The sequence below is a fragment of the Mycobacterium sp. D16Q16 genome (assembly GCF_002013745.1).
Taxonomy (GTDB): domain Bacteria; phylum Actinomycetota; class Actinomycetes; order Mycobacteriales; family Mycobacteriaceae; genus Mycobacterium.
The window spans coordinates 1-230686 of record NZ_MAEY01000005.1 but is presented as its reverse complement, the minus strand read 5'-3'; the positions used below and the strand labels follow the sequence as shown (position 1 = coordinate 230686).

Below are 230686 nucleotides of genomic sequence, written 5' to 3'. Positions count from 1 at the left end.
CCACGACTGGACTGCGGTCGGAGGTGAAGGACCGCAGTCCTGCCCAGGCCGAATTCACACTCCGAATGCCGAGAGTGGTCGCCTCATTGATCATCCCGATCGCCCGGGCCATCTCGAGTTCGTCCGGTCGTGGGTCTCCGGGTGACTGAAGTGTCTCGTCGGCGGGCGAGCAGAGGAATTGGGCGCCATCGGGTTTGAAATAGAAGCTGTCGGAGACATCCAGGGTCATGGGAAGCGAGCCGGTGGGATTCGCCTGCGGTGCGGACACCATGAACGCGGTGCGTCGAAGTGGCTGGATTCCCACCGGACGAGCACCCATGGTGCGCGCGAGTTCATCGCACCACGCCCCGGCGGCGTTCACGACGGTCGCCGCCTCAAAGGCACGTCCGGAGGAATCCCGCAGGACCCACCTGCCCTGATGGCGGCTGCTGCTCACGATGGGAGCCGACTTGACGATGATTCCGCCGCGCCGGCGGAATCCGCGCACATATCCCTGATGCAGCCCATGGACGTCGAGCTCCATCGGTGTGCGGTCGACCGTCGCCAATCGGATGTGCCCCGGGCGCAGGTAGGGGTTGATCTGCTCGGCGACCGCGCCGTCCACCAGCTCCGTGTGACAACCCTGCCCGGAGGCTTCCCGATGACCTTCCCGAAGTGTGTCCGCATGCGCTTCATCGGCGATGATCAACAACGGCAAGGAGGTCGCGAGTGGAGCCTCGAAACCCTCACGGGGATCGGTGAAGAAATCGCGGCTGGCCGACGTCAACATTCGGATGACGGGATTCCCGTAGTTCTCGATGAAGGTCGCGGCGGACCGTCCGGTCGTGTGGAACGCGAGGGTCGATTCGCGCTCCAGTAATGCGACGGTTCGGTGCTCAGCCAGTTCGTAGGCAATCGATGCGCCCGACATCCCACCGCCGACGACGATGGCGTCGACGGAAAGTTCGGCGTCGATGGATTGGCTCACGTATCCGAGGGTAGGTGGTGACGATCGCCGTATTGTCGAACTGAGTCGCTGAAGCACACAGAGTGGGAGGCCACATGGCGATCACGCTGCCCGACAACTGGGCTGAGGACTTGGGGGAGTTGGCCGACTTCTACCGAGACCTGCATCAGCATCCGGAATTGTCGTTCCAGGAACACCGCACGGCGGGAAAGATCCAGGAGATCATCGCGCCGCTCGGGTTGGAGGTGACGGCGGGTATCGGTGGTACCGGCGTTGTTGCGGTACTTCGCAACGGAACCGGCCCGGTGGTGTGGCTGCGAGCCGACTTCGACGGGCTCCCGGTGCAGGAGCAGACCGGCCTCCCTTATGCCAGCACCGAGCGCGCCACCAACCCCGATGGCAGGGATGTTCCGGTCATGCATGCGTGCGGGCACGATATGCACGTCACCGCGCTGGTGGGCGCCCTTCGGCTGCTCAACGAACTCCAGAAGCAATGGTCGGGAACGGTAGTCGCGGTCTTTCAGCCCGCCGAAGAAGTGGGCGGCGGCGCGAAGGCGATGATCGCTGACGGCATCCTCGATCGGTTCCCCAGGCCCGAGGTCGTTCTCGGTCAGCACGTCGGCCCGCTGCCGGCGGGGATGATCGCGTACAAGACGGGTACGGCGCTCGCGGCCTCGGATTCCCTCAAGATGCAGCTGTTCGGCCGGGGTGGGCATGGCTCGCAACCGGAATCGACAATCGATCCGGTGGTGATGGCCTCGAATGTGGTGCAGCGGCTGCAGACCATCGTGTCGCGCGAGCTGTCCCCGTTCGAGCCCGCGGTGGTCACCGTCGGATACCTGCACGCCGGGGCGAAGGACAACATCATTCCCGACGACGCCGAACTCGGCATCAACGTCCGTACCTTCACCGAGGATGTCCGCACAAAGACGTTGGCCTCCATCACGCGGATCGCGCAGGCCGAGTCGACGGCCTCGGGTGCCGACAAGGAACCGGCGGTGACCTCAATGCACACCTTCCCGGTCACCGTCGTCGACGATGCCGCGATGCAGGCGATCGCCGCGGTGTTCCGTGAGTACTTCGGTGCCGATCGGGTGATCGAGTCTCCGAATCCACTGGCGGGCAGTGAGGATGTCGGATTCTTCGGGACTACCGCCGGTGTCCCCACCGCATTCTGGTTTTGGGGCGGGTACACGCAGCAGCGTTTTGAAGATGCCGCGACGGCCGGAAAACCGGTCCCGTCCAACCATTCCCCGGAGTTCGCGCCGGTCCTGGAACCCACGCTCAGCACCGGGATCGAGGCACTCACCGTGGCGGCGCTGTCACGGCTTACCGCTAGGACGTGATCAGGCCGAGCATCCGTGCTCGCTCCAGGATGATTCGGGCGCGGTTCAGTCGAGGCAGATCGCTACCGTCCTTGGGCTTTCCGCCGTGACTGTTGAACTGTTCGACGAAGTCTCGCGCCCATGACACGTCCTCATCGGAAGGGCTCAGCCCCTTGTTGATGGTGTCGGCATCCGCCGAGTGGAGTGCCAGCTTTCCCGTCATGCCCATCTGGCGAGTCAGCGCGACCCCCTCGGCCAACTGGTCCGGGTCACGAGTCGGCCCGTCGATTGGCCCTGGGATATGTGCGGCACGCGAAGCCACTACGAGCTGAGAGCGGCTGTACGCCAAGGCTAACGGGTCTTGCTCGATGCCGATATCGAGCGTGTAGTCGTTGACGCCAAAGGCGATGCGAAAGCAGGGGCGGGCGGCCGCGATGTCGTGTACGCGGGACATGCCGCGCGCGGTTTCGATCAGCGCGATCACCGGAGTGTCGCCACCCAGGCGGTTTGCGGTGTCCCACATGTGGTTTCCGCCCTCGGTCTTGGCGAGTACCACGCCTTTCAGGCCGCGGGCATCGGCGAGAGTCCGGCAGTCGGCCGACCAGAACTCGCTTGATGCATCGTTGACGCGTACCCAAGCCTGTCCGCCGGAGTTGAGGTATTCCATCACGCGTTCGCGTGCCGGCTGCTTCTCATTGGGTGCGACGGCGTCTTCCAGGTCCAGGATCACCTCGTCGGCATTGGTGGACGTGACGGCGGCGTTGAGGTCAGGCTCGCGCGAGGGGCTCACCAGAAGCCACGAGCGCGAGACCTTCGAGTTCACGGACACGGTGCCAGTATCTCGCAGAGCTACGCCGCTACCGCGGCGTTCTACGCAGCCAGTCCGATTCGCCGTCGACGGGCTGGTTGTCGATCACGACCATAGGCACCCCGGATTTGGGGAAGGCCCGCAGCAGCGGAAGGTTGTTCGCCGCGATGACGCGGGCGTCAAAGGGAACCGGCAGGCCGACCCTGATGAGGTCCTGCGCGACCTGGGGAGCGTCGACATGGTTGGCAAGCTCTGCCAGCTGGTCATTACTGAGGTCGGTGTCCCCTTCTTCCTCGGGCTGCTGATCTTTCGCGTAGAACCGCTGGATGAAGCGCCATGTCGTATCACTCGACCGTGACTGGTCGGCCACGACGAACGCCGCATAGATCGCGCGGCTGTCGTACGTTCCGCTGGCCGAGTACTTGTCGAGGAAGTCCACGAACCTGAGGTTGATGTGCAGCTTGCCTGATTCCAGGCGCCGCCCGATCTCGTCGCCCTGGCTTTGAACCATCTTTCCGCTGTAGGGGCACAACGGATCCAAGTACAGATCGATCTGCCCGGGAGCCGCCGGATCACCCAGCGAGAGGATGTCTCCGGCAGGTGAGGCATCGGCCGCGTGAGCCAGTCCGGGGTTGGGGCCCCAGACCAGAACCGCGATGAGTAGACCGATGATCGTCGCGAAGCGTTTCACAGCATGCATCGGTCCATCATCGCGTAAGCGGCTACACCTTCCGATTCTCGGACTTGATCAGCCAGGCCAGCTTCTCCAGCCCATCGATGAGCTGATGCAGGATGTCGGCGGTGGTCGGGTCTTCGTCGTCCACCGAATCGTGCACTGCGCGTAGCGTCTTCACCGCGGCGTAGATGCGGGTGGTGATCAGATCGACCACATCACCGGTGCTGCGTTCGTAGGGCGGGAATTCCGGCAGCGTCGTGCTGGCCGCCACCGTGTCCGAACGGCCATCGGGCAATGCGTCGAGTGCACGCATCCGCTCGGCGACGGTGTCGCTGGACTCGCGGGCGAAGTCGATGAGCTCGTCGAGCTGGAGGTGCAGGTCGCGGAAGTTACTTCCCACGACGTTCCAGTGCGCCTGCTTGCCCTGCAGGTGAAGCTCGATCAGGTCGACCAGGACTTGTTGCAGGTGGCCGGCCATTTCCGGTGATGCCTGGAAGTTTGTGACGTCGGATTCGGGGGTGCGGGCTGTCGTACTCATACTTAAGACAATCCCATCTAATCTGGATTTATTCCAGATTAGATGGGAAACCTCACACGTCGATGCGCGAGCCCATGATGACCGTGCGGTCCCTGGGCAGTCCGAAATACTCGGCAGCGTCTGCGGTGATATGCGATGTGGCGAGGAACAGCTGCTTACGCCACCGGGCCATCGTCGGTGCTGTGCCCCTCCCAAGTTCCAGTTTCGAGAGGAAGTACGTGGCCTCGTCGATCGGGATGGCTTGTCCCTCGGTCTGCGCGGGGTCGAGTAGCCCCAGTGCGTGGGGGACGTTTGGGGTCTCCATGTATCCGAATCGTGCCGTGACGTGAATGATCCCGTCTTCGGCGTATCCGAGATTGTCGATGCTCGTCCGGGCGGCGTCTTCCACACGGGGAACCGGCGATGTCTCGATCGACAGAATGACGACGTGCTCATGCAGCACATGGTTGTGTTCGACGTTGGCGCGCATCGCGAGTGGCGTGGTGTCCTTGCTCCGGTTGAGGAACACCGCGGTTCCGGGCACCCGCACCACGTGCGTGGCGCCCGCGTTGATGCGGTCGACGAATGCGCGCAGTGGGCCTTCGGCCTGTTCACGGGCGGGCGTCACGATGGTGCGGCCACGCTCCCATGTCGTCATCACCGTGAACGCGGTCAACGCGATCAAGAGCGGCAGCCAGGCCCCATGAACCAGCTTGGTCATGTTCGCCGCCAGGAACAGCAGGTCGATGGTCAGCAGCGCGCCCGCGCCGAGCAGCAGCAGCCAGAGCGGGGTATTCCAGCGGATGCGGGCGACATAGAAGAACAGCAGGGTCGTGATCGTGATGGTGCCGGTCACCGCCATGCCGAAGGCGTACGCCAGCGCGGCCGAGGATTGGAACGCGAACACCAGCGTCAGTACGGAGACCATCAGCACCCAATTGATCCACGGCACGTAAATCTGGCCGATCGTGGATTCCGAGGTGTGGGTAATCCGCAACCGCGGCAGGTAACCGAGCTGAACTGCTTGCGATGCCACCGAGTACGCACCGGTGATCACCGACTGCGAGGCGATCACCGTCGCCGCGGTGGCGAGCAGCACGATCGGCAAGCGGGCCCACTCGGGCGTCAACAAGAAGAACGGTGCGCTGATGGCGGATTGATCGCCCAGGATCAGGGCGCCCTGACCGAAGTAGCTCAAGGTCAGTGCGGGCAGCGCCAGGCCGAGCCACCCATAGGTGATGGCCTTGCGTCCGAAGTGCCCCATATCGGCGTACAGCGCCTCGGCACCCGTCACCGAGAGCACCACGGCCGCGAGTGCGAAGAAGGCGATGTGAAAATGCCCGACCATGAAACCGATTGCGTAGGTGGGTGAGAGTGCCCTGAGGATCTCCGGATGCGCGGCGATGCCGGTGATTCCGCAGGTGCCGATCGCCAGGAACCAGAGGATCATCACCGGCCCGAAGAACCGCCCGATGAGGGCGGTGCCATGGCGTTGCACGGCGAACAAGGCGACGATGATCACCGCGGTGATGGGGACGATCCACGCTTCCAGATCGGGCTGAATGACCTTCACGCCCTCGACTGCCGAGAGCACGGAGATAGCAGGGGTGATCATGCTGTCGCCGAAAAACAGGGCGGCGCCAAAGAGCCCGACGCCGGCCAGCACCAGGGCCCCGCGGCGCCCTTGTTTGCCGCCCCAGCGTGTTAGCAGCGTGATGAGCGCCATGATGCCGCCCTCGCCGTCATTGTCCGCGCGCATCACCAGCGTGACGTAGGTGAACGTCACGATCGCCATCACCGACCAGAAGATCAACGACACGATGCCGTACACGTTGTTCGTGCTTACCGGCACGGGGTGTGGGTCAGCCGGATTGAAGACCGTCTGAATGGTGTAGATCGGGCTCGTGCCGATATCGCCGAACACCACCCCGAGCGCGCCGACGACGACCGCAAGGCGCACGGTGTTCGACGCAGTGGCGGGGTTGTGTGATGACGCGGTCGCAGAGTCGTGCTGCACGGTGCGGTTCTCGTTTCTGCCTCGCCCACCGTGCCGTCCGGTGTGGCTGGTGATGTGGCAGCCAGATATTAGCTCGATCCAGGGCCGCTGGCCCTCCGATAGGCGGCGGACAATTCGGCGCGACTGCTCGCGTGCGAGGCGATGTCTATGCGGGTTACCAGACCGCCGTGGGTTTCCATCCGGATGATGGCGAAGGGATGGCCGCCCGGTGCGATAACCGCACCGGGCTTGCCGTCGATAAGAAGCGACGCCGCCACGGCGATGCGGTCGATGAAGGTGCGCGTCTCCTCGGCAACCGCCCGGGCGCCCCGCACGAGTGTCGCTGTGCCACTGGGGATGAGTGTGCGGTCAACGGTACGGACCACGTCGGGGGCCATCAAGGTGATCAGGAGCTCGATGTCGCCGCCGCGGGCCGCCGACAGGAAGGCATCGACGATCTCCAGCTGGTTCTCGACGTCGCTGACTCTCGCGGGGTCAGCGCCGTGGAGCCGCGATCGCGCCCTACTGGCGAGCTTCTTCGCGGAGACGACGGTTGTATCGAGTACTGCGGCGACGTCTTCGAACGGCACGGAGAACAGGTCGTGCAGGACGTAGGCCACACGCCGCTTGGGGGACAATTCGCCGAGCACCACGACAATCGCACGTGAAACCTGCTCACGCCGTAGGAAATCCTCGTCGGCGGCAAGGCTCGTACCGGGGATGTGGTCGGCAGTCAGTGAAATCTCGCCGCGGCGTTCGCGCGCCCGGAGCTGATCGAGGCAGAGCCGGGCGGTGACGGTGGTAAGCCACCCGCCGAGATTTCCCACCTGATTCAGGTCGGCGGACTGCGCCCGGATCCAGGCGGCCTGCACCGCGTCCTCCGCGTCGTGGTGTGAGCCCAGGATTCGGTGGGCCACGGACAGCAGCCGCGGCCGCGCTGCCGCGAAGTTTTCGATGAGATCCACGAGAGAAGTCACCTTTCCGTCATGTCGGTCGTCAAGAGGAGTGAGGTCAACGAAACCGACGAGATAGGAGACATATATGAGCGTACAGATGGTCCGATTCAGCACAGATCCCGAACGGGCGCACGAGGTGGAGGACGCGATCGCGGCGCTGTTCACAGCGGTGCGCGAGGCCGCCCCGGCGGGCATGACGTACACGGCGGGCAGGGTCGGCGACGGTCCCGACTTCGTGTTCCTACTACAGCTCGTCGACGGTCGGGATAACCCGCTCCTGGGTATCCCGGATGCGCTCGACTTCCGCGCCAAGCTCGCGGGATGGACCGCTGAACCTGTGGCACCGCGCCCCTTCACCGTGCTGGGAAGGTATGAGGGCTGATGGCAATACTCGAGGTTGGACTGTTGGTCACGACGGTTCTGTGCATCATCGCCAATGGACTCGAGGTGGCGGCCAAGGCGGTCAAGGCACAGTTCGTGGTGCAGAACTGCGGTGAGGTCGGATTGGCGCCGCGATGGATTCCGTATCTCGCGGTCGTCGAGGGCGCGGGGGTGGTCGGTCTGGTCATCGGTCTTGCCGGGGTGCGTCCGATCGGCCTTGCCGCGGCAATGGGGTTGGTGGCGTTCTTCATCGGCGCGGTGGCCGCGCACATCCGCAGCAATGTGCTGCACAACATCGCGTTTCCGGCCGTGTTCCTGGCGCTTGCGGCGGGATCCGTGGCCTACTTCGCGCTACCGACTGGTTAGGGTCACGAGGGGCTGGAGTTCACCGGTGCAGGCGGTGCGTACTGGCGATGATCGCGTCGCAGAGTGCCTGCTCGGGTTCGGACAGCACGCTGCGCCGCCGTAGCAGCACGAACTCCAGCTCGCCAAGGTCGGGCAGGCTGTCATCGCTGACTCGGGTAAGACCTTCAGGCAAAAGGGATTCCGCGTGTGCGATGACACCCATACCCGCGAGGGCTGCCGCCCGCAGGCCCAGTTGACTGTCGCTGACGCATGCGATGCGCCAGGTCCGGCCTTCTCGCTCGAGTGCTCGCAACGCGGCGTGCCGAGTCAGGCTGGGCGGGGGATAGGTGACGACGGGTACCGGGTCACGCACGTCCTGGGTGTTGGGCCGCCCTGCCCACACCAGCCTGTCGCGCCACAGCAACTCGCCGTGCTTCTCTCCCGGCAGGCGCTTGGCCACCATCAGGTCCAGCTCGCCCGCGGTCATGCGCGTCTTGAGGTATTCACTCAGTCCGACGACGAGTTCCAGGTCCACCCCCGGATGCGAGTCCTGGAACTCGACAAGCACATCGGGCAGCTCGCGGGCCACTAGGTCGTCGGAGGCGCCGAGCCGGATGAGTCCGGTCAGTTCCGAACTCGCGAAGTAGCGGTCGGCCTGGGTGTGGGCGTCGAGGATCGAGCGCGCGAATCCGACCATCGCGGCGCCGTCTGCGGTCAATGCCAGATTGCGGGTATCGCGGCGGAACAGCTCTCGGCCGGTGGACTGTTCCAGCCGCGCGATATGTCCACTCACCGTGGATTGGCGTAGCCCGAGAATGCGGCCCGCCGAGGTGAACCCGCCCGCACGTTCAACCGTCAGAAAAGTGCGAAGCAGCTCGGGATCCAGCATCGCCATCACGATACTCGTTCAGAGATATCACTTCTATCAACTTTCGCAATCAGTGCCTGTACTCGTACGGTGGCCTGTGTGACTTGGCTGGCCAAACTTCGCATTGACGGCTTCTTGCTGGGGCTGTTCGCTGCCATGGGCATTGGGCTGCTACTCCCGGCCCGCGGCGGTGCGGCCGATGTTCTCGAGTGGGCGACCAAGATCGCCATCGGGGTGCTGTTCTTCCTCTACGGGACTCGACTGGAACCGCGCGAGGCACTCGAGGGTCTGAAGCACTGGAAACTGCACACCACGGTGCTGGCCGCGACCTATGTGCTGTTCCCGTTACTAGGGCTGGCGATGCGGCTGCTGGTGCCGTCGGTGCTGACCAGCGACCTTTACACGGGCGTGCTGTACCTGTGCCTGCTGCCATCGACGGTGCAGTCTTCGATAGCCTTCACGTCCATCGCACGCGGCAACGTCGGTGCTGCGGTGGTGAGCGCCTCGCTGTCGAATATGTTGGGCGTCTTCATGACTCCCGTCCTGGTGATGCTGCTCATGCAGACCACCGGGGAGGCGACTGTCTCGCCCACCGCGATCCTGGAGATCGTGGTGCAGCTGCTGCTGCCCTTTGTCGCCGGCCAGTTGTTGCGGCCCAAGCTGTATCGGATTCTGTCCCACGCCACGCTCACCAAAGTTGTTGACCGTGGCTCGGTCTACTTAGTGGTCTATGCGGCGTTCAGCGCCGGGATGGTCGAGCACGTCTGGCAGGGTCTGCAGATCTCTCGGCTGTTGGCAGTCGTCGCTGTCAGCATCGTGCTGCTGGCGGTGGTGCTGGGTGTCACGGCAGGGGCGGCACGGTTGTTGAGGTTTGACCGGGCAGACCGAATCGTCGTTATCTTCTGTGGATCCAAGAAGAGTTTGGCGACCGGATTGCCGATGGCCACTGTGCTGTTCGCGGGACACCCTGTGGGCCTGATTGTGCTACCGCTGATGATCTTCCACCAGATCCAATTGATCACCTGCGCGGCACTGGCCGGGCGGTGGGGGCGGTCCGAGAGTTCCGATGCGGCGGCCGTGGAGGGTGAGACCGTCTCTGCTGCCTGATCTTTGCGTATCGGCAGGCACGCTATCGCCTCGGTCCGGTATTGGATAGCCTGTGATGGCTAGCGCGAGGAGGGCGGTGGAATGCCAGAAGGCGACACGGTTTTCCGAACGGCGCGGCGCCTGGCCGATGCACTGACCGGCCGGGTGCTCACTGGCTGCGATATCCGTGTTCCACGCTTCGCAACCGTCGATTTGAGTGGGGAACGCGTTGACGGCGTGGTTGCACGCGGAAAACATCTCTTCATTCGCGTTGGTTGGGCCAGCATTCACTCGCACCTGAAAATGGATGGCAGCTGGCGGATCGTGCCCGTTCAGGGGTCCGTATCTACGTGGGACCATCGAATCAGAGCGGTACTGACGACAGACGACTCGGTGGCCCTCGGGATCAGCTTGGGGGTTGTGGATGTGGTCAAACGGGAACGAGAAAACGACATCGTGGGCCATCTAGGCCCGGATCTTCTTGGCGCAGATTGGGATTCGGCCGTCGCGTTGGAGCGATTGATAGCGCGAGCAGATGATGAGCTGGGTGCGACGCTTCTCGACCAGAGGGTCATGGCGGGCATTGGCAACGTGTATTGCAACGAACTGTGTTTTCTGGCCGGGTTGCTGCCCACAACGCCGGTGAGAGGCCTCGCTGATCCCGCGCGTCTCGTCGAGCGTGCCCATGCGATGTTGTCTGCGAACAAGGACAACCACCGCAGGACAACAACCGCTGACCCGCGGCCCGGCCGTGAGCTGTGGGTTTACGGTCGGCATGGAAAGCCGTGCCGCCGTTGCGGAACCCGGATCTCACGTGATCAGGCCCTGCCGCGCGTGGCGTATTGGTGCCCTAGTTGCCAGCAGTGACGGGCCACCGTGTACGCGGGCGTCCGCAGCGCCCAGCTGTCGGAGGGCTGGCTTAAAGTTCATCCAATGATGCTGCGGCGGTGGAGGCGTAAGGCGATTAAGGCAAGACGCCGCCTGTCGCGCGCATTGGTCGCGCTGATCATCGTGGTGTTGGCTGGTCCGGTCATTGCGCTGATTGTGTGGCCCGGCGTCCTGGTGTACCGGAACACGGGAGACCCAGCGCTCGCCGCGCTGGCGCAGGTGGCGTATCTGGCATCGCCCTATGCCGTGTATCTGATCTTGCGGGGTGCGGGATGGGCTCTGCGAGGGCTGGGCGATGCGATCACCCGGCGCCGATATGAGGCCAAGCTGCGCCGGTACACGACGCTGTCGGGGCTTTCCGAGATCGACGAGATGTCTGGCCTTGATTTCGAGACGTTCGTCGCGGCCCGCATGTATGGCGCCGGATGGCATATCGAGACCACCTCCGCGTCCAGCGATTACGGCGTTGACCTGATAGCCACGAATCGGCGCGATGTCGTCGCCGTCCAGTGCAAGCGTTATTCAAAGACCGTGGGTGTCAGGGCCGTTCAAGAGGTCGTCGCGGGTGCGCGGCACTACGACTGCACGCGCGCCATGGTGGTCAGCAACCAGGATTTCACCAGGCAGGCTCAGACGCTGGCCGCGACCAGCAAGTGTGAACTCATCGGCCGCGATCGCCTTCCGCGCTGGCTGAATCAGGGCGAGGTACCCGCCTTTTCGAACGCCGCACCGCCCAGATGACCACCAGCAGCGCCATACCGAAGAGCGGATAGCCCATAGCGATACGGGCGAAGGCCAGCCAGCCCACTGAGTCCTGGGCGTACAACCATTCCTGCACAACGAATCTGGACGCGAACACCGTCGCTAGCGCCAGAGTCGCCACCGCGAAGCCGAACCGCGACGGCCTATCGTCGCGCCAGTGCTGCCCAGTGCCGGTGACACCGTGCCAGATCACTCCCGCAAGTGGCCAGCCCACCAGCACCGAGGCCAGGAAGACCGCTGCGGCGATGAGATTGGTCCAAATGCCCATGAGAAAAAAGCCTTTGGCCGAACCGACCTGATAGGCGATGGCCGCTGAGATGGCAACCCCGAACAGCCCGGAGATCGCGGGCTGCAGCGGCTGGTTGCGTAACCACCGCCAAGCGGCAACCGCCGCTGCCGTCGCGATGGATATCCAGATCGCTCCGGCTAAACCAAAAGAACTGTTGCCCAAGGCAAACGTCAGACTGGGTAGACCGGCGTAGACGAGACCGGACAGACCACCTGCCTGTTCGAGCAGGGTGGGCTTGCGCTCGTCCAGCTCGGAAACCTCGGTCACCGTACCTGCCGTCCACCCAGATGCCGGGCCAGGAATCGTTCCGTCGCGCGGAACAGGTCGATCTGGTTCTCCGGGTTCAGGAACCCGTGCCCCTCATCGGCCTTGACCATGTACTCAACCTCGACACGACGAGCCCGCAGAGCTGCCACAATGTTGTCGGATTCGGCCTGGACCACGCGAACATCATTGGCGCCCTGTGCAACTAACAGCGGAGTGCGGATCTGATCCACCCGGCTGATGGGCGATCGGGCGAGCATATCGGCTTCCTGCTCCGGCACGGCGGGATCGCCGACGTACCGGTACCAGTTGTTGGTCAGGTTCGGCCGCACGAACGGCGGAAGGGTCCGCATGAAGTTCGCGAGATCCGAGATGCCCACGTAGTCGATGGCGGCTGCGAAGACATCGGGGGTGAAGGTGACCCCAACCAGTGCGGAGTACCCGCCGTACGAGCCGCCGAAGATCGCGACGCGGCCCGGATCCGCGTAGCCCTGCTTGACTGCCCAGTCGACGGCGTCGATCAGATCGTCGTGCATCCTGCCCGCGAACTCGCCGATAGCCGCCTTCGTGAATGCCTTGCCATAGCCGGTGGATCCGCGGAAGTTGACCTGCAGCACCGCGTATCCACGGTTAGCCAGGAACTGCACGGACGGATCGAATCCCCAGCTGTCACGGTGCCACGGACCACCGTGGACCACCAGCACCAGGGGAAGTCCCGCGGGTTCCACCCCAACGGGCAGGGTCAGGTAGGAGTGCAGATCCAAACCATCGCGCGAGGCGATCGTCACGGGCGTCATGGGCGCCAGGTCCGCCGGATCCAGGTGCGGGTACGGACGGAACAGCCGTCGGCTTTCGCCCTTTTCGTGGTCGTAGAAATAGGTGACTCCGGGCTCCCGGTCATGCGTAAAACTGGCCACCCAGCGTTGGCCGCTCTCGTCGGACGAAATTTCCGCGAGGTCTCCGTCCGAGAGTTCCTGGAGCCTTTCCAACACCGGAGCGAAATCCCGATCGAGGACCCGGATTTCTTGCCGCTCGCCGAGATACCGGACAGCCAGCAGCTCGCCGGTCCTTCGATGCCGGATCAGCGACGGCGCCAGGCCCAGGGCAGCGGAAAGGTCGAACGCCGGATGGCTGTCGACGACCGACTCCTCACCGGTGGCCAAGTCGAGCCGGACCAGGCGCGTGCGATCGGTGTCACGGCTGGAGCCCATCCACAACCCGGTACCGTCCGGCGTCATCTGGGTCGGGTGCATACCCACCGGGTAGTCCGCGCCGTTGTATACGACGAGAGGCTCCAGCGCCCCGGACTCGTAGCGGGAGAACTCGATATCTCCTGCAGGTGTCAGCGATTGCGTGAAGACCTCGTGATGAGGGCCGCAGAACCAGGCCATGACGTCGCCGGGGTTCTCGGCGAGCATGGTCAGCTCACCAGATGCGATATCGAGCTCGTAGAGGTCGATATGGTCGATTCGGCGGTGGTTCAGCTGGACGAACAACTTTCCGGGGCGGCCGGGTGGTTGCTCCAGGCCCAGCAGTCGCACGCCGGGAAACGGAGTCAGATCGGTGGCCGGTGCGTCGGCATCGTCCAAGTCGACCCGATACAGATGCCAGTTCTCGTCACCGCCGGAGTCCTGCACATATAGCAGCCAGCGCGGGTCGTCGACCCAGAGAAATCCCGTGACGCTTCGGGTTTCGTCGCGGGTGACGCACTGCGCGTCGGCGGGGCCGTTGCCATCGACGGCCTGCACCCATACGTTGAGACGATTCTTTCGCGGCGCCAGGTACGCGATCTTGGTTCCGTCTGGCGAGATCGACGCGGACGTGCGAACCGGCGGATCGAAGAACTCCTCGACGGTGATGAGCTTGGGCAGCGCCATTGTGTTCCTCTCGGTGTATCGAAGTAACACCAGGAGAAACTATGCCGCTACGGCACAGTCAACTGTCGTGTGGCTGACCTGCTGAACGGTGCCCGAATTGTCGCGATGAGGTGCTGGCGGTTGACGATCAAACCGGCGATCGCCAAGACGCCGTACACACCGCACAGGATGAGCCGGCCGTGGGTTGAGGTGATGGGGAACTGGATCACGAACAGTGCCAGCAGCGCCCACGCGGTACCGCGGTGGAACCGCAGGGCGAGGATCAGGGCCACGCCCATCATGGTTTGCGTTGCGGTGAGCAGGGTTTCTTCGACCTGACGGGCATCGAGTACCAGGGAGTACCCGCCGCCGCCCGCGAGATGGGCGATCGGCAGTGAACCGATCAGGAGGGTCCACTGGTTGACCTTTGACGAGATCAACGTCGCGATGGCCGCGGTTCCCTTGCCGCGGGCGGCGAAAATCGCGGCGATGATGAACTCGGGTGCTTCCGATGCCAGCGGTGCGAGCCACTGCACCAGGAGGAACTGGTCGATACCCAATTGTGTTCCGGCGCTTACCAGGCTGTTGGCGAAGGGCTCGGCGCATAACAGGATGATCGATGCGGCGAGTATGAACATCGTGACGACGGTGCTGCGTCGCATGTGCTTGGGCAGCATGCCAATGGCCGCGGCTGTGCCTACCAGATCCGGTTCCTCGGCTTCGCCGCGGCTGATCGTAAACAGATAGAACCCGAACCACGCCAGCAGCGCAACGCCCAGCACGAGGTGAATCTGCCCGCTCGCCGGAATGACAAACGCCACCACCCCGGCCACGAGCAGGAAGCCAAGCTCGATGCGGTTAGAGGGCGCCAATGACAGCAGGTTGGTGGAGCGTCCGGATGTCTTGCGGGCCACCGCGAGTGCGATGAGAACAACGACGGGCCAGCCCAGACCCATCAACAGCCTGTTTGAGCCGGTCATGTTTGCGGCGGCGTATTGGCTGTACTCGGGGACCTGGCCGGAGATGTAGGCGTAGTAGAGATCGACGGCATACTCGGGCAGCACCGCGATCAAGGCCAGCACCGCGATCGCCAGGCCACCGGAGACGTCAATCTGCGCGGCCTCTGCCGCCCACGCCAAGACAAAACTGGCGGCCACTACCGCGGCGCCATAGATGACGAGAGCCGCTACGGGATTGGGGTGCAACCCGCCGATCCGTGTGACGAGTGCCGGGGCCATGAACAGCGCCGTGATGAACACCGACCGAAGGAGCTGGCGACGCAACCCGCCGAGCACTGCGGGCGTACTAGCGGTGGTCTGCACGGGATCCTCTCTCGGGTCGGGCAGGGACATGGCTGAGCCCTGCTGATCGGGTCGCAGACACAAGTTAGCACCGTCAGGCACGCTCAGCAACAGATTGATATCCCTGCGTGACGCTAGTGAAACTCGAAAATTACCAGCTAGTAGGCCCCGTGATGAAGTTTTCGGTAACCCTAATGTCAATGTGTGGCAAACCAGATGGCGCGCGGTGTCGGGTCGTTGCTGATGAGGGGAGGGTTTCGCGTGTTGACCATGCCGTAGCGGCATAGTGTCGAGTGGCGGTTATGTCCGTGGATGCAGAAGGAGTGACGGTGGGCTGGAGCACACGGGAGCTTGCCGAGCTCGCCGGCACTAGCCTGCGTTCAGTACGCCACTACCACGACATCGGCTTGCTCACTGAGCCCGAACGCCGCTCCAACGGCTATAAGAGTTATGGCGTCGCGCATCTGGTCCGGGTCCTGCAGATCAAGCGCCTCACGGGGCTGGGGCTTTCCCTGAAGCAGATCGCCGAGATGGATGAAGCCAACGAGGACCCGCGCGAGGCACTGCGCGCGCTCGATGCGGAGCTGGTTGGCACTATCGAGCGCCTGCAGCGGGTGCGCGACGAGCTCGGACAGATATTGGCCAGCGAGGTGGCGGCGGATATGCCGCCCGAATTCGGCTCCGCAGCAGTCAATATGGAACTCTCCGATACCGACCGGTCACTCGCGTTCGTCATGTCCAGGGTGCTCGGTCCGGTGGGGCTGCAGGCGTTCATCGGGATGTTCCTGGATCAGCAAGACCGAGACCTCGATCACGAGCTGGAAAATCTGGCGGCCGACGCTGACGAGCAGACGCGTGTCGATCTCGCCGCGCGGATGGCCCTCCACACCCGGAAGTTGTACGCGGATCATCCGGGAATGCTCAACTCGACCGCGGACGCTCCACGCGGTCAACAGTTCGCCGAGCGCACTGTGGCTCAGGCGCTGTTGGATCTGTTCAATCCGGCGCAGCTCGACGTGCTGATTCGTGTGGGTGCCGCGATCAGATCAGCGCCGGATTAAGCGGTTCGGCCCCAAAATCAGCGGCTGGGTTGTGGGATATCGCATTGGCTGACCGTTGGATTGAGTCCCGCGTAGTTGAGGGGGCCGGCGAGCACGGTCAACGCGATTGTGCCCGCGCTGGCACAAGTTTGCGGGCTGTCGGTGAAGTATCCGCGTTGTGCGACGGCGATCGCCCCCACGATCAGCCACACCGTCAACAGTATTCCGGCGTAGCGCATGGCGTTCTCCCTGTTCTTTCAGCCAGCAAGTCAGTAGTAGTGGCGGCGGCCACCGACGGCGTGTCCCATGCGGCCCGCGACCATCAGGATCAGGCCGATGACGATGAGTACGACCCCGCCTGTCCATAGCCACCCGATGTTGAGGATGAAACCGGCGGCCAACAGGATGGCTCCGAGGATGATCATGTGGTCCCCACCTCGTTCAGTGCTGGGTTCTCAGGCTGATGATTTGTTTACGATGTCAACCATACGCCGCTAGCACCTTTCGCGGGGGATATTGAAGAATCGCTCGCCGTGCGCTTCGCGGGTCTAGAACTTCTGTTAATCCTGTTGTTCGACAACGGAATTAGTGATGCCGTTATGGCAACTGCTTGAGTGCGGCATGTGCGGCGTGCACACCGCACATGCCGTGCGCGCCAGGGCCTGGCGGTGTTGCCGCGGAACAGATGAACAGCCCCGGGGTGCCGAGGCTGTAGGGGTTCAGTCCGACTCGGGGCCCGAACACCAGCTGTCGGATGTCCTTGGCGCCCGTCATGATGTCCCCGCCCACGTAGTTGGCGTTATACACCGACATCTCCGTCGTCGAGCGCACCGCAGTGCCGACAATGCGCTCGCGGAAACCGGGTGCGAACCGTTCTATCTGGCGGATGATCGCCTCGGTGGCGTCTCCGCCGTAACCGGAAGGCACGTGCGCGTACGTCCAAAGCGGGTGGATAGCACCGGCCGAGCGCTGCGGATCGGCAAGATACTGCTGACCGACAAGGACGAAGGGGTGCTCCGGCATGACGCCCGCATGGATCTGCCGCTCGGTGGAGGCGACCTCGGCGTAGGTGCCGCCGAGGTGGACGGTGCCTGCGCGGTGGGCAGCGGGTGTGGTCCACGGAACCTCGCCGTCGACGGCGAAGTCGACCTTGAAGGCGCCAGGCCCGTGCCGGAACCTGGTGAACGCACGGGTGACACTTGCGGGCAGTCGATCACCGAGAATCTTTGCGACAGAGCCTGGTTCAAGATCGAATAGCGTCAGATCGGCGTCCGGAAGCTGCGCGGCGTCGTCGATGCGAACCCCTGTGCACACCCGGCCACCCAGCTCGGTCAGGGTTGCGGTCATGGCCCGGACGAGAGAACCGGTGCCGCCGGAGACAACTGGCCAGCCGTATCGGTGTCCGGCGGTCATGATTCCGAGGCCGACCGCGGCTGTCATCGGATAGTGCAATGGCCGGAAGGCATGTGCGGCGACCCCGCCGTACAGGGCGCGCGCCGACTCGGTGCGGAGCAGACGCGCGATGATGGAAGCGGGCAGCGCCGCCGGCAGTCCGAATCGCGCCATCTGCACCGGGTGGTGGGGCACACGCAACAGCGGCGCCGTGATGTCCTCCACGAGGGTCTCGAAATGCCGCGAGGGATAACCGAACAGCGCACGCCAACGGTTGCCATCACGCCCCATCAATGTGGCCGTGTCATCCACCGACCGGTACAGGACGCCCGCGGAGCCGTCGTCGAGCGGATGCACGCAGTCGATCTCGGGCAAAAGCCAGCGCACACCGTGACGAGCCAGATCCAGACTGGTCAAGAAGGAAGAACCGATGGCCATCGGGTGGGTGGCCGCGCAGTGGTCATGGATGAGTCCTGGCTCGAGCATCTCCGAGGAACGGCAACCGCCCCCGGGTGCATCAGTGGCCTCCAACACAGTGACAGAGATCCCTGCACGGGCGAGGGTAATTGCTGCGGCAAGTCCATTGGGGCCGCTGCCGACGACCGTCGCGACGCTCATCGGATCGTCGCGCCACGGGCGCGTACGCCACGAAATACACAGGTAATCAATGAATTACAGTCGACCTGCACCGTGACATCCACCTCCGTCGGCTCCCTCACCAGAGTCTACAAACTCGGCCACCGCATGCTTGGCTGGCCGTCTCAGGCATCGGTAAGGGCAGTTGACGAAACTGTAAACGTAGTGCAAATTTTGTCCCTGTGGCGGTACTCAGTGAGCGGGCAGGAATCGGTGACCTTGTGGAACAGCTGCATGGTCGACATCCAAACCTGAGTCGCGACATCGTGGAGGCGGTGGTGCGTGCCGAACACTCCCGCTTCGACGACAGCCCACTGCGTGACTATGTTCCGCTGTTGGTCGAGCGGCGCGCGCGCGAGGAACTGGCCCTGCTCAGCGTGTAGCCCATCTATCGGTCGGGTGTCATTTCGGCTCCGTGGATTGCCGCGCGTATCGCATGCTCAACGGCGCTGTTCGCGATGAAGAGCATCTCGTCCCCAGCCTCCAAGACGTCCTCGGGCTTGGGCAGCACGACGGTTCCGTTCCGGATCACAGTGACCAATGCGGTGTTGGGCGGCAGCTCCAGGTCGGCCACGCGCTGTCCCACTAAGGGATTGTCCTCGGGCAGAGTCAGTTTCGTCAGGCCCGCGCTTCCTTCACGCAGCCCCATGAGACGTACCAGGTGACCGATGTCGATCGCACCCTCGATACCCGCCACCATGGCGCCGGGTGTGGAGACCGCAACGTCGACGCCCCAGGCCTGACCGAACAGTCCCTGGTTGCGAATGTCGTTGATGCGGGCGACGACCCTGGGCACGCCGAACTCGGTCTTGGCCAGCAGTCCCACGACGAGATTGGCCTTGTCGTCACCGGTGGCGGCGACCACGACATCACATGTCTCGATCCCCGCATCTTCCAAGGTGTCGAGCTCGCATGCGTCGGCGTTGAGCCAGTCCGCCCCGGGCACGGCCTGTGGTTCGAAGTTACTGCGCTCGCGTTCGATCAACAGGATTTTGTGGCCGTAGTCGAGCAGCTCGCGCGCCACGGAACGACCGACCTTGCCCGCGCCCGCGATCGCGACTCGCATCTTCCGTTCCGCCACCCCGCTATCGTGCCCTATTAATCGGAGTCGATCGACGGGAACGAAGTGAGCCTGCACCAGCTGTACCTGGCTTTGCTCATTGGCGGGCTCGTGCTGCTCGCGAGCATTGTCGGCACCCGGGTGGCCACGCGCATCGGATTTCCCAGCCTTCTGTTCTTCCTCTTGGTAGGTGTCGTGCTCGGAGAGGACGGGCTTGGCCTCGAGTTCGATAACGTCGAGCTGGCTCGGAACGTGTGTACCGCGGCGCTTGCGGTGATCCTTGTCGAGGGCGGTTTGACCACGCGGTTCTCCGATATCCGCAAGGTGCTCGCACCCGCTGGCGCGATGGCCACCGCCGGTGTTGTCATCAGCACGGTCGTGACCGCGGTGGGTGCGCATGTGCTGTTGCGTATGGATTGGCAGCTGGCCTTGTTGTTGGGCGCCATCGTGTCCTCCACCGATGCCGCGGCGGTGTTCTCGGTTCTGCGAGTGCTGCCCCTGCCGCGCCGGGTCGCCGGACTGCTGGAGGCGGAGTCGGGGTTCAATGACGCCCCCGCCGTGATTCTCGTCCTGATGTTCAGCGTCGTGCCTTTCGTGTTCGAGCCGAAAAGCGCCGTGATTCAGATCGTCTACGAGCTGCTGGCGGGTTCGGCGATCGGTCTGTTGTCCGGTTTCCTGGGGGCCATGGCGCTGCGCCGGGTTGCCCTGCCCGCGTCGGGCCTGTATCCGATTGCGACATTCGGTATCGGGTTGGTTGCTTTCGCGGCCTCCGGCAGCGTGCACGCCAGCGGTTTCATCGCCGCCTATCTTGCCGCGGTGGTGCTGGCCAATTCCGGTCTGCCGCATCGGTCTGCCACCCGATCGTTCGCCGAGGGTCTCGGCTGGCTGGCGCAGATAGGCCTTTTCGTCTTGCTCGGCTTGTTGGTCAATCCCAGCGAGCTGATGGATGACTTGGTTCCCGCGATCGTTATCGGGCTCGTGCTCTTGCTGGTGGCCCGGCCGCTGTCGGTGGTGGGATCACTTGCCGGATTCGGTATCCCGTGGCGCGAGCAGGCTTTTCTGTCCTGGGCCGGACTGCGTGGTGCGGTCCCCGTCGTACTCGCCACTTTCCCGATCGTGGAGGGCGTGCCCGACAGTTACCGCTTGCTCAATATCGTCTTCGTTTTGGTGGTGGTCTTCACCCTTATCCAGGGACCGAGCCTGCGGCCCGTCGCGCACCTTCTGGGATTGATCACGCGCGAGACGACCCGTGAGATTCAGGTCGAGGCAGCACCTTTGGATGTGCTGGATGCGGAGCTGCTGACTATGAAGGTGCAACCGGGATCCCGGCTGCGCAACGTCACCATCCTCGAACTACGACTGCCCGACCCGGCAGTCGTCACCCTGATCATCAGGCAGGGCAATACCTTCGTCCCGCTGCCCGACACCCGGATCGAGTCGGACGACGAACTGATGATCGTCACCACCAGTAAGACCCGGGCATTGACCGAGTCGCGCCTGCGCGCGGTCAGTAGGCGCGGCAAGCTCGCCTACTGGTTCGACGAGTACGGGGATGTCGGCTGATCCGCGGGATACTGTCAAGGGGCCGTCAGGAATTGGGGTTGCGTTGACGCGCAGCACCACTCGGGCATACAGTACCGATCGTTAGCACCTCGCTAGGCGAGGCTCCTGCACGAACACAGGCCACTGATCCGACGACGTCGAGAGACGCCCAGGGTTAGGACAGATCTCCCCGGCCTAAGGGGTGATCCGAAGTGGCTTCCCGTTGGGATCACGTCGTGCAGTGCCGAAGCTCTGACGAGAGAGGTGGTCCGCCCGTTCGATGGCGGGTGGTTACTCCTCTTGTCTGAGTGCGCTTGACGTGCGCTGACACCAAACAGTTGCGGCACAGCCGCCCTGGCAGCGAGGAGGTGAGGGACGACATGCAGTCCGGCGATAGTCCGTATCCCAGTCCGGATCGAAAACCCGGCTTAGGCCGGCACATACACGCGTTCCCAGCCTTCCGCTGCGACCCCGTTTACGCCTGACCCGTTGCGAAAACTATTGCATCGGGCCTGATTTGGCGTGCGCGGAAACTTCCGCGGTGGACCGAACCCTGAGAAAGGGCGGCATCTGCAATGGCATTCTTCAATGGCGTTCCCCGCCGATACGACAGTGACGGGCATGCTCCGGCAGGCGCCGTCATGGATAGCGCCCATGTCGGCGACATCGTCGGTGCCCTGGGCACCATCGGACAACACGAGAGCACCGAGGGTCGTAGCAAGCGGCAGCGATTCCGGATGTTGTTGGCCGTCTTGGGTCCTGGCCTGATCGTGATGGTCGGGGACAACGACGCGGGAGGAGTGGCCACTTACGCGCAAGCGGGTCAGAACTACGGTATGGCGCTGATGTGGACGCTGGCTCTGCTGATTCCCGTGCTCTACGTCAATCAGGAGATGGTGGTTCGGCTCGGTGCGGTTGCCGGGGTGGGGCATGCGCGGCTGATCTTCACTCGATTCGGACGGTTCTGGGGCGCCTTCAGCGTCGGCGACCTGTTCGTGGTGAATGCGCTGACGATCGTCACCGAGTTTATTGGTGTGGCAATGGCGTTGAGCTACTTCGGACTTCCCCGGTGGATTTCGGTGCCCCTGGCTGCGGTGCTGTTGTTCGCAGTGGTCGCCGGAGGTTCGTTCCGGCGTTGGGAGCGGTTCCTCTTCGCGCTCATCGCGCTCAACGTGGTGATGATTCCCATGGCGATCCTGGTGCATCCATCCCTCGCCTCGACAGCATCGGGATTGGTGCCGTCCTCCCCCGGTGGTCTGAATGCCGAATTGTTGATGCTGATCGTTGCGATCGTGGGTACCACGGTGGCGCCCTGGCAGCTGTTCTTTCAGCAGTCCAACATCGTGGACAAGCGTCTGACACCCCGATGGATCCGTTACGAGCGAATCGATCTCGCCATTGGGATCGTCGTGGTGATGGTGGGTGCGATCTGCATCATGGGGGCCGCCGCATTTGGCCTGGCGGGCACCGACGCCGTGGGAAACTTCACCGATGCCGGTGCCGTCGCGAGGCTGCTCCACGAGCACGTGAGTCCAACGGTTGGTGCACTGTTCGCCATCCTGTTGTTGGATGCGTCGCTCATTGGCGCCAATGCGGTGGGGCTGGCGACTACCTACGCGCTGGGTGACACCTTCGGTAAGCGTCACTCGCTGCACTGGAAGCTGACCGAGGCGCCCGCCTTTTACCTGGGCTACGGCGTGCTGCTCGCTGGTGCCGCGGCGGTGTCGTTCAGCCCGGACCCGGTGCTGGGCGTCCTGACTCAGGGTGTGCAGGCGCTGGCCGGTGTGCTGCTGCCCTCGGCGACGGTGTTCCTGGTGCTGCTGTGCAATGACAAGGCAGTCCTGGGACCATGGATTAACACCGCTCTGCAGAATCTGATTGCCGGAGTGATTGTTTGGTCGCTCGTGCTGTTGTCGTTGTCGTTGACCGCGGCAACCTTCTTCCCCGATCTCAGCACCCAACAGCTCAAGACTTTCTTTGTCGCCGGAGCGATTGTCGGTGTGCTCGGCGGGCTGGTGATCTACGCGATGAAGGAGCGGGCCGATCGTGCCGCCGCGCGCGTGACCGCGGCGGATCTCGGCGGGCTGGATCCCGAGCAAGTGCAGGATCTGGAATCCTCGCCGCGGGATCGTGCACTGCGGCGGCAGATCATGCGGCAAGAACGTGAAACCTGGCGCACGCCAGCGCTTGACAGCCTGGAACGGCCGGCGTGGTCGCCGCTGCGCACCGCGGGAATGATCGCCCTCCGCGGCTACCTGGCGGTGGCGGTGGTGCTGGTTGGCGTCAAGGTCGCACAGACCATCGTCGGGTAGCGATATGAAGTGGCTTGAGTGGGCGCGTTGCCGTGGCATGCCGACCGATCTGTTCTTCTCACCGGATCACGAGCGGGGGAGGGCTCGGACCCTGCGGGAGGCCCGCGCCAAACAGATCTGTCAGCGCTGCCCGGTACGGGAGCCGTGCGGTAGGTATGCCGTCGCGGCGGGCGAATCGTTCGGGGTGTGGGGGGCGACCACACCGCGGGAAAGGCGTGACCGGAGCGGGGTGCCACCGCGGAAGCGGGCACTAGACGTAGTTAGGACAAGCGAATAATATAGTTTGGTGAGCCGAAACCAGCCAATGAGCCGAGATGGCCTGAATGCGTCGTGGTTCGAGACGGTGGCGATAGCGCAAGCGATCGCCTCGGGTGACAAGGTTTCCGCGGCGCACATCCTGCGGACCAGCCGTCGCCGGCTCATGGTTTCCGAGGGTCTGTTGCACCTGCTCTCGGTGCTGATGCGTGCGGCTCCGGCCGGTGCTACGAGTCGATTGCTCGATACCGCCCGGGCCTGCGTGCCGCCGCCCCCGATACCGAATCTCGTTCCAGTACAACTATTCCAGGAGGTTGCGTACACAATGCCCACGCTCACCGATGAGATGAAGCGGATGCTCGGTTCCCAACTGGCGATCCTGGCGACGGTGACCGACGGCACCACCCCCAACATCGGGCCCAAGCGCTCGCTGCGGGTGCGCGATGAACGGTCTCTGATCTTCAATGAGAACACCGGGGGTCAGACACTGGCCAATATCCAGGCCGGATCAAAGGTTTCCGTCGCGGTGATTGACCGCGAGGCGCTGGACGGGTACCGGTTCGTCGGTTCGGCCCACGTCCACGATTCGGGGCCGGCATTCGATGACGCCGTTGCCTTCGCGGAGGAACGAGGCCTGAAATATCCGCGCTGCGCCGTCGTCATCGCGATCGAGGGCATCTACACACTCAAGCCGGGCGTCACTGCGGGCAAGCCCGTGTAGACAGGGAGCATGACGAAGCCCGTCCCGGCGTCTGACGAGGTTGTTCTGTACTGGCGACCGGGCTGTCCGTTCTGTATCAAGCTTCGGGCGCAGCTGCGCTTCAGCCGGCTGCGCTACACCGAGGTCAATATCTGGGAATCTCCCGAGGCGGCCGCTTATGTGCGTTCGGTCGCCGATGGCAACGAAACGGTGCCCACCGTCAGCGTCGCGGGTCATCCGTTGGTGAATCCCTCGAGACGGGAGCTGTTGGCTGCCGCCCGAGAACACACCCCGCAGGCGCTGCGATAGTGACGCTCCTCACCTGCCGATGACCCCTGGGCCCGGCAGGCCCGGTCGGACCAGCGTGAATGCCCACTCCGCGGGAGCCGGTGTGTGCGGGCTCACAGGGAATAGTTAGCTTAGGTATGTACTTTTACGAGGTGGGCAATGTTGCCCTCCCACTTATTACTAACGCCGATCTCCGAGGTATCAAGGCATGACTGAAACGATCTCGACACCTGCCGCCACGACGACGCCTGATCTCGCGGAGCAGCAGGAACTTGAACAACGCGTCGCGCGGGTCGTGTCCAACGACCCGCAGCTGCAGGGACTCTTCCCTGACGATGCAGTGACCGATGCGGTCAATGAGCCCGGTCTGCCGCTGGTCGAGGTGATCCGGCGACTCCTGGAGGGCTACGGAGATCGTCCGGCGCTCGGGCACCGCGCCGTCGAGCTGGTGACCGACGACAACGGCGTGACTAACCTCGCGCTGAAGCCCGAGTACGTCACCACGTCCTATCGCGAGCTGTGGAACCGGGCCGAGGCCATCGCCGCCGCCTGGTACGAGCAGGGAATCCGTGATGGCGACTTTGTCGCTCAGCTGGGCTTTACCAGCACGGACTTCGCCTCGCTGGATGTCGCGGGGCTTCGCCTCGGAACGGTGTCGGTGCCCTTACAGACCGGTGCGTCGGTGCAACAGCGGAACGCGATCCTTGAGGAAACCCAGCCCACCGTCTTCGCCGCCAGCATCGAGTACCTCGACGCCGCGGTGGAGTCGCTCCTGGCGGCGCCGTCTGTGCGTCTGTTGTCGGTCTTCGATTACCACCCAGAGCTGGACGGCCACCGTGAGGCGCTGCGCGCTGTGCGCGCCCGACTCGAGGAGGCCGGTCGGCCGATCACCGTCGATCCGCTCGGCGACGCGATCGCGCGCGGGCGTGAGCTGCCTGCGGCACCACAGCCCAGCGAGGACCCCGACGCACTGCGTCTGCTCATCTACACCTCCGGCAGCACCGGCACCCCCAAGGGCGCGATGTACCCGCAATGGCTGGTGGCCAACCTGTGGCAGAAGAAATGGCTCAGCAGTACGGTCATTCCGGGCGTGGGCGTCAACTTCATGCCGATGAGCCACCTGGCGGGCCGCCTCACGCTGATGGGCACACTCTCCGGGGGCGGCACGGCGTACTACATCGCTTCCAGTGACTTGTCGACATTCTTCGAGGACATCGCGCTGATCCGTCCTACCGAGGTGCTGTTCGTGCCGCGCGTGGTGGAGATGGTCTTCCAGCGGTACCAAGCCGAGCTGGATCGCTCGCTTGCCCCCGGCGAAAGTAATGCGGACATCGCCGAGCAGATCAAGGTGCGCATTCGCGAGGAGGATTTCGGTGGGCGCGTGCTCAGTGCCGGATCCGGTTCTGCGCCATTGTCTCCCGAGATGAACGACTTCATGGAATCGCTGCTACAGGTAGCGATGCTCGACGGTTACGGTTCCACCGAGGCTGGGGCAGTATGGCGCGACGGTATCTTGCAGCGTCCCCCCGTCACCGAATACAAGCTGGTGGATGTTCCCGAACTCGGTTATTTCACAACGGATTCCCCACATCCCAGGGGCGAGCTGCGCATCAAGTCGGAGACCATGTTCCCCGGCTACTACAAGCGCCCCGAAACCACCGCCGACGTCTTCGACGAGGACGGCTATTACTTGACCGGCGACGTGGTCGCCGAGTTGGGCCCGGACCACCTCAAGTATCTCGACCGCGTCAAGAACGTGCTCAAGCTCGCTCAGGGCGAGTTCGTCGCGGTGTCTAAACTGGAGGCCGCGTACACCGGCAGCCCGCTGGTTCGGCAGATCTTCGTGTACGGCAACAGTGAGCGGTCTTTCCTGTTGGCAGTCGTGGTCCCCACACCAGAAGCCCTTGAACGGTATGCGGATTCGCCGGACGCGCTTAAACCATTGATCCAGGATTCGCTGCAGCAGGTCGCCAAGGGCGCAGAACTGCAGTCCTACGAAATCCCCCGGGACTTCATCGTCGAGACGGTGCCGTTCACCGTCGAATCCGGGCTGCTGTCGGATGCACGCAAACTGCTGCGTCCGAAGCTGAAGGAGCACTACGGCGAACGGCTGGAGGCGCTGTATACCGAACTGGCCGAAAGCCAGAACGAGCGGTTGCGTGAGCTGGCGCGGGAGGCGGCCAGTCGTCCCGTACTGGACACGGTGACCGATGCCGCGGCGGCACTGCTGGGGGCATCGTCCTCCGACCTGGCTCCCGATGTGCGGTTTATCGACCTCGGCGGCGACTCGCTCTCGGCGTTGTCGTACTCCGAGCTGCTGCGCGACATCTTCGAGGTGGACGTTCCGGTTGGTGTGATCAACAGCGTCGCCAACGATCTCGCCGCGATCGCCCGGCATATTGAGGCACAGCGGACTGGCGCCGCGACGCAGCCGACGTTCGCATCGGTCCATGGCCGGGGCGCGACGGTGATCAATGCCGCCGAGCTCACTCTCGACAAGTTCATCGACGAGTCGTTACTGAAGGCGGCCAAGGATATTCAGCCACCCACCACCGAGGTCAAGACCGTGTTGGTAACCGGTGGTAACGGGTGGCTCGGACGCTGGCTGGTGCTGGATTGGCTCGAACGACTGGTGCCCCACGGCGGAAAGGTGTACGCACTTATCCGCGGCTCCGATGCTGCGGCCGCCCGTGCACGGCTGGACGCCGTCTACGAATCGGGAGACCCCAAGCTGTCGGCCCACTACCGGCAGCTCGCGGAGCAGGGTCTCGAAGTGATCGCCGGCGATTTCGGGGACCAGGATCTGGGCCTGTCCCAAGATGTTTGGCAGAAGCTGGCCAGTGAGGTGGATCTGATCGTCCACTCGGGCGCGTTGGTGAACCACGTGCTGCCGTACAGCCAGCTGTTCGGCCCCAATGTGGCCGGTACCGCCGAGATCATCAAACTGGCGATCTCCCAACGGCTCAAGCCGGTCACCTATCTGTCGACGGTCGGTATCGCCGATCAGATCCCGGTCACCCAGTTCGAGGAAGATTCCGATGTCCGGGTGATGTCGGCAGAGCGCCAGATCAACGACGGTTACGCCAATGGGTATGGGAACTCGAAGTGGGCAGGTGAGGTGCTCCTGCGGGAGGCCCACGATTTGGCCGGGCTGCCGGTGCGGGTGTTCCGCTCCGACATGATCCTCGCGCACAGCGACTACCACGGTCAGCTGAACGTCACAGACGTGTTTACCCGCACCATTCAGAGCCTGTTGCTCACCGGCGTCGCGCCGGCAAGTTTCTACGAACTGGATAGCGACGGCAACCGTCAGCGGGCCCACTACGATGGCGTTCCAGGCGATTTCACTGCTGCGTCCATCACCGCGATCGGCGGCGTGAACGTGACGGATGACTACCGCAGCTTCGATGTGTTCAATCCCCACCACGACGGCGTCTCGATGGACACGTTTGTGGATTGGCTCATCGAGGCCGGGTACAAGATCGCCCGGATCGACGATTACGGCCAATGGCTCACTCGGTTCGAGACAGCCCTCAAGGGGTTGCCGGAGCAGCAGCGCCAGCAGTCCGTGCTGCCGCTGCTCAAGATGTATCAGAATCCGCAGCCAGCAATTGACGGAAGTGCGCTCCCGACAGCGGAATTCAGCGGAGCTGTGCGAGAGGCGAAGGTTGGCGGCTTGGGCCAGACCCCGGGCGAGATCCCGCATGTCACCAAGGATCTGATCCTCAAGTACGCCGCCGATATCGGCCTGCTGGGCATGATCTAGTCGATAGAATCCCGCCGGTGACCCATGCAGGCGACGTTCAGCGCCTGCGCGACCTCGCGCGTCTTCGCCGGGTACGTGACCGGATCGATCGCGAGTACGCGCAGGCGCTGAACGTCGAAGAGCTGGCCCGCGATGCGCACATGTCCTCGGGACATCTGAGCCGCCAGTTCAAGAGCGCTTATGGGGAGTCGCCGTACTCCTACCTGATGACACGGCGGATCGAGCGGGCCATGATGCTCCTGCGCCGTGCAGAGATGAGTGTTACCGAGGTCTGTTTCGCGGTGGGGTGCTCATCACTGGGCACCTTCAGCACGCGTTTCGCTGAACTGGTCGGGGTTCCGCCGAGCGTGTACCGGGACCGCACTGCAGAGCACGTCGCAGGCATCCCCTCGTGTATCGCCAAGCACGTCATCAGACCGATCAGGAATCAAGAAGCCCGCGCCCAAAGGCGCGGCTAGCGTGTCCGGCATGGACATCACGATCAATGCGAGCTTCCTGCCACACACCGATCCGGAGGCCTCTCTGGCCTTCTATCGCGACGCTCTCGGATTCGAGGTCCGCAAAGATGTCGGATATGAAGGCATGCGATGGATCACCGTCGGACCCGTGGGGCGCCCGACATGAATATCGTGTTGACGCCGCCTGCTGCCGATCCGGGCATCACGCCCGAAGAGCGCCAGACCATCGCCGAGATGATGACCAAGGGCACATACGCGAGCATCATGCTCGCCACCGATGACCTGGCCAGGCTCTTCGAGCGAGTACAGGCCACCGGCGCCGAGGTCATGCAGGAACCTACCGATCAGCCCTGGGGTTCTCGAGACTGTGCCTTCCGCGATCCCGCCGGCTGCACCGTCCGTATCCAGGAGCTTCCCTGAATGGCCAAGAGCCCCAAAGTAACCGCCAACCTTCCAGCTGACGGCCACGATGATGTCGGCCTGGGCCCGGGTGACGGGCGAGCAGCTCGCCGAGTACGTGGGTGCCTAGCGATACCGTACGTTCACGGATGGTTGACGCACCACTGCGTCTGTCGTGAAAGCCACTACGTCCGTTGTGAAAACCCGTTGTCTACGCTGTCCTGGACTCAGGAGGTTGCACATGGGAACGAAGCCCAAAGCTGTTCTCGGCGGCATCGCGTGGGCCGGGCTAGGAGCGGCGACAGGCATCGCAGGCAGCGCGAAGGCCCTGCGTAGCCCCTCGGTGGTGCGGCAGCTCAACAGTTGGGCCGCGCGCAGGTTGACCGATGAGCAGCGTGCTGATCGGCATGCAGCCATCTTGCCGACGCCCATCCCGGGGCCCAGTTTCTATGCCGACCCGGGTGACCTGAGCGACCGCGCCAACGGGGAGATCGTTCGTTCACACCGTCTGCTGCCTCGTATTCCATTGCCGGGTACCACTATTCAGCGACTTATGATCCGCTCCACGGATACGGCGGGGAATGCGGTGCCAGTGACCGCGACCTTGATCGAACCGAACCGCCCTTGGCGCGGCGCGGGCGCTCGCCCGGTGGTGGTGCGTAACCAACCGATCAACTCCCTGGGTCTCAAGGCAGCGCCCTCTTACCGGATTGAGCGAGGTCTGTACGTCGACGTGCCGCCGTTGGCGCCGCTGCTCCTGGCCCGAAACTATGCGGTGCTCATACCCGATCACGAGGGACCGCGGATGGCATACTCGGCGGGCATCATGGCCGCGCATGCGGTACTGGACTCGGTACGCGGGATGCGCAGACTATGTCCACATCTCGTGGAATCCCCGATGGTGATGGATGGGTACAGCGGCGGTGCCATCGCGACGGTGTGGGCCGCGCAGGAGCAGCCGGTCTACGCGCCGGAACTGAGGTTCAGCGGAGCGGTCGCTGGCGGGACGCCGACGGATTACGCCCTGCTGTATCGCAGTATGAACGGCGCTTTGGGATCTGGCCTATTTGCCGCGGCGACGATCGGGCAGGCGCGCGAATATCCGAGCATGGTGGAGCTCTTCGGCGATTTTGCCTTCTACATGACGACTCTCATCAAGGACCTGCCACAGCCACCGTTGGCAGCTGCCGGGGTTGCGCGCATAGATCTTGATGTATTGGCATCCGTTCCAATGCCTTTCGAGTCGGAGATCGCACAGCATGTGATCGCCGCCAACAAGCCGGGTGCCACCGCACCGACCATGCCGACCCTGCTGTACCACGGATCGCGTGACCGGTTCATGGGTGATCAGTTCGTTCCCGAGCAAGGCGTCACCGCGCTCATCGAGAGCTGGCGATCGAAGGGAGCGAGGGTGGATTACCTGCCGGTGCCCGGTGAGCATCTGATCGCGGCCGGATGGGCGATGCCCAGTGTCCTGCGCTGGATGCGCGGTGCGCTAGAGGACTAAGGGTCTTCGAATCAGGATGTGTCTCAGGGTTTTCCCGGAGGCGCAGACACCTGCGGGAAGGCTAGGCTCGCTGGCATGACGACCGTTGCGCCCGAGCACTCCGGCACTGCCCAGGACGATGTGGCCGAGACCCCGGTGCGGTGGACTGCGCTGCGAAAGCTCGTATTCCGTCTTTTGTTCACCATGGGTGGCGGCATCCTGCTGTTGTCTGTGTACGACAACCTCGGGCTGTTCAGTCTGTTCGAGCCGGTGCTGTGGCTGACGGCGCAGATCGGAAGCTTCCTCATACGCGGACGCGGTATCGAACTGACCGTGTCATCCGGAGGCGACCTGTTGTGGTTGTGGTGCTACCACCTGGGATGGGTTGTTATCGCGCTGGTGATCACCGCGATATGGACGGTCCTGGATCGCCGCCGGCCGAACTACCGGCGGCTGACGGCCTCGCTGTGGGTCTTCGCGCGATACGGTCTGGCCCTGTCGATGATCACGTACGGAATGGCCAAGACGATTCCCACGCAGATGGGATACATGACACTTCCTGATCGGCAGCTTCAATTAGTCGGTGACACAAGCCTGTTCAGCACTCTGTGGGGTTTCATGGGTGCCTCGGAGCCCTATTCAGTGGCCACGGGGCTCGTGGAATTGTTGGCAGGGCTGCTGCTGTTGTGGAATCGCACCTGGGTGCTGGGTGCGCTGGGCTCGGTCTTCGCGATGGCGCAGGTATTCCTGCTCAATATGACCTACGACGTGCCGGTCAAGCAGATATCGGGAGAGCTGTTCTTGATCGCGGTTGCTGTCACCGCGCCGCTATGGCCAAACCTCGTGCGGGTGGTCTTCAACCGCGGGACACAACCGGTGCGGCTCTGGTCGCCCCTCGGATCGCAACGGCGATGGTTACTGAGGACGGGGATCGTACTCAAATTTGGTGTGGCGGCGGTCCTGACGGTGCAGTGTGCCTTGTTGAGTGTGCTGGTGTACTCGACGTACAAGACGCCGACCTCGATGTTTGATGGTGTCTGGCGTGCAACGTCATTCACCATCGATGGGCGAGAGGCCACGATGAATCAGGTCGACCCGGCACCGTGGGCCAATGTGGCTATCACCTACCGCAACAAGGTTGAGGAGTTCGGTGTGGAGACGTTCGTTTCTCAGACACCGGACGGACGCACCTCGCGGTGGATGTTGGAGATCAGTGGTGACCGGCTGGACTTACGCAAGCGTAAATCCGATGCGCCGCAACAGGTACTTTTTGCTCACCAGTCCGGTGCGAACCAGCTGGTACTCACCGGTGAGGTGGGCGGCAAGCGGATTCAGGGCACCTATGAGCGTCGTTTCATGGACCGTAGCAAGTACGGATTCCGGTGGGTCCAGCCGGAAATGGATCCTGATTCGGTGGCCGCCGACGAGTAGCTCGTGGCGCCGCTCAGGCGTTGGGAGCTATTTCTGCACGAGCATTTCATTCCCGAATATGGTTGATATCAAGGCATTAGGCGTCTCCAAACAAGATTATTGATTGTGGCGTTCGTGGCCCGCTGACGTGATTTACTCGTCGGAATCGGGTCGCGCGCGACGAGGCGTGCCGCACGTTGGCAGTGCTTCGCACACGACCGAGCCTGGGTGCCGCCGCATTCGAAGTTCGGTTATCCGTTGTGTTCACATCCGATCTGAAGATACATGTTCGTGCAGCTGACATGCTGCCGAGCGCGGAAGACAGTCGGAGGGACTCGAGATTTTCACGATCTTGAAGCGTGTGTGGATTCCGTTGGTGCTTGTGGTGGTGGGAGTCGCGGGTGGATTCACCGTGTCGCGGTTGCACGGCGTCTTCGGTAACGAGCGTCGTCCCGCGTATGCGAGCGCCGATCGGGAAGAGAAGCGGCCCCACGACCCCAAGTACCTGATTTACGAGGTGTTCGGCCCTCCGGGCACGGTGGCGACCATTAGCTACTTCGATGCGGATGCCGAGCCACAGGTGATCAGGCAGGCCGCGTTGCCCTGGTCGGTGGAGTTCCCGATCACCGAGGCGACGGCCATGGGAAACCTCACCGCACAGGGTGACACCGACAGCATTGGATGCCGCATCCTTGTGGGCGACAAGGTCAAGGACGAGAAGATCCGATACGGCGTCAGCGCGTTGACCTTCTGCATGTTGAAGGCCGCATGAGCACTCTCAACGACCCTCCGACAGAGCCATTGCCGGTGGGGCACCGTCCGCCATTGCTGGCACGGGTGATCCGCCGGCTGTCTGTTCCGATCATCCTTGGCTGGTTGGCGGTAGCCGTCATCCTGAGCATCAGCGTTCCCTCACTTGAGCAGGTCGAGAAGGACCACGCGGTGGCGATGAATCCGGATGCGGCACCGTCATTTCAGGCAACGCAACGAATGGGCCAGCTGTTCGACGAATCGAATTCCAGCGTGGTAGCGATGATCGTTGTGGAGGGTCAGCAACCCCTCGGTGACGACACGCACCGTTACTACGACGCGTTGATTCGTCAATTGAAATCCGATACAGCCCATGTACAGCATGTGCAGGATTTCTGGGGCGATCAGATGACGCAGGCGGCTGCGCAAAGTCTCGACGGTAAGGCCACGTATGTACAAGTGGCCCTCACGGATCCCCGGGAGGGGGCCTCGGCGAATCAATCCGTCGAGGCCGTCCGGGGGATTGTGGATAGGACACCGGCGCCGCCTGGAGTCAAGGCCTACGTGACCGGGCCGGCGGCCTTCGCCGCGGACCTGGGCCCGGCCGGCAACAGGACGGTCCTCCTGGTGACAGGGCTAAGTCTCGCGGTGATCTTCACGATGCTGCTCTTGGTCTACAGATCGATCATTTCCGTCATTCTCATGCTGATTGTCGTCGGAATAGAGTTGACGGTGGCCCGAGGATTCGTGGCGTTTCTCGGCAACCTGGGGCTTATCGGTATTACCACGTTCGTGGTCAATCTGCTGGTGGCACTTGCCATCGCGGCCGGAACCGACTACGGCATCTTCTTCACTGGGCGATATCAGGAGGCACGCCAGGCCGGTGAGGATCGAGAGACGGCGTTTTACACCACCTTCCGCAGCGTGGCCAAGGTGGTGCTGGGTTCGGGTTTGACGATTGCCGGTGCGGTTCTGTGTCTGCACTTCACCCGGCTCCCCGTCTACCAGACATTGGGAGTCGCCACGGCCGTGGGCATGGTCGTCGCCGTCGCGGTAGCGATCACACTCGTTCCGGCGGTCATCGCCGTAGGTAGCCGTTTCGGGTTGTTTGAGCCCAAGCGGAAGGTCACGGTCCGCCGCTGGCGGCAGATCGGTACGGCGATCGTGCGTTGGCCGGCACCGATTCTCGTCGCGACGTGTGCGGTGGCACTGATCGGGCTGTTAACGCTGCCGGTGTACCAGCCCAGCTACAACGACCAGAAATACATCCCGCAGGATATTCCGGCCAATGTGGGCTATGCCGCCGCCTCACGACACTTCCCTCAGTCCTTGATGATGGCCCCAGATGTTCTGCTGATCGAAGCCGATCACGACATGCGCAATCCGGTCGACTTCCTGGTGCTCAACAAACTGGCGCGCGGGGTCCAAGCCGTGCCCGGCGTATCACGGGTTCAGGCGGTAACTCGGCCCGGCGGTGAGCCTTTGAAACACACGACCATTCCGTTCATGCTCAGTATGAGCAGCGCGAGTCAGTCGCATTTGATGCCGTTTCAGAAGAACCGCATGGACGATCTGCTGGTTCAGGCCGACGACATGCTCAAGACGATCGGCATCATGAAGCGGATGCAGGCGCTGACCGAGCAGATGGTGGGCACGACCCACGGCATGGTCGGCACAACGCACGAACTCGAAATAATCATGAATGAGCTTCGGGATCATGTTATGGACTTCGATGACTTCATCAGACCGATCCGAAATTACCTCTACTGGGAAAAGCACTGCTACGACATTCCGGTCTGTCAGGCCATCCGTTCTGTCTTCGACACGCTCGACGGGGTCGACGAGGTCTCAGACAAGCTCGGTGACCTCGTGGCCAATCTTGATCGGCTGGATGAGCTACTTCCGCAAATGGCACAACAGTTTCCAGTAATGATCGAGACGATGGAATCCACACGGAAAATGATGCTGTCCATGCACAGCACCATGTCCGGGATCTTCGATCAGATGGAGCAGTCGACCAATAACTCGACCGCGATGGGCAAGGCTTTCGATGCTGCGCAGAACGACGACTCGTTCTATCTCCCCCCGGAGGTCTTCGAGAACGAGGACTTCAAGCGCGTCATGAATATCTTTCTGTCCTCGGACGGGAAGGCGGCGCGGATGCTCATATCGCAGCGGGGCGATCCGGCGACGCGCGAGGGTATGTCGTTGGTCGAGCCGATCGAGACAGCGGCCGCGGAGGCACTCAAGGGCACGCCGCTACGGAATGCCAAGATCTATATGACAGGCACCGCGGCATCGGTCAAAGACGTTGTCGACGGCTCGAAGTACGATCTGTTGATCGCGGCCACCGCTGCGCTCTGTCTGATTTTCGGCATCATGCTGGTCATGACGCGGAGTTTTGTCGCCGCGCTGGTTATCGTTGGCACAGTGGCACTTTCGCTGGGTGCGGCGTTCGGCCTCTCGGTGCTCATCTGGCAGAGCATTCTCGGCATCCCCTTGAACTGGGTGGTGCTGGCGATGTCGGTGATCATCTTGTTGGCGGTGGGTTCTGACTACAACCTGTTGCTGGTGTCGCGGATGAAAGAAGAGCTGGGCGCGGGGATCAATACGGGGATCATTCGGGCGATGGGCGGGACCGGCAAGGTGGTGACCTCCGCGGGTTTGGTGTTCGCGTTCACCATGTTGTCCATGGTGGTCAGCGATCTCGTCACCATCGGGCAGCTGGGGTCGACGATCGCGATCGGCCTGTTGTTCGACACATTGGTGGTGCGTGCGTTTATGACGCCGGCGATCGCCGCATTGTTGGGGCGGTGGTTCTGGTGGCCGCAGCGGGTGCTGCAGCGCCCCGCCAGAGCACGACGCCACGCGCCCGGCTCGCGCCCGTTGGTGAGCTTCCTTCTGCAGAAGGAAGAGCGCTAACCGCGATGGATGCCTCTGTCTACTGCCTGGCGACGACCGCATGAGTATTCACCGGATGATCAACCGGCCACCATTGGTGGCCCGGCTGATCCGTCGGCTGTCGGTGCCGATCATCCTTGGCTGGCTGGCGGTCATCGCCGTCGTGACCTTTGCCGTTCCGTCACTGGAACAAGTCGGGCGGGAAAGCTCGGTGTCCCTGGTTCCCCAAGCGGCGCCGTCGTTTCAGGCGATGCAGCGCATGGGGCAGGTCTTCGGAGAATCGAACTCCGACAGCGTGGCGATGATCGTGTTGGAAGGTCAGCAACCGCTCGGTGATGACGCACACGGCTACTACGACAACTTGATTCGCCAGTTGAGGTCGGACACCGCACATGTACAGCATGTCCAGGACTATTGGGGTGACCCTCTTACCGCGACGGGTGTGCAGAGCGCCGACGGTAAGAGCGTCTACGTCCAGGTCAACCTCGCGGGTAACCAAGGCCAGGCTCTGGCGAACAAGTCCGTGGAGGCCGTCCGGGACATCGTGGAACGGTCGTCGCCCCCGCCCGGCGTACAGGCCTATGTCACGGGACCCGCGCCCTTGGTGACGGATATGAACCACGCCGGCAACACGTCCATCATCAAAATCACCGTGGTGACGCTCGTGGTGATCCTCACGATGCTGCTCTTTGTATACCGCTCGATGGTCACCGTAATCCTGCTGTTGGTCATGGTGGGCATACAGGTACAGGCGGCTCGAGGTATCGTCGCATTGCTGGGAGACCATGGGGTTATTGGACTTTCGACCTTCTCAGTGAATCTTTTGGTGTCGCTCGGCATCGCGGTGGGAACGGACTACGGCATATTCTTCATGGGCCGCTATCAGGAGGCCAGGCAGTCCGGCGAAGACCGGGAGACGGCGTTCTACACCACCTACAGCAGTGTCGCGAAGGTGGTGGTGGCATCAGGATTGACGATTGCGGGGGCGATCTTCTGCCTCAGCTTCACCCGGCTGCCTTACTTCCAGACCATGGGCATTCCCGCTGCGGTGGGTATGGCCGTCGCGGTTGCGGTGGCTGTCACGCTCGTTCCGGCCGTCATTGGTCTAGGGAGTCGCTTCGGGTTGTTCGAGCCCACACGGAAGATGATGGTCCGCCGCTGGCGGTGGGTTGGTACGGCGATCGTTCGATGGCCCGGACCAATCCTTGCCGGGGCGTGCGCGGTCGGACTTATTGGGCTGCTCGCACTTCCGGGGTATCAGACAAGCTACGACGACAGGCTGTATGTCCCCCGAGACATCCCCGCCAACCTGGGGTACGCGGCAGCTGAGCGACACTTCCCTGAGTCGCGAATGACGCCCGATGTCCTGATTCTCGAGGCTGACCACGATATGCGTAATCCGGCAGACTTCGTGGTGCTCCACAAACTTGCCAAGGGTCTCTATGCAGTTCCTGGTATTTCCATGGTGCAGAGCATTACTCGGCCAGAGGGAAGCCCTATCGAGCACACTTCCATACCGTTTCAGATCAGCCTGCAAAGCGCCGGCATGCTGCAGATCTTGCCGTTTGGAAAAGAGCGTGTGGACGACATGCTGAAACAGGCCGATGACACCACGAAGATGATCAACCAGATGCAGCACACCTACGAGCTGATGAGCAACATCTCCGACATCACCAATGAGACGGTCCTCATGAACAGGGAGCTGACGGCGACCGTCGATCGGCTACGGGACTACATCGCCAACTTCGATGACTTCTTTAAGCCCCTTCGCAACTATCTGTACTGGGAGAAGCACTGCGAGACGATCCCGATTTGCTTCGCGATCAGATCGGTGTTTCAGGCGCTCGACGGCACTGACCAGCTCAGTCTTCGGACGCACCAGATCCTCGAACGCGTGGAGCAGATGAATGGGTATCAACGGGAGTTGATCGCCCTCTTCCCGCCGATGATCGCGACCATGAAGTCAATGCGCGCCATGATGCTGACAATGCACAGCACCATGTCGGGGATCTTCTCCCTCATCGATCAAACGGCAGCGAACGCGAGCGCGATGGGAAAGATTTACGATGGCGCCCAGAACGATGACTCGTTCTACCTGCCTCCGGAGGTCTTCGAGAATGAGGACTTCAAACGTGCGATGTCCCTGTTCTTTTCGCCGAACGGGAAGGCTGTTCGGCTGATCCTGACGTATCGGGGCGATCCCGGCACGCCGGAGGGCCTGTCGAGGGTGGACGCGGTGCGGACGGCGGCGGAGGAGGCGCTCAAGGTGACGCCGCTGGAAAACGCTCAGATCCATCTCGCCGGCACCGCCGCGACCTTCAAAGACCTACGCGACGGGTCCGCTTACGATCTGTTGATAGCCGGTGTGGCGGCGCTCTGTCTGATTTTCGGCATCATGCTGATCATGACGCGAAGTTTTGTTGCCGCACTGGTTATCGTCGGCACAGTGGCACTTTCGCTGGGTGCGGCGTTCGGCTTCTCGGTGCTCATCTGGCAGAACATTCTTGGTATCGAGTTGCACTGGCTCGTGCTGGCGATGTCGGTGATTATCTTGTTGGCGGTGGGTTCTGACTACAACCTGCTGCTGGTGTCGCGGATGAAAGAAGAGCTGGGCGCGGGGATCAATACGGGGATCATTCGGGCGATGGGCGGGACCGGCAAGGTGGTGACCTCCGCGGGTTTGGTGTTCGCGTTCACCATGTTGTCCATGGTGGTCAGCGATCTGCGTGTTATCGGGCAGGTTGGCTCCACGATCGGGATCGGCCTGTTGTTCGACACGTTGATAGTGCGTGCGTTTATGACGCCGGCGATCGCCGCATTGTTGGGGCGGTGGTTCTGGTGGCCGCAGCGGGTGCTCAAACGCCGCGTCAGAGTGCAACAAGACTCTGCGGGACCCCGACCGTTGGTCATGCAAGATGCCTGACTTCGGGTGGGATTGGACCTGGCCCACTAGGGTCGGATTGATACGAAAAGTATTGGTATGGAAGGAAGTACATAGATGTTTCGTCCATCGATGACCCAACTGTCCGTCGGGTTGGGGGCACTGGCATTGTCGTTGGCCAGCGCCGCCGGGATCGCGTCCGCGGACCCAGATCTGGACTCCGCCATCAACACAACGTGCAGCTATCCGCAAGTGGTGGCGGCACTCAATGCCCAGGACCCGCAATTCGGTAAGGCATTCTCCCAGTCGCCGATACTGCAGCGCGGCCTCCGTGAATTCCTGGCGGCCGGTCCGGAGAAGCGGGCACAGACGGCCCAAGATGTAGCGAATGCTCCGGCCTTTCAGCCGTACCTCGGGGTAATGGAACAGGCTTACCGGACCTGTCACAATTTCTGACGCGGGTGGAGCGACAGCGTCTGTGATGTGCCCGCGCGGGCACGCGATGCGTCAGTGAATCTCACCGGTCAGATCGAAATCGGACAGCGTGAGTTCGGCCAGATCGTGCAAGGCCTCCTTGGTGTTCTTCCCGCCGGGTTGGTAGGCGCCGACACTGATGAAGATTCTTCCGTTGAGGCGCCCCGAGAGGATGAACATTCGACCGCCGGTTCGCTCAAGTAGCTGGCGCCTTTCGCGCTGTCCTGTCGCGCGGGCGTTCTGGAAGTCGGCGAGTGTCCCGGCGGGATACCCGATCATTGAGCTGAGATCGCCTAGATAGGAACAGAACACCGACTGGTCAGGGTCGGCGGGAAGCCTGGCGACCATCCGCTTCAGCGTCCGTTTGGGCATGAATGACGGCAGCCACAGGAGCTGCTTTGATTCGTCTGATTCCGCCTTCATCGCCGCGAGTGTCTGCTTGATGGTGGATCGAACGTCTCGCAGATCCGTTGTGAGCAAGGTGGTGTCGATGCTGACGCGTGCATAGGACAGTGCCATTGCGCGCGTGTCGTCCACGGTGCGCTCGCTCATGGGGATCTGCAGAGTGACGGTGCCGTTGTCGGCACGTCCACGCCCGATGCGCTCCCCAAAGCGGGCGGCGAAGGCCGCCGCGAGAGTGTGACTCGCTCCGGCTAGAGCCTCCGCGCGGGCATCCCAGTCTTCCAAATCGACGTAGATCGTGATGGCCGGCACAAGCACGACATCGTCGGGGACGACCTCGTGAACAGGTAACGGCGCTGGCGACGGCGCCGTCGTCCTCTTGTCGCGCGCCTGCCTTCTGGCCAGTTTTCCCGCCGCCAGGAGGGCCCGGGCGACCTGGGGTACATCCCGAGCCGTCTCTCGTGCATCCTGGCCCAGTGCGCGCAGCCGAGAGCGGGACATCGGTGGTGGATAGCCAAGATCGCGTGTCTTACCCAGGGCTGCTTCGACTATGACAAGAGCCAGCCCGAGGCCATCGATCAGATTGTGTGAGAGCACCAGACTGATCGCGGTTGTGCCGTCGTCAAGAGGAAGGACGCCGATGTGCCAACCGGGTCCCGACTCAGGGTCGATGCGCACCTGTGAACGTTCATCAACCCAGTCGCTGAACTCGGTACGCGGCCGGGCGTGTTGAGCGACGTCGATATCCGAGGAACCTGAATCCGCCACCCAGCGATGCCGGGCGATCGGCAGTACTGGGCGTTCGATGCGCCGACCCAACAAGCCCTGGCCGAGATTGTGATGGAAGCGCCGTAAAGCGTCGAGATCGACGGCGTGCCCGTACAGCCACGTAACTTGGATGATTACGTTCATGTCGGCGGCGTGATGCTCTGCCAGCAATGCCTCATCCGCCAGTGCGAGGCGGTTATCCGGCCGCGCAGCATCTTTGGCGGATCGGCGCCCGCTCAGGGACTCTCGTACCCGACGTATCTGCCCAGGCACCAGTCAGACTCCTTCGTTTCCAGCCGTGCGCTTGCGATTTTGCGCCGTGCGCGGCAACGGATTTGGGGATAAGCGTGGTCCAGTTTGCAATCGCTTGCTGCCAGGCGCCCAGTCGAGCTCTATCAACCGAATAGGTCGGGAGCCTAGTCGCTTCGCGGACAGGTTGTGGCGAAATCTCTTTCGCCGTGAGCGTCGGCGGATCTGATGGACGAGTGGACCCAGATCTCCGTCATGGTGTGTGGCGGAGTAACTGGACCGGCATTGCAGTTTTCATGCCCCGCACTGCATTTGATTTTGCGACTGGCATGTCGAGCGGTGCCGCGGTGATCCATGATGTTCTACGTGGAGAACAGAGTCCTCGATATTTCGAGTATGCCGCGGGGCGGTCCGGATGCCTCGTGGCTGGACAGACGGTTGCAGACCAGCCGCCTGGAGTACCTGGACCGCGATGACGTCGATGATCTCAAGCACAAGGTCATGTCCGCGCTTGATCGAGCCGGGCGGCGACGGTGGATCGGTGTACACGAGAAATGCGCCCGAATCGCCCTACGTGAGGTGGCAGGTGTGCGTGCGCCGAAGATCCTCGAACTTGGCGCAGGCCTTGGAGGGTTGTCACGGAAGCTACTGGAGATGCATCCCAGCGCCGAGGTGACGATCACCGACATCGATCCCGCCTTCGTGGCAGCGGCAGCCGCCAGTGACCTCGGCAGTCACCCCCGCGTAACGGTAAGACAGATGGATGCCACCGCCATCGATGTCATGGACGAGCAATACGATCTCGCGGTCTTTGCCTTGTCGCTGCATCATCTTCCGCCTGATCTTGCTGCCCAGGTGTTCGCGTCGGGTACACGAGCGGCGCGGAAGTTCCTAATCGTCGACCTGCCCAGGCCGCCGGTAGCTCTTCACATCGCGCTGTTGGCCATGGTGCTGCCACTCGTCAAGATCTCGCCCTTGCAGCACGACGGATTTATCAGTTCCCTCCGTGCCTATAGCCCGTCGGCGCTGCGGGCGCTGGCCCATCATGCCGATCCTGCGATCGCCATCGAGTTCCGGAGCCGCGGGGTACTGGGGCCAACGGTGGTGGTCGCGAGTCGCCCGTCCGTACCACCGCCGTGACCACATTGGGGAAAGCCGCTTGATGTCGTCACATGTGCTGCGGACGCATGATTCAATGTGCGACAGTCTATTACGCCTCGTAACTCGTTCTGATCGCATGCCACGGCAGGATCGGGCGGTCTACCGCTGGAGGATCTCATGATGCGGCACGACACTCCTGCGCCGCGCACGATATCGATCGCAAGGTCGTTTTCGTGACCGCGGACGGACGGTCCCGCCCGGTAGCTCTTTTTGTCATGGGTATGGCGCGGTCCGGGACATCGGCGATTACCCGGGCGCTCTCGCTATGCGGTGGTGCGCTACCTCCCGCGCTCGCGGGTGCGAACCAGGCCAATCCGCGGGGCTATTGGGAGCCACGCAAAGCCATCATCCTCAACGAGAGGATCTTGCATCGGAACGGCAGCTCCAGATTCGACACCACCTTACGTCTCCAGGAAGAGGGCGGGCTCGATGCTGGTGAGAGGACGGCGTGTATCGCCGAGATCCGCGCATATCTTGCGTCGTTGCCGCCGGCGCCGCTGCTGATCATCAAGGACCCGAGGATAAATCTTCTGTCCGACATGTGGTTTGAGGCGGCTCGGCTGGCTGGATACGACGTGGCGACAGTGGTGGCGGTGCGTCATCCGACGGAGGTCATTGCCTCGGTGGCGGCCCAGGCGGCCGCGTCGCCGGAGTTCTCGAGTGCGTTGTGGCTCAAGTTCAATCTGTTGGCTGAGGCGAACACTCGTGATGTGCCGCGCGTGTTCGTGGGGTACGCCAACCTCCTTGAGGATTGGCGCCGGGAAATGAAACGAATCTCGGTGGCGCTTGGGCTCGACCTGGACACCCGGGACGAGGCAGCGATCGAGGAGTTTCTCGAAACCGATCTTCGACGCCAGAAATATTGTGGCCCAGTGACAGAGCCCTTCGGGACGGACTGGGTGTCCGTGGTCTATCAAACGTTCTGTGCGGCCGCTGCGGACGAACCCTGGGACCCGTCGGCATTGGAACAGGTCATGGAGTCGTACCGGGTAAGCGAACGCGGCTTCCGGGCGATGCTCGAGGATTACCAGAGATTCCACAAGCTGAGTCGGCGCACCCGCCCGTCGATGATGAAGCTGATCTACGAGGTCATGGCGACTGCTCATGGGAGACGCGGGACATGGGCATGACATGGGTCTCCCGCTGGTCACCTCACCGCTTTAGGCAATGCCGTTGACTACCTGAATGATTCCAGCGACTGAGAATATGGTGATGAGCACCTGGCGGCGGTGGGCTAGTGCCCAATCATGCATTGGCCGCAGTACCGCAAGGGTTTTCGCGGGCGCGACCAGATAGCTGACGAGGGTGATCTCAACCACCGTGAACATTCCAAAGACGAACAGGACGACGGCGATGACCTGGGTTCCGATCGGGGAACCCGAGGTCACGACGGGGGTGAGCACGAAGACCACCAGCATGGGGGGCGGTAGTCCGGCTAGGCCGAACACAAAGGCGACCCATAACGCCCCGTCTTCCCAGGCTTTTTGGAGTCGGCGGAGCAACCGCCGGAACATGGAATCTCCCGCCGCATCCTCGTCCTGAAGGGTGCCAAACGGGGATGTGATGGGGCTTGGGGTATGTGTGTCATCTGTGCGGGCCGAGGGGTCGCCCGCCGATACCCGCACACGTATTCGCTGACGGACCGAGCGTGCTGCCATGAGCGTTGCGATGGACAGCATGAGAACGCCCATACTGAGATTGACCAACCGGGTGGTGATGCTGTTACCCGGCGTGGCCATATCTTCCACGAAGGTGCGAACTGATGGTGCTATGTGCAGCACCATCAGCGGTATCAGCAGGCCCGCAAGACTCACGATCATGCTGCCAATCCAGTAGGCGGCCAGATTCTGGACCGGTTGAGGCCGCGAGATCATCAGGACGATGATGGCGAGCAATACCGGATTGACCGCGAACATGAGCGCCATCGCGAGCAGTAGACCCCACACGGCCCGGAACACTACCCAGGCCGACGCGCTTTCTTCGGCGAATGGCGAACCAAAGCAATCAGCAACCCCGTTATCGAATCTGACGAACCGTTGTGCCCGAATGGGTTTCGCGTGGGCACCTGGATCTGAACTCTCAGATGCCGCTCAGGCCGTGGATCAAAAGTGATATCCCAGCCACTATGCACATGGCTATCAGAATCTTTCGCCGATGAGTCAGTGCCCAGTCATGCAACAGTTGCACGACCGCTTGGGTTTTCGTGGGCGCGGCCAGGTAGCTGATCAGCGTCAGTTCGACGATCGCCAGGACGCCGATGATAAAGACGACTGCGACAGTGATCTGCGTCCCGAGCGCAGCGCCTGAGGTCACCAGGATGGCTATGAGGAACAGGCCCGCGTCTGGTTCGATTCCGCCGAGTAGCAGGCCGATCAGGAACGCGACCCATAACGATCCGTTTTCCCATGCACTGCCGGCCTTGCGCAGCAGTCGCCGGAGCCGCGACCCGCCATCGGTCGAGGTGTCTTCGGTGCGGCCCAGAAGGCGCGAGATGGGGTTCTGTGTTGGCGGATTCGGGTCTGGGGCCAGAACGTCTTCGCCCGCGTACAGCAGCTGACGCTGACGCAACCGCGGCCACAGTGCTATTAGCGCGGCAACCGACAGCGCGAGCGCACCCATGCCTAGTTGAACGTGCCGAATGGCGGGGCTGACCGCCACGCTCTGTGCGAATGATCTGAACATCGGCGTGACGTGCAGCAGTGTCAGTGGCGCCACCACGGCGGGGATGCAACCGATGAGGCAGCCCGCCCAGTAAACGAGGAGATTTTGCACGGGCTGTGGCCGAGAGATCACGAGCAGGGTGATGCCCAGGCGGATCGGATTCAGGGCGACCAGTACGACGAGCGCTAGCACCGATCCCCACACGTACGAAGACACTACGCGGTAGGTTCGTGCTCTGGGGTTCCTTTGAAAGTTGTTCTGTGGCGGGCTGTCACAGGTCCTTGGCACGCGGTGCGCGCTCTCCGGACTCACACCCTCGTGGAGGAGATTTGAATGACGGTGGTTACCAGTGCGTGCCGACTGTGCGACTCGCCCGGCCCTCATCGAACGCTTGAGGTTCGCGAGATGATGTTCGGCACCCGCGAGGTGTTCGAATACTTCAGCTGCGCCGAGTGTGACACGTTACAGATCGTCAATGCACTTGAGGGTGACGAGCTCATGCGGCATTACCCCGCGGCCTACTATTCACACAACGGCTCGGCCCAGCCGAAGGCCTTTCAATGGCTGGTCGCGCAGCGAGACCTATTCACATTGCGAAGCGGGGGAAGGATTTTTGGGTCGGCCATGGCCTCGCCTGTACCGGAGGGCATCTTCCGGGTGCTGCTCGGGGGAGATGCCGTCAAGATGCTCGCGGGGCTTGGAATTGAACGCGATGCGCGGATCTTGGATGTCGGATGTGGAAGCGGTGCGTTGCTGGACCGGCTCGCGAGAGTGGGGTTCGTCAGCTTGCTCGGGGCCGACCCCTTTATCGCAGGGGATAGCGAGTCGCGCGAACGTATACCGCTGCTGCAGCGCTATTTGAGCGATGTACCAGGTGAATTCGATCTCATCATGTTCAATCACTCGCTCGAACACATGCCAGATCCGGTGGCTACGCTCGAGGTGGCGTCCAGAAAGTTGGCCGACGGCGGCATGTGCCTGGCCCGGGTGCCGACAACGTCATCAGAAGCCTGGGCCATCTACGGAGCCGATTGGGTGCAGGCCGACGCGCCTCGGCACATGGTCATACCGTCACGACGGGGAATGACTCTGGCCGCAGAGCGTGCGGGATTGCGGGTCGCGCAGACATTTGATGATTCAACTTTTGGTCAGTTCACGGGAAGTGAGGCCTATCGGGCTGATGTTCCGGTGACCGACCCCAAAATCCTTCGGATGTTCCGTCCCAAGCAGATCTGGGGGTGGGAGAAGCGGGCCAGACAGCTCAATCAGCAGAACCGTGGTGACCAGACCGGTTTTGTGCTGCGGGTCAAGTAGCGCCAAATCTGTACTCCCCGTCTAGGGATGCTGGTGTATTCCCAAATCTCTTGAATTTAAAGTCAATAACGCGTGTACCGGGATATGCTGCCGGTCGGTTGAGCCGTGGCGAGGCTCCCGCTTTCATTCCGCAGGAACACTGGAAGTGAAGGGCTCTGCGATGAAATTCGTACTGTCATTCTATGGAACACGTGGTGACGTCGAGCCTGGCATCGCCGTTGGCCGTGAGTTGTTGCGCCGCGGGCACGACGTACGCATGGTCGTCCCACCTGACCTCGTTGACTTCACTGAGGCGGCCGGACTATCCGCGGTCGCCTGTGGACCGGACGTGCGGGTGTGGCAGGACGTGAACCGTGACTTCTGGGCGCGATTCTTGCGGAACTTCTGGAAGAACTTCTGGAGAGTCCGGGACCTTCGGGAGCTGCTGCGTGAAGATTGGCGGTTCCTGGTTCAGTGCTGGGAGGACGTCAGTACGACGCTGAGATCGCAAGCGGCTGACGCCGACCTGCTGTTCACCGGCGTCCTCGGTGAGGAGTCGGCCGGTAACGTCGCGGAGTTCTACTCCCTGCCGTTCGCCACGCTGCACGTGTTTCCGATTCGCGCCAACGGTCAGCTTGTTCCGGGAATGCCTGCCCGGCTGGGCCGGTCCATCATGAGGTTGTCGGAGTGGCTGGGGTGGCCGATGTTTAAAAGGCTAGAGGATCCGCAGCGTCGTGAGCTGGGCCTGCCTAAGGCCACCGGTCCCTCGCCCTGGCGGATCGCAGAGCGCGGGTCGTTGGAGATCCAGGCCTATGACGAGGTGTGTATGCCCGGATTGGCGACGGAATGGGCGGAATACGATGGTCGGCGGCCCTTCGTGGGCGCACTGACACTCGATCTACCAACAGATTCCGACGACGAAGTGGCCTCGTGGATTGCCGGGGGAGAACCGCCGATTTGTTTCGGCTTCGGCAGCATGCCCGTCGAGTCAGCCGCCGAGACGCTAGCCATGATCAGCGGGGCATGCGATCAGTTGGGAGAGAGGGCGTTGGTGTGCGCCGGGGGAAGTGATTTCAGCCATGTCCCACTTTTCGAGAATGTCAAAGTGGTTGGCGTGATGAACTATTCTGCCGCCTTTCCGGCGTGCCGCGCGGTGGTGCACCACGGCGGTGCGGGCACCACCGCGGCGAGTCTGCGGGCGGGAGTACCCACGCTGGTGCTGTCGACGGACCTCGACCAGACATTGTGGGGAGCGCGCGTCAAGCGGCTGAAAGTGGGTACCGCGCGGCGTTTCTCGGCGACGACCGAGAAGACACTAGTCGCGGACCTGCGCACCATCCTCGACGCGCAGTACGTCACGCGTGCCCGTGAGGTTGCCACCCGAATGACCAAAGCCGCTGAGAGCCCGGTGACCGCCGCCGATCTGCTGGAAGAGTTCGTTCGGCTCAAGCGGGCCGGCTGAACCCGCGATGAAGTTCGTGTTGGCGAGCTATGGCACGCGCGGTGACATCGAGCCGTGTGTCGCGGTCGGCCGCGAGCTGCTACGTCGGGGGCACGAGGTGCAGATGGCCGTTCCGCCCGACCTTATTGCGTTCGTCGAGGCGGCCGGACCTATCGCGGTCCCGTACGGGCCGGATCTGCAGGCAGTTCTCGACGCGCACCGCGATTTCTGGACGCACTTCTTTCGCAACTTCTGGAAGATCCGGGATTTGATCAGGATGCGGCGCGACGTGGTGGAGCCGTTTCTCCAATGTTGGAAGGACATCGTCGCCACCCTGACATCGTTGGCTGAAGGGGCCGACCTGCTCTTCACCGGTGTGAATTTCGAGGACGCCGCGGGCAATGTCGCGGAGTACTACGACATTCCGCTGGCCACGCTGCACTTCTTTCCCTTGCGGGCCAACGGCCACTTCCTGCCGTTTCTGCCCGCGCCAGTGAGCCGATCGACAATGAAGGCTGGCGAGTGGCTCGCCTGGCGGAATGCGAGGAAGGTTGAGGGTGTCCAGCGCGGTGAGCTGGCGCTGCCGAAGGCCGCCGCACCCTCACCGTGGCGAATCACCGATCGCGGTTCGCTGGAGATTCAGGCCTATGACGAGGTCTGCTTTCGCGGCCTGGCCGCCGAATGGGCGGAGCATGAGGGCCGTCGCCCGTTCGTGGGTGCGCTGACACTTGATCTGCCGACGGAGTTTGATGACGAAGTGGCGGCGTGGATTGCTTCCGGTGCGCCGCCGGTTTTCTTCGGCTTTGGCAGTCTGCCGGTCGAATCTGCCGCCAAGACACTTGCCATGATCGGTTCGGCGTGTGACCAATTGGGCGAGCGGGCGCTGGTATGTTCGGCCGGATCCGACTTCAGCGATTTCCCTCCCGCTGAGAACGTCAAAGTGGTTGGTGCGATGCGCTATTCCGTTGCCTTCCCGGCCTGTCGTGCGGTGGTGCACCACGGTGGCACGGGCACCACCGCCGCGGGCCTGCGGGCGGGCGTTCCCACCTTGATACTTTCGACGGACCTCGATCAGACACTGTGGGGATCGCGGGTCAAACGATTGAAAGTGGGGACCGCCCGGCGGCTCTCGGCCACGACGAAGAAGACCTTGGTGGCTGACCTACGCACCATCCTCGAACCGGACTGTGTGGCTCGTGCCCGCGAGCTCGCTGCTCGAATGACCAGGCCCGCCGACAGCGTTGTGATCACGGCAGATCTCGTGGAGAGTCTGGCGGCAGCTAGAGCTGCGAGTCGCTGGACTGCGTAATGGCATGAGAACCGGCGGGACATGCCGGTGCCGCTGCGGGCTCGCGATCCCTGATCGCTTGAACACGGATAAGCCCACCACGATGTGGCACGAAAGTGACGTGCTTCGCCTGCTGCTTCTCATCGGGAGCCTCGGTGGTGCACAAGTCAACCCGGCGCAGGATCTCACGCAGGACAACCCGAATTTCGACCATCGCGAAGGTGGCCCCAAGACAGCGGCGGTTGCCTCCACCGAACGGCAGCCAGGTGGTCGGGCTCAGCGCGGTGCCGAGCATCCGATCCGGGTCGAATCGGTCTGGATCCGGGTACACGTCGGCGCTCGCATGAACAAGTCCGATCGCCGGATCGACCATGATGCCGGCCGGTAGCCGATAGCCGCCGACCTCGACCGGTTCCTTGAGCACCCTGCCCGAACTGAAGATCACCGGCCGGATGCGCAACGTCTCTTTCGTCACCGCGTCGAGGTATTCGTCGCCCGACGGATCACCCGCGGCGCTGGCATCGGCGGCCCGCACGGCCTTCGCCAGTGCGGTGGGGTGGCGGGTCAGTCGTTCCAGCACCCAGGACAGCGCCGTCGCAGTGGTCTCGTGTCCGGCCGCGATGGACGTCAGGAGGTGATCACGCAGTTCTTGGTCGGACATGGTGCGGCCGTTGTCGTCGGTGGCGCCTACCAGCATGGCCAACACATCGGTGCGCTCAGCCAGGTTGGGATCGGCACGGCGTTCGGCGATCTCCGCGTAGAGCAAGGCATCGGTCTCTGCCATTCGCCTGCCGACCCCCCGCCAGGGGAAGTAGCGCCGCAGGCCCGGATTGGTAATCGCCGGTGTTTCCCACGGCTTCATGTAGAGCAGACGCGGCACGACCTTGCGGAGTGCGGCCAGCCGCGTCGGGTCGGTGGCGCCGATAACTGTTCGCAGGATCACCTCGAGTGTGATGTCGGTGGTCTTCGGAGCAACGGAGAAGTCTTCACCGACCGGCCATTTGGTTATGTTTGCGGCAGCGATCGCGGCCATCTGCGCGGCCTGGCGCGCGACGGCGTCGCGATGAAACGCCGGCATGAGCAGGCGACGCTGGTCGTGGTGGGCGTCCTCGTCGAGTACGAACAGGGAGCTATCACCGAGGAGGCCCCGAAAGAACCAGTGTGCCTCGCCGGAATGAAAGACCCGCGGGTCGCCGGCGTACACCGTCTTGATATCGGCGGGATTTGCGAGGTATACCACCTTGCCCGACAAGGGAATACGCAGCGTGAAGACGTTGCCATAGCGGCGCTGGCATCCGGCCAGGAAGCGCAGGCCATAGGCGGCCATCAATACGGACTGCACCACCAGGGGGAGCGGAGGCCCGGGCGGCAGTGCGGTTTTCGCAGTTTTGCTCACTTTGCGTGATCCTAAGTACTAGACGGTATGACAGCTCACATGCCGGCGGCCTCGGCAGCGGCTGGCGCGAGTTTGCCTGTCGCGGAAACTGACTCAGTCCGGGGCGCAACGGTGCCCACCAACGGTACGAGTGTTGAGTCGGGTGCGCAGGCACTTTCGGAGGTTGGGCATGTCGACGGGGGGTATCAGGCCGATCGCCGAGGGCGCTTCTGCGGGACAAATCTGGTCACGTGCGGTACCTCGTCGAGTGCCGCACGATACGTGCCGCGGGGCTTACAGCAAATCATGAGACAACAGGAACCTTCTGTGTCGTAGCGGTGGCGGCGAGCTGATCATGACCGGTTTGGTAACGAATAGCAGCCAATTCGCACCTCCTGGGCCAATCGTGTCGGGCAATGACGACCGGCCATTCAGGTTTCTAACTGGCCAGTAGCAAGTATTGGCGATTTCTCTAAAAACACGCACCGGCGGCGCTTTCTCCGTTATTTTTAGAACAGGTTCCACTTATCGCGTGTGGATGGTGTCGGGAGAAGTGTTGAGTATCAACCCATTTGATGATGACAAGGGCAGCTTTTTGGTTCTGGTCAACGACGAAGAACAGCACAGTCTGTGGCCGGCCTTTGTCGATGTTCCAGCGGGATGGCGAGTGGTTTTCGGTGCGGCGGATCGTGCTGCCTGCTTGGACAACATAGAGCAGAACTGGCCCGACATTAGGCCAAAAAGCCTGCGCGAGAGGGTGGCACAGGGTCGGACTGTTGATCATTAAGCAGTGGGCGGGGACCGATGGAATGTGATCACGGGGCGCTTCCGCTTACGCGGGGGCAGCTGGATATCTGGCTGGCCGAGGAAACTGGTCACGCCGATAACAAGTGGCAGCTGGGCATGCTTGGCCGAATCGAGGGTGTCATCGAGCATGACCTTCTCGAGCGTGCCGTGCGTCATGTGGTGCACGAGGCCGAGCCGCTCAGAGCCGTCTTTTCTGAACGTGATGGTCAGGTATTTCAGACGGTAGTTGACTATCCAGACATCGAGCTTGCTCGCCATGATTTAACGGGCTCTTCGGATCCCATGGCTGATGCCTATCGGGTAGCGTCATCGATCCGGCGTAAGCCGATGCCCCTCAGTGGCCCGTTGTTCACGTTTGCGCTGATGCAGGCGCGAGCTGACGACTTCTATTTCTTCGTGTGCTGTCATCACATCGCGACAGATGGAATCGGCATGGGTCTGCTGTGTCATCGGATCGCGGCCGTCTATTCGGCGATCGCCACCGATACACCGATACCTCCGCCGATATTTGGATCGCTACGGAGTCTCATCGACTGCGAATCGGAGTACGAGGCCTCCGATGACTACGTTGATGATGAGGCGTATTGGGCGAACTGTGGCCCGCTGGAGAGCGATGCACAACATGGCCTGGCGCCGGCCGCCGCACGTCAAACTGTCGAGTACGAGCCTTCTGCGCCAGTCCAGCTGGATCCGTCCGTTGTCGCCAAGACTCGCGAGTTGTCGCATGCGTTGGGGGTGCGTCGCGCCGCCGTGATCACGGCGGCATGTGCGCTGCTGGTGCACGGTGAGGTCGGTGGTTCGCAGGTCGTACTCGACTTTCCGGTAAGTCGGCGGGTACGCCCAGAAGCGCTGTTCGTGCCGGGAATGAGTTCCGGTGTTGTGCCGCTGAGGTTGACGATGTCGCCGGCGACCACGGTGGCGTCCTTCTGTGAACACGTCGATACGCGGATCCAAGAAGCGTTGCAGCATCAGAGGTTTCCGTTACGTGCCATCGAGAGCAAGACGGGATTCCAGCGCGGCGGGCAGGCGTCGCATCGTGCGGCCATCAATTTCATCCCCACCACCCGTTTGGCGGACTTTGCCGGAGCCGCGGGATCAGGGACCGTGACCCACACGGGGCTTGTGGATCAGTTTGGGCTGGTCTTCATCAAGAACGATGAAGAGTTGTTCCTGAGCACGTCGGGCGTGGGAGCCTTGTTCACCGACTGCGATGCGCGCGCTCTCGCAGACCGCTTCGAGCGGGTGCTGTCGGCGATGACCGCAGCTCCGGACCTGTCGCTTTCGGCGATCGATGTTCGTGATGAGGCCGACTGTCCTCCATTGGATGTGTGGAGCAATCGGGCGGCGTTGATTCGGCCGGTGCGCGAGCCGGTGTCGATTCCTGCGGTGTTCGCTGAGCAAGTGGCTCGTGATCCGCGTGCCGTGGCGGTCAGCTCAGACGGCAGTGCGATGACCTATCGCGGGCTGGATGCGGCAGCGAATCGCCTGGCGCACTTGTTGGTTGCTCATGGCGTGGGGCCCGGGCAGCGGGTGGCGCTGTTGTTCTCGCGGTCTGTCGAGGCGATCGTGGCGATCATGGGGGTACTGAAAACCGGTGCGGCGTACGTGCCCATCGATCCATCGGTGCCTGCCGCACGGATGGAATTTGTGCTGGCCGATGCCGGACCCGCTGTTGCCGTGACCACGGCCGATCTGGTGGATCGGTTGGACGGGCGCGGAGTGACGGTGATCGATATCAACGACCGCGCGGTGTATGGCCAGCCCAGCACTGTCTTGCCGGTGATGCCAGGCCCCGACGATATCGCCTATCTGATCTACACCTCGGGCACCACTGGAGTGCCGAAAGGTGTTGCCATTCCGCACCACAACGTGACGAGGTTGTTGGAGGCGATCGACGCCGATCTGGAGCTGACCCCGGGGCAGGTGTGGACCCAGTGCCATTCACTGTCCTTCGACTTCTCGGTATGGGAGGTATTCGGTTCCCTGCTCCATGGTGGGCGATTGGTGGTGGTTCCCGATGCCGTAACGCGCTCGCCCGAAGATCTCCACGCGCTGCTCGTCCGGGAACGCGCTGACGTGTTGAGTCAAACGCCGTCGGCGTTTTATGCCTTGCAGTCGGTGGATGCCGTGCTGCCGGAACATCAGCAGCTGGGACTGGAGGTGGTGGTGTTCGGCGGGGAAGCCCTGACGCCCTCGCGCCTCGGGAACTGGTTGGCCGATCATCCGGGGGGACCTCGGTTGATCAACATGTACGGGATCACCGAGACGACGGTGCACGCTTCGTTCCGCGAGATCACTGTTGCAGATGTGAACACAGCGGCCAGCCCGATCGGGGTTCCGCTGGCCGATCTGTCGTTCTTCGTTCTCGATGATTGGTTGCGTCCGGTACCCGCGGGTGCGGTCGGAGAGTTGTACGTGGCCGGTGCGGGTTTGGGCTGCGGCTATGTCGGCCGACAGGCGTTGACGGCGACTCGGTTCGTGGCGTGTCCATTTGGTGGCCGTGGTGCACGGATGTATCGCACCGGGGACCTGGTGTGCTGGGGTCTCGACGGGCAGCTGCAGTATCTGGGGCGCGCCGATGAGCAGGTGAAGATTCGTGGATACCGCATCGAACTGGGCGAAATCCAGTCGGTGTTGACGACATTCGGTGGCGTGGAGCAAGCGGTCGTGATTGCCCGGGAGGATCGTCCGGGAGACAAGCGTCTGGTCGGCTATATCACCGGCACTGCGGAGTCCACAGTCCTGCGTACCGCCATGGCGGAGCGGTTGCCGTCATACATGGTGCCCGCAGCGATTGTGGTCTTGGAAACCATCCCGTTGACGGTCAACGGCAAACTGGATAGAAGGGCCCTGCCCGCACCGGAGTACCGACACGCCGATCAGTTCAGGGCAGCGACCACTCCGACCGAGGAGATCCTGACCGGCATCTACGCCCAGATCCTTGGTCTGGACCACGTCGGTATCGACGACTCGTTCTTCGAACTCGGTGGGGACAGCATCCTGGCAATGCAGGTGTGCTCGCGAGCGCGTGCAGCGGGACTCGCGTGTCGACCGCGCGACATTTTTGTTCAGCAGAGTGTGGCCCGACTGGCCCGGGCCGTCGCTGTAACGAGCGGCGCCGAGGAGCCGATCGATGAGGGCCTCGGGCCGATTTTCGCGACACCGATCATGCGGTGGTTGAAGAGCCGGGAAGGCGCAGACGGGTCGATCCGTGAGTTCAACCAGACGGTGCTGGTGCAGGCGCCCGCCGACACCACTGAGGATGACGCCGTCGTCATGGTGCAGGCCTTGCTGGATCGCCACGCGATGCTGCGGCTGCGCGCGGATGACGACGGTACCGGCGGATGGTCGTTGACGGTGCCCGCGGCGGGTGCGGTGGACTCGCGTGAGTGCCTGCGCACGGTGGATGAGTTATCCGATGAGGCGCTGGCGGCGGCGCGGTCACGGTTGGATCCGGCCGCCGGGGTGATGCTGAGCGCGCTCTGGGTGGCATCCGTGAGGCAGCTGGTGTTGATCGTTCATCACGTGGCTGTCGACGGTGTGTCATGGCGAATCATGGTGGAAGATCTCAACATCGCGTGGGCGCAGCACCGCCGTGGCCAGCCGGTGGTCCTGCCGCCGACGGGTACATCGTTCGCGCGGTGGGCCGAACTACTGGTCCAGTCTGCGCGGCACCCGAAGATCGTGGAGCAGGTACAGGCGTGGCGGCGGACGGCGTCGGCCCCAGCAGTGTTGTCAGCGGTGCGTGCCGAGACGGATACCTACGAGAACGCAGGGCAGCTCTCGGTATCGCTGGACGCCGAGACCACCCGCGTACTGCTCGGCGAGGTGCCGACGGCGTTTCACGCCGGGGTACACGAGATCCTCTTGATCGCATTCGGATTGGCGGTGGCAGAGTTCGCCGGCAGCGTTGGCACGCCCATCGGTATCGACGTTGAGGGGCACGGACGCCACGAGGAATTGGCGGATCTGGACGGAGCCGCCGAGCGCTGTACGGATCTATCGCGCACTGTCGGCTGGTTCACCGCCAAGTACCCGGTGTCGTTGGCGCTGGGCGGGTTGCGCTGGGCCCAGGTCGTGGACGGTGACGTGGCGCTGGGGGCGGTGATCAAAGACGCCAAGGAGCAGCTTCGCACCCAACCGGTAGGCGTGTCCTACGGTCTGCTGCGTTACCTCAACACCGATGTTGACCTGGAATCGCCCGACCCCGCAATCGCGTTCAACTATCTGGGCCGCCTCGGCGGGGCGTCCGCTGACGCGTGGCGAATCTGCCCCGAGGGTCTGTCGTTGACCCGTGTCGCCGGGTTGGTGCCCACGGTGCTGGGACACAGCGTGGAACTCAACGCCGCCACTGTCGACACCGACACCGGGCCGCATCTGAACGCCGACTGGACCTGGGCGCTCTCGGTACTCGATCACACGCAGGTCGGCAGGCTGAGTCAACTGTGGTTCGACGCTCTTGCCGGTATCTGCGCGCATGTACGAAGAGGCGGAGGCGGATTAACTCCATCGGATGTGGCTCCTGCCGAGCTGAATCAGCGGCAGATCGACCAGCTGAGTCGGCAGCACCGCATCGCCGATGTGCTGCCGCTGACTCCCTTACAGCAGGGTCTGCTCTTTCATGCCGGCGCCGCACAGGGGTCCGACGATGTCTATGCGATGCAGCTGAGTATCGCGATGAGTGGGTCACTCGAGGCGGACCGCCTCCGCGATGCCGTTCATACAGTGGTGGGACGGCACCCACATCTGGCGGCACGTTTTTGCGAACAATTTGAGCATCCGGTGCAGATCATTCCCGTCGATCCCGAAGTGCCCTGGCAGTATGTCGAACTGGATGCCGACCGTGGCGCCGACGATCAGATCAGCGAGTTCTGTGCCGCCGAACGCAGGGCGGTGTGCGACCTCGAGAATCAGTCCGCAGTCCGGGCCGCGCTTATTCGCATTGCTGAAGACCGACATCGTTTCGTCCTGACCGCTCACCACATTGTGCTCGATGGGTGGTCGATGCCGATCCTCATGCAGGAGATCTTCGCCAGCCTCGGCGGACAGCGACTGCCCGCCGCCGCGTCATATCGCAGCTTTGTGACCTGGTTGACGGAGCGGGATCGTGCTAGCGCCCATGCAGCGTGGCGCGAGGCACTGGCCGGTCTCGACAGTCCGACATTGGTCGGCCCGGCCGGTCGAGAAGTATTGGGATACCGAGGCGTTGAATCCTTCCGGCTATCGGAGGCGACCACGCTGGCGATCGGGGACCTGGCGCGTTCGCATCACACCACCGCCAATACCGTGCTTCAGGGCGCATGGGCGTTGCTCCTGAACTCTCTGACCGGTCGGCATGATGTCGCCTTCGGCACGACGGTCTCAGGACGCCCGGCCGAGGTCCTCGGCGCGGAATCAATGGTCGGGCTGCTGATCAACACGGTGCCGGTGCGGGCGAACCTCACGCCGGCGAGCACCACCTCAGATCTGTTGCACCAATTGCAGAGTGCTCACAACGACACCCTTGAGCACCAGCACCTGGCGCTGAGCGACATCCACCGGATCACCGGTCAGGACAAGCTATTCGACACACTTTTGGTGTTCGAGAACTACCCGATCGATACCTCCGCGCCATTGAGTGTCGGCGGTCTGTCGATCACCGAATTCGGTTTCCGTGAGTCCAACCACTACCCGCTTGCCGTGCAAGCTCTACCGGGCCCTGAATTGGTTCTTCGTGTTGAATACGACACCGATATCTTCGATCTTGTTGCCGTAGAGGGTCTATTTGAGCGGCTGAAGACGATTCTGGCGGCGATGATGGCTGACCCTGGTCGCGTGTTGTCATCGATCAATCTGCTGGACGACGCTGCGCACGCCCGCCTGGACCAGTGGAGCAACCGGGCAGATCTTACAAAACCCGCAGGCACAGAATCTATTCCGGCATTATTCGCGCAGCAGGCGGGACGCACACCGGATGCGGTGGCAGTGACCTTCGAGGGCCGGTCGATGACGTACCGGGAACTCGATGAGGCCGCCGACCGGTGCGCGCGCGTACTGGCCCAACAGGGCGCGCGCCCGGGCGAGGTTGTGGCGCTGCTGTTCTCCCGCTCGGCGGAGGCCATCGTGGCGATCTTGGCCGTGCTGAAAACCGGCGCGGCGTACATCCCGGTTGACCCGGCGCTGCCGACTTCCCGTATCGAGTTCATGGTGGCCGATGCCATGCCGATCCTTGGTGTCACCACCGCGGAACAGCGCTCACGTCTAGACGGGCTTGACCTCACGGTCGTCGACATCAGTCAGGCAACGGGTACTGCCGCCGACGTCTGCTGCGGCACCGAGCTGGTGTCCCCGCACCCCGATGACATCGCCTACATCATCTATACCTCGGGGACCACCGGCGTGCCGAAAGGTGTTGCCATTGCGCATCGCAACGTTCCCGGACTCTTCGGCTCATTGGACACAAACGTTCCATCGGGACCCGGACAGGTATGGGCGCAGTGGCATTCCTATAGCTTCGATGTCTCGGTGTGGGAGATCTTCGGTGCGTTGCTGTACGGGGCACGCCTGCTGGTGGTACCCGAGGCGGTCGCCGCATCGCCCGACGATTTCCATGAGTTGCTTGTCGCCGAGCACATCAGTGTGCTGAGTCAGACCCCTTCTGCCGCCGGCATGATCTCGCCGCGCGGCCTGGACTCGGCGACATTGGTAGTGGCGGGCGAGGCCTGTCCACCCGAGCTTGTGGACCGTTGGGCGCCCGGGCGGGTGATGATCAACGCCTACGGCCCCACCGAGGCCACGGTGTACGCGTCGATCAGCGCGCCGCTTATCGCGGGCCCCGCGGTGCCGATCGGTGTACCGGTGTCGGGCGTGGCGTTGTTCGCGCTGGACGCGTGGATGCGCCCGGTCCTGCCCGGGGTGGTCGGCGAGTTGTATGTGGCCGGCCGCGGTGTGGGCCTTGGCTATTGGCGCCGTTCGGGTTTGACGTCGGCACGGTTCGTGGCCTGCCCGTTCGGCGAGCCCGGTGCGCGCATGTACCGCACCGGAGACTTGGTGCGGTGGGGTGCCGACGGGCAGCTGCAGTATCTGGGCCGTGCCGATGAGCAGGTCAAGATTCGTGGGTACCGCATCGAACTCGGCGAAATCCAGGCGGCGCTCGCCGCGCTCGACGGGGTAGCCCAGGCCGTGGTGATCGCCCGTGAGGACGTACCGGGTGATCAGCGCCTGGTCGGCTACGTCACCGGCAGCGCCGACCCGAGCCAGATCCGCGCTCTGCTGGCGGAGCGGCTGCCGAGGTACATGGTGCCAGCCGCGATAGTGGCGATCGATGCCGTGCCGCTGACGGTCAACGGCAAGCTCGACAGACGAGCGCTGCCCGTGCCGGACTACGTGGATGACGAGCACTACCGAGCACCGGCCAACCCGGTCGAGGAAATCCTCGCCGATATCTACGCCCGAGTTCTCGGACACGAGCGCGTCGGTGCCGACGACTCGTTCTTCGACCTTGGCGGAGATTCACTGTCCGCGATGCGTCTGATCGCCGCCATCAATGCATCGCTCAATACAGGTATCGCTGTGCGCGTCTTGTTCGACGCGCCCACGGTGTCCCAGCTGGCAGACCGTGTCGGTGGGGAAGAGGCTCGGCTGGCGCCGTTGGTGGCAGGCGAGCGGCCCGCCGTGCTACCGCTTTCGTTCGCTCAATCGCGCTTGTGGTTCCTGGACCAGTTGCAGGGTCCCTCACCGGTTTACAACATGACAGCCGCGTTTCGGTTGGACGGGGAGCTGGATGCCGATGCGTTGGGTGCGGCGCTGGCGGATGTGGTGGATCGTCATGAGAGCCTGCGCACTCTATTCGCGGCTCCCGGCGGTATCCCCCGCCAAGTGGTGGTGGATCGGGGGAACGCCGACTTCGGCTGGGAGATCATCGATGCCGCCGACTGGAACGCGCTGCAGATCCAGCGTGCCGTGGATGCCGTGTCGTGGCACGCTTTCGATCTGTCCGCCGAAGTACCCATGAAAGCAAGGCTTTTCCGCGTCTCCGCGGACAAGCATGTGCTGGTGGTGGTGGTGCACCACATCGCCGCCGACGGTTGGTCGATCGCTCCATTGGTGGCCGATTTGGGGCTCGCCTATGCCGACCGGTGTGGCGGGCGTGCTCCGGGTTGGGCCGACTTATCAGTGCAGTACGCCGATTACACCCTGTGGCAGCGAGCGCAATTCGGTGACCTTGAGGACAGCGACAGCCGTATCGCAGGGCAGCTGGCGTACTGGGAAGGCGCGTTGGCTGGGATGCCGGAACGCATCGCGCTGCCCACCGATCGGCCGTACCCGTTGATGGCTGACCACCACGGGGCGACGATCGCGGTGGACTGGCCCGTGGAGTTGCAGCGACAGGTTGCGCGGGTGGCTCGCGAACCCAACGCGACCAGCTTCATGGTGGTGCAGGCGGCGCTGCTGGCGCTGCTCGCCAAGCTCAGTTCCAGTTCTGATGTGGCGGTGGGCTTTCCGATCGCCGGGCGTCGCGATCCCGCTCTCGATGAGCTGGTCGGCTTCTTCGTCAACACGTTGGTGCTGCGGGTGGACCTGGCCGGGGATCCCACCGTTTCCGAGCTTCTGGCCCAGGTGCGTGCTCGCAGCCTGGCCGCCTATGACCACCAGGACGTGCCCTTCGAGGTACTTGTCGAGCGAATGAACCCGACTCGCTCCCTTTCTCATCACCCACTGATTCAGGTGGCGCTGGCGTGGCAGAGCATCGGCGGACATGACATCAACGATTCAGCGGCCAATGTGGCATTGGGCGATGTACGCGCCACCCAGATGCCGGTGGAAACACACACGGCGCGAATGGATCTGAACTTCTCGCTGGCCGAACGCAGGACGCCGACCGGCGAGGCGGCCGGAATCGGCGGGACGGTGGAATTCCGCACCGATGTGTTTGACGCCGACTCAATCCGTACGCTGGTCGCTCGTCTCCAGCGCGTTCTGACGGCCATGACAGCAGAGCCGGCGGCGAGGTTGTCGTCGGTTGAGGCACTCGATGACGCTGAGTACTCCCGATTAGCGGCGCTCGGCAACCACGCGACCTTGTCGCGTCCGGCGCCGAGGGCGGTGTCGATTCCCGGGCTCTTCGCTGAGCACGTGACGCGCGCCCCCGAGGCGGTCGCGGTGACCCACGGCCAGAATTCGTTGACGTACCGCGAACTTGACGATGCCGCGAACCGATTGGCGCACGTACTGATCAAGCGGGGAGTGGGCCCGGGACAGTGTGTCGCGCTGTTGATCAACCGGTCGGCTGAAGCCATCGTGTCGATCCTCGCGGTCCTCAAGACCGGGGCGGCGTATCTGCCCATCGATCCGTCGGTGCCGGATGCGCGGTTGGAGTTCGTGCTGGCGGACGCCGCGCCGGTCGCCGTGGCCACCACCGCCGAGAGGGCCGATCGGCTACGTCGGGATGGCTTGGCGATCATTGACGTGGACAGCGTCGATGCCGACGCTGTGGAGGTGCATCTCCGCGAGGCACTACCCGCACCGGGTGCGGACGATATCGCCTATCTGATCTACACCTCGGGCACCACGGGCGTGCCCAAGGGTGTTGCCCTCAGCCATCACAACGTGACGCAGTTGCTCGAGTCGCTCGATGCGGGGCTGCCGCACCCCGGAGTGTGGTCGCAGACCCACTCGCTGGCCTTCGATGTCTCGGTCTGGGAGATCTTCGGTGCCCTGCTGCGGGGCGGGCGGGTGGTGGTGGTTCCCGAGGAGGTGACCAACTCACCCGACGATTTCCATGCGTTGCTCGTCCGCGAACGGGTCCGTGTGATCACTCAAACACCCTCTGCCGTCAGAGTGTTGCCGCGGGAAGGCCTGGAGTCGGCGGCATTGGTGGTAGTTGGTGAAGCCTGCCCACCGGAGGTGGTCGATCAGTGGGCACCCGGGCGGGTAATGATCAACGCCTACGGTCCCACCGAGACCACCATGTGTGTGGCGATCAGTGCGCCACTACAGGCAGGGCGGGGTGTGCCCATCGGCTCGCCGGTGCCCGGTGCCGCGCTCTTTGTGCTCGACGAGCGGTTGCGCCCTGTCCCGTCCGGGGTGATCGGCGAGCTGTACGTGGCCGGTGCGGGGTTGGGATACGGCTACGTGGGCCGGACCGGCTTGACGGCCGCGCGGTTTGTGGCGTGTCCCTTTGTCGGCGCGGGAGCGCCCGTGCAGCGGATGTATCGCACCGGGGATCTGGTGTGCTGGGGTGCTGACGGACAACTGCAGTATCTGGGCCGCGCCGACGAGCAGGTCAAGATCCGTGGCCATCGCATCGAACTTGGTGAGGTGCAGGCCGTTTTGGCGAGCCTCGAGGGCGTCGAGCAGGCAGTGGTGATCGCGCGCGAGGATCGTCCGGGGGACAAGCGGTTGGTCGGCTACATCACCGGGACCGCCGAGTCTGGCGAGTTGCGTACCGCGATGGTGGATAGGTTGCCGTCATACATGGTGCCCGCGGCGATCGTGGTCTTGGACGCCATTCCGTTGACGGTCAATGGAAAACTCGACTTCCGGGCTCTTCCCGCTCCTGACTACCGTGACCGCGACCGGTATCGCGCCCCGGCGGATGCCGTCGAAGAGGTTCTCGCCGATATCTACGCTCAGGTCCTCGGACTGGATCGAGTGGGCGTCGACGACTCCTTCTTTGATCTTGGCGGCGACAGCATTCTCTCGATGCAGGTGGTGGCGCGGGCCCGAGTTGCCGGCCTGGTGTGCCGTCCGCGCGATGTCTTCGTCGAGCAGAGTGTTGCCCGGCTGGCGCGGGTGGTCGATGTGGCCGCAGATTCACGCGGCCCGATTGATGAAGGGGTGGGGCCGGCAATGGCCACGCCAATCATCCAGTGGCTGAGTGATGTTGACGGTCCGACTGGTGAGTTCAATCAGACCGTGTTGCTGCAGGCTCCCACAGATGTCACCGAGGATGACGTCATAGCGGTAGTGCAGGCCTTGCTGGATCGCCACGCCATGCTGCGGCTGCGCGCCGAGGACGACGGCGTCGCCGGGTTGTCGTTGACGCTGCCCGAGCCGGGCGCGGTGGGCGCGCGAGGCTGCCTGCATGTGGTGGAAGCGTTGTCCGACGAGGTGTTGGTAGCGGCGCGATCGCGGTTGAATCCGCCCGCCGGAGTGATGCTGAACGCGCTGTGGGTAACTGCCGCCGCCCAGCTGGTTCTGGTGGTACACCACATGGCGGTCGATGGCGTCTCATGGCGAATTCTTCTGGAAGACATCAATATTGCGTGGGCACAACGTCGTGTCGGGCAACCCATAGCGCTACCGGCCGCCGGGACATCGTTTCGGCGCTGGGCCGAATTGTTGGACGCGTATGCGCGGCATCCTGAGGTGGAGCGGCAGGCGCAGACGTGGCGCCAGGTGGCGGCGACCGCACCGGTTCTACCGGCGGCACACCCCCAGATAGACACCCACGAGAGTGCGGGACAGCTGTCGGTATCGCTCGACGTCGAGACCACCCGGATGCTGCTCGGCGAGGTTTCTACCGCGTTTCATTCAGGGCCACAAGACATTCTGTTGATCGCATTTGGTCTCGCGGTAGCTGAATTCTCAGGTACCGGAGCCTCGCCAGTCGGCATCGACGTCGAGGGGCACGGACGGCACGAGGATCTAGCCGCCGAGGTCGATCTGTCGCGCACGGTCGGGTGGTTCACCGCCAAGTACCCAGTGGCGTTGACACTCGGCGGACTGCCCTGGGCCCGTGTGGCGGCCGGGGATGTCGCGTTGGGCGCGGTGATCAAGGGCGCCAAAGAGGAGCTCCGATCGCTGCCGGATCCGCTGACCTACGGGCTGCTGCGCTATCTGAATGCCGACGTCGATCTGGACACGGCCGACCCAACGGTCGCCTTCAACTATTTGGGTCGACTGGGGGGCGCCGGTACTGAGCCATCCGATGATCTGTGGCGGATCTCCACGGAGAGCATGTCGTCGACCGGGGCGGCCGCAGCGATACCCATGCCGTTGACGCACACGGTGGCACTGAACGCGGGCACCCTCGACACCGATATCGGCCCACAGCTACAAGCCAATTGGACCTGGGCGTCGTCGATGTTCGACTCTGCCCAGATCACCCGTCTGAGCCGGCTGTGGTTCGAGGCGCTGGTCGGCATCTGTGCACACGTGCGGCAGGGTGGGGGCGGACTGACCCCGTCGGATATCGCGCCTGCCCTGCTCAGCCAGCGACAGATCGACGAGTTGGAGCAGCAGTATCGGATCGCAGATGTATTGCCGCTAAGTGCATTACAGCAGGGTTTGATCTTTCACAGCAGCGCAGGAAATGGGCCTGAGGATCTCTATGTGGTGCAGCTCGACATCACGGTCGACGGGCCACTTGATCAGCACCGTCTGCACGATGCCGTGCAAACGGTGGCGCGTCGCCACCCGCACCTGGCAGCGCGGTTCTGCGAGCAGTTCGACCAACCGGTGCAGGTCATCCCCGCCGATCCCACTGCGGGGTGGAGATATGTCGATCTGAGTATCGACACCGAGGTCGAATTCCTCAGTGCCGAAACGGAAGGGCGGGTCCAGCGGGAGTGCGCCGCCGAACGTGCCGCGGTCTGTGATCTGTCTGACCCGCCGGCTTTCCGGGTTGCCTTGATTCGCATAGGGCACGATCGGCACCGATTTGTGCTCACCAACCACCACATTGTCCTCGATGGTTGGTCGCTGCCAATCCTGCTGCACGAGATTTTCGCCGGTTATCGCGGGCAGCGGTTGCCCGCGGCCACTCCGTACCGGAGTTTCATCGGCTGGCTGGCAGACCGGGATCACGCGGGGGCCCAGGCGGCCTGGGGTGAGGTGCTCGCGGGTTTTGACACACCCACACTCGTCGACTCGCGGCAGAAATCGGTGCGCGGGTATCGGGGCGTGCGGGCGCATCGGGTGTCCGAACAAACCACCCGAGCAGTTGGTGAACTGGCGCGATCGCAGCACACCACCGTCAACATCGTGTTGCAGGGCGCCTGGGCGCTGCTGCTCACCTCATTGACCGGTCACCACGATGTCGCCTTCGGCACCGTGGTCTCCGGGCGGCCGGCGGAGGTGGTGGGCGCGGAATCGATGGTGGGCCTGATGATCAACACCGTGCCGGTGCGTGCGGATATCACCCCACAAACGACCACCGTCGATCTGCTTGATCAATTGAAGCGCTCCCATGCCAAGACCCTGGAGCATCACCATTTCTCGCTCAGCGAGATTCACCGCATCGCCGACCACGATCGACTGTTCGACACGCTGTTCGTCTTTGAGAACTATCCGGTGGATAGCGGCGCGTTGTCAGGCGTGGACGGGATCACAGTCACCGACATCACCAGCCACGAATCGACCGATTACCCGCTGACGATGCAAGCCATACCCGGTGAAGAACTGCGGCTGCGTATCGAATACGACACGGCGGTTTTCGACGCTGCCGATATCGAAGCCCTCGCGCACCGTGTCGAGGCGGTGTTGGAGGCGATGACCTCCGATCCGGGCCGGTCCCTGTCGGCGATAGAGATGCTCGACGGAACGGAGCGTGCCCGGCTGCAGCGGTGGGGTAATCGAGCCGTGCTGAAACGTCTCCCAGCGCCGGCGTCGGTGCCGCAGCTGTTTGCCGCGCAGGTGGCGCGTATGCCGGAGGCGGTGGCACTGGTCTGCGGGCACCGGTCATTGACGTATCGGGAGCTCGATGAGGCGTCAAACCAGTTGGCGCACCTTCTCATTGGCCGCGGAGTCGGGCCGGGCGAGCGAATCGCGTTGATGTTCCCCCGTTCGGCTGAGGCAGTCGTGGCGATCTTGGCGGTGCTCAAGACCGGCGCGGCTTACCTACCGATCGATCCAGCGCTGCCGTCGGCCCGCGTCGAGTTCATGGTGTCTGACGCAGCGCCGATCGCGGCCGTCACCACCACGATGTTCGTGAACCGCTTCACCGGGTACGACGTGATGATCTTCGATGTCGAGGATTCCGCTGTTGCCGCCCAGCCGAGTACCGCAGTGCCGCCGCCGGATCCGGATGACATGGCCCACATCATTTACACCTCGGGCACTACCGGGTTACCCAAGGGCGTCGCAGTCAGTCAGCGCAACGTGACGCAGCTGTTCGACTCGTTACAGATCGGCGTATCGCTGGAGCCGGGACAGGTGTGGACACAGTTCCACTCGTACGCGTTCGACTTCTCGGTGTGGGAGATCTGGGGTGCGCTGCTGCACGGTGGACGGCTGGTGGTGGTGCCCGAGCTAGTGGCCCGTTCGCCGCATGACTTCCACGAGCTGCTGGTGCGCGAACAGGTGACGGTGCTGACGCAAACCCCGTCGGCGGCGTCGATGCTGGCGGTCGATGGTCTAGAGGCCGTGTCGCTGGTCATCGGCGCGGAGCCCTGTCCGCCGGCATTGGTGGATCGCTGGGCGCCGGGTCGGGTGATGGTCAACGTTTACGGCCCTACCGAGACGACGATGTGGTTGTGTGCCAGTGCTCCTTTGGAGGCAGAGGCGGGCCCACCGCCGATCGGCTCGCCGACTGCCTGGGCGTCGTTCTTTGTGCTGGACGAGTGGCTGCGTCCGGTGCCTACAGGCGTGGTCGGTGAGTTGTACCTGGCCGGTGCGGGAGTCGGCATGGGGTACTGGTGTCGCTCGGGCCTGACCGCGTCTCGGTTCATGGCCTGTCCGTTCGGTAAGCCCGGAACGCGCATGTACCGCACCGGCGATCTGGTGCGTTGGCGCGCCGACGGCCAGCTGGACTACCTCGGCCGCGCCGATGAGCAAGTCAAGATTCGTGGGTACCGCATCGAGCTCGGCGAGATCCAATCGGCGCTGACCGCGCTGGAGGGAGTTGATCACGCGGCGGTGATCGCGCGCGAGGACCGTCCGGGAGACAAGCGCCTGGTCGGTTACATCACCGGAAGCGCCGATCCGATCACCGTCCGTGCGGCGTTGGCAGATCGGCTGCCGGGCTACATGGTTCCCGCCGCGGTGATGGCGCTTGCGACATTGCCCGTGACGGTCAACGGCAAGCTCGACGTCCGGGCGTTGCCGGGGCCGGACTACCGGGATGCAGACCATTACCGTGCACCGGCAGGCGCGGTCGAAGAGATCCTGGCCGGAATCTTCGCGCGCGTGCTGGATGTGGAACGTGTTGGCGTCGACGATTCATTCTTCGATCTCGGTGGAGATTCCATCTCGACGATGCGTCTGGTCGCAGCGATCAACGCCAGCCTGAATACCGAATTTTCCGCGCGTACGGTCTTCGAGGCACCCACCGTCGCCCAGTTGGCTCCGCGTATCGGTGAGGGCACGGGGCGCCTGGAACCGCTGGTGGCGGGGGATCGACCCGCACTGGTTCCCCTGTCCTTCGCCCAGAACCGGTTGTGGTTCGTCGATCAATTACAGGGTCCCTCACCGGTTTACAACATGCCGGTGGGTCTGCGGCTACATGGGAGCCTTGATACCCGTGCGCTGGGTGCGGCACTGGGCGACCTCATCGGCCGTCACGAAAGCCTGCGCACGCGCTTCGAGGCACCCGGTGGAACGCCTCGGCAGGTGGTGGTATCGGAGGACGAGGCCGACTTCGGTTGGGACGTCGTCGATGCCACGACATGGCCGTCGAACCGCCTGGCTGAGGCGGTCGCTGCGGCAGTCTGCTACAGCTTTGACCTGGCAGCCGAAATACCCTTGCGGGCGACGCTTTTCCGTGTCGCCAGGGATGAACACGTGTTAGTGGCGGTGGTGCACCACATCGCTGCCGACGGGTGGTCCCTCACTCCGTTGGTTCGTGATCTGAGTGTGGCGTACGGCAGCCGATGCGCTGGCCACGCTCCCGACTGGGAGCCCTTGGCTGCGCAGTATGTCGACTACACGCTGTGGCAGCGTGCACAGTTGGGCGACCTCGATGACAGCGGCAGCCCTATCGCCGCGCAGTTGGCTTACTGGGAAGACACCCTCGCTGGCCTCCCCGAACGGGTGGCGCTGCCCACCGATCGGCCCTACCCGCCTATCGCCGATCAGCGCGGTTCCACCGTGGATGTTCAGTGGCCGGCCGAATTGCAGCAGCAGATACGCGTGGTCGCGAGCGAACACGGCGCGACCAGCTTCATGGTGATGCAGGCCGCGCTGGCGGTGCTGCTTTCTAGGCTCAGTGGGACTTCTGATGTGGCCGTTGGCTTCCCGATCGCGGGGCGCCGTGACCCGGCACTCGACGAGTTGGTGGGCTTCTTCGTCAACAATTTGGTGCTGCGCGTCGACTTGGCTGGTGACCCCACTGTGGCGGACTTGTTGGCCCAGGTGCGGCAGCGCAGCCTGGCCGCGTACGAGCATCAGGACGTTCCCTTCGAAGTCTTGGTGGAGCGGCTCAACCCCACCCGAAACCTGACTCATCACCCGCTCGTACAGGTGGCATTGGCTTGGCAGAATCTGCCATGGCAGGACGCAGGTCCCGCTGACGCGTTGCGTCTCGGCGACCTGAGGGTTACGCCGTTGCCGGTGGAAACCCAGACGGCCCGGATGGATCTGACGTTCTCACTAGGGGAACGCTGGACCCAGGCCGGAGAGCCCGCCGGGATCGGCGGCGCGGTGGAATTCCGTACCGACGTGTTCGACGCGCACAGCATCGAAACGCTGCTCGGGCGGTGGCGGCGGGTGGTGGCCGCAATGACTGCCGATCCCTCCCAGAGACTTTCGCGTATCGACGTGCTCGACGAGGCCGAGCACGCCCGCGTCGACGGCTGGGGCCACCGTGCGGTGTTAACCGTCCCGGCCCCGGCCCCTGTGTCGATTCCGTCATTGTTCGCCGAACAGGTCGCGCGTGCGGCCAAGGCAGTCGCGATCAGTTTCGACGGACGTGAGCTGACCTACGGCGAACTTGACGATGCCACAAACCGTTTGGCGCACAGACTCATCGCCCAGGGTGTTCGTCCAGGTGCGTGCGTGGCACTGCTGGCCGAGCGCTCCCCGGAAGCGATCATGGCAATGTTGGCGGTGCTGAAGACCGGGGCCGCGTATCTGCCGATCGACGTGGTACTGCCCGACGCACGCATCGAATTCATGCTTGCCGATGCCGCGCCGGCCACCGCGATCACCACGGCGGGTCTCGCCGATCGACTAGCCGGGTACGACTTGTCGATCATCGATGCCAGCGACACCGCGGATGCGGCTGCTCCCGCAGCGGATTCCGCACTGCCGCTGCCGGATCCGGATGATCTCGCGTACATCATCTATACATCGGGTACTACCGGTGTACCCAAGGGCGTTGCGATCACTCATCACAACGTGACGCAGCTGATGGGGACACGGGACACCTTCCTGGCGGGGCAGGTGTGGACACAGTGGCACTCCTATGCCTTCGACGCGTCGGTCGAAGAGATCTGGGGCGCGCTGCTGCATGGGGGACGGCTGGTCGTGGTGCCGGAGTCGGTAGCGCGCTCACCGGAGGACCTCACCGCCTTGCTGGTGGCCGAACAGGTCAGCGCGTTGAGCCAGACGCCCTCGGCCGTCGCGATGCTGGACCCCGAGGCTTTGGGATCGGTGTCCTTGTTGGTAGCCGGTGAGACCTGCTCGGCCGAGGTGGTGGACCGCTGGGCGCCCGGACGGCTGATGGTCAATGCGTACGGCCCGACCGAGACCACGATCTGCGCCTCACGGAGTACGCCGCTGAATGCCGAGTCGGCGGGACCGAACATTCCGATCGGTGCGCCGGTCTCGGGTGCGGCGATGTTCGTGCTGGACGGGTCGATGCGTCCGGTGCCCCCCGGTGTGGTTGGCGAGTTGTACATCGCCGGGCGCGGTGTGGGTGTGGGCTACGTGGGTCGAACCGGTTTGACGGCCTCGCGATTTGTGGCCTGTCCTTTTGTCGGCGCGGGAGCGCCGCCACAGCGGATGTATCGCACGGGTGATCTGGTGCACTGGGGCACCGACGGGCAGCTGCGGTATGTGGGACGCACCGATGAGCAGGTCAAGATCCGTGGGTATCGCGTCGAGCTCGGAGAAGTCCAGGCGGTCTTGGCGGGACTGGACGGGGTCGGGCAGGCGGCGGTGATCGCCCGCGAGGACCGTCCTGGTGACACGCGCCTGGTGGGCTACGTGACAGGCACGACGAATCCGGCCAAGTTGCGCGCCCAGCTTGCCGAACAGCTGCCGGCCTACATGGTTCCGGCCGCCGTCGTGGTGCTGGCGACGTTGCCGATGACCGTCAACGGCAAGCTCAACACCCGCGCCCTGCCGGCACCCGAGTATCAGGACATCGATCGCTACCGCGCCCCGAGCACCCTCACCGAGGAGATCTTGGCTGGAATCTACGCGCGGGTACTGGGGGTGGAACGCGTAGGCATCGACGACTCGTTCTTCGATCTGGGCGGCGATTCGCTGTCGGCGATGCGCCTGATCGCGGCGGTCAACGCCGACCTGGATGCCGCGATATCGGTGCGCACCGTGTTCGAAGCGCCGACGGTGGCTCAGTTGGCACCTCGCATCGGCGGGGAGTCGAACACGCTCGGCTCATTGGTGGCTCGCGAGCGGCCCGCGGAGATTCCGCTCTCGTTTGCCCAATCGCGGTTGTGGTTCCTGGATCAATTACAGGGGCCTTCGCCGGTCTACAACATGGCGACAGCGCTTCGAATCAGCGGGGACCTGGACGTCGGCGCGCTGGGCGCGGCGCTGGCCGATGTGGTGGCTCGCCACGAGAGCCTCAGAACCCTGTTCCAGGTGACGGGGGGAGTGCCGCAGCAGCTGGTTGTGCCCTCCGACCATGCTCACTTTGGCTGGGGTGTCGTCGATGCCACCGGTTGGACGGCGGAACAGCTACAGGAGGCCATTGGCGAGGCGGCGCGGCACACATTCGATCTGGCTACTGAAATACCGTTGAGCGCGCGGCTTTTCCGCATCACAGGCGACGAACACGTGCTGGCGGCCGTGCTACACCACATCGCGGCCGACGCCTGGTCGATCACCCCGCTGGTGGCCGACCTCGGGGTGGCCTACGCCAGCCGGGTCGCGGGCCAGGCCCCCGGCTGGGCGCCCCTGGCGGTGCAGTACGTCGATTACACGCTATGGCAACGTGCCGAATTCGGCGATCTCGACGATGGTGAGAGTCGCATCGCTACCCAGGTGACCTACTGGCAGGATGCGCTGTCGGGGATACCTGAACGGGTAGAGCTACCCACCGACCGGCCGTACCCGGCGGCCGCGGATCAGCGCGGCGCCACCGTTACGCTGGACTGGTCCGCTGACCTGCAACAGCAGATTGCAAGAGTGGCAAGGGAACACAACGCCACCAGCTTCATGGTGGTGCAGGCCGCTCTCGGGATACTGCTGGGCAAGCTCAGTGGAAGTACTGATGTCGCTGTGGGATTCCCGATCGCGGGGCGCCGAGACCCCGCCCTCGATGAGCTGATCGGGTTCTTTGTCAACACCTTGGTGTTGCGGGTAGACCTGGCCGGTGACCCGACAATCGCGGAGCTGCTTGCTCAGGTGCGAGGACGCAGCCTGTCCGCGTATGAAAACCAGGACGTGCCTTTCGAAGTGCTTGTCGAGCGGCTCAACCCCACCCGATCCCTGACCCACCACCCCCTGGTTCAGGTGGCGCTGGGTTGGCAGAACGTCCCTGGACAAGACAACAACACGTCCGGGCCCGGGTTGACCCTGGGGGACTTGGACGTCAGCCAGATGACGGCGGATACCCAGACCGCTCGGATGGATCTGAGCTTCTCGATGGCCGAACGCCGAACGCACAGTGGCGATCCCGCCGGTATCGGCGGAACGGTGGAGTTCCGCACCGACGTCTTCGACCGGACCAGCATCGAAACGCTGATCGACCGCTTCGAGCAGGTGGTCATGGCGATGACCGCCGACGTGGGCCAGCGCCTGTCGTCGATCGACGTGGTCGATGCGCAGGAGCATGCCCGCCTCGATGCCATGGGTAATCAAGCGATGCTGGGCCGGAAGCGAAGCGCACCGGTATCGGTCCTCGCGTTGTTCGGGGAACAGGTAGCGCGCACGCCGGAGGCGGTGGCGATCACCCACGACGAGCGTTCGATGAGCTATCGGCAACTCGATAGGGCCGCGAACCTGTTGGCGCACATGCTCATCGCGCAGGGCGCCGGTCCCGGAGGCTGCGTTGCGCTGCTGATGGAACGCTCCGCCGAAGCGATCATCGCCATGCTGGCGGTACTGAAGTCCGGAGCGGCGTATCTCGCGATCGACCCGGCGGTGCCTGCCGCGCGGATTGATTTCATGCTGGCGGACGCCGCGCCCGTCGTCGCGATGACCACCGGCGGTCTGGCCGAGCGGTTGGACGGTCGTGGGTTGGTGGTCATCGATGTCGGCGATATGTCGGATATCGATGACTCCATAGTGGATAACGAACTCGGTACCGCACTCCCGGACTCGGACCCCGAAGATATTGCCTACCTCATCTACACATCGGGAACCACGGGTGCACCCAAGGGAGTGGCCGTCACCCACCACAATATGACCCACTTGGCGCGGTCGACACCGAAGCACCTGCCGACGGATCAGGTATGGACGCAGTGTCATTCGTATGCGTTCGACTTCTCGGTCTGGGAGATCTGGGCTGCGCTGTTGAGCGGCGCACGCCTGGTGGTGGTCCCCGAGTCCGTCGTGACCTCCCCCGATGAGTTCCATGCGCTGCTGATCAGTGAGCGGATCAATGTACTCACCCAGACCCCCTCTGCGGCTGGCGCATTGTCGCCGCGGGGGCTGGAGTCGGTGGCGCTGCTTTTGGGCGGCGAGGCCTGTCCTGGTGAGGTAGTGGACCGTTGGGCACCGGGCCGGACGGTGATCAACGCCTACGGTCCCACCGAAATCACGGTCTACGCATCGATGAGCGCGCCGTTGACAGCTGGATCCGGGGCCGCGCCCATCGGTGCGCCCGTGCCGACATCGGCACTGTTCGTACTCGATGAGTGGTTGCGGCCAGTGCCGGTCGGTGTGACCGGCGAGCTGTACGTGGCCGGCGACGGTGTGGCCTGCGGATACCTGGGCCGGTCGGGGTTGACGTCATCGCGCTTTGTGGCGTGCCCGTTTGGTGAGTCCGGTGCGCGGATGTATCGCACCGGCGATCTGGTGAGCTGGCGAGCCGATGGCCAGCTGCAGTACCTCGGGCGTGCCGATGACCAGGTGAAGATCCGCGGGTACCGCATCGAACTCGGAGAAGTGCAGGCGGCGTTGGCTGCGCTGGATGCCGTATCGCAGGCAGTGGTGATCGCCCGCGAGGACCAACCGGGGATCAAGCGTCTGGTCGGTTACGTCACCGAATCGGTGATCGGGGCGGTGGACTCGGCCACGCTGCGAAATGCATTGGCAGACAGAGTTCCTGGATATATGGTCCCGAGCGCGATTGTTGTTCTGGATGCCTTGCCGTTGACGGTGAACGGCAAGCTCGATACCCGCGCGCTGCCGGTTCCGGAGTATCAGGACGTCGATCGATACCGCGCTCCGGCCGATGCGATCGAGGAGACACTGGCCGGCATCTACGCCCAGGTTCTCGGGCTCGATCGTGTCGGAGTCGACGATTCCTTCTTCGATCTGGGCGGCGACAGCATCCTGTCGATGCAAGTGGTTGCCCGGGCCCGGGCATGCGGTGTGACGTGTCGGCCCCGAGACATCTTTGTCGAGCAGACCGTGTCCAGACTGGCCCAAGTGGTCGGTATGGCCAGCGATGACACAGGTCCGCTTGACGAGGGTGTCGGGCCGGTGCTGGCGACCCCGATCATGCGCTGGCTGCGTGAGGTCGAAAAGTCCGGGGGCCCGATCGGCCAGTTCAATCAGACGGTGGTTATCCAGGCCCCGCCGGGAGCTACCGAGTCCGAGGTGACGGTTGTCCTGGGTGCGCTGCTCGACCGGCACGCCATGCTGCGGCTGCGCGCCGAGGTGGACGATGCCCGGGACTGGTCACTTCGGGTGCCTGAAAAGGGCTCAGTGCTGCCGCATCTCAACTCGGCGGACACGCTGTCCGATGAGGCGTTGATGATGGCGCGGTCGCGGTTGAATCCGGCCGCGGGAGAGATGGTCAGTGCGTTGTGGGTGACGTCTACGAGCCAGCTGGTGCTGATGATTCATCATCTGGCCGTCGACGCGGTGTCCTGGCGGATCTTGCTCGAAGACCTCAATATCGCGTGGGTGCAGCATCGCCAGGGTCAACCCGTGGCATTGCCGACGACCGGAACCTCCTTCGCCCGGTGGGCATCACTGCTCGGCGAGTACGCGCACACCGCGGCCGCGGTGGAACAGGCCGACAGCTGGCGCCGGGTGTTGGCCACCCCATCGGCATTGCCCGCGGTTCGGCCCGAGCTGGACACGTATGCCACTGCGGGCAATCTCACGGCGTCGCTGGATGCTGAGACGACCCGCGCGCTGTTGGGTGAGGTCCCGGCGGCGTTCCACGCTGGGGTTCAAGACATTCTGTTGATCGCTTACGCGTTGGCGTTAACCCAATTCCTTGGGGTCACCTTGCCGATAGGTATCGACGTCGAGGGACACGGCCGCGTGGAGGATCTCGGAGACATCGCTGCCAACATCGATCTATCCCGCACTGTCGGCTGGTTTACCTCCAAGTACCCGGTGGCATTGCGAGTAGCGAGCCATGTCGGGCGATCCGAGGGCGGGTTGCGCTGGGATCAGGTGGTGGCAGGTGATGCCGCACTTGGACGCGTGATCAAAGACGCCAAGGAGCAATTGCGGGCTCTGCCCGAGGGCATGACCTATGGACTGACGCGCTACCTCAACTCCGATATCGATCTGTCCGGACCGGATCCGGCCATTGGATTCAACTACCTCGGCCGACTGGGGGCGGCCGGCGCCGCACAGTCGGAGGCCCTCACCGAACTGTGGCAGGTCAGTCACGACGCAGCGGAGGTATCCGCCGCGGCCGCCGCGATCTCCATGCCCCTCGGACATACCCTGGAACTCAACGCGAGTACCGCCGAGACAGACTCCGGTCCAAGTCTTTACGCCAGTTGGACGTGGGCCCCCTCGGCACTTGACGATGCGCAGGTAGATCGACTCAACCAGCTGTGGTTCGACGCTCTGACCGGGATCTGCCTGCATGTGCGCGGGGGTGGCGGTGGCCTGACACCGTCCGACATCGCCCCCGCCCGCCTCACCCAGCAGGAGATCGACGAACTCGATCGAGACGACCCGATCGCCGACGTGCTGCCCCTGACACCCCTGCAGCACGGACTTCTGTTCCAGGCCAATGCCACTCGCGGTAACGATGATGACGTCTACGCCATGCAGCTCGATGTCACGGTAACTGGTCCGCTGGATGCGCAGCGGCTGCGTGAGGCGGTACGCGCAGTGATCAACCGCCACCCCAACCTGGCGGCCCGGTTCGACAAGAGATTCGACGAACCGGTGCAGATCATTCCGGCCAACCCCAGCGTGCCTTGGCAGTACCTCGACCTGTCCGCGAAGAAAACCGACAGGGACGACAGGCTGGGGGAGCTGTGTGCCGCCGAGCGGGCATTGGTGTGTGACCTGGCCAGCCAGCCGGCGTTCCGGGCGGCACTGATCCGCGTATCCGATGATGTTCACCGGTTTGTCATGACCTATCACCACATCGTGCTCGACGGTTGGTCACTGCCAATCTTGCTGCAGGAGATATTCGCCGGCTATTACGGACAGCGCCTTCCCGCGGCCGCGTCGTACCGCAGGTTCGTGACATGGCTGTCCGATCGAGATGTCGACAGTGCGCGCCAGGCCTGGCGCGACGTTCTCGCGGGATTCGACACCCCGGCGTTGGTCGCCCCCAAGGCCCGGACAACGTCAGGGCGACGTGCCACGGAGACCTACCGGTTGCCCACGGAGACAACAAGGGCTGCCAATGAATTGGCGCGTGCTGAACACACCACGGTCAACACCGTGCTGCAAGCGGCCTGGGCGCAGGTGCTGATGTGGCTGACGGGCCGGCACGATGTCGCCTTCGGTGTCGCGGTCTCAGGCCGGTCTGCGGAGGTGGCAGGTGCGGATTCAATGGTCGGCCTGCTGATCAACACTGTGCCGGTGCGAGCGACGATCACGCCGGACACCACCATCGCCGAGCTGCTGGACAATCTGCAGCGCCGCCATAGCGATACCCTCGACCACCAGCATCTGGCCCTCAGCGAGATCCACCATGCCGTCGGTCATGATCAACTGTTCGACACCCTGTTCGTCTACCAGAACTATCCGGTGGAGTCCGTGGCGTCATCGATGGCCGACGGGTTGGCCATCACCGAAGTCAGCGGCCGCGAGTACAACCACTACCCGCTGACCCTGCAAGCCATGCCCGGCAATGAACTGGTCCTGCGTGTCGAATTCGATACCGCCGTGTTCAGTGCGAACCGGGTGCGAAAGATCGTCGAGCGGTTCCAGCGAGTGCTGGAGGCCATGACGGGGGAGGTGCAGCAACAGTGAAAGCCGATGCCACCAGGCGCTTGTTGTCCATGGATCTGGGCGACACGGATGAGCGCACGGAGCTGGATGTGTGGGGTAACCGGGCGGCGCTGGACCGTCCCGTGACCTCGATGTCGATTCCGGCATTGTTCGCCGAGCAGGTGGCGCGTCATCCGGGCGCGGTGGCGGCCAGCTTCGGTGGCAGCCACGTGTCATACCGCGGACTCGATGAGGCCTCGGATCGGTTGGCGTACTGGCTTCTTGCGCACGGAGTGGGTGCTGGGCAGCGGGTGGCGTTGCTGTTCTCACGGTCGGTTGAGGCAGTCGTGGCGATCCTGGGGGTGTTGAAAACCGGTGCGTCGTATGTGCCGATTGACCCATCGGTGCCGGATGCCCGGCTGGAGTTCGTGCTGGCCGATGCTGAGCCGTTGGTCGCGGTCACCACTTCCGATCTGGCGAGCCGGCTGAACGGACGCGGGCTGGTGGTCATTGACGTTGGCGACGTCCCCGCCGAGACTGCTGCGGTTGATGGACGGCCAACATTGGTGACGCCCGGCGGCGATGATATCGCGTACGTGATCTACACCTCTGGAACCACCGGCGTCCCGAAAGGTGTTGCTATTGCGCACCATAATGTAACGCGGCTGATTGAGGCAATTGACGCCGAGCTGGAGTTGCCGCCGGGACAGGTTTGGTCCCAGTGTCATTCGTTGGCCTTCGATTTCTCGGTGTGGGAGATTTTCGGTGCATTGCTGCATGGTGGGCGGCTGGTGGTGGTGTCGGATTCGGTGGTGCGCTCACCCGAGCAGTTCCATGCGCTGCTTGTTGATGAACACGTCAATGTGCTGAGTCAGACACCGTCGGCGTTCTATGCGTTGCAGGCTCTGGACGCGACTCGGCCGAACGGTCGGCAGCTCGATCTTGCGGCAGTGATCTTCGGAGGGGAGGCGTTGGAGCCGCAGCGTCTGAGGGGGTGGTTCGAGGACCATCCAGGCTCACCGCGATTGATCAACATGTACGGGATTACCGAGACGACGGTCCACGCCTCGTTCCGTCAGATCGTTGCCGGCGACGTCGACGGCGCGGACAGCCCGATCGGAGTACCTCTTGGCCACTTGGCATTTGCGGTCCTGGACGACTGGATGCAGCCGGTAGCGGTTGATGTGGTCGGCGAGCTGTATGTGGCCGGCGCGGCTTTGGGTTATGGCTATCTGGGACGTGCGCCGTTGACCACCACCAGATTTGTGGCCTGTCCGTTCGGAGAGCCCGGTACCAGGATGTATCGCACCGGAGACCTGGTGTGCTGGGGCTCCGACGGACAACTGCGATATTTGGGACGGGCCGACGAGCAGGTCAAGATTCGTGGGCATCGCATCGAGCTCGGTGAAATTCAATCAGTGTTACTGGGTTTCGAAGGTGTCGACCAGGCTGTGGTTATCGCTCGCGAAGACCGTCCCGGAGATAGGCGGTTGGTCGCCTACATCACCGGCACGGCCGACCCGGTGGTGTTGCGTGACGGGTTGTCCGACAGGCTGCCCTCCTACATGGTCCCTGTCGCGGTGGTCACCTTGCGAGGCTTTCCGTTGACTGTCAATGGAAAACTCGACAAGAGCGCCTTGCCGGCCCCGGAGTATCGATCCATCGATCAATACCGCGCCCCGGCAAATCCGACCGAGGAGATCCTGGCCGGCATCTATGCGCAAGTTCTGGGCCTGGACCGCGTCGGTATCGACGACTCATTCTTCGACCTAGGTGGGGACTCGCTGTTGGCGATGCGTCTGGTCGCCGCGCTTAACCGGTCCATGGATGCCGGTCTAGAAGAGCGTGCGGTGTTCGACGCTCCGACGGTGGCGCAGCTGATGCTCCGCATCGGCGGTGACGAGCATCGACTGGAGCCCTTGGTAGCCGGCGAGCGGCCGGAGGTGATGCCCTTGTCTTTTGCGCAGAGCCGACTCTGGTTCATCGACCAATTGCATGGTCCTTCACCGGTTTACAATCTGGCGGTGGGGCTGCGCCTGCAGGGGCCCCTTGATGAGGATGCCCTTGGCTCGGCGTTCGTGGACGTGCTGAATCGCCATGAGAGCCTGCGCACGCTGTTCCCGGCGGTCGACGGGAAACCGCAGCAGCTGGTCGTCGCGGCCGAGGAGATCGAATTCGGCTGGGACGTTGTGGATGCGTCCGGATGGCCAGCAGGCCGGCTGGAAGAATCGATTGCAGATTCGGCGCGGCACAGTTTCAACCTCGCGACTGAGATCCCGGTGAGAGCAAGGCTTTTCCGCACTACCGAGGATGATCACGTATTGGTGGCGGTGGTGCACCATATCGCCGCGGACGGTTGGTCGGTTACCCCACTGGTCTCCGACCTGGGTGTGGCCTACGCCAGCCGGAATGCGGGGCAGGCCCCCGATTGGAAGCCATTGGCCGTCCAATACGCCGATTACACACTGTGGCAGCGCGCGCAGCTGGGCGTACTGGATGACAGCGAGAGCCGCATCTCCCGGCAATTGACCTACTGGGAAGAAGCGCTGGCCGAGATGCCCGAGCGTTTGGCGCTGCCGACCGACCGGCCGTATCCATTGGTGGCTGATCAACGTGGCTCCAGGGTGGACGTGAGCTGGCCGGCGGATTTGCAGCAGCAGGTCAATCGATTGGCCCGGGAACACAACGCGACGAGTTTCATGGTCATGCAGGCGGCCCTCGCTGTGCTGTTCTCCAAGCTCAGCGCGAGTTCTGATGTGGCGGTGGGATTCCCGATCGCCGGACGTCGCGACCCGGCGCTCGATGAACTGGTCGGGTTTTTCGTCAACACGTTGGTGCTGCGGGTTGACCTAGCAGGAGACCCCAGTGTCACCGAAGTGCTGGCTCAGGTGCGGGCACGCAGTTTGGGCGCTTTCGAGAATCAGGACGTGCCATTCGAGGTGCTCGTCGAGCGATTGAATCCGGCCAGGTCGCTGACCCATCACCCCTTGGTGCAGGTGATGCTGGCTTGGCAGAACGTGCCCGGACAGATAGGCGACTCTCGCGCCGGAGTGGCGTTGGCAGACCTGCAGCTCACGCAGCTACCGCTGGATACTCACTCGGCCCGGATGGATCTGTCGTTTTCGCTGTCCGAGTCTTGGACCGAATCAGGCGATGCCGCGGGGATTTCGGGGACGGTGGAGTTTCGCACCGATGTGTTCGACACGGGCAGTGTCGAGACTCTGATCGATCGGTTACAACGGGTGCTCGAGGCGATGACTGCCGACGACACCCGGCCGTTGTCGGCGATCGACGTGTTGGATGCCGAGGAGCTCGCCCAGTTGGATGGCTGGGGCAATCGGGCGGAGTTGGCCAGGCCCGAGACCGCGGTGTCGATCCCCGCGTTGTTCGCCCAGCAGGTCGCTCGGGTGCCTGGGGCGCTGGCGGTCTGTTTCGACGGCAGCCATGTGTCCTACCAGGAACTGGATGAGGCGTCGAACAGGTTGGCGCACTTGCTTGTCCAGTATGGCGTGGGCCCTGGAGAGCGAGTGGCTCTGCTGTTCTCGCGGTCGGTTGAGGCCATCGTGGCGATCCTGGGGGTTCTCAAGACCGGTGCGGCCTATGTGCCGATCGATCCGGCAGTGCCGGGTACACGGCTGGAGTTCGTGGTCGCGGACGCCGAGCCGGTAGTCGCGGTGACCACTGCCGATCTGGTGAATCGGTTGGATGGGTACGGGGTCGTGGTCATCGATATGGATGACCCGGCGCTTGATGCTCAGCCCGCGAGCGCGCCGTCGGTGGGTCCGACGGCCGCGGATGTCGCTTACGTGATTTATACCTCGGGGACAACCGGTGTGCCCAAAGGTGTTGCCATTCCGCATCGGAATGTGACTCGTCTGTTGCGAGCGCTTGACGCCGACCTCGAGTTATCGGCGGGTCAGGTGTGGGCGCAGAGCCATTCGCTCGCTTTCGACTTCTCGGTGTGGGAGATCTTTGGTGCCCTGCTGCATGGTGGGCGGCTGGTGGTCGTGTCCGAATCGGTGGTGCGGTCGCCCGAAGAGTTCCATGCCCTATTGGTAGACGAGCAGGTCAGTGTGTTGAGTCAGACGCCCTCGGCGTTCTATGCGCTGCAAACGGTGGATGCGATGGCTGCCGAGTCCGCCGGCCAGCTCGGTGTTGAGGTGGTGGTGTTCGGAGGGGAGGCGTTGGAACCGCAGCGTTTGGCGCAGTGGCGGGACCGGCATCCGGTGTTACCACGATTGATCAATATGTACGGGATCACCGAAACGACGGTGCATGCCTCGTTCCGCGAAATCACCGCCGCCGATCTTGAGAGCACGGTCAGCCCGATCGGAGTGCCGCTGGCCCACCTCGGGTTTGCCGTGCTGGATGGATGGTTGCGGCCGGTACCAGCCGGTGTGGTTGGCGAGTTGTACGTGGCGGGTGCTGGTTTGGGTCACGGCTATCTGGGCAGGACAGGCTTGACCGCCTCCCGGTTTGTGGCCTGCCCGTTTGGGACGCCGGGGTCGCGGATGTACCGTACCGGGGACTTGATGTGCTGGGGGCAGGACGGCCAGCTGCAGTATGCGGGGCGCGCCGATGAGCAGGTGAAGGTCCGCGGGCATCGTATTGAGCTCGGTGAAATCCATTCGGCGTTAATGGATCTGAACGGGGTTGAACAGGCGGTTGTGATTGCCCGGGAGGATCGTCCGGGTGATAGGCGTCTGGTCGGCTACATCACAGGTACCGCCGACTCGGGCAAGATCCGCGCACAGCTGGCTGAGTGTCTCCCGAACTACATGGTGCCCGCCGCCGTGGTGGCCCTGGCGGCCTTGCCATTAACGGTCAACGGCAAGATCGATAAGAAGGCCTTGCCCGCACCGGAATACACCGATGTCGATCACTATCGGGCACCCGCCACCCTTGTCGAGGAGATTCTGGCCGGCATATACGCGCAGGTTCTGGGTCTGGACCGGGTCGGTGTCGACGACTCATTCTTTGACCTCGGCGGGGACAGCATTTCCGCTATCCAGGTGGTGTGGCGGGCTCATGGCGCCGGCCTGGTCGGTCGGCCGCGCGACATCTTCGTGCAGCAGACCGTGGCCCGGCTGGCACGGGTGGTCAGGATGGCCGACAGTGCCAGTGGTGTGGTCGACGAGGGCCTCGGGTCAGTGGTGGCAACCCCGATAATGCAGTGGTTGAAGGGGATTGACGGCCCGATTGACGAGTTCAACCAGACCGTGGTGCTGCAGTCACCCGCAGGTGTCACCGAGGCTGCCGTTGTCATCATGCTGCAGGCCTTGCTGGATCGACACGGCATGTTGCGGCTACGCGCTCAGGGTGACGATGCCGGGGGCTGGTCGTTGACGGTGCCCGAGCCGGGCACGGTCGACGCACACGAGTGTCTGCAATCGGTGGACACCTTGACCGATGAAGCAGTGATGGCGGCGCGGTCGCGGTTGAACCCGGGGGCCGGGGTGATGCTGCGTGCCCTATGGGTAACAGCCAGCAGCCAGCTGGTGTTGATCGTTCACCATCTCGCCGTCGACGGGGTGTCGTGGCGGATTCTGTTGGAGGACTTGACCATCGCCGCGACCCAGCTGCGTGGTGGGCAAGAGGTGCTGTTGCCGCCGGCGGGAACGTCGTTCCAGCGGTGGGCCGACCGGCTGGCCGAACACGCGCACCAGCCCGAGGTAGTGCGCGAGGCGGATGCGTGGCGGAGGGTGGGGGCGATCCCTTCAGGGCTGGCTGCTCCGCAACCGGCTGAGGATACGTTTGCCACGGCCGGGTACCTGACCGAGTTTCTCGATGCCGAGACAACGCACATGCTCTTGGGTGAGGTGCCGGCGGCATTCCACACCGGAGTACACGAGATCCTGCTGATCGCATTTGCCTTGGCGTGGGCGCAACACCTGGGAACCGGCGGTGCCCCGATCGCCATCGATGTCGAGGGCCATGGGCGCCAGGAGGAATTGGCGGGCCCGGGTGGCGTCGTGGATCGCAGTATCGACCTGTCGCGCACGGTGGGGTGGTTCACCACCAAGTACCCGGTGTCGTTGGCGGTCGGTGGGTTGCGCTGGACGCAGGTAGTGGCCGGGGACACGGCGCTGGGAACGGTCATCAAAGATGCCAAGGAGCAGCTTCGAGATCTACCCGACGGTCTGACCTATGGTCTGCTGCGGTACCTCAACCCCGATGTGGATCTGCCCGCATCCGACCCGGCAATCGGGTTCAACTATCTCGGGCGGCTGGGGGCTCCGGCGGCCTACGCGTCCGGAGATGTATGGCGCTTCAGTCAAGAAGGCTTGTCCCTGACTGGCGCCGCCGGGGCGATGCCCATCGCGCTGCCGCATACCGTGGAGCTCAATGCCGTCACCATCGACACAGATACCGGCCCGCATCTGAATGCCACCTGGACCTGGGCGCCGACCGCACTGGATCGCATGGCGGTCAGCCGGATCAACCGGCTGTGGTTTGACGCGCTCGCCGGTATCTGTGCGTACGTGCGAAGGGGCGGAGGCGGATTGACGCCGTCGGATATCGTCCCCGCCCGGCTCAGCCAGCAGCAGATCGACGGATTGCAGAATCAGTTCCCGATCGCCGACGTGCTGCCGCTGACTCCCCTGCAGCAGGGGCTGCTTTATCACGCGGGCATCGCCAACAGCTCGGGTGACGATGTGTATGCGGTGCAGTTCGATATCGCGCTGAGCGGCTCGCTCGACGCGGAGCGACTCGGCGGTGCGGTGCAGGCAGTGGTTGGAAGGCATCCGCATCTGGCGGCTCGCTTCTCCGAGCAGTTCGAGCATCCGGTACAAATCATTCCCGCTGATCCCGCGGTGCCCTGGCGATACGTCGAGTTAGACACCGACATCGCCGATCTGGATATCGCTGAGCAGATCGAACAGATCTGTGTGGCCGAACGCGCCGCGGTCTGCGATCTCGCGGAGCAACCGGCGTTCCGGGCTGCGCTCATCCGGATCGCGGACGACCGGCATCGGTTCGTGCTCACCAATCACCACATCGTGCTCGATGGGTGGTCCATGCCGATTCTCATGCAGGAGATATTCGCCGGCTACCACGGTCTGCGATTGCCTCCTGCGGCGTCGTACCGCAGCTTCGTGACCTGGCTGTCCGAACGAGATCATGACGCCGCGCATGCGGCCTGGCGGCGGGTGTTGGACGGGTTCGACACGCCCATTCTCGTTGCCCCGCAGCAGAAGCTACAGTTTGGGCGGAGAAGTGTCGACTCGTTCAGGGTGCCCGCGAAGACCACGCGAGGGCTCACCAAGCTGGCGCGCTCACATCAGACGACCGTCAACATCGTGCTGCAGGGAGCGTGGGCATTGCTGCTGAGTTCGGTGACCGGACAGCATGATGTCGCGTTCGGTTCGACGGTCTCAGGGCGTCCGGCCGAAGTACTCGGTGCCGAATCGATGGTAGGACTGTTGATCAATACGGTGCCAGTGCGGGCGACCGTCGCTGCGACTACCACTACCTCAGATCTGTTGCATCAGTTACAAAGTGCGCATAACGATACTCTCGAGCACCAGCACCTGGCGCTCAGTGACATCCATCGCATTACCGGTCAGGAAAGACTGTTCGACACCGTTTTCGTCTATGAGAACTATCCGACCGATACGGGGACGGCATCGGAAATCGACGGATTGGCCATCACTGGTTTCAGTAGTCGCGACTACTACCACTATCCGATCGCTGTGCAGGCCGGGCCGGGCCGGGAATTGGAACTTCGGGTCCAATACGACACGGATGTGTTCGATGCGGAGAGCATCGACGAGCTGATCGAGCGGTTCACACAGGTGCTGGTGTGGATGACTTCCCACCCGGGCCGCCCGTTGTCGTCCCTGGATCTATCGGACAAGACCGGGCGCACGCGGTGGAGCGGGTGGATCGACCAGACCGCACCGCCGGTTGGGGTTTCGGTTGGCGAAGTCAGCGAGACCAACGGCGCCTATAGCCCCCCGGCTAGCTTGAACGAGCAGATCCTGGCCAGCATCTTCGCTCATGTGCTGGGTGTGGATCGGGTCGGGGTTGAAGAGTCGTTCTTTGACCTGGGTGGCAATTCGCTTGGGGCGATGCGTGTGGTCGCCGCGATCAACACCGCCCTGGACGTGAACCTGACGATGCTCGCGTTGTTCGATGCGCCATCGGTCAGAAGTCTGGCCCAGCAGTTGGCGAACTGTCCCACTCGATGAGTGAAGGAGGATCAGTGAAAGCCATTGTGCGAGTGTTGGGGCTAGGGATTGTCGAACTTGCCGTGTTCGGCTCGGTGCTGTTCGTGCTCGCAGGAACCCCCGACTACTGGCAGGTGTGGGTCTTTCTGGTGGTATTCGCCCTGTCGACATGGATACCCACCGTGTATCTGCAGCGGGTCAATCCAGCTGCGCACGAACGGCGTAAGCACGCGGGGCCAGCGGCAGAAGCCCGAACGGTGCAGAAGCTCCTTATCGGCGGCTGGTACATATCGCTGGCGGCGATGGTGGTGATCAGCGCGCTGGATCATCGCTTTGGCTGGTCGTCGGTGCCACCGGCGGTATGCGTCATGGGTGATGTTCTGGTGGCCGTTGGGTTGGGTGTCACGAGCCTTGTGGTCATTCAGAACAGTTTTGCCGCCTCCACGGTGCAGGTGGAGACGGGACAGACTGTCGTGTCCACCGGTCTCTACGGGCTGGTGCGCCACCCCATGTACACCGGCAATGTGATCACCATCGTGGGTTTTCCGCTGGCGCTCGGCTCGTACTGGGGGTTGGTCTCGGTGATCCCCGGCCTGGTCGCACTCATCGTGCGCATCCGTGACGAAGAGAGGTTGCTCATCGATCAGTTGGACGGCTACCGCGAGTACGCTCTGAAAGCGCGCTATCGCCTCCTGCCGTATGTGTGGTGACTATTACGAAAACCATTGGGCACGTGCGAATCCTGCAAGCAATACCGCGAACCCACCCATCTCGCCGACGACGAGTAGAACCATTGCCACGTGCATGCCGGGGTTGGGATCTTCGAATTGATTGGTGGTGTCGCGTAAGGCCCCGTGCACCATGTAGCTCACTATCGCCGCCAGGAAGAAGAACACCAGCACCATGGCGGCAGTGAGGTTTACCCAGCCGGGCCACGCACTCAACTCGACGAATGCCGCGGTGAGCAGGGTGGCGAACGCATAAAGCAGCGCGGCCCGATGCGCGGTATCGACATACGGGTGAGCGAGATGGGTTGGGCTCGTGGCCATCTGGCGGTACTTCCATACGCCCAGTCCAAGGGCGAGTAGGAAGATGAGTCCGGCCGCGAGAAGCGTTACCGCGGTGTCAGTGCTGAGCACATATCCGGCGCTGGTCATCACTCGACCCTACTGCTGTGGTGCTGTCACCAACGCTGCGACCGCTACTTGTCGTGCAGGTGCTCAAGGCCAGTGACCAGGAGTCCGAGGCCGAACTCGAAATCCTCCTCGATCGAAACCGCGAGGGAATTCCCGATCGCGAGTGTCATCGGGAAGTTGGCCAGGTCGAGGCCCTGTACGAGCCGCATCAGGAGCGCAGGGTCGGTGCTGCGGCTCCGATGTTCCACGCCCAGCTGAGTCGCGAAGCCCAGGACGTATCGGCCCACAGTCGTATATATGCGGGCCGCATCCACCGGTGAGAATCCTGCATTCACAAACAGTGCGAGCGTGCGCTCGCGCAGCATGAAAACCTTCGGCCCGACAGGCAGCTGATCGGTGAGCAGCGCGGCGACGTTCGGATGGCGTCGCATGGCATCGAACAAAGCACGTGAGGTGACGGTGCACGCGCGCTGCCAGGGGAGTTCCGCGAGTTTCTCGTCGTCGAACTCGACCTCGCCGAACACTCGATCGACGACATATGCGACCAGCTCAGTGCGGTTCTCGAAATGCCGATAGATGGTCGCGGTCCCGGAATCGAGCCGGCGTGCCAGCGCGCGCATGGACAGTGCCTCGCCGCCCTCCTCGTCCACGATCCGCAGCGCCGCATCGACGATCGAATCCATGGGTATGGGTGGGCGGCCGCGCGTTCGTCGCTCGTCCGTCACACCGGCCAGTATGTCGGACTTGACACCGGCGGGCAATTACGGCAACACTGTTTCCGTAATTCTGTCAGATGGGACCAGGGAACCGCGACCGAGTTCACCCCGCGACATTGACGTGGACTGACTCGCGAGGGGTGTCGCGGACTTCCTCGGTCACCCCCTGGCAAGGCCTTGGGCCAGCGCCCTCAGCTCAGCAATTGGTCAACGGTCATGACGACGTCGGCGGCGCCGTCCTCGGCAGCGATGAGGTCTGCGACGCGACGGCTTCGGCGCGTGAGCTCTTGGTCGATGCTGGCGGCGCGGATGGCGTCTGCAAGCCGCTCGATAGTCAGGGCTCGTTGTGGGATGGTGCCGGCACTCAGTCCGAGATCCCGGAGCCGTTGAGCCCAGAAGGGTTGATCGCCCAGGCCGGGTACGGCGACCGTCGGTACTCCGGCACGCAGTCCGGCAGCGGTTGTCCCAGCGCCGCAATGGTGCACAACCGCGGACGTCCGGGGAAAGAGCCAGCTGTGCGGCAGCTCGCCCACCGTCAGGAGGCCATCGTCATCGGCATTGATTCCTGCCCAACCGGTTTGCACGATCCCGCGCATACCCACCCGGCGGAGCACCTCCCGCACGAGCTCCGATAGGCGCACTGCGTGAGCGGCCGAGGTCATCGTGCTCCCGAAGCCGATGAACACCGGAGGATCACCCGCCGCGAGAAAGTCGACCAACACGGGGGAAGGCTGCCACTGCGGATCGGCCTCCGGCCACCAGTATCCGGCGACCTTCAGCCCCGATCGCCAGTCCGATGGTCGCGGCACAATGTTCGGTGAGAAACCGTGCAGAACAGTCCATTCCGATTCTGACCTGCGCCGCCGCAGCTGCCCGGTCGATGCCTTCGGCAGCCCGAGGTCTCGCCGGAACCCGGACACCACCCCGCCGTAGAGGCGATCGACAAGCCAGGCCCCGGCGTGGGACGCCAGACGATTGCCCGCCGTCCCCGCGGACCAGGCTCCGAGGGTGGCCGGGGGAAACTCGGCGGTGGCAGACCAGGGCTGCAGCCGGACCCCTATGGAGGGAATGCCTTTCGCTTCGGCGAGTGGATGCCCCGCCAGTTCGGAGAACGGCGATAGCAGCAGGATGTCCGCGGGCACGTCGTGAATGGCATTCAGCAGTGCGGTGCCGAGCGATCGCATACCTCGCGGCGCGAGGAACTCGGTTAGTTCCTTCGTGATGTTGACATCGGCATTCTCCGATGGCGTGGCCGGTCCCGCGATACCACGAAAATCTAAGCCACAGTTGGATATCAAGGAACTGAAGCGCTCATACGCGGCGAGCGTCACATGGTGCCCGGCTTGACGTAAGCGAGTGCCGACGCCGGTCAACGGCGCGACATCACCCTGGCTGCCGATAGCGGCGATGACGACACGGGCCACTACACCCTCCGCACTACTCGGCGGAACATCTTCACGAGATCCTCCGCGTAGCCCGGGGCATCGAACTCGGGGTCCTGCAAGATCTTCTCGACCACGACGTTGACGGCTCCTCGCAGTGCGATTGCGGTGGAATCAACAGGAAATGAGGAGAATTCGCCGGTCTTCTGGCCCGCGCGGAGAATGGCCGACGGGTCGAGCTGCTTCAATTGTTCGGTCAGCTCGGGGGTGAGGCCCAGGTCCCCAAGGCGCCTTCGGTCGCGTGGCTTGTAACTCGTGCCGAGCTGAGCCAGCGCTGCCAACTGAATCCGGTGTGTATTGAAATAGCTGATGCTGGAACGGATATAGGTCGCAAGCTTGTCGGTCTGAGTCCGCGCACGATCAACCTCGGGGACCACAGCCATAATGCCCGACCGGTACATCGAGGCGATCACCGCTTCGATGAGTCCGTCCTTGGAGCCGAAATGGTAGAGCACCACGCTCATCGCGATATCAGCACGCTCGGCGATCTTTCGGATTGAGGTCTGCGGGTAACCGACCTCCGCGATGACCGCGATGGCGCAGGCGACGATCTGATCGCGGCGAGCGACCTCGGTGAAGGTGCGTTCATCGTCAGATTTAGATCGCATGATCGAACTATAGATCAATTGATCTAGGGCGATGCACTCATTTTCGCAGGTTAACGATGCGTTAACGGCTATATACCATCTTCCGCAGACCCTAACCCCCATGGGGTACTCTGAGATTTAGCTGAGAATCAGCCGGGGATCTCATAAGTTGGGAACCAGGTGAACCTTGAAGCCGTTGAACAGGGTGAATGCATCAACGTTGATGTCTTTGGCAAGTGATGTTTGCTTCCTAGGCCATTAGCAAGATGACCGAGCGGAAAGGAAACACCACATGAAGAAGTCACTCGCTGCAATCGTTGGAGGCGCCGGCATAGCTGTAGCCGTCGCTGTCATGGGCGCCCCTGTCGCCCTGGCGGGGCCTACGCCTCCTCCGGTCTGCTACGCCAGCGAGACCAGTGTCAACGCCACTGAGCTGCGTCCCTGCGTGGCTCCGGGCGATGTCATCTACGAGCAGGGTGCGCACCAGCCGACCTATGAGGGTGCCAACCCGCTGGTCCCGCTGGGCACCAACCCGCACGTCCCGTACGGCACCAACAAGAACAACGCTTCGTAACTAGATGTAACTCAGCTTCATCTTCGACGACGCAGAAGGAGCAACAATCATGAAGAAGATCGCGACCGCGGCGGCGTTACTGGCTGCCGCGGGACTGTCCCTGGCCACAGCCGGCGCTGCCTTGGCCGGGCCCGCTGCGGACCCGGACTCCGTCATCAATGACCTCAAGTCCAACGGGTACCGGGTGATCATCACCAAGGTGGGGTCGGACCATCCGTCGCAGTGCACAGTTCAGGGAGTGTCGCAGCAGTCAGGCGTTCAAAATGTGCAGCCGGGGCGCAACATGCGCAACCAGCCAACGACGGTTCCCACTGCAGGACAAAAGGTCGCGTACGTCACGCTGGCCTGCTAGCTACCCCATGGGGTGGTGGCGGCACCGGGCAATGAGTGGTCTGCCAACGATCCTCACTCCGTGTCGCCACTACTCCGATGAATTGAAGACCGCGGGTTGATCTGGCTCGCGTCCCGCGAGGTGTGGTGTGTAGAAATCCGCCACCCCGCCACGTCTACTGTTTTCTCTCGCATCCAGGTATAGCCCTCCGGAGATATATGCCACTGTGGGCAGCGTGTCCACATACCGTGCATTCGAAGTAGTCGGCCAGCGGGACTTTCGGCTGGTGGAGCGGGAACTTACGGAACCCCATCCAGGTGAGGTACGAGTTCGGGTCGAGGCGTGCGGGGTGTGTCACACCGACGCCTTCGCCGCCGAGGGCTTGCGGGCTGATCCGTCGAAACCCATAGTGCCCGGACATGAAATTGTGGGCGTGATCGATGCAGTCGGTGCGGGAGTGCATGCCTGGAAACTCGGTGAGCGGGTTGGTATCGGGTACCTCAACGGCCACTGCGGTGAATGCGAGCAATGTCGCCGCGGAGACTTTGTGAACTGCACCAATCAGAATCAAACAGGGACCACCGTTGACGGCGGCTACAGCGAGGTGGCGTATGCCCGGGCTAGCGGCCTCGTCCGAGTCCCGGATGCTGTTGATCCGCGCGACGCGGCCCCGCTGTTGTGTGCGGGCCTTACCGTATACCGCGCATTGTTGACCGCGAACGTCCGGCCGGGCTCTTTGATTGCTATCCAGGGCATCGGTGGGCTCGGTCACCTCGGTATCCAATACGCCAAGGCGCTGGGCTATCGGGTTGTTGCGATCGCCCGCGGGACTGGAAAGGCCGATCTTGCAACGCAGCTCGGTGCCGAAGAGTACATCGACAGCACCGCGGGCAATCCGGCGCGGGCATTGCGCGCGTTGGGCGGAGCCACCGCAATTATCGCGACGGCGTCCAGCGGATCCTCGATGTCGCCATTGATCGCGGGGTTGGCGCCCAACGGCAAGCTGATAGTCGTCGGGGCGGACTCAGAGCCCATTGAGGCAAGGATCTCCGAACTCATCTTCGGAACCCGTTCGATTGTCGGATCACTGACAGGTAGCTCGATAGAGAACGAAGACAATCTGAATCTCGCTCAGCACCATGGTATTCGCTCGATGAACGAGATCATGCCCCTATCGGAGGTCCCACGGGCGTACGAACGCATGCTCTCCGGCGCGGCGAGGTTCCGCGTGGTCCTCGATATGAAGGCCTGACCGTGGCGGTGGGTCTCCTCAACGTCCGAGAGCTGTCTCGGCCGGTGATTGTGGCACCGATGGCGGGAGGATTGGCCACCGCCGAGGCTGTCAACGCTGTGATTGCAGCGGGAGCTGTTGCTGCACAACTAGGTACGGCATTTCTTTGGCCGACGAGGCGGGTAGTAGCCCGGTCCATCGCGCTGCGTTGAAGAATCCAGACTTCTCTGAAACCGTTGTGACTAAATCATTCTCGGGACGCTATGCACGAGGGTTACGCAACAGGTTCATCGACGAGCATGAAGCGCACGCCCCACTGGGGTATACCGAGGTGCATGATCTGACAAGCCCTGTTCGGGCGGCGGCGGTGCGCGCGGGCGATCCGACGGCCACAAATGTCTGGGCGGGAAGCGGATTCAGAGAAGCGAGGGGCGGTTCGGTGGCCGACAATCATGGGTGAGTTGTCGGATTTCCGGCGCTAGCCGCCTGATCGCCGGAAAAGTGGGCGTGACGTCTAGTTTGAGCCCTATCGAAGGGGTGTGCGGCGCCGAATGAAGTAGCGCGCAAGCCATCCCACAGAGTGGGACGCACATCGCGAAAAAGGTGGGATGGGTAACAGAAATTTTCCTGCGTTAATACAAGAGATGCGCGGATGTATAGGAAAAGTGACCAATGTGGGTAGGGCGCAGCAAATTACGAATCAACGTCCGCGCGCATTCGACAAACCAACTATGTCCTGCAGGTTTATTGGAGTGGACGTACGGTTATGGGTGCACTACCGTAATCAGTAAGGCGTTGGCGGAGAGTAATTCCCGCCATAATCATCAGCAAATATGACGCAAGCCACATATTTTGGTAGGCCGTCAAGCTCGTTGTTAGCGTCCGGTCTCATGTCTGATCTCGCTGCTTTGCTGGCGTTTATCCATCAGGTCTCGGGTACGCCATATATCTCGGGCGGAGACTCCGCACGGGGCACCGACTGCTCCGGCCTGGCCTCCTGGGTGTCCAACGTCGCCACCGATCGCCCCGCGTTCGGTTCTCGGTTCAACACCGGGAACCAGGAGCGCGCGCTCCTCGCACGTGGTTTCAAGTACGGCACCGCTCCCGGTGCACTGGTGATTGGCTGGAATGGCGGTCACACCGCTGTCACGCTGCCCGATGGCACCGCTGTCTCCAGTGGCGAGGGAGGCGGCGTCAGGATTGGTGGAGGCGGCGCCTACCAGTCACAGTTCAAGCGTCATATGTATCTACCAATGGACAACGCGGACGAGGCTGGGGCTGCGCCGTTGGATGTGCCCGCGCATGCGGAGGGTCCCGAGGTGATCCCCGCATCGGTGTTAGCGCCGAATCCCGAGCCCGTACCCGCCGATGGTGCTCCCGCAGATGCGGAGTCCGTCGAGATCTAAAGGATTTCGAATCCTTTGGTGCCACCTCACAATTGGTGTGTACCGGTGTTATCGCTCACTCCTCCCGTTGGGTGGGAGAAGCTCCGCATCCGCTCGTAGGGTTGTGGTTGCCTGAAATCATGAATGGCAATTCTGCTCTGCTACAAGGAAAGAACATCATCGTTACGGGTGGTGCCCGCGGGCTCGGCGCGGCCTTCGCGCATCGCATCGTGTCGCACGGCGGCAGAGTAGTCATCGCCGATGTGCTCGATGACAATGGCCGGCAGCTTGCCGCCGAGCTCGGTGACTCCGCGCGATTCGCCCACCTGGACGTGACCGATGCCGACCAGTGGCGGGCCCTGGTCGAGACCACACTCGCGGAGTTCGGTTCGGTTACCGGCTTGGTGAACAACGCCGGGATATCCAGTGCCTCGTTGGTGGCCGACGAGCCGCTTGAACACTTCCGCAAGGTGATCGACGTGAACCTCGTGGGCGTCTTCATCGGCATGCAGGCCGTTATCCCGCCGATGCGCGCATGCGGCGGTGGTTCGATCGTGAACATCTCGTCCGCCGCCGGCCTCGTCGGTCTGGCCCTCACCTCCGGCTATGGCGCGTCTAAATGGGGCGTGCGGGGTCTGTCCAAGGTCGCAGCCGTCGAACTGGGACTCGATCGAATTCGGGTCAACTCCGTGCACCCTGGCGTTGTGTACACGCCCATGACTGCTCAGGCCGGTTTTCAGCGGGGGGAAGGCAATATGCCCATCACCGCCATGGGCCGGGTGGGGACTCCCGAGGAAGTGGCCGGCGCGGTCACCTATCTACTGTCGGATGCCGCGAGTTACGTCACCGGGGCCGAGCTCGCCGTGGACGGCGGCTGGACGGCCGGCCCCACCGTGAAAACAATGACGGGTCAGTAGTTACGAGAGCAGGTTCGTGATCTCCTGTGCGACCTGCGCGGGCAACTCCAGCTGAGGGAAATGGGTCGTACCGCGCAGCCGTGCGTAGCTGAACCAGGGATTGCGCGACTGGAACTCGTCGTGGAGATCGTCGTAGGCGGTGCGTTCTGGCCTGCAGAAGATGTGGTGAACGCGCCGCGGTTCGGTGAGCTTCTCCATGCGCGACATGGGTGAGCCCCACGTGCTGTACGCATCCTCGATGACTCGTCCGGCCCGTGCCCACACGTCGAACCCGAATCCGCCCATCTCGGAACGGATATGCCGGTTGACGGCCTCGTTGTCGCTACCGGCCAGCCAGGCGCGGAGGAACTCGAGGCGGCTGGATTGCCAGCGCAGCGGATCGCGGAATGCTCTTATGCCGTTGAGGAATTCGGTGGGGGCCTCTGACATGATGAGGTCCACGATGACGACGCTCGGCACCCGCGCTGCGCCGAGAAGTTCGGCGATCTCCAGCGCCGTCCATCCGGCGTGGGCATGAGCCACGGGGACGATCGACTGCACGCTGAGGGCGTCGAGCAGCCCGGTGACATCTGAAATCTGTTCCGCAAGACCAAAGTCGGCAACGGCAGTGCGGTCGATGCCGTGACCGCGCCAGTCCATGCGAATGACGCGGTGGCGGGCGACGAGGTAGGGCAACAGCTCGTCATACGCGCGGTGGTCGTGCCCCCATCCGGTGAGTAGCAGGATTGCGGGCCCGTCGTCCAGGCCCTGATCGTCGAAGGTGAGCTGCGCACCGTTGATGGTGATGGTGTACATCGGGAGTCTCCTGGGTAGTCAGAGGCAGGTATCAGAGAGCAGCGTGGACACGGACGGGATGTACCCGCACGATCGCCTCTCCGGGTGCGCTGTGATGCTCGTTGACGTAGGGCGCGGCGCGCTCGGCTCCCAGGTATCGGGCGGTGATGTCGATCAGGGTGGTGCGAACCTCGGCCTCGTCCGGTTCCAGCTTGGCTTCACCTTGGATCTGGACATACACGTAGGGCTCGTTTGGTGTTGCCACGGTGATTACGGCACGCGGGTCCCGTTGCAACGCCCTGACTTTCAGAGTGTCCACACGTGTGACGAACTGCAGGTGATCGGCGGCGAGCCGGTACCAGATGGGTAGAACGAGCGGGCGTCCGTCGGTTCCTAGGTATCCCAGCTGCCCCACCAGTGCGGGAGCCGAATCGAGAAACTGGCGGACGGATGGATCGAGGATCGAGGTCATGAGCCCACAACCTAGAATCTCAACCGCGCTTGAGGTCAAATTCGCACTTCCGTCAGGAGGCGGCGTGCCGGAATAATGCATCGGGTGACTCGCGTACTCGCGATCGGAATTGCGGTGCTGGCCCTCGTCGCGGTCATCCCGCCCGCGGGATACGCCCAGGCCGATCCACAGTCGTGCGTTGCGGGCGATCCGGGCCGCCCCCAGGCAGAGCTGTTCGCGACCAACAACACCGCGATCATCACTGACCCCGCCGATGGGCGTCTGCGTGACCCACTCGATGACTTCTCGCTGCAAGTGAGTGCGATGACCGTCCAGAACCTGGTGCTGCCTGTGCGGTCGACATCGGTCGATGGTGTGTATTGGTCGCAGGACAGCAAGCGCATGACCTACGAGCGGTCACGGGCCTTCGAACTTGCCTGCGTGGATCGCGATGATCTGCGACGCATCGGTGAGCAGGTGGGTCGGCAGTTCGGTCAGGAATCGGTGCTCACCTTCGAGTATCTGCCGGCGGGGGATGCGGGGATCAATGCCGTGGCTGTGGAGGCTCCGGGCATCGATCGGGTGCGGTTCCACGACGCGCTGGCCGCCGATGGGGCCGCGCGCGAAGCGTTGGCCGGCGGGTCGGTGACCGAGGACGGGTGGTTGATCCTGATCGCGGATATCAAGGATGTGGACACCGCGCGACGCCTGGTCGGGGCCGCCGGTGGCCGTTGGCAGGACGCCACCCTCCGATACGGAAAGCGTGAGTTCGTGGAGTCGGCGCGGTAACGGGTTCAGATCTGTGACAGGTCGCCTGGTCGCGGCGCGCTAACCATTCTGGATGTCCAGACCCTGGCGGACGTCGCGACCATCAGACTTCCATCGTGTACCGAGTGGATTCCACGGCGACTGGATTCCGAGCGCCCGCTGAGGCACTACCACGTATCAACGACAGATCTGCGCGGCGGCAACGGCTCTCGCATGGCGGCAGCGAATGTCGAGGCGATGAGAGAGCGCGTCTCGGCAGGGTCGATCACATCGTCGATCTCAAAGATCTGAGCGGCGTTGAGCGCCTTGGCATTCTCTTGTGCCGCAGCCGTGCCCTGACGCACGGCTTCTTCTCGGGTGGCCTCGTCGGGAATCGCCTCCAACTCTTTGCGCAGCCCCAGACGTACGGCGCCCTCAAGGCCCATGGGCCCCAGATGCGCGCCCGGCCAGGCGACCGTTAGCAGTGGTTCGTGCAGGCTGCCGCCAGTCATCGCTTGTGCGCCAAGGCCATACCCGCGGCGCAGGATGACCGAGACAAGCGGTACGCGTAGTGCTGCCCCGGCGACGAGCATCCGCGATGCACGCCGGACCAGCGCATCGGCCTCCGCAGCGGGACCCACCATGTACCCCGGGCAGTCGACCAGCGAGAGCACCGGCAAGCCGAAGGCATCGCATAGCTGCAGGAACCGCGCGGCCTTATCCGATGCGGCGGCCGTGATCGCTCCCGCCATCGCCATTGAATTGTTGGCGAGAATGCCCACGGCACGGCCCTCGATGCGCGCGAGTGCCGTCACCATCTCGGGCGCGAACTTCTCTCGCAGGAACGTCGCCGAGCCCGCGTCGGCCAGCGTCTCGATGATGGGCGCCACCGGATAGGCTCTCCGCGCGCGCTCGGGAATCATTGTCCGCAAGACAGTTTGGTCCGCTGCTGGTCCGGGTTCTATTGCTCCCTGGAAGTACCCAATGAGCCGTTTGGTGACGGCGACGGCCTGCTGCTCGTCGTCGACGACCACATCGACCACACCATTGGGGGACTGCACCGACAACGGCCCGACCTCATCCGGATGCACCTCGCCGAGCCCTCCGCCGGCGATCATGGCCGGGCCACCCATGCCGATGGATGTGTCCTTGGTCGCCACGATCAGGTCCGAGCAACCCGCGATGACGGCGTTGCCCGCGAAGCACCGTCCCTTGACTACCGAGATCCGTGGCACCACCCCCGATAGCGCGGCCCACAACTTGAACGCGCGGACATCGAGCATGGAGACCACGGGGTAGTCGGTGTCACCGGGGCGTCCGCCGCCGCCCTCGGCGAAGAACACCGTCGGCAGCTTCATGCGTTCGATGAGATCGAACAGTCTGTCCTTCTTATGGTGGCCGAGTGCGCCCTGCGTTCCGGCCAGCACGGTGTAGTCGTAGGACAGCACGGCGCACGCGCTGCGGTCGGCGCCGAACATGTCGCCGTTGACGCGCGCCGTCCCGGCAACGAGGCCATCGGCGGGTGTGCGGGCGATCAAGTCGGCGATGTCGCGTCGTCCACGCTGCGCGGCGATGGCGAATCGCCCGTATTCCACGAATGACCCCGCATCCACCAGATCGGCGATGTTTTCGCGTGCGGTGCGACTGCCGGTGGCATGGCGGCGGGCAACCGCATCGGGGCGGGCGGCGTCCTCGGTAAGCGCACGTCTTCTCAGTAGCTCCGCGTGGTCCGCGCGCAATGGTTCATCAGCCATGGTCCGGACTCTTCCATAAAGCCCGGAAACTCTGCGGGAACTTTTCCTCACGATGATTCGACCACTCCACCGATGCCCTGTGTGGGCTAGGCAGTCAAAGGAGATGCGCAGTGGATTTGGTCACCATGCTCGGGATGCCGGGGGAAGCCCTCCGGGCGACGCGGGACGACTGGCGGGGGTCGCTCACCGACGTGGTGCGTCAGGCTTTCGCGTTGCACTTCGACCGCAACGGGTTCTATCGCGCCCAGTGCGAAGCTGTCGGCCTCACCCCGAGTGACATTCACGGCTGGGCTGACCTGCAGCGCATCCCTCTGCTTCCGGTCAGCATGTTCAAACAGGCTGGCGCGCATGTCCTCATGACCTGTGGGCTTGAGGATGTCGAGATTGAGATCAGGTCTACCGGCACCAGCGGCGTGCCGTCGGTAGCGCGGCGCGATGCGACGACGGTGACCCGGGCGTCGGTCGGAATCTTCGGCGGATACCGGGACTTCTTCGGTATTTCCCAGGGGGCGGGGCTATTCCTGTGCCCGTCTACCGCCGAGGTGCCCGAGATGGGCATGGTCAAGATCTTCAACCTGCTGACCGGCATGCTCGACGATCACCGCTACGTCGTGCGCGAATACTCCTTCGATCCCGAGGAGGCGCTGGCACTGCTGCGGAGCTGGGAGGGGCGGATGACGCGGCACCTGATCGGTCCGCCCTTCATCATCGCCCGGTTCCTGAAATACCTGGAGCTCGAGGATATTCCGCTCACCCTCGACCCCGATTCGTTGATCATCATGCTCGGCGGCTGGAAGCAGTACACCGGAAACTCGATAAGCCGAGACGACTTCAACGAGAAGGCACAGCGTGTGCTGGGCGTTGACCGCACCCGCATCCGTGACATGTACGGCATGATCGAGTCCAACATGCTCGCCATTGAGTGCGAGCATCAGCGCAAGCATGTGCCGCCGTGGTGCTACATCTCGATCCGGGACGTCACCGATGCGGCCGTCGAGCTTGAACCCGGTAAGACCGGCGGGATAGCGATCCTTGACGCGCTGAACACCGCGTACCCCGGTTTCCTGCTCTCCGACGACATCGGCGAGGTGGACGAGAGCGATTGCCCCTGCGGCCGTACCGGCCAGACCGTGAAGTTCCGGCGGCGGCGTCAAGGTGCCGAACTAGGCTGCTGCGCCGTGAGTATCGAAAAGTATATCGACTCAAGGGAAGTCGTCGCCGAGTGCGAGCTGACTTCTGCTGGGGCCTCTCAAGGGGCGGGCGCCTAGTGCCCCGATTCAGTGCTACGGTGGTCGACCACTTCACCAACCCGCGCAATTCGGGCCGCCTGGCGCAGGTCGATGTGACCGCCTTTATCGGTAACCCGGTGTGTGGGGACCAGATCCTGTTGACCGCGCAGATCCAGGACGAGGTCGTGAGTCGGGTCGGATTCGAGGCATACGGATGCTCGGCCTCCCTGGCGGTCGCGTCCATCCTGACCGAGCGGCTCACCGGTATGTCAGTGGAGGCGATCGCGGCGATCCAAACGACGCAGGTCGCTGAGTGGTCGGGGGGCCTCTCGCCGGAACAGCAGCACGTCGCCGCCCTCGGCGCCGATGTCGCCCAGCGCCTAGCCGACAACTACCGCAACGGAATTGACGAAGATGTCAGCACCATCCCTGGAACTTAGCCCGCCGGCGCAGTCGGCGCCGTCCGACATTTACTTGGACTATGCCGCCACCGCACCCCTGCATCCGCGGGCCGCACAGGCGATACTGGGCGGACATAGCCTGGTCGGCAACCCATCGAGCCGCCACAGCGCTGGACGTGACGCCTCCGATGCCCTCGCCGTCGCCCGGCTGACCATTGCTGCGCTGTTCGGAGCCGACGCCGAGGAGGTGGTGCTGACTTCCGGCGGAAGTGAGGCGAACACCCTGGCGTTGTGGGGAACCTTTGCCGCCGTGGGATTTCGGGGCCACCTCGTGACCTCGTCCATTGAGCACCCGGCAGTCCTGGCGAATGCTCATGCGCTGCAGGACCTGGGCGTGGCGGTGACCTTCGTGGATCCCGCACCGACGGGACATGTCGATGCCACGACTGTGGGTCGGGCGCTGCGCCGCGATACCGTGCTGGTCTCGGTGATGCATGCGAACAACGAGACCGGCGCGATCCAGCCTGTCCGGGCGATCGCCGATATCGCCACGCGATCGGGCGTAGCGTTCCATGTGGACGCCGTGCACACTGCGGGCAAGCTGGATCTGACAAGCCTTGGTGCCACGATGATCTCGGTGTCGGCGCACAAGTTCGGCGGCCCTCGCGGTATGGGCGCGCTACTGGTGCGGGGTGGGCACCGACTGTTGCCGGTCATGCGTGGCGGACCGCAGGAGAACCGGTTGCGTGCGGGCACGGAGAACGTGCCCGGCGCACTCGGCATGGCCGCCGCGGCCGACGTGTGTCTGCGCACGGCGTCGATGGGGTACCGGCTGGGAATGCGGGACCGTCGGGAGCAGCTGATTGCCGGGCTTCGCTCTGTGGGCGGTGTACATCTTAACGCGACCGACCCGGTGCTGGAGGAGACCGTCAGCGTGCGCTTCGACGGCATTCGTGCGGACACCCTCGCAGACGATCTCGACATGCACGGCATCTACGTGTCCACCGGATCGGCGTGCCATGCCGGGGAGGACTCGGTTTCTCATGTGCTGCAAGCGATGCGGCTGACCGAGGATCAAGCGCGGGCCACGGTGCGATTCTCGATGGGTCCGGACGTGTCACCGGATGACGTCGAGAGGGTCATAGCGGTCACCACCCGGGCTGTGCACAGGCTGCGCGCGATGGCGGGCGGGATCATCCGATGATCGTCGCCGTCAAGAACCTTGTCGCCGAGCGTGCCCGATTCGTCCTCTCGGTGATCGGGGTCGCCGTCGCGGTGATTCTGGTGCTGGTGATGTCCGGCATTTTTGTGGGCACCACGAATCAGGTGACCACCTACATCGACCACTCCAAAGGCGCGGTGTGGGTGGTTCAGCCCGGCGTTTCCCAGATGTTCCGTGCGGTGTCGTGGCTGCCCGGCGACGGCAAGGACCGGTTGCTCAAGGTCCCCGGCGTGCAGTCGGCAGAACCGATCCTCGGCCTGCCATCCGATTTCGTGCACAACGGTGGGCACACCGCGTATTTCGTCGTTGGATACGACACGGCCACCGGTGTGGGAGGCCCGTGGTCGTTATCGGAGGGCCGCAACGTGAGTGGGTCGGGCGAGGTGGTGCTCGATCGAGTGCTTGCCAAGAAGAACAAGATCCATGTCGGTGACACGGTGCAGCTCGTGGACGGTGATTTCACCGTAGTGGGTTTGTCCAACCAAACCGCCGCCGTGGGAAACTTCTACGCGTTCATCTCCCTGCCGGACGCCGCGCACCTATTGCGTGCAGGAAATCGCGTGTCCTACTTCCTGATTCATCCTGCTGAAGGATTCACTGCCGACCAGGTCGCGGACTCGGTCCGGAAGGCGGCCCCTGGGATGGACGCGCTCACCTCGGCGACTTTTGCCGAGAACAGCCGGGCGATTGTCATTTCGATGATCGGGCGACCGTTGAAGACGATGATCGGGATCGCCGCGCTGGTTGGTGTCGCGCTCGTGGGGTTGACCGTTCTCGCGGTGACCACCGAGCAGATGAGTGATTTTGGAGTGCTGCGCGCGTTGGGGGTTCGTCCCGCGCAGTTGTGCCGCACCGTGATTGCCCAGGCCATCCTGATCGCCGGACTCGGATACCTATTGGGGGCGGGTGTCACCTACGGGGTGCAATTCCTGGTGAAGGATCGGCTGGGAGACGTCACGGTGGAAGTCACTCCCGCCATGCTCGTCGCCATGGCTGCGGCGACCGCTGTCATGGCGATCATCGGATCACTGATTCCTGTCCGGCGGGTGACACGGATCGACCCTGCCCAGGCCTTTCGGAGGTGAGTTCGATGAATCCTGTGTTGCAACTCGAGAATGTGGAGCACCAGTACGGCAGCGGCGACGCGGCGGTGCGGGCTCTGCGGGGCCTGGACCTGACGGTCAGACCCCACGAGGTGGTGCTCGTTGTCGGCCCCTCGGGCGGGGGTAAGACCACCGCGCTTCTCGTCATGGGGATGTTGCTGACCCCGGAATCCGGGCGTGTCCGGATTGACGGCCAGGACGTTGGTGAACTCGGCGAGCGGGAACGAGCGCGAATCCGATTGAAACGCTTGGGTTTCCTATTCCAGGAGTACAACCTGCTCAATGCACTGACGAGTGCGGAGAATGTGGCGCTGCCGCTGCGCTATGCCGGGGTAGGTAAGGATGCGGCCATGTCACGCGCCCGGGAATTGCTCGGAGAGCTCGGGTTGGCCCATCGCACTGATCACCGGCCGCCGGCGCTTTCGGGAGGCGAGAAACAACGTGTGGCGGCGGCCAGGGCTCTGGTTGCGCGCCCCGGTCTGGTACTCGCCGACGAGCCGACCGCGAACCTGGATTCGGCCACCGGCAAGAAGGTGGCGGAGCAACTCGCGGATGCCGCGAGGACTCAGGGGGCAGCGGTGGTGATCGTGACGCACGATCTGCGTCTCACAGGAATCGCGGATCGCGTGCTGCATCTTGAGGACGGCGTGCTGCTGGAGAAAGAGGAACAATGATCGAAACCGTTGTACTACCCGATGATACGGAAATCATCGGCGCGCTTCGAGATGCCTTGACCCGGCTGCTTTCCCCGGAAGATCTCACACATGTCGACCTCGATGCAGTTGACGCCGATTCCCCGCTGCTCGCTCTGCCCGTTGACTCCGTGGTGCTGATGGCGTTGATGAACGAGCTGGAGGACAGGTTCACGGTCTTCATTCCGGAAGAGGAAGCATTCGCGTTTACGGTGGTGGGCGATATCGGAGTGTTCATTCGTCAGCGTCTTAGCGATAAGGCGAAACGTCGCGAACAGGCATGAGTCATCTCGCGATTCGTCAGCATGTGAAGGCGAACGCTCCGGCCATGGCATCCGGCGCGGTCGACTACGCCATGCTGCTGCACTCGGAGCTGGAGCAGATCGACTTCTACGACTCGCGTAACCATCTGTACACCCTTCCGGCGGTAAACCTGGTTCGGACCACGCGGATTCGTGCCGCCGCGCTGGCCGCACGCGGCCTTCATCGTGGCGATCGGGTGGCAATGATCGCGGCGAGCGACGAGGAGTACCTGACGACGCTGCTGGCAGTGCTGCTGCTGGGCGCGGTACCGTGCGCGATCGCGCCCCCGGCGACTCCGTCGCGGCCGGAATCCGCGGGTGTGGCGCACCTGGGTGCGGCGCTCGCGGTGCTGAATCCGGTCATGGTCATCGCACAGCCGCGAGTGGCGGTGGCGGTCGTGCACCCGGTAGTCGTGACGTATGGCGAGCTGGTGGATGCCGATCTGATTGACTTGCAGCGGTGTTCGCGGCCCCGCCCCGGCGATATCCACCATATCCAGCTGACCTCGGGGTCCACGTCGGCTCCTAAAGCGGTGCTGTTGACGCATGGCAATGTGGTGCACAATGCCAGCGCAATTGCTTATGGCACAAGGGCGTTGCGGGGACGGGATCGGGTGTTCAGCTGGCTGCCGTTCTACCACGACATGGGGTTCATTCAGGTGCTGGCGGCACTGCTCTACGGTCTGCGGGTCGGAGTGCTGGCCCCAATGGGATTTCTGCGGGATCCGATGTCTTGGCTGCGGCACATGTCTCAGCATGGGTCGACCCACACAGCGGGCCCGCCCTTCGCGTATCGGGCGGTATCGGAGGCGATCTCGCGCGGCGGTGCACCGGCGGGCGTGGACTTGTCCTCGTTGCGCCACGCTTACGTCGGCGCCGAGCCACTTCCATTCTCGGTGCTGCGGGAGGTCACCGAGCAGCTTGCGCCGCTGGGCTTGCGCACAGATGTGTTGGTGCCGTGCTACGGCATGGCTGAAACGGTGCTCGCGACAACTGTTGCGCTGCAGCCCTGTGCGCCTGATGCATCGTCCTTCGGCAGGGTGCGGGTCGGTCGCAGCCCTGACGACGACCAGCCTGTCGTGTCCTGCGGACAGGTGGTTGACGGCTTGGAACTTCGGATCGTCGCCCCCGACGGCGAGCTATCGCCCGACGGTGCGGTGGGCGATATCCAGGTGAGCGGGCCGTCGGTGATGTCGGGCTACTTGACCACAGACGGCGGGGTCGCCACGCCTGCGGGCGGATGGCATGACACCGGCGACCGGGGTTTCCTCTCCGATGGTGAACTGTTCGTGGTGGGCCGTCACAAGGAGATGCTCATCGTGCGCGGTCGCAATTTCCCGCCCTACGACATCGAGCGGGAGATCGACGGCATGTCCGGTGCCGGTGGTGTTTCTGTCGTCTTCTCCCTGCGTGACGAACGGCGCGCCCGCGAGTCGGTGATCGCGGTCGTCGGAACCCGGGTGGCGGCCGAGCAGTACGAGGAACTTCGCGCGCGCATCGCCAGCGGTGTACGCGCCGCCTTCGGGTTCTCTCTCGACGAGGTGGTGCTGGTGCAGGCGCGAACAATTCCCCGGACCACCAGCGGAAAACGTCAGCGGCTCACGGTGCGTGAGGCGTACCGGGCCGGCGCGTTCACCTAGCCGTCGACATCGAATAGCTTTGTGCCATTGCGGTAGAGGACATCGCGCATCCAGCCGTCGTCGACACCAGGCAGGTTCCGCAGCGCGGTGATGGCCTCCGCATATCCGTAGGGGATGTTCGGGAAGTCGCTCCCGAAGAAGATCTTGTGTCCTAGATCCAGAAGCCGTGGGTACTCGGATTCCGGAAACGGCGCTTTCTCGTTGGAGAACGTGGTGAAGGCCATGGTGGTGTCGAGGCGTACCTCGTCGTACCGCGCAGAGATGTCGAGGAAGTCGGAGTACTCGGGCATGCCCATGTGCGCGATGATCAGGCGTAGTCGCGGGAACTGCCTCAGTAGCGCCCGGATTGGCTCGGGCCCGGTGAATTCGCCCGGCGCCGGGCCCGAGCCGCAATGGATCACCACCGGAACTCCGGTGTCCTGAAGAAGGCCCCACACCGGGAGGAGTAACGGATCAATGGGGGAGAACGCGCCCACCTGAATGTGGACCTTGAAGATGCGGGCCCCAGCCTCGATCGCCTCGCGCACATAGTCGAGCGCATCGGCCTCAGGAAAGAAGGTGGCGGTCTGGATGCAGTCGGGGATTTGAGCCGCGAACTGGGTCGCCCACTGATTCAGCCACGCAGCCATCTGCGGTTTGTGCGCATAGATCAATGAGGTGAAGCGGAGCACTCCGAAGTCACGCAGTGTCTGTACGCGCTGGGACTCCTCGGCGCGGTAGGTGATCGGCCAGGGTCGCCCGATGAGCGGCCCGGCCGAGTCGAAGTAGGCCCACACCTTGTCCATGACGGATTTGGGCATGAAGTGGGTGTGCACATCCACGATCCCTGGGATGTCCAGCTCCTGCCAGAGCTGTCTGACGGGCGCGGGGTCGAAGTCTGACGCGGGCATAGACCTATCTATATCAATCCGCTTCTGACGGGTTGCGGGCGCTGGCTCAAGCGTGCGACAGCCTGCCCGCCGCTCCGCGATGGGCGGTTCGTAAACCCGGGCACCCCGCTGGGGCTGGATACCCCATGGGGGTATAGTCGCGATTGGAACGGATACCCGGTGAGGGTATCGATAGGAAGGATGGCAATGCGCTCAATCGAGTATCAGGTCACGGGGATGACATGCGGACATTGCGAGATGTCGATTCGCGAAGAGGTTGGTGGGGTCGAGGGCGTCGAGAGTGTTCAGGTCAGCGCGACGACCGGCAAGCTCCTCGTTGGCGGGTCCGATGAGGTCGATGGCGCGAAAGTCCTGGCTGCAGTAGCCGACGCCGGATATTCGGCGGTCCGCGTCGCGTGAACGCGACAGGACGATTGGCCGTTTTCACCGCTGTTCTGGCGGTGGGGTTCGGCAGCGCATATGCCGCCGCTGCGGCCGTTGTGCCCGACAGCGTGGTCACGAGCTGGGGCACTAGCCCGCATACGACAGAAGGAAACAAAATGACAGAACACAAGGACATGACGGAGATGGCGCAACACGGTTCAGCCGCTGATTTGCAAGGGCTGTCTTTGAGCCGTGATGGGTACGCGCTCTCGCTGGTGGAAGCTCCCGCAACCGCCGGCAAAGAGGGCGACCTACGGCTGAAGATCCTGGGGGCGGGCGGCGTCCCGGTGGTGGATTTTGCCGCCGCTCACCAAAAGCAGCTGCATCTGATCGTCGTTCGCTCGGATGGTGAGAGTTTTCAGCACGTGCATCCAAGTCTGGACACTGCTACGGGGATCTGGACCGTGCCGTGGAGGTGGGATGCGGCGGGTAGCTACCGCATATTTGTCGACTTCCGCCCCGCCGATCGACCAGATGCGACCCAGATGACACTGGGGCGCACAGTGGAGGTGGCCGGAAATTTCGTTCCAGTCCGGTCCAACGATCCACGGGCAATCGACCATGTCGCGGGATTCACCGTTGAACTCGACGGCGACCTGGTTGCCGGTACCACGGAGGATCTGACGATTACCGTCACTCGGGCCGGACAGCCGGTGACCACGTTGCAGCCGTACCTGGGGGCCTTCGGACATCTCGTCGCCTTGCGTGGCGGGGATTTGGCCTTCCTGCATGTGCATCCCGAGGGCGCAGAACCTGCTGCGAACCAGCACGGAGGCCCCACAATTTCATTCGCGGCTATGGCACCTACGGCTGGCCAATATCTGCTGTACCTGGACTTCCAGGTTGATGGGAGTGTCCACACCGCCAGGTTCATTGTTGACGCCGCGCAGCGCAACGAGAACTCGAAACCCAGTGATGTGCATCGCCCCGATCACACCGGCGGTCATTGATGACGATGTCACTACATCCGGCGAAGACTCACGGTATCGAGTTAGACATCGGAGGGATGACCTGCGCGTCCTGCGCAAACAGGATCGAGCGCAAGCTGAACAAACTGGACGGCGTAGATGCCACGGTTAACTACGCCACCGAGAAGGCGACAATTTCTGCGCCGGAAGGATATGACCCTGAATTATTGGTCGCTGAGATAGAAAAGACTGGCTACACCGCATCGCTGGCGCTTTCTGCTCGTCATCGCACAGACCCAGATCGTGAACCCAACGGGGCAGTCTCAGAGCTACTGTCTTTGCGGAACCGGTTGCTTGGTGCCATCGTGCTGTCGGTCCCGGTCATCGCCCTGGCGATGCTGCCCGCCCTGCAATTTACTTACTGGCAGTGGGCTTCGCTCGTGTTGGCGTCGCCAGTTGTTGTATGGGCTGCCTGGCCGTTTCATAAGGCGGCGTGGGCCAACCTTCGTCATGGCGCAGCGACGATGGACACATTGATTTCGGTCGGCACCATCAGCGCGTACGCGTGGTCGCTGTATGCGATGTTTCTGGGTACGGCAGGCACACCCGGCATGACACATGGGTTTTCTCTGACGATTCAACCGTCTGACGGCGCAGCAAATATATATCTTGAGGCAGCTGCCGGGGTCACCACCTTCGTCCTGGCAGGTCGATACTTCGAAAAGCGCTCCAAGAGGGAAGCCGGTGCGGCGTTGCGAGCCTTGCTTGAGCTCGGCGCCAAAGAAGTCTCAATCTTGCGAGACGGAATGGAGAGCAAGGTCCCGGTCGACGAGCTAGTCGTCGGTGATCTGTTTGTTGTCCGTCCAGGTGAAAAGATCGCCACCGACGGCGCCGTGGTGTCCGGCGTCTCTGCAGTGGACGCGTCGATGTTGACCGGCGAGTCCGTTCCTGTCGAAGTGGCCGAGGGTGACCTTGTCTCGGGGGGCACTCTCAACACCAGTGGCCAGGTAGTAGTGCGGGCCACTCGGGTGGGGACGCACACACAGCTGGCTCAGATGGCCAAACTGGTCGAGGCTGCGCAAACCGGCAAAGCGAACGTGCAACGCCTCGCCGACCGTATCTCAGGCGTGTTCGTACCGATCGTCATCACGATCGCCACGATTACCCTTGGCGCGTGGCTTGGCGCCGGGTTCCCGGTGTCTGCAGCGTTCACCGCGGCCGTTGCTGTACTCGTGATCGCCTGCCCGTGTGCCCTAGGCCTCGCCACGCCGACAGCCTTGCTCGTCGGCACTGGACGAGGGGCACAGATGGGCGTTCTCATCAAGGGGCCCGAGGTGCTGGAGTCCACCCGTAGAGCCGACACCGTGGTGCTGGACAAAACGGGCACTGTGACGACCGGGAAGATGGCCCTCGTCGAGGTGCTCTCCGCGCCGGGCACCGATCGGGCCGAGGTTCTCAGACTGTCGGGTGCGCTCGAGAACGCCTCGGAGCATCCGATTGGGCAGGCGATTGCGCGAGCAGCCGCTGCCGAGATACGGGACCTGCCCACACCCACGGAGTTCACTAACGTGGAAGGCAGAGGTGTGCAGGGGATCGTGGACGGGCGTGCTGTGCTGGTCGGCCGCGAATCGCTGTTGGCAGACTGGTCGCAACATCTGACCGACGAGATGGCCAAAGCCAAGGCCGACGCGGAGCGCCAAGGCAAAACGGTTGTCATCGCTGGGTGGGATGGGCAGGCCCGAGGTCTCCTGGTAGTCGCTGACACCGTGAAGCCGACCAGTTTTCAAGCCGTTGCCGAGTTGCGCAAGCTTGGCTTGACCCCCGTTCTACTGACCGGAGATAACGCTGCAGTCGCACACCGGATTGCTGCCGAGGTCGGTATCGAGGAAGTAATCGCCGAAGTGCTCCCCATGGACAAAATGAGTGTTGTCGCTCAGCTCCAGGCCGAGGGCAAGGTTGTGGCCATGGTTGGCGACGGCGTCAACGATGCGCCTGCGCTTGCTCAGGCCGATCTTGGCCTGGCGATGGGCACGGGCACTGATGTCGCTATTGAAGCTGCTGACATCACGTTGGTACGTGGGGACTTGCTGAGTGCTGTCGATGCCATTCGGCTGTCGCGCAGAACGCTTGGCACTATTAAGTCCAATCTATTCTGGGCATTCGCATACAACGTAGCCGCAATCCCAGTTGCTGCCATGGGGATGCTCAACCCCATGCTTGCCGGTGCAGCAATGGCGTTCTCCAGTGTGTTCGTGGTCGGAAACAGCCTCCGCTTGCGTGGCTTCAAGAGTATTTCTGCCTGAAGGCGCAATCGATGGTTCCAAATAATAGAGGGAAAGGTAGCTATAACATGCCCGAAAATGACAAGCGGGGAATGCCCGATGTCGAATCCAGTACCGGCTCATCGTGCTGTTGCGGCGGTTCCGCTGACAGTAAAGCTGACGAATCGGTTAAGGAGGATGTCAGCGGCGAGTGAGTAGGAGCCGGGAGCCCTAGATCACTGAACTGGAAAGAGGCCAGGAACTCGAAAAGGGTTCCTGGCCTCTTTCTGTCCCGCGCCTGTGCTGCTCGCACGTTGATCCACGTCATCGGATGGCGCCATTGTCCGCACCCCGGTACGAGAAGGCCACCGCTGCGCCCATAACCAGTCGTGGCCGGCGCCGGGGTTGGGTTGGGGTGACACGGATCTTGTCATCGCTCGGCCTGTGGAGCAGGCCGAGCGATGACGCCTACCTGCCGACAATGAGATGGGGCTCTGCCCGGTCCGAGGAGCCGTGAGCCTTGATTACACGGAGATGTCCTGTTGCCGGCGTGGGCCGTGCCGCCGGGCACACCGATCCTGACTGCAGCCCCGCAAGCCGGACTCGCGAGCGGGGGTGCAGCGTGCTGGAGACGGTCGGCGACCCGATGCCACCATGGCGGTCATGCAGATCGAAGCTCCAATGTTGCCTTATAGGGCTTTGCCCCGGCACGCGAGACTTCGGTATCGACCCACCTGGGCCAGACATCGCTGGGGTGCGCTTCGTGAGAGGATCGACTTCTGGACGGTGCTCAGTGGTAGTTATCTCTCGACGGTCGTAAGTCGGGATGGGATGTCCGACGTCACTCGGTCAATGCGCTGTGGCCACCAGAACCATCGGCCGAGGAGCCGGGCAATAGCCGGCACCATGAAGGCGCGCACAACCAACGTGTCGAGCAGTAGGCCAATACAGATCGTGGACCCTACCTGCCCAACCGTCCGCAGGTCGCTGACTACCATCGCCAACATGGTGAAGGCGAACACCACTCCCGCGGTGGTCACCACCCCGCCCGTGCCCCCCATGGCGCGCACCAAGCCGGTCTTGAATCCTGCACTAACCTCTTCTTTCAACCGGGAAATCAGAAGTAGGTTGTAGTCAGACCCTACGGCCACCAAGATAATGAAAGAGATCGGAAGAACCAGCCAGTTCAGATCCTTTCCGAGAAGGTGTTGCCAAATTAAAACGGACAACCCAAAAGCTCCTGCGAAGGAAAACACCACTGTGCCGAGAATGACAATGGCGGCAGCGAAGCTTCGGATGATCACCAGCATGATGATAAATATCAGGGCCAGAGCGGCTATTGCGGCAATGACAAGGTCGTATTTTGCGCCGTCCTTGATATCCCAGAAATTAGTTGCAGACCCGCCAATGTATACATTCGCGCCGGCTAAGGTGGTGCCCTTTACGGATTCGCGGGCAGTTTCATAGACCGACTGGGCGCGCTCTATGCCTTCTTTCGACATGGCTTCGCCTTGGTGGGTGACAATGTACCGTGCTGATTTTCCATCTGGAGAGACGAAGAACTTCAAGGCAATTTGAAAATCCGGATTATCAAAGGCTTCCGGTGGCAGGTAGAAGAAGTCGTCGTTCTTCGCCGCATCGAAACTTCTTCCTAGATCTCGCATGTTGCCAGCAAGATCAGAAAATTGCGGCATGAGTGCTTGAAAAGTACTCTGCATCGTAAGTAGCAATGTCTGCATGCGGGATGTGTTGTCGAGCATGTTGCCGAACTGATCGGCCATCTTCGGCAACGCCGACGCAAGAACTCCCGAGCTCGTCACCGAGTTGTCCATCTCGTCGACCATCTTGTCTAGACCGTCCATGAGATCAAAAACAGACCGCAAGGCCCCGCAGATCGGGATATTGAAGCAGTTCTTCTCCCAATAGAAATAGTTCCGTAGAGGTCTAAAGAAGTCATCGGCAGTTGCCAGTTGATCCCGCATCTGCCCGGCGATGTCTCGCATCGCCTTCGATGTATCGTGCCCCATTGCGGCAGCGGCGGCTTGCTCGTTAGTTAAAGCTTGCATACGGCGAGTAAGAGCGAGCATATTCGTGAGGGTGTCCGACATTTTCGTCATATCGGCCATGCGATCATCTATGAAACGCATATTTTGCCCGATTTTACTGCCCATGTACCCGAGCGAGAAGGGTAAGGAAGTGTTTTCCAGTGGAGTTCCCAATGGGCGGGTAACGCTTTGCACCATCGCGACTCCAGGCACCCGGAAGACATTCTTCGCTACCCTATCGAGTGCCAGCATGTCGGTAGAGTTCCGCAAATCATGGTCCGACTCTATGAGAAGCATTTCGGGGGAAAGTTTACTCTGTGGAAAGTGTCTATCTGCAGCCTGATACCCGAAATTTGAGAGAGTATTCGAGGGCTGATGTTCCCGCTCGTTGTAACTAATCCGTAGCGTTGGCAGTGTAATCACGCCAACAAGGACAGCAGCGCAACTGGCAACCAGGATTGGAACGGGCCATCTGACAACACTGGTCCCAATTCGGCGCCAACGCCGAGTCTTGATTGGCCGCTTGGCATCGAACCACCCGAAGCGGCTTCCCACGGTCAAGAGCGCAGGACCTAGGGTCAGCGCCGCTGACACAGCAACGAGCATGCCTAAAGCGGAGGGTATCCCCATCGTGCGGAAGTAGTTGAGCCGGGTGAAACTTAAGCAGAATGTTGCTCCGGCAATCGCGAGACCCGAGCCTAGTATCACAGGTACTACACCGCTGAATGCTGTGTAGTATGCGGATTCTCTATCTTCGCCGCGTTGTCGTGCTTCTTGATAGCGGCCAAATAGGAATATTCCGTAATCCGTGCCCGCACCGATGACTAGCGACACCAGCATTGAAGTAGTAAATGCTGAAACCTGTGATACACCAAGGTTCCCGAAAAGTGCCGCAATCCCTCGGCTTGACATTAGCTCGATAATGACGGTGACCAAGATCGTGAGCGCTGTAGCGATGGATCGATACACAATGAGAAGGATTGCCGTAATCATCACGAGAGTGGCGAGCATCAGCCGATTCAGGCTTTCATCGGCGGTCCGAAGTGAATCCGTGGCAAGTGGTGCAGCCCCCGTGACATATGACTTCAGCCCTTGGGGAAGGGGGATGTCGCTCACTATCTCTCGAACGGCGTCTATGGATTCGTTGCCGAGCGCAGCACCGGTGCTACCGGCAAGACGAATGAGAACATAGGATGCCTTGCCGTCCGCACTCTGGTTTCCCGCTGCTGTTGTGGGGTTTCCCCAGAGATCCATGATGTATTGCACATGTTCTCTATCTTCCGATAAGTGCTTCAGCACGTTGTCGTAGTAACGGTGAGCCTCATCGCCGAGGGGGTTCTCGCCCTCCAGCACGATCATGGCTACGCTATTGCTGTCGGATTCCTTGAATAACTCACCAATCCGGATCATCGCTGTGGACGACGGTGCATCATCGGGAACCAATGGCACTGCACGCTGATTTACAACTACTTCTAACGGCGGTACGGCGCCGTTAAGTGCGAGCATTATTAAGACCCACAACACCATTATTGGTATTGATAGTTTCCGGACAATTTTTGCGAACAGCGGACGCTTCATATGCGTGTGGCTCATGCGGACAACACCGTGCAGGAGACGGCCGCGTGTTCGGCGGTTGAAGTGTGTTCCGAACGAGCCACACCATTAACCTTTATGCGGCACCCGACATAGTTGCCATCAGTCTGCACCATGATGCTCGCAACTGCTGCCGTCTTAACTGTTGTTTCCGTGTGGGACCACGGCAATGCGGTGATATCCACCTGGTTTGGCAGTGTCTCCACGTCAAGATAGTTGAGACTTCCCGATTGCCGTACATCTCCGAAGACTTCGTACGTGATGTTCTTTGGGTTGAATTTGACGATTTGGGAGCCGATTCCGGGGACTGCAGTGGAGGGCTCGCGGCCTGCGCCGAATCTTCCACGTACCTGCCAAACCGACGCGCCGGCGACCGCTAACACGATCAAGACGGCGAGGCCAAGCCATGTCCGTTTGAGAGACGAGAACAACATCGTGATTACCCCTCGCAGTTAGCTCAGAATCGAACGACGAACTGTTCCGACCCTCGAGTTGGGGTCGGAGTTCTGTGGCGGTCGAGGCCTAGCCAAGGCTCCGTCATCTCGTGATTCCGGAGGGGCGACGGCCAGTCCGATAGGAACCCTATACTGGTATGGGGTATATAACAAGTGGCCATGTCGCTTGCCTGGCGGTGGGCATGAGCCCTGTTCATATACCCCCAATGGGTATGATTGACGCGGAACGTCGCTTCCGTGCCGAGTAATGGGATGGTCCGCTGGGGTGTGTGCGTATGATCCAGGACTCGTACGGTGTCCAGAGTCGGAGAACGCTCTTCGGCGAGGGGTTCGCTCACGCGCGGACATAGAAGTTCGGCGAATGAGTAGGTTTGCCGGTGGGCGGCAACTCACACGAGCTTTGAGCGCGGTACCTGCGATCGCATACGGTCGGTGGTACCTATCTGGGGTCCCTGTCTAGGGCATGAGAGATCTCCGACGAAGTGAATCGCTTCAGACACGAACCCGGGCGGCGGGGTCCGGGTGGTGAGTCAGGGCGCCATCGTCGTCGACAGGCCAAAGGGCCGACGAATCAACAGCACTTGAAGGCCCCATCGCTGTGGACGCGTGGCGGTCCCGGTGATGGAGCGTTCGAGGTGGTCAAGAAGCTGTTCGATGACGGCGTCATGCGCCGGGACCACGAGCGCGGCGAGTTTGATCCAATCACTGAAACCGCATTCAAGGTCGAGGGTGTGCCGAACCAGCACTCCGGCACGGCGGGGCGCCGCCTCGAAGACATGCCTGCCGTCGATGAGGTTCCCGTTCACGCTGTCGAAGGTGAATTCAACGAACCGTCGGGAAGTGTATGCGGTGCATGTGTATCCAAAATCATTGGGCTCCAATCGGCCCCGGGCCAGAGTTGATCCGTAGGCGATCTGAGGGTGGCGAACAACGGCTCGATTGCGTCGAGGTTTGTTCCTGGGAACAGCCGTTCGTGAACGTTTCTGACTCGCCAGCTGGGTACGGCACTGCGGCCAGTCCAACGGATGCGCGGACGATGGAACGAGATCATGATCCCACCCAAGTCAATCAGCCCGTCGGGAATGAACTCGGGTGCGGTGAGACTTCAATAGACACGTGAACATCGACCTGACTGGTAAGACCGCGTTAGTCACTGGGTCCACGCAGGGCATCGGACTGGAAATCGTTCGGCAGCTTGCCGCCAGTGGTGCGCGGGCCGTGGTGAATGGGCGCTCGCAGGACCGCGTGGAAGAGGCGATTGCCGAAATTGGGCTTCAGAACGGCACTGTTATCGGAGTCGCCGCGGACGTTTCGACTGCCGAGGGGGTGGAGCTGCTCCGCGAGCAGCTCCCCGAGGTGGACATCCTGGTCAACAACTTGGGCATCTTCGGTGCCGTACCGGCGCGTGAGATCACCGATGAACAGTGGCGGAACTACTTCGAGGTGAATGTGCTGTCTGCCGTGCGCCTTATCCGGGCGTACTTGCCGGGGATGATCGAGGCGGGATGGGGTCGCATCATTCAAATTGCCAGTGACTCTGCGATTGTCATCCCGCAGGAGATGATCCACTACGGCGTCTCCAAGACTGCGTTGTTGGGGGTGACGCGTGGGTTCGCGAAGGATGCGGCCGGCTCTGGTGTCACCGTCAACTCGGTCATCGCCGGACCCACGCACACCGCGGGCGTGGAGGACTTCGTCTATCAGCTTGTCGACAAGTCGCTGCCCTGGGATGAGGCACAGCGTGAATTCATGAAGAAGCATCGGCCACAGTCGTTACTGCAGCGCTTGATCGAGCCGGTGGAGATCGCCAACCTGGTCGCCTACCTCAGCTCCCCGTTCGCTTCTGCCACGACGGGCGCCGCGGTTCGTGCCGACGGCGGGTACGTGGATTCGATCCTGCCTTAGCGGCCGGTGGTCGTTGTGGAGCGCGTTTCGTCGATGTCCAAAACGGTGACGAGGGTGCGCACCCACCACTGTCGTTGTTGGCGGCCTCGTCTCGCGTCTGGTTCGAGAATGCCGGCGCTGCGGCGAAATGCCGCTCCGTAAGCAGCTTCCGTGGCAAGCGCCTGATGCAGGGCGGCGACGGCAAGACGCGTGTCATCGCGCGGTGGTCGGCGACCATGGGACGGCCTCCGGGCAGCATGGAGGGTATCGACGACGGGATTGAGTAGCCCGGCACCGTCATCGCGCCACCCGGCAGCGTGAAGGGCGATGGCCAGCTCCCCGTAGCCGTCTTCGTAGACATCTGCGATGCAATCCACCAACTCAGACACCTGTGCTCCGCGGCTGACCCAGTCTTGGGTGGCGTTGGTGACCGCGTCGCGGATCCGGGTACCGCCGTGGTGCAGCAGTGCCACGAGCAGACCGTCGCGATTCTTGAAGTGGTGAGCGACACCCGCATCGGTCATCCCGACGCGGGTGGCGACGGCGCGTACCTCGACGGCGTGCGGACCGGCCTCGACAAGAAGCTCCTCAGCGGCTTTGAGTATCAACGACTTCGCCTCGTCGGGGCGTCGGCGAGTTCGAGGCTGGCTCATGCGGAACAGTCTACCTTGACGGATCAAAGTATCAAGATTACCTTGATACGGCAAGGTAATGCCACCGAATGGAGGTTAGTGATGCTGACGTTCGAGGAGAAACTGCCGGGTGTTGACGAGAGCATCTCGTTGGTGCCGCTCTTCCGGGGCGTCTGGCATGTGGCGCAGTACGTAGTACTGCCCGCCACGCCAGCCGGGACACGAGTGGTTATCGAAATTCCGGAGGGCAGGCTGGAGGGTCGAGGGATTTCCGCGCAGACTCTGGGCCGCGCGAATGCCGACTGGTTCGTTATCGGGCCGGACGGGACTGGCACCGCAGATTATCGAGGAACTATGCAGACCGCTGACGGCGCGGCGATCTATATATACGGCCATGGCCGGTGCGATATGTCGGCAGGTTTTTCGGCCGGAGCTGTCTTGCGGGGACATGCACATTTCGAGACCGGCAGTGACCAGTACCGCTGGATGAACAAGGTACACGCAGTATTTCGCGGAGTTGTCGTTGGTGACGGCGCGGGGGGAATGGGTGTCTACCACGATGAGTACTTCGAAGTCCGCTGATCCCTGACTTAGCTTGTCCATCTTCTCGTTCAACGGCAAAGGGCCGCTTCCGTAGGCTGATTCGGAAGCGGCCCTTGGGCTTTGGAAGGTTTAGTTGATGCCGCCGATGAACTCGCCGCTGGCGGGCGGGGTGTACCGCATCTGCGGGCCGGAGTTGTTCATCGAGTACTGGCCGGTGCCCAGCCGGGCATGATCCCGGTTGTTTCCTCCGGAGCCGTTATTGCCGGCGCCGGCGACGACGCTGGAGGTCGGCGCGGCGGTCAATTCGATGGCGGCGAAGCTTGGCACCAGGATCGCGAGACCGATGCCGGCCGCTGCGACAACGCGGCTGGCGTTCGTGGAAATTGCCTTCGAGGTGGCGGTGATAGCGGTCATGTTGTCTGCGCTCCAATGCTTTTGAAGATCTACGTGCGATGCTTCTAACAACATGAGCGCTATCTGTTGCCATCCATGATGGCCTGTGATAAGTCAGTCAGCCCGGTGCGGAATAATCGGTAAGACTGGCCTGTTCGATAAAGCAGGACAATCGAATACGGCAGACGCGGACCCCCACGGCCATATGACCGGGGGCGGTCCGCGTCCGCGAATTCAGTTCGATTCAGTTGTGCGTGGGGCAGGAGATGTCCACATATACCGTCGAGAAGGCGGTGGCGCCGCGCAGTCCCTCGACGCCAGTCACCACACACTGCGATAGCGGTGCGTCGGCGATGCCGTTCAGCTGGACCGTATAGCCCTGCGCCTGTAACTGGTTCACGGTGTCGGCGGCGGATGACCCGCCTCCGGCGGACGCCGAGGCCTGCGCGCTCAGCGCGAATGAGGCCACGGCCATCGCTCCGAGTGCGGCGACTGCCACCAAGAACGAGACCGCTGACCGGATGGCCGACCGGGTGAATGAGGTGATCTGGGTGTTCATGGCGGTTCCTTCCACCGTTGAGAAGTTCTAACGTTTGGAATAACCTCTAACCATTAGGGGGTATTTCCTCTTCACTGTTAGATAGGCCACATGGTTACAGGTGGCGCTATCCATTAGGAGAGATACAGTCGTGGCATGGAGACGGGCACGTCCGGCACTATCGCCGCGATTCTCGGTGAACCACTTCCCGTGGAACTGATGAACACGGTTCGTGGTGGTCGCGAGGGTGTCCGGGATGCCCTGGACGGTGATGAGTCGGTGTACGCATGGCTCACCGCCATGGCGGACCGGATCCTGGCCGAATCGGGTGCTCATACGATTGCCTTCTCCTTGGAGGATGCGCGGTTCGTCGCCGGTGACCTGCGGGCGTTGCGCGACGCGTTGCGGTGCCTGGCCGCCGAAGTCACCGAGGATCCGAGGCCGCCGACATCCGGCATGACCCACACCCAGGCCGTCACCACGATCAACACGCTCGCGCGTGCCCGGGCGGAGTTGGTGTGGCCGGTGGACGGAGAGCCCAGTAGGGCGGCGACGGCCCGCGGATCGCAGGCACGGTTGACCGTCGGGTTGATCGCTCGTGAGGCTGTCGACTTCTTCGGCGGCCCGGAACGCCACCAACTGCGTGCCTGCCTGGCATCACACTGCGTGCTCTACTTCGTCAAGGAGCACCCTCGTCGGGAATGGTGCACGCCGAAGTGCGGTAACCGCGCTCGGGTGAAGCGGCATTACGACCGTCAGACCGTGGTGGGCTCCTAGCCGCTATCGGTGACCGCGCGCCGCTTCTCCAGGAACACCTTGGCGGCCGTCGCGGCGGCCGGGAGGGTCGACAAGATGGCGACCACCAGGATGATGATGTCCAGGTGTTCGCCGACGAAGGCGACGTTACCCAGGAGGTAGCCGATCGTCGTGAGTCCTACACCCCACGCTGCGCTGCCGATGGCGTTGTACAGCAAGAATTTTGGATAACGCATCCCCGACATGCCAGCGATGACCGGGGTGAAGGTGCGCACCACGCCGATGAACTGAGCAACGAGCAGTGTTTTGGGTCCGTGTTTATCGAAGAACTCGCGGGAGGCGGTCAGATACCGCTGTTTGAAGAAGCGAGCATCTTCCTTCTTGAACAGCGCCGGACCGAGCCGGCGTCCGATGAAGTACCCGCATTGGCTGCCGAGCAGAGCCGCCAGTGCGGCGCATGGCGCCAGCAGTTGGATCGAGACAGGTGAATTCGGCTGGGCGGCAATCAGTCCTGCGGAGAACAACAGCGTGTCGCCGGGGAGAAACGGAAACAGCAGGCCGGTCTCGATGAAGACGATAACCATGACTCCGGCCAGTACGGCGCCGCCGAAAAACCCGCCCGCGCCCAGCCAGTACATCGGATCCATGACGTCAGCGGGCGCCAGACCCATGTCCATGGCTGGAAGTTAGCCACGGAACATTGCGGGATAGGAAACAACACGAGAACCCCACCTGGCGCGCTCACGGTGGGTGGACGTGCCGGCACGACGGACAGGTGGCAACCGGGCGAATACCCTCGACGTACGGAGGTTCGCGGAATACCGTGGCAAGTATGGCTCGCACCACCTTCAGTGTCGCGACGTTCAACATGTACAACCTGCAGGACGCGGACACGCCGCTCTACCCCACCTCCAAGCCATGGACTCCCGAGGAGTTCAAGCGCAAGAGCGAATGGGCAGCATGGCAATTGGGGATCGTCGGGGCGGACATCGTCGGAATGCAGGAAGTGTGGAGCAAGAGCGCACTGGAGTCGGTTCTTGCGGTGGATCCGCAGGGCCTGGCCGACGAATACGACGTCCTGGCCACTCCGGCGATAGGAACCTCCATCACCTGCGCCGCACTGGTTCGTAAAGGCCTATTGACCGGAAAGCCCAGGTGGATAACCGACTTCCCCAAGGCCGTGCGCCTTGAGTCCAGGGACGACCCCGCGGACCCGCAGGCACCCGTTATCGACGTCTCGATCAAGAGCTTTTCCCGGCCCGTGCTGAACTTCCAGGTTCAGCTGCGCGACGACGAACCGGCTACGGAAGTCTTTGTGGTGCATCTCAAGTCCAAGCTGCCCACGCAGATCAGCAGGGAGGCTTGGTACAAGAAGTCCTCGGCGACTTATCGGCCGCATCAACAGGCGCTGGGTGACGGGATCTCAACCATCCGCCGAACCGCCGAGGCAGTGGCTGTGCGGGTGCTACTCAACGGTGTCATGCGCGACACCGAGACTCCGGTCATCGTGCTGGGCGATATGAATGATGGGAAAGAGAGCAACACGGCGAACATCCTGACCAGCCAGCCGCGTTATCTCGTGGGAGATTCTCAGGGTGGCAGCGACTTTGGGCTCTACTCGGCGCAAACGTTGCAGGAATATCGGGACACACGCGACGTGTACTACACCCACGTACATCAAGATCTGCGGGAGTCGCTCGATCACGTGATGGTCAGCGAGCAGTTCTACGACCACAGCCGTAAGCGGGTCTGGCTCTTCGACGGGCTGCTGATCAACAACGACCATCTCAACTTCGAGAATCACCGGGAGACGGGTACCGGCGACCACGGCATCGTCAGGGTGAGCTTCAAGCACGACCCCGTCAAGTGACCGTCACGACGCGCTGAGAACTCGCCTGTCGCCGAGTGGGTTCGCGAGCGGCACGGCAAGAGAGCCCTGCACGGCGATCAGGATGCACGCCTTGCCGACGGACTCCGGTGGCGTGCCACCGTGCAACGCGATCTCGACGGCGTCATCGGTCTCACGGACGGTCGCGTGCACGCCGTGGCACTGCGGTGTGCCGCTGGTGAAGTGCACGATCACAGCGTCGCCGTCCGGGGAGCGACTCCAGGTGTCGAATGTCATTGGGCGGCTGTCGACGATGCGCGGGTCGTCCTCAAATACGACAGATGACGCGGCGGGTGGAACCTCCATAGGGGTGGCGACCGAGGTATCGGCCGCGGCCCGCGGCGTATCGAGCCCGCGATCGCCACAACCCGCGAGGGCGAGGAGGGACAGGACTGCCATCACAACCATGCGCATGCCCCCACGGTAGGCGCCCGGTCGGGTCATCTAGTGATCGGCGGCGAGAGCAGGGCACGGACCTCGCCGTCGGAGACCTGGTGAAAGTCCTCGTAGGCGTCGCCTACCGCCTGAAATCGGGAGGGGCACGACGCGACCACGAAATCGTCCACAAGGGGACAGAACCGGTGGAATGCCGATCGGGGGGCAACGGGAACCGCCGCCACCACTCGGGCGGGCGATGTTCGCCTGATCGCTCGCAATGCGACGCGCATCGTCGCACCGGTGGCTATGCCGTCATCGACCAGAATGACGGTCCGGTCCGCGAGGTCGATGCTGCGCTGTCGCAGGTACAGCTGTTCGCGTCGGACCAACTCGCGACGCTCACGGGCGGTCACATCCCGGACTTGTTCGAGGCTGACTCCCATCGCGCGCACGATGTCCTCGTCGACGACCACCTCGCCGCCGCTGGCAATGGCTCCCATCGCGTACTCCTCATGTCCCGGAACGCCAAGCTTGCGTACGACCAGCACCTCCAGCGGGGCGCTCAGAGCTGACGCGATCTCCCGCCCCACCGGAATTCCGCCACGTGGCAGCGCGAGCACCACGATGTCCCGCATCTTGTATGGCGCAAGGATGCTCGCCAGTACGCGGCCGGCGTCCTGGCGATCACTGAACATCCGATACGGGGGTGACATGGGCGGGTTTTGGGCTCGTGCTCCGAATGCCTCCATCTTCCAACTGCGACGTCGTGCTGACAACAGCCGCGCGCTGCGCGGCTTCGAACAACCGGTTACGGATGGCCGACACCGAATGCGGGAGCCACACCGCCTGCACGGGAACCAATGGGGGATTTGCGATCTCGATCACTCGCACCTTGCCGCGGTAGACAACGCCTGGGTCGTCGGTGACGAACGCGCAATGATCGGGGTGCGCGAGCACCGCCGTGTACGACGGGGTGCCCTGCACCGGATTGACCAGTAGTTGTGGCTCGAAACCGCTTCGGCGGCAATGTGAAACCAGCAGGTCTGTGTAGAAGGAGTGGCGGGGCGGGGACCACACCACGATGGGATAGTCCGCGATCGCGGTGATATCGATCCGATCGCCGGCGGCGAGGGGGTGAGATTGCACAACCGCGATGCGCAGCGGCTGGTAGAGCAGAGTGTCGGTGGCCAGGTCGGTGGGCATATCCACCCCGCGGCGGAGCGCCAGATCGAGCGAGCCATCGAGGAGGCCATCGCGCATGGTGCCCGGGAAGACCTGCCGGACGGTGATCGACACCGGGGGGTCCGCGATGACCGCCGGCTCGATGATCCGATAGACCTCCTCACTGGATATCGCGGGAGAGTGTCCGATAACAAAGGCCCGCTGAGGATTCGAGAAGTTACGTGTCGCGTTGGCCAGTACACGTATTCCGGCCAGGAGCGGCCGTGCGCCGGTGTACAGCTCGTGGCCGGCGTCGGTCAGTTGCAGACTGCGTTGCGCGCGTGAGAACAGCTCGACGCCAAGGTCACGCTCCAGTTGACGTATCGCCGACGACAGCGCCTGCTGGGTGATAAACAATTCCGCCGCAGCGGCGGCCAGAGTCGGCGCCTCCGCGGCCACAACGAACTGAAACAATCGCCGGGAATCCAGCAAGTTGGCCAGCGAACTACCTTCGGCTGTCGCGCTCATCTGCAATGACAACTCCTACTTGTGTTTATACAAGAATAATGTGGTTTTTCCTTGTGCTAGCTAAACCTACGATTTTGTAGGGAGATGTGGGTAACCATGAGACCCACTCGCAATGGCGGGTCCACACACGCGTAAAGGGAGATAATCGAGTGACAGATCATTCGCTAAAGGGTAAGACAGTTCTTGTCACCGGTGGAGGTAAGAATCTGGGTGGGCTGATCGCCCGGGATCTCGCAGCCAATGGCGCCGGTGCCGTCGCGATCCATTACAACAGCGCGTCGAGCAAGGATGCGGCCGATGAGACGGTGGCTGCGATCCAAGCGGGCGGGGCGAAGGCGGTGGCGTTCCAGGGTGACCTGACCACCGGAGACGCCGTAAGCAAACTATTCGCGGACACCGTCGAAGCGGTGGGGCGTCCCGACATCGCGATCAACACAGTCGGCAAGGTCATCAAAAAGCCGCTCACCGAAATCACCGAGGAGGAGTACGACTCGGCGAGCGCGGTCAACGCCAAATCCGCATTTCTGTTCCTCAAGGAGGCGGGTAAGCACGTCAACGACAACGGCAAGATCGTCACGCTGGTGACATCGCTGCTGGGCGCGTACACCCCGTTCTACGCGGCGTACGCGGGAACCAAGGCGCCCGTCGAACACTTCACCCGCGCTGCGTCGAAGGAGTTCGGGGAGCGTGGTATTTCGGTGACCGCGGTGGGCCCGGGCCCGATGGACACGCCGTTCTTCTACCCGGCGGAGGGTGAGGATGCGGTGGCGTATCACAAGACCGCCGCCGCGCTCTCGCCGTTCTCGAAGACCGGCCTGACCGATATCGAGGACATCGCTCCGTTCATCCGCTTCCTGGTCAGTGATGGCTGGTGGATTACGGGGCAGACCATCCTGATCAACGGCGGCTACACCACGAAGTAGTCACTGCTGCGATAGCGGCCTCGTCCGGGACGTCGAGGTCGCGGGAACTGGCCGCCGTACGTATTTGGCGAGTAGAACGCTCGCCAAGGCGACGGCGGCCAGTTCTGTCAGCACGCTGATCACCGCATACGGTGCCGGGTCCCAACCGCGTTCGGAAAACCCGAACAGGCCGATGGTGCGGGACAGCGCGAAGGCCACGAGCGCTCCGGCCGAACCCAGACCCGCCGCCGCGATGATCCAGTCGGGCGCGCCCACAGCGATGAGCGCAGCCAACGCGATGAAGACGCTGGCCTGCGCCAGGAACGCGGGCCCGATGGCCGGAATATATTGATAACCATGCATATACAAGAATGCATGGGCATACCCGCTGACGGCCATTGCCACGGCCAAGGTGAGGCGGTATGCGAGGTTCATGTCAGTTTGTCCTCTTTGATGGCAAGAGCCTGACTACCTTTCACGTAGCTGACCTCGCGGATGCCCAGGATGTCGTGCAGCTGACCGGCCGGCAGTGTCACCGGTTTCGGAGTCCGACCGTCGCCCGGTTTGGGTAAGGGGTAGGCCGTAGTCGTACCGCTGTAGAAGGTGATGTTTCCTTCGGTCTTGGTGAACAGTTGGTGCACATGTCCGTTGAGGCATGTCACGGACGCGAACCGCTTCATGTAGCTCAGGGCTTGTGCGGAATCATCTGTACCCCAACCCCATTCGGGATACATCGCGAACAGCGGGATATGGCTGAACACGATGATCGGGGTGTCGGCGGACAAGGGGTCGAGATCCTTGCGGATGAATTCGAGTTGGTCACCGCCGAGGTGGCCGAGCTTCTTCAGATTGAGGGTGTTGACCAGCCCGATCACGTGGACACCGGCGATATCGAAGCTGTACCACCCGTCGCCACGGGTACCGCCGCCGAAGACGCCGCGGTACTTCTGCCCGGCGTCGTCAACCGAATCATGCTCACCCGGAACGGTAAAGACATGTGGGGTGCTGATCCCGGACATCATCTGCTTCACCTGATCGAACTGCTCATCGGTGGCCAGGTGCGTGAGATCGCCGGTGTGGATGACAAAGTCCGGGGTGTAGCCCAGATTGTTGATCTGGTTGATCGCATGGCCGAAGGAATCGGCGACGTTGGTATTGGCGGTGCCGTTGAACCCGATATGGCTGTCGCTGATCTGCGCGAATCGCAGCGTCGGGCGGGCGCCGCTGGCCGCCGTGGCCGAACCCGATACACGCGAAATAACTTCTCCACCAGCGACAGTCAGTGCGACAGCGGCGCCGAACCACGCGGTGTGCCGGATCAGCTGCCGCCGGGACATGCTCTGCGGATCCTGTTCATTGGTCATTGCACTACTACCGTCGCCTTCATGAAGGGGTGGATGCCGCACACGTATTGGTAGGTACCCGCCTTGGCGAACTGATAGGAGAAGGTGCCCTGGGAGTCCAGTCCGGGGGAGCGGAACGTGCCATCCTCGGCCACCACGTTGTGCGGTTCTTCGTCCTTGTTCGTCCAGGTGACGGTGGTGCCTGCGGGCACGGTCAACGCGGGGGGATTGAAGGCGAAGTTCTCGATGTTCACTGCGGGACCTGCCGGGGCCGGCGCCGAGGGAGCGGCGCCGGTTGCCGGTATGGAGGACATACCGGGCATGTTGTGCCCGGACATGCCGAGAGTGCCGGTGGCGTCAGAAGCGATCGTGATCGACAGCGGCGCATCGGATGTGGTGCTACTTCCGCCGGAACATGCTGCCAGCGGGATCGCTAGTGCCGCGGCAACTGCGGCACAGCGCGACGAAGACAAATACATGGTGCCCCTTTCCATGGACGAGTCCGCGGCGAGTTGCGGACCACCGCACAGAGATAGGGGCGGGGGTTACAACCGGATCAGGCGGGACGATCGGGTGCGAACACCTCGATGTGACCGTCGGCCTCGCGCACTTCCAACGTGGGTAGCGGCTTGGGTGCGATGGGCAGCTGGTGCGTGATCACCCGCCCATCGGTGGTGAAAGATGTGGTGTGGCATGGGCACTGCAAGCGGTCATGCGCCCCGTCGAACCAGAGCTTGCACCCCTGATGTGTGCACACGCCCGACACCGCCTCTACCCTGCCGCCCACCCGACGCACGAATCCGTTGACGAATCCGAGGTCGAAGGGATGCACTCCGCCGTCGGGGACCGCACTGCTGGCGGCGACCCGCTGCCAACTTCCGGTGTTGGGGACGATCTCGCCCGAGTCCTGCTGGGGGTCGGTCTGCGGTTTCTGGGTGATCAGGCGGTCGGCGGTGACAGCCACCGCGGCGGCGGCAGCGGCCGCCGAGGTGCCGACGAGGAGGCTCCGGCGGGTGGGTGCTTGCCATCGCGGCTGGCCGGAAGGCGCTGGGGCATCGCCCATCTGCTCGGCCAGGCGACCCTGCAGGTTCGCGAGGAACTCCTGGCTCGGAGTGTCGTCGCCGGGCTGGCTCGCGCGCAGCTCGATCGCCGTCCGGATCTGCGCCGCTTCGAAATCGTCAGGACGGAACGGCTTGGGCCGGCGGCCCCGGAGCAGGTCGTCGACGTAGCGGCGCAGCCCACGCGGATTCATGACAGGTCCTGTTCGTTGATCTGGGCGGCCAGGCGCAGTGCGCGGTGTTGGAGCACCTTGGCATTGGCGACGGTGACACCCATCGTGGCGGCGGACTCCTTGATCGAACAGCTTTGCAGGAATCGCAGTTCCAAAATCCGACGATAGTTGTCCGGTAATGCGTCCAATACAGCCTTCGCGTGCAGCGGTGCGGTGCTGATGGATTCCTCGGAGTCGGGCGGCCGGTCGGCGATGTCCTGCATGTCGGGGATCGAGGTGATCTCGCGGCCCAATGTCTCGCGCCAGTGTGCGGCGAGCACCGTGCGCGCAACCGTCCGCAGGTAGGCCCGTACCTCGGCCTTAGTCACCGTCAGGCGTAACGGCCTCAACGCAGCCAGGAATACCTCGGCTGTCAGATCCTCGGTATCTGGCCTATTGCCCACCCGTGCGTAGATGGTGCGATAGACCCAGACGGCATTGTCTTGGTACACGGACTGCCAGTCCGGGTAGTGATCGTCACCCGCCGGGACGGCCCGCAAGCCGCGCCGGGCGGTGGGATCACGTTGTGTCATCACCGTCGGTTGTCCCGTCCCCAAAACGTCCCTCGAAAGGCAGCTGGATGTCTGCCTCTGATGAGAAGTAGTGCCGGTGGTTACACGATGCCGGCGGCCAATTGGTTCGGGGTAGCGTCACTGCAATGACGGGTGCTCTCGATGGGATCCGGGTGCTGGAACTGGGCACCCTGATCGCCGGGCCTTTCGCGGGGCGGTTACTCGGGGATATGGGCGCCGAGGTGCTCAAGATCGAGCCGCCCGGTGCACCGGATCCGCTTCGGACCTGGGGCCAGGCCGAGGTCGACGGGCACCACGTGTTCTGGACGGTGCACGCTCGCAACAAGAAGGCCATCACCCTTGATCTGCGCACCGAGGCCGGGCGCGCACTGTTTCTCGATCTCGTCGAGAAGTCGGATGTGATCGTCGAGAACTTCCGGCCAGGGACTCTGGAGAAGTGGGGTCTGGGCTACGACGTCCTGGCGGAACGCAACAACGGCATCATCTTGGTCCGCGTCTCCGGTTACGGACAGACCGGTCCGGACGCGCACAAGGCCGGATACGCCTCAGTGGCCGAAGCCGCCAGCGGCCTGCGGCACCTCAACGGATTCCCCGGTGGTCCGCCGCCACGGATGGCGCTCTCGATTGGTGACACTCTCGCCGGGATGTTCGCGGCCCAGGGCGCACTGGCGGCGCTCTATCGGCGGACCGTCACCGGTCGCGGACAGATCGTCGATGCGGCGTTAACCGAGAGTTGTTTGGCCGTACAGGAATCCACCATTCCGGATTACGACGTGGGTGGGGTGGTGCGGGGTCCGTCGGGTACTCGGTTGGAGGGCATCGCGCCCTCGAACATCTACCAGAGCGCCGATGGCAGTTGGGTGGTCATCGCCGCCAACCAGGACACCGTCTTCCGCAGATTGTGTGTGGCGATGGATCAGCCGGAGCTGAGCACCGATGATCGATTCGTCAATCACGTTGCCCGTGGCCGCAATCAGGATGAGCTCGACACCATCATCGCTGGGTGGGCGGCGCGACGCCTGCCCGCCGACATCGTCGATGTGCTCAGCGCGGCCGGGGTGATCGCCGGCCCCATCAACACCGTTGCCGATGTAGTGCAGGACCCACAGCTCAAGGCGCGTGAGATGCTCGTCGAGCATTTCGACGAGCGCCTCGGCCGCTCGGTGCTGGGGCCGGGAGTGGTTCCGGTGCTGTCCGAATCGCCGGGCGGCGTCCGGAATGCGGGCCCGGCCCGACCCGGGCAACACAACGAGGACGTCTTCGTGGGGCTGCTGGGGAAGAGCGCCGCAGATATCGACAAGCTGCGCGCCGAGGGGGTGCTGTGAGTTCGATGAGCCGCGTGCGCGAAGAGCAAGCGCAGATGCCCGCCCACGTCACCATCCGCGAGGTGCTGCTGCGGGATGGCCTTCAGCTTGAGGCACCGATCTCGTTGGCGGACAAGCTGAAACTTCTCGACGCGATCGCCGCGACAGGGGTGCGCGAGGTCGAGGCCACCGCATTTGTGTCCCCCTCCAAGATGCCGGCGCTGGCCGATGCCGCCGAACTGTCCGCGCAGCTGTACAACTATCCGGATATCGAATTCTCCGCACTCGTCGCCAGCCCTAACGGTGCCAAGCGCGCCCTTGCGGCGGGTCTCACCTCGCTGGAGTACGTGGTCTCTGCGTCCGACGGACACAGTCGCGCCAACGTCGGCAGCACTAGTGCCGAGGCCACCGCGCGCATCGAGGAGATCGTGGCGCTCGCGCGTGACACGGGTGCCACAGTGGAGGTCATTGTGGCCTGCTCATGGGACTGCCCCTTCGACGGCCCCACCCCCGAACAGCGGGTCCTCGATATCGTGCGCCGGGCCCGGGAATGGGGCGCGGACCGTTTCGCCCTGGCCGACACCATCGGCACCACAACGCCGCGCCGCGTTACGAATCTCGTTGCGGCCGTTCGGCCCATTGTCGGCGACGCGCCGCTGGGCGCGCACTTCCACAACACCCGTGGATCCGGTTTGGCCAGCGCCTATGCCGCCGTGCAATCCGGGGTGACGCGGCTCGATTCTTCGATTGGCGGACTCGGCGGATGCCCGTTCGCGCCCGGAGCGACCGGCAATATCGCCACCGAGGATCTGGTATATCTACTGCGGGACAGCGATATTGACGTCGACGTTGATCTCGAAGCCGCGATCGAGGCGGCCCGAGTGGTGCAATCAGTAGTCGGGCACGCGGTCCCGAGCGCTCTGCTGCGCGCGGGCGACCGCTTGCTGAACTAGACCGCCGACTTCAGCGGGTTGTGTTCGGCGTAGATCTGCTCGATGCGCGCCTCATCGATCCGGTTGCGCACTTGTTGCGATTCGTGGGTGTCACGCACGACCTTCGCCAGCCCGAAGCAGCTGGTCACCAGGAAGAGCGTGCACACCGCGAGGAATGCGCGGGGCCACGGCGATATCGGTAGGTACACGATGCCGCCCAGCGTCGAAGCGAATGCGACCGCGAAGGCGATGGCGGATTGGATGTAATACGCGGTGGACGCGCGGACTGTGGGCTCCGATGTGCTCATACGACCACGGTGGCAGCCGCCGCTTCGTATGGCATGAGTAGAGCTACCCGATATGCGGGCGCAAGTTTGCGTGCAGGTCGCTGGTAGCGATACGGGGGCTGGCCCCAGGAAATGGTGCTGTGGGCTGGCCTCGGTCACTAACTTGCGCGCTTGCCCTTCTTCGGTGCTGGCAAGAGGTCTAGCTTGCTAACTGACTCTCGGGTCAGTTAGCGCCACATCGAATTCAAGGAGGACCATGTCCACTCCGGTGCTGTTGGGGATCGTCGTGGGAGTGCTGGCCCTCGGGGGCTTGCTGGGAGCGGCGGTGCTTTTCGTCCTCGCCTCCGGCGACAGCGGGCCCCGCCGCTTTGGGGTGACCATGCCGGACACGGACTTCTTCGACAAGACGGCATCGTTCGCAGTCACTGCGCAGATCAGCGTGCCGGGGCCCGTTGAACGTGTGTGGACCCAGGTCTCGGAGGGCGGCTATCTGGAGTCGATTCCTTTCGTGTCCGGGCCGGCGAGATCGGGCGACCAGATTGTGACCCGCACGCCGTTGTTCGCGATCACCGAGAAGGTGGTCCACAGCGAGGAGGGCCTCAAGCTGGTCGCGATCGGCACCGGTATTTCAGTTCCACTGGTGCTCAAGGCATTCGGCGAACGCTGGGAGCTGGCCGCTGACGGGAACAAGGTGCTGGTGCGCTGGACGGTGGCAGGCACCCCGAAGTGGGTCGGCTGGTTCCCGTTGCGCTGGACGGCGTTCGCGGTGCGCCCGTTCCTGCGGACGCTGCTGTTCCTGGCTATCCGTTAGCCGCCGCCTTCGAGAGTGGGACATCACCCAGGACGATCCCGCTGAACATCGTGGCGATCGTGTCGGCGACTTCGGTCATCGTTGTTGCGGGATCATCGGATTCGGCGATGATGCTGTTGGCCGTGACGAACATCGTCATGAGCATCCGGGCCGCCATGGGCGTGTGCACGCCGGCCTTCAGCTCGCCACGGGCGGCGAGAGTTTCCATGAGGGTGACCAGTGGCGGTAGCACGATGGTCTCGTCGATGTGGCGGTACGTCTCCTCGCCGAGGACCATAGGCGCCTGACGCATGAGTTCCCGGTAGGTCTTGTCGTTGAGTGATCGCGACAGATAGACCCATGCGGAGGTGGCCGCGACCTGCGGGCCGCTCGGGCCAGGCTTGTCCAGACGGCGGATGGCGGTGGTGACGGTGTCCGCCGTCTCGGTCAGGCACTCGGTGAGCAGTGCGGTGAACATCGCCTGCTTGTCGGAGAAGTGGTAGTAGAACGTGCCCTTGCTGACCTCGATGCTGCTGACGATGTCATCGACGGTGACGCTGTTGTAGCCCGTGGTCGTGAAATGCCGGCGTGCGGAATCCAGAAGATCGGAACGAGTCTGTTCTGCGTACATCTGCCGCCGAGTAGCCATGGAGGCAGTCTAGTCAGATCCCGACTCATGGTCAGTTTCTGAACCGGGACTCACCACACCATGCGTGCGAGATATGTCTGTGCGTAGCGTCGCACTGCGACGGTGTCGGTGATATCGAGAACGCCCGCGCGATTGGTGAGCAACGAACCCACAAGGCGCACAAGAATTTCCGATACTGCCAGCACCGCCTCGTCGGGCATGGTGACGCCGCTGTGTCGAAGAGAGGTCGCCACCAGGGCACTGGCCCGCACGATGGCCTTGTCGCCCGAGGGCGTATTCAATCCGATCACCAACTCGGGCTCGTTCTCGATGATGGTGCACGCCAACCGGTTCTCGGTGATGAGCCGCATGGCCAAGGTGAAGCACTCGACAATGGCCCCCTGCGCATCCTGGCCGTTGGCCGCGACGGCGAGGTGGCCGAAGATGAGCAGGCTCTCGGCCTCGATGAGGTGCTCGAACAACGCTTCCTTGGTGGGGAAGCGGCGGTAGAGGGTGCGTCGGCTCACCCCGGCACGTCGCGCGATGGCGTCCATGTTGGCGCGGCGCATGCCATGGCGCTCGAACTCGGTGCGCGCGGCGTCGAGCACGGCATCGGCGGGCGGGGCGTCGGTCACCCCCTGAGTATTCGCCTCTTGACGCAAGCCGCTCATCGGTGCGGTCATGCTGCCCGGTTGTGCAGCGGGCGGGGGTCGACTCCTTCACGCTTCCAGCCCTCAGAAGCCCACGGCAGATACAGGGCGCGCACCGGCAGCCTGTTGAATACCGGGTTCAGCGTGCGCATGACCTTGGCGAAGCGCTGAAAGTTGCGCTCCTTCTTGTCGTTCCACTCCAGTCGGCAGACGGCCTTCATCTGCGGAGGGAGTGTTCCGACGATGACCGTCCGGATGAAGGCGTTCAGTGGCGCTGATAGCACCCGCCACACCGGCTGGGGAATCTGCTTGGGCCCGGGTACACCCTGACGGATGTAACCCGTGGCGTACAGGATCGTCTTCGTCGGCACGAACCGGTCGAACATCCCCTCCATGTACGTGACGAACTCGTCGTACGTCTGCGGCTGATTGCGCGCGCTGACGCCGTACAGGCTGTACCAGACCTTGCTCTCCTCGAAGATTCGTACCTTCTCCGCGCGGGACAGCCTCCGGATGAAGGTGTCGGTGATGTACAGCACCTGATCGACGAAGGTCGCATGGGCCCAGTAGAAGAGCTCAGGATTGAGCGCGTGGTACCGCGAACCGTCGCTGATGGTTCCGGTGATCGGCTTGTGAAAATCGCGCACCATCCGGCCCCACTTCTGCGGGTCTGCCGAATAGATGGTCTTCATGATGGGCGGGCCGGAGCGGCGTGCGCGGCCGAAGGTGTCGGTGAAGATCACCGAGTGGTCCTCGACCGCCTTGCCCAGCTGCTCGATGCAGTTCTCGGTGCCCGCGAGTCGCTGAAAACCCAGCACGCCGCGGATATCGCCGTAGAACTTCCACACCAGGGAGTCGGCACCCAGTCGCGGTGTTTCCACGGAGTCGTCGGCGGCGTCGTCCACGGGCATGGGAATTGCTTCGCGCAGCCCTTCGTCCAGGCTGACGGGGCGAGTGATGGCGCTCTGATCGACCATGAGCACCACGCTAGCTCAATGGCACAAAACTGCGCAAGTGTGCCAAGGGTGATTAGTCGGTGAAGTCGATACGCACCGATACGGGGGTGGTCTCCAGTGCCTTGACCACCCGCGCGCCGACGGCCCCGAACTTGCGGCCGCGCGCGACGACGTCATCATCGGGCCGGAACTGGGCGGTGCCGGTGCGCCACCTGTTTCCCTGCTTCAGGCGGACATTCGGGTTCGCGGCAATGTTGCTGCCCCAGCCCGAGCGGGTGCCGTGCTGGCTGATCACCCACGCGCCGGTCGCGTCGAACTGGACGGAGACCGGGACCCGGCGCAGCTGGCCGGTCTTGCGTCCGGTGGTCTCCAGCTCCGAGGCGAGCGCCGTGCGCAAGCCGAGCTTCGTCAGTGCCGCGACGGCTGGATTGAGCAGGTAGCGCCCCATCGCCCGCTCCCTGCGGAACTTGCGCAGTGTCTTGTCCGTCATGAACTTCTCCTTCTCCGAAAGGCGTCGACTCCATTGTTCTTGAGGAGCCGAAGTGCGGTGATCCATGGGCCGATAGTGGGGTCCGGGTCAGTCCCCGCGCCCAGGCGGTGCAGTTGCGTGTTGTGCCACTGGAGTTCCAGTGCACTGAGGAAAGACTTCGCTCTGCCGGTTGCCGCGAGCCACGCAGGCATGGGGAGGGAGGCGTCCGGAACGGTGAGCTTGTCCTGGCGTGCGGTTAGCAGGCTGTCGGCGGCGACCGGGTTGACGGTGGTTGGGCGCCCGAGTCCCACGACATCGCAATCACCCGATCGGACGGCCTCCGACATCGCGGCTTCGGTGCGGAACCCGCCCGTCACCGCGATCGGTACATCACCGGCCGCCTCGCGGGCGGTGCGGGCGTACTCCAGGAAGTAGGCCTCGCGGGCCTGGGTCGACGCCGATGTCACCAGCGGCCTGCCCTCCATCGCCGGCGATTCGTAAGTACCGCCGCTGATTTCGATGAGGTCGACCTCTTCGGAGGCGAGTGCCGCGATGACTGCCCGCGACTCCTCCTCGGTGAAGCCTCCGCGCTGGAAGTCCGCGGAGTTGAGCTTGATGGCGACCGAGAAACCGGGACTCACGGCAGCCCGAGTGCGGCGGACGACTTCGAGGACGAAGCGCATGCGACGTTCGGGGTCACCGCCCCACCGGTCGGTGCGCCGGTTGGTGCGCGGCGACAGGAACTGCGCCACGAGATAGCCGTGTGCGCCGTGGATTTGAACACCGTCGAACCCGGCGGCATCCGCGATCGTCGCCGTGGTGGCGTAGCGGTCGATAATGTTCTCGATCTCGTCGTCGGCGAGCTCGCGCGGGGCCTGCCAGCCGGGGACGTTCATCTTGATTGCCGACGGTGCCACCGGCTGGGATGCCGTGGCGAGCGGGTTGGCTTGCCTGCCGGGATGGTTGACCTGCATCCAAATCAGGCCGCCGCCGTCCTTGGTCGCCTTGGCCCACCGGGACAGTCCATCGAGATGCCTGTCGTCCTCGATGACCACGTTCCCCGGCTCGCCCAGATGACTGCGGTCGACCATCACATTGCCGGTCACGACGAGGCCGAAGCCACCGGTTCCCCAGCGGCGGTACAGCTCGACGAGTCGGTGGTCAGGGCCCTGGGATGTGTCGCCGAGGCCCTCGCTGAGAGCCGACTTCATGAGCCGATTGCGCAGAACCTGGCCCGAGGCCAGGGGGAGGGGGTCGTGTAGGTCTGCCACGCGGCCGACGCTAGTACACCGATTGGTTTACTGCAATGTTCCGGTAATCGCCCCATGTCGGGGACGCCTCGGTAGACTGAGCGGTATAGTTAACACCCGACAAGTTTGGAGGCAGGCAGGATGTCGGCACGTGACACCTTGATCGCAAGCGTGACGGGTCTGGTGCGGCGCAGGGGCGTCGCGGGAACCGGTCTCAACGCACTGCTCGAGGACAGCGGTGTTTCACGGAGAACCATCTACCTGAACTTCCCTGGCGGCAAGCAGGAGCTGGTCGCCGAGGCAACTCGTCTTGCCGGGCAAGAGCTGACGGACATCATCAAGGCGGCCGGTGACGGGATTGACCCGGCCCGCGGGATCGAACTGTTCATCGAGCTATGGAAGGCGCAGCTCGGCGAAACCGAGATGCAGGCGGGGTGTCCGATCGTCGCTGCCGTGCTCGGACGTACCGAGGCACCTCAGGCCGCTGCGGTGGCGGCCGAGGCCTTCCGGGATTGGCATGAGCTCCTCGCGGGACGCCTCGAGAAGTATGGGGTGGAAGCGGCCACCGCTCGCTCGCTGGCGCGGACAATGATCGCCGCGATCGAAGGTGCGGTCATCATGTCGATCGCCGAGCAGTCGACGGAGACGCTCGATGACGTCGGACAGCGTTTGGCGGAGCTCATCCGGCTGTACATCCCGGCCGAATCCAAGGCGTAACCTCCCACCCACCTGCGCAGTAGGGTCGGCAGATGCACAGCGCTACCCCGCGCGACCCTTCCCCGTGATCAGCGGCAGATCCAGCGTGGTGCGCACGCCGGCATCCGCGGCGACGACGGCAGGTACCGCATTGACCACGCGCATCGCCGTCGCGATCAGATTGGCGTAGTTGTGATCGCCGCGCGCACTGAATGAGCCCAAATCCAGGATGTAGCTGGGCTCCCCGGTGATCTCAACGCGATAGGTGCCACCTTCGTGTGCGGGCTGTGGCCAGTCCGGTGCCAGATCCTCGCGCAGGCGGGTGAAGTGCTCAAGGACCGTCACCACCTTGCCGTCCTTGATGCCGCGCACCTCGAAATGCAGCGCGGCCATGGTGCCTGCGGGAATATGCCCCGACGAGATCTCGAAATCCTCGGGCGCGGGAAGTTTTTCGTATGTCTCAGTGACTTCGTCCAAGTCGATACCGAGGCCGGCGGCGAGCTGTCGTACCACCGAGCCCCAGGCCAGGGACAGCACTCCCGGCTGCAGCAGGATGGGCGTCTCGTCCATCGGCTTACCGAAACCCATGACATCGAACATCACCGTCGCACTGTCGTAGGTGGCGTAGTCCACGATTTCGATACAGCGCACCTGATCGACGCGCTGGCAGGTGCCCATGAGTGCCAGCGGTAGCAGGTCATTGGCAAAACCTGGATCGATTCCGCCAATGAAGATCGACGAGTTGCCCTCGCGCGCAGCAGTTTCGATGGGCTCCAGCATGTTCTCCGGGAGTACGCCCCACGGATACTGCAGGAATACTGGCGCGCTGGCGGCGATGTTGATTCCGGCGGCGAGGATCGAGCGCAGATCCTCGATCGCCTCCATCAGCCGGTTGTCGGTCATGGCGGTGTACACCACGCAGTCGGGCTTGAGCGCCAGAATCTCTGCCGGGTCCGAGGTCGCGGAGACGCCGGTGGTGGGGTCGAGCCCGGCGAGCTCACCCGCGTCCTTACCGGCCTTGTTCGCCCCAGAAACCCACACCCCGACCAGCTCCATGTTGGGGTCGGTGATTACCCCGGCCAGCGCATGCTGGCCGACATTGCCTGTGCCCCAGACGGCTACACGTGTCTTCGTCATATCAGTCCCATCTCGAAGCGGTCAGGAAAGGTCGGGTAGCGGGATGTCGAGGTTGGGCGCGATGAGGCCACCGTCGACTTCGAGTACCTTGCCGGTGAGGAAGCTCCCGGCAGGTGATGCGAGGTATAGGGCTGCTGCCGCGATATCGCTCGGATCACCCAGGCGATGCAGCGGCGTGTTCTTCTCCAGCGTTCCGCGCACCTCGTCGTTACCCGCCACGATTTCCAGCGCCGAGGTGAGGATGGAGCCGGGAGCGATGCCGTTGACTCGGATTCTTGGACTCAAATCCATTGCGGCCGTCCGTGTGTACTGAGCCAGCGCGCCCTTGGCGGTGCAGTAACCCAGGAAGGCCCGGCCCGGCAGTCGGCCCATAGTGGACGTGATGTTGATGACCGACGCGTTGTCGGATTTAAGCAGGTGCGGCACAGCGGCACGCAGCAGTGCGTGCCCGTTGAGGACATTGAAGGAGAAGGCCTCGGCGAGGTCCTCGTTGGTGGTGTCCAAGAACGGTTTCGGCATGGTGCCGCCCACGTTGTTGACGACGATGTCGAGTCGTCCGAATCGGTCTACTGCCTTCTGGGCCAGTGAAGCGGATGCTTCGGTATCGGACAGATCGGCGACCACGATCTCCGCCTGGCGGCCTGTCGCCTCGACCTTCTCCGCGACCTCCCGCAGCTGCGATTCGGTACGCGAGGCGATGAGCACATCGGCACCCGCCTGTGCGAAGGCCTCCGCAATCGCGGCGCCGAGTCCGCGGCCCGCGCCGGTAACGACCGCGACATTGCCGTCGAGCCTGAAACGGTCCAGAATCATCTCTACCTCCGTGTCGAATATTCGACTACCTTGGGGCGAATAGTCGATGCACTGTAGACCCGGACCTTGCCTCGCGCAAGAGGGGAGAACCCATGCCCGCCACTTCGCCGCCGACCGTTCGCGTGGTGCGAATCGTGGAAATGCTTGCTGCTGCAACACAACCCAAATCGATTAGCGAGATCGCCGCATCCACGGGCATTTCCCGCGCCACCGCGACTGCCGTGGTGAACGAGTTGGAGGCTGCAGGGTGGCTAGTGCGCGACGATGAGCTTCGGTACCGCGTCGGGTCTGCCCTGCCCCGTGCCGTCGAGGCCACCCTGCCCCGGGCCATCCAGGACGCACTGGCCCGAGTTGCCGCAGAGGCACACGCTGGGGCGACGGTCAGCCGAATAGGCCCGAAGACGTTGACGATCGTCGCCAAGGCACAGGCGGGACGCCGGGCCGTCGCGGGATTCGCGGTGGGCCAGAGCATCCCGCTTGCCTTTCCCGCCGGTTCGGCGGTCATGCCCTGGCGTTCATCCGACGAACGTGCGCAATGGCTCGGTACGGCGCGTGGCCTGAGTGCGCGTTCTGGTCAGCGGCTCGTGCAGCAGGTTGCCGACTGCGGATATGTGGTCTACCGCCCCGACCACGATGACACGGGGATGGTCGATCTGCTCTCGGACCTGCTTGGTTCGGTGGGCTCGGAGGTAATGGAGGCGGCGCTGCGTGAACGGCTGCTGCGACAGCTGTCCCGGCTCACCTCGCGTCCTTATTCGCGCGATGAGCTGAGCTCCGACGCGGTACTGCCGATTAGCTATCTGGCGGCGCCCATTTTCGAGGGCGCCGATGCCGCGTACGAACTTCAGCTGGGCCCGTTGCTGCCCAGCGCGACCCGTAGCGAGCGAGAAGCGCTGATCGTGACGTTGACGCGCGGGGCGCGGGAGCTATCCGGACTATTCGCGGAGAGGTGACGCCCTAGCCCGCGGTGACGACGGGGACGCCCTCGGACGGTTGCACGATGACGAACCCCTGGCCCTGGAATGCGACTTGGAGCGCCTCTCCGGAGCCGCGGCCAATGAGGGCGCCGGCCTTGAAGCTCGTCTTGAGCTGGGTCTGCAGATTCGCCGACCAGGCCACGACGGCGTTGGTATCGGCGAATGTCGGCGCCTCGGCGGCATTGAGCACCACCGGCGGGCCGTCGGTGGTCAGCGCGACCCAACCGGTTCCGCGCAATGTCGTGTTGAACAGACCGCCTGTCACCATGCTGGCGCCCTTGACCCGCTCGATGTTCCAGTTCAACCCAGCGGAAAAGGCCAGCACATTCTTGCCGCTGATCGAGAGGCCCGCGTTGTTCAGATTCAGCAGATGAACGTCGAAGGCGCGCTCGGCCAGGAACACGTCGCCTTGGCCAGAACACCTCATCAGGGGCAGGCCTTCACCGGTCAGCGCCTTCTTCAGGAACTTGGCCGCGCCGCCGCCCTCGAAGGCGAAGTCGACATTGCCCTGGTAGGCCACCATCGATCCCTGACGTGCGAGGAACGGCTCGCCGAGGCGAACGCGCAACAGCTTTGCGTTCTGATTGGAGATCGGCTTGGCCTCATTCTCGCTGAACCGGCCATCCACCAGATCTCCACTGATACCGGAGAATTGGTCGCCGATGGACTGAGCCTGAGCCGCCGGCTGTGCAGCCGCGGTGGGCGATGTGACCTGTGGTTCGGGCGGTGCGGAGCCTCCGAGCGGTGCCGAGCTGACCCTGCCCTGGTGTGCGACTTGATCCGTCCAGCGCTGGCCGTCGTGCCAGCGGAATTCAAACCGTCCGTCGGGATCAGGCTGCCAGCTTCCGGGGTTCGGAGTCGTCATGGACTCCAACCTAGTAGGCGGCTAGCGCTGTTCGATCAGGATTGTGGGGACTGCCAGCCCGGGATCCTTGACGGTGGCGACCCGTGTTCCCGGCTTGTGGCCGTTGCGGATATCGCTGAGCGTGACGTCGGCGGCAGTCAGGCGCGCATGAGTCGCGTCGATGTCAGCGGTGCGCCAGGCGATTCCCCACAGCGAGTCGGGGCCGGAGGGGTCGTCGTCACGCAACACCACCTCAACCACCAGCCCTGCGCACCGGAAGAACAATTGGTGTACACCCCACGACTGCCTGCGATCCAGGCGCAGGTCGAAGCCGAGCCGTCCGCACAACGTCGCAATGATTCTGTCGCGATTGGGAGAGAACAGCACCAGGTGATCGATCTGACCACTCTCTGAGTCCGACTGTGCGGGCGGGGCGGGTCGCTGGCTCAATCCCAGGGTGAGTCCGTCAACCTGTCCCGCGGCAATGTCTCCGCGAGAAATCAGGGAGAGACCGCGTCGATCGAGCAGCCGAGTCGCGGAGGCCAGGTCCCCGACACGAAACAGCATTCCCGGGTGCGGCGCCCATTCGGGGAGACCGAGATGGAGCTGGGGATGTGGAATTTCGGTGCCGAGCAGCCTCGCGTAGGCGGCCTTTGCATCAGCGAGATTTGGAACGTCCAGAAGCACCGAGTCCAGTTCGGTGATCATCAGAGCATTTCCTCCCTGCCGGACCGGAGTCCGCTTATGCATACTGGTGGTGTGCGCTTTCAGCTTCTCGACATTGTCTTCCATCTGCCACACCCCGCGACGGGGGCGTTGGCGCCCGCCGCCGACCGGCTGAATCGGGTGGTCGAGACCGCAGTGCTGGCGGAGAGCCTGGGTTTTGATTCCTTCGCGGTCGGGGAGCGGCATGCGGGAGACGTGCTGTCCTCGGCTCCGACGGTGCTGTTGGGCGCGGTGGCCGCAGCCACTGACCGGATTCTGTTGTCCACCGGGGTCACGGTGCTGTCGCTCCTGGACCCGGTGCGCGCGGCAGAGGACTTCGCCACCATTGATCAGCTGAGCCGTGGCCGGCTCGAGATCGTCATCGGGAAGGGCAATGAGGACCGCCAGTACCCGTTGATGGGACTGGATATCGCCAGACAGTACGAGTACCTGCAGGAGAACTACGAGTTGCTGCGGAGGCTGCTGCGTGAGGAGCGCGTCGACTGGACGGGCGTACACCGGCATCCACTTGCCGACGCGACCACGTTGCCCAGGCCGTACGACGGACCGTTCCGGATCTGGCACGGCTCAGCGACTTCGACATTCGCGGTCGAACTCGCCGCCAAGTGGGGCGACCCGATAGTCACCGCAAATGCCTTGCAGCCCAAGGAGAATTACAAGGTTCTCATCGACAGGTATCGGGAGCTGTACGCACAGAATGGGCACGACCCGGCCAACCTGCATGTGGGTGCGGGCTCAGGCGGGCTCTACCTGGCAGACACGACCGAACAGGCCATCGCGCAGTACCGGCCCATCTATGAGGCACGCCTGGCGCAGATGGCGAAGCTCAAAGACCATCCGAGGGCCGTCGGCAAGTTTCCGTCCTTTGAATCCATCGAGGACGCGGCAGATCGCGGGCCGGTGTTGGCCGGCTCCCCGGAACGTGTGGCCGAGAAGATCATTCAGTGGCATGGCGCCTTCGGTCACGAGTTCCAGTCGATTTCGTTGAGCCCCGAGGCCGACTTCGAGGAACAGCAGGACACCCTGCGCCGATTCGCCGAGGAGGTTGTCCCGCTGGTGAAGGCGGAGGTCACCTCGACGCTATGGAGCCCCCAGGACACGCAGCGAGCCAAGGGATTCACGGCGGCCTGAGGGGTGCCCGTGTCAGATCTGACCCGGGTGATTCATGGGGTTCAGCGGGCTCGCGGGGTTGGCCGGGTTATTGGGATTCATGGGGCTGGCCGGGTTCGCGGGGTTGTTCGGGTTCATCGGACTGGCCGGGTTCGCAGGGTTGTTTGGGTTGAGCGGGCTGGCGGGGTTCGCCGGATTCGACATGCTGTTCGGGCCGTATGGACCAACGTTGCAGACCGCATTGGCGTTGCCGATGCAATCACCGGGGTTGAACGGATCGGGATCTGCCGGGTCGGCACTCGCGAGAGGCGTGGCAAACAGCGTCAAGGCAATGAATAGCGCGCCGGTGGCCATCGACTGGAGCATTGAGCCAGCCTAGCAAGCCTATTGAGTCTTTCTCGGGGGATCGGACAGGGGGCTGCGTAACGGGTGGACGTGCCTGTCCTTGCCCAAAACTAGAACATGTTCTAACGTCGAGCGAAGTGCCTGATCGGCGACCATTTACTGAGGAGCGCGATGCCTGACCCATTTGACCCACTGCACGGGTCGATCAACTCCGGGCACCTGCTGGTCGCCGCTCTGAAAAAGAATGCGAACGCGCCCGCGCTGGTGCTCGGGAACGTGACGCTCACCGGTGCGCAGATGGCCGACGAGATCAGCAAGTACATCCAGGCCTTTACCGCGCTGGTGCCCGATCCGACCGATGGTCAGGGCATGTTGGCACTCAACCGCCCCGAGGTGCTGTTGGTCATCGGCGCGGGGCAGCTGCTGGGCACCCGGCGTACCGCGCTGCATCCACTCGGGTCACTCGACGATCATGCCTATGTACTGGCCGACGCCCAGATCACCACGCTGGTCATCGACCCCACCCCGCAGTTCGTCGAGCGCGCCGCCGCCCTGGTGGAGAAGGTGCCGACGCTGACCCGCGTGCTGACCCTCGGCCCCGTCCCCGCTGAGCTGGCAGAGGTGGGGCATGATCTGGTCTCTGCGGCCGCGGATTTTGCGGCGAAGCCGCTGGTGCCGGTCAACCTCTCGCCGGACCACATCAATGGCCTTACCTATACGGGCGGGACGACGGGTAAGCCCAAGGGCGTCATCGGGACCTCGCGGTCGATTCTGACCATGACGCAGATCCAGCTGGCCGAGTGGGAATGGCCGGAGCGGCCAAAATTCCTGATGTGTACCCCGCTTTCACACGCCGGTGCCGCGTTCTTCATGCCGACCCTGATGAAGGGCGGGTCCATGGTGGTGTTGCCCAAGTTCGATGCGGGCGCCGTGCTGGCCGCGATCGAGGAGCACAAGATCACTGCCACCATGCTCGTGCCGTCGATGATCTACGCGCTGCTGGACCATGCGGATTCTCAGACCCGCGACCTGTCCTCACTGCAGACCGTCTACTACGGCGCCTCGGCCATCAACCCGGTGCGGCTGGCGGAGGCAATCGAGCGGTTCGGGCCGATTTTCGCGCAGTACTTCGGCCAGTCCGAAGCGCCCATGGTGATCAGTTACCTGGCCAAGGGCGACCACGATGCCCAGCGGCTCTCCAGCTGCGGCCGGCCCTCGGCGTTCCTGCGCACGGCGCTGCTCGACGAGAACGATCAGCCGGTCAAGCAGGGTGAGCCCGGCGAGATCTGTGTGGCCGGACCTTTGGTGGCGGGCGGCTATTGGGGCCTGCCCGAACAGACCGCCGACACGTTCAAGAACGGCTGGCTGCGTACCGGCGATGTCGCGCGCGAGGACGAGGATGGTTTCTGGTTCATCGTCGACCGGACCAAGGACATGATCGTCACCGGTGGCTTCAACGTGTTCCCCCGCGAGGTGGAAGATGTTGTCGCCGAGCATCCGTCGGTCGCACAGGTCGGTGTCATCGGGGTGCCCGACGAGAAGTGGGGCGAGGCGGTGACGGCGATCGTGGTGTTGCGTGCGGACGCCGACAGCAGCGGCGACGCGGTGTCGAAGATGACGTCCGAAATACAGTCCGCGGTCAAGGACCGCAAGGGTTCGGTGCAGTCACCCAAGCATGTGATCGTCGCCGACTCGCTGCCGTTGACCGCGCTGGGCAAGCTGGACAAAAAGGCTCTGCGCCAGAAGTACGCCACGGTTTAGCTCTCTGGCGAGAGCAGATTCCGGGCGCTGGTGTGGATGAAGGTGCGCAGCCACGGTGCCGGCTCACCCTTGTCGGGTAGGTGACGGCGCACCGCCGCGTAGGGCATATCGATCAGTGCGAACATCACCCTGTCGAGCGCCTCGGGAGTGACATCGCCGAACCGCCGCTCGGCGTACTCGCGCAACGCCATTCGCACCCGCGAGTTGAGTGCCGTGAGCTCCGCGGCGAGTGTGTCGGGCCAGTGTGCCACCAGATCGGCCTTCTCGTATTGGAGTAGCAACAGCGCCTCGTTGCGGTGCGCTGCCGTCCAATCGAAGGCGTGATCGATGGTCGCGGCGAGGGCTTCGTGGGGATCGGGTAACGCGAGCGCCGTGAGGATCCCGGCCTGATAGCCGGCGATCGAACGCAGCCAGAGGCGGGCCATGAGCTCGTCGCGGCTGGAGAACCGGTGATAGATCGACCCCGAGGGGGCGCCCAGCGTTCGCCCGATGGCGGTAGCCGTGGCTGCCGACGGTCCGCCCTTGCTCACCAACGCAAGCGCCGCATCGAGGATGTCGTCGGGGGTGTACTGAGGCTTACGCCCCACGGTGCCGGACCATGCTCGTGCCCTGGGCGACGGCGACCAGCTTGGTGTTGCCGTCGTGGTCCTCGACGGATATCTCGCAGCGGCCCAGCGCCTTGGTACGTCCGGCGCTCACCAGAGACGCGTCGGCGAGTAGGCGTACGCCATCACGGGCGGGTGACACATACTCGATGGTGTACCCGCTGGTGACAATGTCGGCGCCAAGGCCGAGCCCGCACGCGTAGGTGATTGCGTTGTCGGCCAGGTAGCTCAGCACTCCGCCGTGAATGAATCCGCTCTGCTGGCGCAGCTCGTCGCGGATGTCGAGCGAGAGTTGTATTCCGGACTCGTCGATCCGGCTGATCGATGTACCTAGGAGGCGACTGAAGGGTTGGGCCTCGAGCACTTGTTGTGCCTGGTCACGTGTGATCACAATATTAGAGAATAGTCGCTAATAACGGCATTGGCGAGCGTGCATATGATGTAAGACGCAGCTGGTTTGTCAGTGTCGGCTTCGGTCGGTATTGGCATCGAGTCGCGGGCCCTACGGGGACTGCGATGAGAGGGAACCCGGTGAGAATCCGGGACTGTCCCGCAGCGGTATGCAGGAACGATCGCCGTCATACGCACTGGGTTAAGCACTCGGTTAACCACCGAGAGCCCCTGGGAAGCGACGGTCCGTAGGAAAACCTGAGCCCGGGTAATGCCTGCAAGTCCGAAGACCTGCCAGCTGTGTCGGGTGCGCCGCGCCCGACGGATCATCGCCTCGCGGAATGGGCGTATGGCCGAATCGGTTTCAACCAGCACCAGTGTGTGTTGGTTATTCGGGCTCGGCTTGCTTGTCCTGGGCGGTGGCCACCACGCCGTAGACAGAGGACAGCATGACCACTCCATCATTCAAGGCAACCACGCTCGGTTCGGCGCGCATCGGCCCGCGTCGTGAGCTCAAACGGGCTACCGAAAGTTACTGGGCAGGGCGCACCAGTCGTACCGAGCTCGAGACCGTCGCAGCCGGGCTTCGGCGCGACCACTGGTCAGCACTGGCGGCCGCCGGGCTGGACTCCGTCCCGGTGAACACCTTCTCGTACTACGACCAGGTACTCGATACCGCGGTGCTGTTGGGAGCGCTCCCACCCCGCGTCGCAGGCATAGGCGACGACCTCGATCGCTACTTCGCTGCCGCCCGCGGCAACGACGAGGTGACGCCGCTGGAAATGACCAAGTGGTTCGACACCAATTATCACTACCTGGTGCCGGAGATCGGGCCGGACACCAAGTTCACGCTCAATCCGGCGAAGTTGTTCGGTGAGCTGAAAGAGGCTGCTGCCCTCGGCATTCCGGCGCGTCCGGTGGTCGTTGGCCCCATCACCTTCCTTGCGTTGAGCAAGTCCGTCGACGGAGCCGGTGCGCCCATCGAGCGTCTCGACGAGGTGGTATCGCTGTACGAGCAACTGCTGGTGCAGCTTTCGGAGGCCGGGGTTGGCTGGGTTCAGATCGATGAGCCCGTGCTGGTCACCGACATCTTGTCGAACGGCCCGGAGTTGGCCGAGCGGGTGTACGGCCGCCTCGGTACCGTTGCCGACCGCCCCGCGATCTTCGTCGCGAGCTATTTCGGGGACTTGGGCGCGGCACTCCCGGCGTTGGCACGTACCCCGGTTGAGGCGATCGGTGTCGACCTGGTCTACGGGTCCGCATCGGGTCTTGACTCGGTGCCGGAGCTGGCCGGTAAGACTGTTGTGGCCGGTGTTGTCGATGGCCGAAACATTTGGCGCACCAACCTGGAGTCTGCGCTGAGCACCCTCGGAACGCTGGTGGGATCGACGGGCGCGGTGGCGGTAGCCACCTCCTGCTCGACGTTGCATGTGCCCTACTCGTTGGAGCCGGAGACCGAACTCGATGACCAGCTGCGCAGCTGGTTGGCTTTCGCCGACGAGAAGGTCAAGGAAGTCGTGGTGCTGGCGCGGGCACTGGGCGAGGGACGCGATGCGGTTGCCGCGGAGTTCGCGGCGTCGAATGCGGCCGTCGAATCTCGCAAGACGGATCCGCGTCTCAACAACGGTCAGATTCGTGAGCGGCTGGATTCGATTCTGGCGGAGGGTGTTTCACGTGGCGATGCCGCAGAGCGCCGTCGCAGCCAGGACGAGCGGCTGAAGCTGCCCGAGCTGCCGACCACGACGATCGGGTCGTTCCCGCAGACTGTCGAGATCCGCAAGGCGCGTCAAGCCCTGACCAAGGGCGAGATCGACGACGCCGAGTACGTGCGGCGGATGCGTGCCGAGGTTGCCGATGTCATTGCGCTGCAGGAGAAGCTGGGCCTGGACGTGCTGGTGCATGGTGAGCCGGAACGCAACGACATGGTGCAGTACTTTGCCGAGCAGCTGGATGGCTTCTTCGCTACCCAGAACGGCTGGGTTCAGTCGTACGGCAGCCGCTGCGTCCGCCCGCCGATCCTGTATGGCGATGTCGCACGGCAGAACCCGATGACTGTCGAGTGGGCCACCTATGCCCAGTCGCTGACGCCGAAGTACGTCAAGGGCATGCTGACCGGGCCGGTGACCATCCTCGCGTGGTCGTTTGTGCGTGACGATCAGCCGTTGGCGGACACCGCCAACCAGATCGCGCTGGCCATTCGGGACGAGACGGTGGATCTACAGGACGCCGGGATCGCCATCATCCAGGTGGACGAGCCCGCGTTGCGTGAGCTGCTGCCGCTGCGCTCGGCGGACAAGCCCGCCTATCTGGACTGGGCAGTCGGCGCATTCCGGCTCTCCACGTCGGGTGTGTCCGATGCGACGCAGATTCACACGCACCTGTGCTACTCGGAATTCGGGGAGGTGATCGGTGCCATCGCCGACCTGGATGCCGACGTCACGTCCATCGAGGCGGCACGCTCGCACATGGAGGTGCTCGACGACCTGAACGCGATCGGCTTCTCCAACAGTGTCGGCCCGGGTGTCTACGACATCCACTCGCCGCGGGTCCCGTCGACGGCCGAGATGGCGAACTCGCTGCGTGAGGCGCTGCAGGCTGTTCCGGCGCAGCGTCTCTGGGTCAATCCCGACTGCGGCTTGAAGACCCGGAAGGCCGACGAGGTAACTGCCTCGCTGGCCAACCTGGTGGCCGCCGCGACCGAGGTGCGTGCGGGCGCCTAGTTCGGCGATGAGCGCGCGAGCAGTCCCCTTCGCGGGGGACTGCTCGCGCGTGAATGTGATTGGTGTATAAACCATTAGCGAGACTAATCGGAGGTCCCTGGTGTCTATGAATACCGTTGCGCTGGAGCTGGTGCCTCCCAATGTCGATGGCGGCCTCGACAGGGCATCCGAAGAACTGCAGAAACTGTCCAGGTTCTCGGCGGAATTCGGCATCGACGGGCGTATCGACCACGTGATGATCCCCTCGATGATTGTCGAGGACGGCGATCGCCCGCTGGAGATGAAGCCGAAGCTGGATGTCGTCGACTATTGGTCGATCATCCGGTCAGAGCTGCCGACCATGCGGGGACTGTGCACGCAGGTCACATCCTTCTCGGATGAGACATCGTTGCGGAGCCGGCTGACCGGCCTGACCGACGCCGGGATGGACGGCGTCATCTTCGTCGGTGTACCGCGCACCATGAGCGATGGCGAAGGGTCTGGCATTCCGCCAACCGACGCGTTGTCGAAGTTCGATGACATCGTCGATAACAGGGGAGTGATCCTGATTCCCACGCGCAGTGGAGAACAGGGCCGCTTCTCCTTCAAATGCGATAAGGGCGCCACCTTCGCCATGACCCAACTGCTGTATTCCGATGCGGTCGTTGGCTTTCTGCAAGAGTTCGCGCGCAGCGCGCGAACAGGCCTTCGTCAAGTCGCTGGCCGCCTGTGAACCCGATGCCAGGCGGCCGCAGCTTGTCGATCTCTACAAACGAGTCATCGACGGTGTGGCCGACCTCGGCTTCCCACTGAGCGTGCACTTCGAAGCACCGTATGGTCTTGCCAGACCGGCCTTCGAGACCTTCGCCGAGATGCTGGGGTACTGGTCGCCCGTACGCGAGACCTCCTGACGGAGGAAGGCGCCCGGAATTCCTTTGACCAGGTTGGAATTCGTGGTCAAGACTGCTCGCATGGAACCCATCGAGTTGCACACGGACCGGTTGGTTCTGCGCGCCGTCACCGCCGCCGACGAGGCTGCGGTGGTCCAAGCGTGCAACGACCCGGAGATCACGCACTACCTCCCGCTGCCGGTGCCGTACACCCGTGACGACGCCCAGAGTTTCATCGTCAGGTCGGCGCAGGAGTGGGCGGACAACTCCCGGTATGGGTTCGGGTTTTTCCTGGCGGACACAGGTGATCTCGTCGGCACCTGTTCGCTCAAGTCGATCACACCTGGTGTGGTGGAGGTCGGGTATTGGTCGGCCTCGCAGCATCGCCGCAAGGGGCTCACCACTGAGGCTATTCGGAGACTGTGCCAGTGGGGATTTGATGAGCTGGCAGTCCATCGCATCGAGTGGTGGGCCGTTGTCGGCAACGAGGGTTCACGGGCCGTGGCAGAGGCTGTCGGATTTGAGTTGGAGGGGCTGCTGCGCCAGCGCGCCTATCGGCGAGAGGAACCTGCCGATTGGTGGGTAGGCGGGCTGTTATCTCGGCCCGAGTAGCCGAGTATTGACGCTTGGCGTGATGCTGGCTAACCTTGCGATCGGTACACCGGGTCCGGAGCGTTCGTGCTCCGTTCGCCTATCACCCGGTGCTTTCAGTGATCAACAGGGTTCCGGATCGGAATAAATCTCTTGTATACCTGGGTATTTCACAATGGGAATACCAGTGTTGCGGTAGAACTCCCGAGATCGGCCAGGCTGTCGATTGGCAGGTCTGCGCGTATCCCGCAGAGAGTGGCTACCTGCTGGCCTCGGCGGCGGCAGTCAACTGGGACGAGGACCGCGAGATTATTCGGTTTCCCTACGGGTGTGCGAGCTGGGATCCGACACGCGGAGATCCCGCGAACGCACTGGTAATTCTCTGGGCTACGTGGCATGAGAGTCAAAGCTGGCCCCGGTTGCGTGGCGTTGTCGAGGAACTGTACGACGTGTCGGCCACCACGCATCGAGACGAGTCCGGTTGTATGACCCATCAGCCGACATCGTTTCAGTACCGACCCGTCGAGCTTGCGACGCGATGGCCCGAGGAGCCATCGGTGGGTGAGATCGGGCAGCGGGTGATCACGGGATCGGTTGTGGGGCTGCGCGTGACCTCGTCGCTCGAGCCAACCGACGGTGACATTGAGGCGCTGCGCGACGAGCGGGACCGAGGCCGACGAACGCTGTTTGTTTACGGGCCGCCGGAAGTGTTTGGCGCGGCGATTCCGTCACGGGGAGATCGAGTGACAGTCGATCTCGCAGACCCTCGGCTGAGGGTGGACGATATGCGCGGCTATGCGGGTGTTGTCGCGGGCATTGCCGGCCAAGTTAGTCGTACGGTGCACTCACCAGATGGGCTCTACACCGGCTTCCTCAACATCGACCCGGAGGCGTCTCCGCCGGATGAGTTGTTCATCCAATTGCTGTGCGACAGAATGCCGCACACTCGGCGATCAAACCTATGACGCGAGCGACCGCTGAGGCTTTCCGGAGTACTCGCTCAGTGGTCGGATCAGGGCGTTCGCCGCGGCCTGCTCCATGATGTGTGCGGTCCAGCCGGTAATCCGGCTCATCACGAAAATTGGTGTGAAACAGGGGATGTCGAATCCCATGAGGTAGTAGGCGGGCCCGGTGGGGAAATCCAGATTGGGCTTGATGCCGGTGGCCGCGTCCATCTCGGATTCCAGCACCTTGTAGATCTCGAGCCACCGACGACCGTCACGAACCCGTGCTACGTCCTCCAGTGCGGCACGCATCGTCGGTACCCGGGAATCGCCGTTCTTGTACACGCGATGCCCGAATCCCATGACCTTCTCTTTACGGGTCCGCTTGCCCTGCAACCATTCTGCCGCCTTGGTGGCGTCACCGATCTCGATCATGTCGTGCATGACGGCCTCGTTGGCGCCGCCGTGCAGGGAGCCCTTGAGTGCGCCGATGGCGGCGGTGACCGCGCTGTAGATGTCGGATTGTGTCGAAGTCACCACGCGGGCGGCGAAGGTTGAGGCGTTGAAGCTGTGCTCGGCGTACAGGATCATCGACTGCTCGAACGCCGTGACGATCACCGGATCGGGCACCTCGCCAAAGCACATCCGCAGGAAGTTGGCCGAGTAGCCGAGGTGACTATGGGGCTGAATGGGGTCCAGCCCACGGCGGCGGCGCATGTCGGCCGCGACGATCGTTGGCAGCACCGCGAACATGCGAAGTGACTTGGCGTAGTTGGCTTCCGGTGTGCTGTCGTCCTCGGAGGGGTCCTCGGCTCCTAGGACGCTGATCGCGGTGCGCACCACGTCCATCGGGTGGCAGGTCTCTGGCAACTTGGCCAGCAGCGCCATGAGGGAGCGGTCCAGACGGCGCTGCGCGCGCTCACGTTGGTTGAACAGCGCGAGCTCGCCCTCATTGGGCAGCTCGCCGTGCCACAGCAGGTACGCGACCTGCTCGAAGCTGCATCGGGCGGCCAGATCCTGCACCGGATATCCGCGGTAGGTGAGGGAATTGGTCTCGGGCACCACCTTGGAGATGGCGGTGGTGTCCACCACGACGCCGGCAAGTCCCTTGTGAATGGTCGGGGTCGCGGTGGTCATCGGGCTCCTCCTCCATTGAGGCTGAAATTGAAAATCTCGGTGTCGAACTGGTTGTATTCGGAATAGCGGAGCAGCTCGTACAGGCGGCTGCGGTGCTGCATCTGGTTCAGCAGGCCAGACTGCGTTCCCGCTGAGTCGATTTCGCGAAGGCCCTGCTCTACGGCGAACATCGCCAGGCGCAGGGTTGTGACGGGGTAGATGACGACGTTGTAGCCGACGTCGCGGAGCTGATCTGCCGTCACGAGTTCGGACTTCCCGAATTCGGTCATGTTGGCGAGCAGGGGAACATTGACCGCGGCGCGGAACTTCTCGAACTCGCCGATGTCGCTGAGCGCCTCGGTGAAGATGAGATCCGCGCCCGCATCGGCATAGGCCTTTGCGCGGTCGATTGCCGCGGGCAACCCCTCGATACCCGCCGCGTCGGTGCGGGCGCAGATCACGAAATTGGGGTCGCGCCGGGCGGAAACCGCCGCACGGAGCCGCCGAACCATTTCCGCGGTCTCGACGACGGCCTTGCCGTCAAGATGCCCACACCGCTTGGGATTCACCTGATCCTCCAGATGAAGCCCGGCGACTCCACTGTCTTCGAGAACCGTCACCGTGCGGGCGGCACTCATCGGCTCGCCGAAGCCGGTGTCGGCATCGATCAGCGTCGGCAGGTCGGTGACCGAGGCGATCTGCCGACCTCGAGCCGACACCTCGGTGAGTGTCGTCAACCCGATGTCGGGCAGAGCCAGATCGGCGGACAGTACGGCGCCCGACACGTAAACACCCTCGAACCCGATTTCCTGAATTAGCTTGGCCACCAGGGGCGAAAACGCTCCAGGTAGGCGCAGCAGGTCACCCGAGGCCAAGCCGTCCCGGAATGCGGCGCGCTTGGCGGCCGCATCCGTGGCGGAGGCAAGAAGTGAGGTCACTTAAAGATCCCCTCGGGAGTCGTGGGCGCCTTATCGAGGACGACGGCATCCACGAGCGGATTGAGCGCACCCAGCGAGCCTGCCTTCAGGTCGGCCAATCCCTGCGCCACGGAAAGGAATCGATCCTGCTCACGCTGTTCGATGACGCCGTCGGACAAGACCGTGAACTTGTTGACGTAGTTCTCCCGGGCGAAGGGGCGTGCTCCCAACGGATGGGCGTCGGCGATCGCCAGCTCGTCGGTGATCACCTCGCCGTTCTTGAGAGTGACGACGGCCTTGCAGCCGAAGGCCTTCTCGTCGGGGTTGGCGGAGTGATAACGGCGAGTCCACTCCGGATCCTCGACGGTGCTGATCTTGTTCCAGAGCTCGATGGTCTCGGAACGATGCGCGCGCTCGGGGGCGTACGAGCGCTCGTGGTGCCAGGTGCCGTCTTCGAGTGCGACGGCGAAGATGTACATCACCGAGTGATCGAGCGTCTCGCGCGAGGCGTCGGGGTCGAACTTCTGCGGATCGTTTGATCCAGTCCCGATCACCACGTGCGTGTGGTGGCTGGTGTGCAGCACGATCGTCGCGATCTGCGAAAGGTCGCCGATGCGCTCACGCATTCTGCGGGCCAGGTCAATGGGAGCCTGGCTCTGGTACTCGGCCGAATGCTCCTTGGTGTAGCTGTCCAGGATGGCGCGCTTTTCCTCGCCGGGGCCCGGCAGCGGAACTTCGTAGACCTTCTCGGGACCGCCGAGCAGCCAGGCGATTACGCCGTCCTCGCCCTCCCAGATCGGGGACGGCGCACCCTCGCCGCGCATCGCGCGGTCGACGGCTTCGATCGCGACCTTGCCGGCCCAGGCCGGTGCGTACGCCTTCCAGCTGGAAATGAGCCCCTTGCGGGACTGCCGGGTCGCAGTCGTCAGGTGCAGGGCCTGACCAATGGCCTGGTAGATCGTCTCGGTGTCGAGCTTCAGCATGGTGCCCAGGCCGGCGGCCACTGAGGGGCCGAGGTGTGCGACGTGGTCGATCTTGTGCTCGTGCAGACAGATTCCACGTGTGAGGTTGATCTGAGTTTCGTATGCGGTGGCCAGACCGCGAATGAGATCGGCTCCGCCGATGCCGAGCTGCTGGGCCACGGCCACCAACGGCGGAATGTTGTCGCCGGGGTGCGAGTAGTCGGCGGCCAGGAAGGTGTCGTGAAAGTCCAGCTCGCGTACGGCGACGCCGTTGGCCCATGCTGCCCACTCGGCCGAGTAGCCACCGCTGACACCGAAGACGTTGGCACCGCGTCCACCGGAAGACACCGCGTGTGCCTGCGCCTGGCGGCGTGCGACGGTGACGGGACGGCGGATGACCGAAGCGGCGCTGACGGCGGCGTTGTCGATGATCCGGTTGATGACCATCGCTTCGGTGTAGGCGGGAACGGCAACGGGGTCCGAAGCGACCTCGGCGATCTTCCAGGCGAGGTGTTGGTCGCGGGGGAAGTCGTCGGCGCTGCGGCGGGTGTGTACAGAGTGAACGTGCATGATCCGCACATTACGCACGTGGTTAGTGGATAAAAAGACCATGTAAATGCGTATTTCTGTATCCTTAGTTGGCATATCTTGCAAACATTGCAAATAGATGTGGAGTTATCCTGACGACATGTCCAGACCGTTCGCCGGAGCGCGGTTGCGGAGGTTGCGCGAGGAGCGTGGCCTGACGCAAGCGGCGCTCGCGCGTGTTCTGGATTTGTCGACGAGCTACGTCAATCAGCTGGAGAACGATGCGCGTCCCGTGACGGTTGCGGTACTGCTGCGGCTCACCGAACGGTTCGACCTCTCGCCGCACTACTTCTCCCCGGACTCCGATGCCCGGCTTGTCGCGGATCTTGGCGAGATATTCACCGAGGCGTCCGTGGGTGAGGTGAGTGATCTGCAGCTCGAGGAGCTGGTCGCCCGAATGCCATCGGTGGGTCAGACCCTGGTGGGCATGCACCGCAGGCTGCGGGATGTCACTGCGGAGCTGGAGAGCTATCGCGCGACCGAGAACGCGGCAACAATCGGTGACTCGATACGAGAGCCGCTGCGTCCCATGCCGTTCGAGGAGGTCCGCGACTTCTTCTACGATCACAAGAACTATCTCGGTGAGCTCGACACTGCCGCTGAAGATCTATTCGAGCATTACGGTTTGCACATCGGTGGGCTTGACGCGCAGCTGGCTACGGTGTTGAAGCAAGATTATGGCATCGCGGTGACCGTGACCAAGGGTGGGGCACTTTCGGATTCGTCCAAACGCCGGTTCGACACGGATGCTGGGGTTTTGCGTATCGCGCATTGGCTCACGCCCGGTCAGCGTGCATTCCAGATGGCCACCCAACTGGCTCTGTTGACGCAGACCGAGACGATGGCGGCCATCCTCTCCGGTGCCGAGCAGCTCAGCCCGGAGGCCATTGGCGTCGCCCGGATCGGCCTGGCCAACTACTTCGCCGGTGCATTCCTCTTGCCCTACAAACAATTTCACCATGCTGCGGAATTCAGTCGGTACGACGTCGACATTCTGGCACGCCAATTCGAGGTCGGACACGAGACCGTCTGTCACCGGCTGTCCACGCTGCAACGTCCCTCCATGCGTGGGGTTCCGTTCATCCTGGTGCGCACCGACCGCGCGGGGAATATTTCGAAACGTCAATCCGCCACGGCATTTCACTTCTCCAGAGTGGGTGGAAACTGCCCGCTGTGGGTCGTGCACGAGGCGTTTTCAAACCCTGGGCAGTTTGTGACCCAGGTCGCCGAGATGCCCGATGGCCGCACGTACTTCTGGGTCGCACGCACGAGCAGCACGTCAACCGGTGGATTTCTGAGCACGCCGAAGTCGTTCGCGATCGGGCTGGGATGCGATATCGCCCACGCCCATCGTCTGGTGTATTCGACAGGAATCGCGATCGACGATCCGGCAACCGCCGTGCCGATTGGCCCGGGCTGCAAGGTGTGCGTGCGCGAATCCTGCGCACAACGTGCGTTTCCCTACATTGGCCGCAGCGTCCACGTCGACGAGGACGCCAGCAGCCGCCTGCCCTATACCTGATCGGCGTGCCGCAGCACGGTGGGCGCGGCGGCGATCAGGGCGATCAACTGAATCACGCCGACCACCGCGATGAGCATGGGAATGGACACCTCGTAGAGGTAACCCGTGAGCGTCCCGCCGATCGCGGTCGCCGTGCCGAGTACGGCCGCATAGACCCCGTATGCGGTGGCCCGGCGCGGCGACGGGACGAGGTCTGCGACCACAGCGCGCAGGGTGGATTCCTGAATCCCGGCGGCGGTACCCCACAGCAGCGCGCCGAGCACGATACCTACCAACGAGTCCGTGAATGCCAGCATGGGTACGGCGGCGCCGACGATGGGCAGAACCACAAGGGTTTTCGGTCCTATGCGGTCATATGCCCAGCCGGAGAACAGGGCGGCGACAGCCGCAGCGGCCATTGCGACGGCGTATACCAACGGCACCGCGGCGGGCGCGAGGACGCCGCGATCGACCATGTGAAACGACAGCACGCCAAAGGTCGCGAATCCGGATACGGTGATCCCGGAGAATCCCGCGTACAGCCAAAACTTCAACGGCAGTTGGAGTTTGTGGCGTACGGCCGATGTGCTGTGGGTATCCGCGGCGTCCTCATACCGTTCGGGGTGAGGTACTCGCCGGCGAAGCCAGAACAGCAGGGCCAATGCCGCCGCTCCAGGAATCGCCAGCACGGCGAATGTCGGCAGGTAATTCCCCTGGGTGAGGGCGAGCATGCCGGCGACCACCAGCGGGCCGGTGATCGCGCCGACCTGGTCCATGGCTTCATGTACCGCGAAACCCTTGCCGCGGCCGGTGACTGAGGTGGCGTGCGAGAGCAAGGTGTCCTTGGCTGGGCTGCGTACCGCCTTACCCACCCGTTCGGCGATCACCAAAGTGGCGGCAACCCAGAGCGCGCTGGCCATCCCCAGGAACGGGACCGTGACCACCGTGAGCGCATATCCGGCGATGGTCCAGCTCCAGAACATGCGGCTGCGGTCGGTGAGGGGGCCTGACACCAGACGCAGCGCCAGTGCCGCGGCCTCGCCGATTCCGGTCACCACACCCACGACGAGAGCAGTTGCCCCGAGCGATGCCAGGAGCGGGCCGGTGATCGAGCGTGCGCCCTCGTAGACGATGTCGGCGAACATGCTGATGACGCCAAAGGTGGTGACGAATCGCCAAGCCGAAAGGCGTTGTGGCACAGCTGGGTAATTTATTCTATCCACCGTCTTACCTGCTCGGCGATCCACGCGCCGTCGTCGAGGGGAAGGTCGTGTCCGGCGGAAGTATGTACCGCCAGGGGGGCACCGAATGCGCTGGCGATCGTGCTTGATGCGGAGGAACTCACAAGCCGATCGTGTGCGGAGGTCAGAACCAGCAGCGGAGTGTCGATGCGTTTCGGCATCCGGAAGCCGATGGCCGCGGTGATCTGGCGGGCGATGCTGGCGCTCGAGGGACGCTGAGTCTGCAGGTAGTCCGCCCACCGCTGGGACAGTGCGTCGAGATCGAGGTCGGGGTTATTGGCGGTCTGCTCCAGGATCGCGCGTTCGCGCGGCACGTCGGCACGGAACCGTCCGAGCACCAGGTTGGGAATCGACGACGGCAAGAACCGCTGCCACACCGGCGTCGCGGCGGTGCTCGAATTGATGATGACGGCGCGCTCGAAATCCCCGGGATAGCGCGCGCACCAATCGAGTCCGATCATGCCGCCCAGAGATATGGAGAGCAGCGACCATGTATCGCTGCCACGGTCCAGCCGGGACCGGATGTCGTCCGTGATCGCCGAGATGTTCGCGGGCGAGGTGCGGTGGAACTCGGTGCCGAATCCGGGCGCATCCAGGCATTCCACCTGAACACCAAGTGATTCGGCGAAGACGTGCGGGAACTGCTCCCAGTGGCGCTTCTCGCGGCTCAGGCCACGCAGCAGCAGCCACCGTGTCATCGCTTGATGCCCACCGTGAGCCGATCGAACTCCACGAAGGGAAGGGTGAAGGGATGACGCACCGGTCGCTGCACCGCAACCTCGAATCCGGCGGTTTCGAACATCTGACGCATCTCGGCCTTCGACGGAACGCTTGCGGGCACGCGGTCGCCGAAAATCCGGCGCAGGAGCGGCGCGGAGGCACGATCGGGCGTGAAAGTGGTGATCGCGGTGAATCCGCCGGGCGCCAGCACGCGATGGAACTCGGCGAGTGCAGCGGGCTGATCAAAGAAATGGAACGCCGAGGTGGACACCACCGCGTCCAACGCACCGTCGTCGAACGGCAGCTTCTCGGCAGGCGCGAACTGCCAGTCGACAAGCGCCGAACGGGCCTTCGCCTGGGCGAGCATTCCTTCGGACATATCGACCCCGTGCACCTGCTCGGGTTCGAGTTCCTCCTGGATGCGGGTGGCCAGAATGCCGGTACCGCAGGCGATATCAACGACTCGCTGAGACTCGTGGTGACGCAGCAGGGCAAGCATCTCGTCCTGTGCGGGTCGGTACACCCATTGTTGTAGCGGTGCCCAGTCGTACGCCTTGGCGGCGCGCCCCCAGAACCGCGTCACCTGGTCATTGAAAGCTCGCCGTTGAACCGTCGTCATGCGCACAAGGTACGCCAGCAACCAGGGGGTCGCCAGACGGGTGCGGTCACCGCGCGGTGACGTTGACCCGGTCGGTGTAGAAGGCCAGATGACGGGCGATCTGGGACACCGCCGGGTACGGGTCTTCGTACGTCCAGACGGCGTCTTCGATCGTTCCCTCGGGTGTGTGCACCGAGTAATACGACGCCTCGCCCTTGTACGGGCAATAGGTGTGGGTATCGGTGCGCTGTAGTACCGCCCAGTTCACCGCGTCGGGTGGGAGGTAGTACACGGGTGGGTAGGTGGCCTCCTGCAGCCGCAGCGCATTGGTGGTGTCGGCGATGGTGAGATCGCCGGACGTGACCACGACGCGGGTGTTGGAGGGCACGATATCGATGGGGTGGTCCGGGCCGGGAACCAGATGCGGCCTGTCGGTGGTGGACATATTTCCGAGGGTAGGCTTCCCTGGCTCTGCAGGTTTGAGCGGCTGTACCGCTTCAGTTCCTGGCCGGGGCAAGGCCCCCGGGCGCTAGGGTCTGCGACATGGCTGCGGATGCTGACCGAAGTGACCCCGACGAGCTGTTCGGTATCGACGCGCTGCTCAGCGACGAGGAACGTGCGATTCGCAATAGCGTGCGTGCGCTGGTTCAGGCGCGCGTAGTTCCGAACGTCCAGCGCTGGTATGAACATGGTGATCTACCCGTGCGCAAGCTTGCACTGGAGCTGGGCAAGATCGGTGTGCTCGGCATGCACCTGCAGGGTTATGGGTGCTCCGGAACATCCTCTCTGGCATACGGACTGGCGTGCATGGAGCTCGAGGCTGGCGACTCGGGCATCCGTTCACTGGTCAGTGTGCAGGGATCACTGGCGATGTATGCCATCTACGCCTACGGAAGCGATGCGCAGAAACAGAAATGGCTGCCCCGGATGGCGACGGGGGAGGAGCTGGGATGCTTCGGACTGACCGAACCGGATTTCGGGTCCAATCCCGGTGGAATGCGCACGCATGCCCGGCGCGATGGCAGCGACTGGATCATCAACGGCACCAAGATGTGGATCACCAACGGGTCGATCGCCGACGTCGCCGTCATCTGGGCGCAGACTGACGACGGAGTACGCGGTTTCCTGGTATCAACCGATTCTGCGGGATTCAACGCCGAGACCATCCGGTCCAAGATGTCCTTGCGCGCGTCGGTGACCGCTGAACTCAGTCTCAGCGATGTGCGGGTGCCGGAGAAGAACCGGCTACCGCTGGCGATCGGGCTCAAGGCGCCACTGTCCTGTCTCAACGAAGCTCGCTTTGGCATCATCTTCGGCTCGATGGGCGCGGCGCGTGAATGTCTGCGCACGGCACTCGATTACGCGCAGACCCGAGAACAGTTCGATCGCCCGATCGCCGGATTCCAGTTGACCCAGGAGAAGCTGGCCAACATGACGCTGGAATACGGCAAGGGGCTGCTGCTGGCATTGCATCTGGGGCGTCGTAAGGACGCGGATACGTTGACCACCCCACAGGTCAGCCTGGGCAAGCTCAACAATGTGCGCGAGGCCATCGAGATTGCCAGAACGGCCAGGACAATCCTTGGCGCGAACGGCATTTCGGGGGAGTACCCGGTGATGCGACATGCCAACAACCTGGAGTCGGTGTTGACCTACGAGGGCACCAGCGAGATGCACACGCTGGTCATCGGCCAGGCACTCACCGGTATCCCGGCGTTCCGTTAGGTCAGCGCCCGAACGCAGACACGCCGCCTAGCTGCGGAATCGTGCGATACGAATCCGCAGCTAGGCTGCGTGTCAGGGAAAGAAGTGGATCAGTACTTGCCGAGGGCGATCGCCACGTTGTGGCCACCGAACCCGAACGAGTTGTTGATCGCGTACTTGTAGTCGCCCTTGCGGGGTTCCTTGCTGACGATGTCCAGTTCGATCTCCGGATCGGGCGTCTCGTAATTCAGGGTGGGCGGAATGATGCCCTCCTGCAATGACTTCACCGTGATGACGGCTTCGACGGCACCGACCGCACCCACCGAGTGCCCGAGGGCACCCTTGGGTGCGTAGACCGCGGCGTGGTGCAGGTTGGAGTTGTGGATGGCCTTGCCCTCGGCGACATCGCCCACGCTTGTCGCGGTGGCATGGGCGTTGACATGATCGATGTCCTTGGCATCCAGCCCGGCGGTCTCCAGGGCGCGGTTCATTGCCTTGGCGGCGCCAATTCCGTCCGGATGCGGTGCCACCACGTGGAAACCGTCCGACGTGATGCCGGCACCGAGAAGACGAGCGTAAATTCGCGCTCCCCGCGCCTTGGCGTGCTCCTCGGTCTCGATGACCATGAGCGCAGCGCCCTCGCCGAAGACGAAGCCGGTGCGATTCTTGTCGAACGGACGCGACGCACCCGCGGGGTTGTCGTTGTCGGTGGACATCACGATGCGCATGTTGGCGAACGCCGCGATCGGGACCGCCTCGATAGCTGCCTCGACCCCGCCGCAGATGGCGATATCGGCATCGCCGTAAGCGATCTGACGCCACGCGTGCGCAATGCCCTCATTGCCCGACGCGCACGCCGACACCGGCGTGATGACACCGCCGCGGGCCTTGCGCTCCAGCCCGATGACCGCAGCCGCTCCGTTAGGCATGAACATCTGAACGGCCAGGGGCGAAACGACTTTCGTGCCCTTGGCACGCATCTCGTCGTAGGCCTCGACCATCTTCTCGGCGCCGCCGAGACCGGTGCCGACCGATACCGCGAGGCGTTCCAGGTCGACGTCGGGAGCTCCGGCGTCCTCCCAGACCTGGCGGCCCAGGATCGCCGCCAAGCGCTGGACATAGGACAGTCGACGGTGCTCGATCTTCGTCATGTCTTTGTCGAAGTCGCGGACCTTAAGGTGTCCGCCGATCTTCACGGGCAAGTTGTAGTGGGCGACGAAGTCGTCTTCGAGGGTGCGGATGCCGCTCTCGCCGGCGAGCAGTCCCTTCCAGGTGCCCTCGACATCCGGTGCGATCGACGTCGTCATGGCCATGCCGGTCACGACGATGTTCGGAAAGCCGCCGTTTGCGGTAGATGGTTTGGTCATTATTGACATCCCCCCGTGGACATGCACGTGGCAAGCACGTTCTATCCCCTTTCGAACTTCATCTGAGCTATCTCTTGGAGCGGATTTTAGTAAGCCCACTGCCAGCGAACTTCGCCAGGGTGGGTCGTCAAACGGATTCGATGATGAACCCTATGCCAGATCTGTGTAGGAACTGCATAAATTGACCAAGTGTGTCTGGGCGGTTGACGTTCCACAGCACAGCCTATCCAAAGTGACCGGCAAATGAATGAATGATGCAGCTACCTGGGCGCAAGCAGGGCAAATGTGACCCGCGGCACAATGTCGGCCACCGTTTGAGATCTGTAGCATTGCTCACTATTGGGTCTAGTTTGCCTTGAGAGGAGCCGCATGCGGGTCGACGGGGACACCTGGGACATCACCTCCAGTGTGGGCGCGACCGCTCTCGGGGTGGCGGCCGCACGCGCTACCGAGACGCTGCGCGCCGACGCGCTCATCAGCGATCCGTTCGCGCAGATACTGGTCGACGCGACCGGTAGATCGACGGGCTGGGAGCGGTTGGCGACCGGCGACATCGAGTGGCCCGATCCCGAGGCGGGCCGGATCTACGGCCGGATGGTCGACTACCAGGCCACGCGCACCAGTTTCTTCGACGCCTACTTCCTGGCCGCGACCGCAGCGGGTGTCCGGCAGATCGTGATCCTGGCTTCGGGGCTGGACTCCCGCGCATACCGTCTCGACTGGCCGGCCGGCACCACGGTGTTCGAGATCGACCAACCCCAGGTTCTGGAGTTCAAGGCCTCCGCCCTCGCCGCCCATCAACCGAAGGCGCAGCGACGTGGCGTGGCTATCGATCTCCGCGAGGACTGGCCGGCCGCGCTGCGTGCGGCCGGGTTCGATTCCGGGCAACCCACCGCGTGGCTTGCCGAAGGTCTGTTGCCGTATCTGCCCGCCGACGCTCAAGACAGCCTTTTCGTGAATATCGGTGTGTTGAGCGCCCCGGGTAGCCGCATTGCGGTGGAGGGATACGAGGGGAAACTGGTTCTGGACGAGAGCGAGGAGGAGGCGGCCCGCCGGGAGCAGGTGCGTGCCGCATTCAAGACCGCCGTCGATGTCGATGTCACGATCGAGAACTTGATTTACGAAGACGAGAACCGGGCCGACCCCGCGGAATGGCTTGGGGCACACGGATGGTCGGTGACCAAGACCGATGCGCACGACGAGATGGCGCGACTGGGCAGACCGGTGCCCGAGGATATCGAGCAGGGGACGTTCCGCGGCCAGCTGATCCAGGGAGAGCTCCGGTGACCGACACGACCACCGCCCGTTCGGATGATGACAGCTGGGACATCGCGAGCAGTGTGGGAGCCACCGCGGTCATGGTGGCCGCGGCGCGAGCGGCTGAAACCCGCAGTGAGACGCCGCTTATCAAGGATCCGTTTGCGCAGCTCCTCGTCGAGCGTGCGGGTGCCGGGTCCTGGTCGGTGATCGCGAGCGATGAGCTGCGCCAGCAGCTCGCCAAGCTGGATCCGGAAGCCGACCGCCTCATGCAGTACGCGGTGGACTACCAGGCTGTCCGCACACGTTTCTTCGACGGATTCTTCGAACGGGCGTCACGCGCGGGGATAACCCAGGTGGTGATCCTGGCCGCCGGCCTGGATTCTCGTGCGTATCGCCTGGACTGGCCTGTCGGCACCACCGTGTACGAGATCGACCAGCCGCTCGTGCTGCAGTACAAGCGCCAAACGCTCGATGAGCACGATGTGCGTTCTGCCTGTCTTCGCCGGGAGGTGCCAGTCGATCTTCGGCAGGACTGGCCGGCGGCGTTGCAACAGGAGGGATTCGACGTCGCATCGCCGACGGCATGGCTGGCGGAAGGCCTGCTCATGTATCTGCCGACCGAGGCGCAGGACCGACTGTTCGAACTGATCGTGGATCAGAGTGCACCGGGCAGCAGGATCGCCGTCGAGGCCGTCGGGCCCGACAACGCCAAGCGGCATGAGTTCCGCAGCAAGATGCGCGAACACTTCGACCGGGCCCGCAAGTTGGCGGGAATGGACGGCGAGTCCCTTGACGTCGGATCGCTGATGTACCACGACGAGAACCGCACCGATGTCCCTCAGTGGCTCGCTGGGCGTGGGTGGACGGTTCGGGCGATTCCGGCCGAGGTGGAGATGTCCGATGCGGGCCGCCTGGCCTACAGCGAAGAGGACTTGCGCGGGAACACCCTGATAGAAGCCGAGCTCAAGGGCTGACGGAGCTCGGCCCTCAGGGGTGCGGGGTTCTCAGGTCCCAACTGGTTGGTTACCATCGGTGATACAGCTCACTTAGCTGCCATCGCTCGTCCGTGTACGCGTGCGTGACCTGCGGAGATGTGCTCATTGATGAGCGTGCCATCGAGAGGAACGGATATGACCACCGAGATCTCTACGCCCGCCGACCAGGACGCCGCGTCCGAGCCCTCGCGCATTCCGGGGATTGTCCGGGGCCTGCGCGAGACCTTCGCGACGGGTAGGACTCGCGAATACGATTGGCGCAAGGCGCAGCTCGTCGGCCTGGAGCGACTCTTCACCGAGAACGAGGCCGCGATTGCCGCCGCGTTGCACGAGGACTTGGGGCGCTCCTCGGCCGAAGCCTGGATCGCCGATGTTGTCGGGTCGGTCGTCGAGGTCGTCTACGCCCGCAAGAACCTCCGGCGCTGGATGCGACGCAAGCGGGTCAGAGGTCTTCCGCTGGCCCAGCAGCCGGCCAAGGCGTGGTCGGTACCTGAGCCGTACGGCACAGTCCTCGTCATCGGTGCGTGGAACTTCCCCCTGTACCTGACGCTCGGCCCTGTGGTCGGCGCACTGGCGGCGGGCAACACCGTGGCCATCAAGCCCTCGGAGATCGCGCCCGCTTCATCGGCGTTGATGGCCAAGCTCATTCCGCAGTACCTCGACCCGCACGCGGTGGCCGTCGTCGAGGGCGACGGCTCGGTGACGCAAGAACTGCTGGCGCAGGGTTTTGACAAGGCCCTGTTTACCGGTGGCACCGAGATTGGCAAGCGCATCCTGGAAGGCGCTGCACAACACCTGACACCAGTCGCACTGGAATTGGGTGGCAAGTCGCCCGTCTACGTGGCTGCCGATGCCAACATCGAGGTCGCCGCGCGCCGCATCGGATACATGAAGGGCCTCAACTCAGGCCAGGTGTGTTTGGCGCCCGACTATGTCCTCGTCGACCCGGCGGTTCGCGATGAGCTGGTCGAAAAGATCACGGCGGCCTGGGCGGAGTTCCAGGCCGACAAGGAGTCCAAGGGACTGCGCGTTGTCAATCAGCGCCAGTTCGATCGCTTGGTGGGTTACCTGGCCGCGACCGAAGGAGAGGTTGCCACCGGCGGCGCCTCTGATGCTTCCGCGCTCACCATCGAGCCGACAATCGTGGTGGATCCGAGCGCGGACGAGCCGCTTATGCAGAACGAGATCTTTGGTCCCATCCTGCCGGTGCTGACCGCCGAGTCTCTTGACGACGCCATCGACTTCATCAATTCTCGGCCAAAGCCGTTGGCGGCCTACGCCTTCACGGAGTCAAAGCGGATTGGCAACCGATTCATCGATGATGTACCTGCCGGTGGCACGGTGATCAATCATCTGCTCTACCACGCTGTTATCCCGAACCTGCCCTTTGGCGGTGTCGGTGCCAGCGGTATGGGCGCCTACCACGGCAAGGCCGGCTTCGACGAGTTCAGTCACCTCAAGTCGACGCTGTACAAGAGCACCAAGATGGACCTCAAGCTGCCGTACCCGCCGTATCTGGAGAAGAACCTTAAGTTGATGAAAAGACTTATGTAGTTAAAGGTTTCGTCGTCCGCATTATTCAGCAACCCAACGAAGTGCCAAGTGAATAGGAGTTCTGCATGCCGGGAGTGCAAGACCGGGTAATTGTCGTGACCGGAGCCGGCGGGGGGCTGGGCCGCGAGTACGCGCTCACCCTCGCCAGCGAGGGCGCCTCGGTTGTCGTCAACGACTTGGGTGGTGCCCGCGACGGATCCGGCGCCGGGTCTGCGATGGCCGACAGCGTGGTTGACGAAATCAAGGCTGCTGGGGGCCGTGCTGTCGCCAACTATGACAGCGTCGCCACCGAAGAAGGCGCGGCCAACATCGTCAAGACCGCTCTGGACGAGTTCGGTGCCATTCACGGTGTGGTGAGCAACGCCGGCATCCTTCGGGACGGCACGTTCCACAAGATGACCTACGACAGTTGGCATGCGGTGCAACAGGTTCACCTGTACGGCGGGTACAACATCACCCGTGCCGCCTGGCAGCATTTCCGGGATCAGGGTTACGGCCGCATCGTGGTCGCTACCTCGACCAGCGGTTTGTTCGGCAACTTCGGGCAGGCCAACTACAGCGCGGCCAAGCTCGGCCTGGTCGGGCTCATCAACACCCTCGCGCTGGAGGGTGCCAAGTACAACATCCACTCCAACGCGATAGCGCCTATCGCGGCCACCCGCATGACCGCCGATATCGCCCCCGAGGCCGTGTTGGACAAGCTGCCACCGTCCTTCGTCGCGCCCGTCGTCGGATACCTGTGCACTGAGGAAAGTACTGACAACGGTTCGGTTTTCGTGGTCGGCGGCGGCAAGGTGCAACGTGTCGCGCTGTTCGAGAACGCTGGTGCGGACTTCGATGCGCCGCCCACCGTGGACGAGGTTGCCGAGAAGTGGTCGCAGATCGCGGATCTTTCCAACGCCGTCAAGGCCGGCCCTCCCTCGCTCGCATGAAAGCGATACAGGCACAGTCGTTATCGGGCCCGGAAGGGCTGGTCTACACCGACGTCGAAGAGCCGCGCGGTGACAACGTCGTTGTCGTCGACGTCAAGGCCGCGGGGGTCTGCTTTCCCGACTACCTGATGACCAAGGGCGAGTACCAGCTGAAAATGGAGCCGCCCTTCGTTCCGGGCATCGAGACCGCCGGGGTGGTGCGCTCGGCCCCGGAGGGGTCCGGCATCAATCCCGGCGACCGGGTGATGGCCTTCAATTTCATTGGCGGGTATGCCGAACGGGTGGCGGTGGCACCGTCCAACATCCTGCCGACCCCGCCCCAGCTGGACGATGCCGAGGCCGTCGCCCTCATTGCCAACTACCACACCATGTACTTCGCCTACGCCCGCCGAGGGCAGCTGCGCGCGGGGGAGACAGTGCTGGTACTCGGTGCTGCGGGCGGTATCGGTACCGCGGCGATCCAGATTGCCAAGGGCATGGGCGCCAAGGTCATTGCCGTGGTTAATCGGACTGCCGCAACGGAATTCGTCAAGAGTGTCGGCGCCGATATCGTCCTGCCGTTAGAAGAGGGCTGGGCCAAGGCGGTACGCGAGGCAACCGGCGGGGTCGGTGTCGACATGGTGGTGGACCCCATCGGTGGGCCCGCCTTTGACGACGCGGTGCGCACGCTGGCCTCCGAGGGACGGCTGCTCGTCGTCGGATTCGCAGCTGGTGCGATACCGACGATCAAGGTGAATCGCCTGCTGCTGCGCAACGCCTCGCTGATCGGGGTGGCCTGGGGTGAATTCCTGCGCACCCATACGGACTACCTGTACGAGACGCAGGCAGGGCTGGAAAAGCTGGTGGCTGAGGGTATGCGGCCGCCGGTGAGCGCGCGGATTCCGCTGTCGGAAGGCCGCCAGGCACTCCAGGACTTCGCCGACGGCAAGGTGTACGGAAAGATGGTGCTCGTACCGTGAGTACCAAGGTATTCAACGGAATTGACCAGGTCGCCGTCGGCGACCTGGGGGTCACCGATTGGCTCTTGGTCGATCAGGAGCGCGTCAACACCTTCGCCGATGCCACCGGCGATCACCAGTGGATACACGTCGACACCGAACGGGCCGCCGATGGCCCGTTCGGTGGCCCCATCGCGCACGGGTTGCTCACCTTGTCGTTGCTTCCACAGTTTCAGTTCCAGCTGATCCGGGTCGACAACATCGCGATGGGGATCAACTATGGGTACAACAAGATTCGGTTTCTGAACCCGGTCCGGGTGGGATCGAGGTTGCGGGCCCGTGCTGAGGTGACCAATGTCGAGCAGAAGCCCGGCGCCGTCGACGTGACGATCGTGACCACTGTCGAGATCGAGGGTGCCGACAAGCCAGCTTGTGTGGCCGAATCGATTTCGCGCTACATCGCGTCGCCATTCTGGAGACCGCGTTAGAGATCTGGGGACACAGGCCATTTCAGCCAGTCTGCGGAAAAGGCAAAGGTCAGCGAGGGTATGGGCGTGATACCCATTCTCGCCCAATGGAATCGCGAGCCGTCGGTTTGTCGTCCGTTGTCAAGAAGTTGGACACCGCATATCGCAGAGTGTCGAAAATCTCACCGTGATCTACGACGATGTGTAGATCACGTCAGTCAGGTGTTATGTTACTGCTCAGTTCGGGCCTTGCTTTCTCTGTGACCAGCGAAGATGGTGGGCCCGAGAGGTTTGGATGAGAGGGCATCACGTGGGTCAGCCAGCACACGGACGTGTTGCCCTGGGGTATTCGGTGCAGTCGATCGTGAGCGCGTGATGACCACCTTCGACACGGCCAGTGCAGGCCGGCCCGCCACACCGTCTCGTGATGCCGTATCCGGCGCTCTCAAGGAGTACGTCCGCAAGCATCCGGTGCAGGCGGTGGAAACCGCAGGCAGTCAGATCGTCCTCGGTGTACGGGCGATGCAGTACATGTTCTCGGACCTCGTCCACCGCGCGTTCCCGTGGAAGGAGTTCATCCACCAGGGCGCATTCATGGCGGGCAGTGCCGTGGTCCCGACGCTGCTGGTGGCCATTCCGATCGGTGTCACCTTGTCCATCCAGTTCGCCCTGCTGGCGGGCCAGGTTGGCGCGTCCTCGTTGGCAGGTGCCGCCAGTGGTGTCGCAATCGTGCGCCAGGGCGCCTCTCTGGTCGCCGCGGTGCTGATGGCCTCCGCGGTAGGTTCGGCCATCACCGCGGACCTGGGGTCACGAACCATGCGTGAAGAGATAGACGCCATGGAAGTGATGGGTGTGTCGGTGATCCGGCGGCTCGTCGTCCCGCGCGTCGCCGCCGCCGTCCTAGTCGGTGTCGGTCTCACGGGTACGACCTGCTTTGTCGGCTTCTTGGCGAGTTACCTGTTCAACGTCTACTTCCAACACGGTGCACCGGGAAGCTTCGTCGCGACCTTCGCCTCGTTCACTCGGGTCGACGATCTGATCTTGGCCCTGCTCAAGGCGATTCTCTACGGCCTAATCGTCGCCATCGTCGCGTGCGACAAGGGGCTGACGACCAAGGGCGGTCCGGCCGGCGTCGCCAACTCGGTGAATGCCGCGGTCGTCGAGTCCATCCTGGTGCTGATGCTGATCAACGTGCTCGTCAGCCAGGTGTACGTCATGGTCTTCCCACGGCATGGGATATAGGGACGCGCCGTGACTATCTCCACATACCGTCCTAAGGGCGTCCAGCCGATCATCGACGCCGGGCATCGGGTCGCCCAGTCGATTCGGCGGCTCGGTCATATGCTGGCGTTCTTCGTGGAGGCCATCGCCTCCATCCCGAACTCCCTGCGCTTCTACTCCAAGGAGTTCTTCCGGCTGCTGGCGGACGTCACCTGGGGTAACGGCTCGCTGGTCACCGGTGGCGGCACGGTCGGCGTGGCCGCCGTGCTGGGCGCCACGATCGGCGCTCTCATCGGCATCGAGGCCTACAACCTGCTGAACATCATCGGCCTGGGCCCGGCCACCGGATTCATCTCCTCTCTGGTGTCGACGCGCGAGTTGGCGCCGGTGATGGCCGCGCTCGCCTTTGCGATGCAGGCCGGTTGCCGGTTTACCGCGCAGCTCGGAGCCCAGCGCATCAACGAGGAGATCGACGCGCTGGACGCGCTGGCGATCCGGCCCATCCCCTACCTGGTGACCACCCGCCTGATGGCCTCGACCGTCGCGGTAGTTCCGCTGTACCTGCTGTGCCTGGTCATCAGCTACATCACCTGCCGCCTGCTTGTCGGGATCTCCAGCGGCGGCTCGATCGGCGGTGCCTACAACCACTACTTCACGATGATGTTGAGCGGTACCGACATCGTCTATTCGGTGATCAAGGCCGTCATCTTCGTCTGGATCGCGTCAACTATCCAGTGCTACTTCGGATTCAACGCCTCGGGTGGACCCGAGGGCGTGGGTGTGGCTGCCGGGCACGCGATGCGCGCCGCCATCACCGTCGTGATCATCGTGAACATGCTTCTCACCATGGCGTTGTGGGGAGTCGATGCCGGCGCAAGGTTCGGTGGTTGACGTGAGTGGTGGCTCATTCTCTGGAAACGGGCGCGGCTGGTCGGATCGGGCGCTGCTCCTCTCCGGTATCGCCGTGCTGGCCATCTTGGGATTGGTGACCGGGCTGCTGCTCGCCAAGTCCAAGGGCCTGCTGGAAGACACCGTCAAGGTCAACGCACAGCTCGTGAATGTCGGGGACGGTCTGCCCGAGCGTGCCGATGTGAAGTTCCGTGGCATGCTCGTTGGCGCTGTCACGTCGGTGACACCGGCCGAGGACGGCAAGCCAAACATCGTGCACATCGACCTGAAGTCCGAGCACGCCAGCGGAATTCCGAGCACGGTCACCGCCCGCGTGGTGCCGAGCAATGTGTTCGCGGTGTCATCTGTGCAGCTGGTCGACAATGGTGATGGTGCCGCGTTACGCGACGGCGCCGTCATCACCGAGGACACCAAGCTGCCGACGGTGCTGTTCCAGACCACCACGAACAAGCTGCGCCAGGTGCTGGCCGCCACTGAACGGCAACGGGGCGACGCACCGATCGGTTTGATCGGCGTATTCGGCGAGGCAACTCAGGGCCGTGGCGACAAGCTGCTGACCTCTGGTGCCCGGCTGCAGTCCATCCTCACCGAGTTCAATGCCATCGTGACCGCCAGCCCCAACGACCCCTCGACGATCGCGGCGCTGGAGAAGGTGTCGGCAGCACTCAGCACCACCTCGCCGCGGCTGTTGGACAACCTGGAGAACGCCCTGGTGCCGCTGCGCACCTTGGCCCAAAAGCAATCGGATGTGCGCGGGCTGCTTTCGGCAGGTTTGCACACCACCGGAACCGCCGCCACCGCCATCGATAACCACATCGATCAGATGATCGGCATCGGTACTCATCTGACACCGGTTGTCGGTGTCCTGGCACAGCACACAGACCAGTTCGTGCCGATCGCATCGCGCATCAAGGTGCTCTCGGACGCGATCTTCGAAAACGGATGGGATCCGGGCCGCCAGGTGCTGGGCCTGAACCTGATCCTGTCGTTCAGTCCGGCCTGGACCTATGTCCGCGACGACTGCCCGCGGTACGGAGAGCTGGCCGGGCCCAGCTGCACCACCGCACCCGAGACCCGCCAGTGGATCGACATTCCCGAGGTGCTGCAGCCTGGTAGCTACAAGCCGCCGCCGGATATCGCTCCGCCTCCGGGAACCATCTTCCCGCCGACCGCGGCCGACATCATGCTGCACGGTTCGGGTCCCAACCCGCAGGAAGTCGACCGCGCCGCGAACCCGGTGCTGCCGCCATTCGGTCCGCCGCCCAACCCGGCACCTGCCGGAGTGGCACCGGCCTCGTTCGGCGGAAACGTCGGACCGGTCGGAAGTGCGACCGAGCGCGCACAACTCGGCAAGGCACTCGGCGGGGATCCGAGTGCTTCACAGCAGCTGCTCCTGGGCCCGGTGGCCCGTGGCACAACGATCTCGGTCAGTCGTGAGGGGTCGGACACCGATTCCGGCCACGCCAATTCGGCCCAGGGAGGCGGACGATGAAGAACTTCCGGGCCGCGGTGGTCGGACTGTCATTGTTTGTCGTGTTCGCCATCGGCGTGACGACCCTGGTCTACGGAACCCTGCTCCGCGATACCACGGGCTCGACCAAGAGCTACAGCGCGATTTTCACCGATGTCACCGGTGTGCGAGTCGGCGACGATGTGCGCATCGCGGGTGTGCGCGTGGGCCGCGTTGACTCGATCGAGCTGGATGGCTCGCTCGCCAAGCTCAAGTTCCGGGTCAAGAGCAACCAGAATCTGTACGGCAACTCGATCGCCTCGGTGACCTACCAGAACATCATCGGCCAGCGGTACATCTCGCTGTCCCGGGGGCTGGATGGCAGCCCAGAGCGTTTGCCTGAAGGCAGCGTGATTCCGGTGGAGCGCACGGAGCCGTCCTTCGACGTCGGTGCGCTGCTCAATGGATTCGAGCCGTTGTTCACCCTGTTGGACCCGAAGCAGGTCGACAATCTGTCCAACGGGCTCATCGACGCCTTCGCCGGTGACAGGGGCGCGCTGGCCCATGTCGTCGCGCAGACCACCGAGATCACGAAATCCTTTGCCGGACGTGACCAGTCGCTGGGTGGGCTCATCGAGAACCTCAACACCGTGCTGGCGAACGTCGCCAAGCAGAACGACAACCTGGACCAACTGGTGGTCCAGAGTCAGAATGTCGTCGGCGAACTGGACAACCGCCGCCAGAACCTGGTCTCGTCCATCGGTTCGGCCACGCATGTGGTCAGCCGGATCCAGACCATCGGCGACAACGTGTACCCGCAGCTGCAGGAGCTCGTCTATCGCGAGCCGGGTACCGCCGCGCACATTCTTGCCAACAAGGACCAATTCGCCTTCCTGGGTTCCAATCTGCCGCTGCTCCTGAAGGGGCTGGCCCGCACCATGCAGGACGGTGCCTACGGCAATTCGTATGCCTGCCAGCTGAACATCAACGGGTTCTTCCCGGGTCTCAATGATCTGGTGCCCGCGATCGTCCGGCACGCCACGCACGGTGGCGTCGCCAAGTACACACCGAAATGCCGAGGGACCGAATGAGCCCCCGTGAACGCAGGTTAGAAGACCGGAGCAAGTTCTGGATCGGCATGATCGCCGTCGGTGTCGTCACCGCGATCATCGCGTCGATGCTGCTGTACCGCCAGATCGGTTTCGGATACACCCGGTACAAGGCCGAATTCGCGCAGGCGGCCCAGCTCAAGAAGGGCGACTACGTCAGCGTCGCTGGAGTGGATGTCGGCGAAGTCAAAAGCGTTGTGCTCGATGGCACCAAGGTGCTTGTCGACATGCGGGTGCGCGACGAGGTGAAGTTGGGTGCTGAGACGCAGGCCGCGATCAAGACCACCACGCTGCTCGGTTCGCGCTATGTCGAGTTGCGGCCTCGCGGTGCGGGCGTCATCCCGAACAAGCGAATCGCGTTGTCGCACACGGAGGTGCCATACGACCTGCAGGCGCTGCTCGCGGACACCGCTGCCACCTATGAGCAGGTGGACACGACCAAGCTGGCTCAGTCCATCGACATCTTGGCCAAGCAGCTCGACGGGCTGCCTGAGGCGCTGCCCGACGCCATGAAGAATCTGAAGGAGCTGTCGGGGATCGTCTCCACCCGGCGGACGCAGATCGGCGAGCTGCTCAAGAGTGCGTCCACCGTCACCGCCACGCTGCATCGGCAGCAGGCCAACCTCGGTCATCTGGTCTTTCAGGGGCGGGACCTGTTGGGAGAGTTCGTATCCCGTAAAGCATCGTTCCAGCGTCTGATGGCCTCGATCACCAAGGTGGTCGACCTGCTGAGCAAGGTGGTCATCAAGGACCGGCCCGCCTTCGAGAAGCTGTTGCAGCAGCTGCGGGATGTCACGGCGCTGGCCAGCGATCATGACGACTACCTACGAAACCTGTTGCAGATCCTGCCCGTGCCGCTGCGGAACCTGACCAACGCCACCGGCTCGGCATACTCCATGAACATCAACCTGACCAACGGTCTGGTCGTGGACAACTGGATGTGCGCGATCAGCAGCCGCGCCGAACAGTGGGGTCTACTCGAGTACTTCAAGGACTGCGCATGAGCGTGAACGTGACACAGCAGGGGTCCACCGCGCGCCGAGTCTTCATGATCGGCGTGGTTTCGGTGCTGGTGGTGGCCGCCGCGATCGGCGGCTACCTGGGTCTGCGCAAGGCCGGCGTAGTAGACGACAAGATCACCGTTACCGCCCAATTCGATGAAGGCTCAGGTCTTTTCGTGGGCAATGTGGTCGAGGTGCTGGGCCTGCCGGTGGGTGCCATCGAATCGGTGGAGGCCAAGGGCACGTATGTCCAGGTCAAGTTCAACGTCGACAAGGACGTCAAGGTCCCTGCGAACGTCATCGCCGCCGCCTTCACCAGCTCGGTCCTCACTGACCGGCACGTCGCATTGAGCCCGCCGTACACCGAGGGCCCGGTGCTCAAAGATGGCGATGTCATCCCGCTGGACCGCACCCGCACCCCTGTCGGATTCGACCGGGTGCTGGCGACCGTCGACAAGCTCGCGTCGGCGATGAAGGGTGACGGCAAGGGCGGCGGTCCGGCCGCCGACTTGGTCAGCATCGGAGCGCAGGCCGCCGCGGGTAACGGGGAGCAGGTCAAGACCGCCCTCGATGAGCTGTCGAAGGCACTGAAGATGACCACCGATGGCGCCGAGACCAAGGATCAGCTCACCACGATCATCAAGAGCGTGAGCTCGCTGGTGAACGCGATGGGGGAGAACGACAAGGCGATTCGTCAGTTCGGCTCGGCGGTGCACGGCACTGCCGATGTCCTGGCCGCCGAACGGCTGGGCACCGGCGACACCGGCCGCAAGACCAACGAGGTGCTGAAGAACACCGCCGAACTCCTCGAGAAGAACCGCGACGTCATCAAGGGTCTCATCGGAAACGGCAACGTCACCTTGCAGGCATTGACCGATAACCAGCGTGAGCTCAAGGAAACTCTGGATCTGCTGCCCCTGACGCTCGATAACGTGGACCGCGTTATCGACCCGGTGAACGGGTCGATCCGCCTGCACCCGCTGTTGGACAAACTGCTGTTCGAAAGCCAGTTCTCCAAGGAAATCTGCAACTTGATGGGCCTGCGGCAGCTCGGGTGCAGCACCGGCACGCTGGCCGACTATGGCCCCGATTTCGGGCTGACCTACATGCTCGACGGCATGGCCAGGATGGGGCAGTGATGAGCCGCTTGAAGGTTTCCAAGACGAGGGTTGCCGCATTGGCTGCGGTCGGGGCTCTCGCCGTATCCGCCTGCACGCCACCGGGACTCGATAGTCTGCCGCTTCCGGCTCCGAACATGGGCTCGCAGTCCTACCAGCTGACCGCGCGGTTCGCCAACGCGCTCAACCTTCCCGCGAAGGCCAAGGTTCGTCTCGGTGGCGCCGATGTCGGCGAGGTCGAGTCGATGGACGCCGTCGACTACGTGGCCGTGGTTCAGCTGCGTATCCGTGAAGGTGTGCGGTTGCCCGTCGGAACCACGGCACAGCTGCGCACGGCCACCCCGCTGGGCGATGTGTTCGTCGCCGTCACCCCACCCACCAAAGGCACGGGCCAGCTCCTCAAAAACGGGGGCACTCTGGACCTGGACAACACCTCATCGGCGGCCACGGTGGAAGGTGTGCTCGCGTCCGCGGCCGTGCTCGTCAACGGTGGCGTCATTCGCAATCTGACGCACGTGGTGAACGGGCTCGGCAAGTCCTCCGGCGGTAATGGCAGTAACGGCATCGTGTTCGGTGAGATCGTGAAGCAGTCCGATCAGTTGATGGGCACGCTGAATGGCCGGTCGGCGCAGATCCAGAACTCGTTGGACAAGACCTCTCAGCTGGCCTCGACACTGTCGGCGCGGGAGAAGACGATCAACGATCTGCTGGAGGCAGGCGCACCGGCGCTGAAGGCGATCGATCCCGATCAGGTCGGCGATCTTGCCGATACCGCGGGCCGCATCTCCGATCAGCTGGCGAAGTTCCCGTCCATCCAGGGCACCGACACGCGCAGCATGATCGCCGATTTCAACTCGCTCGCACGGGGCTTCAACGACATCACGGTGAGCCCGGACACCAGCTTGGTCGCGCTGAACCGGTTGATCCCGATGTTGATCAAGGCGAATGCCGGTAGCGGCCTTGCCGTTGACGTCAACATGGCCAAGCTCGCGCTGGGCAACTGGCCCGATGCCGGGTACAAGGGTGACCCGACCTTCCACGGCCCCAAGCAGGCCGACTGGGGTTACCTCGTCGGTAGCTTCAAGTACTCGCTGTACCGGTTGCAGGAACGGGTTGTGGGGCAAGGGCCGAACCCGCCTGCCCCGGCACCCGCGCCGGAAGCTCCGCCCGCGCCCGCCCCGGCGCCTGAACCAGGACCGGGCCGATGACCGCGCCCGCGACTGGCCCCGCACAGTCCAATGGTCTGCTGGAATCGATTTCCCGTGGACTGCTGGCGGTATCCGACGTCTTCAAGCGCAGCTGGAAATGGCTGTCCGTGGTCGGGTTGGTGGCCATCCTCGTCATCTGCGTCGGGTACGTGATGTTCGGGACGTTGAAGGTCAATCCGATCGAGTCCAAGTACCGGGTAAAGGTGCAGCTGCACGAATCCGGTGGGCTGCTGCCGAATCAGGAAGTCACGCTGCGCGGAGTGCCGATCGGCCGCGTGCAGTCCGTCAACCTGGAGAAGGGCGGCGTCGTCGCGACCGCTGCGATCGACGGCGCGGTGAAGCTGCCGGTCAACAGCGAGGTGCGCGTCTCCGGGCTGTCGCCCGCCGGTGAGCAATACCTCGACTTCCGCCCAACGACGAATGACGGTCCGTTCCTGGGGAACAACAGCGTTGTTGCGCTGGGCCAGGCCACCACTCCGATTTCCCTCGCGCAGGTGCTGGCGGATTCCGATGGGCTGCTGGCACAGCTTGATACCGAGAAGCTGAGCACCATCCGCAAGGAACTCGGGGTCAGTACGCAGGGCCCGGAAAAACTTGCCGATATCTTCGATGGCGGCACGTTCCTCATCACGACCCTCGATGGTGTGCTGCCGGAAACGGTGACCCTGTTGAAGTCGAGCAAGGTGACTTTCTCGACGCTCGTCGACCTCAACTCGGGATTGGATGCGACCGGCCAGCAGCTGGGCAGCACCTTCAGTGGGCTGAAGAAGATGGACGGCGGCTTCCGGACGCTGCTCGGGCGGGCCCCGCAGACACTGCACGGTGTGGACAATCTCTTCACCGATAACTCCGACACCATGGTGCAGCTGTTGGGCAATCTCGCGACGGTCGCTCAGCTGAACTATGTCCGCGTCCCCGCGCTCAATGCGCTGTTCCCGGGCCCGGAGGTGCGTGGTTCTGCGCTGGAGAGCGCGGCGACAATCTTCCATGATGGCGCCATCTGGGCACTTGCCGACCTGCTGTATCCGCGGCCGACATGTGATTACGTGACGCCGCGTAAGCCCGTCTCGGACGCCAGCTTCTATGAGCCAGCGCTGTACTCCACGTACTGCGCCAACCCCGACCCGGCGATGCTGGTTCGTGGTGCGCGCAACGCACCGCGTCCGGCCGACGACGACACCGCGGGCCCGCCGCCCAACGCGGACCTGGCGAAGGTGGCCGATCCAACGCCACGGGGCAAGTGGAGCGTTCCGACGCCGTATGGTGGACCGCAGTGGCCTCTCCCGATTCCCGGCGATGCACCATTACCCCCCGATGCGCCTGCGCCACCGCCCGGTTTCGGTAATACTCCACCCACCGGACGCTAGGCGCGCTCGGACAGGTACCAGCACGACGCGCAAGGAGCACAACCATGGCAGATGACGCTGCCGGCAAGGACGCCAAGAAGGCGGATGAGTCCGCGGTGACCTCGGATACGGAGAAGGCCGAGGAATCTTCGACTCCGTCGACACAGGCCGAATCGACGCCTGACGAGGCCACCGATGCCGAGGCGGCTGCCAAGGATTCCGACGACTCCGATGACGAGGACATCAGCCTCGAACCGGATGAAGAGGAAAAGAGTCCGAGGAGCATGCAGCGCCGGCACTGGGCCTGGACCGCGGCCGCAGTCGTGGTGATCGCGATCGCCGCCGGGACCGCCGTCATCGGGCGGCTCTACGAGGAGCAGCGCGCGGAAGAGCGGTCTTCCCGTGAGGCCCTCACCGCGGCTCAGGAATTCGCCGGGGTACTGACCAATGTGGACAGCGCCAAGCTCGACGACAACTACAACAAGACCATGGACGGGTCCACCGGCAAGTTCAAGGACATGTACGACAAGTCCAGTGCGCAGCTGCGGCAGATCCTGGTGGAGAACAAGGCCAGTTCACGCGGGGTCGTCGTCGACTCCGCCGTGAAGTCGGCGACGCCGGACAAGGTTCAGGTGCTGTTGTTCATCGATCAGTCGGTGTCCAATGTCGCGGTGCCGGAGCCTCGCATGGACCGCAGCCGAGTCCAGATGACGATGGAGAAGATTGACGGGCGCTGGCTGGCCAGCGATGTCGAGCTGACCTAAGACAGTCATCCGATGGCTATCGGTGGACTGCTGCTTGTCGCTCTGGGGATCGCCATCGGAATGGTCGGCATCGTGGTGCCGATGGTTCCCGGAACAACCCTGGTGGTGCTCTCCATCGGCGCATGGGCGCTTGTCGAATCCACCACGAAGGCCTGGGTGGTCCTGGGCATCGTGGCGGCGCTCGCCGTCGCGACCACAGTGGTCAAGTACGTGTGGCCCGCTGCGCGCATGCGCGAGGCCGGGGTGCCCACACTGAGCCTGGTGCTTGGCGGGGCGGCGGCGATCGTCGGGTTTTTCGTGATCCCGGTGGTGGGGTTGGTGATCGGCTTCGTGCTCGGCATCTACCTCGCGGAGTTCCTGCGACGTAACAGCCAGAAACAGGCATGGGGTGCCACCGTCACGGCAGTGAAGGCGGTCGCCACCTCGATCGGTATCGAGATGGTGGGTGCGATGGTGTCGGCAGGTATCTGGCTCGGCGCCGTACTGACCTGAATCGTTGACTAGGTGAGCGCTGTCCGCAGCGCCGTAAGACCTTCGCCGTCGACCCCGGCAGCCGTCAGCATCGCCTCGGGTGATCCGAAAAGCCTTGTGATTTCACGGAATCCAGTCTCAAGATACTCCTCGCGAACGCCAAGCACCTCATCGGAAAGCATCGCGGCCATGGTCTGCGCAAGCTCGGGTTCGGCGGCATCCATCTGTGCGGAGATGTGGGCCCGCATCGCCGCGATCGCGGTATTGCTGCGCAGGTAGTCCGCTGCGATATCGGCGTAGTCGATGCCGACCGAGTGCAGCACCACCCCGATGAGGAGTCCGGTCCGGTCCTTGCCTGCCGCGCAGTGCACCAAAGCCGTTGCGCCGCTCGCGAGTTGATCGGTCACCGCCTTGAGGGCGACGAGGGTGCCAGGAAGTTCGACGAACCGGCGATACTCGGCCAGCATGAACTCCACCTGCGACGCCGGGTCCGGACCACGGCCCGAGGTCATGCTGGTGATCATCATCTGCCGGTAGGCGATTTCATGAGGAGCGCGTTCTTCCCCGGCCGCTGGGGTGGCGAAGGGAACCTCGTGGACCCGGATTTCGCCGTCCACGCGATCGGAACCGGTGCGTGCAATCTCGGTGGGACTGCGTAGGTCATAGAGGTCGGTGACGCCGAGGGCGCGCAGGGCCTGGGCCCCTGCCGCGGTCAGACCGCTCAGCTCAGAGGACCGGAACAGCACCCCGGGCCTGAGGGTGACCGGTGAATCCGAACCGCCGACATCCCGGAAGTTCCAGATGCCGTCGATGGGGCTGTGCGCGGGGGAAGCGGTCGATTCGGCGTTGGAGATCGTCACACCCCCACGGTAGCGGGCGCCTTTTCGACGGCGCTCTCGCCCGGTTTGTGGCGGAATAGCAGGAAGAACGCGATCGCGACTACCAACGAGTAGCCGGCGAAGCTCATCCAGATGCCGTGCCAGTCCTTGCTCTGATCCGGATAGGTGAAGAAATACTCGATGACGGCGCCACTGATGAGACTGCCGAGCATGGCACCCACCCCATTGGTCATCAGCATGAACAGGCCCTGCGCGCTCGCCCGGATCGCGGGATCGCACTGATCCTCGACGAACAGCTGGCCCGACACGTTGAAGAAGTCGAAGGCCATGCCGTAGACGATGCAGGACAGCACGATCATCCAGAGGCCGTCTCCGGGGTTGCCGTAGGCGAACAGGCCGAAGCGCAGTGTCCACGCCACCATGCTCATCAGCATGACCGTCTTGATTCCAAAGCGGCGCAGGAAGAATGGGATCGCCAGTATGAACAGTGTCTCGGAGATCTGAGAGATGGACATGATGATGGCGGGATGCTCGACGGCGAAGAGGTTCTTGTACTCGTCGATGCTCGCGAAATCATGTAGGAACGTGTCGCCGTAGGCGTTGGTGAGTTGTAGGGCGCCGCCGAGCAGCATCGCGAAGATGAAGAAGATCGCCATCGTGCGGTGGCGGAAGAGGGTGAAGGCGGTGAGCCCGAATCTGTCGGAGAATGTGGTGCTGCGCGTGCGGTCCAGCTTCGGTGGACAGCTCGGCAGCGTGAAGGCGTAGAGCCCCAGGAGTAGCGCAGCGGTCCCGGCGACGTAGAACTGGCCGACCGAGGTCTCCAGCTTCAGCAGGCTCACCGTGTGCAGTGCGGCGATGAAACCGACGGTGCCCCACACCCGGATCGGCGGGAAGCTGACAACGGTGTCCTTGCCAGCGGCTTTGAGCGCGTTAAAGGCGACTGTGATGGCCAGGGACAGCGACGGCATGTAACACAGCATGTTGAGCAGCAGAACCCAGAAGAAGAGGGTGGGGCTGTTCACCTGGGTCAGGCTGAAGAGCGCTGCGGCGCCACCGAGATGTAATATCCCGTAAAGTTTTTCGGCATTTACCCACTTGTCAGCGATCACCCCCATGAGGGGCGGAGTGAGGATCGCGGCGATACCCATGGTCGAGAAGGCGGCACCGAAGTGCGCACCCGACCAGTGTTTGTTGTTGAACCAGTACGCCCCGAGCGTCAGCAGCCACGCTCCCCACACGAAGAACTGCAGGAAGTTCATGACGATGAGGCGGGTAGAGAGGTTCATTGGACACCAATACTGGGGGACATCGGCCCAGTTGGCAGCGTGAACGGTTAAGGAATGTCACGGCCCCTCGCTCGTGGTTTGTGCGGTCGGGTAAACATGACCCATGCACAAGGACGTGTCCTCTTCACCTGAAGGCCCCGCCGGCGAGGCGACGCTCGATGCTGACGCCATCCCGTCGAGCCTGTTGGAGTACCTCAACCACGAGCTGGGGGAGGAGGTCGCTGTCCGCAGGCTCTCCGCCGGACATTCGAATCTGACGTATGTGGTCACGGGAAGTACTGGTGCGCAGTGGATTATGCGGCGCCCGCCGTTTGGGCGGCTGCAGGCCGGTGCACATGATGTGATGCGCGAATACCGGGTGCTCGATGCGCTCAGTGCGGCGCGGGTGCGGGTTCCGCGCGTTACCCTGGCCAGCACCGATGCCGAGATCTTCGGTGCTCCGTTCTATCTGATGGAGCGTCAGGAAGGCGAGGTCATCAGGGACGTCTCGCCCGAATGGTTCGTCGGTTCGGCTCGACGGGAACTGGTGCTCGACCTCGCGGTCGCATTGGCGGAGATTCACAACGCAGATCCGGCGCGGTTGGTGGAGGCCAAGCTGGGGCGTGAATCCGGCTACCTGGCACGACAATTGAAGACGTGGGGCGCGCAGTGGGAGTCCATCAAGGAGTTGCCCACCGGCCGTGACCTGGAAGATCACACGGCTATTACCGAATGGCTCACCCAGAACTACCCGGGAGATCGGCCCGCGGCTGTGGTGCACGGCGATTACAAGCTGGACAACGTGCTGGTCGATGCGGAAACGGCGCGGATCACCGCGGTACTGGACTGGGAAATGGCGACTGTCGGCGATCCACTGGCGGACCTGGGTTACCTGCTGTACATGACCCCGCAGCCCGGGGGCGAGGTCGCCATGGCAGAGCTCACCGGGGCGGTGACCGCGCAGGAGGGTTGCCCCTCGCATGTCGAGATCGCAGAAGCCTATCGCGAGGCGCGAACCGGAGATCAAAGTTATTGGACACCAGAGGATTTGATCTACTACCAGGTTTTGGGTGGATGGAAGCTCGCCACGCTGCTGGAGGTGTCCTATCAACGGCATCTCGCCGGAACCACCGATGACCCCTTCTTCGCGGAGCTGGACGAGGGCGTACCGAGGCTGCTTTCGGTGGCTCGCAGCCTGATACGGACCACTGGTTAGCATCAACAAACAAACTCACCGACGAGAGGATCGCCATGGCCGACGAAGTCCTGATCGAACAGCGTGACCGTGTCCTACTGATCACCATCAACCGTCCGGACGCGCGTAACGCGGTCAACAGGGCCGTCAGCCAGGGGCTCGCCGCCGCCGCGGACCAGCTGGACAGCTCCGATGACCTATCCGTCGCCATCATCACCGGTGCGGGTGGAAATTTCTGCGCGGGAATGGATCTCAAGGCGTTCGTGAGCGGCGAAGCGGTGCTGTCCGAGCGCGGCCTTGGTTTCACCAACGTGCCACCGCGCAAGCCGATCATCGCGGCGGTGGAGGGCTTCGCCCTGGCCGGCGGCACCGAACTCGTACTGTCCTGCGATCTGGTGGTGGCCGGTCGGAGCGCCAAGTTCGGCATCCCCGAGGTCAAACGTGGTCTGGTGGCCGGCGCCGGTGGCCTGTTGCGTCTGCCGAAGCGAATCCCGTACCAGGTAGCCATGGAGTTGGCGCTCACCGGAGATTCGTTCACCGCGGAGGACGCTGCCAGGTACGGATTCATCAACCGGCTCGTCGACGACGGTCAGGCACTGGAGGCCGCGCTGGAGTTGGCTGCCAAGATCACTGCGAATGGGCCCCTAGCCGTCGCGGCCACCAAGCGCATTGTCATCGAGTCGGCGAGCTGGGCACCCGAGGAAGCCTTCGCCAAACAGGGCGAGATCCTCATGCCGATCTTCGTCTCCGAGGATGCCAAGGAGGGCGCGCAGGCGTTCGCCGAGAAGCGTGCACCCGTCTGGAAGGGCAAGTAGCCCTCTCGTATCTGTCGTCTCGACAAGGATCAGTGGCGCTCCCAGTCAATCGGCGTACTGTAGTTAGTTGTGCGAACTTTTCATAGGTAAAACCCCTTGACCTGCAGTTTTAGATGTACGCACACCTGACATACGCGTTTGATGGGAGACACTGCTGTGGCCAGAACCGAAGGTGACACCTGGGACATCGTGACGAGCGTGGGCGCGACCGCGCTCATCGTCTCTGCCATGCGTGCCGTCGAGGCGCGTAAGGCAGAGCCGCTTGCGCGGGACGACTATGCGCAGCACTTTGTGGCCGCGACCAAGACTGAGGCACCGATCTTCTCCGAGCTGCTGGAGGACCCCGCCGTCGCCCAGGAGCCCGATGTGCAGCTGTTCTCGAGCTATCTCGGGGCACGGACGAAGTACTTCGATGACTTCTTTCTGGCCGCCGGGGACGCGGGAGTCCGCCAGGCCGTGATTCTGGCGGCGGGGCTCGATGTTCGTGGATACCGACTGCCCTGGGCAGCTGGCACCACGGTCTACGCGCTTGACCTCCCGAAGGTGCTCGAGTTCAAGACAAAGGTTCTCGACGAGCATGGGGTGCAGGCGACGGCCACTGTCCACGATCTGCACGTCGACCTCCGCGAGGATTGGCCCGCAGCGCTGAGCGCAGCGGGATTCGATCACACGCAGCCCACAGCGTGGCTGGCCGAGGGGCTGCTCCCCTTCTTGCCCGGTGCCGCCCAGGACCTGCTGTTCCAGCGCATTGTCGACCTGTCCGCGCCGGGAAGCCGGGTCGCGGTCGAGGACTTCGGCGCTCCCGGCACCCAGGCGGATCGGATGTCGAACGCGATGGAGCAGGAAGACGGTGCGCTGCAGCGGATCTTCAAGAGCATCGTGGAAGAGGATGCGCCCCCGTCGAGTCTCTGGTTCGGTGATGAGCGTGAGGATCCGGCGCAATGGCTGACCGCGCATGGCTGGACCGTCCAGGCGACGACCGCGGGCGAACTGTTGAAGCGATACAACCGGGCTCCACTGGCCGGTGAGCACGAGCTGACCGATGCCATGGGGCAGAGCAGGTACTTCTCCGCAGTGCTCGGAGCGTAGCCATGGCACGCACCGAGGGAGACACCTGGGACATCGTCACGAGTGTTGGCTACACGGCGCTTGCGGTCGCGGCCGCTCGTGCTCTCGATGCCAACCTGGATCCGCCACTGGCACATGACGAGTACGCCGAGAAGTTCGTCGCCGCGGCTGGCGAGCCGCATCTCGCCGAGGCGGTAGGCACCGGTGATATCAGCGGCTTCGCCGGGGCCAATGCTGGTTGGGTCGGTGTACGGACACGGTTCTTTGACAACTTCTTCGCTGACGCGGCCGGTGCGGGCGTGCGCCAAGTGGTCATTCTGGCCGCCGGATTAGACGCGCGCGCATACCGATTGCCCTGGCCCACGGGGACGACGGTCTTCGAGGTGGATCAGCCACGGGTGCTCGAGTTCAAGGATCAGGTGCTCGGCGGGGTAGATGCGGGTCCTGCCGCTGGCCGGGTGCCGGTAGCGGTAGACCTGCGCGATGATTGGCCGAAGGCATTGGCTGGAGCGCGATTCGACGCCGAACGGCCCACCGCCTGGGCTCTGGAAGGGCTGTTGCCCTACCTGCCCGGTGCGGCGCAGGACGCTCTCTTCGAGAAGTTGCATGAGCTGTCGGCTCCGGGGAGCCGGCTCGCGGCCGAGCTGGGCCCCGGGCCGGGAGAGATTGCGCAGTTTGAGCAGGACATGCCATCGGGTGCTGATTCGCCGGGCCACCCCCGGGTAACTGAACTCTGGTATGACGACCCTCGGCGCGACACCAAGCTGTGGCTTGCCGAAAGAAACTGGGCTGTCACGGAAGTCGACCTTGTCGATGCGGCCGTCGGATATGGGCGCCCGTTCGGCGAGCTACCGCGCTCGTTCGAAACATTGCTTCGCACCAAGTTTTTCACCGCTACCCGGACAAGCTGAAAGGGCGCTATGACAGACGTCGAGGACAAGAATTCGATCCGCAGTGACGGCGACTCGTGGGACATCGTGTCGAGCGTGGGATACACCGCGCTGGGGGTGAGTGCGCAGCGTGCCGTGGAGAGTGAGCGGCCGGACGCGCTGATCGTGGATCCGTTCGCCAAGCATTTCGTGCTCGCGGCGGGCGAACCCCATTTGATCGATACGATTTCCAGACGCGATGCGCCGCAAGCGTCTCCGTTCGAGTATCTGCGTGGCATGGGTATGCGCAGCCGATTCTTCGATGAATTCTTTCTGGACGCCGCCGCCTCGGGTATTCGGCAGGCGGTGATCCTTGCCGCGGGGCTGGACGCCCGGGCTCACCGGCTGCCCTGGCCCGCGGGGGTCACTGTGTACGAGCTGGATCAGCCGGAGGTGCTGTCCTTCAAGGATCGGGTGTATGCCGAGCAAGGTGCCGCGCCGACCAGTGATCGCCGGACCGTGGCGGTGGACCTGCGTGATGACTGGCCGACGGCACTCACGGCGGCCGGATTCGATTCCGGCCAGCCGACCGCGTGGTCGGCCGAAGGGCTGCTGCCGTATCTGCCTGCGGCCGCGCAAGAGCTGTTGTTCGAGCGTGTGGTCGAACTGTCGGCTCCCGGCAGCCGTGCCGCCATCGAGGGCCCGACAGGTGTGTTGGGAATGAGTCAATTCGCGAAGGTCGAACAAAAGTATCGATCCGAGAAGGACACCTTCGGCAAGATCGACATCACCGAATTGTTTTACGACGAGGAGAAGACGCCACCCATCGAGTGGTTCTCCACGCGTGGATGGAACACCCACGGGCTGGACATGTTTGCCTTGGCCGACCGATACGGCGTGCAGTATCCGGAGGTGCCCGAGGACATCAAAGAACTTGCCGGTGCGATGCACTACCTGACCTGCACCTTGCCGAGCTGAAAGGACGGTTATGACCAACATCGAGGACAAGGATTGGTCGCGCAGCGAGGGCGACTCCTGGGACATCGTGTCGAGCGTCGGCTTCACGGCGCTGGGTGTGGCCGCGGCACGCGCGATGGAGAACACGCACGCTGATCCCCTGGTGCGCGACGACTACGCGGAGCACTTCGTGCGTGCCGCGGGTGAGCCGCACCTGATTGGGCTCCTGGACAATCCCGATGCGCAGACGCTGAACCCCACCTCCGCGTTTCGGCAGATCGGTCTACGCAGCAAGTTTTTCGACGAGTTCTTTGTGAGCGCAACGAATTCCGGTTGCACGCAGGCGGTGATTCTGGCCGCCGGGCTCGATGTTCGTGCGCATCGGTTACCGTGGCCGGCAGGTACCAAGGTCTTCGAGCTGGACCAGCCACAGGTGCTGGAATTCAAGGACCGGGTACTGGCTGAACGTGGTGCGACGCTTGTGAGTGATCGGCGCGAGGTCGCCGTTGATCTGCGGGATGATTGGCCGGCCGCTCTACTCGCCGCTGGCTTTGACCCAGAGGTCCCCACGGCGTGGTCAGCAGAGGGGTTGATCGTCTATTTGCCCTCTGCCGCACAAGATCTGTTGTTCGAGCGGGTTGTCGCGTTGTCGGCGCCGGGGAGTCAGATCGCCGTGGAAGCCACCCGTGGCAGGCCCAACATCGCCAAGTGGGGCGAGGTCCAGAAGAAGTACGCGGACGATAGTCATCCCATGTCGAAGGTGGACATCAGTTCGTTGTTCTACGACGAAGACCGGGCCGATGTGGCGGAGTGGTTGGCCGCGCGCGGGTGGACGGTGCGGGGCGCGCATGCCCTGGAACTGGCCGCGGCCTACGGAATCGAAGTCCCGGATCTGCCGGAGGATGTCATCGAACTGGTGAAGCAGGGCAACTACCTCACCGCGATTTTGCCCAGGTAGACGGGCTATCCACAGGGTCTGGCTAGGCCCTGCGTTCCGGGCTAACATGCGGAAGGGGCATGTTCAGAGGGGGAGTGGATGAGGATCGACCCGGTGGCGACGGAGAAGTGCGCGTCGCAGCTCGATGCAACTGATGCGCACGTCGAGTTCGCTAAAGGCAAGCTGCGTGCCACGGAGGGCAAGGACCTCGGCGACCTGACCGATGCCATGGATGCTGCGCGAACCCGGGTGTCGGGTGCGCTGGGCACGGTTGCGGCTGTGCAGAAAGAGATTTCGCAGAACATCCGCACGTGCACCAAGGCCCTTGTCGAGATGGATCAGCGCAACGCGGGCAACCTGAGCGATGCCGGAGTCATGTTCCCGGTACTCAACTAGGGCCGGTGCGGGATGACTCTGGGCGACACGCAGAAGCAGCTTGAGCAGGTAATCGCCGACCTTCGACAGATCGGCGAGATCACCATCAGCACGGTCTGGCCTATTGCCAGGAAGGTTGTCAGCGCTGTCCGGAAGGTCATCGCGGTGGCTACCGAGCCTCCTCCACCCGATCCGGCGACCGTGCGTGACGTCGCTGCGCGCTGGCGGGAGATGGCGCCCGCGATGGGGGAATGGCATGCCAACGATGTTCAGCAGGCCCAGAACACAATTCCCGAAACGGTGTGGGGGCGGACACCGGGCGATCCTGGCGGTGAGACAACGGGGGATAAGGCGCGCACGAGCATCGCGAACTTCACGACGCGGTCCACGACGATAGGTCCGGCCGCAACCGGGGTGGCGACCTCCCTGGAGACCTTCGGCGGATCGATGGAAAAGGCCCGCGACCGTTGGCATAACGCGTTCGCGTCGCTGAGGGACGATGTCGACTGGAACAACATCCCCAAGGCGCCGTGGGATGCCATCCCGTATGTCCGAAAGCTTGTGGGCGACGTCATACACGGTGTCGAAGAACTCGCCGGTGCGTATGGCGACGCCGACAAGGCGGTGAACACCGCCAAGGGTGAACTCGGTAAGGCCGTGGACGGCATCACCCTGCCCGACCACACGTCCGTCGCGGCGGGTGCAATCGGTTCGGTGAACAATTGGTCGGGCGTCAAAGGCGATCCAGATGGTCACAAGGACGGAACTGGACTGCGGCCGGGCGTCCAAGAACGTGCAGACGCCAACCTGGCGGCGATGAGTCCCGAGGATCGCGCCAAAGCGCAAGCGATGCTGGACGGCGCGAAGGACGAGGCGCGCCGCAACTGGATCGTCTCGGCGCTCGCGCGGGGAGGCGATATCGAGTCGTTGCAGCGCTTCGCCGATCGATTGAACCTCCCGCCCGAGCAGGGTGGCTTGACCGACAAGCAACTGCAGGAACTCGATCCAACCGAATACGCGAAGAATCACCCGGGTGGCCTCAAACAGCCAGACGGCACTACCTGCGGGTCGAGTTCTTTGGTGACGGCGAAGATGATCAATGACCCGATGTATGCCATGAAGGTGCTGACGGGCTATGACCCACGAACGGGACAGGAGCTGCCGGGTGGCACGGACACCGACGCCGTGACAGCCCGGTTCGGCGAAGAAGCCAAGAAGATGCACGATCTGACGAACAACGCGGTGATTCCTGGATGGGGGACGAACTGGCCGGAATCGATGGGGACTCCGCCTTGGGGTGCTGCCGACGAGATGGGAGCGCCCAACGGGACGGGCGTGCCGGGGAGTAGTTATGACTGGACATTGCACCCCCCGGCGGGAGCTGCGGGTGACTATCGATCGGTGACCGCGGCCGTGCAGGCAGGACAGGTGGTTCCGCTGTTTATCGGGACTGGGCCATACCCAAGCCACGTCATCTTGGTCACCGGCATGGACGGCGATAATCTGCAGATCTACGACTCGGCGGCAGGCAAGGTCTCAACGATTCCCAAAGACAAATTCATCAATGGCAACTTTGACCTGACGTGGTCCGGTGGGTGGAACGTGTGGGGCTCGGTGACGCCCAAATGAGGTACCTGAAGTGTGTTTCGTTAATAGCGCTGATATTCGTGACGGCCGCTTCGTGTCCGCGTGATCCCGGGAAGTACGACGCGAACAGTACGGATAGTGCCCGTTCGGAGCGTCTGGCTTCGGACCCGTGGTTGGCGCCGGCCGAGGTGGCACACGGAGGCTTTCGGGGAATCGGGCTCGTCGATCGTGAAGAGGTATCGCGCAAGTACCGCAAGGGAGTTGTCAATGACTTCCGCGAGGACGTGATTCGCGAGATACAGACGGCGTTGGCCGATGGCTGGGTGATTACGTACGCCCAATGCGGACCTATTCATCCGCGTGCACTCCCCAATCCCGATATGGGACGCCAATCTGAATCGATGGTGGCCTTCGTGGATCTCCAGAAATCCGCTGACGATCTTGATCACAGCGCCTTCGCTGAACTCACCGCATACGCATACAAGCAACAGCGAGATGGTAGCGGCCCCAATGAAGTTGGCGTACGGATCGTGGCGTACCCGCCGTATCACTCGGACAACGGATGGCCCCGGTTGCCTGTCGTCAGATACGAGGACACGTGTATGGCCAGTCCGGATGCGCCGACTGCCGGAACGTGGAGCACACCAGCTTTCCCCGATGGACTAGTCGCGGGTCTGTCTCGTAGCCAGCCGCTGAACGAGAAGGGTGAACCTGACAAAACAGCGCAGTGAGCCAGGCCGCGCCTCGGGGGCGCAGTGACACACTGGAGTGTGTGAGCCAAACCCCGGAGAACACCAAGTACGTCGAGCCCGGTGAGTTCAAGCGGGACACCAACTACATCGAGACGCGGATCACCGCGGATGGCCGCGACGGCTACCCGGTAGAACCGGGTCGATACAGACTTGTCGCGGCACGTGCCTGTCCCTGGGCCAACCGGACTTTGATCGTTCGCAGACTTCTCGGGCTGGAAAATGTCTTGTCACTTGGGCTTTGCGGCCCTACGCACGACAAGCGCAGTTGGACCTTCGATCTTGACCCGGGTGGGGTAGACCCCGTCCTGGGCATCCACTTCCTGCGTGATGCCTACCTCAAGCGATTCCCGGACTATCCGCGCGGCATTACCGTGCCCGCGGTCGTGGAGGAGTCCACGGGGGAGGTCGTCACCAACGACTACGCGCAGATGACGTTGGACTTCTCCACCGAGTGGGTTGACTACCACCGCCCCGGTGCCCCGCAGCTGTATCCCGAGGCGCTGCGCACCGAAATCAACGAGGTGAATCGTCGCGTCTACACCGAGGTCAACAACGGCGTGTACCGCTGCGGCTTCGCCGGAGGCCAGGAGGCGTACGACACCGCCTACGATCGGCTGTTCACGGCGCTGGATTGGTTATCGGAAAGGCTTGCCGGGCAACGGTATCTGGTAGGTGACACCATCACCGAGGCGGATGTGCGGCTGTTCACCACGTTGGTCCGGTTCGATCCGGTGTACCACGGACACTTCAAGTGCAATCGCGAGAAGCTGACCGAGATGCCGGTGTTGTGGGCTTACGCGCGGGATCTGTATCAGACCCCGGGGTTTGGTGACACGGTCGACTTCGGGCAGATCAAGGAGCATTACTACGTGGTGCACACCGATATCAACCCCACGCGCATCGTCCCGAAGGGGCCGGATTTGCGCGACTGGCTTACCGCGCATGGACGCGAGACACTGGGTGGTAGACCCTTCGGAGATGGCACCCCACCGGGTGCGCCTAAAGAGTCGGAACGCGTGCCACATTAGGGTCATTGCCCTGGTTAACGACCTTTGCAGGATTTACAAAAACGGAAGACTTGTTAACAAGCATGCCTTTCCTTAGTATCCGTCGGCATGCTGCACCACAGGGTGAAGGGCGAGTAGATGACCGATCAACCAGTCACTATCGGAGTTGTCCGAGAGTCGGGTGAGGACGAGCGCCGCGTCGCGCTGGTGCCCAAGGCGATCGCCGGCTTGATTGGCAAGGGTGTGAACGTCGTCATAGAAAGCGGCGCCGGAGAGCGCGCATTGCTGCCCGACGAGCTGTACGCCGAAGCCGGTGCCACGGTGGGCGATGCGTGGTCTGCCGACATCGTGGTGAAGGTCGCGCCGCCCTCGGCTGCTGAGGTCGCCCGCCTTCGTGAGGGACAGACCCTCATCGGCTTCCTGGCGCCCCGCAATGCCGAGAACAGCATTGGTGCGCTGCAGAGTGCTGGCGTGCAAGCCTTTGCGGTGGAAGCGATTCCGCGCATCTCACGTGCGCAGTCGATGGACGCGCTGTCCTCGCAGGCCAATGTGTCGGGCTACAAGGCGGTGCTGGTGGCCGCGTCCGAGTCCACCCGGTTCTTCCCGATGCTCACCACCGCCGCTGGGACCGTGAAGCCCGCGCTGGTGCTGGTGCTCGGTGTCGGTGTGGCCGGTCTGCAGGCCCTGGCGACGGCCAAGCGGCTCGGTGCCCGCACCACGGGTTATGACGTGCGTCCCGAGGTCGCCGATCAGGTGCGCTCTGTGGGCGCTCAGTGGCTCGATCTGGGCATCGATGCGGCCGGTGAAGGCGGATACGCCCGTGAGCTCACCGAAGACGAGCGCGCACAGCAGCAGAAGGCGCTCGAAGACGCCATCAAGGGATTCGACATCGTCATCACCACGGCGCTCGTTCCTGGCCGTCCGGCGCCGCGCCTGGTGACGGCCGCCGCGGTCGAAGGCATGAAGCCCGGCTCGGTCGTCGTCGACCTCGCGGGTGAGACTGGCGGCAACTGCGAGCTGACCGAGCCCGGCCAGACCGTCGTCAAGCATGACGTCACGATCGCTTCTCCGCTCAACCTCCCGGCGACGATGCCCGAGCACTCGAGCGAGCTGTACTCGAAGAACATCACCACCCTGCTGGACCTGCTCATCACAGACGGCGCACTCGCACCGGACTTCGACGACGAGATCGTCGCGGCCTCCTGCGTGACCCGTGCAAGAGAGGACGCGTAGCTCATGTATGACCAGCTATTGGCCAACCTCGCGATCCTGGTTCTGGCCGGGTTCGTCGGGTTCGCCGTGATCTCCAAGGTGCCCAACACCTTGCACACCCCGTTGATGTCCGGCACCAACGCCATCCACGGCATCGTGGTCCTCGGTGCGCTGATCGTGCTGGGCGACCTGCCCGCCGACGCGCATTGGGGCGTGCGGATCATCGCGTTCGTCGCGCTGATCTTCGGCACGCTGAACGTGATCGGCGGCTTCCTGGTGACCGACCGCATGCTCGGAATGTTCAAGGGCCGCAAGGCAGCCCCTAAGCCGGAGGCGGCTGACAAATGAACTACCTCGTCACCGTTCTCTACATTGTCGCGTTCGCGCTCTTCATCCTCGGCCTGTCGGGTCTGACCGGACCGAAGACCGCGGTTCGCGGCAACTGGATCGCGGCCACCGGTATGGCCATCGCCGTTGTCGCGACCCTGATCAAGGTGCGTGACACCGCTCCGATCAACTGGATACTCATCGCCGTCGGCCTGTTGGTTGGTGTGGTCCTCGGCGTCCCGCCGGCCAAGAAGACCAAGATGACGGCGATGCCGCAGCTGGTCGCGCTGTTCAACGGTGTCGGTGGTGGCACCGTTGCCTTGATCGCGTGGGCGGAATTCATTGAGACCCACGGGTTCAAGACATTCCGCGCCGATCAGCATCCGACCGTCGCGCTGGTGATCGGCTCGCTGTTCGCCGCGGTCATCGGTTCGGTGTCGTTCTGGGGCTCGCTGGTGGCGTTCCTCAAGCTGCAGGAGTCGATTCCGAAGAAAATCGAGAAGCGACTTGTCTCCTCGGCCAAGATCTTCCAGGCCGCCAACATCGTGCTGTTGATCGGTGCCGTCGCCGCGGCGGTGTGGATCGGTCTGAACGCAGGTGTGGGCACCCCGGCCTGGGCGATCGTGCTGGTCTTGGTGCTGGCCGGTGTCATGGGCCTGTTCGTGGTGTTCCCGATCGGCGGTGCCGATATGCCAGTGGTCATCTCACTGCTCAATGCACTGACTGGATTGTCCGCTGCGGCAGCCGGTTTGGCGCTGAACAACACCGCGATGATCGTGGCGGGCATGATCGTGGGTGCCTCGGGTTCGATCCTGACCAACCTGATGGCCGTCGCGATGAACCGGTCCATCCCGGCGATCGTGTTCGGATCCTTCGGCGGCGACTCCGCCGCAGCGGCAGGCCCCGGCGGCGAGCAGGGCACGGTCAAGGCCACCAGTGCTGCCGATGCCGCGATCCAGATGGCGTACGCCAACCAGGTGATCGTGGTCCCCGGCTACGGTCTTGCCGTCGCGCAGGCCCAGCACGCGGTCAAGGAGATGGCCAGCCTGCTGGAAGCCAAGGGTGTCGAGGTCAAGTACGCCATCCATCCGGTGGCGGGCCGCATGCCCGGGCACATGAACGTCCTGCTTGCCGAGGCCGACGTCGAGTACGACGCCATGAAGGAAATGGACGATATCAACGGCGAGTTCAGCCGCACCGATGTCGCCATCGTGATCGGCGCCAATGACGTCACCAACCCGGCGGCACGCAATGATCCGTCGAGCCCGATCCACGGCATGCCGATTCTGAACGTGGATGAGGCCCGTTCGGTCATCGTGCTCAAGCGCTCGATGTCCTCCGGATACGCGGGTATCGAGAACCCGCTGTTCTTCGGCGACAAGACCTCGATGCTGTTCGGTGATGCCAAGAAGTCGGTGTCCGAGGTTACTGAGGAACTGAAGGCGCTGTAGCCCAGCCTCTTTGCGATCGAGTGGGAATCTCGCGCGGATATCCGCGCGAGATTCCCACTTGGCGTTTCGGCGTAGGCTTCGCGCATGTACCGGGTGATGGCGACGGTCGTGACCGCGTCAGCGCTGCTGACTCCGATGGCAGCGGCGGATTCGCATGACTGTGTCTCGGTGGACCGGGCGCGCGATCAAATCCGCGGGCTCTCACGGGAGAACGGGGTAGCGGTTCGTCAAACGGCTATCGCGCGAAACCGGGCGATCGCCGGGCTCCTTCGGACCGCTGCGGGGGACACATCCGACCTCGCGGTGCGCGACCGTGCATTGGACGCAGCGGCGGCTGCGCAGAACTACGCCGACGTGATGGCCGCCGCGACCTCCGTGGACGGGGTGCTCGCGCCGCCCGGCGAAGATATGGCCCGCGCCGTCAACACCATGGCCGCGCTGGAATCGGTCTGCCCGGTGCGTTAACGGGAGGGCTCGGTGTCCTCGACCCGGCGCCAGGTCACCAGTGCGGCGGCCAGTGCCGCCAACCCGGCCAGCCAGTACAACGGGTGTGGCAGTGATGAAACCAACACTGCCACAACGGCAATCGCCGGTAGCCCGATATTCAGGATGGTGTCGCGGCGTTGCAGGAGCAGCACCAGCCACGCCAGCACCAGATAGATGGCGAACGGGACCGTGATCGTGAAGGCCGCAACGGTGGGACTTAGGTGACTCTTGCCGAGCCCCTCGTCGACGGCGATCTCGAATCCCGCCGACAGCGCGGCAACGGCGGCGAAGATGAAGTAGTGGCTGTAACCCCACAGCAGGGTCGACCGCAGGGACGTGTCCTTGCACTCTTGTTCCTGATCGAAGTAGATCCACCACACCGCGGCCACGATGAGCAAGGCCGACGCCGCGATGCCGATCATGGTGCCGGTGTGATCGGCTTCCTCGGCGCCGCCGATGATCGAGTTCGCCGAGGCCAGGATCGATTCTCCGAGCACGATCAGGGTGAACAGTCCGTAGCGCTCCGCGATGTGCTCGGGGTGCCACGTAGTCGGGGCCACGCGCTCGGCGAACACGGGCACCGACATATCGGCCAGTGCGATCACCACGAACAGTGGTATGCGCAGATGCTCCGGTGCGAACAGCCCCCAGCAGACCCATGCCGCCTGGACGACGGTAATGCCGGCCGCGTAGCGCAGGCAGGTGGCACGCGTGGTGGGATCACTGATGGCGGCACGCACCCATTGACTGCCCGCGGCGATGCGCATGAGCACGTAGCCACCGATGGCGATGCCGAAGTCGGCGCCTGTCATCGCGCGCTCGACACCTGCCGCGACGGTGAGCGCCCCGGCCATCTGAACGATCACCGTCAGCCGGTAGAGCCAGTCGTCGGTGTCGAAGGCGCTGGCGAACCAGGTGAAGTTCATCCAGGCCCACCAGATGGCGAAGAAGCCGATCGCATACCCGGCGAGTCCCTCGGCGAAATGACCTTCGGCCCAGAAATGGTGCAGGGTTCCGGAGGCACGGGACACCGCGACCACGAAGACGAGGTCGAAGAGCAGTTCTAGCGGGGTGGCTGCGCGATGCTGCTGGGCGGGATCGCGTGCCACCATGGCCCGCAGGCCACTGATCATGTGGTTACCTACCGGTGTCGGAGGAGCGATGGACGCAGGCAGCTTAACGTGCTTTTGGCGACAGAGCCGGCGAACATCGGGCCTCACTAATCCAACCAGTTGATCGGGATTCCGTCCGCGTGGGAAACCCTGCGCATATAGTGAGGCACCATGCAACCGGTCCCCGCTGCCTCGAAGGCAGGCAATTCCTCGCAGCGCCGTGCTGGCCGCCGCGAGGAATTGGTGGCGGTGGCGTCCAAGTTGTTCGCGGCGCGCGGTTATCACGGCACCAGGATGGACGATATCGCCGATGTCGCTGGCCTGAACAAGGCGACGGTGTACCACTACTTCGCCTCGAAGGCGCTCATCCTGTACGAGATCTACTTCAAGGCCGCCGAGGAGACGCTGGCCTGCCTGCAGGACGATCCGAGATGGTCCGCGCGTGAGTCGCTGTATCAATGCACGAGCCGCATGCTCGCGCTCATCTTCTCGAACCGCGAACAGGGGGCGGTGTACTTCCAGGAGAACCCGTTCCTTTCCGAATGGCTCTCACCCGAGCAGGTCGCCGAGATCCGCAAGCGCGAGGACATGGTGCAGGAGCGGGTGCAGAACATCATCGAGCGGGGCATCGCCAGCTCCGAGTTCGTCGAGTGCGACTCGCATGTCATGGCGCTCGGTTACATCGGAATGGTTCTGGGCTCCTATCGGTGGCTCAATCCGAGTGGTCGCCGCAGCGCTCAGGAGATCGCTGTGGAGTTCAGCACCACGCTGTTGCGGGGGCTGATTCGGGACGAGGCAACTCGGATCAACGATCCGTTGGGTGTGGCGACGACGACGTCTGCTGACGGCACCCTGTAGCGACGGACGTGTAGTGGCCGCTGATTCCGTCCTGACCTTGGACCTGCCCAATGTCAGACTGCAGGCCCTGTCCTGGGGTCCGCACGACGGTCCGCTGCTGATCTGCGGACACGGTTTTCCCGACTCTGCTCACACCTGGCGTCTGTTGGGCCCGAGATTGGCCGCGGACGGGTGGCGCGTGGTGGCGCCGTTCACCCGTGGTTACTCGCCCAGTGAAATCCCGGCCGACGCCGAGTACGGCGTGGGTGCGCTGATGCAAGACATCATCGACATCCACACAGTGCTGGGCGGTGACGAGCGCGCGGTGTACATCGGCCACGACTGGGGCGCGCTGGTCGGTAATGCCCTCGCCCGCAGCGGCCTGTCGCCGTTTGCCCGCATCGTCACCATGGCCGTGCCACCGTTTGAGGTTCTCGGCTCCAGTTTCGCCTCGATCGGGCCGATCGGCTGGCCAGGTGTACTCGGGCGTCAGCTGTTGATGAGCTGGTACACGTTGTTCCACCAGGTCCCGGTACTGCCGGAGTTGTTGTTGCCCTGGCTACTTCGGCTGTACTGGCGGCGGTGGTCGCCGGGATACGACGCGCACGCCGATCTGCAGTACACCGGTGAGGCGATGCTCCAGAAGGGGAACCGCAGGGCAGTCATCGGCTACTACCGCGCAAACATCGGGCGGGCCCTGGTTCCGGCGCGGAAGTACTGGAAGACCCAACGATCCCTCCTGGACGGCGCACGCACCCCACTGCTCTATCTGCATGGTCGTGCTGACGGGTGCATGACGCCGCGACTGGTAGAGTCTGCGCGCCCCGATCTGCCCGACCGCAGCGTTGAAATCATCGATGGCGGTGGACATTTCGTGCATCTGGAATGCCCGGATGTGGTGTATGAGCTCGTGCGTGAGTTCCTGCGCCCGCCCACTACGAAGGTAGAGTGAACTAATGCCAGTCGTCAGTCAGACCGTCGAGGTGGCCGCGCCTCCGCAGGTGATCGTCTCCATTGTCACCAACTATGAGGCCTACCCCGAGTGGAACAAGGAGATCACCAGCGTCGAGATTCTGGATCGCCTCCCCGACGGCCGCCCCCGCATCGTGCGGTTGAAGGTGGAGATGACGGGCATGGCCTCGACCAACGTCGCCGAGATCGCCTACCTCAACGCTGCTCAGGTGGCGACGCGGCTGCTGGAAAGCGACATCTTCGAGAAGCAGGAACAGACGTTTTCGATCGTTCCGATGGGGCCCACCTGCCTGCTCACGGTCGATATGGATGTCGAGACCAAGCTGCCGATCCCCAAGCCAATGGTGAAGAAGCTTGCCAACCAGGTCCTCGAGCATCTGGCCGAGGGGCTGAAGAACAGGGCCGAGCAGATCGCGTCGGGAGCTGTCGTGTCGCAGCAACCGCCGGCACCCGCCCCGGCCTATCAGCCCCAGCCGGGCCACCAGCCCCCGACAAGCCCGCATCTACCCCCCGGACCACATCCCGGCGCGGTCTAGGTACTCGATCAATCGGCGGGCACCGTCGATGAACTGAACCTCGGTCTGGGCTACTACCTCAGTGGCGTCACCAGCGCGCAGGGCGGCGATGAGCTTGTCGTGCGCGCTGACTGCGTGCCGCGTCCATTCGGCGTCAGATGCGAAGAGTAGGTGCGGGGTGTACCGCGTCGCCTGTAGCAGGAACCAGGCCAGCTTGGGGCGATTTGCCACGTGATTGAGAAATCTGTGAAACTCGAACTCCGCCACGGAGATTGATTCAGGCGCACTCGCATGGCGAAGCACGTCATTCAGGTCTGCCAGGGTGTCGATTTGCTCCGGGCCGATGCGCTCCGCGGCAGTCTTCGCCAACTCCACGGCAAGGTGTGATTGTTGCGCGAAAATGTCTTCGATATCGGCTCGGCTCAGTGGGGCGGCCATGTAACCGCGATGCGGGACGGCCTCGACCAGTCCTTCGCCGCGCAGCGTCAATAGCGCCTCACGTACCGGCGTGACGCTGACACCCAGCTGAGCCGCCGTCTCGTCCATCCGAATGTACTCACCCGGGCGCAATTCGCCTGTCATGATCGAGGCGCGTAGTCGGCCGGCAACCTCCTCGGATAGCTGCGGCCTACGGATCTCGCGGATCTGGGCCCGGGGAGCATTCATCCGATTCGCCTGCCATTTCCATGTGTGGTGACGCACTTGCATCTAAAGTCATATCAAATATATTTGACCAGACGCGACGAAGCGACAACCCAGGAGGCAGCGACTTGAGTCCCCATGAATCGGTCGGCGCACCTGATGTAGCCGCCGACGGTGGCATCATGCGGATCACGTTCACCAGGCCCGATCGGATGAATGCCCTCAACGGGCCGGCCACCGCGGGCTTGATCGAGGCGTTGGAATCTGTCCACGAGCGCAGCGACGTCCGGGTAGTCGTCATCAGTGGGGGAGCACCCGGGAACGCGTTCACGGCGGGCGCCGATGTCGCCGAGCTGGCGGCCGGAGCCGGCGACCTGACGCCGCTGCAAGCCGCCGAACAGACGATGGACAACGCCGAACGGTTGGTGCGCGCGGTTCTCAATTGTCCGGTGCCCACCATCGCGGAAGTCACGGGCGCTGCCGCCGGTATCGGCGCGTCGGTGGGTCTGGCGTGCGACCTGATCTACGCCGCCGACACGGCCTTCTTTCTGATGGCCTTCGCGAACATTGGGCTCATGCCCGATGGCGGATCGAGTGCCTTGGTCTCGGCCTCGATCGGCCGGGTGAAGGCCAATGCGATGGCGCTGCTGGCCCAGCCGCTCCATGCCGCCGACGCCTATGCGGCCGGACTGGTCAACGAGGTGCTGCCCGGGGATCAGCTGCGCGAGCGCGTCGACAAATCGGCGCGCAAGTTGGCCCATGGTTCCCGTCGCGCGATGCAGCTGACCAAGGAAGCCATGAATTCGGTGTCACTCAAGCTCTTCGACGAGGCCATTGCACGGGAGCGTGAGGGGCAGATCGAACTGTTGACCTCACCCGACGCCCAAGAAGGCTTCGCCGCCTTCCTTGAGGGCCGCCGCCCCAATTTTAGTTAGTAGGAGAATCTGTGACCGACACGATTGATGTGACCACCTTGCCCACCAGCCTTGATCAGCCTTACCGCGCACGTCGGCAGAACTGGTGTAACCAGCTGGCTCGGCATGCGCTCATGCAACCCAATGCCACAGCGATTCGATATCTCGGGCGCAGCATCTCCTGGGGCGAGCTGAACCAGCGTGTGCAATCACTTGCCGATGCGCTGTCGCGCCGCGGAGTCGGATTCGGGGATCGCGTACTCATCCTCATGCTCAACCGCCCCGAATATGTCGAATCATGGCTGGCCATTAACGAACTCGGAGCCATCGCCATTCCGGTGAACTTCCGCATGACTCCGCCGGAAGTCGCATTCCTGGTCGAGAACAGCGGGGCCAAGGTCGCTATCACCGAGACGGTCCTGGCGCCAGTGGCAGCCGCGGTGCGCCAGCAAGTGCCCGCGCTGGAGACAGTCATTGTCGCGGGCTCGGGATCCGAGGACGGTGCTCTTGGATACGAAGAGGTCATTGCCGAAGACGGCGAAGCCCATGCTGAGGTGGATCTGCCCGGGGATTCTCCCGCGCTCATCATGTACACCTCGGGGACGACGGGCCGCCCCAAGGGTGCGGTGCTGACCCATCTCAATCTGTCCGGACAGGCGATGACATACCTGTTGAGCACCACCGTCGACTTGAACTCGGATGTGGGATTCATCGGAGTCCCCATGTTCCACATCGCGGGCGTGGGGAACATGATCACCGGATTGCTGTTGGGTTTACCCACGGTCATTCACCCCCTTGGCGCCTTCGATCCGGGTGCTCTGCTGGACGTTTTGGAGTCCGAGGGCGTCACCGGGATCTTCCTGGTGCCGGCTCAATGGCAGGCCGTTTGTGCGGCGCAACGGGCAAACCCCCGCAAGGTCAAGCTCAAGACGCTCTCCTGGGGTGCGGCCCCGGCGAGCGATGTGTTGCTGCGGACGATGTCCGAGACGTTCCCCGACGCGAGAATTCTGGCCGCGTTCGGGCAGACCGAGATGTCGCCGGTGACCTGCATGCTCATGGGGGAGGACGCAATCCGGAAGATGGGCTCCGTCGGCCGGGTGATTCCCACGGTTGCCGCGCGCGTCGTGGACGAGAACATGAACGATGTGCCGGTCGGTGAGGTAGGGGAGATCGTCTACCGGGCGCCGACGCTGATGCAGGGCTACTGGAACAACCCCGAGGCGACCGCCGACGCCTTCACGGGTGGCTGGTTCCACTCCGGCGACCTGGTACGCCAGGACGCGGACGGCTTCATGTGGGTGGTGGACCGCAAGAAGGACATGATCATCTCCGGCGGCGAGAACATCTACTGCGCCGAGGTGGAGAACGTTCTGGCCGAGCATGAGCAGATCGCTGAGGTGGCGGTGATCGGCAGGCCGCATGAGAAGTGGGGCGAGGTGCCGGTGGCCGTGGCGGCCATCCACGGGGAAGCCCTGACCATCGGTGACCTCGATGGCTTCCTCACCGAGCGGCTGGCCCGTTATAAGCACCCCAAGGACCTCGTGGTCGTGGACGCGTTACCGCGCAACCCCTCGGGCAAGGTCCTCAAGACCGAGCTGCGCAAGCAGTTCGGTGGCAGTTGATAGCAAACATGAATCTGGATTCAGAAAAGTTTGGTAAAGCGTAATACGCAGAACTGTACGTCATGTACATTCCTGTAATCGCCGTCACATCGGAGGGGTTGACGTGACCGAACCTGTAGATCTTTGCAGGCCACGTTTGCTGACGAAAGGGACCCGGTGATGTCTCGGATGCTGTGGTGGCGCTGCACCGACGTACGCCCAGATGCCGAAGGAGGTCTGTGTGCCGAACTCCTTTGAGACCGACGGCCGCGGCCCGTCGGACCGCCAGCTCCTCCTGTGCGGTGTGGCGATCGCTCTGGTGGCCGCCCTGATAGGTACGGCCTTGGTCATCAAGTCGACGGGCCGGTTCAACAACTACGTGCGGGTGGTAGCGGAACTCACGAACGTGGGAGACGGCCTTCCCGCGAAGTCGGACGTCAAATTCCAGGGCGTGCTCGTGGGTTCGGTCAACGATCTGACCCCCTCGCAGCGCGGTCGGCCCAATGTCGTGCACATCGATCTGAAATCCGATCTGGCGCATACGATTCCACGAACGGTCACTGCCAGGGTGGTTCCCAGTAACGTCTTCGCGGTCTCCTCGGTGGAGCTTGTGGACCACGGCCCCGGTGCGGCGATCACCAATGGAACCGTCATCGGCGAGGACACCGAGCTTCCGACGGTGCTGTTCCAGACGACCATCAGCAAGCTGCGCGACATCCTCCTGGCCAACGGGCGCGGTCGCGATGACGATTCGGTGGGCATCTTCGCCGTCATCGCCGCGGCGACGGAGGGCCGGCGTGCGACCCTGTTGAACGCGGCCGGCCAACTGACCAGGATCATCGATCAACTCAACGATATCGTCGCGACGGATACGGGCCCGTCGACCCTTTCCGCACTCCTGAACGCGACCAAGGGGCTGCAGACAACCGCCCCGGAGCTCGTCGATGCGTTACATCAGGCGGTTAAGCCCATGCAGACGCTGGCCGAAAGGCGAGACCAGCTAGAGACTCTGCTCAGCGCCGGATTGCACACCACCGGCACCGTCCGGCAGTCGTTGGATAACCAGACCGACCGGCTGATCGACATCACCACCAAGCTGACCCCGGTTGTCGGTGTGCTCGCGCAGAACTCCGTGCACTTCCTGCCGATCGCGGCACGACTGAAGGTGTTCTCGGACAAGTTCTTCAGCGATGTGTGGGATTCGGAAAGGGATGTCGTCAATATCCGGGGAAATCTGTCCTTCACGCCGTCGACGATGTACACCCGCGCCGACTGCCCGCGATACGGCGAGCTGAAGGGGCCGAGCTGCTACACCGCACCCGAGCTGGTGGTGCGCCCCGATCTCCCCGAAGTACTACTGCCGCAGAACTTCAAGCCACCGCCCGATCTCGCGCCGCCGCCGGGAACCGAGGTCGGTCCGGACGGGAATTTGATCGTTACCGGCCCGCCACTGCACAATCCGTCCCCGAATTTGCAGGATCCCAACCCGCCGTTGCCGTGGTGGCAGCCCAATCCGTCACCGCGTGTCCCCGGCACCGCTGACCCCGATGACGCCGAACCGCCGCCGCTGCCAGGCGGTGCCGCTCCCGCTGCCACCGCGCCGGCCTCGTTCGGTGGCGCCGTGGGGCCCATCGGTAGCAGGACCGAACGTGAGCAACTGGGCATGATCACCGGAAGCACGGCGACATCGTCCACCCAACTTCTGCTTGGGCCGGTCGCGCGCGGCACCAAACCCGTTGTCGCCCAGCAGGTCCAGGCGGGGGGACGGCGATGAAGTTTCGTGGACCTTTGATTGGCCTGTCGGTGTTCATGGTGATCGCGGTGGCGATGACCTGGCTGGTGTACGCCACCCTGCGCCGCGAGGTCGCGGGATCGACGTACAGCTACGCCGCGATGTTCACCGATGTCACCGGGTTGCGCGATGGGGATGACGTGCGTGTAGCTGGTGTTCGGGTCGGGCGCGTCGAATCGGTCGCGATCGACGGTGATCTGGCCAAGGTGGAGTTCCGGGTACAGACCGAGCAGCCGTTGTACGGCAACACGATTGCGACGATCACGTACCAGAACATTGTTGGTCAGCGTTATCTGGGACTCTCCCTGGGTAAGACAGGCAGCACCGATCGGCTCAAGCCGGGCAGCGTGATTCCCGTGGAACAGACGGAGCCATCCTTCGACATCGGCATGCTGTTGCACGGATTTGAACCTCTTTTCAGCGTGCTTGATCCCACCGAGGTCGACAACCTCACCGACGGTGTCGTCAAGTCGCTGCAAGGGGACAGCGGCTCGATCGTCGGCCTGGTCGACCAGACGTCGCAACTTACCGAGACCTTCGCGGGCCGCGACAAGGTTCTCGACGAGGTGATCACCAATCTCAATGGTCTGACGAAAACCCTTGCCGGCCAGAATAAAAATCTGGATACCGTGTTGACGCATACGCGTGAGATGGTGGCAATCCTGGACAACCGGCGCGCGGGGTTGGTGGATTCGATCGGTTCGACGGGTTTCGCGGTACGTCGATTGTCGAAGATCTCCGACTCGGTATATCCGCAGCTCAACGAAATACTTTACCGGCAACCGGGATTCGTCAGCCACCTGAACGCCATAGAACCGCAGCTGGCGTTTACCGGCGCCAATCTGCCGCTCCTCCTCAAGGGTGTCGCGCGGACCACCCAAGAGGGCGCGTTCATCAACGGATATGTCTGCGATCTCAATCTCACCGGGTTTTTCCCCGGACTGAACGACGTCGTTCCGATCATCGTGAATGCCGCCACCCCTGGTAACAAGGCTCAATACACTCCGAAGTGCAGGAACCTGGCAGATGGATAAACGCACAGTGTGGCAACGTATCTCGCGGCGCCCCGTTGAGACGTATAACAAGATCTGGTTGGGCGCCATCGCGCTGGCGGTGATTGGTTCCCTGGTGGGGGCGATGCTGCTGGTGAAGGCGATTGGCATCGGCTATAGCCACTACACCGGCGAGTTCTTGCAGGCGGCATCGCTGCAACCTGGGGCCAATGTGTCGTATGCGGGGGTCCCGGTGGGGAACGTCACGAGTGTCGAGCTGGCGGGCGACCATATCGAAGTCGGTATGCGAGTCCGCGACGACATCACCTTGCGTAAGGATGCCAAAGCGTCGATCAAGATCACCACGATTCTCGGTAATCAGTACGTGGAGTTACGCAATGGCGGTGAGGGCGTGTTGCCCAACCGTCGAATCGATCTTGCGCACACCGATGTTCCGTATGACCTACAGGCCACGCTGCAGGACGCAACCTCCACTTTCGAACAGGTAGATGCGGACAAGATCGCGGAGTCGGTGGCGATACTGGGTAAACAGCTCGAGGGCTTACCCGCCGTACTGCCGCAGGCGATGGAGAACATCCAGACGCTGTCGTCGGTGATAGCGCATCGCCGCGATCAGATCGGCACGCTGCTGGCCAGTACCGAGTTGGTGTCGGGCACCCTGTACCGCCAACAGAGCGATATCGGCAAGCTGATCATTCAGGGCCGTGATCTGCTCGGCGAGTTCGTTTCTCGGCAGGCGAGTTTTCATTCCATGATGCGCGCGGTGACCGAGCTGACGAACTTCCTGAGCAAGGTTGTGGTCAAGGACAGGCGCGCGGTCGATGCGCTCATCGCCGATGTGAAGACCTTCAGCAATTTGATCGGTGGCCATGATGACTTGTTCCGGAGCATCCTGCAGGTGACGGCGGTCGCGGCCCGAAACTTCACCAATCTCACGGGTTACGGAAACGCGCTCGAGCTGAGCGCGCCCGGTGGTCTCGCCGTGGATTCGTGGATGTGCGCGATCAGCGGGCGGGCCAAGCAGTTCAACATGATCCCGTACTTCAAGGATTGCCAATGAGCACACCGATAAGCGCCCGGACGCGGCGAGTCATCTGGATCGCGGGGGCGCTGGCCGTGGTGGTCGCGGTGGTGGTGGCGGCCGTCGGGTGGACCTATGTGCGCGAGCGGATCGACAGGCTCACCGTCACGGCTCAATTCGAATCGGTCTCCGGCCTCTACCCCGATAACAAGGTGTCGGTACTGGGCATGCCCATCGGCAAGGTCACGAAGATCACCTCGCGTGGCACCTATATGGAAGTTGAATTCGAAGTCGACTCGAAGGTCAAGGTGCCGGCAGACGCCAAGGCCGTCACGGTGTCCACCTCGATTCTCACCGACCGTCACATCGAACTGACACCGGTGTATCGCGGAGGACCGACGCTTAAGAACGGGGACGTCATCGGGCTGGACCGCACGAAGACGCCCGTGGAGTTTGATCGGGTCCTGGCCATGATCGACAGGCTCTCCAAGGCGATGAAGGGTGACGGCAAGGGCGGCGGCCCGCTGGCCGATGTCGTGAACAACAGTGCCAATGCGTTATCCGGAAACGGTGAGCTGATGAGAGCATCTCTGGACGAGTTGTCCAAGGCGCTTCGTCTGAGTGCCGACGGCGGTGCGATGACTCGGGATCAGCTGACCAAGATCATCACCCGTCTCAGTTCGCTCTTCGACGCTGCGGCACGCAACGACCAGAACATCCGGGAGTTCTCGTCCCAGGTGCGGCAGTTGTCCCAGGTGCTCGATCAGGAGCAGCTGGGATCCGGTACCACCGGAAAACAGCTGAATAACATTTTGTTGCAGGCTGGTTCGCTGCTAGAGCAGAATCGCGATGCCATTAAGCAGTCCGTGGGCAACTCCAACCAAATCTCCCAGGCGATATACGACAACCGGCGAGAGTTATCGGAAGGGTTCGACCTGCTTCCGCTGATGGCGGACAACGTCTACAACATCGTCGACCCGATCAACAACGTGGTGCGTGCCCATGTGCCGGCAGACAGGTTGTTGTTCGACACGCAGGCCGCCAAAGAGATCTGCAATCTGATGGGTCTGCGCCAACTGGGTTGCAGCACAGGCACCTTGCAGGACTACGGGCCCGATTTCGGATTGACGTATGTGCTCGACGGTCTCGCGGCGATGGGGCAGAAATGAACAGATGGCAAAGATACGCGGCGTCCGCGGTGGTTCTCGCCGTGCTGCTGACCAGTGGCTGTAGCACGAACGGTCTTGCCAGCCTCCCGCTTCCGGCGCCGGGCATGACGGGTGGTTCCTATGGCCTGACGGCAGTGTTCACCAACATCTTGAACCTGCCGTCGCGCGCCAAGGTGAAACTGGGCGGCGCCGACGTCGGTGAGGTCGACTCCATGAGCACCACCAACTACACCGCCGTGGTCACGATGCGGATTCGTTCGGATGTGGAGATTCCCAAGGGGACGACCGTGGAGCTGCGCACCGCGACGCCGCTGGGTGACGTGTTCGTCGCGCTGAAACCGCCGCGCCCCGCGGACCCCAACGCACCCCTCCTGCGCGACGGGGACACGATCGGTCTGGATTCGACAACCGCCGCCGCGACGGTGGAGGCGGTGCTGAGTTCGGCGGCCATCATCGTCAACGGCGGTGCGGTACGTAATCTCACCGGCACGGTGAACGGTCTCGGCCGCGCCACCGGGCCCAATGGCGCGGCGTTCGGCGATCTGATCGGAAAGTCGAACCGGCTGCTGGGCACGCTCAACGCCCGGTCCGGCCAGCTGGATTCCGCGCTGCGGGACACCGCACAGCTTGCCGCTGAGATGAATACGCGGCACGAGACGCTCTCGGAGCTGTTGGTCGCGGCGGCACCTGCCACGGACACCCTGTCTGCCAATGCATCTCATATCGCGGACCTTGCCGACCAGGTGGGTGCGGTGACCAAGCAGCTCTCCAAATTCCCGTCGATCGCGGGTACCGATACCAGCGGCCGCAGCGTCATCGCCGATTTCAATACCCTGGCAGGCTCATTCAACGACATCGCGGTCAGTCCCGATACCAGCCTTGCCGCGCTGAATCGGCTGATGCCTCCCATCATCAAGATCATGGCGGGCTCGGCCTTCGCCGCCCGGGTATCGATCGACAGGCTGGTGCTCGGCTCGATACCCGATATCGGTTACCAGGGTGATCCGGGACTTCATGGCCCGAAGCGCTATGACTGGGCCAAGTTGGTCGGATCGTTCAAGTACACCCTGTGGCGCTTGCAGGAGCGCGTCGTGGGTAAAGGCCCCGATGCTCCCGCGATTCCGGTGCGCCCGAGCCCGACGGAGCCCGGAGTCATCGAACCGATACCGGGCGCTGTGCCCGTACCCCAGGGGCCGCCGCGATGATCAACGTATTGGCCAACACGGTGGTGGACGCCGTGAAGATGGGGCACCGCAACCGCTTCTGGCTGTCGGGGCTTGCCCTGGTGGCCACCCTGGTGGTGGCGTGCGCCTACCTCGCGGTGGGCGCGTTGCGTGCCCGGGCATTCGCTTCGACCTATGAGGTGTCGATCGAGCTTCCGGAGTCCGGTGGTTTGATCCCCAACCAGGATGTGGCGTTGCGCGGCATGCGGATTGGACGGGTGGACTCGGTGACGCCGTCTCCTCGTGGACCGGTCGCACGGATTCACATCGAGTCCGACGTGAAGATTCCGGTGGGGAGCCCGGTGCGCGTGTCCGGTCTTTCTCCCGCGGGTGAGCAGTACGTCGACTTCGCGCCGGTGACGACCACAGGCCCGTACCTGGACAACGGCAGTGTGATCGCCCGCGGGCAGGCAACGGTCCCGGTATCGTTATCGAAGCTGCTTGCCAACGCCGATGGTGCTCTTGCACAGGCAGATACGCAGAAATTAGAGATCATCAAGAAGGAACTCCATCTCTCGCGCGAGGCGCCGCGCAAGATGACCGACATCATCGACGGCGGCGTGTTCCTCCTGTCGACGCTGGACTCCGTGCTTCCGGAGACGGTCAGTATTCTCAAGAAGAGTCGTGTGACGTTGTCTTCCTTCGCGGAGATGAACAATGGCCTTGCCACCACCACACAGGGCCTGAATCGGTCCCTGAACGGCGTTGCCCGCATGGACGGCGGCTTTCGCACGCTGATCGACAGGGTGCCCGGGCCGTTGGCCACCACCGACGCCGTGTTCGCCGACAACTCCGACACCATGGCGCAGCTGCTGGGGAACCTCACCACGGTGGCGCAGCTGTCCTACGTGCGCGTGCCGGCGCTCAACGCGTTGTTCCCCTCGTACCGCGGATCGGTAATCGAGGCGGTGGGCAACACCTTCTACGACCATGGCGTGTGGGCCACCGCCGACATATATCCCCGCTACACCTGTGATTACGGATATCCGCGCACCGCAGTGTCGGCTGCCGATTACCCGGAGCCGTTCCTGTATGCGGGCTACTGCCGAGATGACGACCCGGCGGTGTTGGTGCGCGGCGCCAAGAATGCCCCGCGGCCGGCCGATGACGATACCGCCAGCCCACCCAAGGGCGCCGATCTAGGTAAGGTGGCCGACCCGACTCCGAAGGGACGCTTCACCATTCCGACGCCGTACGGTGGACCGACGCTTCCGATCGAGCCGCCGAAGTAGGTGGCTTAACTGAATCCCAGCCAGCTGGGCAGCGCCCGTCCGGCGCCCCCGGCGGCATCGCACAGGGTGTAGGTGGTATCGCAATTGCCTTTGGGGGAGCCGTATCCCGCCCACATGCCGCCGGCGTCGCGGCGCAGCACGATGGCCGAGGAGCCGCCCCCGTCGAGGGCAATGGCCTTGTCGGCGCCTAGTCCGCGGTAGAGGTCCTGGAGGTTGTCGGGGGTGTAGCTGCCGCCCTGGAAGACCATGAGTTCGTCGGTCGAGGACTTGTAACCGAGCGCGGTGCGGGCGGCAGCGGGGCCGGGATCGTTCAGCTGCTCGGTGAATCCTGGAAGCAACAGTTTCAATCCGCTTACCGCGACGAACTGAACTCCCTTGTCCATCAGGCCTTCTAGCGGACCGGTGGCGTACCCGTAGTCCTTGGGCCCTGCGGAGGCGATGATCTCGGGTGCTGATCCGGGGGAGAAGACCATGGTGGCCAGCGCCGTCCAGACTTCATCTCCGCCGGAGAGCGCTTGCTTGCCCGCGTACACGCGCGTTCCGGTGACCTGCTTGTTGTAGTTGGCACTGCCGTTGGCGGTATCGACATAGGCGCCCAGCGGCGAGGTACATCCGGTGCTCTTCCAGTTACCGCCCTTTTGGCCCCGGACGTCGAAGAAGTTGGCGTTGATGATGAACGTGGGCTTGCCCATGGTCATCCAGGCGGCCATGGGCTTGTATGTCTCCGAGGCCTGCCACAGCCCCTCGGAGGTGCGGGCGCGCGCATCACGTTCGCAGCGGGACTGATAGCCGGAATGGGTGTCCACCAACAGGTTTGCGCGCATCCGCGACGAGGCGCTCTTGATGACCATGAGGTGGCCGCCATTGTCCAGCGTGTACTCATTGCCGGCCGCATTGCGGAAGGGGGCCGGGTTGCCGCCGCCGAAGTTGTAGACCAGGAAGGTGCCCTTGGTGTTGGCGATGGCCGCGAGTACCGCATCGTGGGCCGCCTCGGCCCGGGCGGTGTTATGGGTGGCGGGAATGGGCAATGCCGCCACCAGCATCATGCCGAAGGCGGCGGCGATCAGGCGACGTCCGGAACGGGCTCGCGGAAGACGCGATAAGCGCGAAATGCCCACGGCGGTCCCTCCTGTGACGATCTTGAATAGTCAACGATAATCACAGCAGCAACACGGTCAACTTTGGTAACAAGTGGGGATCGATCGGACATCGGCAGCGTCGCGATGAGGTGCGCTAGCCGCCCAAGCGGGCGTGCATCTCCCATACGAGGACTTCGGCATCGGTCGTCGCGGTGACCCGTGCAGCGCCGGTGTCGCTGAGTCGCACGGCATCTCCCTCGGCAAGCTCACCGGCTCCCTCGAGGACCACGGCGCCGCGGGCGATAAACAGATGCACGAACGGTGCTGCCGGAAGCTCGACGCTGTCCCCGGCGGGGATGCGCGCCGCGTGCAGTGCCGCGTTCTTCTGGGCAATGGTGATCGCCGTCTGATCCCGGTGCCGCGGCATCCCCGAGGCCACGGTCACCAGCCCGCCGCTGAGCAGCTCGCCATCGATCTCCAGCTGTTGGTAACCCGGATCAAGCCCCGAGTCGTCGGGACTGACCCACATCTGGATGAATCGCACCGGGTCGGAGTGACGTTCACCCGAGAGTCGCCACGAGTCGTTCTTCTCCGAATGCAGAATGCCGGATCCTGCCGACATTCGTTGTGCCAGACCGGGATAGATCACCCCTGCGTTGCCCTCGGAGTCCTGGTGCACCAGCGATCCCTGCAGCACCCAGGTGACGATCTCCATATCGCGATGGGGATGTGTCTCGAAGCCGGCGCCCGGCAGCACGATGTCGTCGTTGTTGACCAGCAGTAGTCCGTGGTGGGTGTTGTGCGGGTCGTAGTGCTCGCCGAAGGAAAAGGAGTGCTTGGAATCCAGCCACGAGATCGTGGTCGCGAGCCGCTCACTCGCGCGCCGGACGTCGATAGCCATATATCGACAGTAACGCCACGCAGGGAATCCGGGGGAATCGTCTGCGTGGCGTTACCGTCGGCGAAAGATTCGGCTTACCAGTCGGCTTCGGTGTACTTGATGACGCCGCGGATGTTCTTGCCGTCGAGCATGTCCTGGTAGCCCTCGTTGATCTGCTCCAGGCTGTAAGTGGTGGTGACCATCTCGTCGATCTTGAGTAGGCCCTGCTTGTACAGGCCGACCAGACGCGGTGTCTCCGTGTGGGTGGTGCCACCGCCAAAGATGTTGCCCTTCAGCGTCTTCTGCAGCATCGTGAAGAGGAACAGGTTGAACTTCACGTCCACATCGACCATCGCGCCCATGCCGGTGACCACGCAGGTGCCGGTCTTCGCGGTGAGGATCATGGCCTCTTCGATGTATTCGCCCTTCATCTCGCCGACCGTGATGATGGTCTTCTGCGCCATGATGCCCCAGGTCAGGTCCATAACCGGCATGATGGCCTCGGCCATCGAGGCATACACATGAGTGGCGCCGAACTTCAGGGCCTGCTCACGCTTCCACGGCACCGGGTCGATCGCGATGACGTATCGGGCGCCGGAGACGACGGCGCCCTGCAGGGCGCTCATGCCGATTCCGCCAACACCGATGATGATGACGTCCTCGCCGGGCCTGACCTCGGCGATATTGGTGGCAGAGCCGAAGCCGGTGGGCACGGCGCAGCCGAGGAGTGCGGCCGACTCGAAGGGCACACTGTCGTCGATCTTGACCACGGAATCCTCGTGCACCACGGCGTACGGCGAGAACGTGCCGAGCAGGTTCATTGCGGAGACGGGGGTGTCGCCCGCGTGGATGCGGTTGGTGCCGTCGGCGATAGCCTTGCCGCCCAGCAGGATTGCGCCGCGGTCACACAGCGACCGGTAGCCGCGCATACACGGTGGGCACTTACCGCAGGCCGGGATGAAGGCGAAGATGACGTGGTCACCCTCCTGGACGGAGGTGACGCCCTTGCCTACCTTGGTCACGACGCCCGCGCCCTCGTGGCCGGGCAGCACCGGTAGCTCCATCGGGGTGGCGCCGGTCAGCACATGGTAGTCGGAGTGGCACATGCCAGCGGCGTGTAACTGGACCTGAACTTCGCCCTCGGCCGGATCACCGAAGGTGATCTCTTCGACGACGATCGGCTTGTTGAGCTCGCGAATCAGCGCGCCTTTTGTCTTCATTGACTGGCTAGTCCTTCCAGATACACGTGAACCAGATCACTCTCGTGGACGAGGATAGCGGCTTTACGAGAAAAGTGAAACGCGTTCTAAAAGTGCGTGGTCAACGGGCCAAGAGTGCCTCTGACGACTACCTATGCACGATTATGAGGTCTTGTTAGGAGACGCCTGCGTCGCGGGTATCCCAGTACTTCTGCCGAAGCACGCGCTTGAGGATCTTGCCCGCACCGGACAGCGGGAGCTCATCTACGAACTCGAAGCTGCGCGGCACCTTGTAGTTGGCGATGTGTTCGCGGCAGTGCTCCTGGAGGTCTTCGCCGCAGCACTCGGACTGCGTCTGTTTGACGACCACGGCGTGCACGCGTTCGCCCCAACGTTCGTCGGGGATGCCGATCACCGCGCACGCCGCTACCGCCGGATGCTTGGCCAGTGCGTTCTCTACCTCGGCCGAGTACACGTTCTCACCGCCGGTCACCACCATGTCCTTGATGCGATCCACGATGTAGACGTACCCGCGTTCGTCCATCCGTCCGGCGTCGCCGGTGTGCATCCATCCGTCCCGGGCGGCGGCCGCAGACTCCTCGGGTAGCTCCCAGTAGCCGAGCATGACGTTGTCGCCCTTGACGACTACTTCGCCGATCTCGCCGCGTGGGACTTCGTTGTCGGTGTCTCCGCTGGAGTCGACGATCATCACCTCGCAGTGGGGGGCCGCGCGTCCCGCCGAGCGCAGCAGCGCGGGGTCGTCATGATCGTCGGGAAGCAGCAGCGTCGCGACGGGGGACACCTCGGTCATGCCGTAGGCCTGGGTGAATCGCGCGTTGGGGAACACCTGTTTGGCGCGCTGCAGCACTGCCTCGGAGATGACCGAGGCGCCGTAGACGATTCCACGGATACCACTGAGGTCGAGCTGTGCGGCCGCTGGATGATCGACGAGCATCTGGATCATGGTGGGCACCAGCAGCATGTCCTGGACATCGTGCTCGACGATGGCGTCCAGCACGGCCTGCGGAGTGAACGACGGGACGATCACGTGCGTGGAACCCGAGAGGTTCCCCGCGAGGACGGCACTGAAGTCGGCCATGTGGAACATCGGAGCCGAGTGCAGCAGTCGGCCGTCGCGGGTGAGGAAGTTTCCGGTGGATAGCGACCCCATCGCCGAGGTCAGCACGTTGTCATGAGACAGCATGACGCCCTTGGGATTTCCGGTGGTTCCCCCCGTGTAGAAGACACCTAGCAGGCTGGCGCCACCGGCGCGGGCGTCCGCGACGGGCTCGTGCGCGGCGAGGAGGTCCTCGTACCCGATCATGTCCTCGGGTGTGGGACCGTCGCCGCAGTAGACGACGGTGTCCAGGCACGCACAGGCAGCACGCAGCGGTGCGGCGGCGGCCTTGAATGCGTCGTCCACGAACAGCACACGGGTGCCGGATTCACGCAGGGAGTAGCCGATCTCGGCAAGGCTCCAGCGGATGTTGACGGCGTTCAGCGCAGCACCCAACCACGGCACCGCGGTGAGGTATTCGACGTAGCGGTCGGAGTTCAGCGAGAGCATGCCCACTCGGTCGCCCGGCTGGACGCCGACAGCTCGAAGCGCCCCGGCCAACCGGGCGACACGGTCCGCGAACTGCTCCACGGTGCGTTCCCGGCCCTGGTAGATCGTGATGGGGCGGTTCGGGTCCTGCTGCAGGGCACGGTGCAGCCACTGGGTGAATTGCATATTCCAATCCTGCCGTCCGGAACTGTCTCGGGTGTGGGATTCATCGAGCTAACAGGCAATGTCCAGTGTCCGGGTACGATGCACCGAGGGGCAACGGGCGACAAGGGGGGAATTGTGTCTGAGAGTCTGCTGATGGTGTCGGGTGTTGCTCTCTTCGTGCTGGTCTTCGCGGGGGTGTGGTTCCTGTCGTCCCGGATGCGTAAGAAGCGAATAGCCATCCTCACCGCCTGGGCCCGGGCGCATGGTTGGACGTACACCGCCGATGATCAGAGCCTGCTGGGCCTATCCGATGGTGCGCCGTTTGGTCAGGGACATAGCCGCACCGTTCAGGACGCATTCAACGGCACCATCGATGGGCACGGGTTCGTGTCCTTCCAATACTCGTACCAGGTGACCACCAGCAACGGCGAACGCTCGAGCACCACGACGTACGAGTTCATGGTGACGTGCATTGCTACGCCACCGTCGTCGCACTGTCTGGAGATCAAGCCCGAGGGCGTACTCTCCGGATTCTTTGGTGCTCTGGGCTTTTCCGATCTGGAACTGGAGTCCGACGAGTTCAATAAGAGGTTCAAGGTGAAGGCCAGTCCGGAACGGTTTGCGTACGATGTGCTCAACCCGCGTGCCATGGAACGGATGCTTGCCGACCAAAGATATTCGCAACCCTTGCGATTCGAGAATGGTCGGCTATTGACGTGGCGAACAGGGAAGCTTGACGAGCGAAAGATCGCCGACGACGTGAAGTACCTGATCGAGGCCCTCGAACCCATTCCAGCATACGCCTGGGAGCAGCGGTAGGAACGATATAAACCAGCTGGCTGCCGACTGGTATTGTTTTGCTAAACCGGCGGCTAGATGTGTCGGGCGGCAAGTCGGGGGTTATATGTTCAATAACAGCATCATAGCCACTGTGCTCGCAGTGGCGGGTATTGCCGTGGTGGTGGCTGTCGTGGGATTGTCGGGTTACCGGTATCGGCGAGGTATTACCAGTAGGAAACTTGCTGAGGAACTTGCGCAGTTCGCGGCGGCTCAAGGCTGGACCTACAGCAACACATCCGATCCGCTTCTGGCGGAACTCTCCTCCGGCCCCCCCTTCGGCCTGGGAGATTGCCGCAGGGTCAGGGGTGTGTATCGCGGTAAGGCCGGCGCTTGCGATTTCGTGTCGTTCGGATACGCCTACGAAATCAGCCGGGACACGGGCACGTTCGACATGACGACAACGTACGAGTACATGGTGACGTACATCGAGACGCCCACATGTGACTCTCGGCTCGAGATCACCTCTGGTAAGACACTTTTGGATGAGCTAGGTGCCAATGACCTTCAGCTGGAATCTGACGAGTTCAATCAGCGCTTCCATATCGAATGCGAGCCGGAACGATTCGCTTACGACGTGCTCAATCCGCTGACCATGCAGCGGATGCTTGCTGACCCGCGGTCCGCGTGGCCGCTGAGGTTTGAGCACTCCAAGCTGATGACCTGGCAGTACGGCGAACTGGATGTGCGGCGCATCCCCAGTGCTGTTCAGTATCTGATCGACACTCTCGAGCCGGTCCCCGCGTATGCCTGGCACCAACACTAGGAGAAGGAAATGGCCCCAATTCTGATCGTGATCGTCCTCGCGGCGTTCATCTTCCTGATAGTCGGACTATGGATCCTGACGACGTACAACGGCTTCGTCAGGATCCGCAATCTGGTGCAGGAGGCGTGGAAGCAGATTGACGTCGAGCTGCAACGGCGACATGATCTCATTCCCAATCTCGTCGAAACGGCCAGTGCCGCAGCACAGTTTGAGCGGAGCACGTTGCAGCAGGTGACTGCGGCGCGCAACCTCGCTCGCGAGGTCTCCGCCACACATCGGGGCGTCGCGGCCCAGGCGCAGGCTGAGCAGCAGCTTTCCGGGGCGTTGGGCCGGTTCTTCGCTATCGCCGAGAGCTACCCACAACTACAGTCGGTTCAGAACTTCGTCGGGCTGCAGACTGAGCTGGCCAACACCGAAGACCGTATTGCCGCGGGACGGCGTTTCTATAACGGCAATGTGCGCGCACTGAATACCAAGGTGCAAACGGTGCCGTCCAACTTTGTCGCGGGATGGTTCGGTTTCACCGAGGCCGAGTACTTCGAGCTCGATGACCCGGAGGCTCGCAAGGCGCCGGATGTCCGGGGAGTCTTCGACCGTCTGAACCCGCCTCCACAGCAGTAGATGACTTCAATCGGCGTTTTCACCTCCGCGCCAACGACACCCGCTTTGCCTATGATGTATTGAATCCAGCACGATGCACCGCATGCTCACCGACCGGCGGTTCCAGCTCCCTATGAGATTCGACAATTCCAACCTGTTTACGTGGAGATGGGAAGCGTTGCGACCTGAGTGGGTAGAGCCGCACGCCCGCTATCTGATCGACGTCCTTCGTGAGGTGCCGCCGTACGCCTGGGAGCATCGATGAATTTCGAGCGCGGGAACAGTCGGTATCGGTGAACGGTGGAAACGCCACCGTCCTGCCGGTAGGAGCCCCGATGTCCCGCATGTTGTTCGTCAATATTCCCATCGCTAATGCCGCGGCAAGCCGCAAGTTCTTCGATCACCTGGGCTTCTCCTTCAACGACCAGTTCTGTGACGAGAACACCCTCTGTATGGCGATCAACGAGCAGAGCTGGGTGATGATGCTGGAGGAGGACCGCTTCCGTGGCTTCATCGCCGACGACATCGCCGATACCTCGAAGAATCGCGAAGTGCTGCTCTGCGTTTCGGCCGACAGCCGGGACGGGGTGGACGAGCTGACCGACGCGGCGCTGGCCGCGGGCGGGGTGGATTGGATGCCGGCGCAGGAGCTTGGCTTCATGTACGGCCGTTCGTTCCGTGACCTGGACGGACACGTGTGGGAGATCAGTTGGATGGATCCGGCTCACCTCCAGTAGCTACGCACGATCGGTGCCGCCTTACGTAGAGTCGCTCGTTAGGGTCACAGGGGCCCGCTCTACGTAAGGCTCACATGACACACAGGATTCTCGGGATCCCTGCCGCTGTCGCGGTGCTCGTGGTCGGTGGCGGCGTCGCCGCGGCACCCGCATATGCCACCGACACCTTCACGCCCGGATCACCCAACGGTATTGACAGTTACTTTCCGCAGGATGGCAACGGCGGCTATCGCGTCACCCAGTACGACCTGACGCTGCGGTTCGACCCCGAGAGCACCGATGTGAACGGCACGATGGTGATCCGGGCTGCCGCCACCCAGAACCTGTCCAGCTTCAATCTGGACTACTCGGATCTGGGCACTGTGACGGCATCCGTGGACGGCCGGCCGGCCGGCACCGAATTCAGCGGCGAGCACGAAATGACCGTCACCCCGGAAAAGGGCATCCGCGCCGGTAGCGCCTTCACCACCACGATCACCTACGCGTTCAACGAGCAGCAAGAGGCGCAGGAGCGCGATCTCGGCGCGCTGCCCGGCTGGGTCCGCAGCACCAGCGGCGGGTACGCCAAGGGCGGCGAGCCCGACGGAGCGGAGAACTGGTACCCGTCGAACAACACCCCGGTGAACAAGGCGCCCTTCAAGCTCACCGCGACAGTTCCGTCGTCGTGGACCGCCGTGGCAGGCGGCCGAGAAGGCAAGGCCACCGAGTCGGGTGGCTGGACCACCACCACCTGGAACGAGCCGAATCCCGTTGCCATGTATCTCGTTCCGTTTGCCGTGGATCACTTCTCGGTGTTCCGGTCCACGCTGCCCAGCGGTACCCCCGTGGTGAGCGCGTTTGCGCCCGACGCTGGTTCGGGGGATTCCGAGGCACGCCTGCCGGAGATACTCACGTTCCTGGAATCCAAGCTCGGGAAGTACCCGCACGTGGCGGCCGGAGGCATCTTCGCCGATCCGATCCGCGAGGACATCGCCTTTAGCGCCTTGGAAACTCAGACGCGTCCCTACTACACCTTCAGTCGCGATACCGAAGAGTCCGGCCGCCTGTCGACGATCGTGCACGAAAACACCCACGAGTGGTACGGCGATCTGGTGTCGGTCGAGCAGTGGCGCGATATCTGCCTCAACGAATGCTTCGCCTCCTATCTGCCGTGGATGTGGTCGGAGGAAAAGGAAGGCAAGTCCATCGACGAGCACTACCGCAAGACGGTGGAGAAGATCTGGGATGAGGACAAGGTCTGGGGGAACCTGCTCTACGACATGTGCCCGGGTGCCGCCGAATGCAGCGCCGACGAGGTCTTCAATCCGCTGGGTGTGTACGGCAAGGGCCCGCTGGCGCTGCACGCGCTGCGACGCACTATTGGGGACAAAGCATTCCTGGAGATTCTGCGGTCATGGCCGGCCGCGCACAAGTGGGGCAATGCCACCTGGCCGCAGTTCGAGGCGTACGTGCAGAAAGTCGCGGGTAAGGACTTGTCCGGGTTCTTCACCGCCTGGTTCCACAGCGTGACCAGGCCCTCGGACCAGTATCTGTTCCCGGGGAGCCTGGCTCAGCGGTAAGCGGCGCCCTAGTCGGTGAGTTCGCTTGGCAGGCCGAACCTCTCGAACAGTGAGATATCGAAGAAGCACACCACATGGGCCACGCCGTCCTGCCTGACGTCCAGGACGTGCATCTGGAACGGGCGGTGCACCCCATCGCCCTCGCGCATGTAGAGGCCGATCGCCGGTTGACCATTGGCGGACGTTTCGATGAGGCGCATATCGCCGGCATGCTCGGCGGGGCATTGCTCCTTGATGAGCGTGGCGATGCTCTGTCCGCCCTGATACCAGCCGGTGAACGGAGGCATCTCCCAAATCGCCTCGGTGGTAAACATTTTCGCGATGGCGTCAACGTCGTAGCGCTCGAAAGCGTTGATGTACTGGCGGAGCTGCTCGCGCAGCATGGGGTCCTCGGGCTCCAGCAGGTTGTCTTCTTGTGGCGACACCTCGTGCAGCTGCGCGCGGGCGCGCTGCAGCAGGCTGTTCACTGCGGCGGTGGTGGAGCCGATGGCCTCGGCGACCTCTTGGGCCTTCCACTGCAGTACCTCGCGCAGCACCAGCACCGCACGCTGCTTGGCGGGCAGGTGTTGCAAGGCGGCGACGAAAGCCAGGCGCACCGACTCCCGTGATCCCACGATGCTGGCAGGGTCGGTGGCGTCGTCGGGCAGCGGCTCCAGCCACGGGATCTCGGCGCGTTCGTCCAACTCGTCGAGCGGGTTGGCGCTGGGTGCACCCAGCCCGGTCGGCAGCGGCCGGCGCTGCTTGCCCTCGAGCGCCGTCAGACAGGTGTTGGTGGCGATCCGGTACAGCCAGGTGCGCAGCGATGACTTGCCCTCGAACCGGTCGTACGCCTTCCATCCGCGCAGGTACGTCTCCTGCACCAGGTCTTCGGCATCGTGGATGGACCCCGTCATCCGGTAACAATGGGCCAGAATCTCGCGCCGATATTGTTCGGTGCGCGAAAGAAATTCATCCTCGATGGCTTGTGCCGTCACGGGCGAGAGAATAGTCCCGTACACCGACACCTGTCAGGTCGTTACGGGGTGTTGACGTGTACGGGCAGCTCGTCATCCCAGGGCTGGCGGTTGACCATATCGGCCACTCGGACATAGCCGCTTTCGAACTCGCCAGTGGCAGCGTCCACGAGACGGTATTGCTGGGTTTGACGATGGATGGGCTGTGCGTCGAGCAGCACGATGCGCACCTCGCCGGGTTCGAACCGGCAGCGTTCTTGCATCGCGGCGATCAGCTGCTCGTTGTGCATGTGCCCGTCGCCGAAGTTCCAGCCGATGGCGGTGCTGCAGATCCGTTCGCCGTCGGTGATGACGTAGTCATCCTCGTTCTGTCCCGCCATGGCGCGGTGCGCGAGCGTGAACATGGCCCGACCGTGGGTGTTCATGGCGCGGAACGCATAGCCGATGTACATGAGCAGCGGCGCCTGTTCGGTGCCGTAGAAACGTTCCATCTGCGCTTGCGGCATGCTGGCGATCGCGACGATGCCCTTGTCGATCTTGGCGCTGGCGGATGGTTTGACGCACCACAGTGTGGTGTCCCAGTTTCCGGCGTAGTACCGCATGCCCGGCAGGAAGGAAATCTTGCGGGGCAACAGGTTTCCTGCGACAACCACACCGGCGCTGACGGCGAACAGAAGCAGCACGGGTACGGGGTGCTGGATGTCTTTGAGGCCGATGTTCGCGTGCGCGACGAACAGCGACAGCACACCGAAGATCATGAACACATTCCATTCCAGCGGTACACCCATCGGAATGGCGGTCAGGATGCCCAGGTGGAAACAGACCATGACGATGGCCGCGCTGGTGGTGACCCAGCCGCCATGGCTGAAGAACAACGCGATCGGCACCAGCATCTCGATGGCGGTGCTCACGTGCGCGACAAAGCGGGAGAGCCGTCCGGGGCGCAGGTCATCGGGGAACTTCTCGAAGAACGCCCGCTTGAGCCGCTTGGCGCGGATGAGCGGGTTGTTGGACATCATGGTCGAGATGACAAAGGGGAAGTGGTGGTTGAGCTTTGACGTCGCTGCTCCCATCCAGATGACGACGAAGATGAGCTTGGCGGCGACGATCATGTCGGCCCCGGATAAGAGGAACGTGACGGTGAGGGCCCCGTACACCTCGCCACGGGCGGCCAGGAAGATCACCTTGTCACGCAGGCCGGTGAGGGCCAGCAGCCCCAGGATGGTGGCGACCAGCCAGGTGGGTAGCAGCCCCGTCTCGGTGGGCTGGGAGGACAGCGCGACCAACAGAATTGCCAGGAGTGCCGCGTAGAGCGCGATGTCGACAGGGGTACGTGCGGAGCCCTTGGTGAGTGGGACGCGGGGCCAGGGGGGCAAGCGAATGGTGTTGGGGCGCAACCAGTACAAGATTGACCCCAGAGGGGGGAAGAACCTGTTGTTAAGCGGTCCGAAACCGCAGCCGAGGCCGATGACCTCGAACAGCATGGTGTAGAGCACCACCTTCTGGAAGACGATGGGCGCGGAGAAATCCGCCAATTCGTCAACACCGTTGGTGGTCGCCACGGCGGACAGCCACCCGCCCAGGATGTACAGCCCGATCTTCAGTACGTAGAAGAGGTGCAAGGCGACCGGTGTGCCGAAGCCCACCTCGGCCCAGTGCCGGGCCATCGGACGTATCTTCTCGGCGCGGGTGCCCTTGCTCCATTCGGCGACATCGACGACGGGCAATGTGGGCTTGAGGAATCCCATGCGCCCACACTAGAACGTGTTCTAGTTGATGTTGGCCGGTTCGACAGTTCCGTAGAGTTTCCGGGGTGAGTGGATCTCGGGTGCAGCGCGCCTTCGACGGCGCCGATAACGTGCGGATTGTCTACGACACCTGGACGCCGGCGGGAACGCCTCGCGCCGTCGTTGTGCTCTCGCACGGTTTCGGCGAGCACGCGCGCCGGTACGACCATGTCGCGCGGCGGTTCAACGATGCCGGGTACCTGGTGTACGCCCTGGATCACCGCGGCCATGGCCGTTCCGGTGGCAAGCGCGTGTACGTCAGGGATATCTCGGAATACACCGACGACTTCGGCACCCTGGTCGATATCGCGGCCCGCGAGCACCCCGACCTGAAGCGCATCGTGCTGGGACACAGCATGGGCGGTGGGATTGTCTTCGCCTACGGAGTGGACCACCAGGACCGCTATGACCTGATGGTGCTGTCCGGGCCCGCGATCGCCGCGCAGGTGGGATTGCCGTATGTGCTGACACTGGTGGCTCCGGTGGTGGGACGGCTGATGCCCGGGCTGCCGGTCCAAAAGCTCGATGTCAACGCGATCTCTCACGACCCGGCGATCATCGCCGCGTACAACGCGGACCCGTTGGTCCATCACGGCCGGGTGCCCGCGGGGATCGGCCGGGCACTGCTGGGCGTGGGTAAGACGATGCGCCAGCGCGCCGCAGGTCTGAAGCGTCCGGTGCTGACGATGCACGGCGAAGACGACCGTTTGACGGCGCCCGAAGGCAGCGTGTGGCTCTCCGAAGCGGCACCCGATGCGACGCTGAAGATCTGGAATGGCCTCTACCACGAGATCTTCAACGAGTTCGACAAGGAACTCGTGCTCGACGAGGTGGTGTCCTGGATCGACGCCAGGCTTTCCTGACGGGCCTCTGCGCGACACGCCGCGTTCTGCGCGAGCCACTCGACGAATGCGTCGAAAGACGGCGTGTCGGAGGCGGAGTAGTGGCGATTAGCGTCTGCTACGAAGCGCTCAGCGACCGGATCGGTTATCCACAGACCTTCCCCGTATTGGCGCACCACCTCGTCGGATGGAGTGAGATCGAACCCCGTCCAGCGGCGGAGGGCGTTTCGCACTCCCGTGTGCGCCGGTGCCGGGTTGGCGAGATTCTCCGCGTATGCCGCGGGCAGTACGGCATCTTCCTGAAGGGTCACGCGGCCTCCACTGTCTCCCAATGTCGCGTGTGCGGCTATCGAAACACAACCCGAACAGATTGACAACCATCGTTGTCAGAAGTGTGGGTGATGCTTGCTACCGCGGTATGTCGCCGGGCTCGCCTAACCTGGCCTTCGTGACAGAGGACAAGCAGCTCTCGCGGATCGCCGCTCTGCTCCGTCAGGCCGAGGGCACCGACAACGCGCACGAGGCCGAGGCCTTCATGGCGGCGGCACAGCGACTGGCCACCGCGACCTCGATCGACTTGGCGGTCGCCCGGGCGCACTCGGCCAAGCGAGATGCGCAGGCGCGGCCCATCCAGCGCACCATCACCATCGGTGAGGCGGGCACCCGCGGCCTGCGGACCTACGTCAACCTGTTCGCGTTGATCGCCGGCGCCAACGACGTCACGTGCGATGTCGCGTCCAACTCGACGTATGTGTATGCCTACGGTTTCGCCGAGGACATCGACGCCGTCCACGCGCTCTACGCCAGCCTGGTGGTCCAGATGGTCAGGGCCTCGGACACCTACATCGGCTCCGGTGCGCACCGGCCCACCCCGACCATTACGGCCCGCCTGAACTTTCAGCTGGCGTTCGGCACACGGGTGGGGCAGCGGCTCTCCGATGCCCGGCAGGAGGCGCGTGCCGAGGCAGTGAAGACCGAGAAGCGCGGCACGGGAACCGAACTAGTGTTGCGGGACAAGGACATCGAGCTGCGTGATTTCTATAAGGGCACCTCGACGGCACGCGGGAGGTGGCGCGCGGTGAGCGCGCAGGCCGGTTACTCCTCGCACGCCCGCCGCGCGGGCGATCGTGCCGGGCGGCGGGCCAGGCTTGGCAGTAGCTCCGAATTAGCCGGTGCTCGCGGCGCATTGGAGCAGAACTGAGCGATCAGCCACGGCCACGTGATTCCCAGCGCGCCAAGGTATACGCGGCCGAGGAGTTTGTGCGCACCATGTTCGAGCGGGCGGCGAGTCACAGTCAGCGCGATATCGATTTCTTCGGCACCAGATTGACGCTACCACCCGAGGCGCGCTTCGCGTCGGTGGAATCGGTGCAGCGTTATGTCGATGACGTGCTGGCCCTCGTGGCGAGCAGATGGACCGCCGGGCCCGTCACGGTGCGTGCCCGTCGCGGCGCGACGGCTGCGCATTACGAGCGCGACGGAGACCGGGCGGCCATCGCCGTTCCGGACGATCGCAACGGGAGTGCCTGGGCCATGCGGGAACTGGTGATTCTGCACGAGCTGGCGCACCACCTGTGTCCACAGGACGGCCCGGCGCACGGGCACGAGTTCGTAACCCTCTATGCGGAGCTGGCGGGGCTAGCCATGGGGCCGGAGGTTGAGTTCGTCCTGCGCACCGTGTACGCCCGTGAGGGTGTGCGCTAGCGCACGACGGCGATCGCCAGCCCGTCCCAGCCCTTAACGCCCACCGTCTGCAGCGCGGTGGCATCCAGACGTGGATCAGAGCCCAGCCGTTCCAAAGCCTGGCGGGTGCCTTCGGCGTTCGGGCCTTCTTCCGAAATCCAGCGAATCACGTTGTCCACCACAATGACTGCCCCGGGTTGAGTGAGCCGCAGCGCCCAATCGAGATAGCCCGGGTTGTTGGATTTGTCGGCATCGATGAACACCAGATCGAACGGCCCCTCGACCGAGGGCAGCGAATCCAGTGCCGGGCCTACCAGGACCTCCACACGTTCGGCGAGCCCGGCGCGCTTCAGGCTGGCCTGCGCGACGGAGGCGTGTTTGGGATCAAACTCCAGCGTCACCACCGCACCGTCAGGGCCTACCGCCTTGGCGAGCCATGCGGTGCTGTACCCGCCGAGGGTGCCGATCTCCAGCACTCGGCTGGCCTTGGCAATCGTGGCCAACAAGTACAGGAACTTGCCCTGCGCGGCAGATACCGCGATATCGGGCAGGCCGCCTTCCTGCTGTGCCTGCCGGATGTGGTCCAGCTCGGCCGCGTCGGTGGCGACGGTGCGCTCCAGGTAGTCGTCGGTGTCGGTCCACACTGATTGGGAGAGAGTCACTTCCGTGAGGGTACGCCCGTTTCCTGGATTTTGAGTCGCCAGCACGAGCCTCGTGGTATTAACACCTAACCCGCTGTCGTCGCGGCCGAAGGAGTCGGTAATGGCGCTCGTCGACTATCGCGATGTGCTCGGGAAGATTGTCGTCGGGGTGAGTGTCCCGGCCATACTCGGCTTGGGTGCACTGATGGCCAGTCGCTGGGGCAATGCCGTCGCCTACGCAGGCGGCTCCCACCACATGGCCCTCGTGCACACGTGTTTCTCGATACTCGGCGTGATCGGTGGAGCCTCGCTGATCATCATGTTTGTCCGGGTGGTGTACGTGTACATGGCCGCGGATTCGGGCAGCGCGACATTCGATCCGTGGGATTTGATCTTGCTGGTGTGCGGTCTGGCCAGCCTCGTCGGTGGAGTCGCGTACTTCATCGACATCTTCACCTACATGCCGCCTCGCCCGCCCGTACCGTGGCGATTCCCCGTGCCCACGTCCCCGCGCATCAGTCCCACACGGATATTCACCCCGACGACCACCGTCAGGTGGCCGTCGTAAATTCTCAGCCGCGGAGTGCGGAGATAAAGATCTTCGGCACCTTCAGCAGGCTGGGCTTACTGGCGAAGTCGACCAGCAATTCGCCGGTGCCCGCTGCGGTGGCATTGCTCACGAACCACGGCGGCTTCGGGGACAGCGCCCACTCTCCATGGGCAAAAGACCTCGGGAACGGCCGGAACGGGCCGCGCACCACGGTGCGTTCCGGCTTCTCGACGAGGAAACCGTTATGCACGACGCCGATGCCGCTCTGTACGTCGTTCAGAAGGTGGCCGGGGAACGCGCCCCAGGTGGCCGAGGGGGTCAGGTAGCCCACGCCGGTCCAGGCGTTGACAGCCACGGTGCCGTATCGCAGGTTCTCGACCAGGGTGTCGAAATCCGATCCCAGCGCTTTGATGGTGTCGGGATGCGCGAGGACGTTCACGCCGAGGGTTCCAACGAACTCGTCATTGGCGACCCGGGCCGCCTCCTGAATGAAGAGGGCTCCATCCGGGTCATTGGCGACATCGAGTTCGATGACGCCGAGGACCGGCCCGAAGTACTCGGTACGCAGCAGTGCCGTGCGATCTTCGGGGTCGACGACGAGCACTCGCGCGCCGTTCTGGCCGAGGCGCTCGGCATCGGGGTAGGACTGTTGTGCGCCGGCCACGCGGTCGTCCGAACCGGGGTAGTAGGCGGGCCGGGGTGGTGCCTCGTCGACGGCTTTGCGCAGCGCGGCGAGGAACTCCTCGCGCTGCGGCCATGCCTTGGAGAGCACCACGACCTGCGACGCGATGCAGTTGTAGCCGTTGTTGTGCAACCGCTGGGTGGCGATGTGGTGGGTCTGGAACTCGATGTCGGATGAGCTCCACTTGCCGGGCACCACGATGGTCGGCGAAACGCCGCCGAGCTCGCTGGTGATGGCCTTGTCCAGGACCGGCTGGTTGGCGGCCTTGCGCTGTGCACCCTCGTCGCCGGTGCCGAACACGATCGCGTCGTGGGTGACCGAGCTGCCGGTCATGTGGACGTGGTCGACCAGTTGGTGGTGCACCAGGTAGGTACCGACATCGGCGCCACCGGTCAGAATCCGTACCGCGCCGATTGCGATGAAGGGCTGCAGCACCTGGGTGAACACCGGCAACAACGGGTCGGTGATGGGATTGAGCTTCAGTGCGACCACACGGTTGTTGGCGAACAGTTCATACAGGGTGTCCAGCGGCGCGATGGAGGTGATGTTGCCGGCACCGAGCACCGCGCCAACACCGTGGGTGTGGCTGGGATCGCGCTGTGCCAGGCCCGCGGTGCGCAAGGCCTCGGCCTGATCGACGCCGGGCTGCAGCCACAGTTCGGCACTGAATCCGGACAGCAGCAGGCTGTCAAAGATGTTGAGCGGCAACACCGAAACGGTCGTGCGTCCACCGGGGGTGACACCGAATTTGGCGTCTCGAAGCGGGCTGTGCCCGGCTTGGAGCTGCTCCAGACTGGCGATCAGGGCGGCGACGGCCCCCGCGACGGCGTACGGGCCCGAGATCCATTCCTCGCCGACCAGCGGTGATTCCGGGTCGAGTTTCTTGATCTGGAATGCCGCGGCGTGCACCCATTGCTGTGCGTTGTCGATCACGCGCTGGCGAGTATCCGCCAACAGTTGCAAACGATCTGCCAACGAGGTTTCGGCCCAAGCCTTTTCGCCTTCAGCCAAGTCCTGTAGTGCCTGGTCGACGGGGGATTCGATCTGTACGTCGGTCATGGAAGTCAGCTCGCGCTCTAGTCGAAGTCGGATAGTTCGGATAGTGATGTGTTCGGTGGGTCACATGGTACGTGACGTACCACCTCATTGCTAGAGTGAGCTTCGTGCAGCCCGACAGCCAAGAACTCCCCGCTGGCAGGTGGGATGGCCAGCGCGAACGGCGCCGGGCCGAGTTTGTCGAGGCCGCCCTGGCCGCCATTGCCGAGCACGGTCCGCAGACGTCCACGGAGCAGATCGCGGTCTATGTAGGGGTCACCCGGACAAAGCTCTATCGACATTTCGACGGTGCCGCGGACCTACAGCGCGCCGTGGCCCGGCGGGCCGGCGACATGATCATCGCTGAGCTTGCACCCGTATGGCAGCCGCTCGGCTCGATGGCACAGATCATCGAGGCGGGTATCGGTGCGTACGTCCGTTTTCTGGTCGGGCACCGCAATCTGTATCGGTATCTTGCGCGCTGCTCACTCTCCGAGGATTCAGACGCACCCGACGCCATTGCCGATATCAAAATGTCTGCGGGACTGCATCTTTCGCGGGTGTTTGCCGTCTACCTCGATGCGTTCGGGGTAGATACCGATGCCGAGCTGCTCGCGATGGGCATTGTCGGCATGGCCGAGACCTCGGTGAGTTACTGGCTGGACCAGCCGGGGGAGACCTCGCAGGAGCGATTGATCGAAAGTCTGGTCCGGCGGATCTGGCTCATCGTGGAGGACAACCTGCGCGCGGGGGGTGTCTATCTCGACAGTCACGAGCCACTTCCGGAGCCCGGGGAAATCGCACGGAACGCGCAGCGCTATCGCGACCCCGCGCGCCTTCCCTAGCCGGAAGATTTACCTCGGCCGTGGGATGCCGGCGTCATAGGCTCAGCGGGTGCTCCCTTCACCGCGTGTCGACGCCGCCGTCCTGATCACTGGAGCCTCATCGGGGATCGGCGAAGAGCTGGCGCGCGAATTCTCCGGACGTGGCTACCCCGTGGTGTTGGTGGCCCGGCGCGCCGACCGGCTGCATGAGCTGGCCGCGATGCTGGGACCGTCCGCGCGGGTGCTACCCGTCGATCTGTCCAACGATCACGAACGCGCCCAATTGCCGCACCGCGTGGCAGAGCTGGGACTCGCCGTTGATGTGCTGGTGAACAACGCCGGGCTGAGCACGGCAGGGCCCGTCGCCGAATCCGACCCCGCCGCCGAGCTCAATCTCGTGACGGTGGACGTCAGCGCGGTGGTGGACCTCTGTTCACGTTTTGTGCCGCCGATGGTGGCACGCGGCAGGGGTGTGGTGCTCAACCTCGGCTCGGTCGGCGCCTTCGGCCCGCTGCCCGGGCAGGCCGCCTACGGGGCCGCGAAGGCATTCGTGGTGTCGTACACCCACGCGCTCAACGAGGAGTTGCGCGGCACCGGCGTCAGTGCCGCCACGCTGTGTCCGGGTCCGGTGAAGACGGGATTCGGCGCGGCGGTGGGAATCTCGGACGAGGACGCCGAAGCCGCGATGCCCAAGGTCATGTGGGTAGACGCGGCGACTGTCGCCAGGACCGCGGTCGACGGATTGTCAGCGGGCAAGACGGTGATCGTGCCCGGCCTGGCCAACCGGATCGGTGCGGCCGCCAACCATCTGCTTCCGCGCGGATTGCTCACGCGCATGGTCGCGCGAAGCCACCCGGCGCTCAAGAGAGGCCGGAAGGTCTAGCCGCAGACGGCTCCGACGGCCGCCGACTGCACCAGCTTGGTGTACTTGGCCAGCACCCCAGTCTTGTACCGCGGTGGCAGCGGCTCGAATCCCTCACGGCGCTTCTCGATTTCAGCCTCGTCGACAAGCAGGTCCAGCTTGCCGTTGGAGACATCGAGCCGGATGCGGTCTCCGTCTTTGACGAACGCGATCGGCCCGCCATCGACGGCCTCCGGCGCGATGTGCCCAACACACAGACCGGTGGTGCCGCCGGAGAAGCGACCGTCGGTCATCAGCAGCACGTCCTTGCCCAGGCCTGCGCCCTTGATGGCGCCGGTGATGGCCAGCATCTCGCGCATACCGGGGCCGCCCTTGGGGCCCTCGTAGCGGATGACGACGACATCGCCGTGGGTGATGGTGCCATCCTCGAGGGCATCAAGTGCGGCCCGCTCCCGCTCGAAAACCCGTGCGGTGCCTTCGAACACGTCCGACTCGAAGCCGGCCGACTTCACCACGGCACCCTCCGGCGCCAGTGAGCCGTGCAGGATGGTGATGCCACCCGTCGGATGGATGGGGTTGTTCATGGCGCGCAGCACCTTGCCGTCCGGATCCGGCGGCGCGATATGTGCGAGGTTCTCGGCCATCGTCTGGCCGGTGACCGTGAGGCAGTCGCCGTGCAGCAGCCCGGCATCCAACAGAGCCCGCATCACGACCGGAACCCCGCCGATTTCGTCAACGTCCTTCATCACATGGCGCCCAAAGGGTTTCACGTCGGCCAGGTGGGGCACCTTGTTGCCGATGCGGGTGAAGTCGGCCAGGGTCAGGTCGACCTCGGCCTCCTTGGCGATGGCAAGCAGGTGCAGCACCGCGTTGGTGGACCCGCCGAACGCCATCACCACGGCGATGGCGTTCTCGAAGGCCTCCTTGGTCAGGATGTCGCGCGCGGTGATTCCGCGGCGCAGCATCTCCACCACGGCCTCTCCGGACTTGCGTGCGTACTCTTCGCGCCGCTTATCGATCGCGACAGGAGAGGCGCTGCCCGGCAATGACATGCCGAGTGCCTCGGCGGCACTGGCCATGGTGTTGGCGGTGTACATGCCGCCGCACGCACCCTCACCCGGACAGATGGCACGCTCGATGATGTCGACATCCTCGCGCGACATCAGCCCGCGTGCGCACGCGCCGACGGCCTCGAAGGCGTCGATAATGGTGACTTCCTTCTCGGTGCCGTCCGTCAGCTTGGCCTTGCCGGGCATGATCGACCCGTTGTAGAAGAACACCGAGGCCAGATCTAAACGTGCTGCGGCCATGAGCATTCCGGGGATCGATTTATCGCATCCGGCCAGCAGCACGGACCCGTCGAGCCGTTCCGCCTGCATCACGGTCTCGACGCTGTCGGCGATCACCTCGCGGGACACCAGCGAGAAGTGCATGCCTTCATGGCCCATCGAGATGCCGTCGGACACCGAGATGGTGCCGAATTCGAGGGGGTATCCGCCAGCGGCATGCACGCCCGCCTTGACCGACTGAGCCAGGCGCTGCAGGGACATGTTGCACGGGGTGATCTCGTTCCACGACGAACCGACACCGATCTGCGGCTTCACCCAGTCGTCGTCACCCATGCCTACCGCGCGCAGCATTCCACGGGCGGCGGTCTTCTCCAGACCATCGGTGACGTCGCGACTACGCGGCTTGATATCGGGTGCGTCGTGGGCTGACATGGGCCTAAGTATCCCCGGCGGCTACTTAGCCGGTCAAAGGGGATTCGCTCTTCGCACCAGCAGCTCATCGCCGCGGATTCCGCCTCCGGAAGCCGAGCAAAGTGGCAGCATGGCCGCCATGCCATTTATGCCGGTCAGCGACTCGATGTTCCTCATCTGCGAGACGCGTGAGCATCCCTTCCATGTCGGCGGCCTTCAGCTGTTCAAACCGCCTGCTGACGTGGGCCCGGACTATGCCGAGGTGTTCTACGAACAGCTGATGTCCACCACCGAGGTGTCGTCGGACTTCCGCAAACGACCTGGGCAACCGCTGGCCGTGATGGGCAACGTCACCTGGATCATCGATGACGAGGTCGACTGGGAGTACCACGTGCGCCGCTCGGCACTTCCCCGCCCGGCCCGGGTGCGTGAACTGTTGACCGTCACCTCCCGCTGGCATAGCTCCCCGCTGGACAGGCACCGTCCATTGTGGGAAATGCATGTCGTGGAAGGACTCTCGGATGGACGTTTGGCCGTCTACACCAAGATGCACCACGCGGTAATCGATGGTGTCGGCGCGCTGCGCATGATGATGCGCTCGCTCTCCGATGATCCCGATGCGCGCGATTGTCAGGCCGTGTGGGCCCCGGCCAAGCGGCGCGCCAAGAGCAGCATCGTGAGCACCACGAACACCTCGGCGCTGGATCTGGTGCGGGGGGCGGCCGGCGCGGTGCGACAGGTTGTGTCCATTCCGCCCGGTCTGCTCAAGTACGGACGCCACGCGCTGTCGGACCCGCAGCTTGTCCGGCCGCTGTCGGCACCGCACACGATGCTGAATGTCTCGATAGGAGGCGCGCGGCGATTCGCGGCGCAAACCTGGTCGATGACCAGGATCAAGGAGGCTGGCAAAGCGCTCGGCGGCACCGTCAACGACGTGGTGCTGGCCATGTGTTCGGGTGCGTTGCGCACATATCTGGAGGAACAGAACGCGCTTCCCGCCAAACCGCTCATTGCCATGTGTCCGGTGTCGATCCGGGCAGAGGGGGACCAGAACGCAGGGAACTCGATCACCGCGCTGCTGGCCAACCTGGCGACCGACAAGCCAGATCCGTTGGAGCGGTTCAGTGCGATCCGGGACTCGGTGCAGGCTGCCAAGTCGGTGCTCTCGGAGATGACGCCGCTGCAGCGGATGTTGGTCGGCGCGCTCAACGGGGCCCCCGTGATCAGCAGCGCGGTACCGGGGCTGGCCGATCGAGCCGCACCTGCGTTCAACGTGATCATTTCTAATGTGCCGGGTCCGCGTACCGACATGTTCTGGAACGGGTTCGAGATGGATGGCTGCTACCCGGTGTCCATTCCGATCGACGGCGTGGCGTTGAACATCACCTGCACCAGCAGCGGGTCATCGATGCATTTCGGGCTGACCGGATGCCGCACGAGTGTGCCGCATCTGCAGCGCATCCTCACTCACCTGGAGGAGGCATTGACGCAGCTGGAGGAGTCGGTCGCGTAGGGCGCTGTACCCGCAAGGGGTATGCCCGGCCAGAACCTTGTACCCTACGGGGGTATCTGGGCTACCATAGTGGCATGCGAAACCGAACTCGGACTGCGATCCTTGCCGGCGCTGCTGCTGCGGTGCTGATTCTGTCAGCGTGTAGCTCGGACAAAAAGGGAGATGAGACGAAGTCTGAGCATTCGGGACACTCCGGAATGTCGGGTATGACGACGACGCTCGATACCAACCCTGCGACCGCTCCGGCGTCCGATCACAACGATGCCGATGTGACGTTCGCTCAGCAGATGATCATGCATCACCAGCAGGCCGTCGAGATGTCCAAGTTGACAGAGGGGCGCACCGCCAACCCGGCGGTGTTGGAGCTGGCGAATAACATTGAGACCGCGCAGCAGCCCGAGATCGACACCTTCACCGAGTGGCTCAAGAACTGGGGGCAGCCCCTCATGCCCGAGGGACATGACCCCGCGGGGCATATGCCTGGCATGGTGGACACGCCGGTGTTGGACCGGATGAAGACCCTCAATGGCGAGGTCTTCGACCAGCTGTGGCTGCAGTCGATGATCGCTCACCACCAGGGCGCCGTCGCCATGTCGAATGCGGAACTCTCCGGGGGCCAGTACCCTTCGGCAAAGCAGTTGGCGCAACAGATCATCGATAATCAGCAGCCTGAGATCGACACGATGCAAGGCCTTCTCAAGGGATAATGGACATGAGCACCAAGACTTCGACCGGACACGGTTACTCGCTGAAAAAGGATGACTACGCCAAGCGACTCCTGCGCATCGAGGGGCAGGTACGCGGTATCGCCAAGATGATCGACGAGGACAAGTACTGCATCGACGTGCTGACTCAGATCAGCGCCGCGCAGAGCGCATTGCGGTCTGTTGCCCTCGGACTGCTCGACGAGCACCTCGGGCATTGCGTCTCCAACGCCGTTGCCGACGGCGGCGCCGATGCCGAAGAGAAGCTGGCAGAGGCCTCTGCGGCGATCGCCCGGCTGGTACGCAGCTAGGAACCCACCGCGGCGACCACCATCTGCCGCAACACCGCCCGTGTCTGCGCGGGCGCTGATCGACCGGCGCTGTAGGGCGTGGAGTTCATCAGACCAAAAGCGGCGTGTGCCTTGATCCGAGCGTCGGATTCGTCGAGCGCGGGATCGACCTGGCAGAGCACCTGTACCCAGGCTTCGACGTAACGGCGCTGATACTGGCGTACCTGGCGACGCGCACTTTCCGGTAGCGAGTCGAGGTCGCGATCCTGTACCCGGATGAGATCGCTCTCGCTGAGCGCGAAGTCGAGGTGGAAATCGATGAGACCCGATAGCGCCTGGGGGGGCGTTGCCGCCGCCTCCACGACAGCCGTCCCGCCTTCCAGAAGCCGACGGCTGATATCGGTGAGCAGGTCCACCAGAAGCGCTTCCTTGTTCGGGAAGTGCCGGTAGATCGCTGGGCCGCTGATCCCGACGGCCGAGCCGAGATCTTCCAGTCGCACCCGTGCGTATCCGCGCATGGCGAGCAGCCGGGCCGCGGCGGTCAGCAGCTGATCCCGCCGATCCGCCTTGGCGCGTTCGCGCTTGTTCGGAATTGCCGACTCGGGTATCAGGTTGGTCATCAAACCTTCTTGAGCGGTGCGGTCTAGACAAATCAGTTAATGAAGATTATCTTAAAACAAGTTAATCTTCATTAACTGAAATTTCAAGACTTCGGAGCTGGGTATGACTCTGGTGGGTGAGCAGAACAGGGCTGAGCACTCCCGGCTCGTCGCCGAGCTGAGGGAGCGGCTCGCACGTGCGGCGCTCGGCGGCACCGAACAGTCCCGGCAGCGGCATGTAGACCGGGGCAAGCTCCTGCCGCGCGACCGTGTCGAGGCGCTCCTCGATCCAGGCAGCCCGTTCCTGGAGCTATCTGCGCTGGCGGCCAACGGCATGTACGACGACGACGCTCCCGGGGCGAGCATGATCGCCGGTATTGGCCGTGTCTCTGGGCGTGAATGCGTTATTGCGGCTAATGACGCGACAGTCAAGGGCGGCACTTATTACCCGATGACGGTGAAGAAGCATTTACGCGCCCAGGAAGTCGCGCTGCAGAACCGGCTGCCCTGCATTTATTTGGTCGACTCCGGTGGCGCCTTCTTGCCGAAACAGGACGAGGTGTTCCCGGACCGCGAGCACTTCGGCCGGATCTTCTACAACCAGGCCACGATGAGCGCCCAGGGAATTCCGCAAATCGCCGCGGTGCTGGGCAGTTGCACCGCGGGCGGCGCGTATGTGCCGGCGATGAGTGATGAGGCCGTCATCGTGCGCAAGCAGGGCACGATCTTCCTGGGCGGTCCGCCGCTGGTGAAGGCTGCCACCGGCGAGGTGGTGACGGCCGAGGAACTCGGCGGCGGCGACCTGCATTCGCGTACCTCGGGGGTAACCGACCACCTGGCTTCCGATGACAAGGATGCTCTGCGGATCGTGCGCCGCATCGTGTCAACGCTGGCGCCCAGGGTGGAGCCGCCGTGGCCGGTTGTCGAAACGGTTGCCCCGGAACGGGACCCCAACACGCTGTATGACGTGGTGCCCACCGATCCGCGCATTCCGTACGACGTGCACGAAGTGATCGTCAGGTTGGTCGACGGCGGCACCTTCACCGAGTTCAAGGCGGAATACGGAAAGTCGGTGGTGACGGGAACCGCGCGGCTGCACGGGCACCCGGTCGGGATCATCGCGAACAACGGTGTTTTGTTCGCTGAAAGTGCGATGAAGGCAGCTCATTTCATCGAGCTTTGCGATCAGCGACGTATCCCGCTGGTGTTCTTGCAGAACATCTCCGGGTTCATGGTGGGCCGCGATTACGAGGCTGCCGGTATCGCCAAACACGGGGCAAAGATGGTCACCGCGGTGGCGTGTGCGCGGGTGCCCAAGCTGACCGTGGTGATCGGGGGCTCCTACGGGGCGGGTAACTACTCGATGTGTGGGCGGGCGTACTCGCCGCGATTCCTCTGGATGTGGCCGAACGCCCGTATCTCGGTGATGGGTGGCGAACAGGCCGCCTCGGTACTTGCCACGGTGCGCGCTGATCAAGGCGCGGCGTCGGGCAAGGAGTTCACCGAGGACGAGCAGGAAGCGTTCAAGGCGCCGATACGTGAACAGTATGAGCGGCAAGGCAATCCGTACTACTCGACGGCGCGCCTATGGGATGACGGGGTCATCGACCCCGCCGATACCCGAACGGTGCTCGGACTGGCGCTGGGAATTTGCGCCAACGCTCCGCTTGAGCCGGTTTCCTACGGCGTCTTCAGGATGTGACGGTGATGTGGGGTTACCTCCCGCCTGTGGGGGCCGCTTGCGCGAAGAACAGAAGGTGCAGTCAGTGATTCGTTCAGTCCTCATCGCCAACCGCGGCGAGATCGCGGTCCGCATCGCATCGACACTGCGAGCCATGGGAATTCGCTCCATCGCGATCTATACCGATGCGGACACCGACCACCTCGCTGCCTGCGATGCCGCGGTGTGCCTCGGCGCGGATGCCGCAGGCTATCTCGACATCGATGCGATCATCAGCGCTGCCAAACAGACCGGCGCCGACGCCATTCACCCTGGGTACGGATTCGTCTCGGAAAACGCCGGTTTCGTCCGCGCATGTCAGTCGGCGGGCATCGTCTTCATCGGACCGCCCGCCGAAGCCATGGATGCGATGGGCGACAAGATCAGGGCCAAGGACACGGTCGCCGCGGCCGGCGAGCCAGTCGTGCCGGGCAGCGTGGGCGCACTCTCGGATGCAGAGCTGGTCGCCACGGCGGAGAAGATCGGGACCCCGCTGATCATCAAGCCGTCCGCGGGTGGCGGTGGCAAGGGCATGCGGGTGGTGCAGGACCTGAGCCAGGTGCCCGATGCGCTGGTCGCGTCCCGGCGCGAGGCCACGGCGATCTTCGGCGACGACACCTTGCTGGTCGAGCGCTACCTCGCCCGCCCCAGGCATATCGAGATTCAGATCTTCGGTGACGCCCACGGCAATGTGGTGCACCTGGGCGAGCGCGAATGCAGTCTGCAACGCCGGCACCAGAAGGTGATCGAAGAGGCGCCGTCACCGCTGCTGACGCCGGAACTGCGGGCCGCGATGGGGCAGACCGCATGCCAGATCGCGCGCAGTGTCGGATATTTCGGTGCCGGGACAGTCGAGTTCATCCTGGACAGCGATAGTCCCGAGTCCTACTACTTCATGGAGATGAACACCCGGCTTCAGGTAGAACATCCGGTCACCGAGATGGTGACCGGTGTCGACCTGGTGCAGTGGCAGATCCTGGTCGCTGACGGACAACGGCTCCCGTTGACACAAGAGCAGATCGCGTTGACCGGCCATGCCATCGAGGCGCGGGTATATGCCGAAGACCCGGCCCGTGAGTTCCTGCCGACCGGTGGAACGGTTGCACTGGCAAGGTTTTCGGGCAGCGCACGTACGGACACAGCATTGACGACGGGATCGGTGGTGGGCTCGCGGTTCGACCCGATGCTGGCCAAGGTCATCGTGCATGCGGCCGACCGAGAGACCGCGCTAGCCGAAGCCGATCTGGCTCTGGCCGAGACTCGGATACTCGGGGTGGGCACCAACATCGACTTCTTGCGCGCGCTGGTGACGAACCCTGTTGTGCTCTCGGGAGATATCGATACGGCGCTGCTCGACAAGATCGCGTCCGATTACCGCCCACCCGCCGTACCGACCTGGGTGTGGTTGGCCGCGTCGGCCTTGTTGGACGGCGAATCCGGCATCGGAACATTGTGGAACAGCAAGTCCGGGTGGCGTATCGGTGAACATGCACCGCGCTCGTATCGGCTGCGGATAGGGGAGTCGGCCGAACTGGTTCGGCTCTGGGGCGACCCGGTGGCCGAAGTCGGCATCGGAGACGGCGAGCCGGCACCGGCCAGAGCTCATTGCACGACAGGACAGGTGAGCGTCCAGTTCGCCGGCCAGCTGTACCGCGCGGATGCCGCAGGGACCGGTGCCGCGGCGTGGATCGCCACCCAGGACGGGACCTGGCACGCCGATATCGCACCCGAACCACGGCTGCGGCACCACGACGGCGAGGACGAGGACGGCGAGATCCGTAGCTCTATGCCCGGAGTCGTCCGGGTGGTGTCGATGAGCACGGGCACCGTCGTCGAACGCGATGCCCCGGTTGTCGTAGTCGAGGCCATGAAGATGGAACACACCTTGCGCGCACCGATAGCCGGAACGGTCGCCGTTTCGGTGGCCGTCGGCGACCAGGTGGCTGTCGACCAACTCCTGGCCACCATCCACCCGACTGTCGACCCCGAGGAGGGAAGAGCATGACATTCAGCACCGCGGAGCTGCCGGACGAGTACGAATCGCTGCGCAAAACCGTTGAGGAATTCGCTAATTCGGTGGTGGCACCGGTTGCAGCACACCACGATGCCACCAAGACCTTCCCGTATGCGGTGGTGGCGCAGATGGGTGACATGGGGCTGTTCGGTCTGCCGTTCCCGGAGGAGTACGGCGGCATGGGCGGTGACTACTTCGCACTATGCCTGACGCTGGAGGAACTGGCCCGGGTAGACCAGAGCGTGGCCATCACCCTTGAGGCGGCCGTGTCGTTGGGCGCCATGCCGATTTACCGATTTGGCAGCGAAGAGCAGAAGCAGCGCTGGCTCCCCGAACTGTCCTCCGGACAATCGTTGGCGGCCTTCGGTTTGACCGAACCCGGAGGTGGTACCGATATCCCCGGATCGATTCGTACCCGGGCCGTCGAGGACAACGGCAGCTGGATTATCAACGGCTCCAAGGCATTCATCACCAACTCCGGGACGGATATCACTGCGGTGGTGGGCGTAGCAGCCGTGACCGGACGTTCGGCGGACGGATCGCCGGAGATCTCCGTCATTCACGTACCGGCGGGCACACCGGGATTCACCGTCGAACCTGGATACGACAAGGTGGGCTGGAATGCCTCGGACACGCATCCCCTGAGCTTCGACGACGTGCGGGTGCCCTACGACAACCTGTTGGGTGAACGTGGCCGTGGGTATGCGGGATTTCTGCGCATTCTCGATGAGGGGCGAATCGCGATCGCGGCGTTGGCGACCGGTGCTGCGCAGGGGTGCGTCGACGAAAGCCTGCGCTACGCGCGCAGCCGCCCGGCCTTCGGCAGCGCGATCATCGACTATCAGTCGGTCTCGTTCAAGATCGCCCGGATGCAGGCCCGCACGCATACCGCGCGTCTGGCCTACTACCACGCTGCCGCGTTGCTGCTGGCGGGCAAGCCGTTCAAGACAGAGGCCTCGATCGCCAAGCTGATCGCCAGTGAAGCGGCCATGGACAACGCCCGGGATGCCACCCAGATCTTCGGGGGAGCGGGGTTCATGAACGAGACTCCGGTCGCCCGCCAGTACCGCGACAGCAAGATCCTGGAGATCGGCGAGGGGACGAGCGAGGTGCAGCTGATGCTCATCGCCCGGGCTCTGAGCCGGTAAACTGTCGGGAGCACTTAGCTGGGCGGGTGACCTGGGCATCGCCATCAGCCACCCAGCGTGCTGTGTCACGTCAGGTACCCCCACGGGGTTATGAATGTGACCTTTTCTAATCAACGGCGATAAGGCCTGCTCAAGAGGTGTTTTCTTGGGCGGGTGAAACATCGTGTTGCCTGGTGGCGACGAACCCTATGACACACTGGATGTGTCGTGTCTACAGGAGTGAGCATGCTTGTCTTAACTCGTTGGTTCCGGCGCGCCCTTGTCAGCGGTGTCTGTGTCGCAGGACTGCTGGGTGCCGGGGTGGTTCCTGCCCTCGCAGAACCGGGCGATCCCGGCGATCCGGGCATCGAGGCACCGGCGCCCCCGCCGCCGCCCGGTGAGCTTCCGCCACCC

At 63.4% G+C, this 230686-nt stretch carries 197 protein-coding genes, 4 pseudogenes and 2 riboswitches (1 of these 203 cut by a window edge); of the genes and pseudogenes, 124 read left to right on the top strand and 77 right to left on the bottom strand.

Annotated elements, in window-relative coordinates; genetic code table 11:
- Window positions 1-967: the 5' portion of an NAD(P)/FAD-dependent oxidoreductase gene (locus B4394_RS08350; protein WP_078314722.1), read on the bottom strand. It extends 194 nt beyond the left edge of the window; 967 of the gene's 1161 nt are visible here — the first part of the coding sequence; the start codon lies at window positions 965-967; its stop codon lies beyond the left edge, outside the window.
- Between the two features lie 74 nt (window positions 968-1041).
- On the opposite strand from B4394_RS08350, the gene B4394_RS08345 reads away from it, so the two are divergent.
- Complete coding sequence (locus B4394_RS08345) at window positions 1042-2292, top strand: M20 family metallopeptidase (protein ID WP_078314721.1); 1251 nt, start codon at window positions 1042-1044, stop codon at window positions 2290-2292.
- Here B4394_RS08345 and B4394_RS08340 read toward each other — a convergent pair.
- The 5 genes from B4394_RS08340 to B4394_RS08320 all read right to left on the bottom strand — a co-directional run bounded on the left by B4394_RS08340 (window position 2282) and on the right by B4394_RS08320 (window position 7233).
- On the bottom strand, window positions 2282-3094 hold the full coding sequence (locus B4394_RS08340) for an HpcH/HpaI aldolase/citrate lyase family protein (RefSeq protein ID WP_078314766.1): 813 nt from the start codon (window positions 3092-3094) through the stop codon (window positions 2282-2284). The genes B4394_RS08345 and B4394_RS08340 overlap by 11 nt on opposite strands.
- Window positions 3095-3128: 34 nt before the next feature.
- Window positions 3129-3779 (bottom strand): DsbA family protein, encoded by a 651-nt coding sequence (locus B4394_RS08335; RefSeq protein ID WP_078314720.1) that lies wholly within the window; start codon window positions 3777-3779, stop codon window positions 3129-3131.
- Window positions 3780-3801: 22 nt separating this feature from the next.
- Window positions 3802-4293 (bottom strand): Dps family protein, encoded by a 492-nt coding sequence (locus tag B4394_RS08330; protein ID WP_078314719.1) that lies wholly within the window; start codon window positions 4291-4293, stop codon window positions 3802-3804.
- A 52-nt stretch (window positions 4294-4345) separates the two neighbouring features.
- Entirely contained in the window at window positions 4346-6289 is a 1944-nt protein-coding gene (locus B4394_RS08325) for a KUP/HAK/KT family potassium transporter (protein ID WP_078314718.1), read from the bottom strand.
- Between the two features lie 68 nt (window positions 6290-6357).
- Complete coding sequence (locus tag B4394_RS08320) at window positions 6358-7233, bottom strand: sigma-70 family RNA polymerase sigma factor (RefSeq protein WP_078314717.1); 876 nt, start codon at window positions 7231-7233, stop codon at window positions 6358-6360.
- Window positions 7234-7309: 76 nt separating this feature from the next.
- Between B4394_RS08320 and B4394_RS08315 the strand changes: the two genes are divergently transcribed.
- Together B4394_RS08315 and B4394_RS08310 are read left to right on the top strand one after the other, a co-directional pair.
- The gene (locus B4394_RS08315) at window positions 7310-7606 is read left to right on the top strand and encodes a hypothetical protein (protein WP_078312095.1); all 297 of its coding nucleotides are present in this window, start codon (window positions 7310-7312) and stop codon (window positions 7604-7606) included.
- Complete coding sequence (locus B4394_RS08310) at window positions 7606-7971, top strand: DoxX family protein (protein ID WP_078314716.1); 366 nt, start codon at window positions 7606-7608, stop codon at window positions 7969-7971. The genes B4394_RS08315 and B4394_RS08310 overlap by 1 nt, the downstream gene beginning before the upstream one ends.
- A 19-nt stretch (window positions 7972-7990) precedes the next feature.
- On the opposite strand, the gene B4394_RS08305 is transcribed toward B4394_RS08310, so the two are convergent.
- Window positions 7991-8845, bottom strand: coding sequence for a LysR family transcriptional regulator (locus tag B4394_RS08305; protein WP_078312097.1), 855 nt, complete (start codon window positions 8843-8845; stop codon window positions 7991-7993).
- A gap of 72 nt (window positions 8846-8917) precedes the next feature.
- Here B4394_RS08305 and B4394_RS08300 point away from each other — a divergent pair, with 72 nt between their 5' ends.
- The 3 genes from B4394_RS08300 to B4394_RS08290 all read left to right on the top strand — a co-directional run bounded on the left by B4394_RS08300 (window position 8918) and on the right by B4394_RS08290 (window position 11533).
- Window positions 8918-9925, top strand: a complete 1008-nt coding sequence (locus tag B4394_RS08300; protein WP_078314715.1) for a bile acid:sodium symporter family protein — start codon at window positions 8918-8920, stop codon at window positions 9923-9925.
- A gap of 81 nt (window positions 9926-10006) precedes the next feature.
- Window positions 10007-10771 (top strand): endonuclease VIII Nei2, encoded by a 765-nt coding sequence (nei2, locus tag B4394_RS08295; protein WP_078314714.1) that lies wholly within the window; start codon window positions 10007-10009, stop codon window positions 10769-10771.
- Window positions 10772-10837: 66 nt separating this feature from the next.
- A complete protein-coding gene (locus B4394_RS08290) occupies window positions 10838-11533 on the top strand; it encodes a restriction endonuclease (RefSeq protein ID WP_078312100.1) in 696 nt (231 codons plus the stop codon).
- Here B4394_RS08290 and B4394_RS08285 read toward each other — a convergent pair.
- The 3 genes from B4394_RS08285 to B4394_RS08275 are packed head-to-tail and all read right to left on the bottom strand — an operon-like array spanning window position 11454 to window position 15285.
- Entirely contained in the window at window positions 11454-12110 is a 657-nt protein-coding gene (locus B4394_RS08285; protein ID WP_078314713.1) for a DUF3159 domain-containing protein, read from the bottom strand. The genes B4394_RS08290 and B4394_RS08285 overlap by 80 nt on opposite strands.
- Window positions 12107-13984 (bottom strand): S9 family peptidase, encoded by a 1878-nt coding sequence (locus tag B4394_RS08280; RefSeq protein ID WP_078314712.1) that lies wholly within the window; start codon window positions 13982-13984, stop codon window positions 12107-12109. Before B4394_RS08280 ends, B4394_RS08285 begins: the two co-directional genes overlap by 4 nt.
- A gap of 47 nt (window positions 13985-14031) precedes the next feature.
- Window positions 14032-15285, bottom strand: a complete 1254-nt coding sequence (locus B4394_RS08275; RefSeq protein ID WP_078312231.1) for a calcium:cation antiporter family protein — start codon at window positions 15283-15285, stop codon at window positions 14032-14034.
- A 281-nt stretch (window positions 15286-15566) separates the two neighbouring features.
- On the opposite strand from B4394_RS08275, the gene B4394_RS08270 reads away from it, so the two are divergent.
- On the top strand, window positions 15567-16325 hold the full coding sequence (locus tag B4394_RS08270) for a MerR family transcriptional regulator (protein WP_078314711.1): 759 nt from the start codon (window positions 15567-15569) through the stop codon (window positions 16323-16325).
- A gap of 17 nt (window positions 16326-16342) precedes the next feature.
- Here the strand turns inward: B4394_RS08270 and B4394_RS08265 are convergent, their stop codons facing one another.
- The 3 genes from B4394_RS08265 to B4394_RS08260 form a co-directional block, all read right to left on the bottom strand.
- Window positions 16343-16543, bottom strand: a complete 201-nt coding sequence (locus B4394_RS08265) for a hypothetical protein (RefSeq protein ID WP_078312104.1) — start codon at window positions 16541-16543, stop codon at window positions 16343-16345.
- A gap of 30 nt (window positions 16544-16573) precedes the next feature.
- Window positions 16574-16729 carry a DUF6131 family protein gene (locus B4394_RS25080; RefSeq protein ID WP_134066707.1) on the bottom strand — a complete coding sequence of 52 codons (156 nt, stop codon included), beginning with the start codon at window positions 16727-16729 and terminating at the stop codon, window positions 16574-16576.
- 172 nt (window positions 16730-16901) lie between these two features.
- Entirely contained in the window at window positions 16902-18314 is a 1413-nt protein-coding gene (locus tag B4394_RS08260) for a phytoene desaturase family protein (RefSeq protein WP_078314710.1), read from the bottom strand.
- Between the two features lie 200 nt (window positions 18315-18514).
- On the opposite strand from B4394_RS08260, the gene B4394_RS08255 reads away from it, so the two are divergent.
- A complete protein-coding gene (locus tag B4394_RS08255) occupies window positions 18515-18715 on the top strand; it encodes a three-helix bundle dimerization domain-containing protein (protein WP_078314709.1) in 201 nt (66 codons plus the stop codon).
- A gap of 5 nt (window positions 18716-18720) precedes the next feature.
- Here B4394_RS08255 and B4394_RS08250 read toward each other — a convergent pair whose 3' ends face one another.
- Window positions 18721-19398, bottom strand: coding sequence for a potassium channel family protein (locus B4394_RS08250; RefSeq protein WP_078314765.1), 678 nt, complete (start codon window positions 19396-19398; stop codon window positions 18721-18723).
- A 60-nt stretch (window positions 19399-19458) separates the two neighbouring features.
- On the opposite strand from B4394_RS08250, the gene B4394_RS08245 reads away from it, so the two are divergent.
- The 14 genes and pseudogenes from B4394_RS08245 (at window position 19459) to B4394_RS08175 (ending at window position 38996) form a co-directional block, all read left to right on the top strand.
- A complete protein-coding gene (locus tag B4394_RS08245) occupies window positions 19459-20955 on the top strand; it encodes a potassium/proton antiporter (RefSeq protein WP_078312107.1) in 1497 nt (498 codons plus the stop codon).
- An 81-nt stretch (window positions 20956-21036) separates the two neighbouring features.
- Window positions 21037-21205: riboswitch (M-box (ykoK) riboswitch) on the top strand.
- A gap of 304 nt (window positions 21206-21509) precedes the next feature.
- Window positions 21510-23246 (top strand): NRAMP family divalent metal transporter, encoded by a 1737-nt coding sequence (locus tag B4394_RS08240; RefSeq protein WP_078314708.1) that lies wholly within the window; start codon window positions 21510-21512, stop codon window positions 23244-23246.
- A gap of 4 nt (window positions 23247-23250) precedes the next feature.
- Window positions 23251-23523, top strand: a complete 273-nt coding sequence (locus B4394_RS08235) for a WhiB family transcriptional regulator (protein WP_078314707.1) — start codon at window positions 23251-23253, stop codon at window positions 23521-23523.
- 303 nt (window positions 23524-23826) lie between these two features.
- Window positions 23827-24222, top strand: coding sequence for a pyridoxamine 5'-phosphate oxidase family protein (locus tag B4394_RS25340; protein WP_078314706.1), 396 nt, complete (start codon window positions 23827-23829; stop codon window positions 24220-24222).
- Between the two features lie 9 nt (window positions 24223-24231).
- On the top strand, window positions 24232-24510 hold the full coding sequence (locus B4394_RS08220) for a glutaredoxin domain-containing protein (RefSeq protein ID WP_078314705.1): 279 nt from the start codon (window positions 24232-24234) through the stop codon (window positions 24508-24510).
- Between the two features lie 187 nt (window positions 24511-24697).
- Window positions 24698-28255: a carboxylic acid reductase gene (car, locus tag B4394_RS08215; protein ID WP_078314704.1), complete on the top strand. Its 3558-nt coding sequence runs from the start codon at window positions 24698-24700 to the stop codon at window positions 28253-28255.
- Window positions 28256-28272: 17 nt separating this feature from the next.
- Window positions 28273-28713, top strand: a complete 441-nt coding sequence (locus B4394_RS08210; protein WP_078314703.1) for a helix-turn-helix transcriptional regulator — start codon at window positions 28273-28275, stop codon at window positions 28711-28713.
- 10 nt (window positions 28714-28723) lie between these two features.
- Window positions 28724-29133, top strand: a pseudogene (locus tag B4394_RS08205) (VOC family protein).
- 220 nt (window positions 29134-29353) lie between these two features.
- Window positions 29354-30619 carry a lipase family protein gene (locus B4394_RS08200; protein WP_078314702.1) on the top strand — a complete coding sequence of 422 codons (1266 nt, stop codon included), beginning with the start codon at window positions 29354-29356 and terminating at the stop codon, window positions 30617-30619.
- A 75-nt stretch (window positions 30620-30694) separates the two neighbouring features.
- Window positions 30695-32029, top strand: a complete 1335-nt coding sequence (locus B4394_RS08195) for a hypothetical protein (protein ID WP_078314701.1) — start codon at window positions 30695-30697, stop codon at window positions 32027-32029.
- Between the two features lie 340 nt (window positions 32030-32369).
- Entirely contained in the window at window positions 32370-32780 is a 411-nt protein-coding gene (locus tag B4394_RS08190; RefSeq protein WP_078312115.1) for an MmpS family transport accessory protein, read from the top strand.
- Window positions 32777-35680 carry an MMPL/RND family transporter gene (locus B4394_RS08185; RefSeq protein WP_078314700.1) on the top strand — a complete coding sequence of 968 codons (2904 nt, stop codon included), beginning with the start codon at window positions 32777-32779 and terminating at the stop codon, window positions 35678-35680. Before B4394_RS08190 ends, B4394_RS08185 begins: the two co-directional genes overlap by 4 nt.
- Window positions 35681-35720: 40 nt before the next feature.
- Window positions 35721-38582, top strand: coding sequence for an MMPL/RND family transporter (locus tag B4394_RS08180; protein WP_078312117.1), 2862 nt, complete (start codon window positions 35721-35723; stop codon window positions 38580-38582).
- A 75-nt stretch (window positions 38583-38657) separates the two neighbouring features.
- Window positions 38658-38996: a hemophore-related protein gene (locus tag B4394_RS08175; protein WP_078312118.1), complete on the top strand. Its 339-nt coding sequence runs from the start codon at window positions 38658-38660 to the stop codon at window positions 38994-38996.
- A 51-nt stretch (window positions 38997-39047) separates the two neighbouring features.
- On the opposite strand, the gene B4394_RS08170 is transcribed toward B4394_RS08175, so the two are convergent.
- On the bottom strand, window positions 39048-40457 hold the full coding sequence (locus B4394_RS08170) for a hypothetical protein (RefSeq protein WP_078314699.1): 1410 nt from the start codon (window positions 40455-40457) through the stop codon (window positions 39048-39050).
- Window positions 40458-40790: 333 nt separating this feature from the next.
- On the opposite strand from B4394_RS08170, the gene B4394_RS08165 reads away from it, so the two are divergent.
- A complete protein-coding gene (locus tag B4394_RS08165) occupies window positions 40791-41573 on the top strand; it encodes a methyltransferase domain-containing protein (RefSeq protein WP_078314764.1) in 783 nt (260 codons plus the stop codon).
- 236 nt (window positions 41574-41809) lie between these two features.
- Entirely contained in the window at window positions 41810-42724 is a 915-nt protein-coding gene (locus B4394_RS08160; RefSeq protein WP_286141996.1) for a sulfotransferase family protein, read from the top strand.
- 30 nt (window positions 42725-42754) lie between these two features.
- Here B4394_RS08160 and B4394_RS08155 read toward each other — a convergent pair whose 3' ends face one another.
- Window positions 42755-43540: a GAP family protein gene (locus B4394_RS08155; protein WP_078314763.1), complete on the bottom strand. Its 786-nt coding sequence runs from the start codon at window positions 43538-43540 to the stop codon at window positions 42755-42757.
- A gap of 133 nt (window positions 43541-43673) precedes the next feature.
- Window positions 43674-44459: a GAP family protein gene (locus tag B4394_RS08150; RefSeq protein ID WP_078314762.1), complete on the bottom strand. Its 786-nt coding sequence runs from the start codon at window positions 44457-44459 to the stop codon at window positions 43674-43676.
- A 129-nt stretch (window positions 44460-44588) separates the two neighbouring features.
- Here B4394_RS08150 and B4394_RS08145 point away from each other — a divergent pair, with 129 nt between their 5' ends.
- From B4394_RS08145 to B4394_RS08135, 3 genes are all read left to right on the top strand, one after another.
- Window positions 44589-45569 carry a class I SAM-dependent methyltransferase gene (locus B4394_RS08145; protein WP_078314697.1) on the top strand — a complete coding sequence of 327 codons (981 nt, stop codon included), beginning with the start codon at window positions 44589-44591 and terminating at the stop codon, window positions 45567-45569.
- A gap of 160 nt (window positions 45570-45729) precedes the next feature.
- The gene (locus B4394_RS08140) at window positions 45730-47010 is read left to right on the top strand and encodes a glycosyltransferase (RefSeq protein ID WP_078314696.1); all 1281 of its coding nucleotides are present in this window, start codon (window positions 45730-45732) and stop codon (window positions 47008-47010) included.
- Between the two features lie 7 nt (window positions 47011-47017).
- Complete coding sequence (locus B4394_RS08135) at window positions 47018-48298, top strand: glycosyltransferase (RefSeq protein WP_078314695.1); 1281 nt, start codon at window positions 47018-47020, stop codon at window positions 48296-48298.
- On the opposite strand, the gene B4394_RS08130 is transcribed toward B4394_RS08135, so the two are convergent.
- On the bottom strand, window positions 48270-49673 hold the full coding sequence (locus B4394_RS08130; RefSeq protein WP_078314694.1) for a cytochrome P450: 1404 nt from the start codon (window positions 49671-49673) through the stop codon (window positions 48270-48272). The genes B4394_RS08135 and B4394_RS08130 overlap by 29 nt on opposite strands.
- Window positions 49674-50208: 535 nt before the next feature.
- Here B4394_RS08130 and B4394_RS08125 point away from each other — a divergent pair.
- The 4 genes from B4394_RS08125 to B4394_RS08110 are packed head-to-tail and all read left to right on the top strand — an operon-like array spanning window position 50209 to window position 83694.
- Complete coding sequence (locus tag B4394_RS08125; protein WP_078312237.1) at window positions 50209-50439, top strand: MbtH family protein; 231 nt, start codon at window positions 50209-50211, stop codon at window positions 50437-50439.
- A gap of 17 nt (window positions 50440-50456) precedes the next feature.
- Window positions 50457-74855, top strand: coding sequence for a non-ribosomal peptide synthetase (locus B4394_RS08120; protein WP_078314693.1), 24399 nt, complete (start codon window positions 50457-50459; stop codon window positions 74853-74855).
- Complete coding sequence (locus B4394_RS08115) at window positions 74852-83005, top strand: non-ribosomal peptide synthetase (protein ID WP_078314692.1); 8154 nt, start codon at window positions 74852-74854, stop codon at window positions 83003-83005. Before B4394_RS08120 ends, B4394_RS08115 begins: the two co-directional genes overlap by 4 nt.
- Before the next feature lie 14 nt (window positions 83006-83019).
- A complete protein-coding gene (locus B4394_RS08110; protein WP_078314691.1) occupies window positions 83020-83694 on the top strand; it encodes a methyltransferase family protein in 675 nt (224 codons plus the stop codon).
- A 3-nt stretch (window positions 83695-83697) separates the two neighbouring features.
- On the opposite strand, the gene B4394_RS08105 is transcribed toward B4394_RS08110, so the two are convergent.
- From B4394_RS08105 to B4394_RS08090, 4 genes are all read right to left on the bottom strand, one after another.
- Window positions 83698-84141, bottom strand: coding sequence for a hypothetical protein (locus B4394_RS08105; protein WP_078314690.1), 444 nt, complete (start codon window positions 84139-84141; stop codon window positions 83698-83700).
- A gap of 44 nt (window positions 84142-84185) precedes the next feature.
- Window positions 84186-84803 carry a TetR/AcrR family transcriptional regulator gene (locus tag B4394_RS08100; protein ID WP_078312238.1) on the bottom strand — a complete coding sequence of 206 codons (618 nt, stop codon included), beginning with the start codon at window positions 84801-84803 and terminating at the stop codon, window positions 84186-84188.
- A gap of 224 nt (window positions 84804-85027) precedes the next feature.
- The gene (locus B4394_RS08095; protein WP_078314689.1) at window positions 85028-86260 is read right to left on the bottom strand and encodes a glycosyltransferase; all 1233 of its coding nucleotides are present in this window, start codon (window positions 86258-86260) and stop codon (window positions 85028-85030) included.
- Window positions 86260-86904, bottom strand: coding sequence for a TetR/AcrR family transcriptional regulator (locus tag B4394_RS08090; RefSeq protein ID WP_078314688.1), 645 nt, complete (start codon window positions 86902-86904; stop codon window positions 86260-86262). The genes B4394_RS08095 and B4394_RS08090 overlap by 1 nt, the downstream gene beginning before the upstream one ends.
- A 253-nt stretch (window positions 86905-87157) precedes the next feature.
- On the opposite strand from B4394_RS08090, the gene B4394_RS08085 reads away from it, so the two are divergent.
- From B4394_RS08085 to B4394_RS08060, 6 genes and pseudogenes are all read left to right on the top strand, one after another.
- Window positions 87158-87439, top strand: a complete 282-nt coding sequence (locus tag B4394_RS08085; RefSeq protein WP_078314687.1) for a hypothetical protein — start codon at window positions 87158-87160, stop codon at window positions 87437-87439.
- 49 nt (window positions 87440-87488) lie between these two features.
- Window positions 87489-87791 carry a hypothetical protein gene (locus tag B4394_RS08080; RefSeq protein ID WP_099051637.1) on the top strand — a complete coding sequence of 101 codons (303 nt, stop codon included), beginning with the start codon at window positions 87489-87491 and terminating at the stop codon, window positions 87789-87791.
- Between the two features lie 214 nt (window positions 87792-88005).
- Window positions 88006-89022, top strand: a complete 1017-nt coding sequence (locus B4394_RS08075; protein ID WP_078314761.1) for an alcohol dehydrogenase catalytic domain-containing protein — start codon at window positions 88006-88008, stop codon at window positions 89020-89022.
- A gap of 41 nt (window positions 89023-89063) precedes the next feature.
- Window positions 89064-89461, top strand: a pseudogene (locus tag B4394_RS08070) (nitronate monooxygenase); the annotation flags it as partial.
- Window positions 89462-89834: 373 nt separating this feature from the next.
- A pseudogene (locus B4394_RS08065) lies at window positions 89835-90270 on the top strand (hypothetical protein); the annotation flags it as partial.
- Between the two features lie 256 nt (window positions 90271-90526).
- Window positions 90527-91303 (top strand): glucose 1-dehydrogenase, encoded by a 777-nt coding sequence (locus B4394_RS08060; RefSeq protein ID WP_078312135.1) that lies wholly within the window; start codon window positions 90527-90529, stop codon window positions 91301-91303.
- Here B4394_RS08060 and B4394_RS08055 read toward each other — a convergent pair whose 3' ends face one another.
- On the bottom strand, window positions 91304-92098 hold the full coding sequence (locus tag B4394_RS08055; protein ID WP_078312136.1) for an alpha/beta fold hydrolase: 795 nt from the start codon (window positions 92096-92098) through the stop codon (window positions 91304-91306).
- Between the two features lie 31 nt (window positions 92099-92129).
- Window positions 92130-92549 carry a PPOX class F420-dependent oxidoreductase gene (locus tag B4394_RS08050; RefSeq protein WP_078314685.1) on the bottom strand — a complete coding sequence of 140 codons (420 nt, stop codon included), beginning with the start codon at window positions 92547-92549 and terminating at the stop codon, window positions 92130-92132.
- Between the two features lie 84 nt (window positions 92550-92633).
- On the opposite strand from B4394_RS08050, the gene B4394_RS08045 reads away from it, so the two are divergent.
- Window positions 92634-93317 (top strand): hypothetical protein, encoded by a 684-nt coding sequence (locus B4394_RS08045; RefSeq protein ID WP_078314760.1) that lies wholly within the window; start codon window positions 92634-92636, stop codon window positions 93315-93317.
- Window positions 93318-93463: 146 nt separating this feature from the next.
- Here B4394_RS08045 and B4394_RS08040 read toward each other — a convergent pair whose 3' ends face one another.
- Complete coding sequence (locus B4394_RS08040; RefSeq protein WP_078312138.1) at window positions 93464-95029, bottom strand: acyl-CoA carboxylase subunit beta; 1566 nt, start codon at window positions 95027-95029, stop codon at window positions 93464-93466.
- Between the two features lie 110 nt (window positions 95030-95139).
- Here B4394_RS08040 and B4394_RS08035 point away from each other — a divergent pair, with 110 nt between their 5' ends.
- Genes B4394_RS08035 through B4394_RS08005 form a run of 7 tightly spaced genes read left to right on the top strand, consistent with a single transcriptional unit; the run spans window position 95140 to window position 101618 of the window.
- Complete coding sequence (locus B4394_RS08035; RefSeq protein ID WP_078314684.1) at window positions 95140-96297, top strand: LuxE/PaaK family acyltransferase; 1158 nt, start codon at window positions 95140-95142, stop codon at window positions 96295-96297.
- Window positions 96297-96698 (top strand): iron-sulfur cluster assembly scaffold protein, encoded by a 402-nt coding sequence (locus B4394_RS08030; RefSeq protein WP_078314683.1) that lies wholly within the window; start codon window positions 96297-96299, stop codon window positions 96696-96698. Before B4394_RS08035 ends, B4394_RS08030 begins: the two co-directional genes overlap by 1 nt.
- Entirely contained in the window at window positions 96673-97863 is a 1191-nt protein-coding gene (locus B4394_RS08025) for a cysteine desulfurase family protein (protein ID WP_078314682.1), read from the top strand. Before B4394_RS08030 ends, B4394_RS08025 begins: the two co-directional genes overlap by 26 nt.
- Complete coding sequence (locus B4394_RS08020; RefSeq protein WP_078314681.1) at window positions 97860-98966, top strand: ABC transporter permease; 1107 nt, start codon at window positions 97860-97862, stop codon at window positions 98964-98966. Before B4394_RS08025 ends, B4394_RS08020 begins: the two co-directional genes overlap by 4 nt.
- A gap of 5 nt (window positions 98967-98971) precedes the next feature.
- Window positions 98972-99658, top strand: a complete 687-nt coding sequence (locus B4394_RS08015) for an ABC transporter ATP-binding protein (protein ID WP_078312143.1) — start codon at window positions 98972-98974, stop codon at window positions 99656-99658.
- Window positions 99655-99960: an acyl carrier protein gene (locus tag B4394_RS08010; protein ID WP_078314680.1), complete on the top strand. Its 306-nt coding sequence runs from the start codon at window positions 99655-99657 to the stop codon at window positions 99958-99960. The genes B4394_RS08015 and B4394_RS08010 overlap by 4 nt, the downstream gene beginning before the upstream one ends.
- A 23-nt stretch (window positions 99961-99983) precedes the next feature.
- Window positions 99984-101618, top strand: a complete 1635-nt coding sequence (locus B4394_RS08005; protein ID WP_078314759.1) for an AMP-binding protein — start codon at window positions 99984-99986, stop codon at window positions 101616-101618.
- Here the strand turns inward: B4394_RS08005 and B4394_RS08000 are convergent.
- On the bottom strand, window positions 101615-102508 hold the full coding sequence (locus tag B4394_RS08000) for an amidohydrolase family protein (protein ID WP_078312145.1): 894 nt from the start codon (window positions 102506-102508) through the stop codon (window positions 101615-101617). The two genes, B4394_RS08005 and B4394_RS08000, sit on opposite strands and share 4 nt — an antisense overlap.
- A gap of 186 nt (window positions 102509-102694) precedes the next feature.
- Between B4394_RS08000 and B4394_RS07995 the strand changes: the two genes are divergently transcribed.
- Genes B4394_RS07995 through B4394_RS07985 form a run of 3 tightly spaced genes read left to right on the top strand, consistent with a single transcriptional unit; the run spans window position 102695 to window position 106142 of the window.
- Window positions 102695-102907 (top strand): heavy-metal-associated domain-containing protein, encoded by a 213-nt coding sequence (locus tag B4394_RS07995; protein ID WP_078312146.1) that lies wholly within the window; start codon window positions 102695-102697, stop codon window positions 102905-102907.
- Entirely contained in the window at window positions 102904-103881 is a 978-nt protein-coding gene (locus B4394_RS07990) for a DUF8832 domain-containing protein (protein ID WP_078312147.1), read from the top strand. Before B4394_RS07995 ends, B4394_RS07990 begins: the two co-directional genes overlap by 4 nt.
- 5 nt (window positions 103882-103886) lie before the next feature.
- Window positions 103887-106142, top strand: a complete 2256-nt coding sequence (locus tag B4394_RS07985; RefSeq protein WP_139360043.1) for a heavy metal translocating P-type ATPase — start codon at window positions 103887-103889, stop codon at window positions 106140-106142.
- A 758-nt stretch (window positions 106143-106900) separates the two neighbouring features.
- On the opposite strand, the gene B4394_RS07980 is transcribed toward B4394_RS07985, so the two are convergent.
- From B4394_RS07980 to B4394_RS25065, 3 genes are all read right to left on the bottom strand, one after another.
- Window positions 106901-109738 (bottom strand): MMPL/RND family transporter, encoded by a 2838-nt coding sequence (locus tag B4394_RS07980; RefSeq protein WP_078314678.1) that lies wholly within the window; start codon window positions 109736-109738, stop codon window positions 106901-106903.
- A complete protein-coding gene (locus B4394_RS07975; protein ID WP_078312150.1) occupies window positions 109735-110172 on the bottom strand; it encodes an MmpS family transport accessory protein in 438 nt (145 codons plus the stop codon). The genes B4394_RS07980 and B4394_RS07975 overlap by 4 nt, the downstream gene beginning before the upstream one ends.
- Window positions 110173-110723: 551 nt before the next feature.
- A complete protein-coding gene (locus B4394_RS25065; protein WP_139360024.1) occupies window positions 110724-110999 on the bottom strand; it encodes a hypothetical protein in 276 nt (91 codons plus the stop codon).
- A gap of 310 nt (window positions 111000-111309) precedes the next feature.
- On the opposite strand from B4394_RS25065, the gene B4394_RS07965 reads away from it, so the two are divergent.
- Entirely contained in the window at window positions 111310-112098 is a 789-nt protein-coding gene (locus tag B4394_RS07965; RefSeq protein WP_078312152.1) for an SDR family NAD(P)-dependent oxidoreductase, read from the top strand.
- Here B4394_RS07965 and B4394_RS07960 read toward each other — a convergent pair.
- Window positions 112095-112730, bottom strand: a complete 636-nt coding sequence (locus tag B4394_RS07960) for a TetR/AcrR family transcriptional regulator (protein ID WP_078312153.1) — start codon at window positions 112728-112730, stop codon at window positions 112095-112097. The two genes, B4394_RS07965 and B4394_RS07960, sit on opposite strands and share 4 nt — an antisense overlap.
- Window positions 112731-112811: 81 nt before the next feature.
- Here B4394_RS07960 and B4394_RS07955 point away from each other — a divergent pair, with 81 nt between their 5' ends.
- Complete coding sequence (locus tag B4394_RS07955; RefSeq protein ID WP_078312154.1) at window positions 112812-113291, top strand: DUF3237 family protein; 480 nt, start codon at window positions 112812-112814, stop codon at window positions 113289-113291.
- Between the two features lie 90 nt (window positions 113292-113381).
- Here B4394_RS07955 and B4394_RS07950 read toward each other — a convergent pair whose 3' ends face one another.
- Together B4394_RS07950 and B4394_RS07945 are read right to left on the bottom strand one after the other, a co-directional pair.
- Complete coding sequence (locus B4394_RS07950; protein WP_078312155.1) at window positions 113382-113666, bottom strand: hypothetical protein; 285 nt, start codon at window positions 113664-113666, stop codon at window positions 113382-113384.
- Between the two features lie 223 nt (window positions 113667-113889).
- Window positions 113890-114204, bottom strand: coding sequence for a hypothetical protein (locus B4394_RS07945; protein ID WP_078314676.1), 315 nt, complete (start codon window positions 114202-114204; stop codon window positions 113890-113892).
- Window positions 114205-114339: 135 nt separating this feature from the next.
- Here B4394_RS07945 and B4394_RS07940 point away from each other — a divergent pair, with 135 nt between their 5' ends.
- Window positions 114340-114960: a CGNR zinc finger domain-containing protein gene (locus B4394_RS07940; RefSeq protein WP_078314675.1), complete on the top strand. Its 621-nt coding sequence runs from the start codon at window positions 114340-114342 to the stop codon at window positions 114958-114960.
- Here B4394_RS07940 and B4394_RS07935 read toward each other — a convergent pair.
- Complete coding sequence (locus tag B4394_RS07935) at window positions 114957-115616, bottom strand: DedA family protein (RefSeq protein ID WP_078312157.1); 660 nt, start codon at window positions 115614-115616, stop codon at window positions 114957-114959. The genes B4394_RS07940 and B4394_RS07935 overlap by 4 nt on opposite strands.
- Window positions 115617-115771: 155 nt before the next feature.
- Between B4394_RS07935 and B4394_RS07930 the strand changes: the two genes are divergently transcribed.
- Window positions 115772-116809 carry an endonuclease/exonuclease/phosphatase family protein gene (locus B4394_RS07930; RefSeq protein ID WP_078312158.1) on the top strand — a complete coding sequence of 346 codons (1038 nt, stop codon included), beginning with the start codon at window positions 115772-115774 and terminating at the stop codon, window positions 116807-116809.
- 3 nt (window positions 116810-116812) lie between these two features.
- Here the strand turns inward: B4394_RS07930 and B4394_RS07925 are convergent, their stop codons facing one another.
- The 3 genes from B4394_RS07925 to B4394_RS07915 are packed head-to-tail and all read right to left on the bottom strand — an operon-like array spanning window position 116813 to window position 118894.
- Complete coding sequence (locus B4394_RS07925; protein WP_078314674.1) at window positions 116813-117241, bottom strand: hypothetical protein; 429 nt, start codon at window positions 117239-117241, stop codon at window positions 116813-116815.
- Window positions 117242-117267: 26 nt separating this feature from the next.
- Complete coding sequence (locus B4394_RS07920) at window positions 117268-117900, bottom strand: phosphoribosyltransferase (RefSeq protein WP_078312160.1); 633 nt, start codon at window positions 117898-117900, stop codon at window positions 117268-117270.
- Window positions 117890-118894: a LysR family transcriptional regulator gene (locus tag B4394_RS07915; protein WP_078314673.1), complete on the bottom strand. Its 1005-nt coding sequence runs from the start codon at window positions 118892-118894 to the stop codon at window positions 117890-117892. The genes B4394_RS07920 and B4394_RS07915 overlap by 11 nt, the downstream gene beginning before the upstream one ends.
- 149 nt (window positions 118895-119043) lie before the next feature.
- On the opposite strand from B4394_RS07915, the gene B4394_RS07910 reads away from it, so the two are divergent.
- Window positions 119044-119817 carry an SDR family oxidoreductase gene (locus B4394_RS07910; protein WP_078312162.1) on the top strand — a complete coding sequence of 258 codons (774 nt, stop codon included), beginning with the start codon at window positions 119044-119046 and terminating at the stop codon, window positions 119815-119817.
- Here the strand turns inward: B4394_RS07910 and B4394_RS07905 are convergent, their stop codons facing one another.
- From B4394_RS07905 to B4394_RS07885, 5 genes are all read right to left on the bottom strand, one after another.
- Window positions 119818-120231: a hypothetical protein gene (locus B4394_RS07905; RefSeq protein ID WP_078312163.1), complete on the bottom strand. Its 414-nt coding sequence runs from the start codon at window positions 120229-120231 to the stop codon at window positions 119818-119820.
- Window positions 120228-121160, bottom strand: a complete 933-nt coding sequence (locus B4394_RS07900; protein WP_078314672.1) for a metallophosphoesterase family protein — start codon at window positions 121158-121160, stop codon at window positions 120228-120230. Before B4394_RS07900 ends, B4394_RS07905 begins: the two co-directional genes overlap by 4 nt.
- Window positions 121157-121618: a cupredoxin domain-containing protein gene (locus tag B4394_RS07895; RefSeq protein WP_078314671.1), complete on the bottom strand. Its 462-nt coding sequence runs from the start codon at window positions 121616-121618 to the stop codon at window positions 121157-121159. The genes B4394_RS07900 and B4394_RS07895 overlap by 4 nt, the downstream gene beginning before the upstream one ends.
- A gap of 77 nt (window positions 121619-121695) precedes the next feature.
- Window positions 121696-122391, bottom strand: coding sequence for a Rieske (2Fe-2S) protein (locus B4394_RS07890; RefSeq protein WP_078314670.1), 696 nt, complete (start codon window positions 122389-122391; stop codon window positions 121696-121698).
- The gene (locus B4394_RS07885; protein WP_078312167.1) at window positions 122388-122942 is read right to left on the bottom strand and encodes an RNA polymerase sigma factor; all 555 of its coding nucleotides are present in this window, start codon (window positions 122940-122942) and stop codon (window positions 122388-122390) included. The genes B4394_RS07890 and B4394_RS07885 overlap by 4 nt, the downstream gene beginning before the upstream one ends.
- Before the next feature lie 125 nt (window positions 122943-123067).
- Here B4394_RS07885 and B4394_RS07880 point away from each other — a divergent pair, with 125 nt between their 5' ends.
- Window positions 123068-124267, top strand: coding sequence for a CaiB/BaiF CoA transferase family protein (locus B4394_RS07880; protein ID WP_078314669.1), 1200 nt, complete (start codon window positions 123068-123070; stop codon window positions 124265-124267).
- A 35-nt stretch (window positions 124268-124302) separates the two neighbouring features.
- The gene (locus B4394_RS07875; RefSeq protein WP_139360041.1) at window positions 124303-125199 is read left to right on the top strand and encodes a hydroxymethylglutaryl-CoA lyase; all 897 of its coding nucleotides are present in this window, start codon (window positions 124303-124305) and stop codon (window positions 125197-125199) included.
- Here the strand turns inward: B4394_RS07875 and B4394_RS07870 are convergent.
- Complete coding sequence (locus B4394_RS07870) at window positions 125196-125486, bottom strand: YiaA/YiaB family inner membrane protein (protein WP_078312169.1); 291 nt, start codon at window positions 125484-125486, stop codon at window positions 125196-125198. The two genes, B4394_RS07875 and B4394_RS07870, sit on opposite strands and share 4 nt — an antisense overlap.
- A 235-nt stretch (window positions 125487-125721) precedes the next feature.
- Between B4394_RS07870 and B4394_RS07865 the strand changes: the two genes are divergently transcribed.
- The gene (locus B4394_RS07865) at window positions 125722-126276 is read left to right on the top strand and encodes an SRPBCC family protein (RefSeq protein ID WP_078312170.1); all 555 of its coding nucleotides are present in this window, start codon (window positions 125722-125724) and stop codon (window positions 126274-126276) included.
- On the opposite strand, the gene B4394_RS07860 is transcribed toward B4394_RS07865, so the two are convergent.
- The 5 genes from B4394_RS07860 to B4394_RS07840 all read right to left on the bottom strand — a co-directional run bounded on the left by B4394_RS07860 (window position 126266) and on the right by B4394_RS07840 (window position 130229).
- Entirely contained in the window at window positions 126266-126886 is a 621-nt protein-coding gene (locus B4394_RS07860; protein ID WP_078312171.1) for a TetR/AcrR family transcriptional regulator, read from the bottom strand. The two genes, B4394_RS07865 and B4394_RS07860, sit on opposite strands and share 11 nt — an antisense overlap.
- Window positions 126887-126954: 68 nt before the next feature.
- The gene (locus tag B4394_RS07855) at window positions 126955-127554 is read right to left on the bottom strand and encodes a TetR/AcrR family transcriptional regulator (protein WP_078312244.1); all 600 of its coding nucleotides are present in this window, start codon (window positions 127552-127554) and stop codon (window positions 126955-126957) included.
- Between the two features lie 8 nt (window positions 127555-127562).
- Window positions 127563-128510, bottom strand: coding sequence for an oxygenase MpaB family protein (locus B4394_RS07850; RefSeq protein ID WP_078312245.1), 948 nt, complete (start codon window positions 128508-128510; stop codon window positions 127563-127565).
- 52 nt (window positions 128511-128562) lie between these two features.
- Entirely contained in the window at window positions 128563-128979 is a 417-nt protein-coding gene (locus B4394_RS07845; protein WP_078314668.1) for a nitroreductase family deazaflavin-dependent oxidoreductase, read from the bottom strand.
- Window positions 128976-130229: an NADH:flavin oxidoreductase/NADH oxidase family protein gene (locus B4394_RS07840; protein ID WP_078314667.1), complete on the bottom strand. Its 1254-nt coding sequence runs from the start codon at window positions 130227-130229 to the stop codon at window positions 128976-128978. The genes B4394_RS07845 and B4394_RS07840 overlap by 4 nt, the downstream gene beginning before the upstream one ends.
- A gap of 120 nt (window positions 130230-130349) precedes the next feature.
- On the opposite strand from B4394_RS07840, the gene B4394_RS07835 reads away from it, so the two are divergent.
- Window positions 130350-130925, top strand: a complete 576-nt coding sequence (locus B4394_RS07835; RefSeq protein ID WP_078312174.1) for a TetR/AcrR family transcriptional regulator — start codon at window positions 130350-130352, stop codon at window positions 130923-130925.
- A gap of 42 nt (window positions 130926-130967) precedes the next feature.
- On the opposite strand, the gene B4394_RS07830 is transcribed toward B4394_RS07835, so the two are convergent.
- Complete coding sequence (locus tag B4394_RS07830; protein ID WP_078312175.1) at window positions 130968-132041, bottom strand: NAD(P)H-dependent amine dehydrogenase family protein; 1074 nt, start codon at window positions 132039-132041, stop codon at window positions 130968-130970.
- 21 nt (window positions 132042-132062) lie between these two features.
- The gene (locus B4394_RS07825) at window positions 132063-132854 is read right to left on the bottom strand and encodes an SDR family oxidoreductase (RefSeq protein WP_078312176.1); all 792 of its coding nucleotides are present in this window, start codon (window positions 132852-132854) and stop codon (window positions 132063-132065) included.
- Window positions 132855-132946: 92 nt separating this feature from the next.
- On the opposite strand from B4394_RS07825, the gene B4394_RS07820 reads away from it, so the two are divergent.
- The gene (locus B4394_RS07820) at window positions 132947-133807 is read left to right on the top strand and encodes a MarR family transcriptional regulator (protein WP_078314666.1); all 861 of its coding nucleotides are present in this window, start codon (window positions 132947-132949) and stop codon (window positions 133805-133807) included.
- Between the two features lie 4 nt (window positions 133808-133811).
- On the opposite strand, the gene B4394_RS07815 is transcribed toward B4394_RS07820, so the two are convergent.
- Complete coding sequence (locus tag B4394_RS07815; protein ID WP_078312178.1) at window positions 133812-134696, bottom strand: AIM24 family protein; 885 nt, start codon at window positions 134694-134696, stop codon at window positions 133812-133814.
- 21 nt (window positions 134697-134717) lie between these two features.
- Window positions 134718-135383 carry a VOC family protein gene (locus B4394_RS07810; RefSeq protein WP_078314665.1) on the bottom strand — a complete coding sequence of 222 codons (666 nt, stop codon included), beginning with the start codon at window positions 135381-135383 and terminating at the stop codon, window positions 134718-134720.
- 51 nt (window positions 135384-135434) lie between these two features.
- On the opposite strand from B4394_RS07810, the gene B4394_RS07805 reads away from it, so the two are divergent.
- Window positions 135435-136532, top strand: coding sequence for an LLM class flavin-dependent oxidoreductase (locus tag B4394_RS07805; RefSeq protein ID WP_078312246.1), 1098 nt, complete (start codon window positions 135435-135437; stop codon window positions 136530-136532).
- Between the two features lie 12 nt (window positions 136533-136544).
- Here the strand turns inward: B4394_RS07805 and B4394_RS07800 are convergent, their stop codons facing one another.
- Entirely contained in the window at window positions 136545-136877 is a 333-nt protein-coding gene (locus B4394_RS07800; RefSeq protein WP_078312180.1) for a hypothetical protein, read from the bottom strand.
- Window positions 136878-137027: 150 nt separating this feature from the next.
- On the opposite strand from B4394_RS07800, the gene fadD8 reads away from it, so the two are divergent.
- The gene (gene fadD8 / locus B4394_RS07795; RefSeq protein WP_078314664.1) at window positions 137028-138617 is read left to right on the top strand and encodes a fatty-acid--CoA ligase FadD8; all 1590 of its coding nucleotides are present in this window, start codon (window positions 137028-137030) and stop codon (window positions 138615-138617) included.
- Here the strand turns inward: fadD8 and B4394_RS07790 are convergent.
- A complete protein-coding gene (locus B4394_RS07790; protein WP_078312182.1) occupies window positions 138614-139204 on the bottom strand; it encodes a TetR/AcrR family transcriptional regulator in 591 nt (196 codons plus the stop codon). The genes fadD8 and B4394_RS07790 overlap by 4 nt on opposite strands.
- Window positions 139194-139613: a PaaI family thioesterase gene (locus B4394_RS07785; protein ID WP_078312183.1), complete on the bottom strand. Its 420-nt coding sequence runs from the start codon at window positions 139611-139613 to the stop codon at window positions 139194-139196. The genes B4394_RS07790 and B4394_RS07785 overlap by 11 nt, the downstream gene beginning before the upstream one ends.
- 69 nt (window positions 139614-139682) lie before the next feature.
- A riboswitch (cobalamin riboswitch) is annotated at window positions 139683-139925 on the top strand.
- A gap of 136 nt (window positions 139926-140061) precedes the next feature.
- Here B4394_RS07785 and metE point away from each other — a divergent pair.
- The 4 genes and pseudogenes from metE to B4394_RS07765 all read left to right on the top strand — a co-directional run bounded on the left by metE (window position 140062) and on the right by B4394_RS07765 (window position 144757).
- The gene (metE, locus tag B4394_RS07780; RefSeq protein ID WP_078314663.1) at window positions 140062-142332 is read left to right on the top strand and encodes a 5-methyltetrahydropteroyltriglutamate--homocysteine S-methyltransferase; all 2271 of its coding nucleotides are present in this window, start codon (window positions 140062-140064) and stop codon (window positions 142330-142332) included.
- Window positions 142333-142432: 100 nt separating this feature from the next.
- A pseudogene (locus B4394_RS07775) lies at window positions 142433-143222 on the top strand (mycobacterial-type methylenetetrahydrofolate reductase).
- A gap of 60 nt (window positions 143223-143282) precedes the next feature.
- Window positions 143283-143813 carry a GNAT family N-acetyltransferase gene (locus tag B4394_RS07770; protein ID WP_078314758.1) on the top strand — a complete coding sequence of 177 codons (531 nt, stop codon included), beginning with the start codon at window positions 143283-143285 and terminating at the stop codon, window positions 143811-143813.
- Window positions 143814-143902: 89 nt separating this feature from the next.
- A complete protein-coding gene (locus tag B4394_RS07765) occupies window positions 143903-144757 on the top strand; it encodes a DUF6578 domain-containing protein (protein ID WP_170915061.1) in 855 nt (284 codons plus the stop codon).
- Here the strand turns inward: B4394_RS07765 and B4394_RS07760 are convergent.
- From B4394_RS07760 to prpD, 3 genes are read right to left on the bottom strand one after another with little or no spacing between them, the layout of a single operon-like run.
- Window positions 144752-145873, bottom strand: a complete 1122-nt coding sequence (locus B4394_RS07760) for a bifunctional 2-methylcitrate synthase/citrate synthase (RefSeq protein ID WP_078314662.1) — start codon at window positions 145871-145873, stop codon at window positions 144752-144754. The genes B4394_RS07765 and B4394_RS07760 overlap by 6 nt on opposite strands.
- A complete protein-coding gene (gene prpB / locus B4394_RS07755; RefSeq protein ID WP_078312189.1) occupies window positions 145870-146790 on the bottom strand; it encodes a methylisocitrate lyase in 921 nt (306 codons plus the stop codon). The genes B4394_RS07760 and prpB overlap by 4 nt, the downstream gene beginning before the upstream one ends.
- A complete protein-coding gene (prpD, locus tag B4394_RS07750; protein ID WP_078314757.1) occupies window positions 146787-148301 on the bottom strand; it encodes a 2-methylcitrate dehydratase PrpD in 1515 nt (504 codons plus the stop codon). Before prpD ends, prpB begins: the two co-directional genes overlap by 4 nt.
- A gap of 118 nt (window positions 148302-148419) precedes the next feature.
- Between prpD and B4394_RS07745 the strand changes: the two genes are divergently transcribed.
- On the top strand, window positions 148420-149841 hold the full coding sequence (locus B4394_RS07745) for a short-chain fatty acyl-CoA regulator family protein (RefSeq protein ID WP_078314661.1): 1422 nt from the start codon (window positions 148420-148422) through the stop codon (window positions 149839-149841).
- On the opposite strand, the gene B4394_RS07740 is transcribed toward B4394_RS07745, so the two are convergent.
- The 4 genes from B4394_RS07740 to B4394_RS07725 are packed head-to-tail and all read right to left on the bottom strand — an operon-like array spanning window position 149832 to window position 152824.
- On the bottom strand, window positions 149832-151019 hold the full coding sequence (locus B4394_RS07740) for an MFS transporter (protein WP_078314660.1): 1188 nt from the start codon (window positions 151017-151019) through the stop codon (window positions 149832-149834). The two genes, B4394_RS07745 and B4394_RS07740, sit on opposite strands and share 10 nt — an antisense overlap.
- An 11-nt stretch (window positions 151020-151030) precedes the next feature.
- Window positions 151031-151759, bottom strand: a complete 729-nt coding sequence (locus B4394_RS07735; protein ID WP_078314659.1) for an alpha/beta fold hydrolase — start codon at window positions 151757-151759, stop codon at window positions 151031-151033.
- A complete protein-coding gene (locus B4394_RS07730; protein WP_078312193.1) occupies window positions 151756-152400 on the bottom strand; it encodes a class I SAM-dependent methyltransferase in 645 nt (214 codons plus the stop codon). The genes B4394_RS07735 and B4394_RS07730 overlap by 4 nt, the downstream gene beginning before the upstream one ends.
- A gap of 46 nt (window positions 152401-152446) precedes the next feature.
- Complete coding sequence (locus B4394_RS07725; RefSeq protein ID WP_078312194.1) at window positions 152447-152824, bottom strand: DUF427 domain-containing protein; 378 nt, start codon at window positions 152822-152824, stop codon at window positions 152447-152449.
- A gap of 98 nt (window positions 152825-152922) precedes the next feature.
- Between B4394_RS07725 and B4394_RS07720 the strand changes: the two genes are divergently transcribed.
- Window positions 152923-154104: an acyl-CoA dehydrogenase family protein gene (locus tag B4394_RS07720; RefSeq protein ID WP_078314658.1), complete on the top strand. Its 1182-nt coding sequence runs from the start codon at window positions 152923-152925 to the stop codon at window positions 154102-154104.
- An 89-nt stretch (window positions 154105-154193) separates the two neighbouring features.
- Here B4394_RS07720 and B4394_RS07715 read toward each other — a convergent pair whose 3' ends face one another.
- Window positions 154194-155450 (bottom strand): KasA/KasB family beta-ketoacyl-ACP synthase, encoded by a 1257-nt coding sequence (locus B4394_RS07715; protein WP_078312196.1) that lies wholly within the window; start codon window positions 155448-155450, stop codon window positions 154194-154196.
- A gap of 369 nt (window positions 155451-155819) precedes the next feature.
- Between B4394_RS07715 and B4394_RS07710 the strand changes: the two genes are divergently transcribed.
- The 16 genes from B4394_RS07710 to B4394_RS07635 all read left to right on the top strand — a co-directional run bounded on the left by B4394_RS07710 (window position 155820) and on the right by B4394_RS07635 (window position 172214).
- Complete coding sequence (locus B4394_RS07710; protein ID WP_078312197.1) at window positions 155820-156737, top strand: class I SAM-dependent methyltransferase; 918 nt, start codon at window positions 155820-155822, stop codon at window positions 156735-156737.
- A complete protein-coding gene (locus B4394_RS07705; RefSeq protein ID WP_078312198.1) occupies window positions 156734-157684 on the top strand; it encodes an SAM-dependent methyltransferase in 951 nt (316 codons plus the stop codon). Before B4394_RS07710 ends, B4394_RS07705 begins: the two co-directional genes overlap by 4 nt.
- A 156-nt stretch (window positions 157685-157840) precedes the next feature.
- Window positions 157841-159259, top strand: a complete 1419-nt coding sequence (locus tag B4394_RS07700; protein ID WP_078312199.1) for an aldehyde dehydrogenase family protein — start codon at window positions 157841-157843, stop codon at window positions 159257-159259.
- 65 nt (window positions 159260-159324) lie between these two features.
- Window positions 159325-160191: an SDR family oxidoreductase gene (locus B4394_RS07695; protein WP_078312200.1), complete on the top strand. Its 867-nt coding sequence runs from the start codon at window positions 159325-159327 to the stop codon at window positions 160189-160191.
- Complete coding sequence (locus tag B4394_RS07690; protein WP_078298153.1) at window positions 160188-161150, top strand: NADPH:quinone oxidoreductase family protein; 963 nt, start codon at window positions 160188-160190, stop codon at window positions 161148-161150. The genes B4394_RS07695 and B4394_RS07690 overlap by 4 nt, the downstream gene beginning before the upstream one ends.
- A complete protein-coding gene (locus B4394_RS07685) occupies window positions 161147-161617 on the top strand; it encodes a MaoC family dehydratase (protein WP_078314657.1) in 471 nt (156 codons plus the stop codon). Before B4394_RS07690 ends, B4394_RS07685 begins: the two co-directional genes overlap by 4 nt.
- 354 nt (window positions 161618-161971) lie before the next feature.
- Window positions 161972-162838 (top strand): MlaE family ABC transporter permease, encoded by an 867-nt coding sequence (locus B4394_RS07680; protein ID WP_078312202.1) that lies wholly within the window; start codon window positions 161972-161974, stop codon window positions 162836-162838.
- A 9-nt stretch (window positions 162839-162847) separates the two neighbouring features.
- Window positions 162848-163708 (top strand): MlaE family ABC transporter permease, encoded by an 861-nt coding sequence (locus tag B4394_RS07675; protein ID WP_078312203.1) that lies wholly within the window; start codon window positions 162848-162850, stop codon window positions 163706-163708.
- Window position 163709: 1 nt separating this feature from the next.
- The gene (locus B4394_RS07670) at window positions 163710-165218 is read left to right on the top strand and encodes an MlaD family protein (RefSeq protein ID WP_078312248.1); all 1509 of its coding nucleotides are present in this window, start codon (window positions 163710-163712) and stop codon (window positions 165216-165218) included.
- On the top strand, window positions 165215-166267 hold the full coding sequence (locus tag B4394_RS07665; RefSeq protein ID WP_078312204.1) for an MCE family protein: 1053 nt from the start codon (window positions 165215-165217) through the stop codon (window positions 166265-166267). The genes B4394_RS07670 and B4394_RS07665 overlap by 4 nt, the downstream gene beginning before the upstream one ends.
- Window positions 166264-167289 carry an MCE family protein gene (locus B4394_RS07660; protein ID WP_078312205.1) on the top strand — a complete coding sequence of 342 codons (1026 nt, stop codon included), beginning with the start codon at window positions 166264-166266 and terminating at the stop codon, window positions 167287-167289. Before B4394_RS07665 ends, B4394_RS07660 begins: the two co-directional genes overlap by 4 nt.
- Complete coding sequence (locus B4394_RS07655) at window positions 167286-168425, top strand: MCE family protein (RefSeq protein WP_078312206.1); 1140 nt, start codon at window positions 167286-167288, stop codon at window positions 168423-168425. Before B4394_RS07660 ends, B4394_RS07655 begins: the two co-directional genes overlap by 4 nt.
- Window positions 168425-169612: an MlaD family protein gene (locus B4394_RS07650; RefSeq protein WP_078312207.1), complete on the top strand. Its 1188-nt coding sequence runs from the start codon at window positions 168425-168427 to the stop codon at window positions 169610-169612. Before B4394_RS07655 ends, B4394_RS07650 begins: the two co-directional genes overlap by 1 nt.
- Complete coding sequence (locus B4394_RS07645) at window positions 169609-170979, top strand: MlaD family protein (protein ID WP_078312208.1); 1371 nt, start codon at window positions 169609-169611, stop codon at window positions 170977-170979. Before B4394_RS07650 ends, B4394_RS07645 begins: the two co-directional genes overlap by 4 nt.
- A gap of 44 nt (window positions 170980-171023) precedes the next feature.
- Window positions 171024-171722 carry an Rv1363c family protein gene (locus B4394_RS07640; RefSeq protein ID WP_078312209.1) on the top strand — a complete coding sequence of 233 codons (699 nt, stop codon included), beginning with the start codon at window positions 171024-171026 and terminating at the stop codon, window positions 171720-171722.
- Between the two features lie 12 nt (window positions 171723-171734).
- The gene (locus B4394_RS07635) at window positions 171735-172214 is read left to right on the top strand and encodes a DUF456 domain-containing protein (protein WP_078312210.1); all 480 of its coding nucleotides are present in this window, start codon (window positions 171735-171737) and stop codon (window positions 172212-172214) included.
- 8 nt (window positions 172215-172222) lie between these two features.
- Here B4394_RS07635 and B4394_RS07630 read toward each other — a convergent pair whose 3' ends face one another.
- Entirely contained in the window at window positions 172223-173053 is an 831-nt protein-coding gene (locus B4394_RS07630) for a tyrosine-protein phosphatase (RefSeq protein ID WP_078314656.1), read from the bottom strand.
- Entirely contained in the window at window positions 173050-174318 is a 1269-nt protein-coding gene (locus tag B4394_RS07625; RefSeq protein WP_078312212.1) for a nucleoside permease, read from the bottom strand. The genes B4394_RS07630 and B4394_RS07625 overlap by 4 nt, the downstream gene beginning before the upstream one ends.
- A gap of 103 nt (window positions 174319-174421) precedes the next feature.
- On the opposite strand from B4394_RS07625, the gene B4394_RS07620 reads away from it, so the two are divergent.
- The 14 genes from B4394_RS07620 (at window position 174422) to B4394_RS07555 (ending at window position 187314) form a co-directional block, all read left to right on the top strand.
- Window positions 174422-175513: a phosphotransferase family protein gene (locus tag B4394_RS07620; RefSeq protein WP_078314655.1), complete on the top strand. Its 1092-nt coding sequence runs from the start codon at window positions 174422-174424 to the stop codon at window positions 175511-175513.
- Between the two features lie 35 nt (window positions 175514-175548).
- Window positions 175549-176307 (top strand): crotonase/enoyl-CoA hydratase family protein, encoded by a 759-nt coding sequence (locus tag B4394_RS07615; RefSeq protein ID WP_064409925.1) that lies wholly within the window; start codon window positions 175549-175551, stop codon window positions 176305-176307.
- Between the two features lie 156 nt (window positions 176308-176463).
- Entirely contained in the window at window positions 176464-177396 is a 933-nt protein-coding gene (locus tag B4394_RS07610; protein WP_078314756.1) for a class I SAM-dependent methyltransferase, read from the top strand.
- A 2-nt stretch (window positions 177397-177398) separates the two neighbouring features.
- Window positions 177399-178286, top strand: coding sequence for an SAM-dependent methyltransferase (locus B4394_RS07605; protein WP_078314654.1), 888 nt, complete (start codon window positions 177399-177401; stop codon window positions 178284-178286).
- 9 nt (window positions 178287-178295) lie between these two features.
- On the top strand, window positions 178296-179222 hold the full coding sequence (locus B4394_RS07600) for a class I SAM-dependent methyltransferase (RefSeq protein ID WP_078314653.1): 927 nt from the start codon (window positions 178296-178298) through the stop codon (window positions 179220-179222).
- Between the two features lie 10 nt (window positions 179223-179232).
- Window positions 179233-180159, top strand: coding sequence for a class I SAM-dependent methyltransferase (locus B4394_RS07595; RefSeq protein WP_078314652.1), 927 nt, complete (start codon window positions 179233-179235; stop codon window positions 180157-180159).
- Window positions 180160-180237: 78 nt separating this feature from the next.
- Window positions 180238-180534 (top strand): hypothetical protein, encoded by a 297-nt coding sequence (locus tag B4394_RS07590; RefSeq protein ID WP_078314651.1) that lies wholly within the window; start codon window positions 180238-180240, stop codon window positions 180532-180534.
- Between the two features lie 12 nt (window positions 180535-180546).
- Window positions 180547-182142: a hypothetical protein gene (locus B4394_RS07585; RefSeq protein ID WP_286141982.1), complete on the top strand. Its 1596-nt coding sequence runs from the start codon at window positions 180547-180549 to the stop codon at window positions 182140-182142.
- A 38-nt stretch (window positions 182143-182180) separates the two neighbouring features.
- Window positions 182181-182831, top strand: a complete 651-nt coding sequence (locus B4394_RS07580) for a hypothetical protein (protein ID WP_078314650.1) — start codon at window positions 182181-182183, stop codon at window positions 182829-182831.
- Between the two features lie 41 nt (window positions 182832-182872).
- Window positions 182873-183880, top strand: a complete 1008-nt coding sequence (locus tag B4394_RS07575) for a glutathione S-transferase family protein (RefSeq protein WP_078314755.1) — start codon at window positions 182873-182875, stop codon at window positions 183878-183880.
- A gap of 117 nt (window positions 183881-183997) precedes the next feature.
- Window positions 183998-185092, top strand: a complete 1095-nt coding sequence (locus tag B4394_RS07570; RefSeq protein ID WP_078314649.1) for a Re/Si-specific NAD(P)(+) transhydrogenase subunit alpha — start codon at window positions 183998-184000, stop codon at window positions 185090-185092.
- A gap of 3 nt (window positions 185093-185095) precedes the next feature.
- Window positions 185096-185419, top strand: coding sequence for an NAD(P) transhydrogenase subunit alpha part 2 (locus tag B4394_RS07565; protein WP_078294109.1), 324 nt, complete (start codon window positions 185096-185098; stop codon window positions 185417-185419).
- Window positions 185416-186849: an NAD(P)(+) transhydrogenase (Re/Si-specific) subunit beta gene (locus tag B4394_RS07560; RefSeq protein WP_078314648.1), complete on the top strand. Its 1434-nt coding sequence runs from the start codon at window positions 185416-185418 to the stop codon at window positions 186847-186849. The genes B4394_RS07565 and B4394_RS07560 overlap by 4 nt, the downstream gene beginning before the upstream one ends.
- Window positions 186850-186933: 84 nt before the next feature.
- Window positions 186934-187314: a hypothetical protein gene (locus B4394_RS07555; protein WP_078314647.1), complete on the top strand. Its 381-nt coding sequence runs from the start codon at window positions 186934-186936 to the stop codon at window positions 187312-187314.
- On the opposite strand, the gene B4394_RS07550 is transcribed toward B4394_RS07555, so the two are convergent.
- Complete coding sequence (locus B4394_RS07550; protein WP_078314646.1) at window positions 187311-188468, bottom strand: low temperature requirement protein A; 1158 nt, start codon at window positions 188466-188468, stop codon at window positions 187311-187313. The two genes, B4394_RS07555 and B4394_RS07550, sit on opposite strands and share 4 nt — an antisense overlap.
- Window positions 188469-188618: 150 nt before the next feature.
- Here B4394_RS07550 and B4394_RS07545 point away from each other — a divergent pair, with 150 nt between their 5' ends.
- The 3 genes from B4394_RS07545 to B4394_RS07535 are packed head-to-tail and all read left to right on the top strand — an operon-like array spanning window position 188619 to window position 190792.
- A complete protein-coding gene (locus B4394_RS07545) occupies window positions 188619-189305 on the top strand; it encodes a TetR/AcrR family transcriptional regulator (protein WP_139360017.1) in 687 nt (228 codons plus the stop codon).
- Between the two features lie 13 nt (window positions 189306-189318).
- A complete protein-coding gene (locus B4394_RS07540) occupies window positions 189319-190236 on the top strand; it encodes an alpha/beta fold hydrolase (protein WP_078306959.1) in 918 nt (305 codons plus the stop codon).
- A 4-nt stretch (window positions 190237-190240) separates the two neighbouring features.
- Window positions 190241-190792, top strand: a complete 552-nt coding sequence (locus B4394_RS07535; RefSeq protein WP_286141978.1) for an SRPBCC family protein — start codon at window positions 190241-190243, stop codon at window positions 190790-190792.
- Here B4394_RS07535 and B4394_RS07530 read toward each other — a convergent pair.
- Entirely contained in the window at window positions 190760-191437 is a 678-nt protein-coding gene (locus tag B4394_RS07530) for a GntR family transcriptional regulator (RefSeq protein WP_078306962.1), read from the bottom strand. The two genes, B4394_RS07535 and B4394_RS07530, sit on opposite strands and share 33 nt — an antisense overlap.
- Window positions 191438-191541: 104 nt before the next feature.
- On the opposite strand from B4394_RS07530, the gene B4394_RS07525 reads away from it, so the two are divergent.
- The 8 genes from B4394_RS07525 (at window position 191542) to B4394_RS07490 (ending at window position 201378) form a co-directional block, all read left to right on the top strand.
- Window positions 191542-192348 carry an enoyl-CoA hydratase gene (locus B4394_RS07525; RefSeq protein ID WP_078306964.1) on the top strand — a complete coding sequence of 269 codons (807 nt, stop codon included), beginning with the start codon at window positions 191542-191544 and terminating at the stop codon, window positions 192346-192348.
- 11 nt (window positions 192349-192359) lie between these two features.
- On the top strand, window positions 192360-193949 hold the full coding sequence (gene fadD5 / locus B4394_RS07520; protein WP_078306966.1) for a fatty-acid--CoA ligase FadD5: 1590 nt from the start codon (window positions 192360-192362) through the stop codon (window positions 193947-193949).
- 220 nt (window positions 193950-194169) lie between these two features.
- Window positions 194170-195702: an MlaD family protein gene (locus tag B4394_RS07515; protein WP_078314754.1), complete on the top strand. Its 1533-nt coding sequence runs from the start codon at window positions 194170-194172 to the stop codon at window positions 195700-195702.
- A complete protein-coding gene (locus tag B4394_RS07510; RefSeq protein ID WP_078306968.1) occupies window positions 195699-196754 on the top strand; it encodes an MCE family protein in 1056 nt (351 codons plus the stop codon). The genes B4394_RS07515 and B4394_RS07510 overlap by 4 nt, the downstream gene beginning before the upstream one ends.
- On the top strand, window positions 196747-197793 hold the full coding sequence (locus B4394_RS07505) for an MlaD family protein (protein WP_078306970.1): 1047 nt from the start codon (window positions 196747-196749) through the stop codon (window positions 197791-197793). Before B4394_RS07510 ends, B4394_RS07505 begins: the two co-directional genes overlap by 8 nt.
- A complete protein-coding gene (locus tag B4394_RS07500; RefSeq protein ID WP_078306972.1) occupies window positions 197790-198923 on the top strand; it encodes an MCE family protein in 1134 nt (377 codons plus the stop codon). The genes B4394_RS07505 and B4394_RS07500 overlap by 4 nt, the downstream gene beginning before the upstream one ends.
- A complete protein-coding gene (locus B4394_RS07495) occupies window positions 198920-200128 on the top strand; it encodes an MlaD family protein (protein ID WP_078306974.1) in 1209 nt (402 codons plus the stop codon). Before B4394_RS07500 ends, B4394_RS07495 begins: the two co-directional genes overlap by 4 nt.
- Window positions 200125-201378, top strand: coding sequence for an MlaD family protein (locus tag B4394_RS07490; RefSeq protein WP_078306976.1), 1254 nt, complete (start codon window positions 200125-200127; stop codon window positions 201376-201378). The genes B4394_RS07495 and B4394_RS07490 overlap by 4 nt, the downstream gene beginning before the upstream one ends.
- Before the next feature lie 5 nt (window positions 201379-201383).
- On the opposite strand, the gene B4394_RS07485 is transcribed toward B4394_RS07490, so the two are convergent.
- The 4 genes from B4394_RS07485 to B4394_RS07470 form a co-directional block, all read right to left on the bottom strand.
- Window positions 201384-202496 (bottom strand): phosphodiester glycosidase family protein, encoded by a 1113-nt coding sequence (locus tag B4394_RS07485; RefSeq protein WP_078314645.1) that lies wholly within the window; start codon window positions 202494-202496, stop codon window positions 201384-201386.
- Between the two features lie 115 nt (window positions 202497-202611).
- Complete coding sequence (locus B4394_RS07480; RefSeq protein ID WP_078306980.1) at window positions 202612-203358, bottom strand: pirin family protein; 747 nt, start codon at window positions 203356-203358, stop codon at window positions 202612-202614.
- A gap of 74 nt (window positions 203359-203432) precedes the next feature.
- Complete coding sequence (locus B4394_RS07475) at window positions 203433-204557, bottom strand: NDMA-dependent alcohol dehydrogenase (protein ID WP_078306982.1); 1125 nt, start codon at window positions 204555-204557, stop codon at window positions 203433-203435.
- 154 nt (window positions 204558-204711) lie between these two features.
- Window positions 204712-206268, bottom strand: a complete 1557-nt coding sequence (locus tag B4394_RS07470; protein WP_078314644.1) for an acyl-CoA synthetase — start codon at window positions 206266-206268, stop codon at window positions 204712-204714.
- Between the two features lie 114 nt (window positions 206269-206382).
- On the opposite strand from B4394_RS07470, the gene B4394_RS07465 reads away from it, so the two are divergent.
- From B4394_RS07465 to B4394_RS07445, 5 genes are all read left to right on the top strand, one after another.
- A complete protein-coding gene (locus B4394_RS07465) occupies window positions 206383-207066 on the top strand; it encodes a DUF3137 domain-containing protein (protein WP_078314753.1) in 684 nt (227 codons plus the stop codon).
- Between the two features lie 112 nt (window positions 207067-207178).
- The gene (locus B4394_RS07460) at window positions 207179-207850 is read left to right on the top strand and encodes a hypothetical protein (RefSeq protein ID WP_286141967.1); all 672 of its coding nucleotides are present in this window, start codon (window positions 207179-207181) and stop codon (window positions 207848-207850) included.
- 9 nt (window positions 207851-207859) lie between these two features.
- Entirely contained in the window at window positions 207860-208471 is a 612-nt protein-coding gene (locus tag B4394_RS07455) for a LemA family protein (protein WP_078306990.1), read from the top strand.
- Window positions 208472-208785: 314 nt separating this feature from the next.
- A complete protein-coding gene (locus B4394_RS07450; RefSeq protein WP_078314752.1) occupies window positions 208786-209187 on the top strand; it encodes a VOC family protein in 402 nt (133 codons plus the stop codon).
- A gap of 74 nt (window positions 209188-209261) precedes the next feature.
- On the top strand, window positions 209262-210746 hold the full coding sequence (locus B4394_RS07445) for a M1 family metallopeptidase (protein WP_078314642.1): 1485 nt from the start codon (window positions 209262-209264) through the stop codon (window positions 210744-210746).
- A gap of 8 nt (window positions 210747-210754) precedes the next feature.
- Here the strand turns inward: B4394_RS07445 and B4394_RS07440 are convergent, their stop codons facing one another.
- Together B4394_RS07440 and B4394_RS07435 are read right to left on the bottom strand one after the other, a co-directional pair.
- Window positions 210755-211720, bottom strand: coding sequence for a sigma-70 family RNA polymerase sigma factor (locus tag B4394_RS07440; RefSeq protein WP_078314641.1), 966 nt, complete (start codon window positions 211718-211720; stop codon window positions 210755-210757).
- A gap of 41 nt (window positions 211721-211761) precedes the next feature.
- A complete protein-coding gene (locus B4394_RS07435) occupies window positions 211762-213447 on the bottom strand; it encodes a DUF3556 domain-containing protein (protein ID WP_078314640.1) in 1686 nt (561 codons plus the stop codon).
- A gap of 80 nt (window positions 213448-213527) precedes the next feature.
- Between B4394_RS07435 and B4394_RS07430 the strand changes: the two genes are divergently transcribed.
- Window positions 213528-214349 carry an alpha/beta hydrolase gene (locus B4394_RS07430; RefSeq protein WP_078306998.1) on the top strand — a complete coding sequence of 274 codons (822 nt, stop codon included), beginning with the start codon at window positions 213528-213530 and terminating at the stop codon, window positions 214347-214349.
- Here the strand turns inward: B4394_RS07430 and B4394_RS25055 are convergent.
- Window positions 214268-214639 (bottom strand): hypothetical protein, encoded by a 372-nt coding sequence (locus B4394_RS25055; RefSeq protein WP_139360016.1) that lies wholly within the window; start codon window positions 214637-214639, stop codon window positions 214268-214270. The genes B4394_RS07430 and B4394_RS25055 overlap by 82 nt on opposite strands.
- 137 nt (window positions 214640-214776) lie before the next feature.
- Here B4394_RS25055 and B4394_RS07425 point away from each other — a divergent pair, with 137 nt between their 5' ends.
- Window positions 214777-215529, top strand: coding sequence for a DUF2786 domain-containing protein (locus tag B4394_RS07425; RefSeq protein ID WP_078307041.1), 753 nt, complete (start codon window positions 214777-214779; stop codon window positions 215527-215529).
- On the top strand, window positions 215526-216032 hold the full coding sequence (locus B4394_RS07420; RefSeq protein WP_078307002.1) for a TIGR04338 family metallohydrolase: 507 nt from the start codon (window positions 215526-215528) through the stop codon (window positions 216030-216032). The genes B4394_RS07425 and B4394_RS07420 overlap by 4 nt, the downstream gene beginning before the upstream one ends.
- Here B4394_RS07420 and B4394_RS07415 read toward each other — a convergent pair.
- The gene (locus tag B4394_RS07415; RefSeq protein WP_078307005.1) at window positions 216029-216673 is read right to left on the bottom strand and encodes an O-methyltransferase; all 645 of its coding nucleotides are present in this window, start codon (window positions 216671-216673) and stop codon (window positions 216029-216031) included. The genes B4394_RS07420 and B4394_RS07415 overlap by 4 nt on opposite strands.
- Window positions 216674-216773: 100 nt before the next feature.
- Between B4394_RS07415 and B4394_RS07410 the strand changes: the two genes are divergently transcribed.
- Complete coding sequence (locus B4394_RS07410; RefSeq protein WP_078314639.1) at window positions 216774-217220, top strand: hypothetical protein; 447 nt, start codon at window positions 216774-216776, stop codon at window positions 217218-217220.
- Between the two features lie 4 nt (window positions 217221-217224).
- Here the strand turns inward: B4394_RS07410 and B4394_RS07405 are convergent, their stop codons facing one another.
- Entirely contained in the window at window positions 217225-218943 is a 1719-nt protein-coding gene (locus B4394_RS07405) for an aldehyde dehydrogenase family protein (RefSeq protein ID WP_078314638.1), read from the bottom strand.
- Between the two features lie 95 nt (window positions 218944-219038).
- Between B4394_RS07405 and B4394_RS07400 the strand changes: the two genes are divergently transcribed.
- The gene (locus B4394_RS07400) at window positions 219039-219764 is read left to right on the top strand and encodes a TetR/AcrR family transcriptional regulator (RefSeq protein ID WP_139360014.1); all 726 of its coding nucleotides are present in this window, start codon (window positions 219039-219041) and stop codon (window positions 219762-219764) included.
- A gap of 49 nt (window positions 219765-219813) precedes the next feature.
- On the top strand, window positions 219814-220626 hold the full coding sequence (locus B4394_RS07395; RefSeq protein WP_078314636.1) for an SDR family NAD(P)-dependent oxidoreductase: 813 nt from the start codon (window positions 219814-219816) through the stop codon (window positions 220624-220626).
- On the opposite strand, the gene ilvD is transcribed toward B4394_RS07395, so the two are convergent.
- A complete protein-coding gene (gene ilvD, locus B4394_RS07390) occupies window positions 220623-222326 on the bottom strand; it encodes a dihydroxy-acid dehydratase (RefSeq protein WP_078307015.1) in 1704 nt (567 codons plus the stop codon). The two genes, B4394_RS07395 and ilvD, sit on opposite strands and share 4 nt — an antisense overlap.
- Before the next feature lie 109 nt (window positions 222327-222435).
- Here ilvD and B4394_RS07385 point away from each other — a divergent pair, with 109 nt between their 5' ends.
- The 3 genes from B4394_RS07385 to ricR all read left to right on the top strand — a co-directional run bounded on the left by B4394_RS07385 (window position 222436) and on the right by ricR (window position 224833).
- Complete coding sequence (locus B4394_RS07385) at window positions 222436-223818, top strand: WS/DGAT/MGAT family O-acyltransferase (protein ID WP_078314635.1); 1383 nt, start codon at window positions 222436-222438, stop codon at window positions 223816-223818.
- A gap of 74 nt (window positions 223819-223892) precedes the next feature.
- Window positions 223893-224525, top strand: a complete 633-nt coding sequence (locus B4394_RS07380; protein WP_078307019.1) for a DUF305 domain-containing protein — start codon at window positions 223893-223895, stop codon at window positions 224523-224525.
- A gap of 5 nt (window positions 224526-224530) precedes the next feature.
- Window positions 224531-224833 (top strand): copper-sensing transcriptional repressor RicR, encoded by a 303-nt coding sequence (ricR, locus tag B4394_RS07375; protein ID WP_078298256.1) that lies wholly within the window; start codon window positions 224531-224533, stop codon window positions 224831-224833.
- Here the strand turns inward: ricR and B4394_RS07370 are convergent.
- Entirely contained in the window at window positions 224830-225432 is a 603-nt protein-coding gene (locus tag B4394_RS07370) for an SACE_7040 family transcriptional regulator (RefSeq protein ID WP_078307021.1), read from the bottom strand. The genes ricR and B4394_RS07370 overlap by 4 nt on opposite strands.
- A 103-nt stretch (window positions 225433-225535) precedes the next feature.
- Between B4394_RS07370 and B4394_RS07365 the strand changes: the two genes are divergently transcribed.
- The 3 genes from B4394_RS07365 to B4394_RS07355 all read left to right on the top strand — a co-directional run bounded on the left by B4394_RS07365 (window position 225536) and on the right by B4394_RS07355 (window position 230293).
- Complete coding sequence (locus B4394_RS07365; RefSeq protein ID WP_078314634.1) at window positions 225536-227113, top strand: carboxyl transferase domain-containing protein; 1578 nt, start codon at window positions 225536-225538, stop codon at window positions 227111-227113.
- 64 nt (window positions 227114-227177) lie between these two features.
- Window positions 227178-229136 carry an acetyl/propionyl/methylcrotonyl-CoA carboxylase subunit alpha gene (locus B4394_RS07360; protein WP_502688384.1) on the top strand — a complete coding sequence of 653 codons (1959 nt, stop codon included), beginning with the start codon at window positions 227178-227180 and terminating at the stop codon, window positions 229134-229136.
- Window positions 229133-230293 (top strand): acyl-CoA dehydrogenase family protein, encoded by a 1161-nt coding sequence (locus B4394_RS07355; RefSeq protein WP_078307027.1) that lies wholly within the window; start codon window positions 229133-229135, stop codon window positions 230291-230293. The genes B4394_RS07360 and B4394_RS07355 overlap by 4 nt, the downstream gene beginning before the upstream one ends.
- Window positions 230294-230686 lie beyond the last annotated feature (393 nt).

Coding starts and splice junctions, on each gene's coding strand:
- B4394_RS07815 (WP_078312178.1), bottom strand. CDS start 134,696: ATGACGACTCCGAACCCCGGAAGCTGGCAGCCTGATCCCGACGGACGG.
- B4394_RS07410 (WP_078314639.1), top strand. CDS start 216,774: ATGGCGCTCGTCGACTATCGCGATGTGCTCGGGAAGATTGTCGTCGGG.
- B4394_RS07955 (WP_078312154.1), top strand. CDS start 112,812: ATGCTGACGTTCGAGGAGAAACTGCCGGGTGTTGACGAGAGCATCTCG.
- B4394_RS07695 (WP_078312200.1), top strand. CDS start 159,325: ATGCCGGGAGTGCAAGACCGGGTAATTGTCGTGACCGGAGCCGGCGGG.
- B4394_RS07875 (WP_139360041.1), top strand. CDS start 124,303: ATGCCCGCCCACGTCACCATCCGCGAGGTGCTGCTGCGGGATGGCCTT.
- B4394_RS07985 (WP_139360043.1), top strand. CDS start 103,887: ATGTCACTACATCCGGCGAAGACTCACGGTATCGAGTTAGACATCGGA.
- B4394_RS07635 (WP_078312210.1), top strand. CDS start 171,735: ATGGCTATCGGTGGACTGCTGCTTGTCGCTCTGGGGATCGCCATCGGA.
- B4394_RS07745 (WP_078314661.1), top strand. CDS start 148,420: ATGTCCAGACCGTTCGCCGGAGCGCGGTTGCGGAGGTTGCGCGAGGAG.
- B4394_RS07530 (WP_078306962.1), bottom strand. CDS start 191,437: ATGAATGCTCCCCGGGCCCAGATCCGCGAGATCCGTAGGCCGCAGCTA.
- B4394_RS07980 (WP_078314678.1), bottom strand. CDS start 109,738: ATGAGCCACACGCATATGAAGCGTCCGCTGTTCGCAAAAATTGTCCGG.
- B4394_RS08315 (WP_078312095.1), top strand. CDS start 7,310: ATGAGCGTACAGATGGTCCGATTCAGCACAGATCCCGAACGGGCGCAC.
- B4394_RS07480 (WP_078306980.1), bottom strand. CDS start 203,358: ATGGCTATCGACGTCCGGCGCGCGAGTGAGCGGCTCGCGACCACGATC.
- B4394_RS07565 (WP_078294109.1), top strand. CDS start 185,096: ATGTATGACCAGCTATTGGCCAACCTCGCGATCCTGGTTCTGGCCGGG.
- B4394_RS07555 (WP_078314647.1), top strand. CDS start 186,934: ATGTACCGGGTGATGGCGACGGTCGTGACCGCGTCAGCGCTGCTGACT.
- B4394_RS08265 (WP_078312104.1), bottom strand. CDS start 16,543: ATGCGCTACGCCGGAATACTGTTGACGGTGTGGCTGATCGTGGGGGCG.
- B4394_RS07655 (WP_078312206.1), top strand. CDS start 167,286: ATGAGCGTGAACGTGACACAGCAGGGGTCCACCGCGCGCCGAGTCTTC.
- B4394_RS08135 (WP_078314695.1), top strand. CDS start 47,018: ATGAAGTTCGTGTTGGCGAGCTATGGCACGCGCGGTGACATCGAGCCG.
- B4394_RS08220 (WP_078314705.1), top strand. CDS start 24,232: ATGACGAAGCCCGTCCCGGCGTCTGACGAGGTTGTTCTGTACTGGCGA.
- ilvD (WP_078307015.1), bottom strand. CDS start 222,326: ATGTCAGCCCACGACGCACCCGATATCAAGCCGCGTAGTCGCGACGTC.
- B4394_RS08250 (WP_078314765.1), bottom strand. CDS start 19,398: ATGCGAGTCGCGATCGCGGGCGCGGGCAAGGTCGGTCGTTCCGTGGCG.
- B4394_RS25080 (WP_134066707.1), bottom strand. CDS start 16,729: ATGATCATCCTCGGAGCCATCCTGTTGGCCGCCGGTTTCATCCTCAAC.
- B4394_RS07355 (WP_078307027.1), top strand. CDS start 229,133: ATGACATTCAGCACCGCGGAGCTGCCGGACGAGTACGAATCGCTGCGC.
- B4394_RS07880 (WP_078314669.1), top strand. CDS start 123,068: ATGACGGGTGCTCTCGATGGGATCCGGGTGCTGGAACTGGGCACCCTG.
- B4394_RS08145 (WP_078314697.1), top strand. CDS start 44,589: ATGACGGTGGTTACCAGTGCGTGCCGACTGTGCGACTCGCCCGGCCCT.
- B4394_RS07850 (WP_078312245.1), bottom strand. CDS start 128,510: ATGGTCGATCAGAGCGCCATCACTCGCCCCGTCAGCCTGGACGAAGGG.
- B4394_RS07715 (WP_078312196.1), bottom strand. CDS start 155,450: ATGACCAAACCATCTACCGCAAACGGCGGCTTTCCGAACATCGTCGTG.
- B4394_RS08080 (WP_099051637.1), top strand. CDS start 87,489: ATGAAGAAGATCGCGACCGCGGCGGCGTTACTGGCTGCCGCGGGACTG.
- B4394_RS07435 (WP_078314640.1), bottom strand. CDS start 213,447: ATGGGATTCCTCAAGCCCACATTGCCCGTCGTCGATGTCGCCGAATGG.
- ricR (WP_078298256.1), top strand. CDS start 224,531: ATGAGCACCAAGACTTCGACCGGACACGGTTACTCGCTGAAAAAGGAT.
- B4394_RS07925 (WP_078314674.1), bottom strand. CDS start 117,241: ATGCGCATGGTTGTGATGGCAGTCCTGTCCCTCCTCGCCCTCGCGGGT.
- B4394_RS07455 (WP_078306990.1), top strand. CDS start 207,860: ATGGCCCCAATTCTGATCGTGATCGTCCTCGCGGCGTTCATCTTCCTG.
- B4394_RS07810 (WP_078314665.1), bottom strand. CDS start 135,383: ATGATCACCGAACTGGACTCGGTGCTTCTGGACGTTCCAAATCTCGCT.
- B4394_RS07845 (WP_078314668.1), bottom strand. CDS start 128,979: ATGACGGACAAGACACTGCGCAAGTTCCGCAGGGAGCGGGCGATGGGG.
- B4394_RS08270 (WP_078314711.1), top strand. CDS start 15,567: ATGTCCGTGGATGCAGAAGGAGTGACGGTGGGCTGGAGCACACGGGAG.
- B4394_RS07365 (WP_078314634.1), top strand. CDS start 225,536: ATGACTCTGGTGGGTGAGCAGAACAGGGCTGAGCACTCCCGGCTCGTC.
- fadD8 (WP_078314664.1), top strand. CDS start 137,028: ATGCCTGACCCATTTGACCCACTGCACGGGTCGATCAACTCCGGGCAC.
- B4394_RS07830 (WP_078312175.1), bottom strand. CDS start 132,041: ATGACGAAGACACGTGTAGCCGTCTGGGGCACAGGCAATGTCGGCCAG.
- B4394_RS07930 (WP_078312158.1), top strand. CDS start 115,772: ATGGCTCGCACCACCTTCAGTGTCGCGACGTTCAACATGTACAACCTG.
- B4394_RS07960 (WP_078312153.1), bottom strand. CDS start 112,730: ATGAGCCAGCCTCGAACTCGCCGACGCCCCGACGAGGCGAAGTCGTTG.
- B4394_RS08310 (WP_078314716.1), top strand. CDS start 7,606: ATGGCAATACTCGAGGTTGGACTGTTGGTCACGACGGTTCTGTGCATC.
- B4394_RS08280 (WP_078314712.1), bottom strand. CDS start 13,984: ATGGCGCTGCCCAAGCTCATCACCGTCGAGGAGTTCTTCGATCCGCCG.
- B4394_RS07590 (WP_078314651.1), top strand. CDS start 180,238: ATGAGGATCGACCCGGTGGCGACGGAGAAGTGCGCGTCGCAGCTCGAT.
- B4394_RS08000 (WP_078312145.1), bottom strand. CDS start 102,508: ATGCCCGCGTCAGACTTCGACCCCGCGCCCGTCAGACAGCTCTGGCAG.
- B4394_RS07710 (WP_078312197.1), top strand. CDS start 155,820: ATGCGGGTCGACGGGGACACCTGGGACATCACCTCCAGTGTGGGCGCG.
- B4394_RS08305 (WP_078312097.1), bottom strand. CDS start 8,845: ATGGCGATGCTGGATCCCGAGCTGCTTCGCACTTTTCTGACGGTTGAA.
- B4394_RS07585 (WP_286141982.1), top strand. CDS start 180,547: ATGACTCTGGGCGACACGCAGAAGCAGCTTGAGCAGGTAATCGCCGAC.
- B4394_RS07660 (WP_078312205.1), top strand. CDS start 166,264: ATGAGCCCCCGTGAACGCAGGTTAGAAGACCGGAGCAAGTTCTGGATC.
- B4394_RS07470 (WP_078314644.1), bottom strand. CDS start 206,268: ATGCAATTCACCCAGTGGCTGCACCGTGCCCTGCAGCAGGACCCGAAC.
- B4394_RS08165 (WP_078314764.1), top strand. CDS start 40,791: ATGTTCTACGTGGAGAACAGAGTCCTCGATATTTCGAGTATGCCGCGG.
- B4394_RS07835 (WP_078312174.1), top strand. CDS start 130,350: ATGTCGGCACGTGACACCTTGATCGCAAGCGTGACGGGTCTGGTGCGG.
- B4394_RS07860 (WP_078312171.1), bottom strand. CDS start 126,886: ATGTACGCAGAACAGACTCGTTCCGATCTTCTGGATTCCGCACGCCGG.
- B4394_RS08060 (WP_078312135.1), top strand. CDS start 90,527: ATGAATGGCAATTCTGCTCTGCTACAAGGAAAGAACATCATCGTTACG.
- B4394_RS07380 (WP_078307019.1), top strand. CDS start 223,893: ATGCGAAACCGAACTCGGACTGCGATCCTTGCCGGCGCTGCTGCTGCG.
- B4394_RS07870 (WP_078312169.1), bottom strand. CDS start 125,486: ATGAGCACATCGGAGCCCACAGTCCGCGCGTCCACCGCGTATTACATC.
- B4394_RS07975 (WP_078312150.1), bottom strand. CDS start 110,172: ATGTTGTTCTCGTCTCTCAAACGGACATGGCTTGGCCTCGCCGTCTTG.
- B4394_RS08185 (WP_078314700.1), top strand. CDS start 32,777: ATGAGCACTCTCAACGACCCTCCGACAGAGCCATTGCCGGTGGGGCAC.
- B4394_RS08055 (WP_078312136.1), bottom strand. CDS start 92,098: ATGTACACCATCACCATCAACGGTGCGCAGCTCACCTTCGACGATCAG.
- B4394_RS07505 (WP_078306970.1), top strand. CDS start 196,747: ATGGATAAACGCACAGTGTGGCAACGTATCTCGCGGCGCCCCGTTGAG.
- B4394_RS07760 (WP_078314662.1), bottom strand. CDS start 145,873: ATGACCACCGCGACCCCGACCATTCACAAGGGACTTGCCGGCGTCGTG.
- B4394_RS07640 (WP_078312209.1), top strand. CDS start 171,024: ATGGCAGATGACGCTGCCGGCAAGGACGCCAAGAAGGCGGATGAGTCC.
- B4394_RS07820 (WP_078314666.1), top strand. CDS start 132,947: ATGCCCGCCACTTCGCCGCCGACCGTTCGCGTGGTGCGAATCGTGGAA.
- B4394_RS08020 (WP_078314681.1), top strand. CDS start 97,860: ATGATCGTCGCCGTCAAGAACCTTGTCGCCGAGCGTGCCCGATTCGTC.
- B4394_RS07490 (WP_078306976.1), top strand. CDS start 200,125: ATGATCAACGTATTGGCCAACACGGTGGTGGACGCCGTGAAGATGGGG.
- B4394_RS07605 (WP_078314654.1), top strand. CDS start 177,399: ATGGCACGCACCGAGGGAGACACCTGGGACATCGTCACGAGTGTTGGC.
- B4394_RS08140 (WP_078314696.1), top strand. CDS start 45,730: ATGAAATTCGTACTGTCATTCTATGGAACACGTGGTGACGTCGAGCCT.
- B4394_RS07800 (WP_078312180.1), bottom strand. CDS start 136,877: ATGCTCCAGTCGATGGCCACCGGCGCGCTATTCATTGCCTTGACGCTG.
- B4394_RS07650 (WP_078312207.1), top strand. CDS start 168,425: ATGAGCCGCTTGAAGGTTTCCAAGACGAGGGTTGCCGCATTGGCTGCG.
- B4394_RS08235 (WP_078314707.1), top strand. CDS start 23,251: ATGAAGTGGCTTGAGTGGGCGCGTTGCCGTGGCATGCCGACCGATCTG.
- B4394_RS07700 (WP_078312199.1), top strand. CDS start 157,841: ATGACCACCGAGATCTCTACGCCCGCCGACCAGGACGCCGCGTCCGAG.
- B4394_RS07730 (WP_078312193.1), bottom strand. CDS start 152,400: ATGACGACGGTTCAACGGCGAGCTTTCAATGACCAGGTGACGCGGTTC.
- nei2 (WP_078314714.1), top strand. CDS start 10,007: ATGCCAGAAGGCGACACGGTTTTCCGAACGGCGCGGCGCCTGGCCGAT.
- B4394_RS07945 (WP_078314676.1), bottom strand. CDS start 114,204: ATGAACACCCAGATCACCTCATTCACCCGGTCGGCCATCCGGTCAGCG.
- B4394_RS07950 (WP_078312155.1), bottom strand. CDS start 113,666: ATGACCGCTATCACCGCCACCTCGAAGGCAATTTCCACGAACGCCAGC.
- B4394_RS07645 (WP_078312208.1), top strand. CDS start 169,609: ATGACCGCGCCCGCGACTGGCCCCGCACAGTCCAATGGTCTGCTGGAA.
- B4394_RS07385 (WP_078314635.1), top strand. CDS start 222,436: ATGGCCGCCATGCCATTTATGCCGGTCAGCGACTCGATGTTCCTCATC.
- B4394_RS07625 (WP_078312212.1), bottom strand. CDS start 174,318: ATGAACCTCTCTACCCGCCTCATCGTCATGAACTTCCTGCAGTTCTTC.
- B4394_RS08105 (WP_078314690.1), bottom strand. CDS start 84,141: ATGACCAGCGCCGGATATGTGCTCAGCACTGACACCGCGGTAACGCTT.
- B4394_RS07725 (WP_078312194.1), bottom strand. CDS start 152,824: ATGTCCACCACCGACAGGCCGCATCTGGTTCCCGGCCCGGACCACCCC.
- B4394_RS07600 (WP_078314653.1), top strand. CDS start 178,296: ATGACAGACGTCGAGGACAAGAATTCGATCCGCAGTGACGGCGACTCG.
- metE (WP_078314663.1), top strand. CDS start 140,062: ATGACCACTCCATCATTCAAGGCAACCACGCTCGGTTCGGCGCGCATC.
- B4394_RS07615 (WP_064409925.1), top strand. CDS start 175,549: ATGGCCGACGAAGTCCTGATCGAACAGCGTGACCGTGTCCTACTGATC.
- B4394_RS07770 (WP_078314758.1), top strand. CDS start 143,283: ATGGAACCCATCGAGTTGCACACGGACCGGTTGGTTCTGCGCGCCGTC.
- B4394_RS07510 (WP_078306968.1), top strand. CDS start 195,699: ATGAAGTTTCGTGGACCTTTGATTGGCCTGTCGGTGTTCATGGTGATC.
- B4394_RS25340 (WP_078314706.1), top strand. CDS start 23,827: ATGCCCACGCTCACCGATGAGATGAAGCGGATGCTCGGTTCCCAACTG.
- B4394_RS08100 (WP_078312238.1), bottom strand. CDS start 84,803: ATGGATTCGATCGTCGATGCGGCGCTGCGGATCGTGGACGAGGAGGGC.
- B4394_RS08330 (WP_078314719.1), bottom strand. CDS start 4,293: ATGAGTACGACAGCCCGCACCCCCGAATCCGACGTCACAAACTTCCAG.
- B4394_RS07570 (WP_078314649.1), top strand. CDS start 183,998: ATGACCGATCAACCAGTCACTATCGGAGTTGTCCGAGAGTCGGGTGAG.
- B4394_RS07935 (WP_078312157.1), bottom strand. CDS start 115,616: ATGGACATGGGTCTGGCGCCCGCTGACGTCATGGATCCGATGTACTGG.
- B4394_RS08290 (WP_078312100.1), top strand. CDS start 10,838: ATGATGCTGCGGCGGTGGAGGCGTAAGGCGATTAAGGCAAGACGCCGC.
- B4394_RS08345 (WP_078314721.1), top strand. CDS start 1,042: ATGGCGATCACGCTGCCCGACAACTGGGCTGAGGACTTGGGGGAGTTG.
- B4394_RS08040 (WP_078312138.1), bottom strand. CDS start 95,029: ATGGCTGATGAACCATTGCGCGCGGACCACGCGGAGCTACTGAGAAGA.
- B4394_RS07560 (WP_078314648.1), top strand. CDS start 185,416: ATGAACTACCTCGTCACCGTTCTCTACATTGTCGCGTTCGCGCTCTTC.
- B4394_RS08175 (WP_078312118.1), top strand. CDS start 38,658: ATGTTTCGTCCATCGATGACCCAACTGTCCGTCGGGTTGGGGGCACTG.
- B4394_RS07595 (WP_078314652.1), top strand. CDS start 179,233: ATGACCAACATCGAGGACAAGGATTGGTCGCGCAGCGAGGGCGACTCC.
- B4394_RS08025 (WP_078314682.1), top strand. CDS start 96,673: ATGTCAGCACCATCCCTGGAACTTAGCCCGCCGGCGCAGTCGGCGCCG.
- B4394_RS07475 (WP_078306982.1), bottom strand. CDS start 204,557: ATGAAGACAAAAGGCGCGCTGATTCGCGAGCTCAACAAGCCGATCGTC.
- B4394_RS07405 (WP_078314638.1), bottom strand. CDS start 218,943: ATGACCGACGTACAGATCGAATCCCCCGTCGACCAGGCACTACAGGAC.
- B4394_RS08160 (WP_286141996.1), top strand. CDS start 41,810: ATGGGTATGGCGCGGTCCGGGACATCGGCGATTACCCGGGCGCTCTCG.
- prpD (WP_078314757.1), bottom strand. CDS start 148,301: ATGCACGTTCACTCTGTACACACCCGCCGCAGCGCCGACGACTTCCCC.
- B4394_RS07690 (WP_078298153.1), top strand. CDS start 160,188: ATGAAAGCGATACAGGCACAGTCGTTATCGGGCCCGGAAGGGCTGGTC.
- B4394_RS07915 (WP_078314673.1), bottom strand. CDS start 118,894: ATGAGCGCGACAGCCGAAGGTAGTTCGCTGGCCAACTTGCTGGATTCC.
- B4394_RS08260 (WP_078314710.1), bottom strand. CDS start 18,314: ATGAGCGTCGCGACGGTCGTCGGCAGCGGCCCCAATGGACTTGCCGCA.
- B4394_RS07680 (WP_078312202.1), top strand. CDS start 161,972: ATGACCACCTTCGACACGGCCAGTGCAGGCCGGCCCGCCACACCGTCT.
- B4394_RS07905 (WP_078312163.1), bottom strand. CDS start 120,231: ATGAACCTCGCATACCGCCTCACCTTGGCCGTGGCAATGGCCGTCAGC.
- B4394_RS08200 (WP_078314702.1), top strand. CDS start 29,354: ATGGGAACGAAGCCCAAAGCTGTTCTCGGCGGCATCGCGTGGGCCGGG.
- car (WP_078314704.1), top strand. CDS start 24,698: ATGACTGAAACGATCTCGACACCTGCCGCCACGACGACGCCTGATCTC.
- B4394_RS07495 (WP_078306974.1), top strand. CDS start 198,920: ATGAACAGATGGCAAAGATACGCGGCGTCCGCGGTGGTTCTCGCCGTG.
- B4394_RS07900 (WP_078314672.1), bottom strand. CDS start 121,160: ATGACCAATGAACAGGATCCGCAGAGCATGTCCCGGCGGCAGCTGATC.
- B4394_RS08085 (WP_078314687.1), top strand. CDS start 87,158: ATGAAGAAGTCACTCGCTGCAATCGTTGGAGGCGCCGGCATAGCTGTA.
- B4394_RS07550 (WP_078314646.1), bottom strand. CDS start 188,468: ATGATCAGTGGCCTGCGGGCCATGGTGGCACGCGATCCCGCCCAGCAG.
- B4394_RS08050 (WP_078314685.1), bottom strand. CDS start 92,549: ATGACCTCGATCCTCGATCCATCCGTCCGCCAGTTTCTCGATTCGGCT.
- B4394_RS07720 (WP_078314658.1), top strand. CDS start 152,923: ATGGCTGCGGATGCTGACCGAAGTGACCCCGACGAGCTGTTCGGTATC.
- B4394_RS07995 (WP_078312146.1), top strand. CDS start 102,695: ATGCGCTCAATCGAGTATCAGGTCACGGGGATGACATGCGGACATTGC.
- B4394_RS07885 (WP_078312167.1), bottom strand. CDS start 122,942: ATGACACAACGTGATCCCACCGCCCGGCGCGGCTTGCGGGCCGTCCCG.
- B4394_RS08010 (WP_078314680.1), top strand. CDS start 99,655: ATGATCGAAACCGTTGTACTACCCGATGATACGGAAATCATCGGCGCG.
- B4394_RS07825 (WP_078312176.1), bottom strand. CDS start 132,854: ATGATTCTGGACCGTTTCAGGCTCGACGGCAATGTCGCGGTCGTTACC.
- B4394_RS07500 (WP_078306972.1), top strand. CDS start 197,790: ATGAGCACACCGATAAGCGCCCGGACGCGGCGAGTCATCTGGATCGCG.
- B4394_RS07370 (WP_078307021.1), bottom strand. CDS start 225,432: ATGACCAACCTGATACCCGAGTCGGCAATTCCGAACAAGCGCGAACGC.
- B4394_RS08335 (WP_078314720.1), bottom strand. CDS start 3,779: ATGCATGCTGTGAAACGCTTCGCGACGATCATCGGTCTACTCATCGCG.
- B4394_RS07445 (WP_078314642.1), top strand. CDS start 209,262: ATGACACACAGGATTCTCGGGATCCCTGCCGCTGTCGCGGTGCTCGTG.
- B4394_RS08240 (WP_078314708.1), top strand. CDS start 21,510: ATGGCATTCTTCAATGGCGTTCCCCGCCGATACGACAGTGACGGGCAT.
- B4394_RS07940 (WP_078314675.1), top strand. CDS start 114,340: ATGGAGACGGGCACGTCCGGCACTATCGCCGCGATTCTCGGTGAACCA.
- B4394_RS07665 (WP_078312204.1), top strand. CDS start 165,215: ATGAAGAACTTCCGGGCCGCGGTGGTCGGACTGTCATTGTTTGTCGTG.
- B4394_RS07895 (WP_078314671.1), bottom strand. CDS start 121,618: ATGTATTTGTCTTCGTCGCGCTGTGCCGCAGTTGCCGCGGCACTAGCG.
- B4394_RS07545 (WP_139360017.1), top strand. CDS start 188,619: ATGCAACCGGTCCCCGCTGCCTCGAAGGCAGGCAATTCCTCGCAGCGC.
- B4394_RS08180 (WP_078312117.1), top strand. CDS start 35,721: ATGAGTATTCACCGGATGATCAACCGGCCACCATTGGTGGCCCGGCTG.
- B4394_RS08195 (WP_078314701.1), top strand. CDS start 30,695: ATGACGACCGTTGCGCCCGAGCACTCCGGCACTGCCCAGGACGATGTG.
- B4394_RS07865 (WP_078312170.1), top strand. CDS start 125,722: ATGTCCACTCCGGTGCTGTTGGGGATCGTCGTGGGAGTGCTGGCCCTC.
- B4394_RS07855 (WP_078312244.1), bottom strand. CDS start 127,554: ATGAGCGGCTTGCGTCAAGAGGCGAATACTCAGGGGGTGACCGACGCC.
- B4394_RS07735 (WP_078314659.1), bottom strand. CDS start 151,759: ATGACACGGTGGCTGCTGCTGCGTGGCCTGAGCCGCGAGAAGCGCCAC.
- B4394_RS07450 (WP_078314752.1), top strand. CDS start 208,786: ATGTCCCGCATGTTGTTCGTCAATATTCCCATCGCTAATGCCGCGGCA.
- B4394_RS07620 (WP_078314655.1), top strand. CDS start 174,422: ATGCACAAGGACGTGTCCTCTTCACCTGAAGGCCCCGCCGGCGAGGCG.
- B4394_RS07920 (WP_078312160.1), bottom strand. CDS start 117,900: ATGTTCAGTGATCGCCAGGACGCCGGCCGCGTACTGGCGAGCATCCTT.
- B4394_RS07890 (WP_078314670.1), bottom strand. CDS start 122,391: ATGAATCCGCGTGGGCTGCGCCGCTACGTCGACGACCTGCTCCGGGGC.
- B4394_RS08120 (WP_078314693.1), top strand. CDS start 50,457: ATGGAATGTGATCACGGGGCGCTTCCGCTTACGCGGGGGCAGCTGGAT.
- B4394_RS07535 (WP_286141978.1), top strand. CDS start 190,241: ATGCCAGTCGTCAGTCAGACCGTCGAGGTGGCCGCGCCTCCGCAGGTG.
- B4394_RS08015 (WP_078312143.1), top strand. CDS start 98,972: ATGAATCCTGTGTTGCAACTCGAGAATGTGGAGCACCAGTACGGCAGC.